Annotated in this window: 201 protein-coding genes, 7 pseudogenes and 1 riboswitch (1 of these 209 cut by a window edge); of the genes and pseudogenes, 107 read left to right on the top strand and 101 right to left on the bottom strand. The window is 72.2% G+C overall.

All coding sequences use genetic code 11. The annotated features are described in order from the left end of the window. The 6 genes from QHG49_RS02110 to QHG49_RS02085 all read right to left on the bottom strand — a co-directional run. A protein-coding gene (locus tag QHG49_RS02110; RefSeq protein ID WP_159698150.1) for a phospholipase C crosses the window boundary here: on the bottom strand, nucleotides 1-882 show its 5' portion. It extends 942 nt beyond the left edge of the window; only the first 882 of its 1,824 coding nucleotides appear in the window; its start codon is at nucleotides 880-882; the stop codon falls past the left edge of the window. 240 nt (nucleotides 883-1,122) lie between these two features. Further along, entirely contained in the window at nucleotides 1,123-2,349 is a 1,227-nt protein-coding gene (efeB, locus tag QHG49_RS02105) for an iron uptake transporter deferrochelatase/peroxidase subunit (protein ID WP_301487058.1), read from the bottom strand. Next, nucleotides 2,346-3,539: an EfeM/EfeO family lipoprotein gene (locus QHG49_RS02100; protein WP_370530414.1), complete on the bottom strand. Its 1,194-nt coding sequence runs from the start codon at nucleotides 3,537-3,539 to the stop codon at nucleotides 2,346-2,348. The genes efeB and QHG49_RS02100 overlap by 4 nt, the downstream gene beginning before the upstream one ends. Before the next feature lie 239 nt (nucleotides 3,540-3,778). Beyond that, nucleotides 3,779-4,540: a polysaccharide deacetylase family protein gene (locus QHG49_RS02095; protein ID WP_159698141.1), complete on the bottom strand. Its 762-nt coding sequence runs from the start codon at nucleotides 4,538-4,540 to the stop codon at nucleotides 3,779-3,781. Between the two features lie 653 nt (nucleotides 4,541-5,193). Further along, nucleotides 5,194-5,997 carry a GNAT family N-acetyltransferase gene (locus QHG49_RS02090; RefSeq protein ID WP_301487056.1) on the bottom strand — a complete coding sequence of 268 codons (804 nt, stop codon included), beginning with the start codon at nucleotides 5,995-5,997 and terminating at the stop codon, nucleotides 5,194-5,196. Nucleotides 5,998-6,327: 330 nt separating this feature from the next. Further along, complete coding sequence (locus QHG49_RS02085) at nucleotides 6,328-6,666, bottom strand: GNAT family N-acetyltransferase (protein WP_301487055.1); 339 nt, start codon at nucleotides 6,664-6,666, stop codon at nucleotides 6,328-6,330. Nucleotides 6,667-7,096: 430 nt separating this feature from the next. On the opposite strand from QHG49_RS02085, the gene QHG49_RS02080 reads away from it, so the two are divergent. Beyond that, on the top strand, nucleotides 7,097-7,969 hold the full coding sequence (locus QHG49_RS02080) for an SGNH/GDSL hydrolase family protein (RefSeq protein ID WP_301487054.1): 873 nt from the start codon (nucleotides 7,097-7,099) through the stop codon (nucleotides 7,967-7,969). 11 nt (nucleotides 7,970-7,980) lie between these two features. Here the strand turns inward: QHG49_RS02080 and QHG49_RS02075 are convergent, their stop codons facing one another. Next, on the bottom strand, nucleotides 7,981-8,781 hold the full coding sequence (locus tag QHG49_RS02075) for an SDR family NAD(P)-dependent oxidoreductase (protein WP_159698126.1): 801 nt from the start codon (nucleotides 8,779-8,781) through the stop codon (nucleotides 7,981-7,983). Between the two features lie 87 nt (nucleotides 8,782-8,868). Here QHG49_RS02075 and QHG49_RS02070 point away from each other — a divergent pair, with 87 nt between their 5' ends. Next, on the top strand, nucleotides 8,869-9,717 hold the full coding sequence (locus QHG49_RS02070) for a helix-turn-helix transcriptional regulator (protein WP_301487053.1): 849 nt from the start codon (nucleotides 8,869-8,871) through the stop codon (nucleotides 9,715-9,717). A gap of 45 nt (nucleotides 9,718-9,762) precedes the next feature. Next, nucleotides 9,763-10,152, top strand: a complete 390-nt coding sequence (locus QHG49_RS02065) for a RidA family protein (RefSeq protein WP_159698120.1) — start codon at nucleotides 9,763-9,765, stop codon at nucleotides 10,150-10,152. A gap of 18 nt (nucleotides 10,153-10,170) precedes the next feature. Here QHG49_RS02065 and QHG49_RS02060 read toward each other — a convergent pair whose 3' ends face one another. From QHG49_RS02060 to QHG49_RS02040, 5 genes are all read right to left on the bottom strand, one after another. Continuing rightward, on the bottom strand, nucleotides 10,171-11,397 hold the full coding sequence (locus QHG49_RS02060; protein WP_301487052.1) for a hypothetical protein: 1,227 nt from the start codon (nucleotides 11,395-11,397) through the stop codon (nucleotides 10,171-10,173). A 156-nt stretch (nucleotides 11,398-11,553) separates the two neighbouring features. Continuing rightward, nucleotides 11,554-12,432: a DMT family transporter gene (locus QHG49_RS02055; protein WP_301487051.1), complete on the bottom strand. Its 879-nt coding sequence runs from the start codon at nucleotides 12,430-12,432 to the stop codon at nucleotides 11,554-11,556. A 148-nt stretch (nucleotides 12,433-12,580) separates the two neighbouring features. Further along, on the bottom strand, nucleotides 12,581-14,335 hold the full coding sequence (locus QHG49_RS02050) for a carbohydrate binding domain-containing protein (protein WP_301487050.1): 1,755 nt from the start codon (nucleotides 14,333-14,335) through the stop codon (nucleotides 12,581-12,583). Nucleotides 14,336-14,520: 185 nt separating this feature from the next. After that, nucleotides 14,521-14,802 carry a hypothetical protein gene (locus tag QHG49_RS02045; RefSeq protein WP_037653943.1) on the bottom strand — a complete coding sequence of 94 codons (282 nt, stop codon included), beginning with the start codon at nucleotides 14,800-14,802 and terminating at the stop codon, nucleotides 14,521-14,523. A gap of 107 nt (nucleotides 14,803-14,909) precedes the next feature. Beyond that, entirely contained in the window at nucleotides 14,910-16,388 is a 1,479-nt protein-coding gene (locus QHG49_RS02040) for a glutamate-cysteine ligase family protein (protein ID WP_159698111.1), read from the bottom strand. Between the two features lie 653 nt (nucleotides 16,389-17,041). Here QHG49_RS02040 and QHG49_RS02035 point away from each other — a divergent pair. The 4 genes from QHG49_RS02035 to QHG49_RS02020 all read left to right on the top strand — a co-directional run bounded on the left by QHG49_RS02035 (nucleotide 17,042) and on the right by QHG49_RS02020 (nucleotide 22,319). Continuing rightward, nucleotides 17,042-18,934, top strand: a complete 1,893-nt coding sequence (locus QHG49_RS02035; protein WP_301487049.1) for an ABC transporter ATP-binding protein — start codon at nucleotides 17,042-17,044, stop codon at nucleotides 18,932-18,934. Between the two features lie 135 nt (nucleotides 18,935-19,069). After that, complete coding sequence (locus QHG49_RS02030) at nucleotides 19,070-19,717, top strand: transcriptional regulator (RefSeq protein ID WP_159698105.1); 648 nt, start codon at nucleotides 19,070-19,072, stop codon at nucleotides 19,715-19,717. A gap of 64 nt (nucleotides 19,718-19,781) precedes the next feature. After that, entirely contained in the window at nucleotides 19,782-20,756 is a 975-nt protein-coding gene (locus QHG49_RS02025) for a pyridoxal-phosphate dependent enzyme (RefSeq protein ID WP_301487048.1), read from the top strand. 111 nt (nucleotides 20,757-20,867) lie between these two features. Beyond that, nucleotides 20,868-22,319 (top strand): WGR domain-containing protein, encoded by a 1,452-nt coding sequence (locus QHG49_RS02020; protein ID WP_159698099.1) that lies wholly within the window; start codon nucleotides 20,868-20,870, stop codon nucleotides 22,317-22,319. A 64-nt stretch (nucleotides 22,320-22,383) separates the two neighbouring features. Here the strand turns inward: QHG49_RS02020 and QHG49_RS02015 are convergent, their stop codons facing one another. Beyond that, nucleotides 22,384-23,946, bottom strand: a complete 1,563-nt coding sequence (locus tag QHG49_RS02015) for a glycerol-3-phosphate dehydrogenase/oxidase (protein ID WP_301487047.1) — start codon at nucleotides 23,944-23,946, stop codon at nucleotides 22,384-22,386. Then, nucleotides 23,943-24,551 (bottom strand): TetR/AcrR family transcriptional regulator, encoded by a 609-nt coding sequence (locus tag QHG49_RS02010; protein ID WP_159698093.1) that lies wholly within the window; start codon nucleotides 24,549-24,551, stop codon nucleotides 23,943-23,945. Before QHG49_RS02010 ends, QHG49_RS02015 begins: the two co-directional genes overlap by 4 nt. 121 nt (nucleotides 24,552-24,672) lie before the next feature. Here QHG49_RS02010 and QHG49_RS02005 point away from each other — a divergent pair, with 121 nt between their 5' ends. The 3 genes from QHG49_RS02005 to QHG49_RS01995 all read left to right on the top strand — a co-directional run bounded on the left by QHG49_RS02005 (nucleotide 24,673) and on the right by QHG49_RS01995 (nucleotide 27,611). After that, nucleotides 24,673-26,265, top strand: coding sequence for an FAD-binding oxidoreductase (locus QHG49_RS02005; protein ID WP_301487046.1), 1,593 nt, complete (start codon nucleotides 24,673-24,675; stop codon nucleotides 26,263-26,265). 34 nt (nucleotides 26,266-26,299) lie between these two features. After that, complete coding sequence (locus tag QHG49_RS02000; protein WP_301487045.1) at nucleotides 26,300-27,199, top strand: diacylglycerol kinase family protein; 900 nt, start codon at nucleotides 26,300-26,302, stop codon at nucleotides 27,197-27,199. Between the two features lie 73 nt (nucleotides 27,200-27,272). Then, entirely contained in the window at nucleotides 27,273-27,611 is a 339-nt protein-coding gene (locus QHG49_RS01995) for an NUDIX domain-containing protein (RefSeq protein WP_301487044.1), read from the top strand. Nucleotides 27,612-27,650: 39 nt separating this feature from the next. Here the strand turns inward: QHG49_RS01995 and QHG49_RS01990 are convergent, their stop codons facing one another. Continuing rightward, nucleotides 27,651-27,992, bottom strand: coding sequence for a thioesterase family protein (locus QHG49_RS01990; RefSeq protein ID WP_301487043.1), 342 nt, complete (start codon nucleotides 27,990-27,992; stop codon nucleotides 27,651-27,653). 148 nt (nucleotides 27,993-28,140) lie between these two features. On the opposite strand from QHG49_RS01990, the gene QHG49_RS01985 reads away from it, so the two are divergent. After that, entirely contained in the window at nucleotides 28,141-29,109 is a 969-nt protein-coding gene (locus QHG49_RS01985) for a Dyp-type peroxidase (protein ID WP_301487042.1), read from the top strand. A 23-nt stretch (nucleotides 29,110-29,132) separates the two neighbouring features. After that, on the top strand, nucleotides 29,133-31,619 hold the full coding sequence (locus QHG49_RS01980; RefSeq protein WP_301487041.1) for an ATP-dependent Clp protease ATP-binding subunit: 2,487 nt from the start codon (nucleotides 29,133-29,135) through the stop codon (nucleotides 31,617-31,619). A 24-nt stretch (nucleotides 31,620-31,643) separates the two neighbouring features. Here QHG49_RS01980 and QHG49_RS01975 read toward each other — a convergent pair whose 3' ends face one another. From QHG49_RS01975 to QHG49_RS01965, 3 genes are all read right to left on the bottom strand, one after another. Then, the gene (locus QHG49_RS01975; RefSeq protein WP_301487040.1) at nucleotides 31,644-32,114 is read right to left on the bottom strand and encodes a GreA/GreB family elongation factor; all 471 of its coding nucleotides are present in this window, start codon (nucleotides 32,112-32,114) and stop codon (nucleotides 31,644-31,646) included. 125 nt (nucleotides 32,115-32,239) lie between these two features. Further along, a complete protein-coding gene (locus tag QHG49_RS01970) occupies nucleotides 32,240-32,833 on the bottom strand; it encodes a YdeI family protein (RefSeq protein WP_236576173.1) in 594 nt (197 codons plus the stop codon). Nucleotides 32,834-32,887: 54 nt separating this feature from the next. Continuing rightward, entirely contained in the window at nucleotides 32,888-33,859 is a 972-nt protein-coding gene (locus tag QHG49_RS01965; RefSeq protein WP_145486804.1) for an alpha/beta hydrolase, read from the bottom strand. Nucleotides 33,860-34,044: 185 nt separating this feature from the next. Between QHG49_RS01965 and QHG49_RS01960 the strand changes: the two genes are divergently transcribed. Next, nucleotides 34,045-34,215, top strand: coding sequence for a hypothetical protein (locus tag QHG49_RS01960; protein WP_301493012.1), 171 nt, complete (start codon nucleotides 34,045-34,047; stop codon nucleotides 34,213-34,215). 6 nt (nucleotides 34,216-34,221) lie between these two features. On the opposite strand, the gene QHG49_RS01955 is transcribed toward QHG49_RS01960, so the two are convergent. Together QHG49_RS01955 and QHG49_RS01950 are read right to left on the bottom strand one after the other, a co-directional pair. Next, nucleotides 34,222-35,625, bottom strand: a complete 1,404-nt coding sequence (locus QHG49_RS01955) for a chloride channel protein (RefSeq protein WP_370530413.1) — start codon at nucleotides 35,623-35,625, stop codon at nucleotides 34,222-34,224. A 111-nt stretch (nucleotides 35,626-35,736) separates the two neighbouring features. Beyond that, nucleotides 35,737-36,252 carry an N-acetyltransferase family protein gene (locus tag QHG49_RS01950; RefSeq protein WP_328707398.1) on the bottom strand — a complete coding sequence of 172 codons (516 nt, stop codon included), beginning with the start codon at nucleotides 36,250-36,252 and terminating at the stop codon, nucleotides 35,737-35,739. Between the two features lie 40 nt (nucleotides 36,253-36,292). On the opposite strand from QHG49_RS01950, the gene QHG49_RS01945 reads away from it, so the two are divergent. Further along, nucleotides 36,293-36,883: a helix-turn-helix domain-containing protein gene (locus QHG49_RS01945; RefSeq protein WP_301487039.1), complete on the top strand. Its 591-nt coding sequence runs from the start codon at nucleotides 36,293-36,295 to the stop codon at nucleotides 36,881-36,883. Between the two features lie 79 nt (nucleotides 36,884-36,962). On the opposite strand, the gene QHG49_RS01940 is transcribed toward QHG49_RS01945, so the two are convergent. Next, entirely contained in the window at nucleotides 36,963-37,997 is a 1,035-nt protein-coding gene (locus QHG49_RS01940; protein WP_301487038.1) for a cytochrome c oxidase assembly protein, read from the bottom strand. A gap of 92 nt (nucleotides 37,998-38,089) precedes the next feature. Continuing rightward, the gene (gene mgtA / locus QHG49_RS01935) at nucleotides 38,090-40,723 is read right to left on the bottom strand and encodes a magnesium-translocating P-type ATPase (RefSeq protein ID WP_301487037.1); all 2,634 of its coding nucleotides are present in this window, start codon (nucleotides 40,721-40,723) and stop codon (nucleotides 38,090-38,092) included. Nucleotides 40,724-40,914: 191 nt separating this feature from the next. On the opposite strand from mgtA, the gene QHG49_RS01930 reads away from it, so the two are divergent. Beyond that, nucleotides 40,915-41,466: a putative immunity protein gene (locus QHG49_RS01930; RefSeq protein ID WP_301487036.1), complete on the top strand. Its 552-nt coding sequence runs from the start codon at nucleotides 40,915-40,917 to the stop codon at nucleotides 41,464-41,466. Between the two features lie 16 nt (nucleotides 41,467-41,482). On the opposite strand, the gene QHG49_RS01925 is transcribed toward QHG49_RS01930, so the two are convergent. The 5 genes from QHG49_RS01925 to QHG49_RS01905 form a co-directional block, all read right to left on the bottom strand. Further along, nucleotides 41,483-41,698: a hypothetical protein gene (locus tag QHG49_RS01925; RefSeq protein ID WP_145486811.1), complete on the bottom strand. Its 216-nt coding sequence runs from the start codon at nucleotides 41,696-41,698 to the stop codon at nucleotides 41,483-41,485. Between the two features lie 80 nt (nucleotides 41,699-41,778). After that, on the bottom strand, nucleotides 41,779-42,537 hold the full coding sequence (locus QHG49_RS01920) for a PIG-L deacetylase family protein (RefSeq protein ID WP_301487035.1): 759 nt from the start codon (nucleotides 42,535-42,537) through the stop codon (nucleotides 41,779-41,781). Between the two features lie 38 nt (nucleotides 42,538-42,575). Beyond that, entirely contained in the window at nucleotides 42,576-43,328 is a 753-nt protein-coding gene (locus QHG49_RS01915; RefSeq protein ID WP_370530412.1) for a beta-glucanase, read from the bottom strand. 184 nt (nucleotides 43,329-43,512) lie between these two features. Further along, nucleotides 43,513-45,900: a glycoside hydrolase family 65 protein gene (locus tag QHG49_RS01910; RefSeq protein WP_301487034.1), complete on the bottom strand. Its 2,388-nt coding sequence runs from the start codon at nucleotides 45,898-45,900 to the stop codon at nucleotides 43,513-43,515. Beyond that, nucleotides 45,897-46,640, bottom strand: coding sequence for an HAD family phosphatase (locus QHG49_RS01905; RefSeq protein ID WP_301487033.1), 744 nt, complete (start codon nucleotides 46,638-46,640; stop codon nucleotides 45,897-45,899). The genes QHG49_RS01910 and QHG49_RS01905 overlap by 4 nt, the downstream gene beginning before the upstream one ends. Before the next feature lie 115 nt (nucleotides 46,641-46,755). On the opposite strand from QHG49_RS01905, the gene QHG49_RS01900 reads away from it, so the two are divergent. Next, the gene (locus QHG49_RS01900; RefSeq protein WP_159698036.1) at nucleotides 46,756-47,184 is read left to right on the top strand and encodes a hypothetical protein; all 429 of its coding nucleotides are present in this window, start codon (nucleotides 46,756-46,758) and stop codon (nucleotides 47,182-47,184) included. A gap of 16 nt (nucleotides 47,185-47,200) precedes the next feature. Here QHG49_RS01900 and QHG49_RS01895 read toward each other — a convergent pair. From QHG49_RS01895 to QHG49_RS01880, 4 genes and pseudogenes are all read right to left on the bottom strand, one after another. Continuing rightward, a pseudogene (locus tag QHG49_RS01895) lies at nucleotides 47,201-47,296 on the bottom strand. An 89-nt stretch (nucleotides 47,297-47,385) separates the two neighbouring features. After that, a complete protein-coding gene (locus tag QHG49_RS01890; protein WP_301487032.1) occupies nucleotides 47,386-48,903 on the bottom strand; it encodes an alpha/beta fold hydrolase in 1,518 nt (505 codons plus the stop codon). Nucleotides 48,904-48,971: 68 nt separating this feature from the next. After that, nucleotides 48,972-50,177: a serine hydrolase domain-containing protein gene (locus QHG49_RS01885; protein WP_370530411.1), complete on the bottom strand. Its 1,206-nt coding sequence runs from the start codon at nucleotides 50,175-50,177 to the stop codon at nucleotides 48,972-48,974. Between the two features lie 114 nt (nucleotides 50,178-50,291). Then, a complete protein-coding gene (locus QHG49_RS01880; RefSeq protein WP_301487031.1) occupies nucleotides 50,292-51,257 on the bottom strand; it encodes a GNAT family N-acetyltransferase in 966 nt (321 codons plus the stop codon). Between the two features lie 612 nt (nucleotides 51,258-51,869). Between QHG49_RS01880 and QHG49_RS01875 the strand changes: the two genes are divergently transcribed. The 3 genes from QHG49_RS01875 (at nucleotide 51,870) to QHG49_RS01865 (ending at nucleotide 55,485) form a co-directional block, all read left to right on the top strand. Beyond that, nucleotides 51,870-52,550, top strand: a complete 681-nt coding sequence (locus tag QHG49_RS01875; protein ID WP_370530410.1) for a MarR family winged helix-turn-helix transcriptional regulator — start codon at nucleotides 51,870-51,872, stop codon at nucleotides 52,548-52,550. Further along, nucleotides 52,547-55,156 carry a DHA2 family efflux MFS transporter permease subunit gene (locus QHG49_RS01870; protein ID WP_301487030.1) on the top strand — a complete coding sequence of 870 codons (2,610 nt, stop codon included), beginning with the start codon at nucleotides 52,547-52,549 and terminating at the stop codon, nucleotides 55,154-55,156. The genes QHG49_RS01875 and QHG49_RS01870 overlap by 4 nt, the downstream gene beginning before the upstream one ends. A 164-nt stretch (nucleotides 55,157-55,320) precedes the next feature. Beyond that, nucleotides 55,321-55,485 (top strand): hypothetical protein, encoded by a 165-nt coding sequence (locus QHG49_RS01865; RefSeq protein ID WP_301487029.1) that lies wholly within the window; start codon nucleotides 55,321-55,323, stop codon nucleotides 55,483-55,485. A 49-nt stretch (nucleotides 55,486-55,534) separates the two neighbouring features. On the opposite strand, the gene QHG49_RS01860 is transcribed toward QHG49_RS01865, so the two are convergent. After that, nucleotides 55,535-56,314, bottom strand: a complete 780-nt coding sequence (locus QHG49_RS01860; RefSeq protein WP_301487028.1) for a hypothetical protein — start codon at nucleotides 56,312-56,314, stop codon at nucleotides 55,535-55,537. A gap of 139 nt (nucleotides 56,315-56,453) precedes the next feature. Between QHG49_RS01860 and QHG49_RS01855 the strand changes: the two genes are divergently transcribed. Both QHG49_RS01855 and QHG49_RS01850 read left to right on the top strand, forming a co-directional pair. Beyond that, complete coding sequence (locus tag QHG49_RS01855; protein WP_301487027.1) at nucleotides 56,454-57,416, top strand: SDR family NAD(P)-dependent oxidoreductase; 963 nt, start codon at nucleotides 56,454-56,456, stop codon at nucleotides 57,414-57,416. Nucleotides 57,417-57,714: 298 nt separating this feature from the next. Next, nucleotides 57,715-58,917 carry a hypothetical protein gene (locus tag QHG49_RS01850; RefSeq protein ID WP_301487026.1) on the top strand — a complete coding sequence of 401 codons (1,203 nt, stop codon included), beginning with the start codon at nucleotides 57,715-57,717 and terminating at the stop codon, nucleotides 58,915-58,917. Nucleotides 58,918-59,209: 292 nt separating this feature from the next. Here QHG49_RS01850 and QHG49_RS01845 read toward each other — a convergent pair whose 3' ends face one another. After that, nucleotides 59,210-59,380 carry a hydrophobic protein gene (locus QHG49_RS01845; RefSeq protein ID WP_125211829.1) on the bottom strand — a complete coding sequence of 57 codons (171 nt, stop codon included), beginning with the start codon at nucleotides 59,378-59,380 and terminating at the stop codon, nucleotides 59,210-59,212. A 446-nt stretch (nucleotides 59,381-59,826) separates the two neighbouring features. Between QHG49_RS01845 and QHG49_RS01840 the strand changes: the two genes are divergently transcribed. The 5 genes from QHG49_RS01840 (at nucleotide 59,827) to QHG49_RS01820 (ending at nucleotide 64,401) form a co-directional block, all read left to right on the top strand. Beyond that, complete coding sequence (locus QHG49_RS01840; RefSeq protein ID WP_145486823.1) at nucleotides 59,827-60,219, top strand: BlaI/MecI/CopY family transcriptional regulator; 393 nt, start codon at nucleotides 59,827-59,829, stop codon at nucleotides 60,217-60,219. A gap of 32 nt (nucleotides 60,220-60,251) precedes the next feature. Further along, a complete protein-coding gene (locus tag QHG49_RS01835) occupies nucleotides 60,252-61,199 on the top strand; it encodes a M56 family metallopeptidase (protein ID WP_301487025.1) in 948 nt (315 codons plus the stop codon). A 614-nt stretch (nucleotides 61,200-61,813) separates the two neighbouring features. After that, a complete protein-coding gene (locus QHG49_RS01830) occupies nucleotides 61,814-62,686 on the top strand; it encodes a bifunctional 2-polyprenyl-6-hydroxyphenol methylase/3-demethylubiquinol 3-O-methyltransferase UbiG (protein ID WP_301487024.1) in 873 nt (290 codons plus the stop codon). Between the two features lie 211 nt (nucleotides 62,687-62,897). Then, the gene (locus QHG49_RS01825) at nucleotides 62,898-63,839 is read left to right on the top strand and encodes a LuxR C-terminal-related transcriptional regulator (protein WP_301487023.1); all 942 of its coding nucleotides are present in this window, start codon (nucleotides 62,898-62,900) and stop codon (nucleotides 63,837-63,839) included. A gap of 118 nt (nucleotides 63,840-63,957) precedes the next feature. After that, nucleotides 63,958-64,401 (top strand): Fur family transcriptional regulator, encoded by a 444-nt coding sequence (locus QHG49_RS01820; protein WP_301487022.1) that lies wholly within the window; start codon nucleotides 63,958-63,960, stop codon nucleotides 64,399-64,401. 57 nt (nucleotides 64,402-64,458) lie between these two features. Here QHG49_RS01820 and QHG49_RS01815 read toward each other — a convergent pair whose 3' ends face one another. Together QHG49_RS01815 and asnB are read right to left on the bottom strand one after the other, a co-directional pair. Next, complete coding sequence (locus QHG49_RS01815; protein WP_301487021.1) at nucleotides 64,459-64,704, bottom strand: hypothetical protein; 246 nt, start codon at nucleotides 64,702-64,704, stop codon at nucleotides 64,459-64,461. Between the two features lie 463 nt (nucleotides 64,705-65,167). Continuing rightward, complete coding sequence (gene asnB / locus QHG49_RS01810; RefSeq protein ID WP_301487020.1) at nucleotides 65,168-66,958, bottom strand: asparagine synthase (glutamine-hydrolyzing); 1,791 nt, start codon at nucleotides 66,956-66,958, stop codon at nucleotides 65,168-65,170. 731 nt (nucleotides 66,959-67,689) lie between these two features. Between asnB and QHG49_RS01805 the strand changes: the two genes are divergently transcribed. Further along, the gene (locus QHG49_RS01805) at nucleotides 67,690-68,154 is read left to right on the top strand and encodes a hypothetical protein (protein WP_301487019.1); all 465 of its coding nucleotides are present in this window, start codon (nucleotides 67,690-67,692) and stop codon (nucleotides 68,152-68,154) included. A 90-nt stretch (nucleotides 68,155-68,244) separates the two neighbouring features. Next, nucleotides 68,245-69,903: a multicopper oxidase family protein gene (locus tag QHG49_RS01800; protein WP_301487018.1), complete on the top strand. Its 1,659-nt coding sequence runs from the start codon at nucleotides 68,245-68,247 to the stop codon at nucleotides 69,901-69,903. Between the two features lie 60 nt (nucleotides 69,904-69,963). Here the strand turns inward: QHG49_RS01800 and icmF are convergent, their stop codons facing one another. Beyond that, nucleotides 69,964-73,194 (bottom strand): fused isobutyryl-CoA mutase/GTPase IcmF, encoded by a 3,231-nt coding sequence (icmF, locus tag QHG49_RS01795; RefSeq protein WP_301487017.1) that lies wholly within the window; start codon nucleotides 73,192-73,194, stop codon nucleotides 69,964-69,966. A 284-nt stretch (nucleotides 73,195-73,478) separates the two neighbouring features. On the opposite strand from icmF, the gene QHG49_RS01790 reads away from it, so the two are divergent. Further along, nucleotides 73,479-74,627 carry an acyl-CoA dehydrogenase family protein gene (locus QHG49_RS01790; protein WP_085563472.1) on the top strand — a complete coding sequence of 383 codons (1,149 nt, stop codon included), beginning with the start codon at nucleotides 73,479-73,481 and terminating at the stop codon, nucleotides 74,625-74,627. A 74-nt stretch (nucleotides 74,628-74,701) separates the two neighbouring features. Continuing rightward, nucleotides 74,702-75,943: a TetR/AcrR family transcriptional regulator gene (locus tag QHG49_RS01785; RefSeq protein WP_301487016.1), complete on the top strand. Its 1,242-nt coding sequence runs from the start codon at nucleotides 74,702-74,704 to the stop codon at nucleotides 75,941-75,943. 8 nt (nucleotides 75,944-75,951) lie between these two features. Here QHG49_RS01785 and QHG49_RS01780 read toward each other — a convergent pair whose 3' ends face one another. After that, complete coding sequence (locus QHG49_RS01780; RefSeq protein ID WP_301487015.1) at nucleotides 75,952-76,326, bottom strand: MerR family transcriptional regulator; 375 nt, start codon at nucleotides 76,324-76,326, stop codon at nucleotides 75,952-75,954. Between the two features lie 119 nt (nucleotides 76,327-76,445). On the opposite strand from QHG49_RS01780, the gene QHG49_RS01775 reads away from it, so the two are divergent. After that, on the top strand, nucleotides 76,446-77,378 hold the full coding sequence (locus tag QHG49_RS01775; protein WP_301487014.1) for an NADP-dependent oxidoreductase: 933 nt from the start codon (nucleotides 76,446-76,448) through the stop codon (nucleotides 77,376-77,378). 479 nt (nucleotides 77,379-77,857) lie between these two features. Here the strand turns inward: QHG49_RS01775 and QHG49_RS01770 are convergent, their stop codons facing one another. Further along, complete coding sequence (locus tag QHG49_RS01770) at nucleotides 77,858-78,805, bottom strand: amidohydrolase family protein (RefSeq protein ID WP_301487013.1); 948 nt, start codon at nucleotides 78,803-78,805, stop codon at nucleotides 77,858-77,860. A gap of 33 nt (nucleotides 78,806-78,838) precedes the next feature. Beyond that, the gene (locus QHG49_RS01765; protein ID WP_159697979.1) at nucleotides 78,839-79,291 is read right to left on the bottom strand and encodes a MarR family winged helix-turn-helix transcriptional regulator; all 453 of its coding nucleotides are present in this window, start codon (nucleotides 79,289-79,291) and stop codon (nucleotides 78,839-78,841) included. Between the two features lie 71 nt (nucleotides 79,292-79,362). On the opposite strand from QHG49_RS01765, the gene QHG49_RS01760 reads away from it, so the two are divergent. Continuing rightward, complete coding sequence (locus QHG49_RS01760; protein WP_301487012.1) at nucleotides 79,363-80,313, top strand: NAD(P)-dependent oxidoreductase; 951 nt, start codon at nucleotides 79,363-79,365, stop codon at nucleotides 80,311-80,313. A gap of 118 nt (nucleotides 80,314-80,431) precedes the next feature. Here the strand turns inward: QHG49_RS01760 and QHG49_RS01755 are convergent, their stop codons facing one another. Then, entirely contained in the window at nucleotides 80,432-81,520 is a 1,089-nt protein-coding gene (locus tag QHG49_RS01755; protein WP_301487011.1) for a zinc-binding dehydrogenase, read from the bottom strand. Nucleotides 81,521-81,611: 91 nt separating this feature from the next. On the opposite strand from QHG49_RS01755, the gene QHG49_RS01750 reads away from it, so the two are divergent. Next, a complete protein-coding gene (locus QHG49_RS01750) occupies nucleotides 81,612-82,505 on the top strand; it encodes a LysR family transcriptional regulator (protein ID WP_301487010.1) in 894 nt (297 codons plus the stop codon). 190 nt (nucleotides 82,506-82,695) lie between these two features. On the opposite strand, the gene QHG49_RS01745 is transcribed toward QHG49_RS01750, so the two are convergent. Genes QHG49_RS01745 through QHG49_RS01720 form a run of 6 tightly spaced genes read right to left on the bottom strand, consistent with a single transcriptional unit; the run spans nucleotide 82,696 to nucleotide 88,926 of the window. Then, complete coding sequence (locus QHG49_RS01745; protein WP_301487009.1) at nucleotides 82,696-83,607, bottom strand: STM4011 family radical SAM protein; 912 nt, start codon at nucleotides 83,605-83,607, stop codon at nucleotides 82,696-82,698. Nucleotides 83,608-83,617: 10 nt separating this feature from the next. Further along, nucleotides 83,618-84,976 (bottom strand): STM4012 family radical SAM protein, encoded by a 1,359-nt coding sequence (locus QHG49_RS01740; protein WP_301487008.1) that lies wholly within the window; start codon nucleotides 84,974-84,976, stop codon nucleotides 83,618-83,620. Next, nucleotides 84,973-85,779: an STM4013/SEN3800 family hydrolase gene (locus QHG49_RS01735; RefSeq protein WP_301492665.1), complete on the bottom strand. Its 807-nt coding sequence runs from the start codon at nucleotides 85,777-85,779 to the stop codon at nucleotides 84,973-84,975. The genes QHG49_RS01740 and QHG49_RS01735 overlap by 4 nt, the downstream gene beginning before the upstream one ends. A gap of 1 nt (nucleotide 85,780) precedes the next feature. Beyond that, entirely contained in the window at nucleotides 85,781-87,022 is a 1,242-nt protein-coding gene (locus QHG49_RS01730; protein ID WP_301487007.1) for an STM4014 family protein, read from the bottom strand. Next, nucleotides 87,003-87,968, bottom strand: a complete 966-nt coding sequence (locus tag QHG49_RS01725) for an STM4015 family protein (RefSeq protein WP_301487006.1) — start codon at nucleotides 87,966-87,968, stop codon at nucleotides 87,003-87,005. The genes QHG49_RS01730 and QHG49_RS01725 overlap by 20 nt, the downstream gene beginning before the upstream one ends. A gap of 7 nt (nucleotides 87,969-87,975) precedes the next feature. After that, nucleotides 87,976-88,926, bottom strand: coding sequence for an STM4015 family protein (locus tag QHG49_RS01720; protein ID WP_301487005.1), 951 nt, complete (start codon nucleotides 88,924-88,926; stop codon nucleotides 87,976-87,978). A 175-nt stretch (nucleotides 88,927-89,101) separates the two neighbouring features. On the opposite strand from QHG49_RS01720, the gene QHG49_RS01715 reads away from it, so the two are divergent. After that, entirely contained in the window at nucleotides 89,102-89,428 is a 327-nt protein-coding gene (locus tag QHG49_RS01715) for a hypothetical protein (protein ID WP_037661316.1), read from the top strand. Between the two features lie 278 nt (nucleotides 89,429-89,706). Beyond that, on the top strand, nucleotides 89,707-90,810 hold the full coding sequence (locus tag QHG49_RS01710) for a DUF6745 domain-containing protein (RefSeq protein WP_301492663.1): 1,104 nt from the start codon (nucleotides 89,707-89,709) through the stop codon (nucleotides 90,808-90,810). 15 nt (nucleotides 90,811-90,825) lie between these two features. Here the strand turns inward: QHG49_RS01710 and QHG49_RS01705 are convergent, their stop codons facing one another. The 4 genes from QHG49_RS01705 to QHG49_RS01690 all read right to left on the bottom strand — a co-directional run bounded on the left by QHG49_RS01705 (nucleotide 90,826) and on the right by QHG49_RS01690 (nucleotide 94,240). Then, nucleotides 90,826-91,383: a cysteine hydrolase family protein gene (locus QHG49_RS01705; RefSeq protein WP_301487004.1), complete on the bottom strand. Its 558-nt coding sequence runs from the start codon at nucleotides 91,381-91,383 to the stop codon at nucleotides 90,826-90,828. Between the two features lie 90 nt (nucleotides 91,384-91,473). Further along, on the bottom strand, nucleotides 91,474-92,898 hold the full coding sequence (locus QHG49_RS01700) for an MFS transporter (RefSeq protein WP_301487003.1): 1,425 nt from the start codon (nucleotides 92,896-92,898) through the stop codon (nucleotides 91,474-91,476). Then, nucleotides 92,891-93,337, bottom strand: coding sequence for a MarR family winged helix-turn-helix transcriptional regulator (locus QHG49_RS01695; RefSeq protein ID WP_145486844.1), 447 nt, complete (start codon nucleotides 93,335-93,337; stop codon nucleotides 92,891-92,893). The genes QHG49_RS01700 and QHG49_RS01695 overlap by 8 nt, the downstream gene beginning before the upstream one ends. A gap of 114 nt (nucleotides 93,338-93,451) precedes the next feature. Further along, the gene (locus QHG49_RS01690) at nucleotides 93,452-94,240 is read right to left on the bottom strand and encodes an SAM-dependent methyltransferase (protein WP_301487002.1); all 789 of its coding nucleotides are present in this window, start codon (nucleotides 94,238-94,240) and stop codon (nucleotides 93,452-93,454) included. A gap of 175 nt (nucleotides 94,241-94,415) precedes the next feature. Between QHG49_RS01690 and QHG49_RS01685 the strand changes: the two genes are divergently transcribed. Both QHG49_RS01685 and QHG49_RS01680 read left to right on the top strand, forming a co-directional pair. Then, nucleotides 94,416-95,384, top strand: coding sequence for a hypothetical protein (locus tag QHG49_RS01685; protein WP_159697952.1), 969 nt, complete (start codon nucleotides 94,416-94,418; stop codon nucleotides 95,382-95,384). 151 nt (nucleotides 95,385-95,535) lie between these two features. Further along, nucleotides 95,536-96,615, top strand: coding sequence for an acyl-CoA desaturase (locus tag QHG49_RS01680; RefSeq protein WP_301487001.1), 1,080 nt, complete (start codon nucleotides 95,536-95,538; stop codon nucleotides 96,613-96,615). Nucleotides 96,616-96,669: 54 nt separating this feature from the next. Here QHG49_RS01680 and QHG49_RS01675 read toward each other — a convergent pair whose 3' ends face one another. Both QHG49_RS01675 and QHG49_RS01670 read right to left on the bottom strand, forming a co-directional pair. Next, nucleotides 96,670-97,821, bottom strand: a complete 1,152-nt coding sequence (locus QHG49_RS01675; RefSeq protein WP_301492662.1) for a macrolide family glycosyltransferase — start codon at nucleotides 97,819-97,821, stop codon at nucleotides 96,670-96,672. 374 nt (nucleotides 97,822-98,195) lie between these two features. Further along, nucleotides 98,196-99,446 carry an MFS transporter gene (locus QHG49_RS01670; protein ID WP_301487000.1) on the bottom strand — a complete coding sequence of 417 codons (1,251 nt, stop codon included), beginning with the start codon at nucleotides 99,444-99,446 and terminating at the stop codon, nucleotides 98,196-98,198. Between the two features lie 198 nt (nucleotides 99,447-99,644). Here QHG49_RS01670 and QHG49_RS01665 point away from each other — a divergent pair, with 198 nt between their 5' ends. Further along, entirely contained in the window at nucleotides 99,645-100,553 is a 909-nt protein-coding gene (locus tag QHG49_RS01665) for a hypothetical protein (RefSeq protein WP_301486999.1), read from the top strand. Between the two features lie 111 nt (nucleotides 100,554-100,664). On the opposite strand, the gene QHG49_RS01660 is transcribed toward QHG49_RS01665, so the two are convergent. Further along, the gene (locus QHG49_RS01660; RefSeq protein ID WP_301486998.1) at nucleotides 100,665-101,318 is read right to left on the bottom strand and encodes a CatB-related O-acetyltransferase; all 654 of its coding nucleotides are present in this window, start codon (nucleotides 101,316-101,318) and stop codon (nucleotides 100,665-100,667) included. Here QHG49_RS01660 and QHG49_RS01655 point away from each other — a divergent pair. Together QHG49_RS01655 and QHG49_RS01650 are read left to right on the top strand one after the other, a co-directional pair. Continuing rightward, nucleotides 101,286-101,672 (top strand): annotated as a pseudogene (locus QHG49_RS01655) (FMN-binding negative transcriptional regulator); the annotation flags it as partial. The gene QHG49_RS01660 and the pseudogene QHG49_RS01655 overlap by 33 nt on opposite strands. Nucleotides 101,673-101,916: 244 nt before the next feature. After that, entirely contained in the window at nucleotides 101,917-102,045 is a 129-nt protein-coding gene (locus QHG49_RS01650) for a hypothetical protein (RefSeq protein ID WP_268982569.1), read from the top strand. Nucleotides 102,046-102,090: 45 nt separating this feature from the next. Here QHG49_RS01650 and QHG49_RS01645 read toward each other — a convergent pair whose 3' ends face one another. Both QHG49_RS01645 and QHG49_RS01640 read right to left on the bottom strand, forming a co-directional pair. After that, nucleotides 102,091-103,002, bottom strand: a complete 912-nt coding sequence (locus QHG49_RS01645; RefSeq protein WP_301486997.1) for a universal stress protein — start codon at nucleotides 103,000-103,002, stop codon at nucleotides 102,091-102,093. A 255-nt stretch (nucleotides 103,003-103,257) separates the two neighbouring features. Next, the gene (locus QHG49_RS01640; protein ID WP_159697940.1) at nucleotides 103,258-103,812 is read right to left on the bottom strand and encodes a hypothetical protein; all 555 of its coding nucleotides are present in this window, start codon (nucleotides 103,810-103,812) and stop codon (nucleotides 103,258-103,260) included. A gap of 42 nt (nucleotides 103,813-103,854) precedes the next feature. Between QHG49_RS01640 and QHG49_RS01635 the strand changes: the two genes are divergently transcribed. Further along, nucleotides 103,855-104,085: a hypothetical protein gene (locus tag QHG49_RS01635; RefSeq protein WP_301486996.1), complete on the top strand. Its 231-nt coding sequence runs from the start codon at nucleotides 103,855-103,857 to the stop codon at nucleotides 104,083-104,085. Between the two features lie 31 nt (nucleotides 104,086-104,116). Here the strand turns inward: QHG49_RS01635 and QHG49_RS01630 are convergent, their stop codons facing one another. Further along, nucleotides 104,117-104,263 (bottom strand): hypothetical protein, encoded by a 147-nt coding sequence (locus QHG49_RS01630; protein ID WP_301486995.1) that lies wholly within the window; start codon nucleotides 104,261-104,263, stop codon nucleotides 104,117-104,119. A 163-nt stretch (nucleotides 104,264-104,426) separates the two neighbouring features. Then, a complete protein-coding gene (locus QHG49_RS01625) occupies nucleotides 104,427-104,813 on the bottom strand; it encodes a hypothetical protein (RefSeq protein ID WP_301486994.1) in 387 nt (128 codons plus the stop codon). Between the two features lie 126 nt (nucleotides 104,814-104,939). Between QHG49_RS01625 and QHG49_RS01620 the strand changes: the two genes are divergently transcribed. The 4 genes from QHG49_RS01620 (at nucleotide 104,940) to QHG49_RS01605 (ending at nucleotide 107,871) form a co-directional block, all read left to right on the top strand. Beyond that, complete coding sequence (locus tag QHG49_RS01620; protein ID WP_301486993.1) at nucleotides 104,940-105,659, top strand: adenosylcobinamide amidohydrolase; 720 nt, start codon at nucleotides 104,940-104,942, stop codon at nucleotides 105,657-105,659. A 203-nt stretch (nucleotides 105,660-105,862) separates the two neighbouring features. Continuing rightward, on the top strand, nucleotides 105,863-106,420 hold the full coding sequence (locus QHG49_RS01615) for a DUF3291 domain-containing protein (protein WP_301486992.1): 558 nt from the start codon (nucleotides 105,863-105,865) through the stop codon (nucleotides 106,418-106,420). A 322-nt stretch (nucleotides 106,421-106,742) separates the two neighbouring features. After that, nucleotides 106,743-107,255: a hypothetical protein gene (locus QHG49_RS01610; RefSeq protein ID WP_370530409.1), complete on the top strand. Its 513-nt coding sequence runs from the start codon at nucleotides 106,743-106,745 to the stop codon at nucleotides 107,253-107,255. A 112-nt stretch (nucleotides 107,256-107,367) separates the two neighbouring features. Next, nucleotides 107,368-107,871, top strand: coding sequence for a DUF4232 domain-containing protein (locus QHG49_RS01605; protein WP_301486991.1), 504 nt, complete (start codon nucleotides 107,368-107,370; stop codon nucleotides 107,869-107,871). 63 nt (nucleotides 107,872-107,934) lie between these two features. Here the strand turns inward: QHG49_RS01605 and QHG49_RS01600 are convergent. The 4 genes and pseudogenes from QHG49_RS01600 to QHG49_RS01585 form a co-directional block, all read right to left on the bottom strand. Next, nucleotides 107,935-108,029: pseudogene (locus QHG49_RS01600) on the bottom strand. A gap of 84 nt (nucleotides 108,030-108,113) precedes the next feature. Beyond that, the gene (locus tag QHG49_RS01595) at nucleotides 108,114-109,124 is read right to left on the bottom strand and encodes a DUF2804 domain-containing protein (protein WP_301486990.1); all 1,011 of its coding nucleotides are present in this window, start codon (nucleotides 109,122-109,124) and stop codon (nucleotides 108,114-108,116) included. 152 nt (nucleotides 109,125-109,276) lie between these two features. Then, the gene (locus tag QHG49_RS01590; protein ID WP_301486989.1) at nucleotides 109,277-110,782 is read right to left on the bottom strand and encodes an aldehyde dehydrogenase (NADP(+)); all 1,506 of its coding nucleotides are present in this window, start codon (nucleotides 110,780-110,782) and stop codon (nucleotides 109,277-109,279) included. Between the two features lie 73 nt (nucleotides 110,783-110,855). After that, complete coding sequence (locus tag QHG49_RS01585) at nucleotides 110,856-111,740, bottom strand: NAD(P)-dependent oxidoreductase (RefSeq protein ID WP_301486988.1); 885 nt, start codon at nucleotides 111,738-111,740, stop codon at nucleotides 110,856-110,858. Between the two features lie 153 nt (nucleotides 111,741-111,893). Between QHG49_RS01585 and QHG49_RS01580 the strand changes: the two genes are divergently transcribed. Together QHG49_RS01580 and QHG49_RS01575 are read left to right on the top strand one after the other, a co-directional pair. Beyond that, nucleotides 111,894-112,814 (top strand): 5-dehydro-4-deoxyglucarate dehydratase, encoded by a 921-nt coding sequence (locus QHG49_RS01580; protein WP_370530558.1) that lies wholly within the window; start codon nucleotides 111,894-111,896, stop codon nucleotides 112,812-112,814. Beyond that, a complete protein-coding gene (locus QHG49_RS01575) occupies nucleotides 112,811-114,079 on the top strand; it encodes a glucarate dehydratase family protein (RefSeq protein WP_301486986.1) in 1,269 nt (422 codons plus the stop codon). The genes QHG49_RS01580 and QHG49_RS01575 overlap by 4 nt, the downstream gene beginning before the upstream one ends. A 144-nt stretch (nucleotides 114,080-114,223) precedes the next feature. Here QHG49_RS01575 and QHG49_RS01570 read toward each other — a convergent pair whose 3' ends face one another. Then, nucleotides 114,224-115,015 (bottom strand): IclR family transcriptional regulator, encoded by a 792-nt coding sequence (locus QHG49_RS01570; RefSeq protein ID WP_301486985.1) that lies wholly within the window; start codon nucleotides 115,013-115,015, stop codon nucleotides 114,224-114,226. A 285-nt stretch (nucleotides 115,016-115,300) separates the two neighbouring features. On the opposite strand from QHG49_RS01570, the pseudogene QHG49_RS01565 reads away from it, so the two are divergent. Next, nucleotides 115,301-115,570: pseudogene (locus QHG49_RS01565) on the top strand (Na+:solute symporter); the annotation flags it as partial. Between the two features lie 12 nt (nucleotides 115,571-115,582). Here the strand turns inward: QHG49_RS01565 and QHG49_RS01560 are convergent. Beyond that, nucleotides 115,583-116,041 (bottom strand): annotated as a pseudogene (locus tag QHG49_RS01560) (transposase); the annotation flags it as partial. Between QHG49_RS01560 and QHG49_RS01555 the strand changes: the two are divergent. Continuing rightward, entirely contained in the window at nucleotides 115,983-116,510 is a 528-nt protein-coding gene (locus QHG49_RS01555; RefSeq protein WP_370530408.1) for a hypothetical protein, read from the top strand. The pseudogene QHG49_RS01560 and the gene QHG49_RS01555 overlap by 59 nt on opposite strands. Here QHG49_RS01555 and QHG49_RS01550 read toward each other — a convergent pair. The 6 genes and pseudogenes from QHG49_RS01550 to QHG49_RS01525 form a co-directional block, all read right to left on the bottom strand. Then, the gene (locus QHG49_RS01550) at nucleotides 116,459-116,620 is read right to left on the bottom strand and encodes a hypothetical protein (protein WP_186338014.1); all 162 of its coding nucleotides are present in this window, start codon (nucleotides 116,618-116,620) and stop codon (nucleotides 116,459-116,461) included. The two genes, QHG49_RS01555 and QHG49_RS01550, sit on opposite strands and share 52 nt — an antisense overlap. A gap of 118 nt (nucleotides 116,621-116,738) precedes the next feature. Then, nucleotides 116,739-117,272 carry a chloramphenicol phosphotransferase CPT gene (cpt, locus tag QHG49_RS01545; RefSeq protein WP_301486984.1) on the bottom strand — a complete coding sequence of 178 codons (534 nt, stop codon included), beginning with the start codon at nucleotides 117,270-117,272 and terminating at the stop codon, nucleotides 116,739-116,741. A 70-nt stretch (nucleotides 117,273-117,342) separates the two neighbouring features. Continuing rightward, a pseudogene (locus QHG49_RS01540) lies at nucleotides 117,343-117,441 on the bottom strand. A gap of 299 nt (nucleotides 117,442-117,740) precedes the next feature. Further along, nucleotides 117,741-119,162, bottom strand: a complete 1,422-nt coding sequence (locus QHG49_RS01535; RefSeq protein WP_301486983.1) for an NAD(P)/FAD-dependent oxidoreductase — start codon at nucleotides 119,160-119,162, stop codon at nucleotides 117,741-117,743. After that, nucleotides 119,159-119,434 (bottom strand): hypothetical protein, encoded by a 276-nt coding sequence (locus QHG49_RS01530; protein WP_301486982.1) that lies wholly within the window; start codon nucleotides 119,432-119,434, stop codon nucleotides 119,159-119,161. Before QHG49_RS01530 ends, QHG49_RS01535 begins: the two co-directional genes overlap by 4 nt. Nucleotides 119,435-120,132: 698 nt before the next feature. After that, entirely contained in the window at nucleotides 120,133-120,747 is a 615-nt protein-coding gene (locus tag QHG49_RS01525) for a hypothetical protein (protein ID WP_236576163.1), read from the bottom strand. A gap of 110 nt (nucleotides 120,748-120,857) precedes the next feature. On the opposite strand from QHG49_RS01525, the gene QHG49_RS33990 reads away from it, so the two are divergent. Then, entirely contained in the window at nucleotides 120,858-121,325 is a 468-nt protein-coding gene (locus QHG49_RS33990; RefSeq protein ID WP_370530407.1) for a DUF3224 domain-containing protein, read from the top strand. Nucleotides 121,326-121,547: 222 nt separating this feature from the next. On the opposite strand, the pseudogene QHG49_RS01515 reads toward QHG49_RS33990, so the two are convergent. From QHG49_RS01515 to QHG49_RS01490, 6 genes and pseudogenes are all read right to left on the bottom strand, one after another. Further along, nucleotides 121,548-121,645 (bottom strand): annotated as a pseudogene (locus tag QHG49_RS01515). Between the two features lie 100 nt (nucleotides 121,646-121,745). After that, nucleotides 121,746-123,203, bottom strand: coding sequence for an oxygenase MpaB family protein (locus tag QHG49_RS01510; protein WP_370530406.1), 1,458 nt, complete (start codon nucleotides 123,201-123,203; stop codon nucleotides 121,746-121,748). After that, nucleotides 123,200-123,889, bottom strand: coding sequence for a polyprenyl diphosphate synthase (gene uppS, locus QHG49_RS01505; RefSeq protein WP_236576640.1), 690 nt, complete (start codon nucleotides 123,887-123,889; stop codon nucleotides 123,200-123,202). The genes QHG49_RS01510 and uppS overlap by 4 nt, the downstream gene beginning before the upstream one ends. A 183-nt stretch (nucleotides 123,890-124,072) precedes the next feature. Next, the gene (locus tag QHG49_RS01500; RefSeq protein WP_301486980.1) at nucleotides 124,073-124,606 is read right to left on the bottom strand and encodes a hypothetical protein; all 534 of its coding nucleotides are present in this window, start codon (nucleotides 124,604-124,606) and stop codon (nucleotides 124,073-124,075) included. Nucleotides 124,607-124,745: 139 nt separating this feature from the next. Continuing rightward, on the bottom strand, nucleotides 124,746-125,753 hold the full coding sequence (locus QHG49_RS01495; RefSeq protein WP_301486979.1) for a LacI family DNA-binding transcriptional regulator: 1,008 nt from the start codon (nucleotides 125,751-125,753) through the stop codon (nucleotides 124,746-124,748). Nucleotides 125,754-125,990: 237 nt separating this feature from the next. After that, complete coding sequence (locus QHG49_RS01490; protein ID WP_301486978.1) at nucleotides 125,991-127,883, bottom strand: arabinofuranosidase catalytic domain-containing protein; 1,893 nt, start codon at nucleotides 127,881-127,883, stop codon at nucleotides 125,991-125,993. 484 nt (nucleotides 127,884-128,367) lie between these two features. On the opposite strand from QHG49_RS01490, the gene QHG49_RS01485 reads away from it, so the two are divergent. The 14 genes from QHG49_RS01485 to QHG49_RS01420 all read left to right on the top strand — a co-directional run bounded on the left by QHG49_RS01485 (nucleotide 128,368) and on the right by QHG49_RS01420 (nucleotide 148,167). Next, entirely contained in the window at nucleotides 128,368-129,486 is a 1,119-nt protein-coding gene (locus QHG49_RS01485) for an ABC transporter substrate-binding protein (RefSeq protein ID WP_301486977.1), read from the top strand. Nucleotides 129,487-129,591: 105 nt separating this feature from the next. Then, nucleotides 129,592-131,484: a sugar ABC transporter ATP-binding protein gene (locus tag QHG49_RS01480; RefSeq protein WP_301486976.1), complete on the top strand. Its 1,893-nt coding sequence runs from the start codon at nucleotides 129,592-129,594 to the stop codon at nucleotides 131,482-131,484. Next, on the top strand, nucleotides 131,481-132,449 hold the full coding sequence (locus QHG49_RS01475) for an ABC transporter permease (protein WP_301486975.1): 969 nt from the start codon (nucleotides 131,481-131,483) through the stop codon (nucleotides 132,447-132,449). Before QHG49_RS01480 ends, QHG49_RS01475 begins: the two co-directional genes overlap by 4 nt. Then, on the top strand, nucleotides 132,446-133,465 hold the full coding sequence (locus QHG49_RS01470) for an ABC transporter permease (RefSeq protein ID WP_301486974.1): 1,020 nt from the start codon (nucleotides 132,446-132,448) through the stop codon (nucleotides 133,463-133,465). Before QHG49_RS01475 ends, QHG49_RS01470 begins: the two co-directional genes overlap by 4 nt. Nucleotides 133,466-133,491: 26 nt before the next feature. Next, a complete protein-coding gene (locus tag QHG49_RS01465) occupies nucleotides 133,492-134,508 on the top strand; it encodes a LacI family DNA-binding transcriptional regulator (protein WP_159697895.1) in 1,017 nt (338 codons plus the stop codon). A 320-nt stretch (nucleotides 134,509-134,828) separates the two neighbouring features. Continuing rightward, a complete protein-coding gene (locus QHG49_RS01460) occupies nucleotides 134,829-139,085 on the top strand; it encodes a HAMP domain-containing protein (RefSeq protein WP_159697892.1) in 4,257 nt (1,418 codons plus the stop codon). 131 nt (nucleotides 139,086-139,216) lie between these two features. Beyond that, complete coding sequence (locus QHG49_RS01455; protein ID WP_301492659.1) at nucleotides 139,217-141,586, top strand: SpoIIE family protein phosphatase; 2,370 nt, start codon at nucleotides 139,217-139,219, stop codon at nucleotides 141,584-141,586. Between the two features lie 89 nt (nucleotides 141,587-141,675). Beyond that, nucleotides 141,676-142,131 carry a hypothetical protein gene (locus tag QHG49_RS01450; RefSeq protein WP_301486973.1) on the top strand — a complete coding sequence of 152 codons (456 nt, stop codon included), beginning with the start codon at nucleotides 141,676-141,678 and terminating at the stop codon, nucleotides 142,129-142,131. Nucleotides 142,132-142,186: 55 nt separating this feature from the next. Beyond that, entirely contained in the window at nucleotides 142,187-143,143 is a 957-nt protein-coding gene (locus QHG49_RS01445) for a GlxA family transcriptional regulator (protein WP_145486871.1), read from the top strand. Between the two features lie 108 nt (nucleotides 143,144-143,251). Next, nucleotides 143,252-144,250 carry a type I glyceraldehyde-3-phosphate dehydrogenase gene (gap, locus tag QHG49_RS01440; protein ID WP_159697880.1) on the top strand — a complete coding sequence of 333 codons (999 nt, stop codon included), beginning with the start codon at nucleotides 143,252-143,254 and terminating at the stop codon, nucleotides 144,248-144,250. Nucleotides 144,251-144,358: 108 nt separating this feature from the next. After that, nucleotides 144,359-144,712: a VOC family protein gene (locus tag QHG49_RS01435; protein ID WP_159697877.1), complete on the top strand. Its 354-nt coding sequence runs from the start codon at nucleotides 144,359-144,361 to the stop codon at nucleotides 144,710-144,712. Nucleotides 144,713-144,796: 84 nt separating this feature from the next. After that, on the top strand, nucleotides 144,797-146,380 hold the full coding sequence (locus QHG49_RS01430; protein ID WP_301486972.1) for an FMN-binding glutamate synthase family protein: 1,584 nt from the start codon (nucleotides 144,797-144,799) through the stop codon (nucleotides 146,378-146,380). 207 nt (nucleotides 146,381-146,587) lie between these two features. After that, complete coding sequence (locus tag QHG49_RS01425; protein WP_301486971.1) at nucleotides 146,588-147,352, top strand: alpha/beta hydrolase; 765 nt, start codon at nucleotides 146,588-146,590, stop codon at nucleotides 147,350-147,352. Nucleotides 147,353-147,576: 224 nt separating this feature from the next. Further along, the gene (locus QHG49_RS01420; RefSeq protein ID WP_301486970.1) at nucleotides 147,577-148,167 is read left to right on the top strand and encodes a lytic transglycosylase domain-containing protein; all 591 of its coding nucleotides are present in this window, start codon (nucleotides 147,577-147,579) and stop codon (nucleotides 148,165-148,167) included. 53 nt (nucleotides 148,168-148,220) lie between these two features. On the opposite strand, the gene QHG49_RS01415 is transcribed toward QHG49_RS01420, so the two are convergent. After that, nucleotides 148,221-148,424, bottom strand: a complete 204-nt coding sequence (locus QHG49_RS01415; RefSeq protein WP_111582846.1) for a cold-shock protein — start codon at nucleotides 148,422-148,424, stop codon at nucleotides 148,221-148,223. 274 nt (nucleotides 148,425-148,698) lie between these two features. Here QHG49_RS01415 and QHG49_RS01410 point away from each other — a divergent pair, with 274 nt between their 5' ends. Then, nucleotides 148,699-148,926, top strand: a complete 228-nt coding sequence (locus tag QHG49_RS01410) for a DUF5133 domain-containing protein (protein ID WP_159697865.1) — start codon at nucleotides 148,699-148,701, stop codon at nucleotides 148,924-148,926. 113 nt (nucleotides 148,927-149,039) lie between these two features. After that, complete coding sequence (locus QHG49_RS01405) at nucleotides 149,040-150,284, top strand: PP2C family protein-serine/threonine phosphatase (protein WP_301486969.1); 1,245 nt, start codon at nucleotides 149,040-149,042, stop codon at nucleotides 150,282-150,284. A 104-nt stretch (nucleotides 150,285-150,388) separates the two neighbouring features. On the opposite strand, the gene QHG49_RS01400 is transcribed toward QHG49_RS01405, so the two are convergent. From QHG49_RS01400 to QHG49_RS01380, 5 genes are all read right to left on the bottom strand, one after another. Beyond that, a complete protein-coding gene (locus QHG49_RS01400; protein WP_301486968.1) occupies nucleotides 150,389-151,276 on the bottom strand; it encodes an NAD-dependent protein deacetylase in 888 nt (295 codons plus the stop codon). Between the two features lie 265 nt (nucleotides 151,277-151,541). Further along, nucleotides 151,542-152,381: a PhzF family phenazine biosynthesis protein gene (locus QHG49_RS01395; protein ID WP_301486967.1), complete on the bottom strand. Its 840-nt coding sequence runs from the start codon at nucleotides 152,379-152,381 to the stop codon at nucleotides 151,542-151,544. Between the two features lie 260 nt (nucleotides 152,382-152,641). Beyond that, nucleotides 152,642-160,966 (bottom strand): type I polyketide synthase, encoded by an 8,325-nt coding sequence (locus QHG49_RS01390; RefSeq protein ID WP_301486966.1) that lies wholly within the window; start codon nucleotides 160,964-160,966, stop codon nucleotides 152,642-152,644. A gap of 199 nt (nucleotides 160,967-161,165) precedes the next feature. Next, complete coding sequence (locus tag QHG49_RS01385; protein WP_159697853.1) at nucleotides 161,166-162,050, bottom strand: SDR family oxidoreductase; 885 nt, start codon at nucleotides 162,048-162,050, stop codon at nucleotides 161,166-161,168. A 10-nt stretch (nucleotides 162,051-162,060) separates the two neighbouring features. Next, nucleotides 162,061-162,783 carry a DUF1990 domain-containing protein gene (locus QHG49_RS01380; protein ID WP_145488612.1) on the bottom strand — a complete coding sequence of 241 codons (723 nt, stop codon included), beginning with the start codon at nucleotides 162,781-162,783 and terminating at the stop codon, nucleotides 162,061-162,063. A gap of 113 nt (nucleotides 162,784-162,896) precedes the next feature. Here QHG49_RS01380 and QHG49_RS01375 point away from each other — a divergent pair, with 113 nt between their 5' ends. Together QHG49_RS01375 and QHG49_RS01370 are read left to right on the top strand one after the other, a co-directional pair. After that, nucleotides 162,897-163,109 carry a hypothetical protein gene (locus QHG49_RS01375; protein WP_145488709.1) on the top strand — a complete coding sequence of 71 codons (213 nt, stop codon included), beginning with the start codon at nucleotides 162,897-162,899 and terminating at the stop codon, nucleotides 163,107-163,109. A gap of 6 nt (nucleotides 163,110-163,115) precedes the next feature. Next, a complete protein-coding gene (locus QHG49_RS01370; RefSeq protein ID WP_301486965.1) occupies nucleotides 163,116-163,838 on the top strand; it encodes a DUF1990 family protein in 723 nt (240 codons plus the stop codon). A gap of 217 nt (nucleotides 163,839-164,055) precedes the next feature. Here QHG49_RS01370 and QHG49_RS01365 read toward each other — a convergent pair whose 3' ends face one another. Continuing rightward, the gene (locus QHG49_RS01365; RefSeq protein WP_201300484.1) at nucleotides 164,056-164,409 is read right to left on the bottom strand and encodes a hypothetical protein; all 354 of its coding nucleotides are present in this window, start codon (nucleotides 164,407-164,409) and stop codon (nucleotides 164,056-164,058) included. 159 nt (nucleotides 164,410-164,568) lie between these two features. On the opposite strand from QHG49_RS01365, the gene QHG49_RS01360 reads away from it, so the two are divergent. Further along, nucleotides 164,569-165,210, top strand: coding sequence for a hypothetical protein (locus tag QHG49_RS01360; protein ID WP_301486964.1), 642 nt, complete (start codon nucleotides 164,569-164,571; stop codon nucleotides 165,208-165,210). A gap of 66 nt (nucleotides 165,211-165,276) precedes the next feature. Further along, on the top strand, nucleotides 165,277-165,816 hold the full coding sequence (locus QHG49_RS01355) for a GNAT family N-acetyltransferase (protein WP_301486963.1): 540 nt from the start codon (nucleotides 165,277-165,279) through the stop codon (nucleotides 165,814-165,816). Between the two features lie 71 nt (nucleotides 165,817-165,887). On the opposite strand, the gene QHG49_RS01350 is transcribed toward QHG49_RS01355, so the two are convergent. Continuing rightward, a complete protein-coding gene (locus QHG49_RS01350; protein WP_301486962.1) occupies nucleotides 165,888-167,153 on the bottom strand; it encodes an oxygenase MpaB family protein in 1,266 nt (421 codons plus the stop codon). Between the two features lie 45 nt (nucleotides 167,154-167,198). Between QHG49_RS01350 and QHG49_RS01345 the strand changes: the two genes are divergently transcribed. The 5 genes from QHG49_RS01345 to QHG49_RS01325 all read left to right on the top strand — a co-directional run bounded on the left by QHG49_RS01345 (nucleotide 167,199) and on the right by QHG49_RS01325 (nucleotide 172,369). Continuing rightward, complete coding sequence (locus QHG49_RS01345) at nucleotides 167,199-167,795, top strand: TetR/AcrR family transcriptional regulator (RefSeq protein ID WP_208764906.1); 597 nt, start codon at nucleotides 167,199-167,201, stop codon at nucleotides 167,793-167,795. Nucleotides 167,796-168,109: 314 nt separating this feature from the next. Further along, a complete protein-coding gene (locus tag QHG49_RS01340) occupies nucleotides 168,110-168,865 on the top strand; it encodes a (5-formylfuran-3-yl)methyl phosphate synthase (RefSeq protein ID WP_301486961.1) in 756 nt (251 codons plus the stop codon). 8 nt (nucleotides 168,866-168,873) lie between these two features. Then, complete coding sequence (locus tag QHG49_RS01335; protein ID WP_301486960.1) at nucleotides 168,874-170,277, top strand: aldehyde dehydrogenase family protein; 1,404 nt, start codon at nucleotides 168,874-168,876, stop codon at nucleotides 170,275-170,277. A 2-nt stretch (nucleotides 170,278-170,279) separates the two neighbouring features. Next, nucleotides 170,280-171,383: an NAD(P)-dependent alcohol dehydrogenase gene (locus tag QHG49_RS01330; protein WP_159697832.1), complete on the top strand. Its 1,104-nt coding sequence runs from the start codon at nucleotides 170,280-170,282 to the stop codon at nucleotides 171,381-171,383. 80 nt (nucleotides 171,384-171,463) lie between these two features. Then, complete coding sequence (locus tag QHG49_RS01325; RefSeq protein WP_301492658.1) at nucleotides 171,464-172,369, top strand: class I SAM-dependent methyltransferase; 906 nt, start codon at nucleotides 171,464-171,466, stop codon at nucleotides 172,367-172,369. 50 nt (nucleotides 172,370-172,419) lie between these two features. Here the strand turns inward: QHG49_RS01325 and QHG49_RS01320 are convergent, their stop codons facing one another. Together QHG49_RS01320 and QHG49_RS01315 are read right to left on the bottom strand one after the other, a co-directional pair. Beyond that, on the bottom strand, nucleotides 172,420-172,542 hold the full coding sequence (locus tag QHG49_RS01320; protein WP_370530405.1) for a hypothetical protein: 123 nt from the start codon (nucleotides 172,540-172,542) through the stop codon (nucleotides 172,420-172,422). Nucleotides 172,543-172,679: 137 nt separating this feature from the next. Then, entirely contained in the window at nucleotides 172,680-174,542 is a 1,863-nt protein-coding gene (locus QHG49_RS01315) for an ABC transporter ATP-binding protein (protein ID WP_145488714.1), read from the bottom strand. Nucleotides 174,543-174,911: 369 nt separating this feature from the next. Between QHG49_RS01315 and QHG49_RS01310 the strand changes: the two genes are divergently transcribed. Together QHG49_RS01310 and QHG49_RS01305 are read left to right on the top strand one after the other, a co-directional pair. After that, on the top strand, nucleotides 174,912-175,115 hold the full coding sequence (locus QHG49_RS01310; RefSeq protein WP_301486959.1) for a hypothetical protein: 204 nt from the start codon (nucleotides 174,912-174,914) through the stop codon (nucleotides 175,113-175,115). Between the two features lie 265 nt (nucleotides 175,116-175,380). Beyond that, on the top strand, nucleotides 175,381-175,587 hold the full coding sequence (locus QHG49_RS01305) for a hypothetical protein (RefSeq protein WP_145488628.1): 207 nt from the start codon (nucleotides 175,381-175,383) through the stop codon (nucleotides 175,585-175,587). Between the two features lie 227 nt (nucleotides 175,588-175,814). Here QHG49_RS01305 and QHG49_RS01295 read toward each other — a convergent pair whose 3' ends face one another. The 3 genes from QHG49_RS01295 to QHG49_RS01285 form a co-directional block, all read right to left on the bottom strand. Next, entirely contained in the window at nucleotides 175,815-177,068 is a 1,254-nt protein-coding gene (locus tag QHG49_RS01295; RefSeq protein ID WP_159697826.1) for a PP2C family protein-serine/threonine phosphatase, read from the bottom strand. A gap of 174 nt (nucleotides 177,069-177,242) precedes the next feature. Beyond that, nucleotides 177,243-177,665: a hypothetical protein gene (locus QHG49_RS01290; protein ID WP_301486958.1), complete on the bottom strand. Its 423-nt coding sequence runs from the start codon at nucleotides 177,663-177,665 to the stop codon at nucleotides 177,243-177,245. 213 nt (nucleotides 177,666-177,878) lie between these two features. Next, nucleotides 177,879-178,454 carry a TetR/AcrR family transcriptional regulator gene (locus QHG49_RS01285; protein WP_301492656.1) on the bottom strand — a complete coding sequence of 192 codons (576 nt, stop codon included), beginning with the start codon at nucleotides 178,452-178,454 and terminating at the stop codon, nucleotides 177,879-177,881. A 135-nt stretch (nucleotides 178,455-178,589) separates the two neighbouring features. On the opposite strand from QHG49_RS01285, the gene QHG49_RS01280 reads away from it, so the two are divergent. Further along, nucleotides 178,590-179,840, top strand: coding sequence for an NAD(P)/FAD-dependent oxidoreductase (locus QHG49_RS01280; protein WP_301486957.1), 1,251 nt, complete (start codon nucleotides 178,590-178,592; stop codon nucleotides 179,838-179,840). 304 nt (nucleotides 179,841-180,144) lie between these two features. Here the strand turns inward: QHG49_RS01280 and QHG49_RS01275 are convergent, their stop codons facing one another. After that, on the bottom strand, nucleotides 180,145-181,599 hold the full coding sequence (locus QHG49_RS01275; protein WP_301486956.1) for a M1 family metallopeptidase: 1,455 nt from the start codon (nucleotides 181,597-181,599) through the stop codon (nucleotides 180,145-180,147). Nucleotides 181,600-181,694: 95 nt separating this feature from the next. Between QHG49_RS01275 and QHG49_RS01270 the strand changes: the two genes are divergently transcribed. The 14 genes from QHG49_RS01270 (at nucleotide 181,695) to QHG49_RS01205 (ending at nucleotide 198,302) form a co-directional block, all read left to right on the top strand. Then, nucleotides 181,695-181,814 (top strand): SPFH domain-containing protein, encoded by a 120-nt coding sequence (locus QHG49_RS01270; RefSeq protein WP_236576160.1) that lies wholly within the window; start codon nucleotides 181,695-181,697, stop codon nucleotides 181,812-181,814. A 45-nt stretch (nucleotides 181,815-181,859) separates the two neighbouring features. After that, on the top strand, nucleotides 181,860-182,048 hold the full coding sequence (locus tag QHG49_RS01265; protein ID WP_301486955.1) for a hypothetical protein: 189 nt from the start codon (nucleotides 181,860-181,862) through the stop codon (nucleotides 182,046-182,048). An 88-nt stretch (nucleotides 182,049-182,136) separates the two neighbouring features. Then, nucleotides 182,137-182,341, top strand: a riboswitch (cobalamin riboswitch). A gap of 27 nt (nucleotides 182,342-182,368) precedes the next feature. Then, nucleotides 182,369-183,460 (top strand): HoxN/HupN/NixA family nickel/cobalt transporter, encoded by a 1,092-nt coding sequence (locus QHG49_RS01260; RefSeq protein WP_301486954.1) that lies wholly within the window; start codon nucleotides 182,369-182,371, stop codon nucleotides 183,458-183,460. Between the two features lie 188 nt (nucleotides 183,461-183,648). Then, the gene (locus tag QHG49_RS01255) at nucleotides 183,649-183,897 is read left to right on the top strand and encodes a hypothetical protein (protein ID WP_301486953.1); all 249 of its coding nucleotides are present in this window, start codon (nucleotides 183,649-183,651) and stop codon (nucleotides 183,895-183,897) included. Continuing rightward, nucleotides 183,894-186,203, top strand: a complete 2,310-nt coding sequence (locus QHG49_RS01250; RefSeq protein WP_301486952.1) for a cation-translocating P-type ATPase — start codon at nucleotides 183,894-183,896, stop codon at nucleotides 186,201-186,203. The genes QHG49_RS01255 and QHG49_RS01250 overlap by 4 nt, the downstream gene beginning before the upstream one ends. Next, on the top strand, nucleotides 186,200-186,742 hold the full coding sequence (locus QHG49_RS01245; RefSeq protein WP_301486951.1) for a copper chaperone PCu(A)C: 543 nt from the start codon (nucleotides 186,200-186,202) through the stop codon (nucleotides 186,740-186,742). The genes QHG49_RS01250 and QHG49_RS01245 overlap by 4 nt, the downstream gene beginning before the upstream one ends. Nucleotides 186,743-186,959: 217 nt before the next feature. After that, nucleotides 186,960-187,736, top strand: coding sequence for a hypothetical protein (locus QHG49_RS01240; RefSeq protein WP_301486950.1), 777 nt, complete (start codon nucleotides 186,960-186,962; stop codon nucleotides 187,734-187,736). 230 nt (nucleotides 187,737-187,966) lie between these two features. Continuing rightward, on the top strand, nucleotides 187,967-188,557 hold the full coding sequence (locus tag QHG49_RS01235) for a sigma-70 family RNA polymerase sigma factor (RefSeq protein WP_236576159.1): 591 nt from the start codon (nucleotides 187,967-187,969) through the stop codon (nucleotides 188,555-188,557). A gap of 178 nt (nucleotides 188,558-188,735) precedes the next feature. Beyond that, complete coding sequence (locus QHG49_RS01230; protein WP_301486949.1) at nucleotides 188,736-190,106, top strand: MFS transporter; 1,371 nt, start codon at nucleotides 188,736-188,738, stop codon at nucleotides 190,104-190,106. Nucleotides 190,107-190,230: 124 nt separating this feature from the next. Next, a complete protein-coding gene (locus tag QHG49_RS01225) occupies nucleotides 190,231-191,121 on the top strand; it encodes a TauD/TfdA family dioxygenase (protein WP_301492655.1) in 891 nt (296 codons plus the stop codon). A gap of 74 nt (nucleotides 191,122-191,195) precedes the next feature. Then, nucleotides 191,196-191,720 (top strand): FcoT family thioesterase, encoded by a 525-nt coding sequence (locus QHG49_RS01220; RefSeq protein ID WP_301492653.1) that lies wholly within the window; start codon nucleotides 191,196-191,198, stop codon nucleotides 191,718-191,720. A 25-nt stretch (nucleotides 191,721-191,745) separates the two neighbouring features. Beyond that, the gene (locus QHG49_RS01215) at nucleotides 191,746-193,329 is read left to right on the top strand and encodes a fatty acid--CoA ligase (RefSeq protein WP_301486948.1); all 1,584 of its coding nucleotides are present in this window, start codon (nucleotides 191,746-191,748) and stop codon (nucleotides 193,327-193,329) included. Nucleotides 193,330-193,576: 247 nt separating this feature from the next. Further along, nucleotides 193,577-193,843 carry a phosphopantetheine attachment domain protein gene (locus QHG49_RS01210; RefSeq protein WP_301492651.1) on the top strand — a complete coding sequence of 89 codons (267 nt, stop codon included), beginning with the start codon at nucleotides 193,577-193,579 and terminating at the stop codon, nucleotides 193,841-193,843. Then, a complete protein-coding gene (locus QHG49_RS01205; RefSeq protein ID WP_301486947.1) occupies nucleotides 193,821-198,302 on the top strand; it encodes an amino acid adenylation domain-containing protein in 4,482 nt (1,493 codons plus the stop codon). The genes QHG49_RS01210 and QHG49_RS01205 overlap by 23 nt, the downstream gene beginning before the upstream one ends. Nucleotides 198,303-198,356: 54 nt before the next feature. Here the strand turns inward: QHG49_RS01205 and QHG49_RS01200 are convergent, their stop codons facing one another. After that, on the bottom strand, nucleotides 198,357-199,340 hold the full coding sequence (locus QHG49_RS01200; protein ID WP_301486946.1) for a LysR family transcriptional regulator: 984 nt from the start codon (nucleotides 199,338-199,340) through the stop codon (nucleotides 198,357-198,359). A gap of 104 nt (nucleotides 199,341-199,444) precedes the next feature. Here QHG49_RS01200 and QHG49_RS01195 point away from each other — a divergent pair, with 104 nt between their 5' ends. From QHG49_RS01195 to QHG49_RS01175, 5 genes are all read left to right on the top strand, one after another. Further along, complete coding sequence (locus tag QHG49_RS01195) at nucleotides 199,445-200,338, top strand: NAD(P)H-binding protein (RefSeq protein ID WP_301486945.1); 894 nt, start codon at nucleotides 199,445-199,447, stop codon at nucleotides 200,336-200,338. A 34-nt stretch (nucleotides 200,339-200,372) separates the two neighbouring features. Further along, nucleotides 200,373-200,747, top strand: coding sequence for a darcynin family protein (locus QHG49_RS01190; protein ID WP_159697786.1), 375 nt, complete (start codon nucleotides 200,373-200,375; stop codon nucleotides 200,745-200,747). A 232-nt stretch (nucleotides 200,748-200,979) separates the two neighbouring features. Then, nucleotides 200,980-202,011, top strand: a complete 1,032-nt coding sequence (locus QHG49_RS01185) for an ABC transporter substrate-binding protein (protein ID WP_301486944.1) — start codon at nucleotides 200,980-200,982, stop codon at nucleotides 202,009-202,011. Nucleotides 202,012-202,055: 44 nt separating this feature from the next. Next, complete coding sequence (locus QHG49_RS01180) at nucleotides 202,056-203,021, top strand: iron ABC transporter permease (protein ID WP_301486943.1); 966 nt, start codon at nucleotides 202,056-202,058, stop codon at nucleotides 203,019-203,021. Nucleotides 203,022-203,024: 3 nt separating this feature from the next. Continuing rightward, complete coding sequence (locus tag QHG49_RS01175; protein ID WP_370530404.1) at nucleotides 203,025-203,957, top strand: ABC transporter ATP-binding protein; 933 nt, start codon at nucleotides 203,025-203,027, stop codon at nucleotides 203,955-203,957. Here QHG49_RS01175 and QHG49_RS01170 read toward each other — a convergent pair. Continuing rightward, nucleotides 203,918-204,376, bottom strand: a complete 459-nt coding sequence (locus tag QHG49_RS01170; protein ID WP_301486942.1) for a fasciclin domain-containing protein — start codon at nucleotides 204,374-204,376, stop codon at nucleotides 203,918-203,920. The genes QHG49_RS01175 and QHG49_RS01170 overlap by 40 nt on opposite strands. Before the next feature lie 501 nt (nucleotides 204,377-204,877). Between QHG49_RS01170 and QHG49_RS01165 the strand changes: the two genes are divergently transcribed. Further along, the gene (locus QHG49_RS01165; RefSeq protein ID WP_301486941.1) at nucleotides 204,878-206,404 is read left to right on the top strand and encodes a DUF1254 domain-containing protein; all 1,527 of its coding nucleotides are present in this window, start codon (nucleotides 204,878-204,880) and stop codon (nucleotides 206,402-206,404) included. Nucleotides 206,405-206,420: 16 nt separating this feature from the next. Here QHG49_RS01165 and QHG49_RS01160 read toward each other — a convergent pair whose 3' ends face one another. After that, entirely contained in the window at nucleotides 206,421-207,929 is a 1,509-nt protein-coding gene (locus QHG49_RS01160; RefSeq protein WP_301486940.1) for a cryptochrome/photolyase family protein, read from the bottom strand. A gap of 382 nt (nucleotides 207,930-208,311) precedes the next feature. Between QHG49_RS01160 and QHG49_RS01155 the strand changes: the two genes are divergently transcribed. Together QHG49_RS01155 and QHG49_RS01150 are read left to right on the top strand one after the other, a co-directional pair. Further along, nucleotides 208,312-209,562: an NAD(P)/FAD-dependent oxidoreductase gene (locus QHG49_RS01155; protein ID WP_301486939.1), complete on the top strand. Its 1,251-nt coding sequence runs from the start codon at nucleotides 208,312-208,314 to the stop codon at nucleotides 209,560-209,562. 192 nt (nucleotides 209,563-209,754) lie between these two features. Further along, complete coding sequence (locus tag QHG49_RS01150; protein WP_301492650.1) at nucleotides 209,755-211,221, top strand: aminotransferase class V-fold PLP-dependent enzyme; 1,467 nt, start codon at nucleotides 209,755-209,757, stop codon at nucleotides 211,219-211,221. 80 nt (nucleotides 211,222-211,301) lie between these two features. Here the strand turns inward: QHG49_RS01150 and gvpJ are convergent, their stop codons facing one another. Together gvpJ and QHG49_RS01140 are read right to left on the bottom strand one after the other, a co-directional pair. Beyond that, a complete protein-coding gene (gene gvpJ, locus QHG49_RS01145; RefSeq protein WP_145488653.1) occupies nucleotides 211,302-211,691 on the bottom strand; it encodes a gas vesicle protein GvpJ in 390 nt (129 codons plus the stop codon). Nucleotides 211,692-211,833: 142 nt separating this feature from the next. Continuing rightward, nucleotides 211,834-212,661: a DUF4097 family beta strand repeat-containing protein gene (locus tag QHG49_RS01140; protein WP_301486938.1), complete on the bottom strand. Its 828-nt coding sequence runs from the start codon at nucleotides 212,659-212,661 to the stop codon at nucleotides 211,834-211,836. 254 nt (nucleotides 212,662-212,915) lie between these two features. Between QHG49_RS01140 and QHG49_RS01135 the strand changes: the two genes are divergently transcribed. Together QHG49_RS01135 and QHG49_RS01130 are read left to right on the top strand one after the other, a co-directional pair. Next, on the top strand, nucleotides 212,916-214,589 hold the full coding sequence (locus tag QHG49_RS01135) for a hypothetical protein (protein ID WP_301486937.1): 1,674 nt from the start codon (nucleotides 212,916-212,918) through the stop codon (nucleotides 214,587-214,589). 125 nt (nucleotides 214,590-214,714) lie between these two features. Then, a complete protein-coding gene (locus QHG49_RS01130) occupies nucleotides 214,715-215,542 on the top strand; it encodes an alpha/beta fold hydrolase (RefSeq protein ID WP_301486936.1) in 828 nt (275 codons plus the stop codon). Between the two features lie 20 nt (nucleotides 215,543-215,562). On the opposite strand, the gene QHG49_RS01125 is transcribed toward QHG49_RS01130, so the two are convergent. Then, nucleotides 215,563-216,021, bottom strand: a complete 459-nt coding sequence (locus QHG49_RS01125) for a cupin domain-containing protein (protein ID WP_145488659.1) — start codon at nucleotides 216,019-216,021, stop codon at nucleotides 215,563-215,565. A 112-nt stretch (nucleotides 216,022-216,133) separates the two neighbouring features. Here QHG49_RS01125 and QHG49_RS01120 point away from each other — a divergent pair, with 112 nt between their 5' ends. Then, nucleotides 216,134-216,754 carry a TetR/AcrR family transcriptional regulator gene (locus tag QHG49_RS01120; RefSeq protein ID WP_244320315.1) on the top strand — a complete coding sequence of 207 codons (621 nt, stop codon included), beginning with the start codon at nucleotides 216,134-216,136 and terminating at the stop codon, nucleotides 216,752-216,754. A gap of 18 nt (nucleotides 216,755-216,772) precedes the next feature. On the opposite strand, the gene QHG49_RS01115 is transcribed toward QHG49_RS01120, so the two are convergent. Further along, complete coding sequence (locus QHG49_RS01115) at nucleotides 216,773-217,621, bottom strand: NmrA family NAD(P)-binding protein (RefSeq protein WP_301486935.1); 849 nt, start codon at nucleotides 217,619-217,621, stop codon at nucleotides 216,773-216,775. Beyond that, a complete protein-coding gene (locus tag QHG49_RS01110) occupies nucleotides 217,618-218,043 on the bottom strand; it encodes a nuclear transport factor 2 family protein (protein WP_301486934.1) in 426 nt (141 codons plus the stop codon). Before QHG49_RS01110 ends, QHG49_RS01115 begins: the two co-directional genes overlap by 4 nt. 142 nt (nucleotides 218,044-218,185) lie before the next feature. Here QHG49_RS01110 and QHG49_RS01105 point away from each other — a divergent pair, with 142 nt between their 5' ends. Then, nucleotides 218,186-218,797 carry a TetR/AcrR family transcriptional regulator gene (locus QHG49_RS01105; RefSeq protein ID WP_159697741.1) on the top strand — a complete coding sequence of 204 codons (612 nt, stop codon included), beginning with the start codon at nucleotides 218,186-218,188 and terminating at the stop codon, nucleotides 218,795-218,797. Nucleotides 218,798-218,843: 46 nt separating this feature from the next. Here QHG49_RS01105 and QHG49_RS01100 read toward each other — a convergent pair whose 3' ends face one another. Further along, the gene (locus QHG49_RS01100; protein ID WP_145488667.1) at nucleotides 218,844-219,530 is read right to left on the bottom strand and encodes a hypothetical protein; all 687 of its coding nucleotides are present in this window, start codon (nucleotides 219,528-219,530) and stop codon (nucleotides 218,844-218,846) included. A gap of 109 nt (nucleotides 219,531-219,639) precedes the next feature. Between QHG49_RS01100 and QHG49_RS01095 the strand changes: the two genes are divergently transcribed. Further along, nucleotides 219,640-220,266, top strand: coding sequence for a TetR/AcrR family transcriptional regulator (locus tag QHG49_RS01095; protein ID WP_159697738.1), 627 nt, complete (start codon nucleotides 219,640-219,642; stop codon nucleotides 220,264-220,266). Here the strand turns inward: QHG49_RS01095 and QHG49_RS01090 are convergent. Next, complete coding sequence (locus tag QHG49_RS01090; protein ID WP_301486929.1) at nucleotides 220,263-222,713, bottom strand: SpoIIE family protein phosphatase; 2,451 nt, start codon at nucleotides 222,711-222,713, stop codon at nucleotides 220,263-220,265. The genes QHG49_RS01095 and QHG49_RS01090 overlap by 4 nt on opposite strands. A gap of 276 nt (nucleotides 222,714-222,989) precedes the next feature. Between QHG49_RS01090 and QHG49_RS01085 the strand changes: the two genes are divergently transcribed. Further along, nucleotides 222,990-223,472 (top strand): hypothetical protein, encoded by a 483-nt coding sequence (locus QHG49_RS01085; protein ID WP_145488673.1) that lies wholly within the window; start codon nucleotides 222,990-222,992, stop codon nucleotides 223,470-223,472. A 368-nt stretch (nucleotides 223,473-223,840) separates the two neighbouring features. Next, nucleotides 223,841-224,017 (top strand): hypothetical protein, encoded by a 177-nt coding sequence (locus QHG49_RS01080; protein WP_167532364.1) that lies wholly within the window; start codon nucleotides 223,841-223,843, stop codon nucleotides 224,015-224,017. A 203-nt stretch (nucleotides 224,018-224,220) separates the two neighbouring features. Here the strand turns inward: QHG49_RS01080 and QHG49_RS01075 are convergent, their stop codons facing one another. Together QHG49_RS01075 and QHG49_RS01070 are read right to left on the bottom strand one after the other, a co-directional pair. Then, nucleotides 224,221-225,759 (bottom strand): MFS transporter, encoded by a 1,539-nt coding sequence (locus QHG49_RS01075; protein ID WP_186337911.1) that lies wholly within the window; start codon nucleotides 225,757-225,759, stop codon nucleotides 224,221-224,223. Between the two features lie 30 nt (nucleotides 225,760-225,789). Continuing rightward, nucleotides 225,790-226,419, bottom strand: a complete 630-nt coding sequence (locus QHG49_RS01070) for a hypothetical protein (protein WP_301486918.1) — start codon at nucleotides 226,417-226,419, stop codon at nucleotides 225,790-225,792. Nucleotides 226,420-226,530: the final 111 nt, after the last annotated feature.

Here is a 226,530-nt window from a genome sequence, read left to right as displayed (position 1 = left end):
GCCGTCCCACGCGGTCGACGGACGGAAGCCGCCCTGGAACCAACCCCAGGACACCTTCTTGGTGTTGAGCAGGTCACCGACGTTCCTGCCCTGCATCGACGCCAGCGCGTTGCTGCTGGTGTGGTCCTTGTCGGAGCAGTCGTCCCAGGCCGGGTCGGGGTCGTTGACGACCGTGCCGACACCGTCGGCGTCGGGGGACTGGACCGCGTACGAGTCCGGCTTGGCGGTCTGCTCGCCGGTCGCCGGGTCGATGGAGACCACGCCGTGCGTGTTGCCGGACGCGAGGTTGAGCGCACCGGGGGTGGACGGCCCGTAGTTGGAGCTGTAGGAGCGGTCGCTCAGCGTGTAGTGCTGGGCGTAGTTCCACAGCGCGGTGACGGTGTTGCCGTCGTAGTAGTCCATCGCCAGGCCCGGCTCGCCGAACAGGCCGCCGCTGCACTTGTCGACCTCGGTGTTCTGCACGAACTGGTCGGCCTTGCCGCCGTTGTAGGCGTACTGCTCCGGGCCGTAGGAGTGGTTCTGGTCGCAGGTCAGCGCCTGGGACGGGGACAGCCGCTTCGGCGCGTACTGGTTCGGGTTGTGCTCCAGCAGCCCGGCGTTGGCGAGGGTGTCGATGTCCTTCGGGGTCTTCTTCGACGCCGTGAACTTCGTGCCGTCCGTGTTGGCGGCCTTCGGGTACGTGGCGAAGTAGTGGTCGAAGGAGATGTTCTCGTCGAAGAGCACGACGACGTGCTTGATCGGCGTCGCGGTCGACGAGGCCCCGTGACCGTGGGCGGACGTCGCCGCCCACCCGGGCGCGTTGCTGCCGAGCGCGGTGAGCGCCGCGACTCCCGCGAGCGCGCCCAGGCTGCGCATCGCGGCTCGTCTTCCTCTGCTGGCCATGGTGGTCTACCCCTTTGGACAGAACGTCTGTGCGGTGTACGAGCAGGCATGCTGCGCTCCTTGCGGGGCGCGCCGGCGGAGCCATGATGTCGCGCGGGTGAACACCGAGTCAGGGAAGCTGTGGGAAAACTTGACGGTGTGTTGACCGAGCGGGCCGCCGGGTCGTCCGGACAGGTTCGGGTGAACTGCCCGGTCAGGCAGGGGAAAAGGCCGGGTCCGGTCCACTGGGGACCGGACACGTCAGGCGAACAGGGCGCGTCCGTACCAGTCCTGGACATCGCGTACCCCGGGCAGCGCGAAGAAGTAGCCGCCGCCGAACGGGCTGATGTAGTCGGTCAGCGGCTCACCGGCCAGCCGGTGCTGGACGGTCTCGAACTGCCGTACAAGATCCTGCTGGTAGCAGGAGAACAGCAGGCCCATGTCGAGGTTGCCGTTGGCGTCCATGCCCAGGTCGTAGTTGTAGGCGCGGCGCAGCAGGCGCTGGCGGTCGGTGGCCGCGGTGCGCGGGTTGGCCAGCCGGATGTGCGCGTCCAGCGGGATGACGTCGCCCTTGGGGTCGTCGGCGTACTTCGGCACGTCGTGCTCGCGGTCGCCGTCCAGCGGCGCGCCGGAGGAACGGGACCGGCCGATCATCCGCTCCTGCTCGCTGAGCGAGACCCGGTCCCAGAACTCCACGAGCATCCGGATCAGCCGTACGACCTGATAGCTGCCGCCGACGGCCCAGTCCGGCTCGCCCGAGTCCCGGTCCACCCAGACCAGTTGGTCCATCTCGCGGGCGCCGGCGGTGTCCGGGTTGGCGGTGCCGTCCCGGAAGCCCAGCAGATTGCGCGGGGTGCCGGAGGGCCGCGGCGGGCTGGCGAAGCCGTCCATCCGCCAGCGGACCTGGATGCCGCCCCGGGTGTGCCGGGCGATGTCGCGCAGCGCGTGCAGGGTGGTGTCCGGGTCGTCGGCGTGCAGTTGGAGGCTGAGGTCGCCGTGGCACCACTCGGGCTTGAGGTCGTCGTCGGGGAATGCGGGCATGGCGGTCAGCCGCTTCGGCTTGCGCGCGCTCAGCCCGTACCGGTCGTCGAACAGCGAGGCGCCGACGCCCACGGTGACGGCCAACTGCCCGCCGGGCAGCCGGTCGCCGAGGATGCCCGAGTCCGCGGGCGGCCCGGTGACGCCCACCGGGTCCGGGGTGCCGCCGGTGGTGAGCAGCCGGGCCCGCTCGGTCAACGTGCGCAGCAGATCGGTGAGTTCGGCGCGGCTCTCGGCGGTCACGTCCAGCGCGGCGAACACACAGGTACGGCGGGGAGCCGCGATCGCCGCCGCCTGGTGGACGCCGTGGAACGGGGCGAGGGCGGACGCCGCCTCGGCCGTGCCGGGGTCCGGCGCCGCTGCGCTGGTGGCGAGCCCCGCTCCCGCGAGCGCGGCGCCGCGCAGAAAGCCGCGCCGGGCGAGTCCATGGGGTCGTTCGGCGGTGCTCACACGGTCCTCCGGGGGTCGCACAGGGTCGCCACCGACGCCAGCCGCTCCACGAGGTCGTCGAGCACGGAGTCGATCCGCTCCCGCTGGGCGCGGGTCAGTCGGTCGAGCGCGGTCCAGCGCCCGTCGTGCCGGAACCCGTCGAGGGTCTGCCCGGCCCGTGTCGACTCCCGGTCCAGGCCCGGCAGATCGGCGTACCGGGTGCTGAGCAGGGGACGCAGCCGGGACAGCACCTCGCGGGTGCCGTCGAGGTTGGCGCGGGCGGTGGCGAGGTTGCTGCCGCTGCCGTAGTCGGTGCGGCCGGTCAGTTCGAACTGGACGGTGTTCTCCAGGATCTCGTGCGCGCGCAGCCCGAGCTGGGCGGGGTCCATACGGCTCTGCGCCCAGCTGTCGCGCAGCCCGGTGAGCGCCTTGACCAGGGCGGCCGCCGGGGCGCGCAGCCCGCTCGCTGACTCGCCGTGCCACAGCCCGTACTCGATGCGGTGGAACCCGGTGAAGTCCTTGTCGCGCACCCCGCCGGGCAGCCCGGCGTCGGTGCCGTTGATCTCGCCGTCCACGTCACCGAAGGCGTCGTACGCCGCCCCGAGCCGCTCGTACTGGAGGTGCGCCGGCAGCCAGGCGGAGCGGGCGGCCGCGAGGTCGCCGCGGTCGATCGCGTCCTTCAGCTCGGCCGAAAGCCGTACGGCCGTGGAGAGTCCGCCGCCCACCCACTTCTGGTAGGTGAGCGCGGGCGGGATCAGATCGTGCTCGGTGACCGGGGCGGCGCCGGGACCGCGCCGGCCGCCGGTGACCCGGACGGTGGGGCCGGTGACGGCGTCGGCGTCGTCGGGCACGCACTTGAAGGCGTACGCGCCCTTGCCCAGCTGGACCGTCAACTGCCGTGTGGTGCCGGGGCCGATGTCCTCCACCTCCCCGTACACCACGTGCGTGCCGGGGTCTTCGAGGTAGACCTCGGCGGCGCCGTCGGAGGTGTTGTGCAGGTCGAAGGTCCGCATCCCGGGCTCGGGCCGGGTCCAGCCCCGGCCGCAGTGGCTCTCGGAGACCTCGACGACGAGGCGCCGGGCGGCGGTCTTCTTCTGCTCGGAGCCGCCGAAGCACAGGGCCACCAGGGCGAGGGCCACGGCGAGTACGAGGAACACGGTCGGCGCCGTCCGGAGACGATGCGACCGCGTGCCGAGGCGGGGCAACGGCATGCTGAGCCTTTCCGGACGACGTACGCAGGGGTCCGCGGGGCGGGTTGATCGCCGGCGGAACGGCCTCATCGTAGACAACCGGAAGGAACCGAACACCCGTCCGGGGCGTTCGGTGGCCAAGAATTTCCCGGGGGTTCACCGGCCGGAGGCTCGACCATGGGCCCGGCCGGTGAAGGGATCGGGGGTCGGCCGGTGGGTCGGCCGGTGGGTGGACCAGGGACCGGCCCCGGGTGCCTCGTTCAGCGCACGGGGAAGCCGAAGCCGTAGCCCTGCTGCTTCAGCCATGGCAGCAGGGTGCGCAGCGCGGCCACGGTCTGCGAGCGGTCGCCGCCCGCGTCGTGGAAGAGCAGGGTGGGCCCGTTGGCCAGTTCGCCGCGGACGGTGGCGACGATGGCGTCCGTGCCCGGCCGCTCGAAGTCCTTGGAGTCCACGTTCCAGCCCAGCGGCCGCATCCCGTGCGACGCGGCGAGCTTGCGGCTGTACGGCGTGAACGCGCCGCCCGGCGCCCGGTAGTACATCGGGCGGACGCCCCCGGACGCCTCGGTTATCTGCCGCTCGGCGTCCAGGATCTGCTGCGACTGGTAGGACTCGGACTTGTGGTCCATGCCGGTGTCGTGGGACACCGTGTGGTCGCACAGCCGGTGCCCGGCCGCGACCACCTGCTTGACCATGTCCGGGTGCGCCTGCGCCTCGGGGCCGATCATGCAGAACGTCGCCTTGACGCCGTTCTCGCGCAGCACCCGGAGCACCTGCGGGGTCCAGGTCGGGTCCGGGCCGTCGTCGATGGTGATGTTGACGGCGTGCGCGCCGCCGTCGGAGGAGTGGGCGATGACGGGGGACACGGCCACCGTCCTCGGCGCGGTGTGGTGAGCCGGCGCGGCCGGGGCGCTGTTCTGCCCCGCCTGCGCGGTCCACACCGAGGCCCCGGCCGCCACCGCGGTGACTCCGACCGCCGCCCCGATCACCCGTGCGTACCATCCCCGCCCAGCGTGCCGCGCCATGTCCCGCCCCCTGCTCCCCGCCGTGTCCCCGGCTCGTGTGTCGTGCACTGCATCTGCCAGGACGGCGGGGAGGGCGCCCGCGCTCCCGCTGTTACCGATCAAGGACAATTCCGCGACAACGCCTGGACCTGGTGTCCCGCGCCGAGGGGGACACGCACCGGCGCCGAAGGGGCACCCCGTGACAGAGACACACGGCACCAGGCCTCTGGAACGGGGTGGTCCGGATGCCACCGCCAGGAGGGGGGCCGTACGGCCCGAGGAGCGGGCCGCCGCGCCCCGCGGTCCTGACCAGGTTCATGCTCAGGCCGCCGGCCGGCAGCCTCCCGCTGGGCTTCTTCGCCTTCGGCACCGGCAGCGTGCTGCTCTCCGCCGAGCGGCCGCACCGGGTGCCCATGGCCCGGACGGCCTCGCTGATGCTGCTGCTCCTGGTGTTCGTGGCGTCCCTGACGGCTCGTCGGCTCGTCGGCTCGTCTGGGACGGCGGTGCGGCCTGCGCCCTGTGCGTCCTCGGCGCCACCTGGGCGGGCACGGCGCTGGTCACCCTGCCCGGCCCACCGGGCGGACGCGCCCCGGCCCTCGCGGTGTTCGTGCCGACCGCTGCCCCGCTGATGCTCCTCCTCTTCCGCCCCACCCGCCCCTGCGGCACTGCTCGCGTCAGCCCTCGTGCCTCAGATACACCCGCGTCCCACCGGGCCTGAACCCCACGCGTTCGTATACGCGGCGGGAGCCGGCGCCGGAGTATTCCAGCCATACGGTCCGGGCGCCCCGGGTGAACAGGGTTTCGGCCAGGGCCGCGGTGACCGCCGCGGCGATGCCCCGGCCCCGGTACGCGGGGAGGGTGCCGACGCCCGCCAGCTCCGCGGTGCCCTCGGCCGGTGCCGAGCACAGGGCGCCGCCCGCGCAACCGCCGTCCTCGGCGCGGACGAAGCGGACCGCCCCGCCGCCCTCCTCGGTGCGCCGCAACCGGGCCGCGCCCTCCGCGGACGGGGGCCATTCGCCGCCGAACGCCCCGGAGAGCGCCGTGTCGATCGCGATGTAGTCCTCGTCGGTGACCGGCGCCTCGACCCGGACCCGGGCCCCGGGTTCCGGCGCGGGGGCCGGCCTCGGTGTGGTCCCCGGTTCCGGCGCGGCTCCCGGGACGGTGAGCGTCGCGGGGGTGCAGACCAGGTATGCGTGCACCGCCTCCGTGGTGAACCCCGCGCGCCGGAGCGCCGGTTCGACCCCGGGGGCGGCGTCCGGGGCGAACTCCAGCCGGGGCATGAGGCCGCGGGTGCGGAACGCGGCGATCAGGTCCGCCACGTCCGCGTCGGTGGGCGCGGCGCCCGGGACGGGGGTGGCGTAGTTGACGTACGGGCTCGTCGTGGCCGGATCGAACCCCACGACGAAGCCGCCCACTCGGCAGGCCGCGGGGCGGCGCAGGAGATGGGCGACGGCGAAGCTCTGGACATCGGTGTGCACGCGGAGAATTCCTCACGGTGAAAGCGGTCGTGCGTACGAGGGGTCGCCTCGGTGAGCGAGGCGGCGGTGTGCTGGACACCGCGTCGTCGGGCCGCCGTGAGGAGAGCGTGGGAACGGGGAGCACGCTGCCGTATGGCAGGGGGATCAGTTCCGACGGCGGCCGCTGTGGGACGCCGAAACCATGGACTTCAGTCCTTCGTGAAGAAGTGCGGTCAGAAGTGCGGTCAGAAGTGCGGCCGGTGAAGCCGCTGTTCGAGCTGGTGGGATCTTGCCATCGCCCGAACGGGGATGGCAAGCCCTTTGCGCCGGGGCCGGGTCGGGCCTTACGGGTCAGCCGTGCTGGGTGTCGAGCCAGCTCAGGATCTCGGGGGTCACCTCGTCCGTGATGTCGGCGAACTCCTCGTGTTTCTTCAGGAACTTGGCGACGTACGGGCACACCGGCACGATCCGCTTGCCGAGCGCCCGCACATCCGTGAGGGAGTACTCGACCAGCTGCCCGGCCAGACCCTGACCCGCGTGGGCGTCGTCGATCTCGGTGTGGAAGAAGACCCGCTGCTCGCCCCGGTCGCGGTAGGCGGTGAGGCCGGCGCGTTCGCCGCCGACCAGGATCTCGTAACGGTGCCGTGCGTCCACGCGCTCCACGGTGGGCGCGGGGGAGGACTGGTCCATGGTCGTCCTTTCGGGGGAGGGGTCACCGGTGTCGACGGGACGCGGAAGATTACCGGCACCGACACGACCGGGTCCAAGGCCGCGGTCCACCGCTCCCGGGTGCATCCGTGCTCGAATGATCCGTCATGCACCCCTTGTACCGCCGGGACACGCTGCGGGCCCATCGCCGGAGCCGCCCTGTCATACCGGCGCCAAATCCGCCCGTTGTGACGGCGTTTTGACATCCATATTTCATGAGCATTTCAAGAACTTCGGTCCGCAATGTTGACTCGGCGATCAGTCGCCCGCACATTACCTAGCAGTAGAACTCGCTGGTAGTACCGCAACTCCCTGCTCCACGGCCGTCGTTGTGCGCACCCCACGCAGCGCCTCGACGCCCGGCGATCCCCCCTGCCCCGCACCCGTCGCACAGAAGAGGGAGCCACTCCCCATGCCCACCCCTGCCCTGCGCCGTGCCGCCGCCGCGGCCACCGCACTCGCCGGCACGCTGGCCCTCGGCCTCACCGCCGCCCCCGCCCATGCCGCGACTCCCCTCAACTATGTCGCGCTCGGCGACAGTTACAGCGCGGGCTCGGGCGTCACGCCCATCGACACCAGCAATCTGCTCTGTCTGCGCTCCACCGCCAACTACCCGCACGTCCTCGCGAAGTCGACCGGTGCCTCGCTGACGGACGTCACCTGCGGCGGCGCCGAGACCAAGGACTTCAGCCAGTCCCAGTACCCGGGCGTGGCACCGCAGTTGGACGCGGTGAACGCGAACACCGACCTGGTGACGCTGACCATCGGCGGCAACGACAACAGCACGTTCCTGAGCGCCATCGTGGACTGCGGCACCGCCGGCGTCCTCAGCGCCGGCTTCGGCCACCCCTGCAAGGACAAGTACGGCACGTCCTTCGACGACGCGATCGACGCGAACACCTACCCCGCGCTGAAGAGCGCCCTGACCGCCCTGCGGGCCAAGGCGCCCAACGCCCGGGTGGCGGTGCTGGGTTACCCCTGGATCGTGCCCTCCGCCTTCGACGCGTCCTGCTTCGTGAAGCTGCCGATCGCCTCCGGTGACATCCCGTACCTGCGGGCGCTCCAGGCCCACCTCAACTCCGTCGTGCAGCGCGCCGCCCAGGAGACCGGGGCCACCTTCGTGGACTTCTCCCAGGCGTCCAACGGGCACGACGCCTGCCAGCCCTCGGGCACCCGGTGGATCGAGCCGCTGCTGTTCGGCTCGAACATCGTGCCGGTCCACCCCAACGCGCTCGGCGAGCAGCGGATGGCTGAGCGCACGACGAGCGTCATGGGCCTCGGCTGACGCGGACCTGGTCAGGCGCGGGCGCCCCCGTCGACCCGGAGCACCGTGCCGGTCACGAAGGAGGAGCGGTCGCTGAGGAGCCACGCGGCGGCCTCGGCGATCTCCTCCGGGGCGGCCGCCCGGCCCAGCGGGATCCCCGCCGTGATCCGCTCCCGGACACCCGGCGACTCCGCCTCCCAGGTCCGGGTCATCTCCGTCAGTGTGAACCCGGGCGCGATCGCGTTGACGCGGATGCCCTCCGGGCCGTAGGTCACGGCGGCCGACGCGGTCAGGCTGTTCACCGCCCGCTTCGTCGCGGCGTAGGCGGGCAGTTCGGGGTTGCCGCGCAGGCTGCCCACGGACGAGTTGTTGACGATGGCGCCGGTCCCGGCGCTCGCCCGGATCGCGGCGACCTCGGCGGCCATGGCCAGCCAGACGCCCTTCATGTTCACCGTGTAGATCTGGTCGAGGTCGGCCTCCGGCAGTTCGTCCATGGGGCCGGGCCGCTGGATCGTCGCACCGTTGTTGAACGCGACGTCGAGCCGGCCGAACCGCGCCACGGCACGGTCCACCGCGGCGCGCACGCTCGCCCCGTCGGCCAGATCGCACACCACGTGCTCCGCGGTGCCGCCCGCCGCCCGGATCTCCTCGGCCACCGCCCTCAGCTGCTCCTCCGTGCGGGCCGCGAGCAGCACCCGCGCGCCCTCCCGGGCGAACAGCCGGGCCGCCGCCGCGCCGATGCCGCGCCCGGCACCGGTGACGAAGGCGACCTTGCCGGCCAGCAGCCCGGCGGACGCCGGGCGAGGTGTCTCGGTGTTCTGTGTGCTGTTCATACCTCTGAGCCTGCGCCCTGTCCCGGCCCGTATCCAGGCACCACCTGTACCTGGATCGGCCGTCCGGCGGGCGCGCACACTGGAACGGTGGACAGAGCGGAACTGGGCGCCTTCCTGCGCAGCAGGCGCGAGCGGATCGGACCGGCCGACGTCGGACTGCCCCTCGGGCCGCGCCGTCGCACGCCGGGACTGCGGCGCGAGGAGGTGGCGGCGCTGGCGTTCATCTCCACCGAGTACTACGCCCGGCTCGAACAGGCCCGCGCCCCGCGCCCCTCGCGGGAGGTGCTGGCCGGGCTGACCCGCGCCCTGCGGCTGACGGAAGCCGAACGCGACCACCTCCACCGGCTGGCCGGCGCCCCGCCGAGCCCCGCGCCCGGGCCCCCGCGCGAGGTCCGGCAGAGCATCCTCGACCTGGTGCACCGGCTGCCGGGCGCCGCCGCCTTCGTCACCTCGGCCACCCTGGAGGTGCTCGCCTGGAACGACCTGGCGGCCGCCCTCATGGAGGACTTCTCGGCCCTGCCGCGCCGCGACCGCAACCTCGCCCGCCGGGCCTTCCTCGGGCCGCGTCCCGAGGACCGCCGGCTGTACGGGGTGTCCGACGCCGCCGCGTTCGCGCGACACGTGGCGCACCGCCTGCGCACCGCCGCCGTCCGCTATCCCGACGACCCCGAGGTGACCGGGCTGATCCGCGAACTCCTCGACGGCAGCGAGGAGTTCGCCCGTCTGTGGGCAGCCCGCGAGGTGGCCGAACCCACCGTGCGCAAGACCTTCCGGCACCCGCTGGTGGGACCGGTCACCGTCGACTGCGACGCCCTCGAACTGACCGACCGCGACCAGCAGGTCGTCATCTACACCGCCGTTCCCGGCTCGTCCTCCGAGCAGGCCCTGCGGCTGCTGGCGGTCATCGGCACCCAGCGCATGACGACCCCCGGCTGAGCGCGCGTTGGACGGGATCACGGCCCTCGGCTTAGCGTTCGGATCATGACAGAGCGACGTGCCATCCTCAGCGGTTCGGTCTTCGAGGAGCAGATCGGTTACGCCCGCGCCGTGGTCGACGGCGACTGGGTGCATGTGTCCGGGACCACCGGGTTCGACTACACCGCCATGACCATCTCGGAGGACGTGGTGGAGCAGGCCGAGCAGTGCCTGCGCAACATCGGGGCCGCGCTGGCCGAGGCCGGGTGCGCGTTCGCCGATGTGGTGCGGGTCCGCTATCTGCTGCCCGACCGCGCGGACTTCGAGCCCTGCTGGCCTGCGCTGCGCGCCTGCTTCGGCGAGATCCGTCCGGCCGCCACGATGATGGAGTGCGGCCTCGCCGACCCGCGGATGAAGATCGAGATCGAGGTGTACGCCCGCCGCGCCGCCGACTGAACCCGCCCGGTACCGGCCCTACTTGGCGGAGCGCAGGAACGAACTCCAGCCGCCCACCGGCTTCTCGCCGACCTCCAGGGTGCGCAGTCGCGCGAGGATCGCCGGGTCCTGGGCGTCGAGCCAGTCGACGAACTGCCGGAAGGAGACCAGCCGTACCTCCGGCCGCCCGGCGATCTGCCGAAACGCCTCCTCGACCGCGTCCATGTAGATGCCGCCGTTCCACTGCTCGAAGTGGTTGCCGATGAACAGCGGCGCGCGGTTCGTCTCATAGGCCCGGTCGAACCCCGCCTGGTACGCCTGCGAGGTCTGGGCGCGCCAGTAGGGGTAGTTGTACGACGGCGCGCGCGTCGAGTTCCGGGACTGGTTGGCCAGCATGTTCCAGTCCATGGACAGCACCTCGAAGCTGCGCCCCGGGAACGGGATGCCCTGCAACGGCAGATCCCATACGCCGTCCCGCTTCCGGGGCCAGCGCTGCACCCCGCCCGGTGACGAGGCGTCGTAGCGCCACCCCAGTTCGCGCGCGGTCGGCAGCAGGTTCTCCTGGCCGAGCAGGCAGGGGGTGCGGCCGCCCACGAGTTCCTTGTCGTAGTCGAAGGGCAGCGGCGGCTCGTCGTGCCAGCCGGTGTTGGTGCGCCAGGACTTGACGAAGCCTTGGGCCTGCTCGATCTCCGAGCGCCACTGCGCCGGGGTCCAGTCGGCCACCGATCCGGAGCCCTCGCAGAAGTGCCCGTTGAAGTGTGTGCCGATCTCGTGCCCGTCGAGCCAGGCCTGGCGCACGTACTTCAGGGTCTCCTTGATGTGCTCGTTCGTGAGATAGCCGATGTCCGAGGCGCCGACCGGGTTGTTGGGCGGACGGTACAGCCGCTTCTTGTCCTCCGGCAGCAGATAGAGGCCGGACAGGAAGAAGGTCATCCGGGCGTCGTGCTCGCGGGCCAGTTCCAGGAAGCGCGGGAAGAGCCCGGTGCCCAGTTCGCCCGCGCCGTCCCAGGAGAACACCACGAACTGCGGCGGGGCCTCGCCCGGTTCCAGCCGGGTGGGCGCGTCCGGCTGGTTCGGCTGGCGCCCGGTGTAGGAGGTCGAGCCGTCGCCGATCAGCCGGGGCGCCTGCCGCTGCCCGCCGGGTCCCGAGGAGCCGAGGCCCAGCCCGCCGCCGTCGCATCCGGTCAGCGCGGCGGCCGCCACGCCGAGACCGGCGCCGAGGCCCAGACGCGCCGCACTCCGACGGCTGATTCCACTCGACGGCACGCCATCGCCTCCTCGACCGGGGCATTCGATTCGTCTGACGTGTCGCATAATATGAGCGATAAACATATGAAAAGCGGCATTTGGTGCGGCGTGGTGCATAAAAGGACGGCCATGAGACCCGCTCCAGGGACGCTCAGGGCCGACGCCCCGGGCCGTTCAGGCCTCGATCTCCTCCTCGGCCGCCACCGGCACCACCGTGATCCGCTGCACGGCCCGGCTCAGCACCAGCACGCCCGCGACGATCATCAGCGCCCCGCACACCTCCGGCGCCAGCCACCAGCCCGTACGGATCCGCTCGTGGAACAGCGCGATGCCGAGGGCCAGGCTCACCACCGCGTCACCGATGGTCAGCGCGGGCTGGGCGGCGGCCAGCGGGCCCGCCTGGAGCGCGTTCTCCAGCAGCAGGACGGCGGCCACCCCGGCGAGCGCGAAGCCGTACGTCTGCCACGACCGCAGGAACGCCAGGAACCCCTCGTCGGCGAAGGTGCCCGAGGCCGACTTCAGCAGCGCCGCGGTCAGCGCGTTGCCCGTGGCGGAAGCGGCCGCCAGCAGCGCGGCGCGCCGGGCCGCCGGGCGTCCCGGGGCGGCGAGGAGCACGGTACCGGCCATGACACCGACGCACAGACACAGCGCCGGGATCCACCGGGTGAGCGGCGCCTGGTCGAGCGCGCCGTGCGGTGCGGCCGCGATCAGCAGCACGGCGAGCCCCGCCACACAGCTCGCGACGCCCCACCAGCCCGAGGGCGGCAGCCGCCGGTGCATCAGCGGGGCGGCGACCAGCAGCGCGAAGGGCAGCTCCAGGATGAACAGCGGCTGGACCAGCGCCAGCGGCCCGTTGACCAGCGCCAGACTCTGGAACAGGGCCGCGCAGATCACACCGGCCATGCCGATCATCCAGAACGGCCGGCGCACCAGCTCCGCGAGCAGCCGGATCCCGCCGCGACTGCTCGCGGCGGCGGCCTTGCGCTGGAACGCGGTGCCGACGGCGTTGCTCGCCGCGCCCGCGACGGCGAACGCCGCGGCCAGTTCGATCACGGCCGTCTCTCCTGCCTGCGGTCATGCTTCCCGAGGAGTCTCACCCACAGCCTCTCTCAGACCGCGGAAGATCACCGCGTGGCGGGGCGGCAACGACGGCCGGGCCCACCCGGTGCGCTCACCGGACGGGCCCAGCCGCAGGGACGGGTCAGGAGACGGCGAGGTCGTCCGCGTAGACCGTGCCCTGGCCGTACCAGCCGTGCACATACACGGTGACCGTGCCGGAGGAGCCGGTGGTGAACGGCACCGTCAGCTTCTGCCAGGCGGTGGCGGAGGTCCAGGTGCTGGCCGTCGCCCCACCGCTGACACCGAGGTAGGCGTACGACCCCTGCACCCAGCCGCTGAGCGAGTACGAGGTGTTGGGCTTGAGGGTGAGGGTCTGGGCGCACTGGCCGGTCGCCGAGGAGGTCGGCGCGGTCTTCAGGGCGTGGCTGCCGCCGTGCGCCGGGGAGGTGACCACGGATGCCCCGCTGTCGCAGGTCCAGGGCGACAGCGAACCGCTCTCGAAGTCACCGTTGGCCGGCGCCGTCGGGGTGCCGCCGCCGGACCCGTTCACGGTGAGGCTGAAGGTCGAGCTGTGCGTGGCCGCGCCCGCCGTGCCGGTGACGGTCAGCGAGTAGGTGCCCGGCGCGGTGGAGGCGGCCGTCTTCACGGTGAGCGTGGAACTGCCGCCCGCGGTGACCGAGGTGGGGCTCAGCGTCGCCGTCACCCCGCTCGGCGCGCCGCTGACCGCCAGGTCGACGGACTGGGCGCTGCCCGAGGTCACCGACGTCTTCACGGTCGCCGTCGTGGCGGTGCCGGGGTCGAGGGCGGCGGTGGCGGGGGAGAGGGAGACCGAGAAGTCGTTGGCCGGCGGGGTGGTCGTACCGCCCGAGAACGGCGCGAAGGTGTGCGTGAAGTACCAGGTGTCCTGGCTGATGCCCGAGCAGCTGTCGGAGCCGCCGGTGCCGGGGCAGCCGCCGTTGTCGCGCTGGAGCGCCCAGAAGGACAGGGTGTTCAGGCCCTTGGAGACCGCCCAGTTGTACACCGATGTGGCGTCGGCGGTGGTGAAGGTCTCGGCCGCGCCGTAGTCGTCGATGCCGGGCATCTCGGTGACGCCGATCATGTTCCACAGCTGGCTGTCCGACAGGTTCGGGTACAGCGAGGCGAGCTGGTCGTGCAGCCCGGTCGCGGCCGTCTGGGTGTCGGTGGCCATGTGGTGGGTGGCGCCGTCGTAGTAGTCGAACGTCATGAGGTTGACGACGTCCACCTTGGCGCCCGCGTTCTTGGCGCTGCGCAGCACCGCGAGCCCGCTGTCGGCGAGCCCGCTCGTGGTGGTGGGCAGGGTGTACGAGAACTGCACCGAGCGCCCGTTGGCGGCGGCCCAGTCCTGGACCTTCTTGATCGCCTGGTTGCGGCGGTCGATGCCGGCCTGGTTGGTCAGTGAGTTGTCCTCGACGTCCATGTCGAGCCGGGAGACGTCGTACGTGGTGATGATCTTCTCGTACGCGGCGGCGATGGAGTCGACGTCGGTGCAGCTGTCGGCTATCTCGGTGCCGCCGTTGTCGGCGGCGTATCCGCCGAGCGAGGGGATGACGTCGCCGCCGCGCGAGCGGATGGTGCCGAAGTCGGAGCCGTAGACCGAGGAGGAGATGGGGGTGCTGGTGTCACCGTCCCAGTAGGGCGTGCAGGATCCCTTCTTCTCGGTCTGGATGAACGCCATGGTGAGGTACTTGGCGCCGGAGGACTGGGCGAGCGCGGCGGGGCTGTCGCCGTTGTAGGCCTCGAAATAGGGGGCGAAGACATGCGCGGGCAGCGGGGTCGCCGCGTGCGCGGTGCCCCCGATCCCCAGGGCCAGCCCCGCGGACGCGGCCAGGGTGGCCACGCCGGTGAGCAGGGCGCGTACGGATCTCGGACGTGTCATCGGGTACTCCCGGTTGGCGAACGACAGTCGATCGAGCGGGGGTGGCGCACGGTAGGGCCCGGCCGGGCTAACTGGTCTAGGCCATAATTGGTCTGGACCAAACCCCGGTCAAGGTGCGGGAGCCGCCTTTTTGCGTGTTCATGAAAGAATCAACTGTTCGCTCGCCCACCGGAACTGACTGCCGGTCAGGTCGCTCGGGTGCCGCCACCTCGGCGGATACGGCCCAGCAGATCCCGGTGATAGGCGGCGAGCCGCCCCTCGGGGACGGGCGCCGGACTGCCGGTGAGGGTGTACCAGGTGTCACCGCCGAAGTGCTGGACGGCGACGCGCGCGCTGCGGCCGTCGGACCGCAGGATCGTCGCCACGGTGAGATCGCCGGTGATGACGCCGGCCTCGTCCGTCATCGCCCCGCCGGGTCCCGCGGTGACCCGGTCGACATAGCTGTTCACGCTCGGTGGGTTGCTCATGGGCCGCAGGGTTCCATCACGGCGCCCGCCACACCCGGACCGGCCCGCCCCCGCGCGTGTCCGCGCCCCGGCGCACACCCGGCCGGAGGAGTCGAGGCTGCCGCGTCTCAGTCGACCGGCCAGGTGTGGACCGGGGCGTTGAGGTGCATGTAGTCGATGTACAGCTCGGTCATGCGCCGCAGCGCCTCGTGCCGGGAGCAGTGGGTGGAGTCGATGATGTGGTGGAACATCTCCTTCTGCCACACGGCGCCGTTGCGCGCCGCCACACAGCGCTGCTCGATGATGCCGAGCAGCGGCTCCCGCCAGGCCGCGTCCATCCCGGAGCGTTCCAGCCCGCGATGGGCGAGCGGCAGCAGGCGGCGCAGCACCAGTTCGGGCGCGGTGACCTCACCGGCGCCGGGCCAGTACAGCAGCGCCTCCATGCCGTACCGGGCGGCGCTGTGCAGGTTCTCCTCGGCGGCCTTGAAGGACATCCGCGACCACACCGGCCGGTCCTCCTCGACCAGCGCGCGGGTGAGCCCGTAGTAGAAGGCGCCGTTGGCGAGGGTGTCGGCGACGGTCGGACCGGCGGGCAGCACCCGGTTCTCCACACGGATGTGCGGCCGGTCCCGGGAGACGGCGTAGACGGGGCGGTTCCAGCGGTAGATCGTGCCGTTGTGCAGGGTGAGTTCACCGAGTTCGGGCACATCGCCGCGATCCAGGGTCTCCGCCGGGTCCTGGTCGTCGCACAGCGGGAGCAGGGCGGGGAAGTAGCGCACGTTCTCCTCGAACAGATCGAAGACGCTGGTGATCCACCGCTCCCCGAACCACACCCGGGGCCGTACGCCCTGCACCTTGATCTCCTGCGGGCGGGTGTCCGTGGCCTGCTCGAACAGCGGGATCCGGGTCTCGTGCCACAGTTCCTTGCCGAACAGGAAGGGCGCGTTCGCCGCCAGCGCCACCTGGACACCGGCGATGGCCTGCGCGGCGTTCCAGTAGTCGGCGAACTCCTCGGGGGAGACCTGGAGATGGAACTGGGTGCTGGTGCAGGCGGCCTCCGGGGTGATGCTGTCCGCGTAGGTGCGCAGCCGGTCGACGCCGTCCACCTCGATACGCAGATCCTCGCCCCGCGCCGCGAAGACCTGGTCGTTGAGCAGCCGGTAGCGCGGGTTCTCCGAGAGCGTCTCCTCGCCGATGTCCTCCTGCCGCAGCGTCGGCAGGATCCCGACCGTGATCAGCCGGGCGCCGACCGAGCGGGCCCGCTCGTCGGCGTGGTCGAGCGCGGCCCGGATCTCCGACTCCCAGGCGTCCGGACCGCCCGCCGTGAGCCGCCGCGGCGGCACATTGACCTCCAGATTGAACCGGCCCAGCTCGGTGGACCACGCGGGATCGGAGATCGCGTCCAGCACATCGCTGTTGCGCATGGCGGGCTCGGCGTCGTCGTCCACCAGATTCAGCTCTATCTCCAGGCCCACCTGCGGCCGCTCGGAGTCGAACCGTGCCTCCCGGAGCATCTTCGCGAACGCGTCCAGGCACTCCTGCATCTTGACCCGGTACCGGCGGCGGTCCTCGCGGGTGAACACGAGCGCCGGGACGTCACGCCCCATCGCCCCTCCAGGATTACCCCTCGTCGGACAGTCTCCTCGTCGGACAGTCTCCTCCCAATGTCGCACCATCGGTGGGGAGCCACCATGCGGCTGTGCACGGGCCGGGCCCCGGCGAGATCGAGCGTCACCCGGTCGGTCCGTCTCCGTTGGCCTCCCGGCGGGCGGCGACGCAAGGTCTGAACGAGGTCTTCGATCGCCGCGGTCCGCCTCAGCGCCTCGCGGCCCGCCTCAGCACGCCCGCGGTACGCCCCCGTGTGCCGCAGCGCCCCAGACCGGCCCCCGCCGATCGTCGACATACCGGCGATGTACCGGCGGTGGTCGACCCGGGGCGGGGAACGGTTAATCCACTGCGCTCGGGTAGTTCCCCGCCCCGTCCTGTCTCCCCGCCTGCCCTCTCCCGCCGAGCCCGGACGAACCGGTGACCCCATCCGTCGCACCCGCCCCACCCGAGTCCGGCACCGGCGTTTCGGCCACGCCCGTCGACGCGAGAGCCCCTGTGCCGACTGCGCACGGTCGCGACCGTGCGTTCGACGCCCCCGGATCACGGACCGCCTCTTCGTCCGGAATCGAGCGCGTTCGAATCGCCGCCTCCTCGTTGAACCTGGCGCCACCGGACCACCCAGGTGCGGTGCCGACCCCGAGGAGGGACGCAGGTGACCGACGCCTCGACCGAAAGCTCCCCGACCCCACCGTCGCCGCCACCACCGCCACCGGCCACGATCGGCTACGAGGGGGAGTCCGGCAAGAATCCGCTGGAAGAGGCCAGTTTCCGCACCATGTGCGGCCGGCTCCCCTCGGTGCTCGGCCGGACCGCACGCATGGCCTGGGCGGTGGACCGGACCGGTGTCCTCCTGCTGCTCGGGTGCCAGCTCGTCACCGGAGTCGCCGCCGCCCTCGTCCTGACCGCCACCTCGCGGGCCATGACCCACGTCCTCGGCCCGGGCCCGGTCTCCGAACGCCTGCACGGAGCCTTGCCCGCCCTCGCCGTCGTCACCGCGGCCGCCGCCACCGGCCGGATCAGCTCGGCCCTCGCCTCCTACGCCGACGGCCGGATCACCCCGCGCCTGGTCACCGAGGCCGACGTGGCGCTCGTCTCCGCCGTCTGCCATGTGGAGGCGTCGGCGTACGGCGAGGACGGTTTCGCCGACCGGCAGGAGGCCGCGGAGGTCGGCGTCACCCGCACCACCACCATGGTCAAGGACGCCCAGCGGTTCATGGCCGCCCTCGTCCGCATGATCGCCGCCGGCGGTGTGATCACCGCGCTGCACTGGCTGATGCTGCCCCTGCTGTTGCTGGCGGTGCTGCCCGCCGGCCTCGGAGCGGTGCTCTCGGCCCGCGTCGACTACGAGACCCACTACCTCAACCTCGCCGACCGCAACGTACGCGGCATGATGCGCTGGTGGGCCGCGTACTCCCGGCACGGCGACGAGGTCCGCGCGAACGGGATGACCGGTTACCTCGTCTACTGGTACCGCGCGCTGTCCGAGCGGATCGACCGGCGCGTCCTGGACACCGCGCCCCGCATGCTCCGCATCGTCCTCGCGACCTCCGCGCTCGGCGGACTGTTCCTGCTCGTCACCTGGGCCGCGCTCGCCTGGCTGGCGATGACCGGGCGGGTGGCGCTGCCCGTCGCCGCCACCGCGGTCGTCGCCGTGCAGACCACGCTCGGCGCGCTGACCCAGTTCGTGCAGAACGGCGCCGCCATGTTCCACACCTCCCTCTACCTCGCCGACATGCGCGCCTTCCTCGACCTGGCCGCCGAACGCGCCCCGCGGCGCGGGGAGTCGGTCGTCCCGGCGGAGGTGGCGGAGATCCGCCTGGACGAGGTGGCGCACCGCTACCCCGGCAAGGAGATGCCCGCCGTGGACGGTGTCTCGCTCACCCTGCGCCGCGGTGAGATCCTCGCGGTCGTCGGCGAGAACGGCTCCGGCAAGTCCACGCTGACCAGGCTGATCACCGGCATCCTCCTGCCAGACAAGGGCCGCGTCCTGTGGGACGGCATCGATCTGGCGGGCGCCCGGCCCGAGTCCGTCTGGTCCCGCACCGCGCTCGTGCCGCAGAACTTCGCCTGCTGGCCGCTGCGCACCCGGGAGAACATCACCCTCGGCCAGCCGCGCACCCACGACGACGACCCGGTGTGGGCGGCCGCGGAGGCCGTCGGCATGCGCGAGGTGATCGAGGGGCTGCCGCACGGCCTCGACACACTGCTCGCGCGGGAGGTCTACGGTGGCGTCGAGCTGTCCGGCGGGCAGTGGCAGCGGCTGGCCTGCGCCCGCGCGCTGTACCGCCGCACGCCCCTGCTCATCCTGGACGAACCCACCTCGCAGATGGATCCGCGCGGCGAGCACCGCATCTTCCTGGAGATCAAGCGGATCGCCGCCCGGCGCATGACCATCGTGGTCACCCACCAGCTGGAGAACACCCGCCTCGCCGACCGGATCGTCGTCATGCGCGAGGGCCGCATCGTGGAGCAGGGGCACTACGACGAACTCGTGGCGGGCGGCGGGCTGTTCGCGGAACTCGTCGCCCTGGCCAAGGACCGCTGACGTGGGCCTGCGCCGCAGGTACTCCCTGGAACAGCCGCTCCCTGGGACAGCCACTCCCTGGACAGCGGCCGACCGATCGCTTAGCCTCATCGTCCAGAAATAGATTTTGAGGCCAAAGTGAGGCTTGGGGGGCGGATGGAGAGCGGGGCGGCGGACGAGCATCTCGTCCAAGAGGCCGAGAAGATCGCCGTCGCCCTGGGGCGGATGTTCCCGGGCCTGTGCGAAGTGGTCCTGCACGACCTGCGCGACCCGGACCGCTCGATCCGGGCCATCGAGAACAACCTGTCGGGCCGTCAGGTGGGTGATCCAGCGACGGAGTTGGGGCTGAGCCGCATCGCCGACCCCGCCTACCCCGATGTCGTCCAGAACTACCCCAACCGCTTCCCCGACGGCCGCCCGGCCAAAAGCACCTCCATCGGCATCAAGAACGCCGAGGGGCGGTACATCGCGGCGCTCTGCCTCAACCTCGACGTCTCCGTCCTGTCGCCCGTGACGCTCACCCTGGCGAACCTCGTGGCCACCGACGACGGGCACGGCGACACGCCCCTGGAGACACTGCGCGACCGCCACGCGCGCGAACTGCGCCGGGTGGTGGAGGAGTTCTCCGCCGAGCGCGGCGCCCCGCCCCGGTCGCTCAGCCGGACGGACAAGAAGGCCCTCGTGCAACAGCTCAACCGCGACGGCTACTTCGAGTCCCGTGACGCCGCCCGGACCATCGCCGATCTCCTCGGTGTGTCCCGGGCGACCGTCTACAACTACGCGAAACCGCCGTCGGACCCGTAGGGGCCCGCACCCGGCCGGAGCCGCAGCACCCGATGAACACCCGGTACAGAAAGAGGACTTCGCCATGTCCGGCGCCGCCGCCCTGCCCGTGAGCCTCGACGACATCCGCGCGGCCGCCGCGCGCATCGAGGGCTTCACCCACCGCACCCCGGTCCTCACCTCGCGCACCCTCGACGAACGGGTGGGCGCGCGGGTGTTCATCAAGTGCGAGAACCTCCAGCGGATGGGCGCCTTCAAGATCCGCGGCGCCTACAACGCCATCGCCGGACTCGCGCCCGAGGAACGGGCCAAGGGCGTCGCCGCGTTCTCCTCCGGCAACCACGCCCAGGCCACCGCCCTCGCCGCCCGCGAACTCGGCACCACCGCCGTCATCCTGATGCCCGAGGACGCCCCGCGCTCCAAGATGGAGGCCACCGCCGGGTACGGCGCCGAGATCGTCACCTACGACCGCTACACCGAGGACCGCGTCGCGCTCGGCACGGCGCTCGCCGAGGAGCGGGGCCTGACCCTCATCCCGCCGTACGACCACCCGGACGTCATCGCGGGCCAGGGTACGGCCGCCCTCGAACTCCTCGAAGAAACCGGCCCGTTGGACGCGCTGCTGGTGCCCGTCGGAGGCGGCGGGCTGATCGCCGGCAGCGCGGTCGCGGCCAAGGGGCTGCACCGGGACATCCGGGTCATCGGCGTGGAACCCGAGGGCAGCGACGACACCAAGCGTTCCCTGGAGCGCGGCGCCCGGGTGGCCGTCCCCGTGCCCCGCACCGTCGCCGACGGCCAGGCGGTCGCCGTTCCGGGCGAGTTGACCTTCGCCGTCAACCGGCACCTGGTGGACTCCGTCGCGCTGGTCGGCGACGCCGAGATCATCGACGCCATGCGCTTCGCCTTCGACCGGCTGAAGGCCGTCTTCGAACCCAGCGGCGCCACCGGTCTTGCCGCCCTCCTCGCCGGGCGCGTCGGCGACCTCCCGCCCCGGGTCGGCGTCATCGCCTCGGGCGGCAACATCGACGCCCGCCGGTTCGCGGAGCTGCTCGGCGGCTGAGCGGTGCGGGCGCCTCGCCGTCCCGGTCGATTGTCAGTGCCCCCGCCTACGGTGTCACCAGTTGAGGACCTGCGGGAACGGCCGCCGGTCCGCTGTGGGGAGGGGTGTGCCATGTCTGCGGTGTCCGCGGCGGAGACGACGTATCTGGAGCTGTCGCAGGAGGGCGGCGGCGCGCACAAGTTCTACGAGGTGAGCGTCGACGGACCGGTGGTGACGGTGCGGTACGGCCGGATCGGCGCCGGCGGCCAGACGCAGATCAGCACCTTCCCGACCGTGGAGAAGGCGCGGGCCGCCGCGGCGAAGAAGGTGGGGGAGAAGGTCCGCAAGGGGTACGCCCCCGCGGTGCCGGGCGGCCGCGCGCCCCGGCCGGTGACCCGGCGCCAGGTCAGCTCGGCCCCGTCCACCGCCCGCGCCGTGGCACCGGTGCTGTGGCGGTTCCGGACCGGCTCCGCGGCGTTCGGCATCCATGTGGACGACGACCACTGCTGGGTCGGCAATCAGGCGGGCGACGTCTACACCCTGGACCACGAGGGCGCCGTACTGGCCCGCTTCGGGCTGCCGGACGGCGTGAAGTGCCTGGTCGCCGACGACTTCTGGATCTACGCGGGCTGCGACGACGGCAAGGTGTACGACCTGTCCTCCAAACTGCCCTTCGCCGCGTACGACATCAACGCCGACGTCGACATCTTCTGGCTGGACATCCACGAGGGCGTGCTCAACGTGTCCGACCGTGAAGGCCGGCTCACCGTCATCGACCACGAGGACGAGCACCAGTGGGCCCGCCGCAGCCAGGGCGAGCACGCCTGGATGGTGCGCGCCGACGACCGCGCCGTCTACCACGGCCACCACCAGGGCGTCACCGCCTACCGGCCGGACGGCGGCGGCGAGTTGTGGCACACCCGCACTCGCGGCGGGGTGCTGTTCGGCTGGCAGGAGGACGACGCGGTGTACGCGGGCACCGGGCACCGCGTGGTGCAGCGGCTGTCGAAGGCGACCGGCGCGATCGAGGCGACGTACGCCTGCGACAGCGCGGTGTACTCCTGCGCGACCTCGCCGGGCGGCCGGTTCGTGTTCGCCGGGGACGCGGCCTCGTCCGTCTACTGCTTCGACCGCGACGGCACCCGGCTGTGGAAGCTCGGCACGGGCAGCGGCTCGGCGCTGTCGATGCAGTACCGCGACGAACGGCTGTACCTGGTGACCACGGACGGCTCCCTGGTGTGCGTGGACGCGAGCGAGGCCGCCGTCGGCGCGGCCCAGCAGGGCTCGGTACCGGTCGTGCGCGACGTCAAACTCGCCGCCGCGCTCCCGGCGTACGCCCCCGCCACCGCCGTCGAGGCCGTCGCCACCGTGGCCCAGGCCCCGACCGGCTCGGTCGTCGTCGAGTGTGTCCAGGAATCCGGCCGCCTCCGGGTCCACGTCATCTCCGGCGGCTACGAATCCTCCTGGAACGTCCAGTTCCCCCGCGCGATACGCGTCCCGGGCGCCCGCTACGTCGTGGACGCCCTGCACCCGGCGGCGGGGGGTTTCTACCGGGTGCGGGGGGACATCCGGCGGCTCGTGTGAGGGGCGGGGACGAGGAACGCGACGGCGATCGCCGACGTACGCCCCTCAGCCCGGCACCTCCCCCTCAGCCCGACACCCCCTCCGTCACCACCTCCCGCGCCGCGTCCAGCGCCGCCTCCCGGTCCGCCGGGACCAGGCCGATGCGGGTGCGGCGGTCCAGCAGGTCGGACTCGTCCAGGGCGCCCTCGTGCCGGGCCGCCCACACGAGTTCGGCGCGGGTGACCGGATGGCCGGGCAGCACGGGCGCGGCGAGGGCGGGGTCCTCGGCGGCGAGGGCATGGACGGCCAGGGCCTCCGTGCCGTAGCGGCGGACCAGCCGGCTCGGCACCGGCAGGGCCCGCAGCCGCTCGGGCGCGGCGGCACCGACCAGCGGCAGGCCCGCGGTGGGGGACGGGGGCACGGAGAGCCCCTCGGCCGCGGCGGCCGCGTCCACGGCGTCCTGGGCCATCCGGCGGTACGTGGTGAGCTTGCCGCCGACCACTGTCGTCACCCCGTCCGCCGAGGTCAGCACCGCGTGCCGGCGCGAGATGTCGGACGTACGGGTCCCCGCGCCGCCCCCCGACATGTCCAGCAGGGGCCGCAGCCCGGCGAACGCGCCGACGACCTCGTCCCGGGCGACGGGCACGTCCAGCGCCGAGCCGAGCACGTCGAGCAGGAAGCCGATGTCCGTCTCGGGCACCTCCGGCACATCGGCAACGCCCCCCTCGACCGGCTCGTCGGTGAGGCCGACGTACACCCGGCCGTCCCCCTGCGGCAGCACCAGCACGAAGCGGTTCGTCTCGCCCGGGATCGGGATGTGCAGACCGGCCGGCAGCTCCCCGAGCCGCTCCGAGCGCAGCACCAGATGCGTGCCGCGCGAGGGCCGGATCCGGATGCCGTCCACCAGACCGTCCGCCCACACCCCGGCGGCGTTGATCACCACCCGGGCCCTGATCTCGCCCTCCTCGCCGGTGAGTTCGTCACGGACCCGGGCGCCGCCACCGGTCAGTTCCAGCACCCGGACCCGGGTCAGCACCCGCGCCCCGCGCGCCGCCGCCGTACGGGCCAGCGCGGTCACCAGCCGGGCGTCGTCGGTGACCCGCCCGTCCCAGGACAGCAGCCCGCCGCGCAGCCCGGCCCCGCGCACCGCGGGTGCCAGGTGGCGCGCCTCCGTCGCCGACAGCCGGCGCGGCGCGGGCAGCACCTGGCGCGGGGTGCGCGCGGCCAGCCGCAGCATGTCCCCGGCCCGCAGCCCGGCCCAGGCGAGGGATGCCTGAGCCGTCGACACCATCGGCGTCAGCGGCAGCACGAACGGCTGCGCGGAGACCAGATGCGGGGCGGTACGGGTCATCAGCACCCCCCGCTCCACCGCGCTCTCGTGCGCCACCTCGAACTGCGCGGACGCCAGATACCGCAGCCCGCCGTGGATCAGCTTGGAGCTCCAGCGCGAGGTGCCGAAGGCCAGGTCGTGGGCGTCCACCGCGACGACGTCCAGTCCGCGGGCCGCCGCGTCCAGGGCGACCCCGGCCCCGGTGGCGCCGAGCCCGACGACCAGCACATCGGCCACCCGCCCCGCCGCCTCGGTCAGTTCCCGGGTACGCCGGGCCGCGCTGAGGGACGAGCCGGGTATCGCCTCGGTGTGACTCATGGCCTGAGGATCCTCTCCAGGAGGGTGCGCAGCTCGCCGAGGAAGGCGGCGGAGTCCAGCTCCGGGTCGTCCTCGTCGGTCATGGTGCGCAGGGACAGGGTGAAGGACTGCACCGTCAGCAGCAGGGCTCGCGCCTGCCGTTCGGTGTGCGCGGGACGCACGGAGCCGTCCTCGTGGCCCTCGCGCAGGCCCTCGGTCAGCAGCGCGAGCAGCGCCAGCTGGCTCGCCCCGCGCCGGTCGAGCACATAGGGGAGCAGCAGCTCCGGATCGACGTCGACGATCTTGCGGAACAGCGGGTGCGCCCGGAACGCCTCGACGCCCGCCACCAGCCCCTCCACCATCCGGGTGCGGGTGTCGAGGCCGGGCGCGGGCGCGGGGATCGCCCGGGTGGCCACGCCGATCCACTCACGGGTCATCAGATCGCCCACCAGCGTGCGCAGATCCGGCCAGCGCCGGTACAGGGTCATCCGGGAGACACCGGCGCGGCGGGCCACGTCGGCGAGGGTCGTGCGGCGCACCCCGACGGCCAGCACGCAGTCGCGCACCGCGTCGAGGATCGGATCGCTCTCCGTGTCTTCCGCACCGTTGTGACGAATAGGCGTCATGTGTAACAGTGTAACGCCCCGGGCCGGGCGGAAACCAGCGGACCGTCACCGTGCGGCCCGCCGCACGGCCCGCCCGACGCCCGCCCGGACCGAGCCACCGACCTGTGAGGACGACCGTTCAATGGACATGCTGTGGAACGGCTGGGGCGACCCGGCCAAGGCGGCACCGCTGCCCGAATCGGTGACCGGGCTGCTGCGCGACCTGCTCGGCGTCAAGCCGCGCAGCACCCCCGCGCTCGCCCTGGACGACCTCGACCTGCCCGCCCCCACGGCCCGTCCCGCCGCCCTCGCGGCACTCGCCGAGGCCGTCGGCGGCGCCGAGCACGTGCGCACCGACGCCGAGAGCCGCATCCGGCACACCCGCGGCAAGTCCACCCCCGACCTGCTGCGCATCCGCACCGGCGATCTCAGCGACGTCCCGCAGGCCGTGGCCCTGCCCGCCACCCACGACGAGGTCCTCGCCGTACTGCGCGCCTGCGCGGACCACGGCCTGGCCGCCGTCCCGTTCGGCGGCGGCACCTCCGTCGTCGGCGGACTCGCCCCCGAGCGCGGCGCGTTCGTCGCCCTCGACCTGCGCCGCATGGACGCCCTGCTCGACCTCGACCCCGTCTCGCGCACCGCCGTCCTCCAGCCCGGCCTGCGCGCCCCCGAGGCCGAGGCGCTCCTCGCCGAACAGGGCTTCACCCTCGGCCACTTCCCGCAGTCCTTCGAGTGGGCCAGCATCGGCGGCTTCGCCGCGGCCCGCTCCAGCGGCCAGGCTTCCGCCGGGTACGGCCGCTTCGACGAGATGGTCCTCGGCCTCACCCTCGCCACCCCGGAGGGCACCGTCGAGACCGGCCGCGCCCCCCGCTCCGCCGCGGGCCCCGACCTGCGCCAGCTGATCCTCGGCTCCGAGGGCGCCTTCGGCGTCATCACCTCCGTCACCGTGCGGGTGCGCCCGCTGCCCGAGACGAAGGTCTACGAGGGCTGGCGGTTCGCCTCCTTCGAGGAGGGCGCCGCCGCGCTGCGCAGGCTCGCCCAGGACGGACCGCGCCCCACCGTGCTGCGCCTGTCCGACGAGACCGAGACCCTCATCGGCCTCGCCTCGCCCGACAAGATCGGCGCCGGCCTCGGCCGGAGCGACGCCGGCTGCCTCGCCATCACCGGCTACGAGGGCACGCCCGAGGAGACCGCGTACCGGCGCGAACGGGCCGCCGCCGTCCTCACCGCCTGCGGCGGCACCCCGCTCGGCACCGAGTCCGGCGAGCGCTGGGCGCACGGCCGCTTCTCCGCGCCGTACCTGCGCGACGCCCTCCTCGACGTCGGCGCCTTCGCCGAGACCCTGGAGACCGCCGCCTTCTGGTCCCGCGTCCCCGAGCTGTACGCGGCCGTGCGCACCGCGCTCACCGACACCCTCACCGAGGCGGGCACCCCGCCGCTGGTGATGTGCCACATCTCCCATGTGTACGAGAACGGCGCCTCGCTGTACTTCACCGTCGTCAGCGCCCAGGGCGAGGACCCGGTGGCCCACTGGACGCCCGCCAAGCACGCGGCCAACGAGGCGATCCTCGCCGCCGGCGGCACCATCTCCCACCACCACGGGGTGGGCACCGACCACCGCGACTGGTATGTCAGGGAGACCGGAGAGCTGGCCGTCGAGGCACTGCGCGCCGTCAAGCGCCGCCTGGACCCCGACGGGCTGCTCAACCCCGGCGTCCTGCTGCCCACCGACTGACCCCACCCCACCGCCTGTCCCGGAGGCACTCCCGATGCGCCAGTTCACCGCCGTCGTCAACCCGACCGCGGGCGGCTCCACCGCGGCGGCCACGCTGCTCCAGGTGGCCCGCCTGCTCAGGGAGGCCGGGGCCGGTCTGGAGACCGAGTACAGCCACAGCCTGGCCCACGCCCAGGACATCGCCCGCAAGGCCGGCGAGCGGGGCCGGGCCGTGCTCGCCGTCGGCGGCGACGGCATCACCGGCGGCATCGGGGGCGCGCTGAGCGGCACCGGAACCGTGTTCGGCATCGTCCCGGCCGGACGCGGCAACGACTTCGCCCGCGCCCTCGGCCTGCCGGCCGACCCCGCCGCGCTCGCCGACATCCTGCTGCGCGCCGAGCCCCGGGCCGTCGACACCATCGAGGTGGAGTCCGCCGTGCACCGGCGCACCGTGGTCCTCGGCAGCGTGTACGCCGGGGTCGACGCGCTGGCCAACCGGCACGCCAACCGGACCCGGCTGCTGCGCGGCGCCGCCGCCTACTACGCGGGCGGCCTGCGCGCGGTGACCACCTGGCGGGCCGCCGACTACCGCGTCACCGTCGACGGCGAGGAGCACAGCCACCGCGGCTACACGGTCGTCGCCGCCAACTCCCCCTATTACGGCTCCGGCCGGCAGATCGCCCCCGGCGCCCGGGTCGACGACGGCCTGCTGCACATCGTGATGATCAAGGAGGCGCCCCGCCGGCTCTTCTTCACCCTGATGAACGAGCTGAAGACCGGAACGCACATACGCCGCCCCGAGGTACGCGTCCTGCGCGCCAAGGAGCTGCGCATCGAGTCCGCCGGGCCCGTCCCCTACGGCGCCGACGGCGAGGTGGAGGCCACCTTGCCGGTGACCGTCCGGGTACGGCCCGGCGACCTGCCGGTGCTGTACCGGCCCGCGGACACCGCCTGACCCGTGTGCGGGCCCGGCCGCGTGGGTAGGGGAGCGGCGACCGGGGGAGCGGTGGACGAGGGGGAGGAAGCGCATGGAGAACGCCGTACAGGCGGTCGTCGTGTACGACGGGCGGCTGCTGCTGGTCCGGGATGCGGACGGGTGGGGGCTGCCGTCGGGCGCCGGGCAGCCGGCCGAGACGGCGGAGGCCACCGCCGCACGCGTCGTCTACGAGCTCACCGGCTATCTGGCCGACGGCTCAGCGGCGCTGGACGGCGGCCCGGCCGTGCTGTGCCAACTCCTCAGCGAGGACCCCTCGGACGGCGCCCGGCTCGCCCCCGAGGACATCCGCTGGACGCCGAACGAGCAGGCCGCGGCCCTCGCGCTGCCCGAGGCCGTGCGCGAGTACCTGGAGGGGCACACCCCCGTGTGACCCGGCTCAGGGGTCACCTTCGCGGAGCCGCGCCCCGGCTCAGGTGCGCTGTCCTAGGAACCGCCGCCGGTCCACGACCACCCGGTCGATCTCGCCCTCCGCCACCGGCAGGCCCTCCACGTCGACGGCCCGCACCGCGAAGGTGAGCCGCCGCGCGCCCGTCCGGGCCGGCGGCCGGCCCGTCACCTCGGCCCGGCCGCCGACGTGTGCCGCGCGCAGATGCCGCACCCGGACGGCGGTCCCCACGGTGGTCTCGCCCGCACCCGTGAACGGCGCGGCGGCGCGCACGGTCGCCGCCTCCAGCCACGCGATCAGCCGGGGCGTGCCGAGCACGGGCACCTCGCCGCTGCCCAGCGCCCGTGCGGTGTCGGCATCGCTCACCTGACGGACCTCGCTCACCTCGTCGCGCATCCCCCCACGTCAGGACGCCGACGGGCCCGCCGACCTGCCGAGCCCGACCTGCCGAGCCCGCGGGGCCGGGCCATGCTGGAACGGTCCGGCTCCGCCCCGTACGAGGAGGCAGGTCCCCGTGCCCGAGTCGCAGCCCGTCGTCGTCCCGCCCGCCAGGGCCGCCGTGTTCCTCGTCGTCACCGTCGGCCAGGGCGGCGAGGACACCGTCCGGGACCTGTTGCAGGACGTGTCCGCCCTGCGCCGTTCGGTCGCCTTCCGCGCCCCGCCCGAGGAGCTGAGCTGCGTCGTCGGTATCGGCTCCGCCGCCTGGAGCCGGTTGTTCAGCGGCCCGCGCCCGCGCGACCTGCACCCGTTCGAGGAACTGGACGGCCCCCGCCACCAGGCCCCGGGCACCCCCGGCGACATCCTCTTCCACGTCCGCTGCCGCCGCATGGACCTCTGCTTCGAACTGGCCCGGCTGTTCGCCGAGCGGCTGGAGGGCGCCGCCACCGTGGTGGACGAGGTGCACGGCTTCAAGTTCTTCGACGAACGCGATCTGCTCGGCTTCGTGGACGGCAGCGAGAACCCCGAGGGCGAGATCGCGGACGACGCGGTCTTCATCGGCGACGAGGATCCCGGCTTCCGCGGCGGCAGCTATGTGATCGTGCAGAAGTACCTGCACGACATGAAGAGCTGGAACGCGCTGCCCGTCGAGGAACAGGAGAAGACCATCGGGCGCACCCGGCTCACCAACATCGAGTTCCCCGACGGCGTGAAACCCGCCGACTCCCATGTGGCCCTCAACACCGTCACCGACGAGCACGGCGACGAACGCAAGATCGTGCGCGAGAACATGCCCTTCGGGAACATCGCGCAGGGCGAGTACGGCACCTACTTCATCGGCTACGCCCGTACCCCCGAGGTCACCGAGTCCATGCTGCGCAACATGTTCCTCGGCCGGGGCCCCGCGTCGCACGACCGGATCCTCGAATTCTCCGTGCCGGTCACGGGCTGTCTCTTCCATGTGCCGACCATCGACTTCCTCGACGATCTCCCGGCCCGGCCTCCGCTTGCGGGCCACTCGGCGCCAGGGTTCAGTGAGAACTGACCCCTTGCGCCCCAGGAGTTCTCATGTCGATGTCGTTCGGCGCCCCTTTCGGTTCCCAGGACCCGTTCAGTGAACTGTTGAATCGCTTCTTCGGGATGTCGCCGGCGTCCTCGCCGCCGGCCGTGCAGCGGGTCCCGGTCGGGAGACTGCTGACGGAGTCCTCGCAGCAACTCCTCAACCTGGCCGCGCAGCGGGCCGCCGAGGACGGCACCTCCGACCTGGACACCGAGCATCTGCTGTGGGCGGCCACCAAGGTCGAGCCCTCCCGCAGGCTGCTCCTCCAGGTGGACGTCGACCCCGACACCCTCGCGAACGAGATCGCCAAGGCCCTGCCGCACGAGTCGGGACAGCCCTCCGCGCAACCCGGGCTCACCCCCGCCGCCAAGCGCACCCTCGGCGCCGCCTACGCCCAGTCCCAGGCGGCCGGGGTGTCGTACATCGGCCCCGAGCACATCCTCGCCGCGCTGCTCGGCGACAACGACACCGGTGCCGCCCGGCTGCTGCGGGCCGAGGGCATGGACACCCAGAAGCTCTCGGGCCTCGCCGAACAGACCGCCCGCGCCGAGAACACGCCGGCCGAGCGCAAGCAGCCGGCCACCACCCTGGACGAGTACGGCCGCGACCTGACCGACGAGGCCAAGGCCGGCAAGCTGGACCCGGTGGTGGGCCGCGCCGAGGAGATCGAGCAGACCGTGGAGATCCTGTCCCGGCGCTCCAAGAACAACCCCGTGCTGATCGGCGAACCCGGTGTCGGCAAGACCGCCATCGTGGAGGGCCTCGCCCAGCGCATCGTGGCCGGCGAGGTCCCCGACACCCTGAAGGACAAGCGGGTCGTCGCGCTCGACCTGTCGGGCATGGTGGCGGGCGCCCAGTACCGCGGCCAGTTCGAGGAACGGCTGAAGAAGGTCATCGAGGACGTCCAGGCCGCGAGCGGCAGCGTCATCCTCTTCATCGACGAGCTGCACACGGTCGTCGGCGCCGGCGCCACCGGCGAGGGCTCCATGGACGCGGCCAACATGCTCAAACCCGCCCTCGCGCGCGGCGAGTTGCACGTCGTCGGCGCCACCACCATCGACGAGTACCGCAAGTACGTCGAGAAGGACGCCGCCCTGGAGCGCCGGTTCCAGCCGGTCCTGGTCCCCGAGCCGACCGTCGAGGAGACGGTGCAGATCCTCGAAGGGCTGCGGGACGCCTACGAGGCGCACCACCAAGTCCGCTTCGACGACGGCGCGTTGGCCGCCGCAGCCGAGATGTCCGACCGGTACGTCACCGACCGCTTCCTGCCCGACAAGGCCATCGACGTCATGGACCAGGCGGGCGCCCGGGTACGGCTGCGCAGCGCCAGCCGCTCCACCGAGGTCGTCAGCCGCGAGGACCGCATCGCCAAACTACGCCGCGAACTCGAACAGGCCGTGTCCGCCGAGGACTTCGAGCGGGCCTCTGAACTGAAGCGGCAGCTTGCCGAGTTGGAGGCAGAACTCGCCGGCATCGAGGAGCGCCGCGAGGGCGTCGTCTCCGTCACCGCCGCCGACGTCGCCGACATCGTCTCCCGGCGCACCGGCATCCCCGTCTCCCAGCTCACCGCCAGCGAGAAGGAGAAACTCCTCAAGCTGGAGGAGGAGATGCACGCCCGCATCGTCGGCCAGGACGAGGCCGTCACCGCGGTCTCCCAGGCCGTACGGCGCAACCGCGCCGGCATGGGCGACCCCAACCGGCCGGTCGGCTCCTTCCTGTTCCTCGGCCCGACCGGTGTCGGCAAGACCGAACTCGCCAAGACCCTCGCGGAGTTGCTGTTCGGCGAGGAGGACCGCATGGTCCGCTTCGACATGAGCGAGTTCCAGGAGAAGCACACCGTCGCCCGGCTCGTCGGCGCCCCGCCCGGATACGTCGGCTACGAGGAGGCGGGTCAGCTCACCGAGAAGGTGCGCAGAAAGCCGTACAGCGTCGTGCTGTTCGACGAGGTGGAGAAGGCGCACCCCGATGTCTTCAACACCCTGCTCCAGATCCTGGACGACGGCCGCCTCACCGACTCCCAGGGCCGCACCGTCGACTTCCGGCACTGCGTCATCATCATGACGTCCAACATCGGCGCGCACCGCATCCTCGACCACAAGGGCGATGTGTCCGATCTGAAGGACGAGTTGACGGACGACCTGCGGGGCCGCTTCCTGCCGGAGTTCCTCAACCGCATCGACGACATCATCATCTTCCACGGGCTCACCGAGGACGATCTGTCGCAGATCGTGGACCACCTCCTGGACCAGAGCAAGCACCGGGTGCACGCCCAGGGCATGAAGCTGGAGGTCACGGAGGCCGCGAAGAAGCTGCTCATCGCCCATGGCCACCAGCCGGAGTTCGGCGCCCGCCCGCTGCGCCGCACCATCCAGGCGGAGCTGGACAACCGCATCGCCACGCTGCTGCTCGGCGGTGAGGCCGAGCCCGGGGACACGATCGTCGCCGACGTGGTGAAGGACACGCTGCACTGCTCGGTCAGCAGGTCCGAGAGCTGACGCCCGCCCCTGCGGCGCCCGCGGCTACGAGGACGCCCCGCCGATCGACTCGACCACCGCGCTCGCGGGCCCGTCCGGGGTGTCGTACCGCACGCTCTCCCCGGCCCGCCGCCCGAGCAGGGCCCGGCCGAGCGGGCTGTCCTCGGTGACCAGGTTCTGGTCCAGCGCCTCGGCCCCCTCGCCGATGGACAGAGTCTCCACCGAGCCGTTCGCGAACCGCACGGTGACCGTGCTGCCCACCCCGACCACATCGGTGCGCGCGGGCCCGGCCTGGTCCGCCCCGCGCAGCCGCTCGTCGATGTCCGCGATCCGCCGCTCCAGCCGGTCGAGCTGGTCCACCCGCTGCAACTCGTCCGCCTGATCGGCCTGGTCGCCCACGTCGGGATTGCCCTTCAGCGTCCCGGCGACCAGCTGCCGTTCCTCCCGCAGATCCGCCAGCTCCTGCTCCAGCGCACGCCGCGCTTCGGCACTGATCGGTTCGGGGCCATCGGTCATCGCTGCTCCAGTCGACAGGGATCGGGACGGATCCAGACGGATCGAAGGGAAACGAAACGGGGCAAAAGGGACTCGCTTCCGTATCGTATGCGCTGGACCGGCGGAGGACCGGAACCCGGCTCGCCCTAGGGGTGGAGCTTTTTCCCGTCGGCGAGCATGGCGACGAACTTCGCGATGCGGGCCGCCCTGGTCTCGGGCTTCTTCGCCTCCTCGATCCGGTGGAGGACGGAGTAGCGGTTGCGGCTGTCCAGGGTGGTGAAGAACGCGGCGGCGTCCGGTTCGGCGTCCAGGGCCGCCCGCAGGTCGTCGGGCACGGTGGCCGCGCGCGGACCGGCGTAGGCCGCCGCCCAGCGGCCGTCCGCGCGGGCCCGCTCCACCTCGCGCAGCCCGGCGGGCCGCATCCGGCCCTCCTCGATGAGCCGCGTGGCCTTCTCCCGGTTGACCTGGGACCATCTGCTCGTGGGCCGCCGGGGGGTGAAGCGCTGGAGCCAGTGCTGCTCGTCCAGCTTCCGCTTCTGGCCGTCGATCCAGCCGAAGCAGAGCGCCGCCTCCAGCGCGCCCTGGTAGTCGACGCCGTCGGGCCCGGAGACGCTCTTGCGGGCCAGCTTCAGCCAGACCCCCGTGGCGTCCGCGTGGTGGTCCGCCAGCCACTTCTCCCACTCCTCGGGGGTGGCGAAGAACAGCACCGGATCGGTCGCGTGGGATGAGCCGCCAGACATGGTCCTCATGAAAGCCCGCTGCCCCGGGGCCGGTCAATCCGCAGGGTCCCGGCGTCAGTTCGCGTGCAGCGCCCGGTGCAGGGTGCGGGTCGCCAGCTCGATGGCCGTCCGCGCCGCGTGGGTGTCGCGCAGGGCGTTCAGCATGACGAAGTCGTGGATGATGCCCTGGAACCGCACGGCGGTCACCGGGACACCGGCCGCGCGCAGCTTGGTCGCGTACGCCTCGCCCTCGTCGCGCAGCACATCCGCCTCACCGGTGATGACCAGCGCGGGCGGCAGACCGCTGAGCTGCTCGGTGGTGGCGCGCAGCGGGGAGGCGGTGATCTGGGCGCGGTCGGTCGCGTCGGTCGTGTACTGGTCCCAGAACCACTGCATGCCGTCGCGGCGCAGGAAGTAGCCGGTGGCGAACTGGTGGTACGACGGCGTGTCGAAGTTCGCGTCGGTCACCGGGTAGAACAGCACCTGCTGGACCAGCGCGGGACCGCCGCGCTCCTTGGCCATCAGGGTGAGGGCGGCGCTCATGTTGCCGCCGACCGAGTCCCCGGCCACCGCCATCCGGGAGCCGTCCAGGTCCTTGGTCGCGCCCTGCTCCACCACCCACTGGGCGACGGTGTAGTTCTGCTCGACGGCGACGGGGTAGCGGGCCTCGGGGGAGAGGTCGTACTCGGGGAAGACCACCGCCGCCCCGGCGCCGACGGCGAGTTCGCGCACCAGACGGTCGTGGGTGTGGGCGTTGCCGAACACCCAGCCTGCGCCGTGCACATAGAGGACGACCGGGAGGGTGCCCGAGGCGCCGGCGGGCCGCACGATCCGCGCCCGGACACTGCCGGTGGGCCCGCCCGAGACGGTGATCCACTCCTCGTCTACCGCCGGTTTCTCGATGTCCCCGGACTGCACCTCGTCGACCGCCTTGCGGCCCTCCGCGGGTGGCAGGTCGAACAGGAACGGCGGCTTCGCGGTCGCCGCCGCGAACTCGGCCGCCGCGGGCTCCAGTACCGGCTGCGGGGGCGCTACGGCATCGGACATCGGTTCTCCTCGAAACATCTCCGGGCCGCCGGACCGACGGGCGAACGGCCGACGTTCCCACCCTGCACGTTTTCTCCGGGTGCCGCACGCGGAGAAACCGCGGGCGCCGGGCGCGGGGGCGAGAGGGTGCGCGCGGGGCGTCGCTGGAGGAGCACCGGTCCTCCAGGGACCGGTTCGGCAAGGAGATGATCGCCTACGGCCCGCTGCTGTCCGACGACGGCGCCGCCCGGCCGGGTACGGCGGCCCTGGTACGGGCCCCGGGGCCGGACGCCGCCCGCGCCCCGCTGACCGAGGACCGGTACGCCGAGGCCGAGGCCGAGGTCCACGCCTGGCGGTTCGGCGGACGCGCGGCGTGACGTCGGCTAGGCGGCGGCCGGGGCGGGCTTCGGGCGGCGGCTCGTCCGCAGGCGGCTGACGAGGAGGGCGGTCACCGCCGCGAGGACGATCAGCGGCATCTGGTTGTACGCGTCGCGGCCGAGCAGCAGTACGGCCAGGACGCAGCTGGTGAGCGGCTGCCCGGTGACGACGGTCGCCGCCGCCGAGATGCCCAGCGCGAACGCGGGGGCGGTCCCGAACCCCGGCAGGCCCGCGCAGGCCAGCCCGGTCGCCACCCCGAGCAGCACGGCCGGGAAGATCGGACCGCCGCGCAGGCTGCCCAGGCTGATGCCCCAGGCGAGCGCCTTGCACAGGACCAACGCCACCAGCGCGGGCACCGACCAGCCGTGCGGGTTCTGGGCCAGCTGTCCGAGCGTCGTCTGCCCGGACAGGGCCGCCTCCTCGGGCGAGCGGCCGGTGAGCAGGGCGTACGCCGTCAGACAGATGCCGGCGGCCACGGCGCACACCACGGTGCGGACCGCTGTGGCGTGCGCCGAGGTCCAGCGCTGGGTGCGCTCGCCGAGCCCGTGGGCCACCGAGACGAGCACGGCGATCAGCGCGGCCGCGGGCAGCCCCCACAGGAAGTCGCCCGCGTCCGGGACGGTGTCCGGCGGCACCTCCGGCAGCCCGAGGGCGCCGATCGACAGGCCGGTCCAGCGGCCGAACCCGGTGAACACGAGCGCGCCCGCCCCGCTCGCTGCCAGACAGGGCAGCAACAGCACGGCGAGCCGCGGCCCGGCGAGACCGGCGGCCTCCATGACCATGATGGCGGCCACCACCGGGCCGCCCAGGATGGTGGAGATGGCCGCTGTGGAGCCCGCCGTCGCCACGACCGTCGCCGAGGCGGCGTCCGCCGGGTGCCGTCGCAGCACCCGCACCCCGAGCAGGGCCAGCGCGGACCCGACCGCCATCAGCGGCGCCTCGGGACCGAGCGGCACACCCAGCGGAAGCGTGAGGACGGCCGCCAGCACCACGCCGGGCAGGGCGCGGGGGCCGATGGGAGCCCCGCCCAGACCGTGCACCGGGACATGCCCGCCGGCTCCGGGCAGCCGGGTGATGATCGGGGCCAGGAGCAGTCCGGCCAGCGTCAGCGCGGGCAGCGGCCACCACCAGGGGGCGTGCCCGAGCCCGAGCGCGTGCGGCAGCTCCTGCCACACCTGGTGCTGGAGCCAGTGCTGGAGGCTGACGAAGAAGAAGCTGGCGAGCGCGATGGGCACGCCGAGGGCCAGGGATAGGGCCAGCAGTCGCAGGTAGCCGCGGCTCAGCAGGGTCCGCGCCGGGTCGTCGGCCGCAGGGGGCGGCCCGTCGTCGGCCGCGGGGAACCGCCCGTTGTCGGCCGCGGGGGACCGCCCGTCGTCGGCCGCGGGAGGCTGCCCGACCGTGCCGCTCACGCCCGCTCCACCTCCACCGCCCATGGCGCCCTCGGACGGCGTTCGGCAACGCACCGGGCGGGCTTCAGTAAACGACCGCCCGCCCCGACCCGCATCTCGGCGGGCGCCTGATCAGCCCGGGGACCCGGGCGCGGCGGCCTTGTCCAGCGCCAGCCGCATGAGGGTCAGGTCGAGCCGGCGGCCGAACTTGATCCCGGCCTCCCGGACCGTTCCGGCGTGCTCGAACCCGAAGCGCTCGTGGAGCCGGATCGAGGCACCGTTGCCGGACTCGATACCGGCGATCACGAGGTGGTGGCCCGCCGCGCGCGCCGCCGTGATGAGCGTGGCCAGCAGGGTCGAGCCGATGCCGAGTCCGTGCCGGCCCTCGCGGACGTAGACCGAGTCCTCCACCGTGTGCCGGTAGCCCTCCAGGTCCCGCCACGGCGCGAACACGGCGAACCCCGCCACCTCGCCGGCCACCTCGGCGACGAACGCCGAACCGCGCTCCAGATGCCGTGCCAGCCAGGCCGCGCCCTCGGCCGGCGACTGCGGGATCTCCGTCCACAGGGCCGTCGAGTGCTCGATCGCGTGATTGCGGATCGCCCGCACCGCCTCCGCATCACCGGCGCACGCCGAGCGCACGGTCACCGCGCGACCTCGCGCTTCTTCTCTCTCATATATTGGAAGCATGTCCAACATAGTAGATCCCCTGGTGGGGCGGATCGCGGCCCGGATCCGCGCCGAACGGGAACGGCGCGGCTGGACCCTGACCCAGCTGGCGGAGGCGTCCGGGGTCTCCCGCGCCATGATCAACCGGATCGAGCGCGGCGAGAGCAGCCCCACCGCCGTCGTGCTGGGCAAGCTGTCCGCCGCCTTCCAGCTGAGCGTCGCCTCGCTGCTCGCCCTCGCGGAGGGCACGCGGCCGGAGAACGCGGAGGAAGCGGGCGTACGCCGTCGTACCGAGGCGCCGGAATGGCAGGACCCCGCCACCGGCTACCGGCGCCGCCAGATCACCGGCGCGCACTTTCCCGCGGAGGTCGCCGAGATCCGGCTGCCCGCCGGGGCCCGGGTGCCGTACCCGGCCGCGGCCTTCGCCTTCGTGCATCAGGTCGTCTGGGTCCTGGACGGCCGCCTGACCTTCCACGACGGCGACGAGATCCATGAACTCGGGCCGGGCGACACCCTCGAACTCGGCGATCCCGCCCCGCGCGTCTTCGCCAACACCACCGGCGCCGAGTGCCGCTACGCCGTCATCCTGGCCCGGGGCGCCCGGCCCTGATCCGCGCCGGTCAGCCCGCTCCGGTCGGCCCGTGCCGGTCACTCCGCGTCGGTCGGTCCGGGCCGACGGCACGCGCCGGTCAGTCCTCGCCGTGCTGGCGGCGGATCCGGGCGGCCACCTCGTTCTGCTCCGTCTCCCACCAGGGCCGTACCCGTACGGCCTCGGCCTCGTCGGACGCGGCCTCCGCGCGGCCGGGCGCGGACACCGGGGACGCGACCGGCGTGAGGTCCCGGTCCAGCCGCCGGTCGAGGGCCGCGGCCTGCACCCGCTCGGCGCGCGCCCACTGCGCCAGGATCGCCAGCAGGAAGGGCAGCGCGACCAGCTCGGCGATGCTCAGCATGGCGCCGCCGCCGATCTGCTGGTCGTGCCGGACGTCCGGCGACCAGGCGGGCGCGTGGTGCAGGTACCAGGCCCCCGCGATCAGCGTGCCGTGGGTCATCACCACCAGGCCGGGCACCGCGTCGATGATGCCGTCCAGGAACACCAGCGCCGCGCGCACCGGGTGGTTGCACCACGTGGGCAGCGCCTCCTCCCGGGTGAGCACCGGTACGACGAACAGACAGCCGGCCGCCAACAGGTGCAGATACATCAGCTCGTGCAGCCAGCCGACGCGCAGGGCGGTGGCGAAGTACGGCGTGAAGTAGACCGTCAGCTCGGTCCCCAGCACCAGCGCCGTGCTGACCAGGGGGAAGGTGAGCAGTCGTACGACCCGGCCGCTCATCACCTTCTGCACCCGCCCGGCGCCCTCGCCCGGCAGCGCCTCGATGGCGAGCCGCAGCGGATCGCCGAGCGCCAGGCCCAGCGGGGTGATGAGGTCCAGCAGGACGTTCTGCACCGCGGCCGGCCAGAACAGCACATGGTCGTAGACCGCGAGACTCGACATGGTGGCCACCGCGAGCCCGCCGAGGCCCAGCAGCGTGAACGCCAGGGTCCGGCCCGGCGACCAGGTCCCGCCCGCCCGGCGCACCCGGAGCACGCCCCAGCCGTAGAGACCGGCCAGGAGGGCGATCAGGATCAGCGCGGGTACGTCGAGCTGCCAGGAGCCCAGTGCGCGTGCGGTTGTCAGCTCCGGCAGGCTGCCGACCGCCGCGGCGGCCGTCGCGTGACCAGACATGGAAAAGCTTCCTCCACCTGCCTACAGGGAGCACACCGGACGACAGGTGACAGTAGCCGCTGACGGCGCGCGGCCCGTCGGCAGGGTCGGCCTCAGTGGGCCAGCCGGCCGGACGTGCTGAAGCGGGCCGCGAGACGCCGCAGATGCCGGTGGCCGACCTCGGCGCGCGGGCCGACCGCGCCGGGCCGGGTCCGGTAGAAGAGGCGCTTGGCCACCTCCACCAGGGCGAGATAGCACAGCACCATCCCGGCCAGCGCGGCGAAATAGCCGAGGGGGAGCCGCTGGAAGCCGAGGGCGGGCGCGAGCGGGGTGATCGGCAGCAGGGCGCCCAGCACGACCACCAAAAGGGTGGTCAGCACCAGCGGCAGACTCGCCCGGCTGCGCCAGAACGGGCTGCGCCGGGTCCGGATCGCGAAGATGACCAGCGTCTGGGTGGCGAGGGATTCCACGAACCATCCGGTGCGGAACTGCGCGGGCCCCGCGTGGAAGACCCACAGCATCACGCCGAAGGTGGCGAAGTCGAACACCGAGCTGATCGGTCCGAAGCACAGCATGAACCGGCGGATGAACGCGATGTCCCAGTGCGCCGGGCGGCGCACCTGCTCCTCGTCCACCTCGTCGGTCGGGATGGCCAGCTGACTGGTGTCGTACAGCAGGTTGTTCAGCAGGATCTGCGAGGGCAGCATCGGCAGGAAGCCCAGGAAGAGCGAGGCACCGGCGGCGCTGAACATGTTGCCGAAGTTGCTGGACGTCCCCATCAGCACGTACTTGATCGTGTTCGCGAAGATGCGCCGCCCCTCGGCGACCCCGTCCGCGAGCACGCCGAGGCTCTTCTCCAGCAGGATGATGTCGGCGGCGTCCTTGGCGACATCGGTGGCCGAGTCCACCGAGATCCCCACGTCGGCGGCGTGCAGGGCGAGCGCGTCGTTGACACCGTCACCCAGGAAGGCGACATCGCTGCCGGTCCCCCGCTGCAACCGGACGATCCGCGCCTTCTGCTCCGGACTCACCCGCGCGAACACGGTCGTGCGCGCGATCGCCGCGGTCAGCCCGGCATCGTCCATGCCGTCCAGGTCCGCTCCGGTGAGCGCGGCGACCTCGCCGAGTCCCAGATCGCGGCAGACCTTCACCGCCACCGCCGCGTTGTCGCCGGTCACGATCTTCACGCCGATCCCGAGCCCTGCCAGCCGCTCCAGCGCGGCCGCCGCGTCGGGCTTCGGCGGGTCGAGGAAGACCAGCAGCCCGGCGAGCCGCAACCCCCGCTCGTCCTCGGCGGTGGGCGCCACGGCGGCCGGCAGGGCGCGGGTGGCGACGGCCACCACCCGGTTGCCCGCCGCGAACTCCGCCTCCAGCCGCCGCCGCGCCTCCTCCGGTACCCGCGCACAGCGCTCCAGTACGGCCTCGGGGGCGCCCTTCGTCACCAGCAGCGCGGCGCCCGAGGCGTCGGTGACGGTCACGGAGACCAGCCGCCGCTCATGGTCGAACGGCAGCAGCCCCGCCTTGGCGCACCCGGCCACGGCAGCGCGCTGGGCGTCGGCCGCGGGGGAGTCCCACAGCGCCGCGTCCAGCGGATTGCCGCCCACCGCCCGGCCCTGGTCGAACTCCGTCTCCGTGCACAGCAGCCCCCACCGCAGCACGTCCTGCGCGCAGGCGTCGCCCAGCGGCACCGAGCGCATGAACTCGATGCGCCCGAGGGTCAGCGTGCCGGTCTTGTCGGTGAACAGGACATCCACGTCCCCGAGGTCCTCGATGCACACCAGCCGCTTGACCAGCACCTTCAGTCGGCTCAGCCGCCGGGAGCCGGCCGCGAGGGACGTGGAGACCACCGCCGGGAGCAGCTGGGGGGTGATGCCGACCGCGATCGCCAGGGAGAACAGCAGCGCGTCGATGAGCGGCCTGTGCAGCACCACGTTGATCACGAAGATCGTCGTGGTGAGCGCTCCGGCCACGTACACCAGCAGCATGGAGAACCGCCGCAGGCCCAGCTGGAACTCGGTCTCCAGCTGGTGCTCGCCGAGCCCGGCCGCGATCGCCCCGAACTCGGTACGCGGTCCCGTCGCGACCACCACCCCGCGCCCGCTGCCCGCGTGCACCACGCTGCCCATCAGCGCGCACCCGGTCAGCTCCGCCAGCGGAGCCCCGGCCGACACGGCCGACGTGTCCTTGGCGACCGGCAGGGACTCGCCGGTCAGCGCCGACTCGTCGCAGCTCAGCTCCGTCACCGACAGCAGCCGCAGATCCGCGGGCACCACATCGCCGAGCCGCAGCTCCACCACGTCACCGGGGACGAGCCGAGTGACGTCGACCTCGCGCGGCCGGCCGTCGCGCAGCACCAGCACCTGGTGCGTGATGCGGGCGTGCAGCGACTCGGCGGTCTTCTCCGCCCGGTACTCGTTGACGAAACCGAGGCCCACCGAGAGCGCCACGATCACCGCGATGATCACCGCGTCGCTGCGCTCGCCCACGAAGTACGACACGACGGCGGCGGCCAGCAGCAGGCCGAGCAGCGGGGAGCGCACCTGGTGCCAGAGGACCAGCAGCCCGCGCGCCCGGTGCGAGCGGACCGCGTTCGGCCCCCAGCGCTCCAGCCGCCGCGCCGCCTCCTGCTCGGTCAGCCCGGCCGGCGTCACCTCCAGCTCGCCCAGCACGTCCTCGCCGGGCCGCGTCGCCGCCGCGCCGATTCCGCTCGCGGCGCCGGGCCCGGCGCCCACGGCCGTGGTCACCATGTCCGGGCGCCGAATTCGCTGCCGCTGGGATGCCGCATGACGAGAACACTCCTGCCCGACGGGACGCCGGCCTCCCGGCCGCTCGGTCACCAGTCTCCGTGTCCACCCCGCGATCGCCACGGGGCCGTTCGGTCCACCTCCGGGCCGCTGAACGACCCCGGCGTCAACCCGGTCTACGGCAGGATGGCCCTGTGCCGACGAACTCGAACGAAACGGACCGGGCCGACCGGATAGCGCTGACCGAGGACGAGCTGCGGGAGATCACGGGCTACGCGGCCGACTGCGCAGGCCGGGCCCTGCACCTGTTCGAACAGAGCCGTCCCGCCGACCCGCGCCCCCGCGAGGCCGTCGAGGCGGCCCGCGCCTTCGCTGACGGCGGCCGCCGCACCCAGGCGCTGCGGATGAGCGGCTTCGCGGCGTTCCGCGCGGCCCGCGAGCCCGCCGCGCCGGCCGCCGCCGACGCGGCCCGCGCGGCGAGCCACGCGGCGGGCGCCGCGTTCCTCCACCCCCTCGCCGACGCCCACCAGGTCAAACACATCCTCGGCGCGGCGGCCCACGCCGCACGCGCGCTGGAACTGGCGGCGGACGAGGACCCGACGGTCGCCGCCGACGCCCTCGCTTGGGCCCGCGCGCACGCCCCGGCCGCCGTCACCGCCGTCCTCGGCCGCCTGCCCGCGGCTCCTGCCGGGGGCGGCCGCGTGGGGGAGTACCTGCGCGGCTTGGACGGTGCGCTGCGCGCGTGAGCGACGCCCCGGCCGCTCAGCCCGCCTCGCGGTGCAGCACTCGGCGTGCCGCCTCGGCCTCGGCCGCCGGTGGGGACAGCTCGTCCAGGGTGTCCAGCTCGTCGTCGGCCTCCAGCTCCCGCTCCCAGGCCGCGGCCAGCTGCTCCTGTTCGGCGTGCGGTTTCGCGCCGATGGCCTCCCGCCGGCCGGGATCCAGAGCCGCCATGAATCGTCCGATCGCGTCCGTCGGCATGCCGTGCTCCTTGTCGCGCAGAACTGCCGGTCTCAGCCCAGCATGGCCAATCGGCCGGGCGCCCGCCTCTCGGCGGCCGGTCAGACGGTCAGCTCCGTGCCCGCCGGTGCGGTGGTGGCGAGATCCTGCCGGATGAACCACTCCGTGCCCATCAGCCGCTTACGCTCCGGTACGGGGAGACGGGCGAGCAGACCCGGTGCGGCACCGCGCTCCACCTCCGAGCGGTGCGCCAGCACGGCGGCGGTCTTCCGGGCCAGCCAGGGGACGACATCGACCGTCGCCGTGACCTGCTCGTCCGGCACGCTGTACACCGTCTTGCGCTCCCCGACCACCTCCCGCAGCGCCGGCACGACCGAGTGCGGATGGGTCGCCAGATACAGGGCGCGCGGCTGCCAGGGAGCACCCTCCTCCGGATGGAACCGCGCCAGCCCGGCGGCCCGGGCGGCGAGCAGCGTCACCCGGTGGGTGTGCACATGATCGGGGTGCCCCGTCACCCCGCCGTACGCGTCGTGCGTGACGACGATCTCCGGCCGGAACGCGCGGATGTGCGCCACCAGCCGCCGTACCGCCTCGTCCAACGGTGCGTCGCAGAACCGCGCGCGGCCCGGTGCCGACCACGGCACCCGCGCGTCGGCGTACCCCAGCAGCCGGGGCTCCCCGGCGCCGAGGATCCGCAGCGCCTCGGCCAGCTCCGCCGCACGGCCGGTGCCCGCGGCCCACGTCGAGGTGACGACCCCGGTACGGGCGCCCGCGGCCGCGTGCCGGGCCAGCACCCCGCCCGCCGACAGCGACTCGTCGTCCGGGTGGGCGAACACCGCGAGCAGACTCGGCACGGACACGGACGGGCCATCTTCGCCATCGGGAGCCGGAGGACCGCTCATACCGGCCCCGCGTACGCCGTACGGACACCACCGAACGGACGGCGCACGGTCAGGCCGCTCACCTCGAACGACATCTCGCTCGTCCCGGGCTCCGGCGGCGGGTGGTAGCGCCCGGCGCACACCGAGAGGGCGACGATGAGATGGGCCCGCCAGGCCTGCCCCACGCCCCGGTGGTCGGCGAAGACCGAGGCGCCGTTCAGTGACCAGATCACACAGCGCGGCCCGAACTCGGTGCGCAGATCCACCCAGGCGCCGGGACCGACCGCCTCGTCGCGGAGGTAGCAACTGGCGCTGCGCACACGGTTGGTGAACTCCAGATGGTCGGGGTTGTCCACGTGGTACTCGAACACGTCCACGCCCTGGCCGCCGTCCCGCCAGGTCCTGATCGCCGGCCAGGCGCCGGTCTCCCGGGGCAGCCGCACCCGCGCCTCCAGCACATCGCCCGGCTGCACGGTGAACCCCTCCCGGCTGCCCTCCGTGGTCAGCAGCCCCGTGTCCCACCGCCCGTCCGCCCGGCGGGTGGCCCGGAAGACCCCGGAGCGGCAGTAGCCGGGATCGGCCACCAGCCGGTCCAGCCGGTCCTCGTCCGGATGGGCCGGGCCGCCGCCCGGGAACGCCCGCGAACGGCCCGCGACCCACTGGGTCGTGGAGGTGAAGTCCGCCGTGAACACCACGTCGGTCGCGGCCGGGAAACGCGGGGCGTCCGATAACGGGTCGCCCCGCGGCGGTTCGTCCATGTTCATCGCCATGACCGATGTCTCACCGCCTGGAGGCCGGTCATGCGCCCGAGCCGTGACTCTTGTCGGGATGTACCCATCCGGGTGAACGGCCGGTATGCCCTCCCCGGGGGTCGGCCTCCTCGGCCGGCGGCTCCGCGTGCGCGCGGCCCGGGTGAACTCGGCCCGCCCGTACGGCAGTTGCTCCGCCGTACGGCTATTGCTCCGCGGTTTCGTCCTGCTCGGCCAGCCCCTGCGGGTGCCGCCCCCGGGGCTGCTGCGGCTCCGGGTGCACCGGCGGGGGCGGGATGGGGCGGTCCTGCGGCGCGTCGACGGACACGGTGAGCGGGTCGCCGTAGTGGAGGATCGTCAGCGGATCGCCCTCCACCAGCCCGTAGCGCACCTGCTTCGGGCCGATGTCCACCTTCAGCCGGCGCCCGCGCACCTGCACCGTGAACACCACCCGGGACAGCGTCTCCGGCAGCCGGGGCCCGAAGCCGAGCACATCGGGCCGCTCGTCCTTGCCGAGATGCCAGCGCAGACCGCCGAAACCGCCGACGACGGCGATCCACGTCCCGGCGAGGGAGGCGATGTGCAGCCCGTCGCGGGTGTTGTGCTCCAGGTCGTCCAGGTCCATCAGCGCGGCCTCGCCGAGATAGGCGTACGCCAGCCGGAGGTGCCCGGTCTCGGCGGCGAGCACCGCCTGGCAGCACGCCGACAGCGAGGAGTCGCGCACCGTCAGCGCCTCGTAGTAGGCGAAGTTGCGCGCCTTCTCCTCCTCGCTGAACGCGTACGGGCACTCCATCATCGCCAGCACCACGTCCGCCTGCTTCACCACCTGCTTGCGATACAGGTCGAAGTAGGGGTAGTTGAGCAGGAGCGGGTAGTTCTCGGGCGGGGTCCCCTCGAAGTCCCAGCGCTGCAAGTGCGTGTATCCGGCGGACTGCTCGTGCACACCCAGCGCCTCGTTGTACGGGAGCGCCATCCGGGCCGCCGCGTCCCGCCAGGCCGCGGCCTCCTCGTCGTCCACGCCGAGTTCGTCGGCCCGGTCGGGGTGGCGGATCGCCACATCCGCTGCGGCCAGCAGGTTCTGGCGGGCCATCAGGTTGGTGTAGAGGTTGTCCCGGGCGATGGCGCTGTACTCGTCGGGGCCGGTGACCCCGTCGATGTGGAAGACGCCCTCCGGGTCGTGGTGGCCGAGGGAGCGCCACAGCCGGGCCGTTTCCACCAGGATGTCGAACCCGACCCCGCGCTCGAAGTCCTCGTCCCCGGTCGCCGCGATGTACCGGACCGTGGCCAGCGCGATGTCCGCGTTGATGTGGAAGGCGGCGGTCCCGGCCGGCCAGTAGGCGGAGCACTCGGCGCCGTCGATGGTCCGCCAGGGGAACGTGGCGCCCTCCAGGCCCAGTTGGCGGGCGCGCTCACGGGCCGCGGGCAGGGTGCTGTGCCGCCAGCGCAGGGCGGACGCCACGGCCTGCGGCGCGGTGAACGTCAGCACCGGCATCACATACGCCTCGGTGTCCCAGAAGGAGTGCCCGTCGTACCCGGTCCCGGTCAGTCCCTTCGCGGGGATCGCCCGGTTCTCGCCGCGGGCCGCCGCCTGAAGCACATGGAAGAGGGCGAACCGCACCGCCTGCTGGATCTGCGGGTCCCCCTCCACCTCGACGTCCGCGCCCGCCCAGAACTCGTCCAGATAGGCCCGCTGCTCGGCGACCAGCCCGTCCCAGCCGGTACTGACCGCGACCGCCACCGCCCCGTCCACCTGGTCGCGCATGCTGGGCAGCGAACGCTCCGCGGACCAGCCGTGGGCCACGAACTTGACCAGCCGCAACGGCTGTCCGGGCGCCAGGTCCGCCGTCACCGTCAGCCGGCTGACGTCGGGCTCGCACTGCGCCGACCAGCGGGTGCTCTCGGGCCCCTCCACCAGATGGTCGGCCGCCGCGCCCACCCGCAGCCCGCTGCGGTCGGTGTGGTGCACCAGGCGCAGCCGGGTCTCCTCGGCGTAGTGCTCCTCCGCCGTCAGCGGGGAATCGGTCACGGCCGCGACCCGGGGATCCCCTTCGACATGGGGGAGTTGTTCGTTGGCGATCAGCTCGGACTGGATGGCCACCGAGGCCGGGCCGTCCTCCGGCTCCACCTCGTAGACGACGGCGGCCACCGCGCGCTGGGTGAAGGACACCAGCCGCCGCGAGGTGATACGGACCGTACGGCCACCGGGCGAGGTCCAGCGGGCGGTGCGGCTGAGCACACCGGTACGGAAGTCCAGGACCCGCTCATGGGACAGCAGCCGCCCGTAGCGCAGATCGTACGGATGGTCGTCCACCAGCAGCCGGACGACCTTGCCGTCGGTCACGTTGATCGCCGTCTGGCCGGACTCGGGATAGCCGTACCCGGCCTCCGCGTACGGCAGCGGATGCCGCTCGTGGACCCCGTTGAGGTAGGCGCCGGGCAGCCCGTGCGGCTCGCCCTCGTCCAGGTTGCCGCGCCAGCCGACATGCCCGTTGGACAGCGCGAACACCGACTCGCTCTGCGCGAGCACGTCCAGATTCAGCTCGGTCTCGCGCAGGGACCACGGCTCGACGGTGTAGCTGGGATGCGTGATCACGACGACTCCAGAAGTTCCGCCAGGTCGCGTACGACCACGTCGGCGCCGTGCGCCCGAAGCTGCTCCGCCTGCCCCACCCGGTCCACCCCCACGACCAGCCCGAACCGCCCCGCCCGCCCGGCCTCGACACCGGCCGGCGCGTCCTCGAACACGGCCGCCGCGCCGGGCTCCACGGACAACTCCCGTGCCGCCTCCAGATAGGTGTCCGCGGCGGGCTTGCCGCGCAAGTGCCGCTCGCGGGTCACCACCCCGTCGACCCACTCGTCGAACAGGTCCGCGATACCGGCCGCGGCCAGCACGTCCCGGGCGTTCGCACTGGACGACACCACCGCGCAGGCCAGGCCCGCCGCGCGGACCTCGTGCAGAAAGCGGACCGAACCCTCGTACGGCTCCACGCCGTCCTCCCGGATCCGGCGCAGCACCAGCTCGTTCTTCCGGGCGCCCAGCGCCTGCACCGTCTCGGCGTCCGGCGGATCCTGCGGCGACCCCTCGGGCAACCGCACCCCGCGCGCCGCGAGGAACGTGCGCACCCCGTCCTCCCTCGGCCGCCCGTCCACGTACTCGTCGTAGTCGCGCACCGCGTCGAAGGGCACGAACTCCGTGCCCTCCCGGCGCGCGCGTTCTCGCAGATAGGCGTCGAACATCTCCTTCCAGGCCGCCGCGTGCACCTTGGCGGTCTGGGTGAGCACCCCGTCGAGATCGAACAGACAGGCGCGTACATGTGCGGGAAGCCGGGGCATGCTCCGAGGCTAGGAGCCACCGGCGACCGACGCCGAGGGGACACCGGCCCGGCGCGCCGGAAGGCACCCGCTCGGTGGAGGCGTGCGCCGGGGCGCATGACAGGATGCGCGGATCATGAGTGCTGACTGGTACATCCTCGTCGAGGAAGACATACGGGACACGAAACATCTGCAGGCCATCGAGTTCAGGCTGCACCACTGGAAGCTCGCGGCCGCACACCGCGTCCGGGGGGACGAGGCCAGGATCGCCGCCGTGGCCGAGGACGCGGCGCTGCACTACCTGCCGACCACCCTGGCCCGCCACGCCAAACCGGGGGACCAGCCCGCGCGGCACGCCTTCCTCGCCCAGGACGGCTCGTGGGTGGTCCTCGTCGGGCTGCGGGGACACCAGTGCCACATACGGGTGAGCACCGCCCGGCTCATGCATGTGCGGGAGGAGAAGGAGACCCCGCCGAAGACTCTCAAGGAGATGCTCCGCGGCGCGTGGGAGGGGCCGCCGCCCCCGGAACAGCCCTGGTCCCCGCCGACGGACGACAAGGACTGAACGCGGACCGCCTCGGCGGAGAGGGCAGGATTCGAACCTGCGTGGACCCCATAAGGATCCGACCTTGAGACGAACTCGTCGGTCCCCGATCAACCGCTCCGGGCACCTCTCCTTGTTCCCGGCCCGGTGTGGTGCCCCGTTCCGTTCACAAGAAGAGGATGGCAGCGGCCCCTGACCGGGTGCTGATGTGCCCCTGACGGGTCAGGGCCGGCCCCGGGGGCAGGACAGGTCCACGGCCGGCAGCCGGTCGGTCGCGAGGTAGGCGTTCACCGCGTCGTCCACGCACGCGCTGCCGAAGATGCCGAACACGGCGTGCTGGTCGGCGTCGTGCAGGGTTATCAGCCGGGAGCCGGGCCAGCCGCGGTGGACCCTCTCGGCGCCCGAGTAGAGGGTGCGCGGGTCGCCGGTGGCGTTCACCAGCAGGGCCGGGAGGTCGGCGCGGACGGTGGTCGGCCGTTCGCGCGGCGGCCCCCAGAACGCGTAGGGGTTGATGGCGTTCGTGACGGGAGCGAAGAACCGGTCCCGGGGGTCGGCCTGCCGCAGATCGCGCCAGTAGGTCTCCGGATCGCGGGGCGCGGTTCCGTCACCGCACAGGATCGCCGTCTGCGCACTGCCGTAGGCGGAGTCGTGTCCCGTCAGCAGGAACTGGAGCAGGCCGGCCAGCCAGGGTGACGGGGACACCGGCTCTCCCCCGGCGGCGCGCCGCAGCTCCCGCACCCCCTGGGCGAAGTCGCCGTAGGCCGAGGGGAGATCCTGGGAGAGGCCGTTGAGGACGAGGGTGGGGGTGATCCGGTCGTCCACCCGGTAGCCGCCGACCCGCAGCGGGGCGCGCTCGGCGGCCGACTGGATCTCCTCCACCGTCGCGAGGACCGCACTCCCGGTACGGCCCAGGCCGTAGTCCTCGTCATGCGCGGCGGCCCAGTCCGCCCAGTCGCGCAGGGCGTGCTTCCCGGCGGCCTCCGTGCCCCGCAGCAGCCGGGGACCGTAGCGGGCGGGGTCGATCACACCGTCCAGCACCACCCGGTCGGTGCGGCCGGGGAACATCGTGGTGTACACCTCACCGAGGTAACTGCCGTACGAGTAGCCGAGGTAGGAGATCCGGCGCTCGCCCAGCGCGGCGCGGATCACATCCATGTCGCGGGCGGTGTTGCGGGTGTTCGCGTACGGCACCAGGTCGCCCGCGTGGGTGCGGCAGCGGCGGGCGAGGTCGGCGGAGAAGGCGACCATGCCGTCGAACTCGGCGCGGTCCCTGCCCGCCCCGCGGATCATGCTGCCGGTCGGCCATCCGCAGTCCAGCGCGGTGCTGCGGCCCACGAAGCGGGGATCCACCCCCACCACGTCGTACCGCCCGCCGACGTCCTTCATCGCCTTGCGCACCCACGGCGGATCACCGATGGTCGGCCCGCCGGGACCGCCGCTGTTGAGCACGAGCGTGCCGACGCGGTGCGCGGAGTCGGTGGCCCGGATCCGGGAGAGCGCGACGGTGATCGTACGGCCGTCGGGGCGTGCGTAGTCCAACGGCACGGTGACTTCGGTGCATCGGGCGCCTGCCTGCTCCAGTTCCTTGCCGGTCTCGTCGTCCGGGCCGAGCAGGCAGCTCTTCCAGGTGAGGTGCTGATGGTGGTAGCGGGCCAGGGGATCGGCGGGGGCCGCAGGGGCGGCGGGGGCGGCGGGGGCGGCGCCCAGGGTGAGTGCCGCGGCCAGGCTCAGCGCGGTCATCGGGCCGGACCGTGTCACGAGCCGGCGTAAGCGGTGTCCTCGGTGCCGGTCACCCGCGAGGGAGGTGGTCATGCGGTCGTCCTTCCGATGGGGGAGCCTTGCGTGCAGAAGGCCGTGTCCACGACGTCGAGGAAGTCCTGTTCGGCCTGGAGGGTCGCGGGTATCTCGTTCAGCGCCACGGCGACGCTGCGCCCGCCCGGGCCCACGGCCACCAGTGCCCGGTGTCCGCCCGGCACCGTCCCGGCATGCCTCCACCAGGCGCCGCCGCAGGTCAGCGGGGTCATGATCAGACCGAGTCCGTAGCGCGCACCGGGCCAGAGCCGGTCGGGGTCGGCGGCCACCGTGCGCCGCATCTCGGCGAGTCGGGCCGCCGGCAGCAGGCGCCCGCCGAACAGCGCGGTGGCGAACCGCGTCAGGTCCTCCGGCGTGGACACCAAAGCGCCGCCGACGTCCCCGAAGGTCATGTTCCAGTCGGTGCCGTCCACTCGGTGGCCCTCGGCGTCCGTGAAGTAGCTCCGGGAATGGGGGCCTTGGATCCGGGTGTCGTCGCCGGGCCAGTAGGTGTCGTGCAGCCCGAGCGGCACGATGACGCGGCGGGTGATCTCCGCCTCGGGCGAGTGCCCGGTGACCGCCTGGACGATCAGCCCGGCGACGACGTAGTTGGTGGTCGCGTAGTGCCAGGTCTGGCCGGGGTGCGGCAACTGGAGTGCACGGGAGACGAGTTCGCGCGGCTCGAAATGGCGATGGCGCAGCGCCTCGGGGTGCTTCCACTCGGGCGCTTCGAGGTAGTCGGGAAGGCCGCTGGTGTGCTGGAGGAGTCGGCGGACGGTGATCCGGCGGCCGTCGTAGCCGTGTCCCCGGATCAGGCCGGGCAGATAGCGCTCGACCGGCGCGTCCAGGGACAGCCGGTGCTCGGCGGCGAGTTGCAGGACCACCGTGGCGGTGAAGGTCTTGGTGACGCTGCCGATCCGCAGCCGGTCCGTGGTGTTCGTAAGGCGGCCGGTGCGCAGGTCGGCGACCCCGTCCGTGACGGACCAGCGCGCGCAACCCGGCCCGGCCGCAGGCCCGTCGACGAGAACCGCGGCCCCGGCGATCCGGTCCTCGGCGACCAGCCGGTGCACCGACCGCCGTACGGCCTCGTGCGTGCCGCACGCCCGGGACGCGTCCGGTGCCCGGGCGGCGGACAGCGGCGCGGCGAGCAGCACCATGGCGACGGCCCCGGCCACGAGCGCGGCACCTCTGCGAAGCACGGTCGAAAGTAAAGGAATTGCCATGCGCAACACGGTAGAGATCGCCCACGGCACGATCACTCCGGCAGGCAGCCGGACCTGTACGGGGGCTGGCACCAGCCCGCGCACGGTGGCAAACCGGAAGCCCTCCTCGGTCGGCTAGCCCGCGACGAGCGCCTTGCCGTACACCGTGGAACTGCGCCGCACCGTCATCCCGAGCCGCTCGTACAGCCCCAGCGCCCCCGTGTCCGAATGCGTCCACAGGACGCAACTCCGCTTCCCCTGGAGGTAGAAGGCACGGAACGCCTCTTGCAGCAGCAGCCGTGCGATGCCCCGGTCGCGCTGATCGCGGCGGACCGCCACCCGGTCGACGTACCCCTCGCCGCCGCCCAAAGTCCCCGGCACGGGACCCGCGTCCGCCTCTGAACCCGCCCCCGGATCCGACGACAGCACCACACCGGCCAACCGGTCACCCTCGAAGGCGAGCGGCGACGCCCCCGGTGCGAACGTCGCCCGGCCGACCGTGCGCCGCGCCCACTCCGCGTACGGTTTCCGCCGCTGCTGCCACTCGTCGAACGCGTCCTCGGTGAGCCGGTACGCGGCCTCCTCGTCGCCCGCGCGAAACGCCCGCACCGTGATCCCCGCGGGCGGCTCCGGCACCACCGGTTCGCCGGTCAGCGGCATCTCCAGCAGCCACTCGGTGACCACCCCGACGTAACCGCCGGAACGCAGCAGCGCCACGGCCCCGAGATCACTGCCGGAGATCGTCTGCGCCAGCCGGTCGGCGCCCAGCTCCCGGGCCCGCGCCTCGGACCAGGCGAGCAGGGCGGCGCCCAGCCCCCGCGCCCGGTGCCCGGGATGCACATGCACGGTCGCCCGCCGCCCCCGTACCCAGCCCCACGCCGCCGGGTCCCCGGCAGGACCGGTGACCAGCACCGTGTCACCCGCCGACCCGCCCCCGGCCATGCCGAGATCGGCCGCGATGCGATCGGCGTCGGTCGTGGCCAGGCCGTGCAGCGCGCGCTCGCCCGCGCCCACCAGGCGGTGCACAGCGGCGGTGTCGGCGGTGTCGGCGGGGCGGACCCGATAGCCGGCCGGCCACGCTCCAGCGAAGGAATCAGCCATGGGGGAACCCTGCACCGGCAGACCCCACCGGAAACAGGGGACGGCCCCCGGCCGGGGCGCCTCAGCCGTCGTTCTCCGACGGGGGAGGTCTCCGAGAGGTCTCCGACGACGGGATGTACGCGATCGGGACGTCGTTCGCGCGTACAGCTTCTCCTCACCGGGGTACGGCACCGGGGCGGTCTGTGGGTCCTGCGGCGCCGGGGTGTCCGTACCGCAGGACGGCGGAGTGCTCGGACCGTCGGTCGGCGGGACCCGGTCGGGCAGCGCCGTGAACTGCGTGTAGTCCAGGCGACCGGTGTCCGCGACCTGGGCGCCGACGCGCCTCCCGTGTCCCACGGGCGGAGAGCCGCAACGGTCCCCCTGGAGCGCGTTCCGCCCGGCGGCGGGGCCGTACCGCGATGCCCGGCCGGCGGCGCGCGCGGTCCGGGCACACAGGTCGGCCGGGTACCCTGCTCCCCCCATCACACCGGACGCCGTATTGCCGAAGCATGACCGGACACCGGCGTACAGGTGGCGTCGGCCAGGCCCTACACTCACTTGGTAGCCGCAAGCAACGGAATGTGAGTGATGATCGGCACAGACAGCCGCAGAGGGCATGAAAGCGCCGCACGGATGGACGCCGTACGGATGGACGCCGTACGGGCCAGCGACACGCGCACGGACGAGGCGCCGTCCGCCGGGTCCGCCGGGTCCGTCGGGTCCCTCGGGTCCGTCGGGGCGGCGTACCCCGCGACAGCGATCGCGACGGCGACCTCGATCGCGGACGCCGTGAGCGTCGAGGCCGTGCTCGCGGAGGGCGTGAGCGCCGAGGCCGCCGCGTCGGGTCTGGGCGCCGAGATGGTCCGCCTCATGCGGCTCTTCGCCGCCTGGACCCAGCGCGCCGGATTCGAGTGCGGGGCCGCCGACCGCGTGCTGCTCGCCCGGCTGGTGACCTGCGGCCGGCGCCGCGCGACCGACCTGGCCGCGGACGTCTTCCTCGACCTGTCGACGGTCAGCCGGCAGGTGCGCTCACTGGTGGACCGGGGGCTGGTGGAACGCCACCCGGACCCGGAGGACCGGCGCGGCTCGCTGCTCAGCGCGACCGAGGCCGGACGCGCCGCGTACCAGAGCGCCGTACGCCGCCGCGAGGCGGAGCTGGCCCGGCTCCTCGAACCGTGGCCGGCCGCGGACCGCACCCTTCTCACCCGTCTGCTGAAGCGCCTCAACGACGACCTGGTGGACAGCACGTACACGAGCCTCGGAACCGGGCAGCACCCGGTGGGCGAGGCGAGGCAAGGAGATCTGCACGCATGACCATGTCCGCGTCCCCGGCCCGCGGGGGAACAACAGCGATATCCGCGCCGCCACCACCGGCCGGCCGGCTGACGCACCGCCAGATCATGACGATCCTCAGCGGTCTCATGCTGGGCATGTTCCTCGCCGCCCTCGACCAGACCATCGTCAGCACCTCGATCCGCACCATCGCGGACGATCTGCACGGACTCAGCGCGCAGGCGTGGGTCACCACCGCCTACCTGATCACGTCGACCATCAGCACCCCGCTGTACGGCAAGCTCTCCGACCTCTACGGCCGCAAACCCTTCTTCCTCGCGGCCATCACGATCTTCATCGCCGGCTCGGCGGCCTGCTCCTTCGCCACCTCGATGAACGAGCTGTCGGCCTTCCGCGCCTTCCAGGGCATCGGCGCCGGCGGTCTGATGTCGCTGGCGCTGGCGATCATCGGCGACATCGTGCCGCCCCGTGAGCGCGCCCGGTACCAGGGCTACATGCTCGCCATGTTCGGCTCCTCCAGCGTCCTCGGCCCGCTGATCGGCGGCTTCCTCGCCGGTCGCAGCAGCATCCTGGCCATCGCGGGCTGGCGCTGGGTGTTCCTCGTCAACGTCCCGGTCGGCATCGTCGCGCTCTTCGTCGTCGCCAAGGTGCTGAACCTTCCGCACACCCGGCGCGAGCACCGCATCGACTGGTGGGGCGCGCTCACCATCGCCATCGGCGTGGTGCCGCTGCTGCTGGTGGCCGAGCAGGGCCAGACCTGGGGCTGGACGTCCACCAAGTCGTACGCCTGCTACGCGATCGGCGTGGTCGGCCTGGTGGCCTGGGTCTTCGTGGAGCGGGCCATGGGTGACGAGGCGCTGATCCCGATGCGCCTGTTCCGCAGCTCCGTGTTCAGCAAGATGAGCCTGCTGTCCGTGCTCATCGGCATGGGCATGTTCGGCGGGATGATGATGGTCCCGCTGTACCTCCAGATCGTGAAGGGCGTCAGCCCCACCAAGTCCGGCCTGCTGATGCTCCCGCTGATGGTGGGCATGATCGCCGGCACCATGGTGGTCGGCCGCATCATCTCCAAGACCGGCAAGTACAAGATCTTCCCGATCATCGGCACCGTCCTGCTGGTCGCCGCCATGCTGCTGTTCCACTACCGGGTCCAGTGGGACAGCCCGCTGCCGGAGACCATGGCCTACATGGCGCTGTTCGGCCTCGGCCTCAGCGGCTGTATGCAGATCCTGACCCTGTCCGTGCAGAACTCCGTCGAACCCAAGGACATGGGCGTCGCCACCGCGTCGGCCACCTTCTTCCGGCAGATGGGCGGCACCGCCGGTACGGCGATCTTCCTGTCCGTGCTGTTCAGCACCGTCGGCGACAAGATCAGCTCCGCGTTCCGGTCGGCCGCCCAGACGCCCGCGTTCCAGGCCGCCCTGCACGACCCGGCCGTCCGCGCCGACCCGGCGAACGCGCCCGTGCTGGACATGCTCAAGCACCCCGCGTCCAGCGGCGGCGGCTCGGGCGTGCTGGACGACTCCTCCTTCATCCAGCAGCTCGACCCGCGGCTGGCGCAGCCCTTCAAGGAGGGCTTCACCGACGCCATGCACGTGGTGTTCCTGTGCGCCGCGGCCATCATGGTCCTCGGCTTCCTGGTCGCGGTGTGGACCAAGGAGGTGCCGCTGCGCAAGGTATCCGGGCTGGAGGCACGGGCCGCCGAGGCGAACGGCACGCAGGCCGAGGCCGCCGATGTGAAGGCCGCCGATGTGAAGGACGCCCAGGTGAACGCCGTCGCGGCGGACAGCGGTCAGGCGCCCGCCGTCCCGCTCGTCGAGGACGCCACCGTGGCCGTCGAATCCGTGCCCGCCGCTGGGCAGCTCGTCAGCGGCCGGGTCCTCGACGACGCGAACGCCCCGGTCACGCAGGCGGCGATCACCCTGATCGACGTCCGCGGCCGGCAGCTCGACCGCGCGGTCAGCGGCGCGGACGGCACCTACACGGTGTCGGTGCCCGGCGCCGGCACCTACGTGCTGATCGGCGCCGCCGGTGCCCGTCAGCCGCAGGCCGTCACCGTGCTGGTCGGCGACGAGCCCGTGGTCTGCGACCTCGTCCTCGGCGGCAGCAGCGCCGCGCTCGCCGGTTCCGTCCGGGACGCGGCCCACGGGAACCCGCTGCCGGGCGCCCTGCTGGTCGCGACCGACCTGCGCGGTGAGGTCGTGACCTCCGCGACCTCGGCCGCCGACGGCGGCTTCTCGCTGGTGGACCTGGTCCCGGGCAGCTACACCCTCGCCGTGAACGCGCCGGGCTACCGTCCGGCCGCCGTCCCCGTCGAGGTCACCCCGGGTGCGGCCGAGCCCTGCGAGATCCGTCTCGAAGCCGGGGCCCAGCTGCACGGCGTCATCAGCGCCGCCACCGGCGGACCGCTCGGCGACGCCAAGGTGACGCTCCTGGACGCGGCCGGCAACGTGCTCGGCACCGCCACCACCGGCCCCGACGGCGCCTACGGGTTCACCGACCTCGACCTCGGTGAGTACACCGTCATCGCCAGCGGGTACGCCCCGGTCGCCACCTCCGTCCGCGTGGACGCCGGCGGCACCACGGACTTCGACCTCGAACTGTCCCACGAGGACACCGTCAGGTAACGCGCACGGAAAGCCCCTCGGGGGAGTCCGATCAGGGCCCGCGATCCACCGGATCACGGGCCCTGATGTCATGTGCGGGACCCTGGTGAGGGAAGGGCGTCGGATTCTTCGATGCGAAAGGCCGCCGCCCGGTCAGTCCGCGTCGCCGTCCGGCGGCAGGCCGGGTGTTGGACAACGTCTTCCTCGGCGGCCGGGTCCTCGCCCCGGCGTACCAGGAGGCGCGCCATGTGACGATGCGGCGGCTCAACGATCTGATCGCCGCGGACGAGCGGGTGGACTCGGTGATGCTGCCGGTGCGCGACGGGGTGACGGTCGCGCGGCGGCGTTGAGGGGGGCGTCAAAGCGGGGGCGTTGAGGTGGGGCGGGCAGGTGCCGTGGTCACCAGTTGGTGTGGGCGGTGATCCGGTCGGCCAGGGCCTGACCGTCGGCGGCGGTCTGTCCGACGGTGGGGATCTGACCATTGGTGGGGGTCTCTCGGGCAGTGGGTGTATCTCGGGTAGTGGGGGACTCCCGGATGGCGCGGCTCTCTCGGGTGGTGGCGGCCGACAGGTCCGAGGCGCAGGTCAGGGGAGTGGAGGAGAGCTGGAGGTGGGTGAGGTAGCCGTAGGGACCCTCGTCGGCGCGCGGGCCGAGGATCAGGGCGTGGGCGGGGGTGCGCCAGACGCGGTGCGTCAGCGCGGGGCCGGGGCCCGTGGTGTGCGCGGAGACCAGGGCCCGCTCCGGGGCCGCGCCGATCACCTCGGCGACCACCCCCGCCGCCCGCGCGAGCACGGTCTCGCAGTCCTGACCGGTGGCGGGCCGCAAGCCGCGCCAGCCGGGCAACTGCTCCCACCCCTCCATGTACCCGTTCAGCCAAGTGCCGTTGACCATCCCCTCGTCGTCCGGACCCACCGGGTACAGCTCCCCGAAGACAAGGAAGGCGCGCGCCTTCAGCTCCCCGAACGGGCTGAAGGCATCGCTGCACAGCACATGCCCGTGCCCGGTGCGGAACGACTCGCACACCAGGTCCTCCGACTGCCGGCCGCGCCGCCGCAGCTCCGCCTCGACGGCGGCTTCGTCGCCCTCGTCCACGGGCGAAACGTAGGGCAGCGCCACCAGTTCGGCGACTGCCTCGACGGTCAACGGCCGGTGGGCGAGGGCGTGTACGGGTATCGGCATGGCGATCACCTTAGAGCGCCGGGCAGTTGCTGCTGAGACCGGTGAGGGCCGTGCGAGAGCGGCCGACGGAGGTGCGCGGGGACGACGGTCCAGTGTGCCGCTTGACTTGGAGAGCACTCCAATTCGTAGCGTTCCGGACATGAGTACTGCACAGCACAAGATCGGATCCGGATTCGGCGCCACCAGCACGGCGGACGAGGTTCTGGAGGGCATCGACCTCAGCGGCAAGCTGGCCCTGGTCACCGGAGGTTACTCGGGCATCGGGCTGGAGACCACGCGCGCGCTCGTCAAGGCCGGCGCCCGGGTCGTCGTACCGGCACGGCGTCCGGAGACCGCCGAGCAGGCGCTGGCCGGTCTGTCCGGCGTCGAGGTGGACGAGCTGGACCTCGGCGACCTGGAGAGCGTACGCCGGTTCGCGGAGCGGTTCCTCGCCTCCGGGCGGAGCCTGGACATCGTGATCGACAGCGCCGGGATCATGGCCTGCCCGGAGACCCGGGTGGGCGACGGCTGGGAGGCGCAGTTCGCCACCAACCACCTCGGCCACTTCGCCCTCGTCAACCGGCTGTGGCCCGCGATCGCGCCGGGCGGCGCCCGGGTCGTCTCCGTGTCCTCACGCGGCCACCACGCCTCCGGCATCCGCTGGGACGACGTCCACTGGCGCCAGGGTTACGACAAGTGGGAGGCGTACGGCCAGGCCAAGACCGCCAACGTCCTGTTCGCCGTCCACCTGGACAGGCTCGGCCGCGACGCCGGGGTCCGCGCCTTCGCCCTGCACCCCGGCGGCATCCTTACGCCGCTCCAACGGCACCTGGCCCAGGAGGAGATGATCGAGCGCGGCTGGATCGACGAGCAGGGCAACCTGCTCCACCCCGAAATGTTCAAGACCCCGCAGCAGGGCGCGGCCACCCAGGTCTGGGCGGCGACCTCTCCGCAGCTCGACGGTCTGGGCGGCCTCTACCTGGAGGACTGCGACATCGCCGAGCCCGCCCCGGACACCGACGACCGTGAGGGCGTCAAGGACTGGGCGATCGACCCGGAGCAGGCGGCCCGCCTGTGGACGCTGTCGGCCGAGCTGACCGGGGTGAACGCGTTCGCATCCTGACCGGCACCCGTCGGCCCCCGCCAACACCCGTCGGCCCCCGGCGGCATCCACCGGATGCCGCCGGATCCCACGGACCGTGCGGTCTGTGGGATGAGATGTCCGCCGCCGTCACCCGTCCGGCGCACCGGGTTCGCGCCGTATCCCTGTCGCGCGCTCCCGTGTGCGCCGTGGGTGCGCGGCAGGGTGCGGCCCTGCCGGGGCCTTCCGTGGCCGGGGGTGGCGTACGACAGCGCACCATACTGGCTCGAAAGAGGCAGAAAACCCGCAGAACACCCGCAGAACTCGCGGAGGTGCCAGGATGCGCGACGACGTCGAGAACGACGACGGGCCCGTCGAGGAACCCGAGCCGTACGACGAGGACGAGGACCAGGAAGGGGCCGGGGACGAGTACGAAGAAGAGTACGAGTACGAGGTCGACGGCCCCGATGAGTACGCCGGGACCGAGCCGTACCCGGAGGGTGCCCCGGTGCTGGCCCGCAGGGGTGGCGCCGACGCGGAGCCCGATGTCTTCCTCGACGTCCCGCACCTCAGTATCGACGAGATCGACCTGGACGTGGAGGATCTGCGGGCCCGCGTCTCGCTCCAGGCCGAGGTTCTGGACCTGCTGAAGCTGAACGTGGGCGCCGATGTCGCCCTCGGGCGGGTGCACTTGGGGATCTCGGGTGTGGAGGCGCAGGCGCAGCTCAAGGTGCGGCTCGACAACGTCGCGTCGATCATCCACCGGGTGCTCACCACCCTCGACCGCAACCCGCAGATCCTGGAGGAACTGGCGCGTGGCGTCGGCTCGGCGGTGCGGGACGTCGGGAGCGGGGCCCGGCTGGCCGTGGGCGAACTGGGCACCGGGGCGGGCAGAGCCGTCGAGGACGTCGGCCATGGCGCCGGGTACGCCGTGGAGGGCGTCGGGCGCGGAGTCGGCGGCGCCGTCGAGGACGTGGGCCGGGGCGCGGCCTCGGCGGTGCGGGATGTCGGCGCGGGCGCGGGGGGAGCCGTCGGGGACGTAGGTGGGGGAGTGGGGCGGGTGGTGGAGGACGTCGGTGGCGGGGCCGGGCGCGTGGTGGAGGACGTCGGGGCTGGGGCTGGACGTGCGGTGGAGGACGTCGGAGGCCGGGCCGGGCAGGTCGTGGGCGACGCGGGCGGGGTGGTGCGGGGGACCGGCCGGGTTGCGGGGCGCACCGTGCAGAGGGCGGGAGACGTCGCGGGCGAGGCGGTCGATGAGGCGGGGGAGACGGTCGACGCCGGGGGAGCGGCGGTCGACGTCGAAGGGACTGCCGCCGAGCGCAGCGCCGCCCGACGAACGGCGCGGTCGGCGAGGAGGGCCGCCGGCAGAAACGGTGAGACGGAACGCGGGCGGACCGCCAGGACGCGGCGCTCCCGCGAGGCGGATGACGACGGCGGGGACGACGGCGAGGGGCGACGAGGAGGCGACCGTGGTCGTGATGACGAGCGGCCGGAGCGTCCCGCCCGTCGCCGGGCCCGGAGGGCGCGGGAGGAGCCGCCGTGAACGGGGGCCCGCCGGGGATCCGGTGGAGCCGATACGGGGCCGGTGAGTCGGTCACCTGCCGCGCGCGGCTCCGGTGGATCCCCGGAACCGGACATCTCGTTCGAGGCGACGGTCCGCGGTGACCGTCTCCGCTTCGCGGAGGAGCCCCGCGCCGCCGTCGGTTTCACCGGCGACGGCGAACGGGAGTCATCCTCCCGCAGCGAGCGGACCAACCTCCCCGACCGGGTCGTCCCCGGCCGGGAGTACCGCGACGTCCGCGTCGTCTACCGGCTCGCGACCCGTCTTCTCGGGTCTACCACCGGTACCAACGCCCCCGGCGGCCACCGCTCCCGGTCGGCCGGACGAGGAAGCCCAGCAGCCACAGCACGAGCACGATCACCGCGATCCACCACAGCGCCTTCAGCGCGAAGCCGGCGCCGAAGAGGATCAGGGCCAGAAGAAGAACCAGAATCAGGGGAACCATCGTTATCAACCTCCTGGCCCTCGAATGCCCTTGCTTCATTTCCGCAAGCACACAAAAGACCGGATATTTCCATGGGTCAACGGGAAAGGGCACATGTTCGGACCCACAACCGGGACGGCACGCCAAGGGTGATCGTTCGCCTCGGGTGCCCGGCCAAAAGCCAGTGGGCCAGGGTGCGGGGCGCCACCGTGTAGGAGGCCTTCGGCCCCGGTTCCGCCGTACCGTCACCCGGCTCGCCCGACGGGCGGACGTGTAATCAGGCGAGGTCCCCGCCTACCGCATCGACGTCTTCACCCTTCCCCGCCCCCGACGGCGACCTGCCTGCCGAAGCACACCATGCCTCGACCGTACCCCGCCCGGTATCGGAATGTGGCGGGTGATGCCGCGTCCGGAAGGCTTGTCCTACGATGTGAAGCGCCTCGGTGGCAGGCGGCGGAGGGGAACAGGTGCGACGGCTCGGTGATCTGGAAGCCGAAATCATGGACCGTCTCTGGAACTGGGGACGGCCCGCCACGGTCCGGGAGGTCGTGGACGACATCAACCGGATCCGGCCGGTCGCCTATACGACGGTCATGACGGTCGCGGACATCCTGTACCGCAAGGGCATGCTCCAGCGTGAAAAGGCCGGGCGCGCCTGGCTGTACGAAGCGCTGCGCAGCCGCGAGGAATACACCGCGAGCCTGATGCAGGAGGCCCTCGGCAGTACCGAGGACCGGCAGGCCGCGCTCCAGCGCTTCGTGGAGCACATGTCCCCTGAGGACGTCTCCGTGTTGGAGGCCGCCCTGCGCGCCTCGGGGCACCGGCCCGTCGGCGAGGCGCCACCGGAGAGACCGTTGTGAGCCAACTCCGCTGCCGCGCCGGGGAGTTCCTTGTGCGGTTCCATCATGTCCTGCCGCCGCTGGTGCTGGCCGTCGCGGCCGGGGTGATCCTGCCGCGGTTCCTCGTGCGCAGCCGCTGGGCGCACCGGGTGCCGCGGTTCACCCTCGGATTATGGGGACTGCTGGTGCTCGTCCTCACCGCGTCCCTGTCCCTCGCAATCCTGCAACTCTTCTTCCCGGTCGCCGAGAGCCACCACTTCCCCGAGGCGGCCGGAGACTTCCTCCTCACCAGCGCCGGACGCTGTGTCGCCGTCATGCTGAACGGCCTGGAACGGCCCAGCGCCCTCGCGTGGGCGGGATTCTCCGCCGCCGTCTGCCCGCCCCTCGCCCTCGCCCTGGCCTTCGGGCGGCAGGTGTTCGACTTCCGGCGCCGCCGGGCCCGGCACGCCGAACTCCTCGGCATGGTGGGGAGTTGGCGCTCCGAACTGCGGGCCACGGTGCTGCCGCACACCACCCCCGCCGTCTACTGCCTGCCCGGCCGCGCGCCGCAGGTGGTGGTCAGCGAGGGCGCCGTACACGCCCTGACCGGGGAACAGCTCACGGCCGCGCTGGAACACGAACGCGCGCACATCGCGGGCCGCCACCACCTCCTCGCGGCCGCCGCCTCTGCCTTCGGGGCGCTTTCCCGGCGGCTGCCGCTGGCCCGGCTCGTCCGCGACGAGGTGCCGCTCCTGCTCGAAATGGCCGCCGACGACCGGGCATTGCGCCGCTGCTCGCGCCAGGCACTGGCCGTCGCCCTGTACGTGGTCGCGGCCGGACAAGCACCACGCGCGGCCCTCGCGGCGGGCGGCTCGTCGGCGCTGCTGCGCATGCGGCGCATCCTTCAACCACCCACCGAGCGCCCCACGGTGCTGGGTGTCACCCTGCTCGCCCTCGCCCTGGCGGTCGGCCTGCTCATACTGGCGGCGGTGTACTGCTCGGCCCCGGGCCCCTGCAGCTGACCGGGCGAAGGCCCCCGAAGGTTCTGCCCTGGTGAGCGTGGACGTGCGGTCCGCCGTGCCCGTGGACGCCGCCCCGATCCCGCATCCGCTCGCCACCGCGACACGGCACGGCTGGACGGGCGGCACCCCGGGCCGGCTCGCTCGGCTGGTGGCGGCGGAGGTCGGCGGGCGGGTCGTCGGCGATGCGGCGTTGGCGGTGTCCCCGGCATCGGCCAGCGCGCGATCTACGCCCTGTGTGCCAGCTACGCCCTGTGCACCACGCCCGATCGGCACCGCCGTCGCGACATCGGCAGCACGCTGCTGGCCCGCTCACCGACCGGATGCGCCCCCAGCGGGCCGCGGACCCAACCGGCCCTCTCCAAGACGACGACCCCGAGCTGCCTGTCTTCACGGCCCATGGACTTACCGGCACAGGACACAGGCCGGTACGGATCGTGTGCCACGCTGCCGCCCGGCACAACTGCTGTGGCGCACGCACGCGTTGGCGTGAACGCGCATTCCCCCTGGCTGGACCGCCGCGGGCGCGCCCGGACACGATGATCGGGCGCCGTGGCCCCCCACGGCACGGCGTCCGCCCGGACGGCCGGGAGCGGCCGAGGCCACCTGGAGGAGCGATGCTCATACAGAACGGCACCCCGGTGCTGCCCGCGCCCGCGCCCGCACCGGCCTCGGCGTCCCGAACCGCCACCGCCACCGCCATCCCGCTCCGCTCCGACCGGCTGCCCGGCCTCGAATGCCTCGCCCCGCTCACGGACGAGGACGTATGGCTCCAGGACGCCCTGCTCGGCCCGTTCAGCGACGACATCCTGGAGTACCTGGCGCTGGCCAGGGCCACCGGCGGTCCGGTGCTCGACCTCGGCGCGGGCGCGGGCCGGATCGCCGTACCCCTCGCGCGTCACGGCTTCACGGTGGACGCCGTCGACCGGGACCGGCGCAGCCTGCACCGGTTGCTCGACCGGTCCCGCCGCCTCGGCCCCGAGGTGTGCGACCGGATCACCGCGATCCCCGCCGATCTGCTCCGCCTGCCCCCGCACCGGTCCTGCCAACTCGCCCTGATGGCAGGGTCGATGATCGCTGCCGTCCCCCCGAGGTCACGCCCCCGTGTGCTGCGTGAGATCGCCGGCCACCTCGGACCGCGCGGCGTGCTCGCCTTCGACTACACCGCCCACGACCCCACGGGGCTTGCCGAACGCCCGCACCGCGTCTGGTCGTTCGAGGTGCCGCGCTTCGACGGGATCACGGAACGGGCCGTGGCTCGGCAGGACTTCGATGCGGTGGCTATGCGGGAGCGCATCTCCTATGTCATTGAGCGCTCGGAGTCGAGAAACGGCCGCGCCGTGCTGGTGACGACCGACAAATGGATCGTCAACTCCTCTGATCTGCACCGGGATCTGCGCGTCGCGGGACTGCGCGTCGTCGATGAGCGGCAGTACCAGATCGACGAGTGGACGCGAAGCGTGCTCCTGACCTGCCGCACCGATACGTGACGACCGTCACATTACTAAGCAGCATCGGAGATCTTTGGCCTCCTCTGTGACAAGGTGTGATGGGAGGGCTTCGCGCAATCACAAGGGGGGCCGCGTCGCGGTGATCAATGGCAGTGGCGGTGCAGCAACGCAATCCACTGATCTTGCGCTCACTCTCTACCGGCGCCTTCGGGCACAGGGGGCGTCGAGCCTGCACCAAGTCGCGTCCGACATGGGTTTGTCGGAGGGTGATCTCGCGCAATGTCGTGAGGAACTGATCGACCTCGGTCTGGTCGTCCGAACCGGTCAACTGCACGCCAGCCGCCTGGACCCCGCCGCTCCGGACGAGGCGGAGACCGATGTCGTCACGGTCATCGCCCCCGAGATCGCCCTGCTGCGGCTGCTGGAGCGCGAGCGCACCCGGCTGCGTGACCATCTGGAGCAGGCCGACCGGGCGCACCACACGCTGAAGACACTCGCCGGCAACTTCCTGCGCACGGAGACGCTGGCGCGGACGGTCGGCGTGGAGATCGAGATCCTGTCCGACTACCGCCGCATCCAGCAGGTGCTGGAGGACATCACGGTGACGGTCCAGGGCAACCTCGCCTCGATGCACCCGATCACGCGCGGGCGGGAGATCCCCGAGCGGGCCCTCGACCGGGACCGGCGGCAGATCGAGAAGGGCGTCCAGGTCCGCTCCATTTTCAGCCAGCGTCTGACCTCGGTGTCCGAGGACGCGGAGCATCTGCGGATGAAGGCGAAGCTGGGCGTCCAGGTGCGCCTCTCGCCCGTCGTCCCCATGAACATGATCATCGCGGACGAGCAGTTCGCGATCCTCCCGGTCGACCCGGAGGACGGCGCCGCCGGTGCCATCCTCGCCCATGGCTCCGCGATCGTGCGCTCGTACCAGACCTTGTTCGAACATTGCTGGCACACCGCGACGCCCTACGGCGAGCAGGTGCTGCCCGCCCGGGGCGGGGGCGGGCTCTCGGAGCAGCAGCGGGCGGCGCTGCGCATGCTGGCGTCGGGGATGAAAGACGAGAAGGTCGCGCGCAGCCTCGGCGTCTCGCTGCGGACGGTGAGCCGGATGATCTCCGAGCTGATGCAGGAACTGGGCGCGTCCAGCCGCTTCGAACTGGGAGCGCGGGCCGCCCGGCTCGGCTGGCTGGGCTGAACGCCACCGCCGGGCGCGGGAGTTGTCTCGGTCGTCGCCCTCCGCGTGGCCCCCTCGCACCCGGCGGACCAAGAGCTACGATGCGTTCAAACTTTTGGTCTCACCAGATGGCGGGAACATGGCACGCGAAGCGGTGGCTCAGGGGCGCGAGGCGGCGATCCAGCAACTCCGCGATGCGGGGCTGCGGGTCACCAGTCCGCGCCTGGAAGTGCTCCAGGTGCTCGCGTCGGGCGATCATTTCGACGTCGAGGGTTTGACGGCCACGGCACGCGAGCGGTTGGGTACGCTCACTTCCCAGGCTGTCTATGAAATGCTGCGGCATTTTCTGGAAGCGGGCCTGGCGGCGAAATTCGAGCGCCCCGGCTGGCCGGCGGTCTTCGAAATAGCGGGACCACGCCATCAGCATGCGCTGTGTGTGCAATGCGGGCGGGTGGAGAATGTCATGCACCGCGCTCCGACGCTGCCGCGAAAAGATCTGCCCGACTGGCAAGTCGACGACGCCGATATTGTATTCAAGGGGCTGTGCCCGGACTGCCGTTCCGTGGTTGCCGCGGCCGGATGACGGACGGGCCGGGGAGATGGCTGCCCATCCCTCCCGGCCCCGGGGGAAAGTGCCGCGTCAGGCAGCCGCAGGTGTCACCGGCCAGTTGTTGTCCGTCGGCGCGGGAGTGGCGGGCCAGTTGTTGTCCGCCGGGACCGCGTAGGCGCTGGGCCAGTTGTTGTCGGCCACCGAGTGGTGCGCGGAGTGCGTTCCCGTGACGGTGGCCGCGACCGCTCCGCCCGTTACCGCGGTGCAGACAAGGGTGGCCAGGGCGAACTGGCGGGCGGTGGTGCGGAAACCGGCGATGAGGGAAGACGCGGACACTTTTCCTCCAGGAAGTGATCGGTGGTTTTCGCCTTCGGGCCCGTGCCGCCGAGCTTGTTCCGAAGACATTTCTATAATCACCCTTCCTGGACCCGGAGTCCATGTTTCTTCGAGTCGTGGACCTGCCATGGCGCGGATATGACAGCGCCGGGACGGGTGGTGCCCGATGGAATCACCACAAGGGCTTCATTCGGCCAATCGAATAAATCAGGCCGAGCGTCTTTTTGGATGAGCCAGTACCTTTGGTCCACTCAAATGAAATGCTAGGCTGCGATCGCGGCCCTTTTGTACCTCCGGGAGGAAGCGGCCGCCGGGGCAGGGGCGTGCCGCCGCTCCTGCCCCACCTCGGGACACCCGCGCCCGCGGCATGCGCGGGCCGGGCTCGGGACAGTCGCCCGGGGCGAGCGAGGCGTTCTTCACCCTGGTCAGGGTTCTTCCTCCACGACGCGGATGCGCCAGGCGATCACGCGGCGAGGTCGGCCGACACCCGAAGGCCCTGTACGACATCGGCCCACAACTCGTGCACGCCCAGCGACCAGAGGGCCAGCGCGTCCTGGTCGGAGGGGCGTTCGGCGTGCCGGGCGAACAGGGCCTGCACCCGGTCGGCGCGCAGCTGCCCGGTGCGCCGCAGCCGCGCGGGCGAGAGCAGTTCGCGCAGGGTCCACACCAGCGGTCCGTCGACGGCGAGCATGGCCGAAAGGGGCAGCGTGAAGGGCTGGTTGGGTCGGCGCAGCGTGGCGGCCGGGAGCAGCCCACGCCCGGCCTCGTACAACGCCCGTTTCCCGGTGCGCAGTTCGACGGGCAGTCGGCGGGCCAGGGAGACCATGTCCGGCTGGCAGAACGGCATGCGGGCCTCGACCGCCCACGCCATGCTCAGATGGTCCATGCGCCGCAGGTGGTACGCGGGCAGCCGGCGCCGCGTCTCGAACCGCTGGAGTGCACCGGCCCGTTCGGTGCCGCAGGCGCGCAGTTCGGCCATGACCCGGTCGGCCGCGGAGCCGTGCTCGGCGATGAACGCCCGGTATTCGGGGGTGTAGAGCCATTCCCGCAGCAGCCGGGGCGCGGCCGCCAGCGCGTCGGCGTAGGGAGCCGTCCAGTCGGTCCCGGCGGGCGCGGTCAGGGCGGTGCCGATCCGGTCGTAGCCGCCGAAGAGTTCGTCGGCGCCGTCCCCGGTGAGCGCCACGGTGAACCCGGCCTCGCGTACGGCCCGGAAGAGCGCGTAGGTGCTGACGGTGACGGGATCGGCGTTGGGCTGGCCCAGATGGCGCATCGTGCGGGTCAGCAGTGAGGGCAACTCGGCGGGATCCAGGGAGACATGGTGGTGGAGGGTACGGGCGCGCCTGGCGACAGCCTTCGCATACGTGTGCTCGGCTCGGGGCCAGCGGCCGCGGTAGCCGAGGTGGAAGGTGTGCAGCGGCTCGGTGTGCTCGGCGGCGAGCGCGGTCACCAGGCCGGAGTCCAGGCCGCCGCTGGTCAGGGCGCACAGCGGCAGATCGACGTCGGCGAGCCGGTGCACCTCGCGGCGCAGCGTCGTCAGCACGTCCGCGCCCGACGGCGCCGGCCCGGGGTGGGGCACCGAGGCGCGCGGCCCGCAGCGCAGCATCCGCAGCCCCTCACCGCCACGGGCCACCGCGACGCTCCCGGGCGGCAGCACGCGGATGTCGCGCAGGGCGGTCTCCGTACCGAAGGGTGTCCTGGTGGACAGGACGGTGTCGAGGGCGTCCTCGCGCGGGACGGCGGGCACCCCGTCGAACGCGAGCAACGCGGGGATCTCCGAGGCGAACCGCAGGGCACCGCGCGGACCCTGGTGGTAGTGCAGCGGCTTCATGCCCATCCCGTCGACGGCCAGGACGAGTCGGGGACGGCGTTCGCGCAGGTCCAGGACGGCGATCGCGAACATCCCGTCCAGCCGGTCGGCGAACGCGGGGCCGAACTCCGTGTAGAGGGCGGGCAGTAGCCCTCCGTCGCAGCGGTCCGGGAAACGATGGCCACGGGCGGTCAAGTGCCTTCGCAGCTCTTGGTGGTTGTAGATCTCGCCGTTGAGTACGGCCAGCACGCCCGGCGCCGTCGGCAGGGCGAAGGGCTGGGAGCCGCCCGCCGGGTCGGTCACGGCGAGCCGGTCACAGCCGAGGGACCAACCGCGGCCGGTGCGCAGCCCGCGCTCGTCCGGTCCCCCGTGCCGTTGCCGGGCCGACACCGTGGCCAGCTCGGCGCCGGTGGCCGCGACCGCGAAGGAGCCGAAGATCCTGCACATGCTGGTGGCCTCCGAGACGTGGTTGCGACCTTGTTTTGGGTCACCAAAATATCGGGGGAGCGCCGACTATTGGCCTGGCGCATTGATGTCATGGCGTCGATGCGTCACCGGGGCCGCCTTGTCCGGCCGGTCTGCCGCCCAACAGGGTCGACGGGACGGAAGAGTTCAGGGCCGAGTCCGCAGACCGCGCCGCGCCGGAGAGTCTTCTCGCTGTGACCGTCCGCCGGGCTGCTGGTCGGCGCCTCGTTCGGGCTCGGCGGCGCGCTGTTCCAGTCCGATTGAGGGGACCCCGCCGGGATGCTGCTCGACCGGCTCGCCGAACATGCCGATGCGGGTGGTCTGCCCACGGGCCGCCTCGCGGAGGCGCTCCGGATCGTCAGGACCGAATGGCACCCGTTGTCACCGTGAGGCCGCTCACCGGTGGATGCGCAGCTCCTTCTCCGTGGCGCCCGGCAGCTGACAGCGGAGACCCGACGAGCGGGCGGCCGGCGTAGCGGCGGATCAGCGTCGGCAAGTCACCGCAGAACTCGGCAAGTCACCGCAGAACTGGGCGAGGACCCGCTGCGCAGGTGCAACGGCACCGGCAGGGCGGAGGCGGCCAGGGCCTGACGGCGCCTGGACGTCGTACCCCTAGGGGGTATAGTGGCGTGCCTGGAGCCTGTGGCGCACGGGACGTGGTCCCGCGACGCGTGTGTGATCGCAGGCGTGGTCTCGGACAGGGAGGGCGGCAGGTGACGTACCGGCGGACCGGTTCCCGTGGCGGCGCGGCGCGCCGGTCGTGGGCCGCCGTCCTGGCCCTGCTCGCCGCCTTCGTCGTCCTGGTCCACCACGACCTGGGCTCGGCCCCCGCCGCACCGGCGACCGCCATGAGCGCGGCCCCCGTCGCACCCGGGACCGCCATGAGCGCGATGCCCGGGACGGCTCGCACCGCGCACCGCATGACCGGGCAGGACAGGGCCGCCCAGGCCCTGACCTCGGCCATGGACCATGACATGGGCGGCGCCTGCTCCGGTGCCGACATGCAGCACTGCACCTCGGGGGCCGTCGGCTCACCGCAGTGGCTCGATCCGCCGACCGTGCCGACGCACACCGTCCGGGCCGCCCCGCCCCGGGGCGTCCTCGCCGGGCGCGGCCTGCCGGGCAACCCGCATCGCGCGCCGCCCGACCTCTCCGTCCTCTCCCGACTGCTGATCTAGGCCGCCCCCGAGCGGCCCGTTCCCCTGTACTCCGTGGGAGCGATGCCGCATGGGCGCAGGTCGACGGCAATTCGAGAAGAGGCATCCCCTATGAACAGCATCAACCGTCGTTCCACCCTGCTGGCCGGTCTCGCCGTCGCCGGGACCGGAGCGCTCGCCGCGTGCGGCGGCTCCGGGGCCACGCCGGCCCTGGTGAGCCCCGACAGCAAGGTGGTCGCGACCACCGAGAGGAAGCGCAAGGGCACCGGCAAGGTGCGCGAGGTGACCCTGACCGCCGCGCCCGCCCTGCTCGACATCGGCGGCAAGGTGACGGCGAAGAGCTGGGCCTACGGCGGTCGCACCCCGGGCCAGGAGATCCGGCTCCCGGCCGGTGACACCCTCGCCGCCGAACTCTCCAACCAGCTCCCGGACCGGACCACCACGTCCGTCCACTGGCACGGTATCGCCCTGCGCGCCGACATGGACGGCGTGCCCCCGGCCACCCAGAATGCGGTGCGCGCCGGCCACAACTTCACCTACCGCTTCCTCGCCGACACCCCCGGCACCTACTTCTTCCACCCCCACGTGGGCGTCCAGCTCGACCGGGGACTGCACGCCCCGCTCATCGTGGAGGACCCGAGGGAACCGCTGTCGTACGACGACGAGTGGGTCGTCGTGCTGGACGACTGGGTCGACGGTGTCACCGGCTCCCCCGACCAGGTCCTCGCCGAACTGAGCCACGGCATGGGCGACATGGACATGGGCGGTTCGGGGGGCGGTTCGGGTGACGGCTCGGGCCACGGCGGCGCGAGCCACGGTGGCTCCTCCGGCCATGACATGGGCGACATGGGCGGGATGGACATGGCCGGCATGGACATGAGCGGCAGTGATGCGGGCAAGGGGGGCGGCAAGGCGTCGTCGTCCGGCTCGATGAAGTTCATGCTCATGAGCGCGCGAAGCAGTCTGCTCGGCGGCGACGCCGGTGACGTCAAGTACCCGTACCACCTGATCAACGGCCGCGTGCCGGCCGACCCCGACGTCTACACCGGCAAGCCCGGCAAGCGGGTGCGGCTGCGCGTCATCAACGCCGGCGGCGACACGGCGTACCGCGTCGCGCTCGGCGGCCACAAGCTGACCATCACCCACACGGACGGCTTCCCGGTCGCCCATCAGCAGGTGGACGCGCTGCTGGTGGGCATGGGGGAGCGGTACGACATCCTCGTCACGCTCGCCGACGGGGTCTTCCCGCTGGTCGCCCTCGCCGAGGGCAAGGACGCGAGCGGCCTGGCACTGGTGCGCACCGGTTCCGGCGCCGCGCCGAAGGCGACCGTCCGCCCGAAGGAACTGGACGGCATGATCATGAACGCCGCCGCGCTGAAGGCCGCCGACGACGTGCGCCTGGACACGAGGAAGACCGACCGCGTCCACCGGATCGAACTCACCGGCGGCATGGCCGAGTACGACTGGGGCATCAACGGCCGGCGGTACGACATGAAGCACCCCACCGCCGACCCCGTCCTGGTCGAGCAGGGCCAGCGGGTCCGGCTGGACTTCGTCAACAAGACCGACATGTGGCACCCCATGCACCTGCACGGACATACGTACCAGCTCGGTACGGGCGGCCCGCGCAAGGACACCACCATCGTGCTGCCCGGCCGCACGGTGTCCGTGTACTTCGACGCCGACAACCCGGGCCAGTGGATGCTGCACTGCCACAACGCCTACCACGGCGAGGCGGGGATGATGGCGCTGCTGGCGTACACGGCCTGACAGCGCGGGGAGGGGGGAGCGGACCGAGCCCGCTCCCCCCTCCGCGTATGCGCACGTATGTCAGACGTTGCGCCGGTACTGGCCGCCCACCTCGAAGAACGCCTCGGTGATCTGCTGGAGGGTGCACACCCGCGCGGCGTCCATGAGCACCGAGAACACGTTCTCGCCCGCGACCGCCGCCGCCTTCAGGGCGCTCAGCGCGGCGTGCGCCTCCTGCTGGTGCCGGGCCTGGAAGTCGTGCACCCGCTCCAGCTGGGAACGCTTCTCCTGCTCCGTCGCGCGGGCCAGCTCGATGGCGCCCGGCTCGGCACCCTCGGTGTGCGGGTTGCGGAAGGTGTTGACGCCGATGATCGGCAGCGAACCGTCGTGCTTGCGCTGCTCGTAGAGCATCGACTCGTCCTGGATACGGCCGCGCTGGTAGCCGGTCTCCATCGCGCCGAGCACGCCGCCGCGCTCGCTGATCCGCTCGAACTCCAGCAGCACCGCCTCCTCGACCAGGTCGGTCAGCTCATCGATGATGAACGACCCCTGGAGCGGGTTCTCGTTCATCGCGAGGCCCCACTCCCGGTTGATGATCAGCTGGATGGCCAGCGCCCGGCGGACGGATTCCTCGGTCGGGGTGGTGACCGCCTCGTCGTAGGCGTTGGTGTGCAGGCTGTTGCAGTTGTCGTAGATGGCGATGAGCGCCTGGAGCGTGGTGCGGATGTCGTTGAAGTCCATCTCCTGGGCGTGCAGCGAGCGGCCCGAGGTCTGGACGTGGTACTTGAGCTTCTGGGAACGCTCGTTGGCGCCGTACTTCCGCTTCATCGCGACCGCCCAGATCCGGCGGGCGACCCGGCCGAGCACCGAGTACTCGGGGTCCATGCCGTTGGAGAAGAAGAACGACAGGTTCGGCGCGAAGTCGTCCACGTCCATGCCGCGCGCCAGGTACGCCTCCACATAGGTGAAGCCGTTGGCCAGGGTGAACGCCAGCTGGCTGATCGGGTTCGCGCCCGCCTCGGCGATGTGGTAGCCGGAGATGGACACCGAGTAGAAGTTGCGGACCTTGTGCGCGATGAACCACTCCTGGATGTCGGCCATCATCCGCAGCGAGAACTCGGTCGAGAACAGACAGGTGTTCTGGCCCTGGTCCTCCTTGAGGATGTCGGCCTGCACCGTGCCCCGCACGCTCGCCAGCGCGTGGGCGCGCAGCTGCTCCGCCTCCTCGGCGGAGGGGTCGCGGCCCTCGGCGGCGCGGAACCGCTCGATCTGCTGGTCGATCGCGGTGTTGAGGAAGAACGCCAGCACGGTGGGCGCCGGGCCGTTGATCGTCATCGACACCGAGGTCGTCGGCGCGATCAGGTCGAAGCCGTCGTACAGCGCCTTCATGTCGTCCAGGTTCGCGACCGAGACGCCTGAGGTGCCGATCTTGCCGTAGACGTCGGGGCGCTCGCCCGGGTCGCGGCCGTAGAGGGTGACCGAGTCGAAGGCGGTGGACAGCCGGGTGGCGGGCTGGCCCTCGGAGAGCAGCTTGAAGCGGCGGTTGGTGCGGAACGGGTCGCCCTCGCCGGCGAACATCCGCGCCGGGTCCTCGCCGTCGCGCTTGAAGGGGAACACGCCCGCGGTGAACGGGAAGTAGCCGGGCAGGTTCTCCCGCCGCCAGAACCGCACCAGCTCGCCGTGGTCGGTGAACCGGGGCAGCGCCACCCGGGGCACCTTGTTGCCCGACAGCGACTCACGGGTCAGCTTGGTGCGGATCTCCCGGTCGCGGATCTTCACGACCTGCTCGTCACCGGAGTACGACGCCACGACGGCCGGCCAGGTCTCGATCTGCCGGCGGATCTCGTGCGGGAGCTGCCCGCGGGCGTCGGTGAGCAGCGCGTCCACGTTGTCCGCGTCCGAACCGGCCGCCGCCAGCTCGCCCTTGACCAGGTCGAGGCGCTGCACCCGACGGGCCGCCTCGGCGAGCACCTCGGTCTCGGCGTGGTACGCGCGGACCGACTCGGTGATCTCCGCGAGATAGCGCACCCGGTCGGCGGGCACCACCTGGCGGATCCCGGAGGAGTGGCGCACATCGACGGGCGCGAGGGTGCCCTCCTGGAGGTGCAGTCCCTTCCCGTCCAGCTCCGTCTTCAGGTGCTGGAAGAGCGCGGTGACCCCGTCGTCGTGGAAGGTCGCGGCCGAGGTGCCGTACACCGGCATGTCCTCGGGCCTCTTGTCGAACGCCTCGCGGTTGCGCACCAGTTGGCGGCTCACATCGCGCAGCGCGTCCTTGGCGCCGCGCCGCTCGAACTTGTTGACCGCGACCACGTCGGCGAAGTCGAGCATGTCGATCTTCTCCAGCTGGGACGCGGCGCCGAACTCCGGCGTCATCACGTACAGGGAGGTGTCGACGAACGGCACGATCGCCGCGTCGCCCTGGCCGATGCCCGGGGTCTCCACGATCACCAGGTCGTACCCGGCCGCCTTGACCACGTCGATCACATCGGTGAGGTGCTCGGGCAGCTCATGGCTGCCACGGGTGGCCAGGCTGCGGAAGAACACCCGGTTCCCGTCCAGGGAGTTCATCCGGATCCGGTCGCCGAGCAGGGCGCCGCCGCCGCGCCGGCGGGTCGGGTCGACCGCGATCACCGCGATGCGCAGCTTGTCCTGCTGGTCCACGCGGAAGCGGCGCACCAGCTCGTCGGTCAGCGAGGACTTGCCGGAGCCGCCGGTGCCGGTGATGCCGAGGACCGGCACCACCCGGCCGGCCGCGGCGGCCCGCAGCCGGTCGAGGAACTCCGGGGGCAGCTTGCCGAGTTCGGCGCCCGTGATGGCCCGCGCGGTGGCGAACCGGTCGCCCGCGAGCACGGCGTCGGCGTCGGCGGGCTTGCCCTCCCAGAGGTCGAAGTCGCAGTCCCGTACGACGGAGTTGATCATCCCGGCGAGGCCCATCCGCTGGCCGTCCTCGGGCGAGAAGATGGTCACCCCGTGCGCGCGCAGCCGGGTGATCTCCTCGGGCACGATCACCCCACCACCGCCGCCGACCACTCGGATGTGCTCCGCGCCCCGCTCGCGCAGCGACTCGACCAGGTACTCGAAGTACTCGACATGGCCGCCCTGGTAGGAGGAGACGGCCACGCCGTGCGCGTCCTCCTCCAGCGCCGCGTTCACGACCTCCTGCACCGACCGGTTGTGCCCGAGGTGGATCACTTCGGCGCCCTGGGACTGGAAGATGCGCCGCATGATGTTGATCGACGCGTCGTGCCCGTCGAACAGAGCGGATGCGGTGACCAGGCGTACGGGGTGCACAGGCGAGTGCAGTTCGCTCATCGGGGGCCTTCCGGGACAGGTCGGGGGGACGCTGATCAGAGAAATACTAGGACGCCCTAGTAAACCGCAGTAGTCGTAGCCGATGTGAGCAGCGGCACAGTCGGCGGCGCGCCTTTGTGAATCCGGATCAGTGTGCGCAAGTGGTGCGCCGGAACCAGTGACCCCGCTTCACGCGCCATCACCTCACCACTTTCGCCTCAAGTGAATCCCGAGTAGTCTCCGCTGGCGCATCCGGTCGCACGACGGCACCGCCGCGGTTCTCGATCCCTCTGAGAAAGCTGATCATGAAGCGAACCCTTTTCGAAGCCGAGCACGAGGACTACCGCGAGAGCGTGCGGGCCTTCATCACCAAGCATGTGGTGCCGCACTACGCGGACTGGGACAAGGCGGGGATCGTGCCCCGTGAGCTGTTCACGGGCCTGGGCGAGCTGGGCGCGCTCGGCATCGCGGTGCCCGAGGAGTTCGGCGGCGCGGGGATCAAGGACTTCCGCTACAACACGATCCTGCACGAGGAGGGCGCGCGGGTGGGCGCCATCCCGGCGATCCTCGGCCCGACCCTGCACGCGGACGTGGTCCTGCCCTATTTCCTCGATCAGACGAACGACGAGCAGAAGGCCCGCTGGCTGCCCGGCATCGCCTCCGGTGAGACGATCACAGCGGTCGCGATGACCGAGCCCGGCACCGGTTCCGACCTGTCCGGCATCCGCACCAAGGCCGTCCGCGACGGCGACCACTACGTCATCGACGGCGCGAAGACGTTCATCACCAACGGCATCAACGCGGACCTGGTCGTCGTCGCCGTGCGCACCGGCGAGCACCCGCACCGCGGGCTCAGCCTGATCGTCGTGGAGCGCGGCACCCCCGGCTTCGAGCGCGGCCGCAAGCTGGAGAAGGTCGGCCTGCACGCCCAGGACACCGCCGAGCTGGTCTTCACCGGCGCCAGGGTGCCGGCGGCCAACCTGCTCGGCGCGGAGGGCGAGGGCTTCTTCGCCCTGACGCGCAATCTCGCGCAGGAGCGGATGTCGGTGGCGATCGCCGGTCTGGCGCAGGCGGTGGCGGCCTTCGACTGGACCGTCGAGTACGTGCGCGAGCGCAAGGCGTTCGGCAAGCCGATCGGCTCCCTCCAGGTGATCCGGCACCGCCTCGCCGAGCTGGACACCGAGATCGAGATCGCCCAGCACTACCTCGACCGCTGCGTACTCGCCCTGAACTCGGGCGAGTTGACGGTGGTCGACGCCGCCAAGGCCAAGTGGTGGTGCACCGAGCTGCAAGGCCGGGTCATGGACGCCTGCGTGCAGCTGCACGGCGGGTACGGCTACATGCTGGAGTACCCGATCGCGCGGGCCTGGCAGGACAGTAGGGTGAGCCGGATCTACGCGGGCACGACCGAGATCATGAAGGAGATCATCGGCCGTTCGCTGGAACTCGGCTAGACCGCCGGTCCAGGAGGAGACGGCTCGCGGTGGGATCCGGTGTGGAAACGGTTTCGCGGAGGGGTACGGCGGTGATGGGACCCGGTGTGGAGACGGTCGCCCCGAGCGGTACGGCGGCGACGGGACCCGGGGCGGAGCCCGCCGCCCCGCCCGTGCGGGCGACGCGGCCGCGCAACCGCCGCGAGCTGATCATCGCCGCCGCGCGGGAGCTGTTCTCCCGGGACGGCTACGCCAACGCGGCGATGAGCGACATCGCGGCGGCCGTGGGCATCGGCCCCTCCGCCCTGTACCGGCACTTCGGCGGCAAGCAGGAGCTGCTGCACGCCGTCGTCACCGAGGCCCTCGACTCCTGCCTGGCCGGCCTCTACCCGGCCGGGCCCGGCGAACTCGACGCCCTGGTACAGGACTTCGCCGCGTCCGCGCTGGCCCGGCGCGAACTGGGCGTGCTGTGGCAGCGCGAGGCCCGGCACCTGCCCGCCGAGCAGCACGCGGAACTCACCCGGCGGCTGCACGCGGCCCGGCGCACCCTCGCCGGGCAACTGAGCGCCGCCCGCCCGGAGTTGGGACCCGCCCACACCGAGCTGCTGTCCTGGGGCACCCTCGGGGTGGCGGCGAGCCTCGCCTACCAGCACGTGGAACTGACGACGCCGGACCTCGTCGCACGTCTGATGCACCGCGTCGCAACCTCGGCCCCGCCCGGACTCGGCGAGCCCCGGCTCGACGCGCCCCGGGGCACCCTGCGCCACCGCTCCCGCCGGGAGGCGCTGCTCGCCGCCGCCACCGAGCTGTTCGCCGAGCGCGGCTACGCCTCGGTCAGCCTGGAGGACACCGGCGCGGCCGTCGGGATCGCCGGGCAGAGCATCTACCACCACTTCGCCAGCAAGCACGACCTCCTCGCCACCGCCGTGCACCGCGGTGCCGAGCGGCTCTGGGTCGACCTGGCCGAGGTGCTCGCCTCGGCGCTCGACCACGCGGGCGCGCTACGGCACCTGGTGTGGCGCTACGTCCGTATGGCGCTGGTCTCCCGGCACCTGGTGACCGTGATCGCCACCGAGGCCGAGCACCTCCAGGAGGCGGACCGGCTGCGCACCCGGCAGTTCCAGCGGGACTACATCGCCGAGTGGCTGGAGCTGCTGCACGCGGTCCACCCGGCCATGACCCCGGCCGAGGCCCGCGTCCGGGTGCAGACCGTCCTCACCGTCGTCAACGACGTGGCCCGCACACCCCGGCTCGCCACCCGGCCGGGGATAGACCGGGCTCTGTACCAACTGGACTGTGAACTGCTGGAGTTGGAGCCCGTCCCCCTGCCCGAGTGACTCCCGTCCTACCGCGATCCCGCCGCCACCGGCTGCGGACCCGCCTCGATGACGATGTCCAGGAGGCCGCGCGACGCCTGGAGATCGTCGATCGCGCGGCTGATCCGCTCCCGTTCCTTGCGCAGCCCCGCGACGAGGTCCGCGCAGACCGGCACCAGCCGCTCGCCCTCCTCGCGGACACACGGCAGCACCTTCGCGATGGTGTCCGTGGTGAGCCCGGCGGCGAGCAGGGCGCGGACCCGGCGGACCGTCTCGACATCCTGCTCGTCGTACACGCGGTACCCGCTGGGCAGGCGCTCCGGCGACAGCAGGCCCTGCTCCTCGTAGTAGCGCAGCAGCCGCTCGCTGACCCCCGTGCGCCGCACCATCTCACCGATCCGCATGGCGGCCTCCCCGGCTTGACTCTCACATCGGTGTCAGACTTTGACGTGAGCTCCGACGCGGCACCACGACGGTCGCCGCCCCGGCCGTAACGCGGCCCGGAACATGAGGAGTTGACGCCATGCGTGCCGTTCGGATCCATGCCCACGGCGGGCCCGAGGTGCTCACCGTGGAGGAGATCGCCGACCCGGAGCCGGAATCTGGGCCGGCGTCGGATGCGGATTCGAGTGCGGACGCGGAGTCGGCGCCGGGTGCCGGTGAGGTGCTGGTGCGGACGGTCGCGAGCAGTCTGAACCCGGTGGACTGGAAGACCCGGGCCTGGGACGTGGGCCCCGCCCTGCCGGTGACGCTGGGCTGGGACCTGGCCGGGATCGTCGTGGCGAGTTCGGCGCCGGAATTCGCGGTCGGCGACCGGGTGATCGCGATGTCCGCGCAACTGGCCACCGGCCTGGGCACCTGGGCCGAACTGGTCCGCCTGCCGGTACGGCTGCTCGCCCACGCCCCGAGGACGCTCACCCTGGCCGAGGCCGCGACGCTGCCGCTCGCCGGGACCACGGCGGTGCAGGCCCTCGCCGCGCTGCGCCCGGAGAGCCGCGCCCGGCTCCTGGTCACCGGAGCCGCGGGCGCCGTGGGCGGCCTCGCGGTCCAACTGGCCCACCGGGCGGGCGTGTCGGTCGACGCGCTGGTCTCCCGCCCCGAACACATCGAGGTCGTGAGGGAGTTCGGCGCCGCGGCCGTGACGCACTCCGTCGCGGAGCTTCCCCAGGGCACGTACGACGCGGTGCTGGACACCGCGGGCGTCGACGTCACCCGGGCGCTCGCCGACGGTGGATCGTACATCTCGGTCTCCGACGCGCCGCTGCCCGATGTTGCGGGCGCCGCGAAGAGTTACGTCCAGGAGAGCAGCAAGGACCTGGCGGAACTGGTGGACCTGGTCGACGCGGGGCGGCTGAAGGTGCGGGTGGCCGCGCACTATCCCCTCACGGAGGTGCGGGCGGCCCATGAACGCTTCGAGGCGGGCGGTCTGTCGGGCAAGGTCGTGCTGCTGTTCTGAGCCGGTCCGGTGGCCGGAACCGGGCGGGCGGCGCAGGGCGTAAGTGGCAGGGCCTTCCGCCATGGATCAGGTCGAACCGGCCTCCCCGCGCCACCGGCGCCGCCGCGTCGCGCCCGCTGGCCGCCCCGGCGTCCAGCACGGAACCCGGCCGGGAGGGGAACTGGTGCAGAACCTCCCGGTGCGCCTCGGCGAAGCTCACGCTCTCGTACTGCCGCGCGAACACCTCGGCCACCTCTCCGTACCTGGCATTGCTCGGCATGACCCGCAACCGCTCGCCGACCGTCTCGCCGCTCATGGCGGGGGAGCGCCTACGACACCGAGTCCAAGGTGCCGTCGGACGGATGACGTGTTCGTTGCCGAGCCGAGGACGCTCATCACCGGCCGATACGCCCACCGCCGGGGCTACTTGCTTGCCCACCGGGCCGTCCCGCGCGGGACACATGACATCCCGCACGCTGCCGTAACCTGCCGCGCCGACGTCACGCCAGCTCGAACAGCTCCGCCGCGTTGTGGTGGCAGACGGCCCGCAGCCACTCCTCTCCGAGGTCCAGCCGTTCCAGGGCCTGGAGTTGGTGGAGGTAGGGGTAGGGGATGTTGGGGAAGTCGGAGCCGAGCAGGACGCGGTCGCCGAGGTCCGCGAGCCGGGGCAGGGCGTGGCCGGGGAACGGCATCAACGCCTCGGTGAAGTCGGTGAACGCCATCGTCGTGTCCAGCCGTATCTCCGGGTACCGCTCGGCGAGGCCGAGGAAATCCTCGTACTCGGGCATCCCCAGGTGCGCGACGATCAGCCGCAGCCTCGGGTGCCGCGCCAGCACCCGCGCGATCGGTTCCGGGCCGGTGTGCTTCCCGGGCGCGGGCCCGGACCCGCAGTGGATCACCACGGGTACCTGGGCCTCGGCAAGGACTCCCCAGGCCGGCCGAAGCAGCTCGTCGGCCGGGTCGTACGCCCCCACCTGCACATGCGCCTTGAACACACGCGCGCCCGCCTCGATCGCCTCGCGGACGTACGTCTCGACGCCAGGCTCGGGGAACAGCGTGGCGGTGTGCAGGCAGTCGGGGGTCCGTCGGGCGAAGCCGGCCGCCCAGCCGTTGAGCCACCGGGCCATGCCGGGCTTGTGCGGGTAGAGCATGGCGGTGAAGGCACGGACGCCGAACCGCCGCAGCAGTGCCGCGCGTTCCGCCTCCTGCTGCCGGTAGCTGATCGGCCAGGCCAGCCCGCCGGTCAGCGGACCCTGCGCGTCGAAGTACTCCCAGACCTTGTGCAGGACACGTTCGGGCATGAAGTGCGTGTGCACGTCGATCAGACCGGGCAGCCCGAGCCGGTCCCAGAATCGGCGGACCTCGGCAGCCTCCTCGTCGGAGCGGCTCGCGGAGGTGGCTGCGACGGGATCGGTGGCGTCGGTGGGTGCCGGTCGGTGATCGTTCATGGCGCCCACGATCGTCCCGCGCCGACAGTCACGTCAATCGCGTCCTTCCGGCGGAGCGAGTACGGCCCGTAGCGCCTGCCGGAACAGCGCGGCCGTGGGCGCGTCGAGCGGGGCGAGGAACGCGTCCTCGGCCGCGAGGTACGCCGCGTCGGCCTTCTTGTAGAGCGCGAGCCCGTTCTCGGTCAGCTCGATCGCGTTGCGCCGGCGGTCGGCCGGATCGGGCTTGCGGGTGACGATGCCCTTGGCCTCGAAGCCGTCGATCAGGGTGACCATCGTGGTGCGGTCGACACCGAGCTTCGCCGCGACCGCCTGCTGCGACATCGGCTCGCGCCCGACGAGCACGCGCAGCACGCCGAAGTCCTTGCTGTCGATGCCGAGCGGGGCGAGCGCGGCGTCGGTCAGCGCCGTCAGCCGCAGGTGAGCGTGCTTGACGAGATATCCGAGCGCGTCGTGCGGCTCCCTGGCATGCGGGGCGGGGGTTGGCATACCCGCCATCCTATCTCTAGGCTGATAATCAGCGAAACTGACAATCAGCTGTGCCGACGAAAGAGGCAATGATGATTCTTGTGACAGGCGGAGCCGGGTTCATCGGCTCGCACACCGTTCGCGCGCTCCATGCGGCGGGGGAGAAGTGCGTGCTCCTCCAGCGCCGCACCCCCGCGCTGCCGCCGCAGCTGCACGACGTGCCCGCGGCGATGGCTCAGGGCGACATCGCCGACCTGGAGAGCCTGCGTGAGGTGGGCCGTCGGCACACCATCGCCGGGATCGTCCATCTCGCCATCACACCGCCGTGGGCGGCGGGCGGCGAGGACGCGGTCGGGGCCGTGGGCCGTGCGCTCGACGGATTCCTCAACATCGTGCGGGTCGCCGAGGAATGGGGCGTACGGCGTGTCGTCGTCGCCAGCACCATCGGCGTCTACGGCGGCGTGGCCGCCGAGGGTGCGCTCGGCGAGGATCTGCCGCTGCCGATGGGGTACTTCCATGCCATCCCGACCCTGAAGAAGGTCACCGAACTGCTGGCCGGACAGCTCGCGGCCGAGTCCGGCATCGAGATCGTCGCCGCGCGCATCTCCGGCACCTGGGGCCCGGGCGGCCACCTGCCCGACCCGTTCTTCCCGGCCCCGTCGCTCGCCCACGCCGCAGCGCGTCGCACCGTCCCCGACCTCTCCGGCCTCGCGCACCAGCCGTACGCCGAGGACTCCCTCGACCTCTGCTACGTCAAGGACACCGGCCGCGCCCTCGCCCTCCTCCAGCGCACGCCGGTGCTGCGCCACACCACGTACAACGTCGGCTCGGGCCGTGCGACGAGCAACGCCGAGGTGATCGCCGCGATCGCCGCCACCGAGCCCGGCTTCCACACCGAACTGCCCTCCCGGGACACCACGGCACCGCGTCAGTGGCTCGACACGACCCGCCTGCGCGAGGACACCGGCTTCACCCCGGAGTACGACACCGCCGCGGCCGCCGCCGACTACATCGGCTGGCTGCGCGCGGGCAACGAACGATAGGGGGCGGCATCAGGAGAGCACCGACATCGTCGTACCGGACGCCGACCCAGGCGTCTCTGGTCCGGGGGAAAGGGCAGCGCAGCCTTCCCGGCAACCCGGGTCGAGGAGCGTGCGGCTGTCAGCCGGCGCGCGGGGTGAGGACCGTACGGTCGAACGGACCGCCGTGCGCGGCCGCGTACGCGATGGCGTCGTTCACGGCGTCGAGCGGGAAGGTCCGGACCCGGTCGGGGGCGAGGTCGAGCGTGCCGGAGGCGATGAGCCGGATCAGGCCGACGTTCGCCGCGCGCGGGCCCAGCCACTGGCCGCGCACGGTGACCGAGTTGCGCATGAGCCATGGGTAGGGGAGGGAGAGATCCGCGCCGCCGAGCATGCCGACGCCGCCCATGAGGACCACACGGCCGTACTCGCGGACGGTCATGGCCGCCGCCCGGGTCACCGAGGTGGGCGCGGACGGCGGAAGCAGGTCGATCACCACATCGACCGGGCCCTGCGCGGCCGCGGACATGGCGTCGCGGTCCGTGTCCTCGTCGCCGGTCAGCTCGACCGGCCGCACCCGTCGGCCGAACCGGTCCGCGAGGAGGTCGAGCGCGGCGCGGTTGCGGCCCGGAGCGACCACGCGGCCGGCCCCCATGGCGAGTGCCACGGCGACGGCGGCGCTGCCGAGGTTGCCGGTCGACCCGCTGACGAGCACCGTCTCCCCGGCTTCGAGACCCGCCGCCAGCAGCCCTCCGTAGGGGATGGCGTAGACGACGAGGGGGGACCAGCGGGCCGGGTCGTCCCGCGCCTCCGGCGGGAGGGGGTGGACGTTCTCCGTGGGCACCCGCATGGATTCGGCGAACGCCCCGTCGGGCAGATGCCGGGCCAGCCTGGCACCGCCCTCGCCCCGGGAACTCAAGCCCTGGAGCATGATGTCGGGAGTCAGCGCGTCGTCACGCGAACGCACCGTCGGATCGCACCACACCAGATCACCCACGCGCAGCCGGGTGGCGTCCGGACCGACCCGCACGACACGCCCCACGCCACCGGGACCCGGCACCACCGGGGGTTCGAGGGGGTAGTTCCGCCGACCGCTGAAGACCTCCTCGGTGTACGGCAGGACACAGGTGGCCAGGACGTCGACCACGACTTCGCCACCGCCGGCCCGGGGCTCGGGCACCGATCGCACGGTCAGCGGGGCACCGAACCCGGTCAGAACTGCTGCTCGCATCTGCGGCCTCCTTGATCGCCTGTCCCGAGGCTAGGGACGCGCAGGGCATGCGCCAAGCGACGATCTCGCACACCTGGTATGCGTAGTGCGCATGGACTTCTCCAGCACGGCTCTACGGGTTCTGCGGCAGGTCGCCGACTCGGGGAGCTTCACCGCGGCCGCCGCCCAGCTCGGCTACACCCAGTCGGCGATCTCCCGCCAGGCGGCGGCCCTCGAACGGAGCGCGGGTGCCGCCCTGTTCGAGCGCCGCTTCGACGGGGTGCGGCTCACTCCCGCCGGTCTGACGCTGCTGCGGCACGCGCGGACGATCCTGGGCTCCGTCGCGGCGGCCGAGCGGGAGCTCACCGGCTCTGCCGCGCCGACGGCACGGGTGCGGCTGGGGACGGTCCCCAGCGCGGGCGCGGTGATCCTCCCCGGTGTGCTCGCCCGGCTCGCGACCGCCGCCCCGCACATCGACGTCACGACCCGCGAGGGCACCACGCCCGCCCTGCTCCGGGCCCTGCGCGCGGGCTCGATCGACATCGCCGTACTGACGTCCCGCCCACCGCACCGGCCCTCGGACGGCGAGTCGCCCCGGCTGCGCATCGAGCCGGTCGAGGACACCGAACTGCTGCTCGGAGCCCCGACGAACGGGCCGTTCTCCGGCCGCGAGGAGGTGCACATCGACGAACTCGTGGACGCCCCCTGGATCGCCGCCCCGTCCACGGGCGCCGAACCCCTGCTCGGCGTCTGGCCGGGACTGCCCGGGCGGCCGCGGATCGTCCACACCACACGGGACTGGCTGACGAAACTCCAGCTGGTCGCGGGCGGTTTCGGCGTGACGACCATCCCGGCCCGCATGTCCACCGTGCTGCCGCCCGGCGTGAGCCTGCTGCGTGTGGAGGGGGTACCCGCCGAGGTCCGCCGGATCCTCACGGCCCGCCTCCCCGGCCGACCGGGCCCGGGGATCGCCGACGTCCTTCGCGCGATCACCTCGACGGTCTGAGCCGGGCCACAGTTGCTGGTCTGTCCTGGCATCAGGACAGGGACAGGGACAGGGGCGGGTACGGGTACGGAGACGGGCGAGCGGTCACTCGGGAGCGGCTTCCTGTCCACCACCGAGGGCCGCTCCGTGCGCCAGCCCCGCGCCGCGCACCTGGGACTGCCGCTGGGCATCACGGTGGTGTCGGCCGCGCTCATGGCGGTGGCGACGGCATTCCGACGACGGTGCGGCCTCGACCACCCCCGACCGGGCCCCGGCCGGGACCCGGCGCCGGTATCCGCTCCAGCACCCCGCCCGCGAAAACGTCGTACAGCGGCAGCGTCTCCAGGTGGACATAGCCGATGTGGCAGTCGCAGACCGCGAGCGGACAGGCGCGGGGCCGCAGCGCGTCCCGATACGAGCCGTCGTACAGGTTTCCCAGCTCGGCGCGGACGAAGTGGCAGCGGCGCACCGTGCCCTCGCCGTCCACCGATATGACCGACTCCCCGGTACGGCAGGGCAGGCCCGCGCTGCGGTGCGGGTGGCGGCTGTACGGGAAGAGCGGGTCCAGCGCGGTCCAAGCGTCGGCCTCGCCGTCGGTGTAGGTGTGCCCCTCGGCGGCGTTGACCCAGAGATAGACCTGCTCGGGCAGCTCGGCGCGCAACCGCCGGGCGTGCTCCAGATGCTCGGGCAGGCCGACCACGCCGACACTGTGCCGGACCCCTCGGTCCGCCAGGTCATGGCACTTGGCGAGGAAACGGTCGTACGGCGTCTGCCCCGGGTGGTACGTGCACCACAGCGCGAGCGTGTCCAGGTCGGCGGCCGCGAGCCAGTCGGTGCGGCAGCTGAGGTTGGTCTGGATCGCCACCCTGCGGATGTGCGGCAACCGGCTCAGCTCCACGAGCGCCCGCCGGTACCAGGACCGCACCAGGCCCTCACCCCACGGGGTGAACAGCAGCGAGAGCCGGTCGCCTTCCTGCGCGGCCACCCAGTCGGCGAACCGCTCCAACGCGGCACGGTCGGCGGACAGCTGGGCGCGGCTGTCGCGCCGCTTGGCGAACGGGCAGTACGGGCAGTCGTAGTCGCACGACGCCAGCGGGCCCCGGTAGAGAATCGTCAGATCCATGCGCGCACCGTCACTTCACCTCGTACGCGGCCATCCGCGCCCGCACGGCGGCGGAGAACAGCTCGGGACCCACCGCGTCCGAGTGCGCCAGCCCCTCGGGGCTCAGCCGCAGCAGCCCGGGGCCCGCCGAACCGTCCAGCCAGCCCCGCTCGGCGAACCGGTCCAGTTCGGCCGCGAAGTCCTCGCCGGGCGCGCTGCCGAACCGCTCCCGGTACCCGGCCACCGGCATGCCCTCGGCCTGGAGCAGCGACTGGAGCAGATGACGGCGGCGCGCCTCGTCCCCGGTCATCTCCCAGCCGAAGTCCGCGTGCCGGAAGCCGTCGGTGGAGCGGGCGGTGTACGTGTCGATGATCCCGCGTATGCGGTGCATGTCCACCGCGTAGTCGAACGAGTAGTGCAGCCGGGAGGTGTACGACCGCGCGCCGCAGCCGAGACCGACCATGCCGTCCGTCTGGCACGCGTAGTCGCCCGCACCGGTGTCCGGGGCGTCCGCGCGGCGGAACATGCGCATCGACACCTGCTCGTAGCCGTGCGCGAGCAGATGGTCGCGGCCGTGCCGGTACAGCCGCAGCCGCTGCTCGTCCCACTCGGCGTCCGCCGACACCGCGCGCTCGCGCTGCCGGCCGAGACCGGTCAGCGGGCGCACGTAGAGGGGATACAGATACAGCTCCTCCGGCCGCCAGGCGAGGGCCGCGTCCAGGGAACGGGTGAAGGACTCCTCGGTCTGGCCGTCGATGCCGTAGATCAGGTCGATGTTCAGGACGGGGATCGCCACGTCGCGGACCCGGGCGAGGGCCGCCTCCACGTCCGCCCGCCGCTGCGGCCGTACGGCGGTGCGCGCCTCCGCGTCCACGAAGCTCTGCACGCCCAGGCTCAGCCGGGTTATGCCCCGCTCGGCCAGCACCGCCAGCCGGTCGGCCGTCGCGGTGGCGGGCGAGGCCTCCATGGACAGCGGGATCGCGGTCAGATCGGCGCCCAGTCCGTGCTCGGCCAGATCGCACAGCCGCTCCAGCTCCGCCGCCTCCAGGAACGTCGGAGTGCCGCCGCCGAAGGCCGCGTTCGCGAACCGCGCCCCCTCGCCCAGCGCCTCGCGCACCGCCGACGCCTGCCGCTCCAGCGCGTCCAGATAGGCACCGGTCAGGCCGTCCGGCGCGCCGATCCGGGTGAAGAGGTTGCAGAAACCGCAGCGCACCTCGCAGAACGGGATGTGGAAGTAGAGCGACAGCGCGCCCTTCGGTTCGTCCGCCCACAGATCGCGCAGCGACGCCCGCGCACGGGGCAGCGGGCGGTAGGCGGTCTTGTGCGGATAGGCGTAGACGTACTGCTGGTACGGGCGGACGGCGGTGGCCGTCGCGATGGCGCTGGTCATCGGGCCTCGTCGACGAAGAAGTGGGCGTAGGGGACGGTCCAGACGACGTCATGGCCGATGCGGTGGCCCGTGTAGCCGTCCTCGCCGTACGCGGTGCCGTGGTCGGAGCAGACGATCGCGAGGCACGGGCGGCGCGCGGAGGCGGCGGCCAGGAGGCGGCCCATGTGCCGGTCCACGTACTCCAGGGCCGCCGCGTGGGACTCCCGGGTGTCGCCCGCCTCCTTGGTGGCGCCGGGCAGATGGAACCAGTTGGGCTGGTGCAGCGCCGCCACGTTCACGAACAGGAACAGCGGCTGGTCCGCGGGGAGACCGGCGACGACCTTCTCGGCGCACGCCACCTGGGCCTCGAACGAGGTGGGGGAAGCCACCCCGAACTCCGGCTCCCAGTGGCTCTCCTGGAACATCCCGGGCAGCACCGAGCCGAGCGGGCCCTGCTTGTTGAAGAAGCCCACCCCGCCGATGCACACCGTGCGATAGCCCACGGCGGCCAGTCCCGTCACCAGGTCGGGGGTGTCGTAGACGAAGGTGCCCGTAGCGGTGCTCTCACTGCCCGCGAAACGGGCGGCGAACAGCCGCGGGTGCGGACCCGGCGTGGCCGGCGTCGGCAGGAAACCCGCGAACATCGCCTGATGGGAGGCGTAGGTGAAACTGCCCGGCGCGTGCCGCCGCTCCCACACACCGCCCGGCAGATGCCGGGCCAGATGCGGGATGCGCCCGGCCGCCGCCAGCTCCTGCGCGACGTCGTAGCGCAGGGTGTCCAGCGTGACCAGCAGCAGATCGTGGCTGCCCACGATCTCGGTCATGTCAAGCGGGGATGTCATGGTGGTGCTCCTCGTGTTCCGGCCGTCGAGCGACGTGATGGGGAGGTCGTACGACGGATTCCGGAGGTTGTACGACGTGCTCGGGCCGGGGGCCGGCCTGTTCCGTCGGCCGTACGGCGGTCCGGGCCGCGGCGACCTGCGCGGCGTAGGTGTCCAGGTGCTCGGCGCCGCTGCCGGGGAGGCCGGTCAGCCGGGGGAGCAGGTCCCCGAAGGCGTTCACCTCGCCGACGGTGAAGCGACGCCATCCGGTGGCCGGCAGGATGTCCACGCCGACGCAGAGCGTGCCCGGGAAGCACGCGGCAGCCCGCTCGGCCACCTCCAGGACCTCGGCGAAGTCGCCGCCCGCGGCCCGGATCGCCGCGCGGACCGCGTCCAGGTCGCCCCGGGCGCCGCCGAGATGCAGATTGGTCATGGGGTGCCGGCTGGTCCGTACGACGGCATGCGTGGCACGGCCCGCGACCACGACCACCCGCAGATCGGCCGCCCGGCCGTCCCGCATGGCCTTCGGCAGCCACCGCTCCACATGGATCCCGTCCGGGACCAGCGCGTCGACCAGGGCGGCGACCTCACGCTCCGAGGTGTAGTCCCGCACCCGCAGCGAGTTGTACAGCCGGCCGTCCTCGGTCCGCTCCACGGACGTCGTCGCCTTGACCCGCCCCGGGCCCGCCACCGACAGCGCCACGACACCGGAGGCCGACGAGCCGTGCGCCGCCTTCACGAACACCCGCGAGAACCGGGCCTCCTTGAGCTGCCGCCGCAGCCCGCCCCAGCCGTCGAACGGGCCGGTCAGCGCGGGCGGTACCGGGACGCCGGCGGCGGCGAGCCGGGCATGGCAGCGCCGCTTGTCGAACATCACGGCGATCTCCTGCGGGTCCGCGCTCGGCACCGCACCCGCGTGGCGCGCCGCCTGAGTCAACTCCCTTACCACGGAGGTGAAACGGCGGTACCACAGCGCCGTGCCCTCGACCCGGGTCGGCTCGTCGACGCCCCGCAGGAGCCGGTCGACCTCGGCGTTCTCACCGGGGGAGTCGATCCGCACCCGCTCGCCCGGCGCGAAGCCGTACCGGCCGCGCAGCACGTCCCGCCAGGCGAGCACGCGCGGCGCAGGGTGTCCCGCGGCGCGTACGGCGTCGGCGAACATGGTCGTCCGGCGGTTCTCGGGGTTGCCGACGACGGCGAACCGGAGGCCCGCGCCGACCGACGGCTCACTCGGAGACGGCGACATAACGCCACTCCTCGTCCCGCCACCGGCGCGGCTCCTGACGCCCCGACAGGTCGACGTCGGTCCCGGCGGAGCCGACGGCCGTCCTGATCCGCTCGGCGACGGCGTCGCCGAGGAAGTGGTGGTGCAGGTCGAGCCGCTTGAGGTGGGTGAGCGGCTGGCCGCGCAGCAGGGCCTCGCCGCCGGCGTCGGTGAGGATGCCCATGGACAGGTTCAGCGACTCCAGCTGGGCCACGACGGGCGCGGCGGCGATCGCGGCCGCGATCTCGTCCTGCACCTCGCTGTCCTGGAGGCCGAGATGGCGCAGCGCCGGGAAACGGCCCCCGGCGAGGACGGGCGCGAGGTCGGCCACCGTCGCGTCGCCGCCGTACGTCGCCACGCCGAGCCACAGCTCCAGCCGCTCCAGGGCGGGCAGTTCGCAGGCGCCGACCGCCCGCACCACCTGCCCCGGCAGGCCGCCGGACTCGAACCGCAGCACCCGCAGCGCCTCGTGCCGTACGGGCCGCAGCGACAGGGGCTCCTCGCCGAGCCCCTGCGAGTCGCCGCCGCGCACCCCCAGTTCCTCCAGCAGCGGGAAGGTCTCCAGGACCGGGGTGACGTCGGTGAGCTGGAGCCAGGAGATCTCGCACTCCTCGCCGGTGACATCGGCGAGGAACAGGGCGCGCAGCGCCGGGAAGCGCCCGGCGTCGGCCAGGATCAGCTCCAGCACCGGACGCAGCTCGCTGTACTCGTCCTCCCACCAGGGCCCGATGACGAGCGCCCGGACCCGCGCGCTCGGCACCCGCTCCGTGAAGCTCTGCCACACCTCGGGGAAGGGAATGTCCCCGGCCTCGAAGCAGTCCAGCCGCCAGGCCACGTCGCTTGCGGCCGGAAGCGGCTCCTCGCCCGGCTCGGGCAGGGTGAAGACGGGCAGCCCGTGAAAGGTCTCGAAATGATCGGCGAAGGTCATGCCGGCCTCACTCCGCGACCGCGGTGTAGCGGTGCACGACGCCCTCGTGCTCCCAGGTGTCGCCCGGCTCGGACAGGTCGACCTCGACCCCGGACGGCTCCAGCGCCGCCCGGACCCGCTCGGCCACCGCCTCGGTGACGTAGTTGTGGTGCAGGTCGAGCTTGGTCAGATGGGTGAGCGGCTGCCCGCCGAGCAGCGCGACCATGCCCTCGTCGGTGAGCACGCCCATGGACAGGTCGAGCGAGGTCAGCTGGGCGACGACCGGGGCGCTCGCGACGGCGGCGGCGATCTCGTCCTGGATCTCGCTGTTGCGCAGACCGAGATGGCGCAGCGCCGGGAAGCCGCCCCCGGCGAGGAACGGGGCGAGGTCGGCCACCGTCGCGTCACCGCCGTACTCCGACACGCCGAGCCACAGGTCGAGGTGCGCCAGCGCGGGCAGTTCACTCCCGGCGACACCGCGCACGACCTCGCCGGGCAGACCGCCGGTCTCGAACCGGAGCGTGCGCAGGTGCTCATGGCGCACCGCCGGGAAGCGCAGCCCGGTGCCGCCGCGGATCCCGAGTTCCGCCAACTGCGGATAGGCGGCGAGGACCGGGGTGACGTCGGACTGCTCGATCCAGGAGATCTCCGCCTCCTCCATCTCCAGGTCACCGATGAACACGGCCCGCAGACCGGTCAGCCGCTCCCGGTCCTTCACGAGGCAGTTCACGATGAGTTCGGAGTCGTTGTCGTACGCCTCGCCCCACGGGCCCACGATGATCGCGCGTATCCCTGCGGGATCCACGGTCTGGAGGAAGCTGTCCCACAGTTCCTCGAACGCGATGTCCGAGTCCCCGTACGGATCGACGGCCACCCGCCACGCCACGGCACCCGCCTCCGGCAGCTCCCGCTTCGACCCGGTTTCGAACTCGAAGGCCGGGAGGCCGTGCAGTTCCTTCAGATGCTCGACGTTCGACATGACGCGCTGGCCTCCTGGGACCGTGATCGTGCGGTGGTTGCAAGAGTTCTACCAACCCGCACTGACAACGCGGATGACGGGCTGTGGGGAAACCGCTCGCGGGGCCGTTGTCAGACCCCCCGCGTAGCGTCGTGGTCATCGGTCAGCGAGGTGCCGACGGGGAAGGGAGACACCTGTGTACCGGCAAGGAGACGTCCTGATCGTGCCCGTGGCGGAGGAGGCCGTGCCGCCCGGCACCGACCGGCTGCCGCGCCAGCCGCGGGACGCCCGGGGCCGGCTGGTGCTGGCCCTCGGCGAGGTCACCGGCCACGCGCACGCCGTGGTCGGGCCCGGCACCCTGGTCCGCGAGACCGGGCCGTTCGGCACCGCCTACCTCCATCTCCCGGACGGCGGACGGGTGGTGCACGAGGAACACGCGGCGATACCGCTGCCCAAGGGCTGGTACCGCGTGGTGCGCCAGCGCGAGTACGTACCCGGCGCGGTCCGCGTCGTGGCGGACTGAGACGGCGGGGCGCGACGGTGACGGCGGTCGGTGAGGAACAGGAAGACGGGGGAACGATGGCGGCGGTCGGCGGGGAAGCAGGGGGAGCCGTGGTGGCGGTCGGAGCGAGGACCGGGGCTGTCATGGCGGCGGTTGTCGGGGGAGTCGAGGGATCGATGAGTGCGGTCGGCGGGGAAGCCGGGGAGACGATGACGGTGGGGAGCGGTGTGGTGATGACCGGGAGCGGTGCGGTGACGGCGGGGAGCGGTGCGGTGACGACCGGGAGTGGTGCGGTGACGATGGAGGACGGCGCGGTGGCCACGGCGGAGACGGCCCACACCTGGCGGGCGGTGGCCTCGGCGACCGGTGCCGCGGACCGCGCGGCCGCCGAGGAGGGCGTGTGCCTGGCCTACCGGCTGGCGGGTCTGCCCGAGCCGGAGAACATCGTCTGGGCGGACTCGCCCCGCGCGGGCGCGGCTGTGGTCATGCGGCTGACGGCGGAGGGCACGGCCGGGCGCAGCGTCCGCGACGCGGTACGCACCCGGCCGTGGGCGACCGCACGCGGACGCCTCCTCGACCGGGTGGGCCCGGACGGCTGGGCCGGGCACTGGGCCCTGACCGGGGCTCAATTGTGGGACGGCCTGGTGATGCTGACCGAGCGGATACGGACCGGCCTGATCGAGGAACTGGCCGGAACCGCGGCCACTTCGGACGGTACGGCCGATACCCCGGCCGATGCCAGGAAGGCGGCGAAGGAAGCGGCGGCCGCCGAGCAGGCCGTCCGCCTGACACTCCTCGACGCCGTCCTGGGCCAGCACGACGCCGCGTGGCTGGCGGCGTTCGACGGCCAGGAGGGCGCGGAGGGGCTCGCGGGGATCGCCGCGGTGGCCCGCGCCGCGGGCTGGTGGTGGCCGTACGAGAAGACGGCGGTCGTCTGCGAGCGCCCCGTGGAACTCCACCTGGACGAGGCGGGCCGGCTCGACCGGGGCGACGGCCCCGCGCTCGCCTTCCCCGACGGCTTCGCCCTGTACGCCTGGCGCGGCATGCCCGTCCCGCCCGAATTCCTCGATGGCCTCAGCGAGTTGACGCCCCGGCGGATACGCGAGGAGAAGAACGCCGAACTGCGCCGCGTGATGCTGGAGCACTACGGCTACGACCGCTACCTCAAGGAGTCCGATGCCGCACCGGTCCAGCGGGACGAGACGGGCGTGCTCTGGCGCCTCGAACTGGAGGGCGACGAGCCGCAGGTGATGGTCGAGGTCGTCAACTCCACCCCGGAACCCGACGGCACCCACCGCACCTACTGGCTCCGCGTCCCGCCCCGCACCCGCACCGCACGGGAGGGCGTCGCCTGGACCTTCGGCCTGGAGGAGGCGGAGTACGCGCCGATGCGCCAGACCTGAGCCGGACGGGACCGCTCAGGACCCGGTGCGGAGCGTGTGTCCCCAGGCCTCGACCGTGGTGACCTCGCCGCGCTGGGTGAGGACGCCGCTCACGAGGGCGTCGTGCAGCGAGGGCTTGGGGTCGGCGCAGGCGTCGGACAGAACGGTGACCCGGTAGTCGAGGTCGGCGGCCTGGAGCGCGGTGGACAGCACGATCCCACTGGTGGCGATGCCCGCCAGGACGAGATGGTCGATGCCCTGGGCGGCCAGGATCTGCTGGAGATTGTTCCCGGTGAACGCGCTGACCCGGTTCTTGTACACGACGATCTCCCCGTCCGCGGGGGCGACGTCCGGGTGGATCGCGGCACCGGGGTCGTCCGCCGTGAACAGGTGCGTCGGCAGGGCGCCGAAGGTCTTGTTGAAGGGGTGGGCGTCGACATGCCCGGGACGCAGCTGGAGCGCCACATGGATGACCGGGACACCGGCGTCGCGGGCGGTGCGCAGGGCGCGCACGGCATGGGGGAGGTAGCCGTCGGCCACCTGGGGGACGTGGCAGTTCTGGACGTCCATGAGCAGGAGAGCGGTGCGGGGCATGGTGGTGCCTTTCGTACGGTCGTGCGGTCTTACGGTGGTGCGGTCCTACGGTGGTGCGGTCTTCGGCCCCCGGGAGGGGGGACTCCGGGGCTACTTCGCCGCCTGGGTGTCCGGCGCCGGGGCCCGGTCGAGGGAGCGGTCGAGGACGGTCAGCAGCAGGTAGAGCACGCCGGCGCCGATCATGATCCACACTAGGTGGTGCATGCCGCCAGTGTCGATGTGCCTCCCGAAGGACGCGGCGGCCGCGGAGGAGGCGATCATCGAGCCGATGTAGGCGAAGGTGCGCAGCAGCCCGGCCGAGGACGCGATCCGCTCGGGATCGGCCTGGAAGTAGACGGAGTTCTGGAGGGCCAGATTGTTCAGCCCCTGCGGGATACCGAAGACCAGCGTGACGAGGAACAGCGTCCACAGCGGGCTGCTTCCGGCGAGCGTGAGCATCAGCAGGCAGGCGACGATCTGCCCCGCCGCGCCGACCAGCAGCTTGCCGCGCACGCCCGGCCGCCGCCCGGAGACGATGGAGACGCCGATCGCGACCAGGAACGTGGGGATCTGCACCAGTCCCGCGCGGAAGGGGGACAGCCCGTAGCCCTCTTCGGTCCACTGGCTGAAGCCGTACAGGAAGGCGTAGGCGACGACGTACGCGACGAGGGCGCGCAGGTACGTGGCCAGCAGCGGCATGTTCCCGCCGAACACCCGCAGGTCGATGAAGGGGGCGGCGGCGCGCAGCTCCCGCACCGCGAACCCGGCGCCCAGGGCCGCGGCGACGACCAGCAGATACCAGTCGCGCGCATGCGGGTTCATCAGGAACAGCAGCAGCGAGGTGAGGGTCGCCGCGAACAGGGCCATGCCGGGCAGGTCGAGCTGGGAGACCAGGCTGCCGCGCCGCTCGGCCGGATCATCCGCCACGGGCGCCGACTTGGGCAGCCAGAGCAGGCCCAGCACCACGGAGGCGACGGACAGCGGCACGTTCAGCGCGAAGGTGGCCCGCCAGCCGCCCACCGCGATCAGCAGTCCGCCGAGCAGGGGGCCGATGACCGCGATCGTCTGGTTGGCGACCGCCAGCGCGGTCAGCACCCCGCCCGGGCTGTCCCGCCCGGTGCGCTTGGCCTCGCTGCGTACCAGGGCCATCGCGGCGGGGTAACCGGAGCAGGTGCCGAACCCGAGCAGGACACGGGCGACGATCAGTACCGCCATGTTGGGGGCCAGGGTGCCGACGACACCGGCGACCCCGACGAGGCTGGTGCTCGCGAGGAAGAGCCTGCGCGGCCCGAAGAGGTCGATGAGCCGCCCCACGACGGGCTGCCCGAGCGAGGTGGCCAGATAGAGGGCGGAGACCAGCCACGCGGTCTGCGAGGCCGGTGCGCCCAGGGCCTTGCCGATGGGGACGAGCGCGACCGAGATGATGGTGGAGTTGATCGGGTTCAGGATCGAGCCCAGCATCATCGGCGGCAGCAGCCGCCGGTCGAATCCGGGCCGGTCCGTCTCCCGTATCGCCCCCGGCTCCGTTTCAGTCATGGGTCAGCCGCTCCAGTACGGTCATCGCGGCGATCACATTGCGGCGTTCCTCCTCCGTGCACCGCTCCTGCAACCGGCCGGCGAGCCACTCCGTGCGGGCCTGTCGCCCCTTCTCCACCCGGCGCCGGCCCGCCGCGGTCAGCTCGATCAGCAGCCGCCGGCCGTCGTCCGGGTCCGGGGCGCGTTCCACCAGCTCCAGTGCTACGAGCGCGGCGACCATCGCCGTCATCGACTGGTGCCGCACCCCCTCGGCCGTGGCCAGCTCGCTCGCCGTGACACCGCCCTTGTCGGCCAGCCGGGCCAGCACGGACGCCTGCCCCAATGTGATGTCCTCGGTCTCGGAGGCTTTCAGGATGCGCCGCCGCAACCGGCTGATCACCGCGCGAACCTCACGCGACGCCTCGACCGCCGACGGCGACAGACTCGGATTCTCACTCATACTCCGCACCTTAATCTGTACAGTCTCACCTGTACAGTTTCTCCTGTATGGCTGCCGGATCAAGGGAATGCCCGCCTGCCGGCCGGAGACGTGCCTGGAGTGGGAGGAAGGCGGCTACGCCTTCCTGGCGAGTCCCGCCGCGATGAGTTGTTCCCAGACGGTCGGTGTCCGGGGCTCCTCCGATGCGTCCGGATGCCATTGGAAGGCGGGGACGATGCCCGGAGGCCGGAGGGTCAAGGTGCCGAAGAGGGCACGCGGTTCGGCGTCCGTGCGCCAGCGGCCACGGCCGAAGGTGCCGATGAGCTTGGCCTGGGCGGCCTCGGTCTGCTCGTTGTGGCCGGAGCGGAAGTGGGAGATGAAGACGTAGCCGCCGGGCGCGATCGGCTCGGCCCAGTAGCGGACGATCCCGGCCGGGTCCTCGTCGTCGTTGAGATGGTGCGGAACGGCACTGAGGATGACGCCGACCGGCTGCCCGAAGCCGATCAGCTGCTCGGTCTCCGGGTGGTGGCGGATGGTGCCGGGGTCGCGGACGTCGCCCTCGATGATCGTCGTGGTGTCGTCCTCCGCCAGCAGCGCCCGGCCGTGCGCGAGGACGGTCGGGTCCGTGTCGACCTGGACGACGGCCGCCCCGGGCTGATGGCGCTGCGCGACCTGGTGCACATTGTCGGCGGTCGGCAGCCCGCTCCCCAGATCGACGAACTGCCGGACGCCGCCGCGCCCGAGGGCGCGGACCGCGCGGATCAACGCCCCTCGGTTGGTGTGGGCGATGGCGGCCGACCCCGGCAGGTTCACCTTGAAGTGGTCGCCGATCTCCCGGTCGACCGGGTAGTTGTCCTTGCCGCCGAGCAGATAGTCGTACACCCGGGCAATGCTCGGCGCCTGGCCGCCCTCGTCCGCCTTCATGGCCAACTTCCCTTCCTCGGGAGCGTCGTCGGCGTCATCGTAGGTATCCGGTGAGCCGGATGTGCGTGCCTTCGCCCCGGTGTGCCCGGCCGTGGGCGGACGTGTGTGGAGACCGTCCCTCGTGGCGATCACCCCCGTCCGAGGGCGGGGGTCACCCGCCGTATCGTTGCCTCGCATGTGGCCAGGAGAGCAGCCACCGGGGGGCGGACAGAACCCGCAGCAGCCCCCGGTCGAACATCAGCCGAACCCCTATCAGCAGGCCGGGTACCACCAGCCGAATCCCTACCAGCAGCCCCAGCAGTGGAACGCGCCCACTCAGCCGGTCGGCGCACCCGCGCCCCCGCCCACGGGCGGCGGTGGCGGCCGGGACCGTACCAAGCTCGTCGCCGTCATCGCCGCCGCGGCCGTCGTCGTCGCCGCGGGTGTCACCGGCTTCGTGCTGCTCGGCGGCAAGCACGACCGGGTGGACCCGGGCCCCACCCCGGCGCCGACCGGGGCGGCGCAGCAGAGCACGGACAACCCGCGCAGCCCCGACGGCCGTACCGCCACGGTCAAGGGCTGGAAGGTCGTCACCAACCCGGCCCAGGGCATCGCCTTCGACGTCCCGCCGCAGTGGAAGCTGCAGACGCCCGACTGGGTCACCTACGTCGCCAAGAACGACGACCCCGACGACAAGCCGCTCATCGCGGTCCAGGCCCCCGCGTCCCTCCAGCCCGAGTGGTGCTCCGCGGACACCGACAAGAACGGCACCGTGGACGACACCGCCCTGGCCACCGCGGGCAGCAGGCGCGACAACGGGGCCCGCAGCACCCAGGAGATAGCCGGCGCAGACCCGAGGACCTGGGTCTACGGCGCCTACACCCAGCCCGACAAGACCAAGGTGAAGTCCGGCACCGTCGAACCCTTCACCACCACCTCCGGCCTCAAGGGCGATCTGGGCAGCGCCTGGTCCACGGGGGTGAAGAAGGCGCAGAAATGCGTGACGGACGGCAAGGCGTGGACCTTCGCCTTCAAGAACGCCCAGGGCGACCTGGTCTCCTGGTCCTTCTTCGGCGCCAAGGGTGTCTCCGGCGAGGTGACGGACGAGACGGTACGGAAGATCGCCGCCACGGTGCGCCTGTACAAGCCCCCGTCCGACTCCTGACGCCCCTCACCGACCGCCCCGGAGCGGGCCGCCCTCGCCCGAACGGCCGCTTCGGGGTGGTAGCCCCCCTGTCCCGGCCGGGGGGCAGCCCCCGGCCGGTCCGGAGGCTGGCAGGCTGTCTCGGGCGGACGGCCGTCGGGAGACTCGACGCATGACGATTTCCACCGACGCGTCCGTGGTCACGGGACCATCTGCCGCCCCATCCCGCACCTCGCCCTCCCGGGCGGGCAGCGACTTCGCCGGACTCTCCCAGCGCATCACCGAGGCGGGTCTGCTGAAGCGGCGCCCCGGTTACTACACGGTGCGGCTCGGCCTGGTGATCGCACTGCTGTCGGCGGGCTGGGGAACCTTCGCCGTGCTCGGCGACACCTGGTGGCAGCTCGCGGTCGCCGCCTTCCTCGCCCTGGCCTTCGGCCAGGTCGCCCTGGTGGCACACGACCTGGCCCACCGGCAGGTCTTCCGGCGGCGCCGCCCGAGCGAGACATGGGGCCGGCTCTTCGGCAACCTCGCCATCGGCATGAGCTACGGCTGGTGGATGAACAAGCACACCCGCCACCACGCCAACCCCAACCATGAGGAACTCGACCCCGATGTCGCCCCGGACATCCTGGTCTGGTCCACCGACCAGGCCCGCAACAGCAAGGGCATGGCCCGGTTCATCGGCGGTCACCAGGCATTCCTGTTCTTCCCGTTGCTGACCCTGGAGGGCTTCAACCTGCATGTGGCGAGCGTGCGCGCGCTGCGCTCGCCGTCGATGAAGAACCGGCTCCTGGAGGGCTCCCTGCTCTTCCTCCACATGGCGGCCTATCTGTCCGCGCTGTTCCTGGTGCTCCCTCCCGGGAAGGCGGTGGCGTTCCTCGCCGTGCACCAGTGCCTGTTCGGTGTCTATCTGGGCTGCACCTTCGCGCCGAACCACAAGGGCATGCCGACCCTCAGCGGTGGCGAACGGCCCGACTTCCTGCGCCGCCAGGTGCTCACCTCCCGCAATGTGCGCGGCGGTCCGCTCACCGATGTGATGCTCGGCGGGCTCAACTACCAGATCGAACACCACCTGTTCCCGAGCATGCCCACACCCCATCTGCGCCGGGCCCGGACCATCGTGCGGGCGTACTGCGCGGAGATAGGCGTGCCGTACCACGAGACCGGACTGATCCGGTCCTACCGCGAGGCGCTCACCCATATGCACCGGGTGGGGGAACCGATCAGGCGGCAGCGCAGGGAGGAGTTCTGACATACGGCCCCCGGAGCCTCCCGCTCTCGGCCTGCGCCCCGGGGACCCGCAAGGTCAGCCCACCATCTCCTCGATGAGGTCGGCGGCCCGCGCGGTGCCGCCCTCGGCCCGCGCCTCGGCACTCAGCCGCGCCGAGCGTCGTGCCACCTCCGGATCCCCGACCAGGTCCAGCAGAGCGGCCCGGAGGGCGTCGGCGGTGGCATCCGCGGTGTCGATGCGGCGGGCCACGCCCAGCTCCACCAGCCGGTCGGCGTTCATGAACTGCTCGGCGGCCTGCGGTACGGCGATCATCGGTACCCCCGCCAGCAGGCCCTCGCCGCAGCCGCCCATGCCGGCGTGGGTGACGAAGGCGTCCGCCCGGTCGAGGATCGCCCGCTGCGGGACCCAGGAGTGGACCTCGACATGGGGCGGGATGGTGCCGAGTTCGTGAGGATCCGTGTACTTGCCGATCTGGAGGACGACATGCCAGCCGGGCAGATTCCCGTAGGCCGCCAGACACTGTCGGTAGAACTCCGGTTGCCGGGTGAACGCCGAACCCAGGGAGACCAGCAGCACCTTCTCGGCTCCCGCCGGTCGGGCCCACTCCTCCGTGGCGGGCGTGGCCTGGTCGAAGCAGGGTCCGACATAGGTCACGGTGCCGGTGTCGACGCGGTCGGAGTGCGGCTGCATCGCGCGGGAGATCAGCGCCAGGGTACGCGCGGGCCGACCGAAGAAGGAGTCCACATCGGTCGTGGACGCCCCGCACCCGGCGAGCCACTCGGCGAACCTCGCCCAGTGGGCGTCGGCGCCCGGCAACTGCCGGATGGGTGCCGAGACTTCCTCGGCGTAGCCCTCCCACGCCACGAACGTCGGAGACAGCTGAAGCAGCGGCCGGTTCTGCACCTCGGCGAGGGCGCGCCCGGCGTAGGCGCCGATGTCGTACAGATACAGATCCGCCGGGTCCCGGTCGTAGGTGGCGCGCAGCCGGGGGAGTGCCCGCACCGCGTCGGAGAGGAAGAGGTCCATCGTGGCGATGGGGTCCTCCGGCCAGATGTTGTCGGCGAACGGCAGCCCGGACGAGTAGGGCACAAGCTCGGCGCCGGCGCCCGTGACCAGGTCGGTGACCGCCGGGTCGTTGGCGTACGTCACCCGGTGGCCGCGCGCCACCAGTTCACGGATGACCGCGAGGCTGGGCAGGACATGACTGACGAGGGGGATGCCGACCATGGCGATATGGGCAGGGTGGCGCGAGGCGGAAGGCAGGGAAGACAAGAGGACTCACTCGTTTCTGGTCTACGGCGACAGGAATACGGCAGGCCGGCGCGCCGACGGAACTCGGTCGTCGTGGCGGGCGCGCTGAGGCATGCGGAGGGGAACCGGGGCGAGGCCCCGACCCGTTCAGCCGTAGATCTGAGTGAAATACATGCCCGCGACTCTAGCCGTGCCGGGACATCGCCGCACCGCATTTATCTTCCGGACGCGCAGAGCGGACTTGATGCAGCGAGGGCAACAAGCGCTGGACGACGCCGGCGGCGTCGACGCGGACACGAGCCCGGCCTCCGCAGACCCGCGGGTCGTCGGATGTGCGCTCGACTCGTCTGTCACTTCACGCCATGCCTTCGCACGGACGGGAGCGCCAGTACCACCGCGACCGCGGTCAGCTGCCACAGCACGCCGAGCCCCAGGAGCCGGTCTGCTCCGACGACGCCCGACACCGGCCCGGCCAGTGCCAGTCCGAGCGGCCCCAGAGCGAAGGCGCCCAGGCTGTCGAAGGCGCTGATGCGTCCGCGGATCTCGGCGGGGATCTCACGCTGGATGACCGTCGTCACGAGGGTGCTGCATACCGCCGCGCCGCCGCCCGCGAGAAGAGCGGCGGCTGCCACCCCAACCAGGGGCGCCCGCGCGGCCAGCGCGGCCGCCGGAATGGCCCAGCCGGCGGACGCGGCCATGGACCAGGCGAGTGCCCGGCTGGGGTTCCGGCCGAGCAGCGCCAGGCCGCCGACGATCGAGCCGGTGCCGTACAAGGCCAGTACCAGCCCCCACGCCCGCGCGCCGCCGAGCCGCTGCTGGGCGAGAGTCGGTCCAAGCACCAGGAACGGCGCCCAGAGCAGGAAGTTGAACAGGCTGATATGGAGGGTCGTGACCCACAACCAGGTGCGGGAGGTGAACTCCTTCCAGCCGCGTCCCAGTTCGCTGAACAATCCGCGGCGTGGTGCCGACGACTGCGACAGGGGCAGCCCGGCCAGGGCCACGACGCTCACGCCGTAGCTGACCGCGTCGACAGCGACGACTGAGCCCGGATCGGAAACCGCGATGAGCAGACCGGCCAGACCTGGCCCCGCGACCGAGGCCACGGCCTGGGTGATCTGCAGCACCGCGTTGGCGTCCGCAAGGTCGTCCGCGGGAACGAGGCCGGGCACCAGGGCCGCCAGGCCCGGGCTGAATCCGCCCTCACCGATTCCGAGGATCACCGCCAGGGCGACCACTTCCCAGATTCTCGCGGTGTGGGTGAGCAGCAGCACGGCGAGCACGCTCTGGGAGGCGAACCTGAGCAGATCCGCCGTCAGCATGACCGCACGGGCCCCGAGCCGATCGGTGAACACTCCGCCGAGCAGCAGTACGGCCAGCACCGCGAGAATCCGGGCCGCCATCACCACGCCGACAGCGTCGACCCCGCCGCCCGGCAGCTGCAGCACGGCGAAGGTCGTAGCGATCGTGTTCATCCCGGAGCCGAGCAGCGACGTGCTCTGGCCGACGAGGAAACGGCGGAGCCGGGAGTGCCGCAGCGCGCGAAGACGGTGAGCAGCCGTCCGGGGCCTGGAGACAGCGGGAGGGCTAGTGCGAAGCGTCATGGGGCCGCACTCTTCCTCCACCAAGCTATTCCCTGCAAGCGTTTCCGGAAATAAAGCCGAGCCTTTAACGAGCCAATTCACTTCTGTCTGAATTGGCGCAGTAAATAGCCTTCATTTACTGCAACACGCCTGGTGGTAGGCTCAGTTACGCAAGAGCAAGACAGTCCTCGTGAAACTCATTTACTGCGGATGGCCAGCATGGGTAAGCGCCAAACCGGCGACGTGGGCACGCTCCGTCCAGCCCCGGTGGAATACAGCGCCGCCGTCGATCGCTACCTCGCCGCGGCCGATCTCGGCAGCGCCTCCCGCCGCGTCTACCGCATCTCGCTGCACGGCTGGGCCTGGCCGCTGGTCGACCGCCGGGCTCCGACCGGCCGCGAGCGCAGGGGAGCCCGTCCGCCCGTCGTACCGCTGGCCCTGCTCGACGACCCGGAGGCTCCGCAGCGGCTGCAACAGGGTCTGGACGACCGTGCCGCCGCCACGCAACCACGCACACTGGCCCGCGAATTGACCTGCCTCCGAGCAGCCACGGCATGGTGGGTGGCACAGGGCTGGATCGCCACGGACCCAGCGATCGGACTGGAACCGCCGACGCCGGGCCCTGGGCCGGCACCCGTCCCCTCTGACGCTCCCTCGGCTGCGGGGGCGGCTGCCGCTGGCCAGGATCGGGCCCGTGCCGTCCTCGCCCTGCGGGCCGCACTCAGGGAGTTGACCCTGTGGCATCTCCTCCACGAGTCGCGCGCCCCCATCGAGCAGGTGCTCGCCCTCGACATCGACCACCTGGACCTTCCCCGGCGACGTACCAAGGAGCATGTCGTAGGGCCCCTGAGCTGGGGACCGGGCACGGCACACCTGCTGCCCATGCTGCTGGCCGGGCGCACCGCGGGGCCGGTGTTCGTCACCGACCGACGGGCCCCCGTCGGCACACCGGCAGCCGACCGCTGCCCGGTGACGGGCCGGGGACGGCTTTCCTACCGCCGAGCCGCGGAACTCTTCACCGCCGCGACCAGACCACTCGATCCAGCAGGCCGCGGCTGGACCCTGCTCGCCCTGCGCGACCGAACGCCCCGGAACGGACCGGCGCGTAGATCCCCAGGAGCCCCTTAAAGCCCGTAGATCTCCCGGATCCTCTGGATAAGGCTCTGGTAGGCGCCCTGCGTTGCGAGCAGCTCCTCACACATCGCGACGACCCTTGGAGGCATTCGCTACGCCTGAGGACTACTCTCCGCCAGCACGCGCGGGGGCGGCCGCCTCCAAGCCGGCGATGCTGCCCGCCATGATGGTGCGGATGTGCTCGGTGATGTGCTCCGCAGGCCAGTCCCACCAGGCCACCGCGAGGAGCCGGGCGGTGTCCTCGGCGCTGTAGCGGGTGCGGATGAGGCGGGCCGGGTTGCCGCCGACGATGCCGTAGTCGGGGACGTCCGCGGTGACCACGGCGCCGGTCGCGATGATCGCGCCGTGGCCGATCCGCACGCCAGGCATCACCGTCGCGCCGTGCCCGAACCAGACGTCGTTGCCGACGACGGTGTCCCCCCGGTTCGGCAGGCCGGTGAGCAGGTCGAAGTGCTCGGACCAGGAGCCGCCCATGGTGGGGAAGGGGAAGGTCGAGGGGCCGTCCATGCGGTGGTTGGCGCCGTTCATGATGAACCGCACGCCGGTGCCGAGCGCGCAGAACCTGCCGATGATCAGCTTCTCCGGCCCGTAGTGGTAGAGCACGTTGCGCGTCTCGAAGGCGGTCGCGTCGTCGGGGTCGTCGTAGTACGAGTACTCCCCGACCTTGATCAGCGGGGACTTCACCAGCGGCTTCAGCAGGGCGACGCGCGGCTGCCCGGGCATCGGATGCAGGACGGTCGGATCGGCCGGTACGGGCATGGTGGGGTCCCCCTGATGGGCTCGGCTGCGACGGGTCTTTCCATGATCGTGGTCCGGGGCCCGCCCCGGACACTGATTTATGCGGGCCCCGCCGTCCGGCCTCCGCCGAGCCCTGGGACGCCGGTCTGGAAGGCGGTCGAGCACGACCCGAACGTCACCTTCGACGTCAGCGGCGACTACGCCTTCATCCCGGGCACCTGGCGCGCCGCGCCCGGGGTTCCGCCCACCGACGGCGTGCCGACCAGCTACTACGCGGCCGTCCAGTTCACCTGCCGCGCCCGCGTCATCGACGGCCCCGAGGCCAAGGCCGAACTGCTGCGCCGCCAGCTGGCGCACTTCCAGCCCGACGGCGACCACGCCCCCGTCGAGGTCGACCGGCTGCCCTACGGCCGGATGCTGCCGGGCATCCGCGGCTGGAACTGGACGTGGTCGAGGTGCGGGCCAAGTTCAAGTACGACAACCAGAAGCCCGTGGAACTGCGCACCACCGTCGCCGACCGCCTCATCGAAACGCGGCGGGGGCCTCGATGTGCCTATGGGCCGCCAGCAGCTGCGCCGCGTGGACCGCGTCGGAACCTGGAAGGCCCGACCCCCGCGATGTGACGGCGGACGCGCGCGATGGCCGGGTCACCGAGCAGCTGCGCCGCGAGGTCGACGGGGTGGTGTCGGTGTCCGGGGACCCCACCTTCCGGACGGACCACGCCCGGGACGCGCTCACCGGGGTGTGAGCACCGGTTCCGGACGGAGGCCGACCACCCGCCGGAGCCCCCGGCTCACCCGTGGGTCGGAACGGCGATCACGGGGCAGCGGGCGTGGTGCAGCACGCCCTGGCTCACCGAGCCCAGCAGCATGCCCGCGAAGCCGCCGCGCCCCCGCGTGCCCACCACCAGGCCGAGCGCGTGTTCCGAGGCCTCGGTGAGCACCTGCACCGGATGGCCCGCGACCACTTCGTGGTGCAGGTCCACCTCGGGGTAGCGGGCGTGGCGGCCCGCCACGATCTCGGAGAGGAGGCGGCGGGACTCCTCCTGCGGCCCGCGCTCGTCGAAGACCCGCAGTGGGCCGTGCTCCCATACCAGCAGGGCCCGCAGCCCCGCGCCGCGCAGCGCCGCCTCCTCGAACGCCACGTCCACCGCCGCCGCGGAGCGTTCGCTGCCGTCGACGCCGACGACGTAGTACGGCGGATCCTGGGTGGTGTGTTCCGGCTCGGGCACGACCATCAGGGGACAGTGTGTACGGGCCATCACCGGGAGGGCGATCGACGCGGAGCCGAACACCTCCTGGCGCCGGCTCAGATGGTGCGAGCCGAGGACGAGCGAGGTGGCGTCGCGACTCTGCTCGCACAGCGTCCACACCGGATCGCCCTCCGCGAGCAGCGTGTCCACCGCCAGGCCCGGGTGCCGGGCCGACACGAACTCCGCGGCCTCCTCCAGCACCTTCTTCCCGGCCTCGTGCAGCGCCTCGTTCCATCCCTCCCAGGAGGGCGGGACCGCCGTTCTGCGGTCGCCGGGGGTCGGTACGCCCTCGACATGGACCAGACGCAGTGGCAGCCGTCGGCGGGCGGGCTCGTCCGCGGCCCAGGCGGGTGCCGTGCGGCGGGCGGGGCCGGGATCGAGCCCCACCACGATCGGCCGGCGACCGGAGCCGGGGTTCCGGTCGTCCTTGCTCGCGGGTACGGGAGCGGACATCGCCCCATCTCCTCCCTGCGGCGGAGCGCCGCCGCGACTTCCATGAAAGCCCGGAACCGGGGGCCCTGCCAGGGGACCACCGGCCCCCGGCGGGGCCCCTCGGCACGACGACAGGGAATCGGGGCACCGTCCGGGACGCCGTGCGGGGAGCCGCGTACGACGGCATCGTGGAACTGACCGGACTGGTGCCCGCGACGCCCACTCGGCGGCGTCCCGGTTCCCGGACAGCTGACGGCCGGCCCTCGCGAGCGCGGCTCAGCGGGGCCCCACCAGATCCCACTCCCGGTCCCACCGGGCCAGCCGGCGCCGGTCGAGACGGGACCGCGCGAACGCGCCCGCGCCGAGCACCGGAGCCGCGGCGACCAGCGCGGCACCGGCGGCGAGGAGACCGGCCTCGATGCGCCCCTCGGCGAGGTCCGTGGGCGCGGTCGTGACGAGCCGGCCCCGGTCGTCCTGCCACAGGTGGACCGTGGTGCCCCGGGGCAGGCTCGGGTCCACCAGCGTGTGCCCGGTACGGGGCGTACCGTCCGGCGCCACCCAGCGCACGGTGTCCCGCACCCGGCCGTCCGCCGACCACTGCGCGGCGACGCCCTGCGGCGCGTCGGCCATCAGGACCGCCCGCACGGGATGCCGCTGGGCGCGCTGCTCCGCGAAGCGGTGCTCGGCGGCACGGAACACCAGCGGTGCGACGACCGCGCCGACGAGCACCACGACCGCCCAGACGGCCAGCACGGTCCACGCCTCCAGGACGTCCTCGCGCCGTCGCAGCGGGTTGCTCCGCCACCGCCACAGATGCCGTTTGCCGCTCATCACGGAGACCTCCGCCTCGTCCCGAATCCCTTGCCTCCGACGGTGCCTGGCAAGGGTCCCGCGCCGACAGGGGCCGAGGGACCTCCATGGCGGGCCGCCCGGGTCCGGATCCGGCGCCGGGCGGGCCCAGGAGGCCCGGGCCGTGCCGTCGGGCCCGATGCCCTCGAAAGGGTCGATTACCGCGTCGAACTCGAATGGGTCGACTACCGCGTCGACTACCGCAAGGCCGCCGCCCTGGCCACCGTCGCCGACGAGAACCACACCTGGGTGTGAGCGAGGCGCGACTTGGCGCCGTGAGGATCCGTCAGGGCAGCTCGATGGAGCGTTCCTCGTCCAGGATCCGGTAGCCCGCGCTGGTGTGGAGGTTCATGGCCACCTCGTTCCCGCCCCGCACCGAGAACATCAGCGCCGATTCACCGGCCGCGAAGGTGGCCCGTTCGCCGACCGCCATCGCGGCTCAGGGTCCCCGAGCGGACGATGTCACCGACGTAGGACGCCTTTTCGAGGGCGAGCCAGTCGGAAGACCCGGCCGGTGTCATCGGCCGCGCGGTGGCACCGTCGACCGGCTCCGGTGGGGCGTCCACCCGGCGCGCCCTGAGCTGCCCGTTGACGCGTTAACCGGCGGACACCTCACGCAGGGCGGGTTCGGTGAACCGGACGCTCACCCGCCGCGCGCCCCGCTCCGCACACCATCCCCGCGCCCACTCCCGGGCGGCCTCCTCATGCCCCTGCCCGGCATACTCCGTGGTTACGCGCAGATCCCCGATACGCCCTGCGAGCTGCCCGTTCCTCTCGGCCACGCTCACGGCCACGAAGCCCACCCGGACCCCGGCGTCCATGATCCCGGCGACGGTCCAGTCCCCGACCGTGGCGCGCCCCTTCGACACGAACTCCGCCGCCGCGTCCATGCCGAGCCCGGCCGCGCGATACGCGGCGACGAGCCGTCGCTCGAAGTCCTTCAGCCACACCGTGCCGTCATCGACAACGCTGAATTCTGTCACCCGGTCACATTAGTCACGTCGTCATGAACCCGACTGGATGCTTTCCGGCGGAAACCTCGGCCCCAAGCCCCGAAGAACGCCCTCGGTACGATCATCAGGATCATCCGCTCCGAGGAGTCCAGCTCAGTGACCGTCGCCCCACCGCCCCGTGCCGTCGCCGGCGTCCTTCCGATACGGACGCTCACCCGCGTCGAGGACGACGAGCAGCTGTCGGCCCTGCTGTGGCGGGCCGGATCCGGCTGGCGGATGATCAGCAGCGCGGTTCTCGGCGGGGGCATCGGTGAGCGCTCCTGGGTGCTCAACGCCCAGGTCTCGCACGGCTACAGCCGCACCGACCCCGACAGCCACCTCGCAAGCCTCGCCCAGGACGCCGGGGCGCGGGGGCCGGGCGTCGGTCTGATGACGGCCGCCGACGTCCTCCGGTACGGCCGAGGGTACGACGACGGTGTCGAGGCGGTGGTCACCGCGGGTCTCGGCGTCCACGGCTGGGCCGCCGCCCCCGCCCCGGGCACGCTCTCGCCGCCCGCGCCCGGCACCATCAACATCGTCGTCGCCGTCCCCACCGCCCTGACCGACGCCGCGCTGGTCAACGCGGTCACCACCGCCACCGAGGCCAAGGTCCAGGCCCTCCTCGACTCCGGCTACGACTGCTCCGGCACCCCCACGGACGCGGTGTGCGTCGCCGCCCGGATCCCCCGACCCGGCGAGGAGCCGCAGTCCTTCGCCGGCCCCCGCTCCCTGTGGGGCGCGCGTCTGGCCCGCGCGGTTCATTCCGCGGTGTGTGCCGCCGTAGAGCCGGTGCGCGGTGGAACCCTCACATCGGCGGGGACACCCGCTGGTTCATGACCGCGGACGCAGGCGCGGTCTTCGAGGTCAAGTCGCTTTGCGGAGAGCCATTTCGACAAGGGAATCGCAACTTCGACATGTCGCGCGGGGACAGCTACCTTCATCGCGTCCTCGGCGGTCACCCGCGGTCGCACCGGGGTTCCTTCAGGCACGGGCCACCGACCGCGGGACCACGCCGGGCACCCTCAACCAGGGAGAGAAGCATGCCCCATCTTGCTCTGTACACATTCGGCGTCCTGAAGTCACCTCTCGCCGATCCCGCCCCTCTCACGCGCGAGTTCTACGACATCGGTGAGGCCGTCTACCGGAAGATCGGCGGGCACCCCGGGTACCTCGCGCACGCTGAAGCGGCGGACGGTGACCGGGGCATGCTCTTCGGGGCGGACTGGGGTGCGTGGGGAGAGTTCGCCGTACCGACCTGGTACGGCAAGGGCCGTACCGTGGAGACCACCGCGCTGGCCGCGACCCTCTCGCTCTGGACCGACCTGAGCCCCGTCTTCGACGCCATCTACACCGGTCTGCACCGTGCCGCGCTGAACAGGCGTTACGACTGGTTCGAGAGGACCGGACACCCGAATTACGTGTTCTGGTGGGTCGCCGACGGCGAGATACCCACCTGGCAGGACGGGGTTTCCAGGCTGGAACACCTCCACGAGCACGGCCCCGCGCCGCACGCCTTCACCTTCCACCACCCGTTCGCCCCGGACGGAACCCCCACCAGGATCAAAGGCATCGGGCCGCAGAACGACCAGGTCCGCTGACGAGGAAGCCGACCCCGCACCTTCCATGGCCGACCGGTCGGCCGGAACTCGGTCGGCCGCCCGCTCGCGGAGCCCCTCGCCGACGCCGGTCAGTCCCGCGCCAGCAGCAGCCGTGTCATCCCCGCCGTGACAAGGAGCAGCGCGGCGACGGCCAACAGCCCGATACGCATCCCGTGGAGGGAGAAGCCGCCGTCGGTACCCGCGAGCAGGCCGCCTGGAACGCGGCCGCGAGACCAACCCCTCGATCGCTGTCGTCGACGCCCTCGGCCGGGCGCTGCGCCTGCGCGGCGACGGCTACGAACGCCTTCACGAACTGGCCGAGTTGGCCTCCGGTCGCACCTCCGAACTCCCGGCCTGCGCGGACCACACCGTCCGCGACTCCGTCCTGCTCCTGCTGGAGTTGGTACGCCCGCTGCCCGCCTATGTCGTGAGCCGCTACAACCGAGTCCTGGCCGCCAACCCGCCGGGCCGGCGCCTGCTGCCCGGCCTGTGGGACTGGCCCGGACACCAGCGCAATGTGACCCGTTACCTCTTCCTCCACCCGACGGGCAGGACGCTGTACGAACCCTGGGAGGACACCGTCGCCCTCTCGGTCGCGCACCTGCGGGCAGTGGCAGGCGCCGACCCGGACAACCCGGAACTGACCACCCTCGTCGGCGAACTGGTCCTCAAATCGCCGGAATTCGCCCGCCTGTGGGAACGGTACGACGTCTGCGAACGCGGCGGCGGAGAGAAGGGCTTCCGGCACCGGCGACGAAGAGGCCATGCTCGGGCTGGAGGACACCGAACGCCGTCCGGCGGCACGGCGAGCGGCAACCCCGTGACCGACCTGTGACATCTGTACCCATACTGAGACATTCCGAACGCCAGATCGGGGGCAGGCTCAAGTCGACCATGGTTCCCGCGGAGAACATCCGCAGGGCCATTGCACGACAAGGAGTGTCCGTATGAGCAAGAAGCACACATTCGCCGCGGTGGCCGCACTCGCGCTGGCGTTCACGGCGGGCGGGGGAATCGCCGTGGCCGCACCCGCGACGGCCGAGAACGTCGCGCCCTCGGCGTGCCGTCCGGCCAACCACACGGCGACGATCAAGGCGGCGCCCGCCAGTTCGGGGCACAGCCACTATCGCGTGACCCTGACCGCCGCGCGCGGGTACGAGTCGTGCGTGCTGGCCGGTTCGCCCACCGGCGTACGGTTCTCGAACCACGGCAAGCAGACCGGTGTGGCCGCCGGGCACTACGGCGACCAGAAGACGAAGGTGACCTTCGGTCCGGGCCACCCGGTGCACTTCGACATCCAGGTGCCGAACCTGCACCGCGGCACGGCCTCGAACGAGGCGTCGTTCACGCTTCAGGCCCCGGGCGGTGAGATCCCCGGCACGTCCTTCGCCGAAGGCAAGTTCTCCGTGGCCCCCGGCACCCTGATCGGCCCGGTCCAGCGCGGCGCCTGACCGGCACCGCCGGAAAAGCCTGAGTGTCCCGCGGCCGTACGGCCGCGGGACACTCAGGTGATGCGGAGAGGGCAGGATTCGAACCTGCGTGGACCCTTGCGGATCCGACCTCGAGACGTGCTCGCCGGTCCCCGATCAACCACTCCGGGCACCTCTCCTCGCTCCCGGTTCCCGGTCTCCCGGGCCCCGTTCACATGAAGAAGAGTGGCAGACCCGGCTGACGCGGGACTGACGCGCACGGCTTACAGACGGGCCTTCATGCTCTCGCAGACCCCGGGCACGTCCCCGATCTCGAAGTCGCCCCCGGCGCCGCGGAGTACACCGCGACAGCGTCCGAAGAGCTGGAAGTAGTCGACCGCGAAGAGGCCGAGGTTGTGCCGCACCTGCTTACGGCCCTCCGGTTCGAAGACGACATCGAGGCGGCCGTCCCGGGAGGCGATGTGCCAGGCGGCCGACGGGTCGGCCGCCGCGGGCTCGAAGGTGATGTCACCGAGCGGCTCGCACCTGCCGGGCGTCCACAGACAGGACTCCTCGGGCTCCCCGGCCAGTTCGGGCCGCGCCGCGAAGTTCGCCCCGACGACCGGGCCGGCGTCCGTCGGCGTCGCGAACGTACCCCAGACCCAGTTGGTCCGGTACGGCAGCAGCGAGCGGTGTTCGTCGAGTACCGCCAGATCGCGATCCGGCTCGAAGACGACCTCGGCGTCCCCGACACGGAGCACCCCGGCAGCGGGGAAGGCGGCCTTGTGCGTGTAGATGCTTCCGCCCGGCAACCGTGAACTCACCGAGAGCGGAGCGGTGGACTCCACGGCGTCGAGCTCCGACTCACCACGGATGGCCGGGGCCTTCGCCGTCGCGGCGATGTCGATCTCGATCCGATGCCGCGCCGACGCACGCGAAAAGGAATAGACGACCCGATACCCGACACGCTCGAACCGGCAGGCACTCTCCAGCAGTTCGGCGGGCAGCACGGGACTGCCACCGGCGGCATGGGCCGCGTGCTGGTGAAGAACCCGGACCGCCCTGTCATAGGCGTAGATCTCCGCGCCAGCGAGATAGTGCGCGTCCTGGATGATCAGCGACGCGTACCAGTCCGGGTGCGACAGCGTGAACCCGACCCACTCCTTGAGCCGCATCCTCTTCAGCCGCCGCGCGAGCCCGCCGTACACCTCAAGGGGGTCGACGACGGCGGGTCGATCGGGCAGGCGGCCCCAACGGCGAAGACCGTCCTCGATCAGGCGCTCAGGGGTGGACATGGCGGGTAGTGTGCCCAGGGCGTTCGGCGCCGGTCAACAGCTTGCGGGCGGCGAGGCCGACGGGCCCGCCGCCCCGCCCCCCGCCCCGGCGCCACGTCGTTACGATGACGTCCGTCGGCGCCGTGGCAGCCGGCTGTCCCGAGGCCGGCGGATCAGCCCGACCGGCGGGGGATCCCCAGCGGGTTCGCGTCCTGGAGTTCGGGCGGGAGGAGATCGTCGGGCCAGTCCTGGTAGGCGATCGGGACCAGCCAGCGGTCGATCGCCGTCGCGCCGACCGAGGTGTGCAGGGGCGCTGTTGTCGAGGGCCAGGGGCCGCCGTGGTGCATGGCCCAGCAGACGGCGACGCCGGTCGGCCAGCCGTTGTGGATGAGGCGGCCCACGCGGTGCCGCAGGGCCGTCACCACCCGCGCGGCCGCCGCCGCGTCGTCTGCCGTGGCGTGCACCGAGCCGGTGAGGCTGCCCGGCAGGGAGGCCAGGACCTGGGTCAGCGATTCCAGGTCCGGGTAGGTCACGACCAGTCCGGCCGGGCCGAAGCACTCCTCGGCCAGGGTGTCCAGACGGGCCGCGAAGGACTTCAGGGGCAGCCGCCAGACGCGCGGGACCACCGCGAACGAGTCGTCGCCCGCGTTTCCGGAGGCCAGCGGGACGAGGTCGGCGGCCGCGTCCAGTTCCGCCACCCGGGCCTGGTACCCGTCCCGGATCCGGGACGTCAGCATCGCCCCGGTCGTCGCCGCGCCGACCGCGGCCGCGACGGCGTCCAACAGCGCGCCGTCCTCGGGGACGAACAGCAGACCCGGGTTGGTGCAGAACTGTCCGGTGCCCAGGGTGAGCGACTGCGTGTACCCCTCCGCGATCTCCCGGGTGCGCTCGGCCGCCGCGCCCGGCAGGACCACCACCGGGTTGACGCTGCCGAGTTCACCGTAGAACGGGATCGGCTCCGGGCGGGCCGCGGCGAGGTCGTACAGGGCCCGTCCGCCGGACTGCGAGCCGGTGAAGCCGGCGGCCTTGACCGCCGGGTGGTTCACCAGCGCCACCCCGGCCTCGAAACCGGCGACGAGGCCGAGGACACCCTCGGGAGCCCCTGCCTCGCGCAGCGCCCCGGTGACGACGCGCGCGACCGCGGCCGAGGTCGCCGGGTGGCCCTCGTGCGCCTTGACGACCACCGGGCAGCCGGCCGCGAGCGCCGAGGCCGTGTCGCCGCCCGCCACGGAGAAGGCGAAGGGGAAGTTGGAGGCGCTGAACACCGCCACCGGTCCGATCGCCTGCCGCATCCGGCGGATGTCGGGGCGTCCGGCGGCCGGGTCGGCGGGGGTGAGTACGGCCTGCACATGGCCGCCGTCGCGCAGCACCTCGGCGAACAGGCGGAGCTGACCACTGGCGCGGCCCACCTCACCGGTCAGCCGGACCTGGCCCAGCGCGGTCTCCGCGTCGGCGACGGCGACCAGTTGGTCGCGGGCCGCGTCCAGCGCGTCGGCGGAGGCGTCGAGGGCCCGCGCCCGGTCGGCGGCGGGCACCGCGGACCAGAGAGGGAACGCGCGGGCGGCGGCGCGCGCCGCCGCGTCGACGTCCCGCGCGGTGGACACGGCGACCGGATCGCCGACGGGCTCACCGGTACGCGGGCTGACGCCCCGCAGCGGGGCGGACGTGGTCTCGGTCATCGATCGAACCTCCGGGTCGAGCGGGGGCGGTGAGGGTGAACTCGCGGAAGCGGTAGCGGAGTTGCGTGTGGCTTCAGGCGTTCGTGTCCGTGTCGTGGGAGTCGTGGGAGTCGTGAGTGTCGTGCGCGCCGTGGGGGTCGGCCGGGTCGCCCGCGCCGTCATCGGCGTCCAGTGAAGGCGAGCAGAAGGCCCCGCCCAGGTAGATCTCGTCCAACGGGTCGTGGCGGCCTTCGAGTTCCCCGGCGAAGCGCTCGGCGTCGTCCTGGGGCTCGTAGCCCAGTGCGCGTGCCTCGTCCAGCGAGAACCAGCGGCGGGTGTTGTCCGAGACGCCCCACACCACGCGGAACCCGGGGGAGGGCGCCGCGATCAGGGCCTCCATCAGGCGGGCGCAGTCGTCGGGGGAGAGCCAGGTGGCCAACTGGCGGGTGGCGATGGGGCGTTCGAAGCAGCCGCCGATACGGACGCAGACCACGTCCAGGCCGTAACGGTCGTGGTAGAGGCTGCCCAGGGCCTCGGCGGCCACCTTGCTCACACCGTAGTAGGTGTCCGGGCGGGGGAAGAGGTAGTCGGGCGCCTCGTCCTCGCTGCGGGGGTAGAACCCCACCGCGTGGCTGCTGCTCGCGATGATCACCCGGGGTACACCGGCCCGGCGGGCCGCTTCGAGGACCGTGCGGGTGCCGTTGATGTTGATGTCGAGGATCTCGTCCCACGGCCCCTCGACGCTCAGTCCGCCGAGGTGGATCACCGCGTCGGCGCCGGTGAGGGCCTCGCGCATCCCCGGCAGGTCCGTCACCGACAACCGGACGGTCTCCACGTCCTCGCCCACGGCCGCCTCGGGCACCGGCGCCACGTCGAGCAGCCGCAGGGTCCGGTCCGCGCGGGCCAGCCGGGGACGGAGCAGGGTGCCGACCCCTCCGGCGGCTCCGGTGATCACGATGCGCTGACTCACTCGCCTCATCTCCTTCGTGGCGGCTCCGCGCCGGCTCCATGGCGGCCCGGCGTGTCCATGGGCGTCTTGACCGTACTCCGGGGCGAGTCTTACAGTTCGAAGGCTAGTTCGCAAATGTGGAGCCTGTCTGCATATGTAGACGACGAGGAGTGTCACGTGCCCATGTTCGACGGCGTGCTGTTCTTTCCGGTGACGCCCTTCGCGGCGTCGGGGCAGGTCGACCGGGAGGTGCTTGCCGAGCACCTGCGCCGTGGCCTGGCCGCCGTCCCCGGCGGGGTCTTCGTCGCCTGCGGTACGGGCGAGTTCCACGCGCTGAGCCCCGAGGAGTACGGCGCGGCCGTGCGCACCGCCGTCGATACCGTGGCCGGCCGCGTCCCGGTGTACGCCGGCACCGGCGGCCCGCTGCCACTGGCCCGCGCATACGCGCGCATCGCCCAGGACGCGGGCGCCGACGGTCTGCTCCTGCTGCCGCCCTACCTGGTCCAGGCCCCGGCGGCCGGACTCGCCGCCTACGTGCGCGAGGTCGCGGACACCGGCGACCTGCCCCTCATCGTCTACAACCGTTCCAACGCCCGCTTCGACGCCGGGACCGCCGCCGAACTCGCCCGCCACGACAAGGTGGTCGGTTTCAAGGACGGCGTCGGCGACCTCGACCGGCTCTCCCGCATCGTGACCGCCGTACGACACGAACTCGCGGGCACCGGAAAGGAGTTCCAGTTCTTCAACGGCATGCCCACCGCCGAGGTGACCGTCCCCGCCTACCGCGGCATCGGTGTCACCCTGTACTCCTCCGCCGTCTTCTGCTTCGCCCCCGAGATCTCCAACGCCTTCTACCGGGCGGTCGAGAAGGGGGACACGGCCACAGTGGAGCGGCTCCAGCGGGAGTTCTTCCACCCGCTCGTGGCCCTGCGCGACCTGGTACCGGGCTACGCCGTCTCACTGGTGAAGGCCGGTGTACGCCAACAGGGTCTGGACGTCGGCGGAGTGCGGCCCCCGCTGGTCGACCCGGCCCCCGAACACCTCGACGCCCTGCGCCGGATCACCGACGCGGGCCTGGCCCTGGTGGAGGACTCCGCCCGATGAGCGACACGATCCGCGTCACCGACGTCACCGTCACCCCCGTCGCCTTCCGTGACCAGGCTCTGCTCAACGCGGTCGGCGTGCACGAGCCGTACGCGCTGCGCGCCGTCCTGGAGGTGCACACCGATCAGGGGATCACCGGCCTCGGCGAGACCTACGCCGACGAGGGGCATCTGCGCAGGCTGCGGCAGGCCGCCGACGCCCTGGTGGGCCTGGACGTCCACCACCTGGGCCGGATGTACGCCGCGGTCGCGGCCGCGCTCGGCGGGGACACCGGCAGCGACGGCCACGGCCTCACCGGCATGATCACCAGCAGCGGCACGGTGGACCGGGTCTTCTCGCCGTTCGAGGTCGCCTGCCTCGACATCCAGGGCAAGGCCGCCGGACGGCCGGTCTCCGACCTGCTCGGCGGCGCCGTACGGGACCAAGTACCCTTCAGCGCCTACCTGTTCTACAAGTGGGCCGGGCACCCCGGCGACGACCCCGACGCCTGGGGCGCGGCGCTCGACCCCGAGGGCATCGTCGCGCAGGCCCGGCGCATGATCGACGGCTACGGATTCACGGCCATCAAGCTCAAGGGCGGCGTCTTCCGGCCCGAGGAGGAGATCGAGGCGGTCCGCGCCCTGCGCGAGGCGTTCCCCGGCCGGCCGCTGCGGCTCGACCCGAACGCGGCCTGGACGGTGGACACTTCCCTGATGGTCGCCCGCGAACTCGACGGCGTCCTCGAATACCTGGAGGACCCCACACCGGGACAGGAGGGCATGGCCCGGGTCGCCCGCGAGGCGCCCATGCCGCTCGCCACCAACATGTGCGTGGTCGCCTTCGACGAACTCAAGTCCGCCGTGGCCCTGGACGCGGTCCAGGTCGTCCTCTCCGACCACCACTACTGGGGCGGCCTCCAGCGCTCGAAGGTGCTCGCCGGGATCTGCGACACCTTCGACCTGGGCCTGTCCATGCACTCCAACTCGCATCTCGGCATCAGCCTTGCCGCGATGACCCATCTGGCGTCGGCCACACCGAACCTGACGTACGCCTGCGACACCCACTGGCCGTGGAAGACCGAGGAGGTCGTCGCGCCGGGCGCCCTGGAGTTCCGCGACGGCTCCGTCGCCGTACCCACCAGCCCCGGCCTCGGTGTCGAACTCGACCGCGACGCGCTGGCCCGGCTGCACGAGCAGTACGTCTCCTGCGGCCTGCGCAACCGCGACGACACCGGATACATGCGGCGCGTCGATCCGTCGTACGAGAAGAAGGTCCCGCGCTGGTGAGGCCCCCTGGCCGCGAGGAACGAGAGCGGCGGTGCCCCGCGCGTCGGACCGGCGGGGCACCCATGCCTTGCGCGTCGCACCGCTGGGCATCATGCCCTGCGCCGGGGCTGCCCGGTTCGTGCCGGACGCGGCGCGTGACGGGCCTCAGCGGATGCCGTTGCGCCGCAGTGTTCCCGCCAGTGCCGTGGCGTGCCGGGTCACCGCCTCCGCGACCCGTTCGATCTCCTGGTCCGTGGCGTGGTCCAGCGGGATCGAGCAGCTGATCGCGTCGGTCGCCGGGATGCGGTACGACACCGTCGCCGCGACACAGCACAGTCCAGGCGTGTTCTGCTCGCTCTCCAGCGCCCAGCCGCGGGTACGCGTCTGCTCCAGCTCCTCGCGCAGGGCCGGGCGGCGGGTGACCGTGTGGGGGGTGAGCGCCTCCAGAGGCTGCTCGGACAGCAGTGCGTCCACCTCCCGCGCGGTCAGCTCGGAGAGCAGTGCCTTGCCCAAGGCCGTGGCATGCGCGGGGAGTTGGCGGCCCACGCGGGAGGTCAGCCGGCGGGAGTCCGTGGCCTCGCGGGTGGCGAGGTAGATGACGTTCGAGCCGTCCAGGCGGGCGTAGTGGGTGGTGTAGCCGACGTCCGCGCGCAGCTGCTCGATCTGGCGCACCGCGTACGGCAGTGCCGGGTCCCGGTCCAGATACGCCGTGCCGCACAGCAGGGCGCGTGGGCCGATGCCGAAGCCGGCCGCCTCGCCGCCCTCCTCGACCTCGATCCACTTCAGCGCCACCAGGGTGCGCAGCAGCGCGTACAGGCTTGAGCGCGGGTAGCCGGTGAGTTCCTGGAGCCGGCCCAGGGTGAGCCGCTCCGGCGAGGCCGACAGCACCTCCATGAGCTGAACGGTGCGCTCCGCCGATTTCACCGGCCCGCGCCCGGTGTCACCTGTCCCGGTCATGCGTGCCCCCCCCATTCCGACCTCTCGACCGTCAACTCGGGCCTCTCTGACCACAGTCGGCGTCCCGACCTACCGGACAAGGCGTCCTCTCCCCGTCGCGTCAACGAACTCCTCCCGCGACATTGACCGCCCCTGTACGCAAGGCTAACGTGCGCACTGAAAGCATGGATGAGAACTGAGTCTACATACGCAGACTGCTTGGTCAAGTCGAGCTTCCGTCCATGTCGATGGAGGCCGGGGCCGTCGGCGCTCATGACGGCCTCTTACCCCTACCGCCCTACCGTTTACAGCGCCGCGGTGTTCGTCGCCTACGCGGCGGTCGCCTACAGCCACGGCATCACGCTCTACGTCTGGGCCTTCCTGCCGCTCGCGCTCGCGACCGGCGTCGGCGCCTGGCTGTCCGCCCAGCGCCGGAACCGGCTGCGCCGCCGTTACGACGTCGCCTCACCGCTCGAATACCTGGCCCGCCGGTACAACATCGCCACCCAGCAGGCGCTGGCCTGGAGCGGCCCGCTGCTCAAGGTCTTCGACGTCGCCGCGAAGTGGGCCCAGGTGCTGCCTTTTCGGTCAGCGTCGGATCCAGATGAGGATGCCGGCGAGGTGGAGTGCGGCCTGGTGGGCGATGGCGAGTTTGTCGGTTCGTGTGGCCGGGCCGTGCCACTGCTTGAGCCGGTTGATGCACCGCTCGACGGTGTTCCGCTGCTTGTATGTCTCGCGGTCGAAGCCGGGTGGGCGGCCGCCTCTGCGGCCCCGCCGCAGGCGGTGGCTGATCTGGTCGGGAGGCTGCGGGATCACCGCCCGGATTCCCCGGCGCCGGAGGTGGCTGCGGACGGCGCGGGAGGAGCAGGCCCGGTCGGCCGGCGGGGCGAGGGGCCGGGTCCGTGGTCTTTCGAGGCCGCTGCGCGGGACGCGGTTGCGGGACATCACGGTCTCGAAGGCAGGCGCGTCACCAGCGTGACCTGCGGTGATGGTGAAGAGCAGAGCCCGTGCCCCGCCGTCCGCGGCCAGGTGGACCTTCGCGCTCAGCATCGCGAGGGAACTGCTGGAGATGCTGACCGAGCCGAGCTTCCACCTGCCGGTGGACGCCATCCACGCGATGCGCACCCGCCGGGGGGCCGACCCGCAAGAGCTGCCCGCCATTCTGAGACGCACATGGATGGGCTTCCACCGCGCGGTCGCCAGCATGGCAGCCGTCGGCAACCACGTCGTGGTCGACCATGTGCTCAGCCACGACGAGCCCCCTGGACTGCGTCCGCCGGATCAGCGCCTTCCTGCCCCGACGCCCAATCCCGGCGGCGTTCGAACAACTCCGCGCGCGACTGCGCCCCGACCTGACGGCCCCCGCTCCAGAGGCCGTGACGGTGCCCTGACCCGGCCGGGCCTTCCTCCACAGCGGATGCGCGGCCCCGTCCCGCGCATGCCGCCACCCTCCTGCAAAAGCACTCACATGTTGCCGGGACCGCTCGTGGGGATCTGCGGTGCCGTCGGAATGTAGTGCTGGGCCAGGTTGGCGTCACGGTTGTGCGCGCTGCGGTGTTCGGCCTCGCGGGCCTCGTACTCCTTGATGTCCCGACGGCCGGAAACGGTGTCCTGAATACGAGTCATGACGCGGGCAAGCAAGTTCTTCATGCGTGTTCCCCCAGGTGAACGCGGTCCTGGAAGGAATTGTGCACCAGTTTCGCCGCCGTACGCGCACCTTCTGAGCGGAACTTGAGCCAGCGAGTCACTCGACCCGTGCCGCGATGGCCCGAGCGCACTCCAGCGCCTCCGTGTGCGTGGTGTCGACCTCCAGGTCGTACGTCACGCCTCGGTGGACCACGTCCGCCTGGGAGGCCGCCATCCCCACCGCCCGGTCACCGCGCGCGAGTTCACGGCCCGCCGCCACTGCGGCCTCGCAGCGGACTCCGACCCACAGCACCCGCAGCCCCTCCAGGGCTTTCTGCCATCGCTGCTGCGACGACGACCCGCCGAGGAAGACCTCGTCGACGACGACCCGTGCGCCCGCACGGGCCATCGCGGCGATTCCCTCGATCCACGCCGCCTCCAGCGCCCGGAACTCGGGCCCGACGCTGACCTGCCCGTCCGCGGCGAACTCGATCCCGCCGTCCGACGCCCGCATGGCGGCGGGCAGCGCTTCCACCATGGTGTCCGTGCCGAGCGCCAGCCATGGATCCGGCAGGATCGCCTGGAGGCACCGGATGATCCCGGACTTCCCGGAGCTGGAACCGCCGTTGACCACGATCACCTGAGTCGTCACCGCGCCACAGTAGAGGCGTCGGAGCGACGGACGAAACGTGTTTCAGCCTGACTTCCCTGCTGACCCACCATGGCGGAGAGGGCAGGATTTGAACCTGCGTGGGCCGCGAAGGACCCGACCATGAGGCGTGGCTCGGTGGTCCCCGATAAACCGCTCCGGGCACCTCTCCTCATTCCCGGCTCCGGGCGGCGCCCCGAACCGTTCACATGGAAGAGAGTGGCAGGGCCCGCTGACGGGCGGCTGACGCGCCACTGACATGCCCGAGCCCTGCCCGGTCGACGACCTGCCCGGTCGACGACCTGCCCGGTCGACGACCTGCCCGGTCGACGACCTGCCCGGTCGACGACCTGCCCGGTCGACGACCTGCCCGGTCGACGACCTGCCCGGTCGACGACCTGCCCGGTCGACGACCTGCCCGGTCGACGACCTGCCCGGTCGACGACCTGCCCGGTCGACGACCTGCCCGGTCTACGACCGCTCACGCACGCCGTCGAGAAGCCTCAGCTCCTCCGGTGTGAACTGCGGCCCCTCCAGCCGCGGTCGCAGCGGCCCCACCAGAGCGGAGAGCAGCACACCGGGCCGGACCAGGGACGTGGGCGGGGCCTGGAGGGTCAGCACGTCGGTCAGGGCCGTGGCCGTGCGGAAGGAGCCGGTCGCGGCGAGGGAGAGACGGTTGACGTACCGCTGGAGAAGCCGGTCGGCGAAGTGCGGGTTCCTGCCGGTGGTCGTGGAGAAGTGGATGTCCTGCCCGATGGTCAGCGCCCATGCCGCCTCGACCGGCCGCGCGATCGCCCGCTGGGCGCGCCGCGACAACCCCGGGACCAGCCCGCCGCGGGCCAGATCGCGCAGCGCCAGGGCGCCTCGGGCGATCACCGAAAGGCCCTGTCCGTACATGGGATTGAAGGCCGCGACCGAGTCGCCCAGCGCCACCAGTCCGTCGGGCCAGGACTTGAGCCGCTCGTAGTAGTACCGCCGGTTGACCGTGCTGTGCGTGATGCTGACGTCGGTGAGCGGCTCGGCACGTTCGAGGAGGTCGGCGATGATCGGGTGCCGCAGGGTACGCGCGAAGGGCTCGAACGCGTCCGCGTCCCGGGTCGGCTGTCCGCCGGGGCCGCCCATCAGGCTGACATGCCAGCGGTCGCCCTCGATCGGCAGGATGCCACCGGCACTGGCGGGTTCGGGCAGCCTCGGGTCGGCGTTCACGCTGACCACCGGCCAGCCGCGGGTGGGAACCGGAGCGCGGTACATACGGCTCGCGTAGACGAGACCGGAGTCGACGCGGTCCTCGGCGAGATTGCCGATCCCCAGCTCGGCGAGCCACTGGGGCATACGGGAGGCCCGGCCGGACGCGTCGATCACCAGATCGGCACGCAGTTCGGTCTCACGCTCGCCCTCACTCCCGCCCGAGGTGTGGACGCGCACGCCGGTGACCCGGCGCCCGTCACCGAGCAACCCGGTCACCCGGGTGCGCGTACGAACGCTGACATGAGGTTCCTTGAGCACCCGTTCCCGGACGACATGGTCCGTCAGGTCCCGGCTCGCGGTCACAAGCCGGTGCGTGGCGCGTTGCCAGCGCCGGTACCAGCCCTCGGGCGAATAGATGACCATATTGGTGGTCACCGGTATGCGATGCGCGCCCGCGGACTCCAACTGGTCGATCACACCGGGCAGCAACTCCTCCAACGCGTCCACGCCACCGGACTGGAGGAGATGGATATGTACGGCCTGCGGGACACCGACGCGCGGCTCCGGCCCCTCGGGAAGATCGTGGCACTCGATGATCTCCACCGCTCCGACCTGGTCCTTGACGGCGGCCGCGGCGAGCATGCCGGCCATACTGCCCCCGATGACGACGGCGCGGGCGGGGCTGTGCCGGATGGTTTCACTCATGGTCGGCTGCTTTCTGCGGGGAAACGATGGTGTGCGCGGAGATCTTGGACCATGAGCGAGTCGAACGCGAGGGACAGCGGGACCAGATCCTTGGAACGCCAGGCCGTCGAACCGGGCGCGTCCGGCATCCGCTCGCGGGGGGGGGCGAGGAGATACGTGAGGATCGTCTCCCGGATCCAGGGTGTGCCGGCGCAGTACGAGTCGAAAAGCGTGACCTCCTCCACCGGCGCGTTCCCGGCCCGGAAGAGAAGCACGACGGTCAGTACGGCCACGCTGTACGCCGCGACGCACCAGCGCGCGGCGCGCCGGGCGCCAGCGGGCGATCAGCAGGAGGCTCGCGCCGGAGTACGCGGTGAGCGCCGCGTAGACGACCACGGCCGCGCGATTCGTGACGCCGGTGGCCCGGTTGAGCGCGGTGATGGACTCCGGGGCGGCGAGCAGCATGATGCACCCACCGGCGAACAACTGCGTGAACGCCGACCGCAGCAGGGGGTCGCGCCGTCGACGGGCGAGCGGGGACAGATCCGTCCGCGTGGGGATCGACGGGGGCGTCCCGCAGCCGCAGGGTCGCCTGGAGATCGGTGGCGAGCCGCAGGCCGAAACGCTCGGCCTCGAACTCCTCGGCCACCTCTCGGCTGTCCGACCGCGCGGCGTGATGAAGGGCCGTGATGAAGGGCCGTGTCCGTACGATCCCCGTGGAACATGTGCCATGCCTCGTGCCCGATGACCACCAGCTGGTGCTCGGGGTCGGTGTTCTCCTCGTAGAGGATCTGATCGTGGCTCGTCCGGTCCACCCACAGCCCGCTGGCGGCCATCGGCGGGAAGGCCGCCGCAGGCAACCGCACCGTCCGGCCGCGTACCGTGGTCAAGGCCTGGCCGAGGAGCGGGATCAGGTCCGCGTCGCCGTCCGGCGTCGGCAGACTTTCCAGGAGCCGGGCGCTGAGCCGTCGCATCGCCCTCGCCGCCGCGCTCACCGGTCCCCCTCCTGGTCGTCGAGTTCCAGCAGGGCCTTCAGGGTCGCGTTGAGGACGTTCCAGCGCTCCTCCGGAAGGTCCCGTGCCTGCCGCAGCGCGAAGCCGCGCACGTCGTCCCGGCCGGACGAGGGCGACGGTACGGCCGTCCGCCTCTCGGGCGTGGAAAGCGTGGCGAGCAGGGAGCCCAGCTCTCGATCGAGGGCCTCGTCGGCCGGCGCGGTGAAGAACGCCTCGCCTCCCTCGACCCCGAAGAAGTCGACCAGGCCGTGCAGCAGTTCCACGCTGGGCACCTTGTCGCCCGCGCAGACCTGCCGGGCCCAGAACGCGGAGACCCCCAACTGCCGGGAAATTGCGCCCGCGAGGTCCGACATCCGCTGCCCCGCGCGGGCCAGCCGGTCGTCCGCGAGCGCCCTGATCCGGGACCGGACCCGCTCGTTGACCGTCTCGGCGGGCGGCCGTCCACCGCGCAGCAGTGCGCCTACGACGTCCTCGGGCAGCGCGGTCCTGACCGCCAGCCTGCCGGCGTCGAGGAACTCCGACCGTTCGAGACCCTCCTGCTGGATCAGCGCGTCAAGACGCCGAAGGGTCTCGGGCAGCGGCGTCGACTCCACCGATGTGCTCCCAGAGCTCGCGGGACTGCAGCAATGCTCATGGCACCCTATGCGCAACCGGCGTGAGTTCAATGATCGTTTATTGGCCAAAGAGTGATCGCTGACGGAGGGTGCGCGGGCTTCCAGTGGGTGTCGCGACGAGGGAGAAGTGCTTCGGGGCCGAGGGAGACGGCGGTAACGGGCGGGACGGTGGGGTCGTCGGTCGTTCCGCGACACTGTTCACCGCCGCGTTCGACCGGACGACCGGCGTCGGCACCTATGTGGCCATGGAGCCGTTCGAAGGCTCGCTGAGCGGCCGGGCGGGTTCCTTTAACTTCGTGCACTCGGCGGCGACGACCTCCGGCAGCGATCGTACGGCGGAGTTCCTCACCACGGTGAGGTGCCGCATCGCGTCTGGTTCGACTACGAGTTGTAGGCAGCCGGACGACGGGCACGGGGTACGACGCCCCAACGGACCGTCGGCCTCGCCGAGCCCGTGCTCACATGCCGTCGGGCGGTACGGCAGTGGCCTGGTGGCCCGTGGCAACCGAAGAGTCGTCGCCGACACGGCCCTCGATACGCCATTACCTATGAGGTAATCGCGCGGCTCGGCCGGGCGCGGCACAGTGAAGCCATCGGGTTCCGGGCCGGCGCACTCCGGCCCGGGATCCGATCCGGGAGACCGTGCCGGATCGGGACGGAAACAGGACCGGGTCACCGCACCGCCGCGAGGTGCCGTATCGCCACCTGCCGGACCGAATCTTCGGCTCGGGCTGACCGGTGAGCGGGGAAGAGCAGCGTGCCCCGGGCGGTAGGGCACCTGGCGGAGAGGGCAGGATTTGAACCTGCGTGGGCCCCGGGAGGCCCGACCTCGGGACATGCTCGTTGGTCCCCGATCAACCACTCCGGGCACCTCTCCTCGCTCCTGGCGGCGGGTGTTCCTCCCGTCCGCCGTTCACATGGATGAGAGCGGCAGCGGGCGCTGACACGGTGGTGACGCCCGCTGTCGGGGCGGGAGTTCAGGCCTCGGCGAGGAGAGGGTCGTAGGGAGTGGAGAGTTGGCGGCCGGACATGAAGGACAGGAAGTCCCGCACGAACGCGCCACGGGTGTAGACGGTGGTGCCGGTGGCGGCCCCGCCGGTGGTGTCGCGGTGGAACGCGGTGCGGAACAGGGCGCGGTACTCGGCCTCGTCGATGTGTTGGTTGCCGTCCTTGTCGGCGGCGTCGAAGAGGACCTCTGCGGTTCTGATCAGCGCGGGTCCGGCCAGGGAGGGCGCGGCCGCGGCGTACTCCTCGGCGCTGACGCGGCCGTCGCCGTCGGTGTCGAGGGCCGTCTGGAGCTCGCGCCACCAGTCGGCGAAGGCGTCGTAGAGCCGGGTCTCCGCAGGCTCGTCCAGGTCGAGGCGGCCGCACAACTCCCGTGCCATGGCGGCGAGATCGGGCCAGGTGAGGTACCCGTCGCCGGTCTGGTCGAGTACGTCGCGGAAGAACTCCTCCGCGCTGCGCTGACCCGAGGGCGGTGCCGCGGGGGCGGGCGGGAAGGACGCGGGGGTGATGAGGCGGAGCAGGGCGCCGGCCCGCCGCATCCGCTCGTGCAGAGCGGTGACGGTCCTGGCCCGGGGGTCGTCGCTGCCGGGGGAGAGGGCCAGCAGATCGGCGATGTTCTGGTCCCGCAGCCAGCCCTCGGGCAGGAACCGGGCCAGGTCGACGGTCAGGTAGGCGCCCTGCATCAGGGCTCCCGCGCCGAGCACCTCCGGCAGACCGGCCCGGCGCCGGAAGGGTTCGGGAAGGGAGGCCACCGTGATCGCCCCGATGGCGGGTCCGACGACGGCCCGGCCGAGCGCCCACAGGGTGGGCAGGCCGTGGAACAGCGGGGGAGCGGGGAGGTGGTCGAAGAGCTTGTAGAGGATGATGCGCATCGCCTCGGTGTTCTCCAGCTCCTCCTCCACCATGCGGTCGTAGTAGGACCAGAACTCATGCAGAGTCAGCGGTAGTTGACCGGTCTCGTCACCGAAGGCAGCCTGGTACGCCCGGAATTCGCCGTACAGCCGCTCCACGGCACTGGGCGGCAGCGGCCGACCGCTCAACCGGCACATGGTGACGGCGCCTTCGAACAGCGTCGCGACCACCCAGGCCCGTACGCCGGGGTCCATCGCATCGTACGGCCGGTCGTTCGCGTCCCGTCCCTTCAGCCGGGTGTGCAGGCGATTGAGGCGTGCGGCCTCCTTGGCGCGCACCTGGTCGTCGCCGCCGAACATGCGCTGGAGGCTCAGCAGGGTATTGCGCAACCGGCGCCAAGGATGGGTGACGAAGGTCGAGTTGTCGATCAGCGCGGCGCCGATCTGCGGGTGCGCGGCCTCCAGCACGGTGGCCCGGATCAGGGCGAGTGCCCAGCGCGGGTCGTCGGAGAGCTCGTGGAACTGCGATCCCGGCCCGAACAAGGGGGGTTGCGCGGTGTCGTCGGCTGCGTTGCTCACGGTGACGGTTCTCCGTTCTGCTTCGGCAGCAGTCCGCCGAAGCGGCGCTGGCGCTGCTGATAGGTGTGCAGGCATTCGAGGAAGTGCGGTGCACGGAAGTCGGGCCACAGGACCGGTGGGAAGACCCATTCGGCGTAGGCGACCTGCCAGAGCATGAAGTTGGAGATGCGCTGTTCCCCCGAGGTGCGGATGACCAGGTCGACGTCCGGTGTGTCGGGGAAGGGCAGGTGCGCGGCGAAGCTCTCCTCGGTCACGGCCTCGGCCGGCACCCCGCTGCGGATCAGCGATCTCGCCGCCGCGACGATGTCCCGGCGCCCGCCGTGATCGAAGGCGACGGTCAGGGTCATGCCCCGGTTCCTGCCGGTCAGGGTCGTCAGGTCGGCGAAGTCCTGACTCAGTGCCGGGGGGATGCGCGGGTGGGTCACGCCGAGGAAGCGGCAACGGATCCCCCGCGCCTGCAACAGCGGGGCGTGCTTGCGCACCGCGCGCCGTACCAGCTCCATGAGGAAGGTGACTTCCTCGTCGGGCCGACGCCAGTTCTCCGTCGAGAACGCGTACAGGCTCAGCCACTGGACCCCGGCCGACCGCGCGGCCTCGATGACGTCGATCACCGTACTCTCCGCGGCCCGGTGACCCGCCGTACGCGGCAACGAACGCTGCGCCGCCCACCTGCCGTTCCCGTCCATCACACAGGCGACGTGCCGAGGGATCGGGCGCCTGCCGGAACTCTCCGGTAAGGAGCCCGAGCCCTCGACGGCCGACCGAGACGCCATGCCTTCCCCCCAACCCCACGCGACGACGGCCGCCCACCACTCAGGGACTGGCCACCATCCGGGCGGACCCCGCCCCGACGCGTGCGTATGAGCTGATCACCAGTTGGCACATTGCCACCTCACGAGCGCGCACGGCGTGCCAGCAGGAGGAGATTCACCCATGGTGCTGGTGTTCGAGCCGGGTCGGCCGACGAACGACCGGAGACGAGCGGCCACTCGGGGCCGGGGCCGGGGCCGGAGCCGTGGCCCGCTCCGTTGAACGCCGTCCAGTTCCAGGGCCCGTCGAATTCGCCATGCCCGGCCGGCGGCGTCGGCGACCTCGTCGCCGGGCGAAAGGAATGCGTACGGCCGCATCAACAGCTCGAAGGTGAACGGCGTACCGTCGCCCGGATGAAGGCCGTACCCCGTGCCGTCGAGATGGCTGCCGTCCGGGAACTCCCGGCGGGACAGGCCGCGCGGCAGCACGGAGACGGTCGGCGCGGGGCGGGGCGGCCAGCCCGTCTCCAGGGGAGGGTCGTGACGGTCGACGGCCGTCACATGGATCACGGTCGGCGGCACCCCCACCCGGCAGACGTCGCCCGCCTTCAGCCGCTCGGGCGGCGGATCGGTGCGGAACGGCTCCGCCGCCACCTCGGCATCGGTCCAGGTTACGAGCCATACCCGGAGGTCCGCGCGCGGCCCGCGCAGATGCCGGTGGGCCGGCGCTGAGGCGTACGGCAGTCCTGAGGCAGCGGACACCGTGGCGGGGGCCGCCCCGAAAGGGAGGCGGTCAGCCGTTTCCGAGGGTGCTCTCGCGGCGCACCAGCGTGTAGCCGGCGTGGATGCGGCGACCCTGCTGCCGTGGGGTGCCGTCGAGTTGGGAGAGGACCGACTCGACCGCCATGCGGGCGATGGACGCCTTGTCGGGGGAGATCGAGGTGAGGGTGACGGCGCCGAAGCGGCCCTCCACCACATCGTCGAACCCGACGACCGCGACGTCCTCGGGCACGCGCAGCCCGCGTTCGGACAGGACGCGCATGGCGCCGATCGCGATGAGGTCGTTGTAGGCGAACACCGCGTCCGGCCGGTGGCCCGCGTCCAGGAGGCGCGCCATGGCCGCCGCCCCGTCGGCGTGACCCCAGCCGTCGGTCGCGGCCACCAGCCGGTCGTCGGCGACGAGACCCGCCGCGTCCAGCTCCTCGCGCCAGCCGCGCAGCCGCAGGTGGGCGGGCTGGCTGCGACCGCGCCGGGCGCCCAGGAAGGCGATGTCCCGCCGCCCCAGGGAGATCAGATGGCGCACCGCCTCGCGGGCCGCGGCGACATTGTCGATGGAGATGTGGTCGTACGGCAGGTCGTACGCGCGCTCGCCGAGCAGGACGAGCGGGACGGGCGCCCGCTCGCGCAGATCGTCCGCCTCCAGCTCGATGGGGCTGAGGATCAGCCCGTCGATCACCCGGCTGCGAAAGCCCTGGCTGACCAGGGTCTCCTGGTCACGACGGCCGCCCGTGTGATCGAGCAGCACGGTGTAGTCGTGCGCCGCGGCGGCGTCCACGACCTCGGCGGCCAGCTCGGCGAAGTAGGGATTGCCCAGTTCGGGCAGGGCCAGGGCGACTATCCCGGTCCGGCCCTTGCGCAGATGCCGGGCGGTGAGGTTGGGACGGTAGCCCAGCTCGTCGATCGACTTCTGGACGCGCGCCCGCATCGCGGGGGTGACATGCGGCTGGTCGTTGACCACATTGGACACGGTCTTGATGGAGACACCCGCGTGCGCCGCGACGTCCTTGAGGCTCACCCGCACGACGTTCCTCCCCGTCCGGGCGAGAACCCCGGGCCGACGAACCGCTCCAGGCCCGGCAACCGGACCGAACCCCGGCGCGCCGCAAGGAGCCGACGCCGGTTTTCCAACGTTATACGGGGCCGCGCTCCGTCCTGGCAACCCTGGTCACCGGCGAGGGCCGGGGGAGGCAGTGCGGGAGCCGTGACAGGCTCCCGCACCCCTGGAACACAGCACGCCGGACAATGATTTGACGAATCGTCAGCTCAGCTTGAACTTCTGCGCGGCGGATCCGTTGCAGTCCCAGACCTGGAGACGGGTGCCGTTGGCGGTCGCGCCGCTGGGGGAGTCCAGGCAGCGGCCGGACTGGGGGTTGAGGAGTGATCCGTCGGCCTGCTGGACCCATTTCTGTCCACCGGCGCCGTCGCAGTCCCACAGCTCGACCTGGGTGCCGTTGGCGGTGCCGTTGCCGTTGATGTCGAGGCACCGGCCGAGGGTGCGCAGCGAGCCGTCGGCGTTGTGGTACCAGTGCTGGTCGACGGCCCAGGACTGGCAGTCCCACAGCTGTACGGCCGTACCGTTGCCGCCGCTGTCGTCGGCGGCCACGTCGACGCACTTCGACCCCGTGCCGACGACCGGCGCACCGCCGTTGACGGAGAACTTCTGCGCGGCGGATCCGTTGCAGTCCCAGATCTGGAGACGGGTGCCGTTGGCGGTCGCGCCGCTGGGGGAGTCCAGGCAGCGGCCGGACTGGGGGTTGAGGAGTGATCCGTCGGCCTGCTGGATCCATTTCTGTCCGCCGACGCCGTCGCAGTCCCACAGCTCGACCTTGGCGCCGTTCGCCGTGCCGTTGCCCTCGATGTCCAGGCACCGGCCGATCGTGCTCAGGGAACCGTCGGCGTTGTGCTGCCAGTGCTGGTCCTCGGCCCAGTTCTGGCAGTCCCACAACTGTACGGCGGTGCCGTTGGTGCCGGTGTCGTCCGCGGCGACGTCCACGCACTTGCCGCCCGGCCCGGTGACCGTGCCCTGGGGCCCGTTGGGCACGTCCGTCTCACCGGAGTAGCCGACGGAGACCACGTTCGACTGGACGGCGTTCTCGGCGGCGTCGGACGGGTAACCGGCGACCATCACGCCCTCGAAGAAGGTCCCCCGGTTCCAGTTGCTGTTGTCACCGCCCGTGCCCAGGATGATGCCGCCCTCCTGATGCATGGGCCGGTACCCGCCGCGGGTCGGCAGAGCGCCGTCCCACCATGTACTCAGCGCGCCCGACTGGGAGTTGCCCCCCTTGAGCGCGTACTTGGTCTGCCCGTCGTTCTTCAACACGGCTGTGACGAAGGGGCTGTTGTTCCCCCGGTTGGCGGTGTTGGAGCCGTTGTCGCCCTGGAACATGCCGTTCTCCATGTCGGCCTCGATCCACGGCCCCGACCCGGTGCACGGCGCGAAGTAGCAGGTGGTGGCGATGGACACGGCGTCCATGTGGCCGTTGCCGGTGTCCGCCGGGGTGCTCTCCGCGTTGCCGTAGTCGAAGCAGCAGTCGGAGCCGACGTGCGTCCCGCTGGCCACCATGTAGGCGCCCTCGGGCTGCCCGTCGACCGCGACGCCGGAGGCCACCCCGGTGTAGCGGTAGCCGACGCCCGGCGAGATCCAGATGCCGTACACCTTGTGGCCGCCGGCCGTCACCGCGATCTCGCTCGCGTCCGCGCCTCGGTCGGCGCCCATGCCGGAGGTGCCGGCCGGGCCCGGGGTCAGGTCGTTGTGCCGCGCGGTCTGGTCGTAGACCTTGGTGATACGGCAGGTGGTGTTCTGGCAGAACGTGTCCTGCTGGGCGGCGTTGGCGTAACCGCCCGCGGACAGCAGCCCGATGTCCGCGCGGGCCCCGTCCGAGGCGCGTGTGACCTGGTACAGGGGGCCGTTGTACGAGGACAGCAGGGCACGCGTCGTGCTGTGCGCGGCGACGCAGGGGGTACCGGCGGCGCCGTAGATGTCGCACGGCAGCGAGCCCGCCGCCTGCGAGACGCCCGGCAGGGCGATCAGGGCCCCGAGGACGAGCCCGATCGCCGCGAGGGCGGACAGCAGATACCGCACGGGACGGAGGTGCGCCCACCGCGCGGACCGGCGAAGACCGCCTCCCGCGGTGGATTTCTCTCTGCGCATGGTGTGCTCCCGGTGCTGGGGGAGAGGGGGGAATGGAGCCCGGACTGCCGAGACGGCGGCAGAGCGCGCTCGGCTCGGCGCCTGCACGGCGCCGGGCTCTACCAACGTTGTAAACGGGATCCGCCACATGACAGCACAGCCCCCACGGGGGCGTCCATCCCCGTGCGCGAATCCGGCCGCACGCATGGCCGCGATCCTGCTGAGAGTCGTAAACCCGCAGCTCACAAGGGAGTTGGTGGCGCCGGGCGCGCGGTCATCGAAGAGTTCGGGTGCTCGGGAGCCCCTGCCGGGCCGCCTCGCACGCGAACGGAACGCCCCGCTCGAAGAGTTGCGTACCGCGGGTTGACACCGGGTTTGACGTTCCCTCAATGTCTACAACGTTGAAAAGCCCGCCTGTCGTACCACCCTCCGCGATCGAGGGTCCAGGTGGCCTCGTCTCTTCAGCCCCGCCCCTTCGTTGCATCGTTGAGGATGTGATCGGCGCGTGAACGTCTCCCCCCGAGCCAAGGCTCTTACCGCCGCAGTGCTCACCGCCGGCCTCTGCCTGGCCGCCACCGGATGCACCAAGTCGGACTCCTCCTCCGGCGGTGGCTCGGGCGCCTCGGCGGCCGCGAACAACGACTCGGCCGCCTCCCAGCAGGTCGCCTCACCCTCGGCGGCGGGCCCAGGCTGTACCTACAGGAGCTACAGCGGCGGCGTTCCCCGACTGGACATCACCGACGGCAAGACGATCGTCGGCTTCTCCCAGTCGGAGTCGACCAGCAACCCCTTCCGCGCCACCGAGACCAAGAGCATCGAGCAGCAGGCCGAGAAGCTCGGCGTGAAGCTCATCGAGCGCAACGCCAACGCGGACGTCAACACCCAGAACTCGCAGATCGAGGACATGATCGCGCAGGGTGCCAAGGTCCTGATCGTCGCGCCGGAGAACTCCGACGGCCTCGGCCCCGCCCTCGCCAAGGCCAAGTCCGCCAAGGTCCCCGTGCTCACCATCGACCGCACCGTGGGCGGCGCCGCCTGCACCGACTTCATGGCCTTCATCGGCTCGGACTTCTACCACCAGGCGCAACTCGCGGCCGACGACCTCGCCGGCGCCACCGGGGGCGGTGACGCCCATGTCGCCATCCTCACCGGCACCCCCGGCAACAACGTCACCACCGACCGGACCAAGGGCTTCGAGGACCGGGCCAAGGCGAAGTACCCGAAGATGAAGATCGTCGCCTCGCAGACCGGCAACTTCGCCCAGACCGACGGCCAGAAGGTCATGGAGCAGCTGCTCCAGTCCCACTCCGACATCAACGCCGTCTACGCGGAGAACGACGAGATGGCGCTCGGCGCGATCCAGGCCATCAGATCCGCGGGCAAGACGCCCGGCAAGGACGTCAAGGTCGTCTCCATCGACGGCATCGAGCAGGCCGTCAAGAACGTCGGCGCGGGCCAGATGGTGTCCGACATCGAGACCAACCCGCGCTTCGGCCCGCTGGCCTTCCAGGCGCTCAAGGACTTCTACGGCACCACCGGCGTACAGCCCAAGGTGATCATCAAGGACGGCCACTTCACCGCCGGCAACGCCAAGCAGGCCCTCGACCAGGGCCTCGTCTACTGAGCCACGGCCTTGGGCCATCAGCAGACGGGCCGGAGCCAGGACGCCGGTGCTCCGGCCCGGCAAGGCCGGCGGCTGCCACCGGCGGCCCGCACGAGGAGGAAGACGTTGGTCCAGCAGGGCCGGGCACCTCACAGCGACTGGATCCTCGAAGTCGCCGAGGTGGACAAGAGCTTCGCGGGCGTCCACGCCCTGCGCGGGGTGGACTTCCGCCTGCGCCCCGGTGAGGTGCACGCGCTCATCGGCGAGAACGGCGCCGGAAAGTCGACGTTGATCAAGGTGATGACCGGTGTGTACCGGCCCGACGCGGGGCGGGTCAGCCTCGCGGGCGAGGACCGCGCCTTCCGCAATCCCCTGGAGGCGCAGGCGGCCGGCATCTCCACCATCTACCAGGAGGTGAACCTCGTCCCGCTGATGTCGGTGGCCCGCAACCTGTGCCTGGGCCGCGAACCGCGCCGCTTCGGCCTGGTCGACGTACGGGCCGTCAACCGCATGGCCCGCGAGACGCTGAAACGCTACGGCGTCGACGTGGACGTCACCCGCCCGCTCGGCAGTCTCGGACTGGGCGCCCAGCAGATGGTGGCCCTGGCCCGCGCGATGCGGATCGACGCCCGCGTGGTCGTGATGGACGAGCCGACCTCCTCGCTGGAACCCCGCGAGGTCGAGACCCTCTTCTCGGTGATCCGCGGCCTGCGCGGCCAGGGCGTCGCCGTCGTCTACGTCAGCCACCGCCTCGACGAGTTGTACGAGATCTGCGACCGCGTCACCGTGATGCGCGACGGCGCGGTCGTGCACACCGGGGACATGGCCGGACTGGAGCGGCTGAAGCTCATCTCACTGATGCTCGGCCGCGAGATGTCCACCGTGCGGGCCAAGGGCGCCACGGCGTTCGGCGACGGCCAGCACGGCCAGCACGGCCAGCACGGCCAGCACGGCCAGCACGGCCAGCACGGCCAGCAGGGCCAGCACGGCCAGCAGGGCCAACACGGTCAACGCGGCCAACTCGGTCGACGCGGCGGAGACGGCGGGCATGGCGGACACACGGCCGGTCCCGTGCTGCGTGCCACCGGCCTGACGGTCCGCCACAAGGTCCACGGCGTCGGCCTCGACATCCACCACGGCGAGGTCGTGGGGCTCGGCGGGCTGCTCGGCGCCGGGCGCAGCGAGACGGCCAAGGCGATCACCGGTGCCCTGGCCACCGACGGCGGCACCGTCGAGGTGGACGGCGTCCCCCTCGCCCGCCGGAGCCCGGCCGCCGCCATCAAGGCCGGTGTCGTGATGCTCGCCGAGGACCGCAAGACCGAGGGCATCCTGCCCAACCTCTCCGTGCGCGAGAACATCTCCCTGGCCCTGCTGCCCCGGCTCGCCCGCGCCGGTGTGGTCTCGGGGGCCAAGCAGGACGAGATCGTGCGCTTCTTCATGGAGCGGCTGCGCATCAAGGCGTCCAGCCCGGACCAGAAGGTCAGCGACCTGTCCGGCGGCAACCAGCAGAAGGTGCTGCTGGCCCGCTGGCTGTGCCTGGACCCCAAGGTGCTGCTCCTGGACGAACCCACCCGGGGCATCGACGTGGGCGCCAAGGCCGAGGTGCAGGCGCTCATCGACGAACTCGCCGAGCAGGGACTCGGGGTGCTGCTGATCTCCTCCGACCTGGAGGAGCTGATCGAGGGCTCGGACCGGCTCGTCGTCCTCAAGGACGGACGCGCGGTCGGCCACCTCCAGGGCGAGGACATCACCGAACAGACCGTGCTGGACACGCTCGCCTCCGCCCCGCCCTCGGGAGAACTGGCTTCAGGAGAACCGCCCTCGGGAGAACTGGCTTCAGGAGAACCGCCCTCGGGAGAACTGCCTTCGGAAGACCTGGCCTCCGCAGAGCCGCTTTCCGCAAAACCGCCCTCCGGGGAACCGAACGGCGAAGACCCCGCCCCGCCCCCCGACGACAACCCGACGCAGGCCCAAGGACGCCCGACCGCCCCGGCCGTGACGAAGGAGGAGCCCCGATGACTCCCACGGCCTGGACCGCCCCCGGCCCGCTGGACAGGGCCCGCCTGACCCGCCTGCTCCAGTCGTACGGCGTCTACGCCGCGCTGCTCGTCCTGTTCGTCGTGGCCGCCGCCCTGGACAGCTCGTTCCTCTCCACGGGCAATGTCCGCATCCAGCTCTTCCAGGTCGCCCCCACCCTGATCGTCGCCCTCGGCATGGCCCTGGTCATCGGCACGGAGGGCGTCGACCTCTCGGTCGGCGCCGTCATCGCCCTGGCCGCCTCGGTCGTCCCCCTCTACCTCGGCTACGGCGCGCCGCTCGCGGTGCTGATCGCCCTGGTCTGCGGCGCGGTGTCCGGCGCGGTCGGCGGCACCATGGTCGCCCTCGCCCGCGTCCAGCCGATCGTCGCCACCCTCTCCCTGATGATCGGACTGCGGGGCGTCGCCGAGCTGATCAACGGCAACTCCGCCAAGCCGGTCACCGACGCCGGGCTGCTGGGCCTCGGTTCGGACGGGTTCGCCGGGGTCCCGGTCATGGCGTGGACCGCCGGGGCGTGCGCGGTGCTGACCGCGCTGCTGGTGCGCCGGACCACCTTCGGCCGGCAACTGGTGGCCATCGGCGACAACCGCCGGGCGAGCAAGCTGGCCGGTCTGCCGGTGCGCCGGGTCCTCGTCACCGTCTACGTCCTGTCCGGCGTCCTCGCCGCCCTGGCCGGCGCGATGATCGTCGGGCACGGCGCCGAGGCGGACCCCGCCAACCAGGGCCTCAACATGGAACTCAACGCCATCACCGCGGTCGTGGTCGGCGGCACCCCGCTCACCGGCGGCCGGGTCCGGGTCCTCGGCACCGTGGCCGGCGCGCTGTTCATGCAGCTCATCACCGCCGTCCTCACCCAGCACAACGTGCACACCTCCTACACCCAACTCGTGGAGGCCGTCATCATCTGCTTCGCGGTCTACGCCTCACAGGAGCGAGGTACCCGATGACCCCCTCCGCCCTGCGGCCCGCCGCCCGGCCGCCGCGCCCGGCGCCCGATGCCGCGCAGCCGGCCGCCCCGCGCGAACGGCTGGCCTCCCACATCCAGCGCCGGGGCGCGCTGGCCGTGCTGGTGCTGATGGTCGCCCTCGCCTCCGCGACCTCGGCCACCTTCCCCACCTGGTCCAACATCTCCAGCATCCTCGGCAACAACGCCTTCGTGTGGCTGCTGGCGCTCGGCATGACCTTCGTCATCCTCACCGGCGGCATCGACCTGTCCGTGGGCTCCGTGTACGCGCTGGGCGGGGTGCTCGGCGCCTACGGCGCGCACACCGGCGGCACCTGGCTCGCCGTCGTCCTGCCCCTGGCCGTCGGCGCGCTCTGGGGCACCGCGCAGGGACTCCTCGTCGCCCGCGCCCGCATGGCCCCCTTCATCGTCACCCTCGCCGGACTCCTCGGCGCACGCGGCCTGCTCCAGGCGCTGACCAACGAAGGGGCCACCACCTATCTGGTCCCCGCCGACTCCGCCTTCCGCCGCCTGGGCGACGGCACTTGGGTGCCCGTCCTCCTCGTCGCGGCCCTCTTCGGGCTCGGCGCGCTGCTGCTCACCCGCACCCGGTTCGGCGCCACGGTCACCGCGACGGGCGGCAACGAGAACGCGGCCACCCTCATGGGCCTTCCCGTGGCCCGCACCAAGGTCCTCGTCTACGTCCTGTCCGCCACCCTCGCCGCGACCGCCGGCGCGCTCGGCAGCGCCCGCCTGGGCTCCGGCGTCACCACCATCGGCGTGGGCTACGAACTCACCGCCATCGCCTCGGTGGTGATCGGCGGCACGCTGCTGGCCGGCGGCAGCGGCTCCATCGGCGGCACGGCGTGCGGCGTACTGGTACTGGCCGTCATCCACAACCTGATCGACCATTACTTCTCCCAGTACGGCTCCGCGTTCACCGACACGGTCAACGGCGCCTTCCTGGCCGTGGTGGTCCTCGTCCAGACCCTGCTCAGCCGCACCCGGCAGACGGACTGACGCCGCCGACCTACCGAAGGAGTCCCGTGGGCGTCAGCCTGAAGGACGTCGCACAGCGCGCCGGGGTTTCCGTCAAGACTGTGTCGAACGTCGTGAACAACTATGTCCATGTCTCCCCCGGTACCCGGGCACGGGTGCAGCGGGCCATCGACGAACTCGGCTACCGGCCCAACCTCGTCGCCCGCCATCTGCGCAACGGCCGCACCGGCATCATCGCGCTGGCCGTCCCCGAACTGGGCAACCCGTACTTCTCCGAGGTGGCCGGCGCCGTCATCGACGCGGCCGCCCGGCACGACTACACGGTGCTGCTCGACCACACGGCGGGACTGCGGGAGAAGGAGATCCTGGTCTGCCAGGGCTTTCGCGCGCAGATCATCGACGGTCTGATCCTCAGCCCGATCCGGATGGCGACGGAGGACCTGCTCGCCCGCACGGACACCTCCCCCCTCGTCCTCCTCGGGGAGCGCGAGTACGACGCCCCCTTCGACCACATCGCCATCGACAACGTGGCGGCGGCCCGCGCCGCGGTGCAGCATCTGCTCGACACCGGCCGCCGCCGCGTGGCCTTCCTCGGCGCCCGCCACGAGAGCGCGCGGGAACCCGCCCATCTGCGCCTGCGCGGATGGCGCGAGGCACACACCGCCGCCGGTCTGCGGCCGCCCGAGCCCCTGGTCGTGGCCACCGACGGCTACGACCGCCAGGACGGCGCCGTGGCCATGGCCGCCCTCCTGGACCGCGGTGAACGGCCGGACGCCGTGTTCGCCTTCAACGACCTCGTCGCCCTGGGCGCCATGCGGGTCCTGGCCAGACGCGGGCTGCGCGTCCCCCAGGACATCGCGGTCGCCGGCTTCGACGACATCGAGGAGGCCCGCTACGCGGCCGTCGCCCTGACCACCGTCGCCCCCGACAAACGCGCCATCGCCCAGATCGCCGTCGACTGCGTCGTGGAACGCATCGGCGCCCGCACCGCACCGGTCCCTCGCCGCATCCTGCCGGGCTTCGAACTCGTGGTGCGGGAATCGACGGTTAAGCGGCGCGGCTGAGTCGGTGCCGGTACGACTGCGAAGCGGAGGGTCCGGCCGCACGCCCCGGCCCGCCCTGCCGGCGCCGCGCGCCTGGATCCCGAGGGCCCGAAAAGTGGTCGTACCCACCTGGCGACCGATCGATTCCCTGATCGTCCGGGGCCGACGGCGGCTTTTGTGCGAGGCCGGGGGACTGGGTTAACCTTCGGCGTATTTTCCCTTCGTGTAAATCCGTGAACTGGGGAAATGCACACTTGAACCGCCGGGTCAGGCCGCGTGCCCGGCGTTGGTTCGGAGCTCTCCCATGCCCGGAGGCTCCTGGGGAGCGGAATGAGGCGCGCATGGCCGGCAAGGCGACGGGGACGACCGACGCGGTACCGGGCGACGAGGAACTGAGAAGACTGCTCGCGGGGCTGACCGCGGTCCGTGACGGAGACTTCGGCACCCGGCTGCCGGACGACTCCCCGGGCCTCATGGGCGACATCGCCACCGTCTTCAACGGCATGGTCGACCAGCTGTCCGTCTTCACCTCCGAAGTCACCCGCGTGTCCCGCGAGGTGGGCACCGAGGGCACCCTCGGCGGCCAGGCGCAGGTGCCGGGAGTCTCGGGCACCTGGGCCGACCTGACCGACTCGGTCAACGCGATGGCGGGCAACCTCACCACCCAGGTCCGCGACATCGCCCAGGTGGCCACCGCGGTCGCCAAGGGTGACCTGTCGCAGAAGATCGACGTCCCGGCGCGCGGCGAGATCCTTCAGCTGAAGGAGACCGTCAACACGATGGTCGACCAGCTCTCCGCCTTCGCCGACGAGGTGACACGCGTCGCCCGCGAGGTCGGCACCGAGGGCCGGCTCGGCGGCCAGGCGCAGGTCCCGGGCGTCGCCGGCGTCTGGCGCGACCTCACGGATTCGGTCAACTTCATGGCCGGAAACCTCACCGCCCAGGTGCGTAACGTCGCCCAGGTGACGACGGCCGTCGCCCAGGGCGATCTGTCGCAGAAGATCACGGTGGATGCCCGGGGCGAGATCCTGGAGCTGAAGTCGACCATCAACACGATGGTGGACCAGCTGTCCGCGTTCGCGGACGAGGTGACGCGTGTCGCCCGTGAGGTCGGCACCGAGGGCCGCCTCGGCGGCCAGGCCGACGTCAAGGGCGTCAAGGGCACCTGGCGGGACCTCACGGACTCGGTCAACTTCATGGCCGGAAACCTGACCAACCAGGTGCGCAACGTCGCCCAGGTGGCCACCGCCGTGGCCCAGGGCGATCTGTCGCAGAAGATCACGGTGGATGCCCGGGGCGAGATCCTGGAGCTGAAGTCGACCATCAACACGATGGTGGACCAGCTGTCCGCGTTCGCGGACGAGGTCACCCGTGTCGCCCGCGAGGTCGGCACCGAGGGCCGCCTCGGCGGCCAGGCGCAGGTGCGGGGCGTCGCCGGCACCTGGAAGGACCTCACCGACAACGTCAACGTGATGGCCTCCAACCTCACCGGCCAGGTCCGCTCCATCACCCAGGTCGCCACCGCCGTCGCCAAGGGCGACCTCTCGCAGAAGATCATGGTGGAGGCCAAGGGCGAGGTCGCCGCGCTCGCCGACGTCATCAACACCATGGTCGACACCCTCTCGGCGTTCGCGGACGAGGTGACGCGTGTCGCCCGTGAGGTCGGCACCGAGGGCCGTCTCGGCGGCCAGGCCCATGTGCCCAACGTGGCCGGCACCTGGAAGGACCTCACCGACAACGTCAACTCCATGGCCAACAACCTCACCGGCCAGGTGCGCAACATCGCGCTGGTGACCACCGCCGTGGCCAAGGGCGACCTGTCGAAGAAGATCGACGTCGACGCGCGCGGCGAGATCCTCGAACTGAAGACGACCATCAACACGATGGTGGACCAGCTGTCCGCGTTCGCCGACGAGGTCACCCGTGTCGCCCGCGAGGTCGGCACCGAGGGCCGCCTCGGCGGCCAGGCCGAGGTCGAGGGCGTCTCCGGCACCTGGAAGCGGCTCACCGAGAACGTCAACGAACTCGCCGGGAACCTCACCCGGCAGGTCCGCGCCATCGCCGACGTCGCCAGCGCCGTCGCCGAGGGCGACCTGACCCGCTCCATCACCGTCGACGCCTCCGGAGAGGTCGCCGACCTCAAGGACAACATCAACTCCATGGTGGAGTCCCTGCGCGAGACCACCCGGGCCAACCAGGAACAGGACTGGCTCAAGACCAACCTCGCCCGGCTCTCCGGCCTCATGCAGGGCCACCGCGACCTGCGCGTCGTGGCCGAGCTGATCATGGACGAGCTGGTACCCCAGGTGTCCGCCCAGTACGGCGCCTTCTACCTCGCCGAGGACAGCGCCGCCGGCCCCGAGCTGCGGCTCGTCGGCGACTACGGCCGCCCCGACCAGGACGAGCGCCCCGAGCGGATCCCCTTCGGCCGCTCCCTGGTCGGCCAGGCCGCGCGCAGCCGCCGTACGATCGCGGTCGACGAGCTGCCGCCCCGCTACGTCACCATCTCCTCCGGACTCGGACAGATCGAGCCCACCGCGCTGCTCCTGCTGCCTATCCTCTTCGAGGAGCAGGTACTCGGCGTCATCGAACTGGCCTCCGTCACCCGGTTCACCACCGTGCAACGGGACTTCCTCCAGCAGCTCGTGGACACCATCGGCGTCAACGTGAACACGATCGTCGCCAACGCCCGCACCGACGAACTGCTCGAAGAGTCCCAGCGTCTCACCAGCGAACTCCAGGCCCGCTCCGCCGAGTTGCAGGCCCAGCAGGAGGAACTCCAGCGCTCCAACGCGGAACTGGAGGAGAAGGCCTCACTGCTCGCCGAGCAGAACCGCGACATCGAGGGCAAGAACCTCCAGATCGAGCAGGCCCGGCAGGAACTGGAGGCACGCGCCCAGCAGTTGTCGCTGGCCTCCAAGTACAAGTCCGAGTTCCTCGCCAACATGAGCCACGAGCTGCGCACCCCGCTCAACAGCCTGCTCATCCTGGCCCAGCTGCTCGCCCAGAACCCGTCCCGCAACCTCACCCCGAAGCAGGTCGAATACGCGGGCATCATCCACTCGGCGGGCTCCGACCTGCTCCAGCTGATCAACGACATCCTCGACCTGTCCAAGGTCGAGGCCGGCAAGATGGACGTCACCCCGGAACGGGTCTCGCTGCGCCAGCTCATCGAGTACGTCGAGGCCACCTTCCGGCCGATGACCTCGCAGAAGAGCCTCGGCTTCACCGTCACCACCTCGGCCGGGGCGCCCGCCGACCTCCTCACCGACGACTCCCGGCTCCGCCAGATCCTGCGCAACCTGCTGTCCAACGCGGTGAAGTTCACCGAGCAGGGCGGGGTCGAACTGCGCGTCGAACCCGCCACCGACGACGAGGTGCCGCGCGACGTGGTCCGCGGCGGCGCGGTGGTCGCCTTCCGGGTGAAGGACACCGGCATCGGCATCCCGGAGCAGCAACTGGAGAGCATCTTCGGCGCGTTCCAGCAGGCCGACGGCACCACCAGCCGCAAGTACGGCGGCACCGGGCTCGGCCTGTCCATCACCCGGGAGATCGCCCATCTGCTCGGCGGCGCCGTCACCGTCGACAGCACACCCGGCAGGGGCAGCACCTTCACCCTCTTCCTGCCCGTGGCCCGGCCCGACTTCGACGAACACCTGCGCGGCGTCCGCGGCACCGTCGAACCGGCCGAACTGGAGCAGACGGACGCCGCCGCCCCGCACGAGCTCAAGGCGGCGCCGCCCCTCGTCTCCGCCAAGCGGCAGCGGGCCCGTCGGCTGCTCGTCGTGGAGGAGCGTCCGCGCGGCCTGCTGACCCTGGTCGCCGAGAGTGTCGTGGGCGATCTCGACCACGGGCACGCCGACGGCATCCCCGTCGACATCATCACCGCGGTCGGCGCCCAGGAGGCGGCCGGCGCCCTCGCCGCCGAACCCTGCCACTGCGTCGTCGTCGAACTGGGCGCCCCCGACGGGGAGTCGGCCCGGTTCCTCCAGGCGCTGCACGGCGACTCGGCCCTCGCCGGCGTCCCCGTGCTGGTGCACAACGGCTCCCACCGCGCCGAGTACCCCGAGGCGGAGCCGGGCGGCTCGCTGGAGTACCTCTCCAGCCTGGACGAGCTGCGGGAGCGGATCGCCCTCCACCTGTCCGCGGAGGAGCCCGGCGAGGTGCTCACCTTCGTCCGCGGCGAGGAACTCCAGCACACCCCGGACCAGGTCGACGAACACACCCGCGGCCGTACCGTCCTCGTCGTCGACGACGACGCGCGCAACCTCTTCGCGCTCAGCGGCATCCTCGAACTGCACGGCTTCCGCGTGCTGCACGCGGAGAACGGCCGCAAGGGCATCGAGACGCTGGTGAACAACTCGGACATCGAACTCGTCCTGATGGATGTGATGATGCCCGAGATGGACGGCTACGCCGCCACCGCCGAGATCCGCAGCATGCCCCGGTACGCGGACCTGCCGGTGATCGCCGTCACCGCGAAGGCGATGCAGGGCGACCGGGAGAAGAGCCTCGCCTCCGGCGCCAGCGACTACGTCACGAAACCGGTGGACACCCGCGACCTCATCGCCTGCGTCCGGCGCTGGCTGCCGGCATGAGACCGGACAACGACACCGCGCAACCGTCCTACCGCAGGCCGAGGAGTACCCGTCCGGTGAACATCCAGCCGTCCACCGATCCCGGCACCCCGTTCGACCCGTCGAGCGGCGTGCCGGCCCAGCCCGCCCCGCTGCCGCCGGTGGACACGGTGGCAGTGACCGACGTGCCCGCCGACTCCCCGGTGGGCAGGCTCGCCGCCACCGTGGAGCGGTTGCGCCGCGAGGTGCGGACCGCGCAGGCGGAGGCCGAGGGCCGGGCGCTGATCGAACTGGCCAAGGGCATCCTGGTCGAACGCCTCGGCTGCGGGCCCGCCCAGGCCGCCCGGCAGCTCGCCGAACTGACCGAACAGGCCCAGGTGACGCCGCTGGAACTCGCGGTGGACGTCATCAACCAGGCGGCCAGGGACCGGGTCGCCGAGGTGACCGAGGCGTTCCTCTCCACCACCGCGGACCCCGGTGGCGCGGACGAGGACTCCGCCGCCGTACGGCTGCGCGCCGCCGAGAGCGGGGTGCTGGCCGCCCACGACACCGAGGCGATGGCCGCCTCCCTGCTCGAACACGCGCTGCGCCCGCTCGGCGCCGTCGCCGTCGCCATCTGGGCGGCCGGCTCGGACGGTTCGCTGACCCTCGCGGGCAGCGCGGGCTTCGCCCCGGCCGAGGCGGCCCGCTGGTGCTACGTCCCGCCGGACGTGGCCACGGTGGCCCGCCGGGGCCTGACCGAGCCCGGCGGACAGTGGCTGCCCTCGCTCGCCGAGTCCGGGCTGCCCACCATCGGGCGGCGCGAGTACGCCGACGGCGCGCGGATCGCCGTACCCGCCGGTGCGGGCGGCCGTATCCACGGCGTCCTGGAGATCGCCTGGCCCAAGCCCGAGGAGCCGCTGCCGCGCCCCGTGCTGCGTCAGGTGGAGACGCTCGCCGAACTGTGCGCGCACACCCTGGACGACTTCGTGGCCCCCGCCGTGCCCCACCCGGAATCCCGGGCCATGCCCGACGCCGCGGAGCTGATGGACCTCGCGGACGGACTGCACGACCCGGCCCTGGTCCTGGTGCCGCACCTCGACGACACGGGCCGGCTCGTCGACTTCCGCATCCAGCACGTCAACAGCCGCTTCCTCGACCCGGCGGGCCGCCCGCGTGCCGTCATCGGCGGCGCCCTGCTGCTGGAGGCGTACCCGATGTCCGCCGGCACCAGCGAGCTGTTCCAGCGTGTGGAGCGGGTCTACGCCACCGGGGAGCCGTTCCGCGCCCAGCGCGTGCGGCTCACCGCGCTGGTCGACCAGGTCCCGCTGTCCGCGGTCGCCGACATCAGCATCAGCCGCCACGGCTCCAGCCTGCTGCTCATCTGGCGCATCGAGGACGAGACCGCGCGCCTGGCCAGCCTGCTCCAGCACGCGCAGCGGCTCGGCCGGATCGGCGGGTTCGAGGAGAACCTGCTGACCGGCGAGATCACCTGGAACGGGCAGATGTTCAGCCTCTACGGCCGGGCGGCCACCAGCTCCCCGGTCGCCCTGGAGGAGCTGCCCGCCTACTCCCACCCGGACGACGCCGTCCAGATCGGGCGGTTCCTGCGCACCCTGCTGCACCACCGCAGGCCGGCCTCGGCGGCGTTCCGCTTGCAGCGGCCGGACGGGGTGTCCCGGCACATGCGCCTGGTCGCCGAACCGGTCCTCGACACCGACGGCCAGCTGTTCGGTGTGCGCGGCGCCTACCAGGACATCTCCGCCCAGCACTGGACCGAGGTCGCCCTCGCCGCGACCCGCGACCAGCTCGCCCACACCGAGCAGCAGGCCGCCGAGCGCAACCGGCTCACCCTCCAGCTCCAGCACGCGATCATGCCCCCCACCCAGGCACCGCTGCGCGTGCCCGGCCTCCAGGTGGCGGTCCGTTACCGGCCGGCCGAGACCGAGCACCTGGTCGGCGGCGACTGGTACGACGCCGTGGTGCTGCCCTCGGGGCTCGTCCTGCTGTGCGTCGGCGACGTCGCCGGGCACGGCATCGAGGCGGCCACCAGCATGGTCGTCCTGCGCAACGCGCTGCGCGGCCTCGCCGTCACCGGAGCCGGGCCCGCTCAGCTGCTGTCCTGGCTGAACATCGTCGCCCACCATCTGACGGGCGCCGTCACCGCGACCGCCGTGTGCGGCCTGTACGACGGCGAGAACCGCACCCTGCGCTGGGCACGGGCCGGCCATCTGCCGCCCGTCCTCGTCCGCGAGCAGGAGGCCACCACCCTCCCCACCCTCAGCGGCCTCCTGCTGGGCGCCCTCCCGGAGGCGGTCTACGAGGAGACCGAACTGAACCTGGCCGCGGGCGACACCCTCCTCATGTACACCGACGGCCTGATCGAACGCCGCGACCGCTCGGTCGAGGAATCCCTCACCCACCTCCTGGACACGGCCCGCTCGGGCCCCCGCACCCTGGACCAGCACCTGGACAGACTCCTCACGTACAGCAGGTCGGACACCGACGACGACACCTGCATCGTGGGGATCAGGGTGGACTGAGGACCGGGGCCGCGGCCCCGCGCACCCGCCGAGCGGATCGGTGGCGGCGAGCCCATGGACACCTCCGCTCCCCGGCGGGAGGATCGCTCATGACCTCGGACCACGACATGGTGTGGCGTCGGTGTGCGTACCTGGGCCGTGTCCTGCTGCCGCTGGTGGACCAGGAGCCGTGGCGTCGGCCCCGCCGCCGGGAGAGTCTGCGGGACCGGGGCATCGACACGGCGGTGGGGGAGCGGCTGATCGAGATCTTCGCGGTCCTGGCCGCCCACGCCGTCGCGCTCGACGCCTCCCTGTCCGCGGCGGAGTTCGACGGCCTGCCGCTTCTCGCCGTGGCCGAGGCCGTGACCTGTAAGCGCGATTTCGAACTGCTCGCCGGGCTCCCGGACACCTTCGCCGACGTCCGCAAGGAACAGGCCGTCAACGTCTTCCGGCTGAGCGGCGAAGTGCGCCACGCCCTGGCCGTACTCGCCGCACGCACGCCGACGCGGTCCTCCACCTGCGGTGACGTCTTCCGCCGGGCAGCCGAGGCCGGACTGGCGCCGTGATCACGGGGGCACCACGCGGGCGTGCCGGGGTCACCTCCCCACGTACCCTCATCCTGTGTCCGCCCCTCGCCTGTATCGCGTCGCCGTCCTCGTCCTCGAAGGCGCGAAGCCGCTCGATGTCGGGATCCCCGCGCAGGTGTTCACGACCCGCGCGAGCATGCCGTACGAGGTGCGGGTGTGCGGGGCGGCGCCCGGGCTCGTGGCCGGGGGTGACGGGCTCGCGTACTACGTCGCCCACGGCCTGGACGCGCTCGGGTGGGCCGACATCGTGTTCGTGCCCGGCTACCGGCACCCGGACCGCGAAGACCCGCCGCAGGCCGTCGTCGACGCGCTGATCGCCGCCCACGAGCGGGGCGCGCGGCTCGCGGCCATCTCGACGGGGGCCTTCGCGCTCGCCGCCACCGGCCTGCTCGACGGCAGGCGCGCCACGACGCACTGGCACTACACCCAGGCACTCGCGGCCCGGCACCCCCTCGTCCGGGTCGACGAGAACGTGCTGTTCGTGGACGAGGGCAGCGTGCTCACCTCGGCCGGCGCCGCCTCCGGTATCGACCTGTGCCTGCACATCCTGCGCGGCGACGTCGGAGTGGCCGCCTCCAACCACGCGGCCCGGCGCCTGGTCGCCGCCCCCTACCGCAGCGGCGGCCAGGCCCAGTACGTGCCGCGCAGCGTCCCCGAGCCGCACGGCGAACGCTTCGGCGCCACCCGCGAGTGGGCGCTGCACCGGCTCGGCGAGCCCCTCACCCTCGACACCCTGGCGCGTGCGGCCGGGGTCTCGCCGCGCACCTTCTCCCGGCGCTTCGTCGAGGAGACCGGCTACACGCCGATGCAGTGGGTGATGCGCGCCCGCATCGACCTGGCCCGCGAACTGCTCGAACGCTCCCAGCGCGGTGTCGAACAGATCGCCGCCGACGTCGGACTGGGCACCGGCGCGAACCTGCGCCTGCACTTCCAGCGCATCCTCGGCACCACCCCGAGCGAGTACCGGCGCACCTTCACCCGGGGCGAGTGACCCGCCCGGCGGCACGGTGGCGGAATCCTTTTGAACCATGGCCATCCCGCCACTGTCAGCGGCGCGCTCCACAGGCGAGCCTGGTGGCGAACGGAAGGGACACCACTCATGACTCGCATCGCCATCAACGGGTTCGGCCGCATCGGACGCAATGTGCTGCGCGCACTGCTCGAACGGGACAGCGCGCTTGAGGTCGTCGCCGTCAACGACCTGACGGAGCCCGCCACCCTCGCGCGACTGCTCGCCTACGACAGCACGGCCGGCCGGCTCGGGCGCCCGGTCACCGTCGACGGCAACACCCTCGTCGTCGACGGCCGCCGGATCACCGTGCTGGCCGAGCGCGAGCCGGCGCAGCTGCCCTGGGGCGAACTCGGCGTCGACATCGTCCTGGAGGCCACCGGCCGCTTCACCTCGGCGAAGGCCGCCCGCGCCCACCTCGACGCGGGTGCGAGGAAGGTGCTCGTCAGCGCGCCGTCCGACGGCGCCGACGTCACCCTCGCGTTCGGCGTCAACACCGACGCCTACGACCCGGCGGTGCACACCATCGTCTCGAACGCCTCCTGCACCACCAACGCGCTGGCGCCGCTCGCCGCCGTCCTCGACGAACTCGCCGGTATCGAGCACGGGTTCATGACCACGGTGCACGCCTACACCCAGGAGCAGAACCTCCAGGACGGTCCGCACCGCGACGCACGCCGCGCCCGTGCGGCCGGTGTCAACATCGTGCCGACCACGACCGGCGCCGCCAAGGCGATCGGGCTGGTGCTGCCGAACCTCGAAGGCAAGCTGTCGGGCGACTCGATCCGTGTCCCGGTGCCGGTGGGCTCGATCGTCGAACTCAACACGACCGTCGCCCGCGACGTGACCCGCGACGAGGTGCTGGCGGCCTACCGCGCCGCGGCGGAGGGCCCCCTCGCCGGTGTCCTCGAATACTCGGAGGACCCGCTCGTCTCCTCCGACATCACCGGCAACCCCGCCTCGTCGATCTTCGACTCGGCCCTCACCCGCGTCGACGGCCGCCACATCAAGGTCGTCGCGTGGTACGACAACGAGTGGGGCTTCTCGAACCGCGTGATCGACACCCTCGGCCTCCTCGCCGCCAGCTGACCGAGGACCCGGCGCACGGATGTACGACGGAAGGCGCCGCAGGACATACGGACGGTCTCGTAGCCTCGTACCCGTACCCGTCGTGTCCTCTTGCCCTTGGAGTCGCAGATGGCCGTTCGCCGAGTCATGCCCATCATTCATTCCGCGGCGGCGGAGGAGAGCCGCGATTTCTACGGCCTGCTGGGCTTCGAGGAGGTCATGAACCTCGACTGGGTGATGACGCTTGCCGCGCCGTCGACCCCGACGGCCCAGATCAGCGTCGTATCAGCCGACAGAACCGCCCCGGTCACCCCGGACATGAGCATCGAGGTGGACGACGTGGACGCGGCCTACGCGGCCGTGCGGGCCGCCGGCGCGGAGATCGTCCACCCGCTGCGGGACGAGGACTGGGGGGTGCGGCGCTTCTTCGTCCGCGATCCCAGCGGCCGCGTGATCAACGTCCTGAGCCACCGCGGCGCTTGAAGCACCAAGCCCGAAGCGCCGTGCTTGAAGTGCTCTTGACGTAACCGCAGGACTGGAGGGCGCGCCCACGGCAACGAGCAAGTGATGACACGCATCGCCACCGTCACTCTGATCGTTGCCGTGGGTGTGCTCGCGTCCGCGGCGAGCGCCTGCCTCTCCCCCTGGTGGCTGTTCGCCGCCGCACCGGTGACCCTGCTGGGTCTGCTGGGCGGGTGGGATCTGGTGCAGCGCCGGCATTCGGTGCTGCGCAACTATCCCGTTCTGGGCCATGCCCGCTTTCTCTTGGAGCGTCTGCGCCCGGAGCTCCAGCAGTATTTCATCGAGCGGAACTTCGACGGGCGTCCCTTCGACCGGGATGTGCGCAGCATCGTCTATGAGCGTGCCAAGGGTACGGACGCGGAGGAGCCGTTCGGTACCGAGCGCGATGTGTACCGGCCGGGTCATGAGTTCCTGGTGCCGTCGATGGCGCCGTGCCCGGTGCCGACGACCCCGCCGCGGGTGCGGATCGGCGGGCCGGACTGCGGTCGGCCGTACGAGATGGCGCTGCTGAACGTGTCGGCGATGAGTTTCGGTTCGTTGTCGGCCAACGCGGTCCTGGCGCTGGGCGGTGGTGCCGCGGCGGGGGGTTTCGCCCAGGACACCGGTGAGGGCGGGCTGTCGGAGTACCACCTGCGTCCGGGGGGCGACCTGGTGTGGGAGATCGGTACCGGGTACTTCGGCTGCCGTACCCGGGACGGGGACTTCGACGCGGCGCAGTTCGCCGGGAAGGCGGCGCACGACCAGGTCAGGTGCGTGTCCCTGAAGCTGTCCCAGGGGGCGAAGCCCGGCATCGGGGGCGTGCTGCCGGGGGCCAAGGTGAACGCGGAGATCGCCCGGGTCCGGGGCGTGCCCGAGGGGCGTACGGTCGTCTCCCCGCCGTACCACCGGGTGTTCTCCACCCCGCGCGAACTCGTCCGCTTCATCGCCCGCATGCGTGAGCTGTCCGGTGGCAAGCCCGCCGGGTTCAAGCTGTGCGTGGGCTCACGCCGGCAGTTCCTCGCGGTGTGCAGGGCCATGCTGGAGGAGGGCACCGCACCCGACTTCATCGTGGTGGACGGCGCGGAAGGCGGAACGGGCGCGGCACCGCTGGAGTTCGCCGACCATATGGGCACCCCGCTCACCGAGGGCCTGCTCACGGTGCACAACGCCCTCGTGGGGGCGGGCCTGCGCGACCGGATCAGGATCGGGGCGAGCGGCAAGGTCGCCACCGGCAGCGATCTCCTCAAACGCATGGTCCAGGGCGCCGATTACGCCAACGCCGCCCGGGCGATGATGTTCGCCGTCGGCTGCATCCAGGCACAGCGCTGCCACACCAACACCTGCCCCACCGGCATCACCACCCAGGACCCCCACCGCGCCCGCGCCCTGGACGTCACCGACAAGGCCCCACGCGTCCACCGCTTCCAGGAAGCGACCGTGGCCAGCGCGATGCAACTCATGGCCTCCATGGGCGTCACCCATCCCGCGGACCTGCGCCCCCACATGCTCCACCGCCGCATCGACCCCCACACCGAACGCTCCTACGAACAACTGTACGAGTGGCTCGAACCCGGGCAGCTGCTCGCCGAGCCACCACAGTCCTGGGCGGCCGACTGGGAGAGCGCGGATCCCGATCGGTTCACCGTGTGACCTGGAGGTGGGCGGGCCCCGGAAAAGGCCTGGACGGGGCGGCGACCGGGCCTATAGCTTGCAGTCGACCGTGACACCGCCCGAGGAGGTGAGACCCATGAACGCTGTATCGACGTGGGTGCTCCCCCTTTCCCGTCACGGCCGGCGACCGACGTAGGCGTCGCCGGGAGCGCCTCCCCACCAAGGCACTCCCGAAAGGCAACACCTGTGCTTTCTCTGCACTTCACCGCCGAGTCGTCGGCGGACGGCGTGATCGAGCGCGATTTCACCCTGGGCGACATCCCCGGAGTCCTCTGGTCGCCGGCGTCCGGCGGCGATCGCGCGCCCCTGGTCCTGATGGGCCACGGCGGCGGTCGGCACAAGAAGGAGCCGGCCATGACGGGCCGCGCCCGCCTCCTCGTGAACGGCTGCGGCTTCCATGCCGCCGTCATCGACGCGCCCGGTCACGGCGACCGGCCCCGCACCGCGCGCGACGAGCGGGACATCGCCGCACTGCGCGCCGCGCAGGCCGCGGGCGAGCCGGAAGGCCCGGTCGTCGTCCCGTACAACGCCCGTCTGGCAGAGGTCGCCGTGCCCGAGTGGCAGGCGGTCCTGGACGCCCTCCAGCAGCTTCCGGAGATCGGCGCCGACGGGCCGGTGGGCTACACCGGCCTCGGCCTGGGCACCGCGATCGGGATACCGCTGGTGGCGGCCGAACCCAGGATCACGGCCGCGGTCTTCGGCATGCACTGGCCCGACGCCCTGATCGAGACGGCCGAGCGGATCACCGTGCCGATCGAGTTCGACATGCAGTGGGACAACGAGCGCATCCCGCGTAAGGCCGGCCTCGCGCTGTTCGACGCCTTCGCCTCGAAGGAGAAGACGCTGCACGCCAACGCGGGCAAGCACTTCGACTGGCCCAGGTTCGAGGCCGACAGCGCGGTCCGGTTCCTCGCCCGGCACCTCGGCCGGGCGGTCACCGTACCGGCCTGACGGTGAACGGCCGCGGCGCCCGCTCCGCGGATCGGGCGCCGCGGCGAGTACGAGACGAACCACCACGTCGTCGGGTACGACCCGGACCGACCGGTTGCGCAGCCGTCGTCCATCTCCTGGATTGCGGCCCAGCATGGCGGGAAGGCGCACCTCAGGCCGATGGACGCGCCCTCGCCGGGGCAGTGGCCCGAAGCGAAGGCGGCGGAAGAGGTGTGGGTGTGCGGATGACCGGACAATCGACGTTGCAGCCGGGGCAGGGGTCCTCGTCGGCGGACCGCGATGAGGTGCGGCTGCCGCCGATCCGGCCCGGCGGCTACGATCCGGCCGACTACGCCGAAGCCGTGGCGCGCGCCGCCGAGGAAGCCGGAGTGTCCGCGCTGCTCGTCATGACGGTGCTCCACAACGAGGCGTACAAGCCGCACCACCCGCTGCTGGAGCGGCTGTGGCAGTGGTGGAAGCCCGGGGCGTCCTTCGGCCTGGCCAACATGCACCGCGCGACGTTCGAGCGGGTACGACGGGCCCACGACCTGCCGGGGCGGTGGCAGGACCTGCGCGACGACCCCGCCTTCGCCATCCACGCGGCGGCGCTGCATCTGAAGGACCTCGACCGCGGACTGCCGCGGCGGCACGTGCGCCGCTACAGCCGCGACGAACTGCTCGCCCTCGGCTACAACACGGGCGAACGCAATATGCGGGCCTTCGCCCGGGGCGTCCCGCCGGGCCCCATGGCGCGGTCGTACCTGCGCCGGTTCCGCGCCCACCGCAACCGCGCCGCCGAGGCCCTGGCCACGACGGATCACGGGCGACCCGCGTGACGAGAGGCGGCTGCCGTACGGCAGCCGCCTCGGTATGTCACGGGTATGGCCGGTCAGCCCCGGATGATGTTCTGGGCCTGCGGACCCTTCTGGCCCTGGCCGATGTCGAAGGTGACCTGCTCGCCCTCGGTGAGCTCGCGGAATCCACCGCCCTGGATCTCGGAATAGTGCGCGAAGACGTCAGCCCCTCCGCCGTCCTGGGCGATGAAGCCGTACCCCTTCTCGGAGTTGAACCATTTCACGGTGCCGCTGGCCATCGATCGATCCTTCGTTCATACCGGGAGCCACCCATGTCCCGGGCCGCTCCGGCTCCCTTGGCAGTAGGAGCCGACATCGTTTCTACCCCGAGCACCGCCGCCTATCCGGCTCATGACACAGCAGTCGGTGTGGCGTCGCCGCGGATCACCCGTGCCGCACCCCCGTTCGGCCCCGTGGACCAGGTTGCCGATCTTCACCTGAATGGCGGAGCGGAGGCGGGGCACACGAGGCGGTGTACGACTCATGTGAACGGTGGCCACAAGGAGGCTCACGATGCTCATGGCGCACCCCGCTGTCCTGAAGAACCTGATCGAGCAGTACGAGACCCTGCGGGTTCTGCACGCCGAGGAGGGCGACGAGGAGGTGCGGCGGCGCATGGACGACCTCGCCTACACGCTGTGCGTCGCCACGGGCACCAGCGACATCGACGCCGCCCTCATCGCGGCCCGCCACCGCCTGCCCGGCGCCCGTGTCGAGGACGATTCCCTCCTGTCCGCCTGACGGCCGCCCGTCCCCCGACCGGGACGGAAGCCGAAACGGGGGACCGTGAGCGGTGCCCGTGATGCCGGAGGAGCCAGCGGGAAAGGAGAAGGGGGGAACGCAGGGAGGCTGAGGTGGCGCGTGATCGGATCGGGCCGGCCGAGGTGCTGGCCGCGGCGGAGAACGCCGCGCCGATGGCTTCGCTGGACGTGGTCGCGCGAAACCTGCGGGACCGGTTCGGCGCGCGGTACGTCTCGTTCCTCTTCGTGGACGTCATCGGCCGGAAGCTGGTGCGGTTCAGCGAGGAGACCGCCACCCAGGAGGGCCGGCGCGCCGACCAGGTCGACCTGCACGGCAGCGTCTACGACGACGTCCTGCGCTCCCAGCGACCGGTGTGCGCCTCGTCGGAGGGTGAGCGGTGGCCACGGGTGATCGTCCCGGTCACCAACCGCGGCGACACCATCGGCGTCCTGGAGCTGTCCCTGCCCGACCTCGGCGAGGACGTGCTGGAGCAGGTGGAGGAGGCCGCCCACGCGCTGGCGTACCTCGTCGTCACCGACCGGCGTTTCACCGATCTCTACCAATGGGGCCAGCGGACCACCGGGCTCAGCCTGGCCGCCGAGATCCAGCGCCAGCTCCTGCCCTCGGCTCCCTCCTGCGAGGCGGCCGAGTTCGCCCTCGCCTGCGCCCTCGTCCCCGCCGACACCATCGCCGGCGACACCTACGACTACACCCTCGACCACGACACCCTGCACCTGTCCGTCACCGACGCCATGGGCCACGACGTCGACGCCTCCTTGATGGCGACCCTCCTGGTCAACGCCTCCCGGGGCGCCCGCCGTGCCGGGGCCGACATCGTGGAACAGGCATGCCGGACCCACCAGGCGATGCTCGAACACGGCCGCCACACCTTCGCCACCGGCCAGCTGCTCCGCATCGCCCTCGACGGGACCGGCGCCCGGTTCGTCAACGCGGGCCACCCCCGGCCGCTGCGGCTGCGCGACGGCACGGTCGCCGAGGTCCCCCTGGAGGCCGGCCTGCCCTTCGGCGTCCCCGCCGCGTACAGCTCCTACCGGGCGCAGGACCTCGACCTGCGTCCGGGCGACCGCCTCGTGCTCTACACCGACGGCATGCTGGAACGCCGGGCGCAGACCGTCGACCTGCCCGGTCTGCTGCGTGACACCGCCGATGAGCATCCCCGTGAGGTGGTACGCGCCCTGACCTCGGCGGTCAACGACGCCTGCGGCGGGCACCTCCAGGACGACGCCACCGTGATGTGCCTCGACTGGCACGGCCCCCACCCCGAGGGCCGCGACGCGAACACCGGCGCCGACACCGACCGGGCTCCCCGGAAGGGCCCGGCCGCCGGGAAACACTGATACACGACTGCGCCAACACGGGTCCCTGGCCGGGGACTTCCACGACGTGGTGTTGCTCGGCAGTCACCGCGGCCGGGTACTGGGCCGTCCACCCGCGCCGTGGTTCAGGCGACGGCGAGGCGTTGGGTCAGTTCGGTGAGGGCCTGGCCGAGCGGCAGTGCCACGTGTGCGTGGGCGAGGTCGTCGCCGCGGGTCGGGCCGAGGTTGATGATCGCGACGGGCTTGCCGTCCTTCGCGGCGCGGCGTACGAACCGCAGGCCCGACAGGACGGCCAGGGACGAGCCGAGGACGAGGAGAGAGTCGGCCGCGTCGATCAGATCCAGGCAGCGCTGGGTGCGCGGCTTGGGCACGTTCTCACCGAAGAACACGACGTACGGCTTGAGCACACCACCGCACCGCGCGCACGGCACGACGCGGAACGTGTGCACGATGTCGTCGGGCAGCTCGATGTCGCCGTCGGGGTTGACCCGGAGCCCGGCGGCGTCCTGCGCGGCGAGGAACTCCCCGTTGGCGTCGAGCAGCCGCGCGTCGAGTTCGTCGCGCGGGCCGATCGTCCCGCAGTCGAGGCATACGACGCGGTCCAGACTGCCGTGCAGGGCGACGGCGTCCGTCGTCCCGGCCGCCTGGTGCAGCCCGTCCACGTTCTGCGTGATCACGGCATCGACGTACCCGGACGCGCGCAGCGCCTGCACGGCGCGGTGACCGGCGTTGGGCCGTGCCTCGGCGATGGCACGGCGCCCGACGTAGCCGCGGGCCCAGTAGCGGCGCCGGTTCTCCTCGTCCGAGACGAAGTCCTGGTAGGTCATGGGGGAGTGCCGCCGGTGCCGCCCGGTCACACCCCGGTAGTCGGGGATACCGGACTCGGTGGAGATCCCGGCCCCGGTCAGCACCGCCACCCCGCCGGCGGCCAGTTGCCCGGCGATCTCGTCCATCCCGCCCGCGGGACGTATACCGGTGTCGGGTATGGGGCCGACGATCGGACGCATGCGCATACCAGCAGCTTAGGACGCCGAGGGTCGCATCGCGTCCCCGATGGGGAAGCGGGTGGGTCAGGACGGCGATCACACGGCGGTGGATCATCGGGCACCGGGAAGGCCCGAAGGGCTCCGCCGCCATGACACGGACAACGATCCTCAAGGGGCTGACCGTCACTCCGCTCGGCCGAGGCGGCCACCGCCTGCGCGAGCAGGTTCAGCCGGGCACCGGACGGCGGCACACCCCGCTCGTCGACGCGTCCCGCCGAGGAGTTCGGGCCGTTCAGGAGATGGGGACCGCCGCGCCCGTGACCTCGATGCCGCTGGACGGATCCGCCGGGATGCCCACGGTCAGCAGGCTCGGGCGGCCCATGTCCACGCCTTGGTGGATGGTCAGCACGGCGGGCGGCGCGACGAGGCCGTTGCCGCGGAGGTACCCGCCGAAGGCCGCGGCCGCCGCGCCGGTGGCCGGGTCCTCGACGACGCCGCCCGGCGGGAAGGGGTTGCGGGCATGGAAGACCGTGTCCGACTCGCGGTGCACAAGGGCGATCGTCGTCCAACCCCGCCTCGCCATCAGGGCGTTGAGCGCCGGCATGTCGTAGTCGAGATCGGCGAGCCGCGCCCGGTCGGCGGTTGCGATGACCGGATGCCAGGCACCCGCGTAGGCGACCTGCGGCGGCAACGCCGGATCGAGGTCGGCGGCGGACCAGCGCAGGGCGGCGAGGAGTTCGGCGAGGTCGGCGTCGGAGAGTTCCGTCGTACGGGGCTCGACGCTGACCAGGGTGGCCGTGACCGCGCCGTCCGGGGCGGTCGAGGTGGTCACGTGGACGGGCCCCGCCTGGGTGTGCAGCAGCAGGCGGCCGACGCCGTGCCGGGAGGCGTGCGCGACGGCCGTCGCGATGGTGGCGTGGCCGCAGAACGGGACCTCCGCCTGCGGGCTGAAGTACCGGATGTCGAGCGACCCGTCGGGGCGGGGAACGGTGAACGCCGTTTCGGAGTAGCCGACTTCGGCCGCGGTTGCGGCCATCTCCGCCTCGTCGATACCGGCGGCGTCCAGCACCACACCCGCCGGGTTCCCGCCGAGGGGGTCGCTGCTGAAGGCCACGTAGCGCAGGATGTCCATCGGGTGAAGGTAGACGGCCCGCCGCAGGGCGGTCAAAGGGGTTGTGCGGCACGTTCCTTCGGTACGACTCCCGGGCGGTCCTCGTCAGGACACCGGCCCTCGCCTCTCGCGCGGTTGCCCGGCGAAGGCCCTCGCGGCGGCCGGCTCCGCCGGGTCGGCCCGCTCAGGGGGACGACCTCCGCGGCGTCGGATGTGACATCCCGGTACGGGCCTCCGGCCACGGGGTGGTGGGCGTTCCCGTGGGTCCGCCCCGGACGCCCTCAGACCGCCCCGCCCCCCAACCACTGGTGGACGGCGGCCGCGGTGGTGCGGGCATGCTCCTCCAGCATGGTGAAGTGGTCCCCGGGCACGGTGATCTCGGCGTGCGGCGGGCTCCAGGCCGGGGCGGGCTCGGCGCCGGGCAGGCGGTCCTGGGCTCGCACGTACAGGGTGGGACAGGCGAGCGGCGCGGGCTTCCAGCCGTCGAAGAGTTCGAAGTATCCGGCCATCGCGGTGAGCCGGTCGGGGCTCGCGGAGGCGAAGGTCGCCGCCCGGCGCAGCATGTCCGACGTCATCGCGGAGAGTGCCTGATCCCGGTCGCCGTGGCCCGGCGGATAGGTGTCCAGCAGCACCACGGCCGCCGGGCCGGTGCCCTCGGACTCCAGACGCTCGGCCACGGCATGGGCCACCCAGCCACCGGCCGACCGCCCCAGCAGGACCAGGGGCCCATCGGGCGCGGCCGTGCGGACGGCCATGGCCTGGGCGGTGACCAGCGCGTCCAGCGTGGCGGGCAGCGCCTCTCCGGGCTCGAACCCGGGGTGCCGTACGGCGGAGACCGGCCGCAGCCCGCGCAGACCGGCCCCGAGACGCGCGTACTCCTGCGGCCCGGACAACGCGCTGAGCGCGGGGGAGCAGACCAGCCGGGCCCCCGTACCGCCCGTCGCGAGCATGACGGGTTCGTGCGTCGCGCCGGGCGCGCCGGCCCTGCCGAACACCGGGCGCAGGCGCGCGGCGACGGTGAGGAGAACCATGCCGTCCCAGGTCCGCCCCCGGGCACATGCGGTACGGAAGAGAGCGCCCAGGGAGTCCGGGGCCTCGTCGGTGTTCGGCGCGTCGGCGGCTTGTGGTCCGGAGGCGGCCCGGGGAGCGAACGCCGCCTTTCCGCCCGCCTCTTGGCCAGGGGAAGACGGAGGTCCGAAGGCCTCAGGTACTGCCGGGCCATCGGACGCGGCGCGCCCGGAAGGCATCTCGGCGGCATACCGTCGGCCCAGCTCGGTGGCGAGCGCGCGCGGCGTCGGGAAGTCGAACAGCAGCGTGGTCGGCAGCGCCAGCCCCGTCCAGGCCGCGAGTTCATTGCGCAGATCCACCGCCGCCAGGGAGTCCAGCCCCAGGTCCGCCAGCAGGTCGTCCGCGCCGATCTCGCTCGCCCCGCCCGTGTGGCCCAGGACGCGGGCCGCCAGGGTCCGGACCTCGGTGAGCAGCACCCCGGCCTGCTCGCGGGGGGAGGCGGCGGCCAGGGCCCGGCCGAGTCGGGCCCCGCCCCTGTCGGCGGTACGGGTTCGGATCCGGTCGGCCGCGGGGTCGGTGCCACGGAGGGCGGCCGGGGCGAGCCGGGCCGCCACCACGACGGGTTCGTCACCGTCCACGGCGGCGTCGAAGAGGGCCAGGCCCTCCTCCTGCCCGAGCGGTACGAACCCGGCACGGGCCATCCGCCGCCGGTCCGCTTCGTCGAGGTGCGCCATCATGCCGTCGTCCTGCCGCCAGGGGCCCCAGGCGATCGACGTACCGGGCAGTCCGAGCCGGGCGCGACGCCCTGCCAAGGCGTCCAGCACGCAGTTCGCGGCAGCGTAGTTGGCCTGCCCCGCAGAGCCGAAGACGCCTGCCACGGAGGAGAACAGTGCGAACAGGGCGAGATCATGACTACGCGTCAGTTCGTGCAGCGCGAGCGCGGCATCCACCTTGGGGCGCAGCACCCGCCGCAGCCGGTCGGTGGTGAGGGCCGTGACGACACCGTCGTCCAGCACTCCCGCGGTGTGCACGACGCCGGTCAGCGGGTGGGCCGCCGGTACCGCGTCGAGCAGGGCGGCGAGCGCGGTCCGGTCCGCCACGTCGCAGGCGCGTACGGTGACTTGGGCGCCCGCCCCGCGCAACTCCGCGACGAGTTCCCGCGCCCCCGGCGCGTCCGGCCCGCGTCGGCCGGCGAGCAGCAGATGACGAACGCCGTGGGCGACGACCAGATGCCGCGCCACCAGCATGCCGAGGGAACCGGTGCCGCCGGTGACCAGGACGGTGCCCTCCGGATCGAGCGGCCGTCGCCTCAGCGACTCCGGTGCCGCGTCGGCCAGTCGTACCAGCTTCGGTACGTACACCGCCCCCCGGCGTACGGCTGCCTCCGGCATCGGGGCGGCCAGCAGGGCGGGCAGAGCGGCCCAGGAGCCGGGGTGTTCGTCCACGTCGATCAGGGCGAAACGGCCCGGGTGCTCGCGCAGCGCCGAGCGGACCAGCCCCCACACCGGTGTGTGCGACGGTACGGCCGCCGCGTCGCCCGACCGGCCACCATCGACAGCCGCCGTGGCGGGACCGTCGTCGGACAGAGCGACGGCGCCGGACGTCACGAGGACGAGCCGCGAGCGGGACAGGTGCGGTTCCGCGAGCCACTCCTGTACGAGCCTCAGCGCCCGGTCCGCTGTCCGCAGCAACTCGGCGGCCTGGTCCCGTGCGTCGCCGTCCGTGCCGGGCGGTGGGCACGGTGCCGCGACGACGGCCGTCGAGGCGTCGCACAGCGCCGGGCCCGCGTACACCGGGACGCCGGAACCGGACGGCGCGAGGGCGTCCACCAGCCGTGTGCCCGCCGTACCCAGAACCGCCCAGCGGGGCATCGCCGCAGGCACGGGCGGCTCGGTCAGCGGCACCCAGTCCGTACGGTGCAGAGCACCGGTGAGCGCGTCCGCCGTCGCCGATCCGGTGCGCGGCAGGGGCCGGAGCGTCAGTGAACGGATCGTCGCGACCGGTGAGTTCGTCTCAGCGGTCAGCTCCACCTGGGGCTGCCCGTCGGGTCCTGGGGCCATCCGTACCCGCAGGCGTCGTACGCCTGTGGTGTGCACGCGCACGCCGCTGAAGGCGAACGGCAGGGACAGCCCGTCGGCCGTCGGAGCGTCTGCCCCGGAGCCGCCCGGGACCAGGACGCCCGGGACCAGGCCGTCCAAGGCCCGGACGTGCAGGGCCGCGTCGAGCAGCGCGGGGTGCAGGACGAACTCCGGTCCGTCCGCCCCCGGTTGCGGCGCGCGGGCCGCTTCGGGCAGCTCGACGTCGGCGTACAGCTCCTCCCCGCGCCTCCAGGCGGCGCGCACGCCCCGGAAGGCGGGACCGTAGCGCAGCCCGTGGGCGGCCAGCCGGCCGTACGATCCGCTCCCCGAACCGTCGGCTCCCAGCGGTACCGCCCCCTCCGGCGGCCAGATCGCGTCCTCGGCCCCGGCCCTTCCCCGGTCCACGGGCGGCAACGTCGGTGAGAGGGTTCCGACGGCGTTCCGGACCCAGGGCTCCTCGTCCGCCGTGGTGTGCGGCCGGGAGTGGAAGGACACGGCCCGTCGTCCCGCGTCGTCGGGCCCCGCCACCTTCACCTGCAAGGCGACGGCGCCGTCCGGCGGCAACGGCAGCGGCGCGGTCAGGACCAGCTCGGCCAGGACGGCCGCGTCCGCCAGCTCACCCGCGTACAGGGCCATGTCGACGAAGGCGGTCGCCGGCAGCAGGATCTCCCCGGCCACCACATGGTCGGCGAGCCACGGCTGGTCGCGCACCAGGAGCACCGCGCTCAGCAGCAGGCCGCCGTCCTCGGCGACGCGGGTGTACGACCGCAGGAGGGGGTGGCCGGCCTCGGTCGCCGGGATCACGGGTGACGGCGCGGCGGCGGTGTCCTCCAGCCAGTACCGGCGGCGCTGGAAGGCGTACGTGGGCAGTGCGACACGCCGTCCGCCGCGCCCGGCGAAGACGGCCGGCCAGTCGACGGGTACGCCGTGCGCGTGCAGCGCGGCCAGCGTGTCGAGCAGGGCCCGCCCTGCCGGCCGGGACGTGCGCAGAGTCGGCAGGACCAGAGGTGGCGGGCCCTGCTCACCAGCGCCTGCTGCCGAAGGCGTTCCGGTCACGGCGAGGCAATCCCGCACCAGACCGGTGAGCACCCCGTCCGGCCCCAACTCGACGTACTCCGTGGTCCCTTGTCCATCCAGGTACGCCACCGAATCGGCGAAGCGGACCGGACGGCGGACATGGTCGACCCAGAACTCCGGTGTACACAGCTCTTCATCGGTGGCCGCCCGGCCCGCGACGGCGGTCAGCAGCGGCAACTGGGGTGCGGCGAAGGACAGATGCCGGACCACGTCCGCGAACTCCGCCAGCATGGGCTCCATCCGGGCGGAGTGGAAGGCATGGCCGACCCGCAGCGGGGTCACCGGACGGCCCTGCGTCCGGAAGTGCTCGGCGACCTCCCGCACGGCGGTCTCGTCGCCGGACACGACCACCGAGGCGGGACCGTTGACCGCCGCGATCTCCGCCGCACACCCGGTCCCGGCGAGATACCCGGCCACCTCGTCCGCACCGGCGGCCACCGCCACCATCCCGCCGCCCGCGGGCAGCGCGTCCATCAGCCGTCCTCGGGCCGCCACCAGCGTGCACGCGTCCGCGAGGGACAACACCCCGGCGACATGGGCGGCCGTCACCTCGCCCACCGAGTGCCCGGCCACCAGCCCGGGACCCACACCCCAGGCCTCGAACTGCCGGAACAGGGCCGTCTCCAGGGCGAAGAGCGCCGGCTGTGCGAACCGGGTCGTCCGGAGCAGCTCGCTGAACTCCGTACCGGGCGCGGCGAACACGACGTCCCGCAGGGGCACCGGCAACAGCGGGTCGAGCAGGACACAGCACTCGTCCAGCGAGTGGGCGAAGGCGGGGTGCAGATTCCGCGACTCGTACAACTCACGTCCCATTTCAGCCCGTTGGCTGCCCTGGCCGGTGAACAGCAGGGCCAGGCGGCTCTGGCTGCGGGACGTGCCCCTGTGCACTCCGGGCCGGCCGTCGTCCTCCGTCAACGCCCTCAGGGAGCCCAGCAGTTCGGAATGGTCCCGGGCCACCACCACCGCCCGGTGCTCGAAGGCCGTGCGCGTGGTGGCGAGTGAGTACCCGAGGTCCACCAGGGACGTGTCGGGAGCGGCGACCACATGGTCGTACAGCCGTCGTGCCTGGGCTCGCAGCGCCGGGGCGTTCCGGGCCGAGACCGGAAACGCCACCGCTGCCCGCTCGGGTGGCGTCGTCACACCCGGTCCGGCAGACGCCGTACCCTCCCGCACCTCATGGCGGCTCGCTGCCCCGTGCCCCGGGGGCTCTTCGAGCACCACATGGGCGTTGGTGCCGCTGATACCGAAGGACGACACCCCCGCCCGGCGCGGACGGTCCGTCGCGGGCCACTCCACCGCCCGGTGCAGCAGCGCGATCTGCTCGGAGGACCAGTCGACGCGGGGGGTCGGCTCGTCGGCGTGCAGCGTGCGCGGCAGTACGCCGTGCCGCATGGCCTGCACCATCTTGATGACGCCGGCCACTCCGGCGGCGGCCTGGCTGTGGCCGATGTTCGACTTCACCGAGCCCAGCAGGAGGGGACGCCGCCGCGGGGCCCGGCCGTACGTCGCGAAGAACGCCTCCGCCTCGATGACGTCCCCCAGCCGGGTGCCGGTGCCGTGCGCCTCCACCGCGTCGATGTCTCCGGGGGCCAGCCCCGCGTCCGCGAGCGCCTGCCGGATCACCCGCTGCTGCGCCGGTCCGTGCGGCGCGGTCAGCCCGTTGCTCGCGCCGTCCTGGTTCACCGCCGAGCCACGCACCACGGCCAGCGCCGGAAGTCCCGCGTCGCGCGCCTCCGACAACCGGCTCAGCAGCAGCATTCCGGCGCCCTCGGCCCACCCCGTACCGTCGGCGGACGCGCCGAACGCCTTGCAGCGGCCGTCCGGTGCCAGCGCCCGCTGGCGGCTGAACTCCACGAACGACGAGGGTCCCGACATCACCGTGGCGCCCCCGGCCAACGCGAAGGCGCACTCACCCCGGCACAGCGCCTGGGCGGCCAGATGCAGGGCCACCAGGGACGAGGAACACGCCGTGTCCACCGTGAGGGCCGGACCTTCGAGACCGAAGGTGTACGCGATCCGGCCCGAGGCGACGCTTCCGGCGTTGCCGAGTCCGAGGTACCCCTCGACATGCTCGGGCGTCCTGGTCAGCCGGCGCGCGTAGTCGCTGTACATCAGCCCGACGTACACCCCGGTCGGTGAACCGCGCAGAGCGGCGGGGACGAGCCCGGCGTACTCGAAGGTCTCCCACGCCACTTCGAGCAGCAGCCGGTGCTGCGGGTCCATGGCCGGCGCCTCGCGAGGCGAGATGCCGAAGAAGGCGGGGTCGAAACGGTCCACGCCGGAAAGGAAACCGCCCTCGCGCACGTACGTCTGCCCCGGCCGCCCGGGATCCGGGTCGTACAGCGCCTCGGTGTCCCAGCCCCGGTCGGTGGGAAAGGGGCCGATGGCGTCCCTGCCGTCGGCGACCAGCCGCCACAGTTCCTCCGGGGAGGTCACCTCCCCGGGATAGCGGCACGCCATCCCCACGATCACCACGGGATCGTCGTCCGACCGGACCGCCGCCCGGGGCGCGAGCCCGGTACCGGTCGGCGCGGCGGCGGTGCGCTCCCCGAGGTGGGCGGCGAGCGCGGCGGCCGTCGGGAAATCGAACGCGACGGCCTCGGAGAGCGGCAGCCCGGTCACCGCCGACAGCCGCTCCCGCAGCACCGTCGCCGTCAGCGAGTCCATACCCAGATCGCGCAGCGCGGTGCCCGGCTCCACCGACCGAGGCGTACACCCGAGTACGGCCGCCACCTCGCTCCGCACCAGGTCCAGCAGATCCCCCGAGGCCGACCGGTTCCTCCCGGCGAGCGTACGGCCCTGCCGCCGCGCAGACTCCTCGGTGGCCTCCGCGCCCAACGCCCGTGCGGGCAGACCGGCGAGGTCCCGGCGTACGATCTTACCGGAGACGGTTCGGGGGATGGCCGCCACCTCGAACAGCTCGACCGGCACCTTGGTGGCGGACAGCCGGGCACGGCAGGCGGCGAGGACACGCCCCCTGTCCAGCGTGCCGCCATCGGGCCGCGCGACCAGATAGCCGACCGGCACCTCGCCGAAGACGGGGTGCGGGCGCCCGGCCACGGCGGCGTCCGCCACCCCCGGGAACCGCCGTAACACCGCTTCCACCTCCGAGGGGTGGATGTTCACGCCGCCCCGGATGATCAGATCACTCGCCCGGCCGGTGATCACCAGCTCACCGGAGGCGTCGATCCTGGCCAGGTCGCCCGTGCGGAACCAGCCGTCGCGCAGCACCTCCGCCGTGGCCTCAGGCCGGCCGTGGTAACCGGCCATGATCCCGGGTCCGTCGACCCATAACTCGCCCTCGCCGGTGTCCCGCCCGTCGGCACCCCCGCCGACCCGGACCCGGGTTCCGGGCAGCACCCGGCCGCACGCCCCGTCCACCGTCGTCCCGCCCGGCCCCGCCATGGTGACCGGACCGGCCTCCGTACTGCCGTAGTGCTCCAGATAGGGGGCGCGGCAGACCGCCTCGAAGGACTCACGGAACCCGGGCCCCGCGGCGGCGCCACCACTGATGCAGCCGCGCAGCGCGGGAGCGCCGAGACCGGTACCGTCCTGCGCACCCCGGACCACGTCGAGCAGCGCGGAGTACGTCGTCGGCACCCCGCCGAGCAAGGTGAACGAGGCGCCCCCACCGCGTAGTTCACGGAGTACGTCCGCCACCGAGAACCGGGGCAGCAGCAGCGCGCTCGCTCCCACCGCGGTCACTCCGAGGAAGCACACGATCTGGCTCATCGCGTGATGGAGGGGTAACGGCCAGAGCAGACGGTCCCGTTCGGACAGACCCAGGACGCCGACGAGGCCCGTCGCGACCGGCGAGAGACGGTTGCGCTGCGTGGACAGAACGCCCTTGGGCACGCCGGAGGAGCCCGAGGTGTAGAGCAGCCAGGCCACTTCGTCCAGCGCGAGATCGTCCCGGGCGGGCGTCCGGGACGCCGTACCCGCCAAGTCCTCGTACGACAGCGGATGGTTCGCGATGCCGGGCCGGTCCCCGTCCGCGCGCGAAGCCGAACTCCCGCTCCCCTCCTCGTCGTCACCGCCCTCGGCCACGACCACGGTCAGTCCGGGCCGGAACGCCAGCGTGCGCCGTCGCGCCAGACCGGCGTCATCGGTGATGAGCAGCCGCGCCCCGCTGTCGTCCAGCAAGCGGGCCAGCTCCTCCTCCGAACTCCCCGGGTCCAGCGGTACGCCCACGCCGCTCGCCCGGGTGACCGCGAGCAGACTCTCGACCGCCTCGACACGGTTGCCGAGCAGCACGGCCACCCGGTCACCACGCGCCACACCGAGCCCCACCAGGTGACCGGCCAGCCACGCGGTCCGCTCCGCCAACTCCCGGTAGGTCACCCGCCGGAACCGGTCCCGGAAAGCGACTTTGGCCCCGCGACGACGAGCGTGATCCCCGATCAGCTCCGGCAGCGGCTTGACGACATCGGCGTATGCACTCACCGCATGACCCCCTTGAGGTGACCCGTCGTTGAGGACGGCTGCGCTATCGGGCCGGTTGCCCACCGGGATCAACGACCGAGGGCCGCAGACGTCGCCGCTCTCATTGCCGACAGGCCCCCGCCACAGCGCAGTTGCCCCCGACTCCGGACTCCGCCGCTGCCCGAGGGCCGCCCACGCGTACCCGCAACGGACCGGGCGGTCAGCCCTCTCCCGGTTCTGCCGCGCCGCCGCCGGAGCGCCCGCCGGCGCCGAGCGGGCCCGTGGACGGCAGGGGTTGCCCGGCGTCCAGGCGGGGAAGCTCGCGCCGGGTCAGCCGTAGCACGACGGGAGGCAGGGCGGAGCGGACCGCCTGGACGCAGCGCAGCCAGGAGGGCATGTAGACCGCCGTACGACGCGACTCCACCGCGCGCGCCAGCCGTTCGGCGACCGCGTCGGGCGGGTGGATGGTGCGCAGGGGAGGCGGCATGTGGACGCGCAACTCGTGCAGGGCGGTGAAGCGTTCGGCAGCACGGATCATGGCGGTGTCCGCCCAGGCGGGATAGGCGATGCCCACGGCGACCCCTTGGTGAGCGACCTCGGCCCGCAGCGCGTGCGCGAACGCCTCCACACCCGCCTTGGAGGCGCAGTAGGCACTCAGCATGGGGGTCGCGCCGAGCGAGGCCAGCGAGGCGATCTGGAGGTAGTAGCCGGCCGTCGCGACGAGGTCGGGCAGGAAGGCCCGCGCCGTGTGGGCGCTGCCCGTCAGATTGACGTCGACGACACGGCCCCACGCGCCGGGGTCGGACGTCGCGAACGGGCCGCCGTGCGCGATCCCCGCGTTGGCCACGACCACCGACGGCCGGCCGAGCCGACCGCGTACCCCGGCCGCCGCCTCACCCAGGGCGGTGTGATCGGTGACGTCGACCTCGATCGCCACGGACGCGGTCGGCAGGGACGCCGCCACGGCGCTCAGACCGGCCGCGTCATGGCCCAGGAGCGCGACGCGCGCCCCGCGCCGGGCCAGTGCGCGCGCCAGCGCCGCGCCCAACCCGCGCGCGGCTCCGGTGACCACGACGGTCCGGTCCTGGAGGGGACTGTTCGGCATGGGGTGACCCTCACCCCTCCCGCGCTGCTGCGTGCGGCGGGCGGAGCCGACGGGTGCGGATGTGCACGCCGTCCACCAGCCGGCCGCCCGAGTCCGCGACGGCGGACAGGCAGAAGCGGACCCACATATTGAGCTGGATCTCCTTCGCCACGCGCAGGTACGAGTAGAGGACGTGCACCAGGCGGGTAGCGGCGCGTGCCCACAACTCGATCTCGAAGACGAGCAGTTCGCCGTCCTCGTGGGCGCGGAACTGCACCTGCCCGGCCTCCATGTGGCCGCGCAGCGTCACCAGGTGCAGCAACCCCCGCTCGCGGCGCAGGACCCGCACCGGGCCGTTCCAGGGGCCCGGCATCTCCACCACCAGCTCGTCCGCGACATCCAGGCCCTGGGCGCGCAGCTCACCCGCGCGGATACCGACCACCTCCGTCGGGACGAAACGCTCGAAGTTACGGCAGACGTGCTCGACGAGCCGGGCGCCGTCGACATCGGCCCCGGCGATACGCACCTGGAAGACCCGGTGGAACAGGGGACCGCAGCCGTCCTCGGCCGGCTGCACCCTGTCGTCGACCGCCGTGGCGGGAAGCGGTGGCGGGCGGTCCCGCTCGTCGCCCTCGCACTCGCCGGCACGGTACAGGGGCGTCGTCTCCCAGAGATAACGCCAGGTGACCAGCATCGTGCCCAGGAGCCACCGCGCCAGCACGGTCAGCCCCCGTTGCCAGCGCTGTCGGGGCATCGCATTCCCCTCACATCATCGGATGGGCATAAATAGGAATGAATAGGTGCATACCCTGGTATAGCGCTGATGACACGGTGGTGTGACACAAGCGGATGAACCAGGAGGCGCGCATGGTGGTCCGGCTGCTGCACCGAGCGGGCGTGCGCAGCGCTCATCTGCATCTCGCCTCGTTCGGCGCGATCGGTCTGTGCGTGACGCTGTGGGTGCGCGCGAAGTCCGTCGACCAGGAGCAGCGGGGCAACGCCGAACGGCGGGCGCTCTTCGTGGGCCTGTGGCCGCCGACCTTGTGGTTGATCGGTGAATCACTACGGCAGCCGGAGTGATGACCTTTGGGCGACCGGCTCTTCGGACGGTTCGACGCGGTACGGGCATGGGAAAGGCTCGCGGAGGCGTCCGTCAACTACTCGCTCGACGAGGTACGCCGCCCCGCGTGGAACATCGACGTCCACCGCATCCCGCTGCCCGCCGAGCCGCCGGGCCCTCCCGTGCCCGGCGGCTCCTGGACGCACGCCTGCCGACTCGTCCGCGACTACGAGTTCTCGCCACCGGAGATCGTCCGGGCGCTGTACGACCCGGCGGCCCCCCTCCTCGGCCGTGACATGCTGCTCGAAGCCAGGTTCCACGGCCTGCACTTCTACTGCGGCGTACGCGTCACCCAGGTGGTCGACGAGACGCGCGACGGCACCGACCGCGTCTGGGGCTGGGCCTACGAGACCCTCGACGGCCACTTGGAGCGCGGCAAAGTCACCTACGAGGTGGTGAAGAACAGCCGGACGGGTGCGGTCGAGTTCCTGGTCACCTGCCATTCCCAGGGCGCGCCCACACTCGGTCCGGTCGTCGCGCTCGGCTGGCGGCTGTTCGGCCGCCGTACCCAACTGCGTTTCTACCGGCGGTGCGGGGAGCGCATGCGGAAATTCGTCGGGGCGGCGTTGCGCGGCGAGCCCGCCCCGCGTGGTCCGGCCATGAGGGCCGATCCCTTGGTGTACGCCCCCTCGGACGCGCGGCCCCGCCCCCTGGAAGCGCTGGCCCTTCACCGGGAGTCGCCCGCCTGAGGTACGGCGGCGATGAGGTACGGCGGCAACGCGGATACGACGCTCGCGTCCGCTCGGCCACCGGCGGCATGCCGACCGGGCCGACGCCCCTCCGACCGGCCCCGCTGTGATCAAGTCGGGGAAGACCCCCGTGTCGTGGGCCATGCCGAAGCCTCGTTCGCGGATGGCCTCACGAACACGGGGCCGCCTGAGGCTCGGCCTTCCCCGGACCGGTGGGTCAGGAGAAGACGACGGACCGCATGCGGAGTCGGTCGCCCGCGCCCCTGCCGGGCGTCAGGGTGTAGTAGATGTCGCCCTCGCAGTCGGGGTCGAGGAAGACGGTGGCGGTGGCGTCCGTGCGGTTCTTGGGGGCCCTGCCGGCCGATCCCGGCTCCGAACCGGGCCCACTCAGATTGATGCACTCGCCGCTGACGGGGTTGTTCAGGAAGCCGACGGCTTCGTATCCCTCGGCGGTGGTGTACGAGTAGCGGAACTGGCCGGTCGCCGCCGAGGCCGAACCAGGCGCGGCCAGCAGCAGAACGAAGGCACTACAGGCGGCGCCGAGGGCTGCCGTGAGGGAGCGAGCAGACACAGGGATCTCTCTTTCGGGTGCTGATTCGGTCAGTGCCAGCGATGCCCCGGAAACAGCCGCATAGGCGCTTTGTCCCTCAAACGGGTTGCCACCTCGCAAGCACCACCCCTGCCAGAAAAAGGCCGCAACCCGTAGGGGGCCTGGCAGTAGGTTGGTCCGATGACCGAATCCCTGCCGCCCGGCGGTGCTGTTCTCGACATGGACGAACTGGATGCCCGGTGGGCGGATGCCTGGCGCCCGGAGCAGGTCGCGGAGCGGTTGAACGGGGTCGGTGTGCCCTGGTGCGTCGCGGGAGGTTGGGCGCTTGATCTGTTCCGTGGCGAACAGACCCGGCCCCACGGCGATCTGGAACTCGCGGTACCCGCCGCGCGGTTCACGGAGATCCGGGACCGCTTCCCCGAGTACGCGTTTGACGCGGTGGGTTCGGGAAAGGTCTGGGCGAGCCCGGGAGCCGAGGAACTCGCGGCCACCCACCAGACATGGCTCCGGGACCCGGCGAGCGGTCAGTTCCTGTTCGACGTCTTCCGTGAGCCGCATGAGGGCGGGACGTGGATCTGCCGGCGGGACGAGCGCCTGCGGCTGCCGTACGACGCGATCATCGAGCGGACCACGGACGGGATCCCCTATCTGATTCCGGAACTGGTCCTGCTGTTCAAGGCGAAGGCGGCACGCCCCAAGGACCAGGCGGACTTCGAGGGAATCCTCCCGCTGCTGAGCCGGGCGCGGCGCGACTTTCTCGGGGCGTGGCTGACGCGCGTGCACCCCGGACACGACTGGGCGGCGAGACTGGCGGTCAGTTGAGGTAGTCCGCGTGTCCTTCGTCGTCGAGTTCGAAAGGGCCCTCGGGGACCCTGATAGCGTGCGCGGATGGAAGATCTTGGAGCCGTAGCCTGGCCGCCTGAGCCGATCAGGACCGAGAGGCTCGTGCTCCGTGAACCAGAGAGCCGGGACCGTGCGGCGTTCGTCGAACTGCTCGCCTCACCACAGGTGCACACCTACCTTGGCGGCCCCCGCCCCCGTGACCAGCTCGAACGCGAGTTGCCCGAGGTGCCCGAGCGATGGCCCGGAAGCTTCGCCGTGGAACTCGACGGGTCGATGATCGGCCATGTCCTGCTCAGGCGGGCAACGGGGCACCGCCGACCGGCCGCCGCGGGGAAGACCGACCTCGGCTATCTGTTCCTGCCGCGGGCCTGGGGATTCGGGTACGCCGCCGAGGCGTGCACGGCGGCACTCGGCTGGCTCGAAGACACGCTTCCCGGCGAGCCGGTGGTGCTCACCACCCAGAGCGCCAACGCCGGTTCGATGCGGCTCGCGGTGAGGCTGGGGTTCACCGAGGTGGAGCGGTTCGAGGCATGGGACGCCGAGCAGTGGCTCGGCATGCGACCCCCGGCCACGCCGACGAGCTGAGTCGCGCGCACGCGTTCGCGCCCCAGCCCTCAGACGGCCGCCGACAGCCCTCAGGCAGCGGCCTGCGGCCCTCAGACGGCGGCCTCCCGCGCGGCTCCCGGCAAGCGGGCCACGTCGGCAGGCCGCCCGTCATGGAACATCGAGGCCAACTGCCGGTCCTGGACCCGTGCCCCACGCACCTCGAGCCGCTCCCGGCCTCCCGGTAGGACCCCGAGAACCCGGTACCGGAGGGTGTTGCCCGCCAGGGCGAGCAGCAGGGCCCAGGGGAACCGGCGTCGCAGCCCCAGATCGCGCATTCCGTCCTTCCCCATGAAGGCGCTGAGGATGCTCGCCCGGCGGGCCCGCTCGTAGCGGCGGTGGAGCCGCTCGACGGCGGGAGCGCGGTGCCCGAAGTCGCGTTCTGCCTGGGCGTCCAGGGTCAGCCGGGCCAGATCCCGGCCGGCCTGGGTCTGCCCGCCCGCGGCCAGCAGGATGTGGTAGTTCCAGCGGTGCCGGACGTTCTCGACATCGGTCAGCCACTCCGGCGAGACACCCATCAGCCAGCCGACGTACCGCCACAGATGCATGAGGTCGTCGCGCTGCGCGCGGGTCAGCCGCACACCCAGGCCGAGGCAGCCGATGATCACCGTGCTGTCGAAGAGCCCGAGGGTGGCCGCCTGGTCGGCCTGGTTGATCGGGTAGCCCCAGCGCCCGGTGTCCCAGCGGGGCTCGAACCGCGCGTTCACCAGGGCGTGCATGGCGCGCACATGCACCGTGAGGCGCCAGCCCTCCGCGCCGGGTCGCAGGCCCCCGGCCCGGGTGACGGCATGGGACCACTTGGTCGTCTCGCCGAGGCGGCGCAGAGTCGTCCCGCCCGACAGCCCGCCGGTGAGGACGAGCAGGTCGGCCGGTCCGCCGAAGCGGTAACCGCCGATGAGGGAGAGAAGGGTGAGCACGTCGCCGCTGTTGCGGCCGAGGAATCGGTACGCGGCGGCTCCGCGCTCGACCCGGTCCCAGTCCACCCATTCGGGCACGGCCCTCGCCTGATCGAGGAACTCCCGCAACGCCGACGGCAGATCCTGGGATACGTCCGCCGCGCGCAGAGCCTGGTCGATCCGCGCGGGCGTGACCCGGTCCGGGTCGCCGGCCGGCAGCCGCATCGCCTCGGCGAGGGCGGCGCCCGGCTCGTCCCGCTGGAGCAGAGCGCCACCCACGCGTTCCATGAGTGCCTCGTCGACTTCTCTGCCGATGTCGGTGAAGAGGAACAGCGCGCGGGCGATCCTGCGGCCGCGTTCCTCGGCCTCCCGGAAGCGGCGGGGAAAGCGGGCGCCGTCACGAACCTCGCTGCTCTGCGTCATACCATCCGTTGTAACGCGAACATTCATTCGCATACAATTCGCGTTATGCGGAAGGAACCGCGGCAGGAGCGGTCGCGCCGGATGGTCGAGCGGATCGTCACGGCGGGCCGGTCGGTCCTGGCGCGCGACGGCTACGCGCGGTTCGTCACCACCCGCGTCGCGAACGAGGCCGGAATCAGCCCCGGCTCGCTCTACCAGTACTTTCGTGACAAGGACGAACTGCTCACCGTCCTCATGGAACGGTACTGGGCGGAGACCGGCGACCGGGTGGCGGCCGCGCTGGCCGACCGTCTCAACGATCCTCCCGACCGGCTGATCCGCAATGCGGTGGAAGCCCTGCTCTTCGCGCTGGAGCACGACTCGCAACTGCTTCGCGTTGTGGTCGAGGAGGTCCCGCCGAGATACAGCGAGGCTCATCTGCACGCCCTCCGGCGCCGCGTCCAGGACCTGGGCTCGGCCTATCTCGCGGGGCGCGCGCCGGGGGAGCGGAGCGGGACGACGCGCTCCTGGGTGATCGTGTCCGCGATGGAGGCGCTCAGCGTCCGCTGGATCCTCGAACGGCCCGCCATCCGGCGCGAGGAACTGATCGACGAACTCACCCTGCTGGCGACGAACTACATGGCCGGGGCGAGAGAGACCTGAGGCGAGAACGGCCTGAGCCGAGAACGACCTGAGTACGGCGTCGATGGACCGGTCGACCCCGCCGTCCCAGGAGAATCCCACCAGGGCTCCGAGCGACATATCGCCCGGCGTACGGCCCCCAACCGGCCGTAGAACAGGGCCGGTTCACGCCGGTCCGCGCGGCGCACTGCGCATACTCACGCGCGCCCTGCGGGAACCCCGCACGCTCTACCGCCGCCCACGAGCGGCGGAAATGATGAGCGCACCGCACATGAACCAGGTGATCCGCACCCCCTGACCTCGGCCGGGCGGGCCCGCGGCGGAAGGAGCTCATCGTGTTGCTTCTCATCTCCCCGGACAGTGTCGAGGAGGCCCTCGACTGTGCGAAGGCGGCCGAACACCTCGACATCGTCGACGTCAAGAAACCCGACGAGGGGTCGCTCGGCGCCAACTTCCCCTGGGTCATCCGGGAGATCCGCGACGCCGTTCCGGCGGACAAACCGGTGTCCGCCACCGTGGGGGACGTACCGTACAAGCCCGGCACGGTCGCCCAGGCGGCGCTCGGCGCGGTCGTCTCCGGCGCCACGTACATCAAGGTCGGCCTCTACGGATGCACGACGCCCGAGCAGGGCATCGAGGTCATGCGCGCGGTCGTACGCGCGGTGAAGGACCACCGCCCCGACGCGCTCGTCGTCGCCTCCGGATACGCCGACGCGCACCGCATCGGCTGCGTCAACCCGCTCGCGGTACCCGACATCGCCGCCCGCTCCGGCGCCGACGCGGCCATGCTCGACACCGCCATCAAGGACGGGACCCGGCTGTTCGACCACGTGCCGCCGGACGTCTGCGCCGAGTTCGTCCGGCTGGCGCACGCGGCCGGGCGGCTCGCCGCTCTCGCCGGCAGTGTCGAACAGGCCGACCTCGGTCCGCTGACCCGTATCGGCACGGACATCGTGGGCGTGCGCGGAGCGGTCTGCGAGGGCGGTGACCGCAATGCCGGAAGGATTCAGCCGCATCTGGTGGCCGCCTTCCGGGCCGAGATGGACCGGCAGGCCCAGGAGCACGCGGCCGGCGTCGCCGCCGTGAACTGACCGCGGGCATGCCGACATCCGAGCCCGACCGCGCCGCCGGGCGCGGGGGCGCGCGTTTCGCCGTCGTGGACCCGGCGACCGGGGAGACCTTTGACGAAGCCCCCGACCAGCGACCGGACGAGTTGGACGCCGTGGTCGACCGGGCCCACCGGGTCTGGCACGACTGGCGCGCCGACCCCGCCGCCCGCACCACCGCCCTGCGCGGGGCGGCCGACGCCGTGGAGACGGCCGGTGACGACCTCGCCCGGCTGCTCACCCGGGAACAGGGCAAGCCCCTGACCGAGTCGTACGCGGAGATCGCCCGTACGGCCGCCCGCCTGCGCTACTTCGCCGGCCTGGCCCCCAGAACCAGGGTGATCACCGATGGCCGGCCGGTGCGGAGCGAGGTCCGCTGGCGGCCCCTCGGGCCCGTCGCCGCGATCGTGCCGTGGAACTTTCCGCTCCAGCTCGCGGCGGCCAAGTTCGCGCCCGCGCTCGCGGCGGGCAACACCGTCGTCCTCAAACCGTCGCCCTTCACGCCCCTCGCCACCCGACTGCTCGGCTCCGTCCTCGCCACCGCACTTCCCGGGGACGTACTGACCGTCGTCACCGGCCGCGAACCCCTCGGCGCCCGCCTCGCCTCCCACCCGGGGATCCGCCATGTCACCTTCACCGGCTCGGTGCCCACCGGGCGGGCCGTCGCCGGCGCGGCGGCGGCCTCGCTCGCCATGGTCACCCTCGAACTGGGCGGCAACGACCCCGCCGTACTGCTGGACGACGTCGACGTGGACCGGATCGCGGACCGGCTGTTCTGGGCCGCGTTCCGCAACTGCGGGCAGGTCTGCATGGCGGTCAAACGCGTCTACGCCCCCGCACGGCTCCACACCGAGGTCGTGGAAGCCCTCGCCCAGCGCGCGAAGAGCGTCGCCGTCGGGCCGGGACTCGACCCGGACACCCGGCTGGGCCCGGTCAACAACGCGCCCCAACTGGCCCGGGTCGAGCAGGTCACGCGGCAGGCCCTGGCGGACGGCGCCCGGGCCGCGGCCGGCGGCCACCGGCTGGACGGGCCGGGCTACTTCTTCGCACCCACGATCCTCACCGACGTCCCGCCCGACAGCCCGGTGGTGACCGGGGAACAGTTCGGCCCCGTTCTGCCAGTGCTGCCCTACCGGAGCCTCGACCAGGCCATCGACGCGGCCAACGGCACCGGCTTCGGCCTGGGCTGCTCCGTATGGGGCACCGATCCCGACCGGGCCGAGGCGGTGGCCGACCGGCTCGAATGCGGCACCGCCTGGATCAACCACCATGCCGAACTGTCCCTCGCCCAGCCCTTCGCCGGCATCAAGAACAGCGGCGTCGGCGTCGCGGGCGGACCATGGGGGCTCTACGGCAACCTCCGGCCCTTCGTCGTCCACCGCCCACGGGAGGATTGAGGATGAGGTTCCAGGCGGCCGTACTGCGCTCGTACGACGACCCGTTCACGGTCGAGGAGGTGGCCCTGCGCACGGAACCCGCCGACGGCGAGATCCTGGTCGAGATCGCCGGCTGCGGAATGTGCCGCACCGATCTCGCCGTACGGTCCGCCGGCCGCAGCCCGCTGCCCGCGGTGCTCGGCCACGAAGGGGCCGGGATCGTGGTGCGGACGGGCGGCGGACCGGACACCGCGATCGGCGTCGGTGACCATGTCGTACTGAGCTTCGACTCCTGCGGGCACTGCCGCAACTGCCGCAGCGCGGCCCCTGCCTACTGCGACTCCTTCGCCGCCCTCAACCTCTTCGGAGGGCGCAAGGAGGACACCCCACGCCTCACCGACGCGGCCGGGGGAGCGCTGGCACCCCGGTGGTTCGGCCAGTCCTCGTTCGCCCGGTACGCGCTCGTCCCCGCCCGCAACGCCGTACGAGTGGACCCCGCGCTGCCCGTCGAACTGCTCGGACCGCTCGGCTGCGGCTTCCTCACCGGCGCCGGAGCCGTGCTGAACACCTTCCGCGCGGGCCCCGGCGACACCCTCGTGGTCCTCGGCGCGGGAGCGGTGGGCCTGGCCGCGGTGATGGCGGCCACCGCCGCGGGCGCGCTGACCGTGGCCGTCGACCGGTATCCCCAACGGCTGGCCCTCGCCGAACGGTTCGGCGCCCTCCCGCTGCCCGCCGAGACGGCCGGGCTGCCCGAGCGGATCCGGCGGCTGACCGACGGCGGCGCGCAGTACGCGCTGGACACCACGGCCTCGCCCCCGCTCATCAACGACGCGCTCCGCGCACTGCGCCCCACCGGAAGCCTCGGCCTGGTGGCACGGCTCCACATCGCCCTGTCGCTCGCACCCGGCACGCTCGACCGGGGCCGCACCATCCGCCACATCTGCGAGGGGGACGCCGTACCCGGACTGCTGATACCCCGGCTGACCGGGCTGTGGCAGGCCGGACGCTTCCCCTTCGACCAACTGATCCGCACCTACCCCCTGTCCGACATCAACAGGGCCGAACGCGACTGCGCGGCGGGCCGCGTCGTCAAACCCGTGCTCGTGCCGGAAGGAAAAGGCCGATGAGCGTGGCATACGGCACCCCGGACCCACCGCATCCGACGAGCAGACCCCTCGCAGTCCCCACCCCCGCCAACGGAGGAAACATGGTCGGTACGGCGCCGCAGCACACGGACAGGGAAGGCGTGGACGGGGGAGTGGGCCTGACCGCCCTCCTGGTCGCCGCGGCACGGGCGATCGAGACTTACCGTCACGACAGCCTCGCCCAGGACATCTACGCGGAAACCTTCGTGCGCGCCGCCCCGGTGTGCGCGGACTGGCCGGTGCGGATCCAGCAGGTAGCGGGCGGGGACGACAATCCGCTCTGGGGGCGGTTCGCCCGCTACTTCGGCCTGCGCACCAGGGTCCTCGACGACTTCCTCCTCCGGTCGGTCCGTGCGAGCGCCCGCCAAGTGGTGTTGCTGGGGGCGGGGTTGGACACCCGCGCCTTCCGGCTGGACTGGCCGTCCGACTGCGTGGTCTTCGAGATCGACAGGGCCGGCGTGCTGGCGTTCAAGCACCAGGTGCTCACGGGCCTGTCGGCCACGCCGAAGGTGAAGCGCGTCCCCGTGCCGGTCGATCTGCGCGAGGACTGGGTCACCGCGCTGTCCGCCGCCGGCTTCGACCCGGCCGTACCGAGCGTCTGGCTGGCCGAGGGGCTCCTCTTCTACCTGCCGGGTCCCGCCGAGACCGCCCTCATCGACAGGGTGGAGCAGCTGAGCGCCGAGGGCAGCGCTTTGGCCTACGAGGCCAAGCTGGAGAAGGACCTGCTCCAGTACCGTGACAGCGCCATCTACACCGCGACGCACGAGCAGATCGGCATCGACCTGCTCCACCTCTTCGACAAGGGGCCCCGGCCCGATTCCGCGGGCCACCTGACGGCCAAGGGCTGGTCCACCTCCGTCCACACCCCCTTCGAGTTCACCCACCGACACGGCCGCGGCCCCCTCCCCGAACCGAACGACGCGCTGGAGGGAAACCGGTGGGTGTTCGCGGACAAGACCCGGCTCTGACGTGAGCCGACCGGGCCCGAGCGACAGCTGGTCGGCGTGCTTGCCGCCGTTCATTCCGTCGGGCCCCAGTCCCAGGTGTCGAAGCAGGCGGCCCGGCCGGTGCGTCGGGCCGCCGCCAGGGCGTTGAGACGTGCGAAGTCACCGGGCGGCATCAGCGCCTGCCACTCGGGCAACGGCAGGACCCGCAACTCGTCGTGCGCATACGGGTCCAGGGCGGGTGTCGGGCCAGGTATCGCTCGGTGGTCGTACGGATGTGGGAACGAGTGGGCGGCACGTCATCACCTCGGGAGAAGGGGGAGCGGGGTGTTACTCATGAGCGGGTCCCGGTCTGCTCGGCGGAGTGTTCGGAGGTGACCTGATAGGACAGCAACTGCTGGAACATGCCTGCCTGTTGGGACAGTTCCTGGTAGGTGCCCTCCTGTACGACCCTGCCCTCGTCGAGGACGACGATCCGGTCGGCCACGGCCACATTGGTGATCCGGTGGGTGACCAGCAGCACCACGCGGTCCTGGGCCAGGTCCCGCAGACGCTGGAAGATGCGGTACTCGGCGCGGGGATCGAGGTTCGCGGTCGGTTCGTCGAGGACCAGCAGCCCGGCCTCCCGGAAGAACGCCCTGGCCAGCGCGATGCGCTGCCACTGGCCGCCGCTGAGTTCCTCGCCGTTGAGCCACTCGCGCGCGAGCAGGGTGTCCAGGCCGGAGGCGAGCTGGTCGACCACCTCGTCCGCGCCGGCCGCCTCGCACGCCTCCCGCACCGCGGCGTCGCCGCGTGCCGTGGGCTGTCCCAGGTGCACGTTCTCGCGGACGGTCAGCGGCCAGTGCGCGTAGTCCTGGGGCACCAGCGCCACCTGCCGCCACAGGGCCTGGGGGTCGGCCTCGCCGACGGGCTTGCCGTCCCACAGCACCTCGCCGGCCGTGGGCAGGTTCAGGCCGCTGATCAGCTTGGACAGCGTCGACTTCCCCGACCCGTTGAAACCGACCAGAGCGGTGACCTCCCCGCGGCGCAAGGTCAGGGAGACATCGGACAGGGCGTCGCGGTCCTTGCCCGCGTAGCGGTGGGTGACCGACTTGACCTCGATCGTCCCCGGCGGCTCGGGACGGCGTGTGCCCCGGCGCATGCGGAAGCCGCCCGCGCGCTCCAGGAAGTCGCTCCAGTCGTCCATGTACAGGCCCGTGCGGACGGCTCGCGCGCCGATCGCCACCAGGCCGCGGACCGACTGGCCCACCATCTGGAGCGCGAAGATGGCCGTCCCCGCGTGACCGACGCTGATCCGCCCGTCGGCCAGCAGCAGTACGACCGCCGCCCAGACGACGGCCGACCCCAGCCCGCCGCACAGCGCGCCGACGAGGGACATACGGGCGCCCTTGTCGGCCGCGGTCCGGTCCTCGCGGTTGATCCGGGCGACCGTCTCCCGGTACCGGCCGGACAGGAACGGTGCCATGGTGCCGGCGCGGATCTGGTCGGCGGCGTCCCTGTTGTAGATGTGCCAGCGCAGCACCGACAGCATGCGCAGGTCGCCGTTGCTGCGCAGGTTCGCCAGGTACCGCACCCGCGCGGCACTGATCTGGGCCATGGCCTGCGGCAGGCTCGCGGCGATCAGGAGCGGCAGCAGCAGCCAGTTCACCCCGGCCAGTACGAGCGCTCCGGCGACGAAGGAGGCGGCCGAGGCGATGAGGTCCTGTCCCTCGTCGATCAGGTCACCGGTGACCTGTGCGCCGCGGTCGGCCGCCTCACGGGCACGGTTGAACTCGGGGTCGTCGTAGGCGCACAACTCGACGGCGGCGCAGCCGAGGAGCAGTTGCTGCTCGGCCTCGCGCGACATCATCGGGCCGAGCCGGGAGGACAGCCAGTTGACGGTGATGCCGAGCAGCGCGCGCACACCTGCGGCACCGGCCAGCAGGGCGACGGACGGCCATGCCTCAAGGAGCCGGTCGTAGACGTCGTCGCTGGTGAGGAGCGCGGTGAGGGTGCCGCTGATGGCGACCAGGCCGAGGGCCTGCATGACGCCGGCGGTGGCCTGGCACAGCAGGAGGCCGATGGTCGCCGGTCGGTCGACCTGCCAGGCCAGGGCCAGTGAGCGGCGCACCAGCTGCGGCAGCCGCCGGGCCATGTCACGCAGCCGGATCGAACGGCCGGCCGCTTCCCGGCTGCCGGTCAGGTCGACGTACCGCATCTGCGGCTCGGCGCCGGACTTCGGCGGGGGCGGAGTTTCCTGCTCCCCGGGGGCGGGGGCTTTGCCGGACTCCGCCGCCGGGGCGGTGCGCGGCTCGGGCACGCGGTCGGCCGACTCATCGGTGGCCCTGCTCATGCCGCCCACCCCGTATCCGGACTTGCCGCACGGACGGAGTCGACGGCGCACCGGGCACGCGCCGGTGTGACGGCGAGCTGGGCGGACGTGGCAGGAGCGGGCGTGGCGGGAGCGGGCGTGGCGGGAGCTGGCGTGGCGGGAGCGGGCGGAAGGACGGTGTGGGGATCGAGCAAGCGGTCCATGGTGGCCTCCGGCGACGGGGATGGGACACCGGGATCAACGAGAAGGGTCCCCGTGTCGAACACACGTCTTTCGGACGTGGTGGAAATCCCGGCGCCGGGCGAATACACGTTCGTGCCGGATACATCGACCCTTGCCTGGGCGGACCGGTCGCCGGACCGCGTGGTGGCCGAAACGCCGATGGTCGTCACGCGGGCCGTCGAACGAACCGCTCGGTTCCGGGACGCTCGGGCGGAAGACGGCTGCCGTGGGGTGTGACCCAGGGGGCATACGTGGCGTGAGTTCGATCACGACCTGGTGGGAAGTGGGTGCCACGGTCTCCGAAATGTCGGCCGGCGGACGGGGATCGGCGCAGCCCGGCCATGCTTCCGGATGGGCATCCGGGCCCTGGCGGATGGGCATCCGGGCCCTGGCCCCGGACTCGACGTAATCGGTCACCCTTCCGCCACCAGGCACAACCGACCGCGGACAGCCCTTAGACTCGGCGCCCGTACCAGTCATGATCACTACGGGAAGGGACCCCATGTTCCAGGACGCTCCGATCTACCACCAACTTGTCGCGGAGCGTGGCGATGTACCTGCGCGCGTACGGGACGCGGCGACGAGCATATTGCGCGAACTCGACCATGTGATGGGGGGAATGTCGTTGCCCGCCCTCTCCACCAGCCCGCTGCCGATGCGACAGCCCGACGCCTCCGCGCGAGCCGCGCTCCAGCTGCCCAGGTCGTAGACCGCTCCCGAGCCGGGGGTCCCATCGGGCGGCTTCCCGTGACAGCAAGGGCAGGTTCTCCTCCCCGCACGGTGACGTCGCCGCCGATCCGGGCTGTGCCGCCCCCGACCTCCTGGTCCGCCGCATCCGCGACGGCGTGTTGCGGCACAGTGGGCACCGGCTCACCGACGACACCCCGGTCTACGCAGTCCGCCGACTGCCGGAGACGGAGGAGCGCAGGGGGCCGGTCAGAGGCGGACGACGACGAGGGCGATGTCGTCCCGGCCGCCGCCGGCCATGCCGAGGCGGGCCAGGACGGTGTCGGCCACCTGTTCCGGGCCCAGACGGCCGCACTCGGACAGGACATCGGTCAGGCGGTTCAGGCCGACGTCGATGTCCTCATGGCGGCGTTCGATGAGCCCGTCGGTGTACATCACCAGCGTGTCGCCCGGCTTGTAGTGGAGGCTGGCCTGCGGGCGGGGGACGTGCTGCGGCCGCGCTCCCAGCGGTGGGTCGGTCGCCTGGTCCAGCAGCTCGGTCCGGCCGTCGGCATGCACCAGGACCGGGGGCGGGTGCCCGGCGCTGCTGTAGGTGATCAGCCGGCTCCGCCGGTCGACGATGGCCTTGACCGCGGTCGTGCCCAGCGCGTCGTCGATCGACCGGGCGTACAGACCCAGTACCTCCAGCGCCTGCGCGGGGCGCGCGAGGGCGCGTACGGCCGCCGACAGGGCGCTGCGCAGCATGCCCATGACCGCGGCGGCCCGGAGACCGTGGCCGATGACGTCGCCGACCGCCAGCGCCACCTGGTCCGGGGGGATGTCGACGACGTCGTACCAGTCACCGCACACGTTCAGCGAACCGACCGCCGGCTGGTAGCGCACCGCCACGTCCTGGGAGTGATGCTCCAGGTCGGGGGTGCGCAGCATGGCCTCCTGCAAGGTGACGGCGACCTCACGCTCGCGGGTGTGGGCCTGGCGCAGTTCCTCGTTCAGCCGCTGAAGCTCCCGGGCCCGTACATACAGCTCCGCCTCCAGCGACTCGGCCGCCTCCAGGTCCTTCTCCACTTGGGCGCCCGTGGGCCGGGTGTCCTGGTGGGCCTTGACGTAGGCGGTGACGTCCTCGCCCCGGTGGATGATCCACGCCACCTGCCCGTCCGGCCCGAAGACGGGGGTGTTCACCGGGGACCACCAGCGTTCCTCGAACAGGCCGCGCCGGTGCGGTACGGGGATGTCGTACTTCTGGAGCGGCATCGTGTCCGCTTTCCGGGTGGCCAGCACCCGGTGCAGGGAGGCGTTCATGTTCCGTACCCCGTCGGCCTCCGGATCGCTCGGGTTGTCGGGGAACGCCTGAAAGATGTGCCGCCCCACCAGGTCGTCCCGGGTCCGGCCGGTGGTCTCCAGGTAGGCGCGGTTGACGTCCACGATCACCAGGTCCGGGCCCAGCACCAGACACGGGCTCGGGACGGCTGCGAACAGGGCCGCGTGATCCACTTGTGCCGCCATCTCGCCGCTCCTCGTACCCGCTGCCGCCGGTGCCCTGCCCCCAACCTAGGCCGCGGGCGCCGTCCCCGCCCGGCCTGCCTCACCCGCTCGGCCGGTGCGGGCGCCGGCCGGTCGAATGCCGTACGACGGGGATCGGCCGATGTCGCCGGGGTGCGAGCCCGCTTGCGGCGGGCGTCAGCAGGACGAGTTGTAGTCCGGTTCGGGGCAGGTGGGAAGGGACCAGGGCGACCAGGTGCCGCCGGCGGAGCGGGTGCGGTGCCAGGGGTTGTCGTCGGTGCCCGTGACGACGATCGAGAACACCCAGCCGCCGTCGCTCACGTCCCAGATGGAGACCCCGCTCCGAGCGATGCCGCCCATGGACTCCCATCCGTACCAACTGCCGTCTGGCAGGCTCCAGTTCGTCCACACCGCGCGGTCGGTGCCGATGACGAACACCTGCTTCGTACCGTTCGGCAGCGCCTCGGACGTCACGGTGTAGCCGCAGTCGTAGGCCTTGCCCATGAGCTTGCAGGTGTCCGCCTGCGCCGGCGCTGCGGCGATGCCGAGCCCGCCCAGGGCGATGGTGGCGGCGACGAGGGCGGCCTTGATCTTGTTCATGTCCGATTCCTTCACGCGAGTCGAGGTTCCGGTCGGTGGTGGGGTCGGGGCTGATGCGCCGTCACCGACGAGAGGAAGTCGATCACGGTGGCGTCGCGCCGGACCATGCGGAAGGGCAGGCAGAACTGTCGTACGGGTACTTCTGCCTGTCCCGCGTTCGCGGGCAGTGGCCTCAAGCGGGCGCTACGGGACGACGGTGTGTGCACGCCGAGGTCAGTCGGCGCGGGTGCCGGTCCAGCCGCTGGTGAGCAGGTCGAACACCCGGTCGAGGGCGGTGTCGGGGTCGCGGGCGCCGCGGACGAGGACGGGCGCCTCCAGGGCGAAGTGGGCGAGGGCCTGGCAGCCCGGGTCGTCGGCGGGCAGTCCGGCGTCGTCGGCGATCGCGGCGGCCAGGGCGTGCTCGTGCCGTAGCCACATCCGGCGGGCGTACTCGCGCAGCGCCGGGGTGGTGTCGATCAGGCGCAGGAAGTCGTCGAACCGGGGGTCGGTGTGGACCCGCCGGGAGTGCTCGCCCAGCAGCAGCCGGTGCAGGGCCTGCGGGACGGACTGACCGGCGGGGCGCTCGCGGACCGCCGCGACCAGCGCCGCCTCGCGGTCCACGTCCTGGTCGAAGACCAGCGCCTCCTTGCCGTCGGGGAAGTGCTTGAAGAGCGTCGTCACCGAGACATCGGCCGCGTCGGCGATCTCGCGCACCCCGACGTCGTCGTATCCCCGCTCGGAGAACAGCCGCAGTGCCGCGTCGGCAAGGGCTTGGCGGGTGGCTGCCTTCTTGCGCTCTCGGCGCCCCATCTCGGTCACCGGGCCACCTTATCGCGATCGTGGAGCGAATTAGAAAGTTTAGCTGTTACGCTTTTTTAGCGGTTGCACCCACTGGGTGCTGTCGCGACCCGTTCGCGACCCGCGCCACCCGAGGGGAAGGTCCCGATGACGAACAGCACACCCCGGCCCAGCACGCCCCGCATCGCTGTGATCGGCGGCGGGCCCGCCGGTCTGACCTGCGCCCGCGTCCTGCAAGGACACGGCATCGAGGTCACGGTGTACGACGCCGACGACGCCGTGGACTCCCGCGACCCCGGCGGCACGCTCGACCTGCACGCCGACTCCGGGCAGATCGCCCTGGAGGACGCCGGGCTGCTCGACGCCTTCATGGCGCGGGCCCGGCCGGAGGGGCAGGCCAAGACCCGCCGCGACCACCACGGCACGGTCCTGGCGGAGTTCGTCCCGGGCCCCGGCGACGAGGCCGCGCCGGAGATCGACCGCGGCCGCCTGCGCCGCATGCTCTTCGACCACCTGCGGCCCGGCACCGTCCGCTGGGGCCACCGGCTCGTCCGTGTGAACCCGCTCGGCTACGGCGGGCACGGCCTGGAGTTCGCGGACGGCACCACCGCGGAGGCCGATCTGGTGATCGGCGCCGACGGGGCGTGGTCGAAGGTCCGCCCCCTGGTCAGCGAGGCGGCCCCGCGGCACCTCGGGGTGTGCTTCCTGGACGCCCGGTTCGACGAGGTCGACTCACGCCACCCCGAGGTCGCCAAGATCGTCGGAGACGGCCACATGTTCTCCAACGACAACGACGGCCGCGCGGTGATCCTCCAGCGCAACGGCGACGGCGTGGTCCGCGGCTACATCGCCTTCCGCGCCGCACCGGACTGGCATGTCGCGGCCGGGGTGGACCTCACCGACCGGGAGAGCATCCGTGCCCATCTCGTACGGGAGTTCGGCCACTGGTCGTCGGCCATGCGCGAGTTGATCGTCCGGAACGACGGCGACTACGTCCCGCGGTCCTTCTGGGCGCTGCCCGCCCCGCTCACCTGGGAACACGTCCCCGGCGTCACACTGATCGGGGACGCGGCCCACCTGATGGCGCCCTTCGGCGGTCACGGTGCCAACCTCGCGATGCTGGACGGCGCGGAACTCGCGCACGCCGTCCGCCGGGCGGTCGGCCCCGATCCGGCGGCCGGTCTCGACGAGGCGGTCGCCGATTACGAGTCGGCCATGTTCGCCCGCTCCGGGGAACTGGCCGCGAGCTCCAACGACGCCCTGGTGCAGTTCTTCGCCACCACCGACGAGCCGGACCTCCCGCCGGACCAGGAGCAGGAGCACCGCAACTACCTCGCCCGGGCGCAGGCGTACCGGCAGGCGCGGGCCCGGGGGAGGGGGGAGCGGACCGAGGCCTGACACACCGCGTCCTGCCCCGTCCACGGGGAGCCGAGGGGGCGGTGGTCGGTCGGCCTCCGCCCCGGCGAGGAGCGGGTTCATGCCGGGCGACGGGGCGCGGAGGCCGTTGACGGGAGGAGCAGGTCGATCAGGCCGGGGCAGCAGATCGCTGACCGCCTGGTTGGCGGTCCGGTGCGAGTAGTACCGCTGCCAGGCGCCGTTCTCGACCACCACGTACCGCGCTCGTGCTCCCATGACCGGCGACGAACGCTTTTCGGGTGCGGTACCCGCTGGGGAAAAGCCTTCCCGCACCGGATCGTTCTCCTCACATCCGGGACGGCTTCCCCTTGTCGAAGAGCCAGGTGTCGAAGAGTTCGGTCAAGTCCTTCCCGGACGCGTTCTCGCACAGGGTGACGAACTGCCGGGTGCCGGCGTTGCCGTGCCGGTGCTGTCGCGTCCAGGTGCGGAGTATGTCGAAGAAGACGTCGTCGCCGACGGCCTTGCGCACCTTGTGTACGACCATGGCGCCGCGGCCGTAGACGGGCGGGTCGGAAACACGCCCACCGCTGGGCGGAGCGGCGGGCGGGAAGGCCCAGATGCCCTCGGCCTCGTCGTCCGTGCCGTCGTAGAAGTCCTCGAAGATCTCGTCGGTGCTCCTGCCGCCCCGCTTCTCCTCCCACAGCCACTCCGCGTAGGTGGCCATTCCCTCGCTGAGCCACATGTCCTGCCACGTTCGCGGGGTCACCGAGTTGCCGAACCACTGGTGCGCCAACTCGTGGACGAGCAGGGCCTCGTCGGGAGCCCCGGCGAAGTAGGGCTTGGTCTGGGTCTCCAGGGCATAGCCGAGTTCGGGCAGATGGTCGACGACGGCGCCGGTCGAGGAGAAGGGGTAGGGGCCGAAGAGCCCGTCCGCCCAGTCGACGATCTCGGGCACCAGGTGCGGGACGTCGCCGGCGTCTGCGGACTCGTCCGGGTCGACGGCGACGTAGACGGGCAGGCGGTCGTGTGTCCGGCCCTTGTGAATCTCGAAGTAGCCGACGGAGACATGGGCGAGGTAGCCGGCCATGGGCTCCGCAGTACGCCAGTGCCGTGTCATCGACCCGCCCTTGTCCTCCTCCGCGATCAGCTCGCCGTTGCCCACCGCGTCGTAGAAGTCGCCGTCCTCGTCCCTGGGCACGGTGACCCATATGTCGAACGTGGCCTTGTCCGAGGGGTGATGGTTACCGGGGAACCAGGTCATGGAGCCGGTCGGCTGGCCCAGGGCGGTCGAGCCGTCATCGGTCTCGATCCAGCCTTCGAGACCTCCGTCGTCGCCTTTGATCGTTCGCGGGGTGCCGTCGTACGTGACGACCGTCTTGAAGATCTCGTCGTTCTTCAATGTCTTCGCCGGTGTGACGACCAACTCGTCACCCGAACGGGAGAATTGGGCTTTCGACCCCTGCACCGTCGCGGTGCGTACCCGCAGGCCCGACAGGTCGAGGTCGAAGCGGCTCAGGTCCTGGGTGGCCCGCGCCGTGATGACCGCCGTGCCCTTCAGGTGATTGGTCTGCGGTGTGTAATCCAGCGTCAGCCCGTAATGCGTCACGTCGTAGCCGCCGTTGCCGAGCGTCGGGAACAGCCGGTCACCCACTCCCGCCGCGCCGGGCTTCGCGGCCGCGTGGCCGCCCACCGGCCCGGGGCCGGCGCAGGACGTCGTCATGGCCAGGAGCAGCACCGCTGTCGGAGCCCAGGCGGACACGGAGCGCCGGTGCCGGTGGGTCGGCGCCGTGCGAGGCTTCATCTCGTCTCTCCATCTCGTCTCTCCCGTCGATTGCGGCACGCGAGACGTCAGAACCTCCGCATCATCAAATGGTTGCCTCAAGATTGGCAAAAATCTTGACTCCCGTCCGCTTCGAGTCGCCGTTCAAGGCCGAGGTCTGCTCCGTCACCACCTGGCAGTTCACCGACTTCAAGTGGGGCACCCAGAACCCGGTGACTATGCGCGACGCCGAGTGAGGACGCGCCCGGGACGTACGCGCTGCCCTGCCCATACTGCAACTGGTGCTGCTGCCCGTCTGGTTCCTGGCCTACCTCCACGTCGGCAAGGTCCGGCCCGTCATGGTCGACGCCCGCACCGGCGGGGTCCTCGGCGAACGGCCGTACAGCGCGGCGAAGATCACCCTGGCGTCGGTCGGCGGCGCGCCGCTGATCGCGTTGGTGGTGCTGCTCGTGGTGGTGCCGCGCGAGTGAGGACGCGCCGGAGACCTCCTGGCGGCGGTCCGATGTGATCTTGGATACCTGGGGGACCGTCCGGTTGTGCGGAAGGGGGTGGTCGGTCCTACGGTGGGCGGGCCGTGGTGTTCGGGAAGACCGGTGACAGCCCTCAGCGGGGCTCATGCCGGAGCGGCCCTCGCCACTGTGATCGGGGAGTATCCGTCCCACGTCGTGCACGGTCACTGTTCGCCGCCCGGCGGACGGGAAGGCCGGGACGGACACGCGAGCACCCGTAAGCCAGGAGACCGGCCACGGCACTTCACGAGCTGATCCACGAGGTGCTGGAGCGTGACCCCATGACCCTGTCCGCAGAGCCGACCCGTTTTCGCTGGCGGCGCGAGGACTCCGTGCGGACCGCCGGGCTGCTGGTGGTGATCGCCGCCCTGCACGTTGTGGCGTTCGGCATCCTGTTCCTGCTGGTCGTGCCCGGGCACTACGAGGTCGGCTCCAAGGCGTTCGGGATCGGCCTCGGCGTGACCGCGTACACGCTGGGCATGCGGCACGCGTTCGACGCCGATCACATCGCCGCGATCGACAACACCACCCGCAAGCTGATGGCCGACGGCAAGCGGCCGGTGTCGGTCGGCTTCTGGTTCGCGCTCGGCCATTCCAGCGTGGTGGTCGCCATGGCGGCCCTGGTCGCGGGCGGCGCACAGCTCGCCGGGATCCTGCTCGACGACGACTCCCGTACCCACCAGACCCTCGGTGTCGTCGGCACCACCGTCTCCGGGACCTTCCTGTACCTCATCGCGGCCCTCAACCTGGTGGCGCTCGCGGGCATCGTGCGGGTGTTCCGGGCGATGCGAGCGGGCAGGTACGACGAGGCCGCCCTGGAACAGCACCTGGATTCCCGGGGGTTCATGAACCGGATCCTGGGCCGCTTCACCAGGTCGATCACCCGGCCCGGGCAGATGTTCCCGCTGGGCTTCCTGTTCGGGATCGGCTTCGACACCGCGACCGAGGTCACCCTGATGGTGATGGCGGGCAGCGGCGCCGCGGCCGGGCTCCCGTGGTACGCGATCCTGTGCCTGCCGCTGCTGTTCGCGGCGGGGATGAGCCTGTTCGACACGCTCGACGGCACCTTCATGAACTTCGCCTACCAGTGGGCGTTCTCCAACCCGGTGCGCAAGGTGTTCTACAACCTGACCATCACCGGCCTGTCCATCGCGGTCGCCTTTCTGATCGGCACCATCGAACTGGTCGGGGTGCTGCGCGAGAAGCTCGATCTGAGCGACGCGGTGACCGGCTGGATCGCCGGACTGGACCTGGACAACGTGGGGTACGTCATCGTCGGCCTGTTCGTGGTCGTGTGGGCGGCGGCGCTGGCGTACTGGCGGCTGGCCAGGGTGGAGGAGAGGTGGGCGGGCCGGCTCGGCGAGGGCGGCTGACGCTGCGGCCGCGTCGCGGACTTCCGTGAGCTGCCGACGTCGCCGATGCGTGCCGCCGGTGCGGCCGTTATGGCGTACGTCACGATCACGTCCCGGAACTCGACGCTCCACCGGTCCGACTACTGCGACGGTACGGCTTCCACCGCCATCTCTCGCACGACGGTCCGATGGGACCAGGAAGGTCGGGCATGGCCGATATTCCGTTGTCACCCCGCTCCCCCGGTACGACCCGTGGCAAGCTGCTGCCGCCTCCCGCGCTCTGTGGATTCCTGCTCCTGCTGATGCTGCTGTTCGCGGCGTCCTACGCCGTCGGCGCGGCGGTCGGGCCGGTGGCGCCCGGCATGCACGGCACCGGGAGCGGCGGGAGTGGCGGGGACGGCGGGGGCGGCGGTGGCAATGGCGACATGCCCGGGATGAGCCATGGGAGCGGTGAGTGACCGCTCTCGAACCGGCGGCGGAACGCGTCGTCACGGACATCACCGTCGGCGGGATGACCTGCGCGGCCTGTGTCCGGCGCGTGGAGAGGAAACTCGGCAAGCTGGCGGGCGTCACGGCCACGGTCAACCTCGCCACGGGACTCGCCCGGGTCAGCCACCCGGCCGACACCGCGCCCGACAGCCTCGTCGCCGCGGTCGAACAGGCCGGGTACCAGGCCGCGTTGCCGGTGAGCGAGGACGACGAGGGCCCCGAGGCGCCGGACGAGGAGGAGGCCGCGGACCGGCGCGAGCGGGAACGGATCACGGTCACCGCGCTGCTGGCCGTACCGGTGCTGGTGCTCTCGATGGTGCCGGCCCTGCAGTTCCGTGATTGGCAGTGGCTGTGCTTCGTGCTGGCCGCCCCGGTGGCCGTATGGAGCGCCTGGCCGTTCCACGTCAGGGCGCTGCGGGGCCTGCGCCACTCGACGGCCACGATGGACACCCTGGTCTCGCTGGGGACCGTCGCGTCGTTCGCGTGGTCGGCGTACGCGCTGTTCTTCGGCGGGGCGGGCCGGCCCGGGACGCGGATGTCGTTCAGCCTCCTGCCCGCAGCGTCGGACGGCATGGCGCACCTGTATCTGGAAGCGGCCGTGAGCGTCCCGCTGTTCGTGCTGACCGGGCGGTTCCTGGAGGGGCGGGCCCGGCGGGGGACCGGGGCGGCGCTGCGGTCGCTCGCCGAACTGGCGGCCAAGAAGGTGTCGGTACGGGACGAGTCCGGCGAGCGGTCGATCCCGATCGAGCGGCTGCGGGTGGGGCAGACCTTCGTGGTGCGCCCGGGGGAGCGGGTCGCGACCGACGGACGGGTGGTGCGGGGCACCTCCGCCGTGGATCTGTCCCTGGTCACCGGCGAGAGCGAGCCCGTGGAGGTGGGCCCCGGCTCGGCTCTGGTCGGCGGCGCCGTCAACGCCGGCGGACTGCTGTTCGTGGCGGCCACGGCGGTCGGCGCGGACATCCGGCTGGCGCGGATCACCCGTCTCGTCACGGAGGCCCAGACCGGCAAGGCGCGGGCGCAGCGGCTGGCCGACACGGTCGCCGGAGTGTTCGTACCCGCCGTCCTCGCCCTCGCGGTGACCGTCCTCGGGTTCTGGCTGGGAGCCGGAGCCGATCCGCAGGCGGCCCTCACCGCCTGCGTGGCCGTCCTCGTCGTGGCCTGCCCGTGCGCGCTGGGGCTGGCCACACCGACCGCCCTGATGGCCGCCACCGGGCGCGGGGCGCAACTGGGCGTGCTGGTGCGGGGACCGCAGACGCTGGAAGCCCTTCGGCAGGTGGACACGGTCGTCCTCGACAAGACCGGCACGTTGACCACCGGCCGTATGACGGTGGCCCGGGTGACCGCGCTGCCGGGCGGGCGCGGGCAGGACGCGCTGGTACGGCTGGCCGGGGCCGTGGAGCAGGGCTCCGAGCATCCGATCGGACAGGCCGTCACCGCGTACGCGCGCCGTAGGGGCGAACCTGGGTCTCTCCCGGACGTCACGGATTTCGCCGCCCTCCCCGGGCACGGGGTCAGCGGCCGGGTGGACGGCCTGGTCGTCGAGGTGGGGGCGCCGGGCGGTCGATTGCCGCGCGCGTTGGCCGAAGCGCTGGCCGCGGCGGAGGAGGCCGCGCACACACCGGTCCTGGTACGGGTGGACGGCCGGGCCGAGGCGCTGATCGCCGTCGGCGATGTGCTGCGCCCCGGCAGCTACCGGGCCGTGGACCGGCTGCGCCGGCTCGGCATCCGCCCGGTGCTGGCCACCGGCGACCGCGAGGCGCCCGCCGCGGCCGTCGCCGCCGCGCTCGGTGTCGACGAGGTGCACGCCCGTTGCACTCCCGAGGGCAAGGCCGCCCTCGTGCGGGAGTTGAGGCAGCGGGGCGCTCGGGTCGCGGTGGTGGGCGACGGGGTGAACGACGCCGCCGCGCTCGCCGGTGCCGATCTGGGCATCGCCATGGGCGGCGGCGCCGACGTGGCCATCGGCGCGGCCGACCTGACGCTGGCCCGGGGGGACATCGAGGCCCTGGTGGACGCGGTGCGCCTGGCCCGGCGCACCCTGGGCACGATCCGGGCCAACCTGGCCTGGGCGTTCGGCTACAACGTCGTCACCGTGCCGCTGGCCATGGTCGGCCTGCTCGATCCCATGGTCGCGGCCGCGGCGATGTCGGTGAGCTCCGTGCTCGTGGTGGCGAACAGCCTGCGGCTGCGGGGCTGGCAGCCGTCAGGGGCCCGAAGCCGGGCGCGCGGGACGCGGGGGACGCGGGGGACGCGCGGCGGGAAGGCGGTCGTGCGATGAAGCGGATCATGGACCGGGCCTCCTCCCTGAGGGGTCTCGGCCGGCGGCGGCTGAGGGACGGCACCCTGGCCGTCCTGGTGCCCGTCGTGGCATGTTGTACGGCGCTGGTGGGGCTGGCCGTCTGGGTCGGCGCGGGCCGCGCGGGCAGCCCGGCGCGGATCCGTGTCACCGAGGGGCGGGTCCTGCTGCCGTCCGTCGGGGTCCCGGAGACGGCGGCGTTCTTCCGCGTCGCCAATGAGGGCGGCTCCGCCGACACGCTCGTACGGGTCACCGCGCGGGACGTTCCCGGCGCGGTCACGCTCTCCCAGCACCGTATGACGGCGGGCAACACGGCCTACCGGTCCGCGATCGACTCCGTCTCCGTCGCGGCGGGCGAGGACCTCCGCATGTCGCCGACCGGGATCGACCTCACCGTGCCGGTTCCCTCGGGGGCGTGGTACGCCGGGGATCGCGTGCCGTTCACCCTGGAGTTCCGGCGCGGCGGACCGGTCACGGTTCTGGCCGTGGTGGTGCGGCCGGGCACGGTGGCGTTCCGGTAGTCGTTTTCTGTGCTTCCCGAGTTGCCTTGTGGCTGGCGTGAGTTGTACCGCGCCTCCTGGTCGGCGAACTCGGCGAACTCGGCGAAGTCGGCGAAGTTGGTGGAGTCGGCGGGGTCGCCGAGGTCGGTGAGGTCGGCGAGGGGCGCGAACCGGAAGGCGAGGGTTCCTGCCTCCCCCCTGCCGACGGTCGGACTCCGGGTGCGAGGATGAGCGGGCTATGACTGTCCCGGGGTGGTGCCGTACAGCGCGGGCCGGCGTGTTCGCCGCGGCCTGCGTGCTGCTGGCCGCCCTCGGCCACGCGACCATGTCGGGAACCCCCGTCCCCTGGTGGGCCATGGCCGCGGGCGCGCTCGGGACCGGCGCGGCGGGCTGGCTGCTGGCCGGACGGGAGCGCGGCCGCACGTCGATCGTCGCGGTCGTGACCGCCGCCCAGATGGTGCTTCACGAGACCTTCTCACTGGCGCAGTCCTCGGCGTCCGGCCCCGCGGCCATGTCCCACGGCGGTCCGCAGACGGACCCGGCCGCCCCGCACATGGGCTCGATGCACTCAATGGGCTCGATGGGCAACGGCGCGATGGGCATGGGCTCCATGGGTTCCATGAGGATGGACATGGGCTCCATGGGCGGGATGGACATGGGGTCCGCCGGTCACGCGGCCCACACGGCCCACGGGATGGCCGCTCCCGGCGCCCTGCACGACATGGCCGGCATGAGCGGCGCGGCCTCGGTCGGCATGCTCGCCGCCCACGTCCTCGCCGCTGTCCTGTGCGGGCTGTGGCTCGCCTACGGTGAGCGGGCCGTCTTCCGCGTCCTGCGGGCGACGGCGGCCTGGCTGGCGGCCCCGCTGCGGCTGCTGCTCGGGGCGCTCCCCACGCCGTACCGCCGCCCCGGCGTACACCGGCGCCGCGCCGTCGACGCGCCCGCCCCGGTGCGTCTGCTCCTGTGCTGTTCCCTCACCTTCCGGGGGCCGCCCGCGGGTGCCGCTGTCCGCTGAGACAGCCGGATCCACCGGAGCCCCTCGTCCTGCGGTGTTCTCGCGCGCGGGTGTGCCCACGCTCCTCTGCTCGGCACCCCCACGCGCCGCCGTGAGCGGACCGTTCCCCACGGGCTCCGGGCATCGCCCTACCTCCGCGTACGGGCGCACCCCATGCCCCGGTGAGCCGTGCCCCTGTGCGGGTCCGGCCCCGGAAGACCCGAGAAGGACATCTCACGATGATCTCTGTCATGCCCGTTCCACGGGCGGATCGTGCCTCCGTGGACGCGTCGGCGACCGCCTGGGCGCTGGCCGCCCGAGGTGGAGACCCCGACGCCGCCGACCACTTCGTCCGCGCCCTGCACGCCGACGTCCTGCGGTACGTCACCTACCTCAGCGGCGATCCCCAGACCGCCCACGATCTGACCCAGGACACCTTCGCGCGGGCGTTCGGCAGCCTGCACCGCTACGAGGGCCGGGCCTCGGCCCGTACCTGGCTGCTCTCCATCGCGCGCCGCGCGGTCGCCGACAGTCTGCGCCGCGCCGCGGTCCGCCCCCGGATCGCGGACACCGTCGACTGGCAGACGGCGGTGGAGGGCACCCAGCCCCGCGGCCTGCCGGGCTTCGACGACGGCATCGCCCTGCTCGACCTCCTGGAGACCCTGCCCGACGAGCGCCGGGAGGCGTTCCTGCTGACCCAGGTGGTCGGGCTGTCGTACGAGGAGGCGGCCGGGTTCGTCGGCTGTCCCGTCGGCACGGTCCGCTCCCGGGTCTCCCGAGCCCGCGCGAGTCTCGAACGGGTGCTGCGGGAGGCCGAGTCGGCGAGCAGCCTCGCCGGCTGACCCCGGGCCCGCTCGGGGCCGGACGTCCTTGACCGCGTATGTGGCGGCACGGTCCTCGGCAGGGGACCGTGCCGCCGGGAACTCGACGGCAGGGGCGTGCGACTACTGCGGTGTGGGAAACAACGGCGAACCGACCGGGCGGACAACTCCATTGCCACGCAAGGGCATTGGCAAGGATGTGCGGGGGCTCTCCCTGCTCGTCCTGGCGCTGGCCCAGCTGGTCATCGCGCTCGACTACAACATCGTCTACGTCGCCCTTCCCGACATAGGCGCCGGTCTCGGCTTCGCCCCGCACGACCTCCAGTGGGTGGTGAGCGCCTATGTCGTGACGACGGGCGGCTTCCTCCTGCTGGGCGGCCGCACGGCCGATCTGCTGGGACGGCGCCGGACCTTCGTCGCCGCGGCCCTCCTGTACGCGGGGTCCTCGCTGGTGGGCGGCCTGGCCGAGTCGGCGGGCGCCCTGATCACCGTCCGCGCGGCACAGGGCATCGGCGGCTCACTGCTGTTCCCGGCCACCCTCGCCCTGATCAACACCCTGTACGCGGAGGGCCCCGCCCGCAACCGCGCGGTGGCGGTGTGGGGCGCCGCCGGGGCCGGCGGCCTCTGCTTCGGCTCGCTGCTGGGCGGCGTGCTCGTGGAGGCGTTCGGCTGGCGGTCCGTCTTCTTCGTCAACGTGCCCTTGGCGGGGGCACTGGCATGGGCGGGGTGGCGGCTCTTCCCGGGAGACGGCCCGCGCACCGGTCCTCGCCGGTACGACGTGACGGGCGCCCTGCTCGGCACCGGGGGCATCACGCTCCTGGTGTTCTCGCTGGTGCGCGCCCCCGAGTCGGGCTGGGCAAGCTCGTCCGTGCTGCTCGGCGCCGCACTCGCGGTCACCCTGCTGGCCGCCTTCGCGGTCGTGGAGGCCCGGGCGCGCGATCCGCTGGTGCCGGTACGGCTGTTCACCCACCGGGGGCTGCGCGCGGCGATGGGGCTCACCGCCCTCTACAGCGCGACGTTCAGCTCACTGCCGTACTTCATGACCCTCTACTTCCAGAACGTGCGCGGCTACGGCGCGTTCACGACCGGCCTCGCGTTCCTCGTCCCCGCCGTGGTGACCGCCCTGGGTACCAAGGCCGGTGAACTGGCCGTGGCCCGAGCCGGGTCGGGGCGGGTGCTGGGCGGCGGCATGGCGCTGGGCGCGGGCGGGGCCGTCGTGCTCGGACTCGCGCTCACCGGGCACGGGCCGTACTCCCTGCTGCTGCCCGGCATCGTGCTCCTGGGGGTCGGGCAGGGCGCCGCCTGGACCGGCATGTGGATCGCCGCCGCCTCCGGAGTGGCCGCCGAGGACCAGGGGGTGGCCTCCGGTATGGCGTCCACCACCCTCCAGGTGGGCGGCGCGATCGGGCTCGCTCTCCTGGTCGCCCTGTCCTCGGGCACCGGCCAGGGCCCGCCGGACGAACACCAGCTCACCGGCATACGCGTCGCCGTCTTCGCCATCGCGGCCGGTCTATGCTGCGGCGCCCCGCTCACCCTGGCCCTGCGCACGAGCCGTACCCCCGCCGCGTAGCGGGTCTGCCCCGCCCCCGTCCCCGACCGACGACCCCCATGAGGAGAACACCCATGCCCCGCACCACCACCGCCTGACCCCGCACCACACCGCCCAAAATCCGGAAGGACCGGCAGCCATGCAGATGCAGATCAAGGACCAGCCCGGTGCCGCGCTCGGCGTCATCGTCGAGGGCTTCGACCACACCACGGCCTCCGAGGCCGACGTCCAGGCCCTGAAGAGGGCCGTGTACACGAAGAAGATCGCCGTACTGAAGGGACAGGACCTCACTCCCGCCCAGTTTCTCGCCCTCGGCAGGCGCCTGGGCCGTCCCGAGACGTACTACGAACCGATGTACCGGCACCCGGACGTACCGGAGGTGTTCGTCTCCTCCAACGTGCCGGAGGACGGCCGGCGGATAGGGGTGCCGAAGACGGGCAAGTTCTGGCACGCCGACTACCAGTTCATGCCCGACCCGTTCGGCATCACCCTGATCCACCCGCAGGTGATCCCGGAGAAGAACCGGGGCACCTACTTCATCGACATGGGCAGGGCGTACGAGCGGCTGCCCGGGGAGCTGAGAGCGGCGATCGCCGGAACGCGCTGCCGGCACTCCGTGCGCAAGTACTTCAAGATCCGGCCGCAGGACGTCTACCGCCCGCTCTCCGAGATCATCGAGGAGGTCGAGACCAGGACCCCGCCGGTCGTCCGGCCCACCACCTTCACCCACCCGATGACCGGAGAGACGGTCCTCTACGTCAGTGAGGGCTTCACCGTCGGCATCGAGGGCCAGGACGGCGAACCGCTCGACGCGAAGCTGCTGGAGCGTCTCTTCGAAGCCACCGGCCAGCTCGACGACACCTTCGAACACGAGGGCATCCACCCGCAGGGCTTCGAGCAGGGCGACCTGCTGGTCTGGGACAACCGCAGCCTCGTCCACCGGGCCCGCCACACCACCACCCCGGAACCCACCGTGTCGTACCGGGTCACCGTCCACGACGAGCGGGGACTGTACGACGGGATGGACGCCGCGTGAGCGCGCCCGCCGCCAACACGGCGCCCACTGCCAACTCGGTGCCCGCCGCCAACTCGGCACTCCCCGCCGACCCGGTGGCCGCCGCGCCGCGACGGTCGTACGCCACCGACGAGGAACTGCTGGCCCGGGTCCTGGCGCCCTACAAGGAGCACTGCGCGTACCTGAGGTCAGCCGAGGTCACGGCGTCCGACGGACTCGCCTCCGCCCGCTGCGCGTTCGCGATCGAGGAGTCCTGCTACATCGACGACACCGGGCATCTGAACTCGGTCGAGGTCAACATCGCCTACAACCAGATGATGTACTACCTGGTCGCCAAGTCCGTGAAGGAGCGGCTGCTGACCGGCTTCGAGGACTGGACCCTGGACGACTTCTGGCGCCACCAGCTCCCGGACATCCTCATCGCCCGGTTCGCGGCGAACTTCCGGCGGCCCGTCGACCCTCGCCGCTTCACGGGGGAGATGGAGTTCCGCTCCGTGACCCGGCGCACCTCCGGCGCGGCCGGTCCCTTCCTCCACGCCCCGACCGTGTTCCGCTACCAGGACGCCCACGGCGGCCGGTGCAACGGCGAGGTGACCCTCGCGTTCGTCAACGTCCCCTGACCAACTCACCGAAGGGAGACCGCTCATGGAGTCGACCACGGCGCCGCCGCCCCGGGGCCCGAGGATCCACCACCCCGAACTGAGCACCCTCGTCCACACCACGCGCTTCCACGCCGCCCGCCGGCCCGAGGCCGCCGCGGTGATCTGCGAGGGCCGCACCCTGACGTACGGGGAACTGCACCGCAACAGCAACCGCATGGCGCACGCCCTGCGCGCCGCGGGCCTCCGGGAGGGCGACCGGGTCGCGTACCTGGGGAAGGAGTCCGAGCACTACTACGAGGCGCTCTTCGCCTGTGCCAAGACCGGCACCGTGCTCGTCCCGGTCAACTGGCGGCTCGCCGCGCCCGAGGTGAGCCACATCCTTCAGGACTCCGGGACCCGACTGCTCTTCCTGGAGGGCGAGTTCGCCCCGATCGTGGCGGCCATGCCCACCCGGCCCCCGGAGACCGTCGTCCCGGTCGAATCGATCGTCACCTGGCGCGCCCAACGTCCAGACAGCGAAACGGAGTTCGAGGCCGACCCCGACACACCGGTCGCACAGCTCTACACCAGCGGTACCACCGGACTGCCGAAGGGGGTCGTGCTCGCCCACCGCAGCTTCTTCGCGATCCGTGACGCACTCGCGAGCGAGCAACTGGACTGGATCGACTGGCGGGAGGGCGACATCGCCCTGATCGGCATCCCCGGCTTCCACGTCGGCGGCCTGTGGTGGGCCACCCAGAACCTCAACGCCGGAACGACGATCGTCGCCCTGCGCTCCTTCGCCGCCCGGCAGGCCGTGGACCTCATCCGCGACCTCGGCGTCACCACCGCCTGTGTGGTCCCGGCCATGCTGCGCATGATGCTCACCGAACCCGGCGTCGGCGCCCGGGACTTCAACACCCTGCGCAAAACGGTGTACGGCGGCTCCCCGATCTCCGAGGCGCTGCTGGAGCAGAGCCTCGCCGTCCTGGACTGCGAGTTCGCCCAGATCTACGGCCTGACCGAGACCGGCAACACCGCGGTGTGCCTGCCCCCGGCCGCCCACGTCCCCGGCGGCCCCCTCATGCGGGCCGCCGGGCGCCCCTACCCGGGGGTGGGGGTCAGGGTGATCGACGGACGGGGCCGTGAACTGCCGCCGGGCGCCGTGGGCGAGGTCTGCCTGCGCACCCCCGCCCGGATGGTCGAGTACTGGGGCCTGCCGGACATGACCGCGCAGACGCTCGTGGACGGCTGGGTCCACACCGGTGACGCCGGGTACCTCGATGCGGACGGCTACCTCTTCATCCACGACCGCATCAAGGACGCCATCCTGGTCGCGGGCGAGAACGTCTATCCCGCCGAGATCGAGAACGTGCTGGAACGCCACCCCGCGGTGGGGGAGGCGGTGGTGATCGGGATCCCCGACGAGCGGTGGGGCGAGCGGGTCCACGCCTTCGTCGTCCCCGCGGCCGGTGCCCGGCCCACCGGGCGGGATCTGCACACGTTCCTCGTCCCGAGGCTGGCGGCGTTCAAACTGCCCGCGAGCTACGAGTTCACGGACCACGTGCCGCGCAACCCGAGCGGCAAGATCCTCCGCCGCGAGCTGCGCGACCGCTACTGGCGTGACTCCGCCCGCAAGGTCAACTGAGCAGTCCCGGCTGCGCCGTTCATGTCCGGCGCGGACCAACCGGCGGGCCCCTGCCGCACCGACGGACGAGCCACCGAGAGAGAGCCCCCCCATGTCTGAGCCTCTGGCTGAACCCATGCCTCAACCCATGTCTGAGTCCATGCCTGCACTCGTGCCTGAACTCCTGCCTGGATCCGTACCTGGAGTCGTGCCTGAACCCGTGTCTGAACCCGTGTCTGAACCCGTGTCTGAATCCGTCTTTGAACCCGTGCCCGGACAGCTCACCTTGGACGGTTTCCGTGCGGACCTCGCGGAGTGCCTGTTCCTGTTGCCCGGTGAAGTCGACCTGGCGGAAAGCCCGTTGGACGCCGGGCTCGACTCGCTGCGCATTGTCTCCCTGCTGGAGCGCTGGCAGGCGGCGGGCGCCGAGGTGAGCTTCGTCGACCTCGCCGAGCGCACATCCTTCGCCCAGTGGTGGCAGCTGCTCACCGAACGCATACGAGGAGCCGGTCATGCCGACGTCCGGGACGTCTGAGCGGCGTCCGCTGCTGGCCGCCCAGGAGGGCATCTGGGCCGGACAGCAACTCGACCTGGAGAGCCCGGCGTACAACACCGCCGAGTACCTGCGTATCACCGGTCCGCTGGACGCGGCCGTCTTCGAGCGAGCGCTGCGCCATGTCGTCGCCGAGACCGAGGCCCTGAACGTCACCTTCGACACCGACGACACCGGCCGCCCCCGGCAGGTCGACACCCCGGCCGGCGACTGGCACCTCCACCTCGCGGACCTCACCTCTCAACCCGACCCGCATGTCGGCGCGTTGGCCTGGATGAGCCAGGACATCGCCCGTCCCGTCGACCTCACCCGAGGCCCGCTCTTCGGCCACGCCCTGCTGCGGACCGCGCCGGAGGAGTTCCTCTGGTACCACCGCGTCCACCACATCGCCCTCGACGGCTTCGGCCTCTCCCTCGTCGCCCGGCGCGTCGCCGAGGTCTACACCGCTCTCATGGCCGGTGCACCCGTACCGCCGAACGGCTTCGGCACCCTGGATTCCGTGCTCGCCGAGGAACGCGCCTACCGGGAATCCGCCCGGCACACCGAGGACCGCGCCTACTGGACCGGTCGCTATGCCGACCACCCGCCGGTCTCAGGTCCGGCGGGCCGCGCCGCTCTGCCCGCCCGCGCCTTCCACCGGCACATCGCCGACCTCGACCCGGCCACGACCGGCCGACTGCGCGCCGTAGCCCGCGAATTGTCGGTCACCTGGTCGGACATTCTCCTCGCGGTGACCGTCGCCCGTCTGCACCGGCTCACCCGGGCCCCGGAGATCGTCCTGAGCCTGCCCGTGACGGGCCGCCTCGGATCGGTGGCGCTGCGGGTGCCCACCACGGTGCGCAACATCCTGCCCCTGCGGGTCCCCGTCACTCCCGACGACAGTCTCCGTGTCCTCGCCCCCCGGGTCTCGCGCGAACTGCGCGCCGCGCTGCCGCACCAGCGTTACCGCTACGAGCAGTTGCGGCGCGACCTGAAGCTGGTGGGCGGCCGGCGCCGGCTGTCCGGGCCGGGCGTGAACGTCATGCCGTTCGCGTACGACCTGAAGTTCGCCGGGTGTCCGAGCACCGCCCACAACGTGTCCGCCGGCCCCGTCGACGACCTGGCCGTCAACGTCTACGACCGCGCGGACGGCACCGGGGCGCGCATCGCCGTCGACGCCAACCCCGAGCTGTACACCGAGTCCGAGGCGGCCGCGTTCCAGGAAGGACTCCTCACCCTGCTGGCGGAGGCGCTCGCCGACCCGGACCGGCCGCTCGGCGGAACACGGGCGCGCCGTACGGTGTCCGTGCTCGACGGCGGCCCCCTGCCCGTCCCCGTCCGCCCGGTGCTGAGCCTCATCGCCGAGCACGCCGCCCGACGCGGAGCGGCCGTCGCCGTCGAGCACGCCGGAGCGACCCTGACCTACGCCCAACTCTTCGGCGCCGCGCGTAACATCGCCCGGGAACTCACCGGTCGCGGCGTCGGAAGGGGCGACCTGGTGGCCGTAGCCCTGCCCCGGGGAGCGGACGCCGTCACCGCCCTGCTCGGAGTGCTCCTGTCCGGCGCCGCCTACTGCCCCCTCGACCCCGGAGCACCCGCCCACCGTACGGCCCGGCTGCTCGCCGACACCGCCCCGGCGCTCGTCCTCACCACGGCTGACCGCGCGGCCGACTTCACGGATCGCCCCGTAGTCACGCTGGAAGGGACCCCACCGGAGACGACGGCCCGCGAACGCGGCACCACCGGCACCCCCTCGGCTCCCGCGCCCACGGACCTCGCGTACGTCCTGCACACCTCGGGCTCCACCGGCCGACCGAAGGGCGTGGCGGTCGGGCATGCCGCGCTCGCCCACTTCGTCGCCGCGGCCACGCACCGCTACGGGCTGCGCGGGGAGGACCGCGTCCTCCAGTTCGCGCCGCCGCACTTCGACGCCAGCGTGGAAGAAATCTTCCTGACCCTGTGCGCCGGCGCCACCCTGGTGGTGCGGACCGACGACATGACGGAGTCGGTGCCGGGCTTCCTCGACACCTGCGCCCGGCTGCGGGTGAGCGTGCTGGATCTGCCGACCGCTTACTGGCACGAGCTCGCGCACGCGGTGTCGACCGGCGCCGCCACCTTGCCGAAGGGCGTGCGGACCGTCGTCATCGGCGGTGAGACCGCCCTGCCCGAACGGGTCGAGCGCTGGCGCGAGGCGGTGGGCACCTCGGTCACGCTGCTGAACACCTACGGCCCCACCGAGGCCACCGTGGTCGCCACCGTCGCCGACCTGAGCACCCCCGAACTCGCCCCCGGTGAGGCGCCGATCGGCCTGCCCCTGCCCGGCACCAGGGCGGCCGTCGTCGACGGTGAGCTGTACCTGCTGGGCCCGACCCTCGCCGACGGCTACCGGGGAGACGTGCCGGACGGAGCGCGCTTCGCCCCGCTCACGGCCCTCACGGGCGCGTCGCGTGCCTACCGCACCGGGGACCTGGTCCGTATCGGGGAGGACGGGCAACTACGCCATGTCGGCCGGGCCGACGCCGAGTTCAAGCTCAGCGGGCATCGGGTGCAGCCCGCCGAGGTGGAGAACGCCCTGCTCACCCATTGCGCCGTCCGGGAGGCGGCCGTCGCCGGACAGGTCCTGCCGGACGGCACCCGGCGGCTGGTCGCGCAGGCCGTGGCCGAGCCCCCGGCACCGTCCGCCGCCGAGATCAGGGCACACCTTCGGACGAGGCTGCCCGCGGCGATGGTCCCCTCCGCCATTGAGTTCGTCGACCGGCTGCCCCGCACCAGCTCGGGGAAGATCGACCGGGCCGCCCTCGCCGAACCGCCCGCCCACCGGGCGTCCGTCGACGGCAGCCCCCTGGAGCGGACCGTCACCGGTATCTGGCGGCAGATCCTCGGCATCGACGCCGTCGCCGCGGACGACGACGTGTTCGACCTCGGCGCCCAGTCCCTCCAGGTCATCCAGGCGGCCAACCGGCTCGGCGTGGCACTCGGCCGGGACATGAAGGTCGCCTGGCTCTTCCAGCACCCCACCGTCGCGGGCCTCGCCCAGTTCCTCACCGAAGCCGAAGCCGAAGCCGAAGCCGGAGCCGAAGCCGGAGCCGAAGCCGGAGCCGGAGCCGGAGCCGGAGCCGAAGCCGATGCCGAAGCGGCAGCCGAAGCCGAAGCGGCGGCGAAAGCCGATGCGGGAGCGAAAGCCGATGCGGGAGTGGAAGCCGCCCCCACCCCCGTACGCCCGCGCCCCGCCCCTCCCGTACGCGCCGTACGCGCCCTCACAGCCCCGGCCCTCCTCGCCGACGCCGCCCTCGATCCGGACATCCGGCCGGGCGCGAAGCGCACCCTCCACCACCCCCCTCGACGCATCCTGCTCACCGGCGCCACCGGCTTCGTCGGCGCACACCTGCTGGCACGGCTACTCGCCGACACGGACGCCGAGATCGTCTGCACGGTACGGGCCACCGACGTACCGCAGGCCACCGCCCGCGTCCACGCGGCCCTCAACCGGCACGGCCTCACCCCGGGTGACCGGGCGTCGGCCCGCCTGACGGCCCTGCCCGCCGACCTGGCCCGTACCGACCTCGGCCTGCCCCCGGAAACCCTGGCCGGTCTCGCGGCGAGTTGCGACGCGATCTTCCACAACGCGGCGGCCGTCAGCGTCCTGCGCGACTACGCCACCCTGCGCGCCGCCAACACCGAGTCCACCCGGCGCCTGCTGCGCCTCGCGGCCGTCGGCACCACGCCCCTGCACTACGTCTCCACCCTCTCCGTCGCCCCGCCGGCGAGCCGCAGGCCCGAGGTGCCGGAGGAGTTCCTGCCGCCGCACGAGGGCCTGCGGTACGGCTACCAGCAGTCCAAGTGGGCCTCCGAACACCTCCTGGAACAGGCGGCGGAACGCGGTCTGCCCGTCACCGTCCACCGGCTGGGCCGCGTCATCGGGCCCGCCCGCACGGGACACGTCAACGAGCGGGACTTCCTGTGGGGCGTGCTGCGGGCCGGTATCCCCGCGGGGATCGTGCCCGAACTCTTCGAGGACGAGGTCTGGACCCCGGTGGACTTCGTCGCGCGCTCGCTCGTCCATCTGTGCCTGCGCCGGGACGACGGGACGGCCACCGTCTTCAACCACGCCACCCTGCCCCGCGTCCGGCTCGCGGACGTGTACGACTGGCTGCGGGAGTACGGCTATCCGGTACGGGCCCTGCCACTCGCGAACTGGCGGCAGCGGCTTCCCCGTTCGGCCGACGCGGCGGCCACGGCGCTCGCCTTCTTCGACTCCACCGACGAAGACGCGACCGGCCAGGACCCCGCGACCGGCCAGGACCCCGCGACCGACCTGCGCCTCGGGCACGTCCACGCCGACCGGGTCCGCGCGGGCCTGGCCGGCAGCGGCATCACCTGCCCGCCCGTCGACCGCGCTCTGTTCTTCCGCTCCTTGGACCACTGCGTGACGACGGGCGCGCTGCCCGCCCCCTCCCGGTGAACTGGGCCCAACTCCCTGAACTCAACTCCCTTACATTGGCCGCTGCTTGTCGTACTACTCGGACCCGCCCGCCTCCGTCACGGGCGCGTCCGAAGGCGCTGCCGGTGCCCTGAGGGCCCGGCGTACGGCGTCCCGCAGCCAGCGGTGGGCTCCGTCGGCCGTGTGCCGGGGATGCCAGGCCATGCCGATGGTCAGCCGCGGCAGCTCCAAGGGGATGTCGAGGAGGCACAGCCCGAAGGCGTGGGCGTCATGGGTGAGGGGCGAGGGGGCGGCGCCGGGGAGCGCGGCGGGCACGAGGCAGACGAGGTCGCTGCGGGCGGCGAGCGCCATCGCGGCCAGATGGCTGGGGAGGACGACGCTGACCCGCCGCCGTAGATCCCGCTCGGCCAGGGCGGCGTCGAGCGGTCCGGTGAACCGGCCCCGGCGGCTGACCGCGACATGCTGGGCGGCCGCGAACCGGGCCGGGGTCAGCGGCCCCTCGGCGAGCGGATGACCGGACCGCACGGCCGCCACCATACGGAGGCCGACCAGCTCCTCGACCCGGGTCTCGGGGTCCACATGGCCGATGGCACCGACCTCCAGGTCGATCCGGCCGTCGCGCAGGGCGGGCCCCGCCTCCAGCTCCTCGGCCCGGATCCGGAACGAGACCCCCGGCGCCTCCCGCCGCGACAGCCGCAGCAGCCCCGGGGCCAGCGCCGCGCCCACCAGGTCGGCGGCCTGAAGGGTGAAGGTGCAGCTCAGGCCGGCCGGGTCGACGCTCGCGCCGGGACTGAGCAGCGCGCCGAGACCGCGCACCACGGCGGCGGCCTCCTCGCGCAGGGCCTGGGCGCGCGGGGTGGGAACCATGGCCTGTCCGGCCCGGACCAGCAGGGGGTCCTGGAGGACGCGGCGCAGCCGGGCGAGCGTACGGCTCATGGCGGCGGGCGAGGTGTGCAGACGCGCGGCGGCGCGCGTGACGCTGTGCTCGGTCAGCAGGGCGTCCAGCGCGATGGCGAGATTGGCGTCGATGACCGGATCCGGGCTGCTCACCAGCATCATTCCATTTCAGTCAATGATTCCGTGCCGAAGTTCCCATTGTGGCAGCACGGAGCGGCTCAGCAGGATGAGGGACGTACCCGATCGGCACGACCTACGAGGTTTTCATGATCGTCATTACGGCTCCCACCGGGAACATCGGCCGTCATCTGCTCTCCCTGCTCCTGGAGTCCGCCCCCGCCGCGGGCGAGGAACTGCGCGTGATCGCGCGTGATCCCGCCCGGCTTCCGGACGCGGCGCGCGGACGCGTCGAGGTGGTCACCGGCTCGCACGGGGACGCCGACGTCCTCGACCGGGCCTTCGAGGGCGCCGACGCCGTCTTCTGGCTCGTGCCCCCGGACGCCTCCCTGCCCCCACGGGACGCCTACACCGGCTTCACCCGCCCCGCCGCCGAGGCGCTCACCGCCCACGGCGTCGGCCATGTCGTCGGTGTCTCCGCGCTGGGCCGCGGCACCCCGCTCGCCGACCGGGCCGGTCTCGTCACCGCCTCGCTCGCCGTGGACGACCTGATCGCCGGCACCGGCGTCGCCTACCGGGCCCTGGCCAACCCCTCCTTCTTCGAGAACCTCCTGGAGGAGGCCGACTCGATCCGCGAGAAGGGCGTCTTCACCGACACCGTCGACGCCGACCGCAAGGCCCCCCTCGTCGCCGTCGCCGACATCGCGGCGGCCGCTGCCCGCCTGCTGCTGGACCGCTCCTGGACCGGCACCGGCAGCGTCCCGGTCCTCGGGCCGCAGGACCTGTCGGCCGACGACCTGGCCCGCATCATGACCGAACAGCTCGGCCGCCCCGTCCGCTACGAACGCCAGCCGCTCGACGAGCTGTACACCACCCTCGTCGACTACGGCCTCGACCAGGCGTTCGCACAGGGGGTCGTCGACATGAAGCGGGCCAAGGACGAGGGGCTGGACGCCGGTGTCGCCCGCACCCCGGACACCGCGTCCCCCACCACCTTCGAGCAGTGGTGCGCCCGGACCCTCAAGCCCGCCGTCCTCTCCTGAGCCCCGGCACCCCACCCTTTGCGGAGGTATTTCCATGCCCGTCGACACGACCGACCACACCGAACCGCCCGTCACCGCGTTCATGCTCGTCAAGACCACGCCGGAATGGCTCGCCCTGACCGTCCAGGAACGCGTGGACGCCTTCACCACCCAGGTCCTGCCGGCCATCGAGGCCAGGACCACCGGCGTCCGGTCCCGCTTCTACGACACCGAGTTCTACTCCGCGCGCGTCACCGACGTCTGGGTGTGGGAGGCCGAGGACCACCACGCCTACCAGCTCCTTGTCGACGCACTGCGCGAAACCCCGTTCTGGGACCGATACTTCGAGATCGTGGACCTCCTCGTCGGCACCGAGAACGGCTACGCCCGGACGTACGGCCTCGAACCCGTCGCCACCATCACGACCTGACCTTCGTACGGCCCGGGGTGTCACGGTCGTACCCCAGTGAGTCCCTGGGCCGTACGACTGGGCGAGCAGCGGTATCGGCCGAAGGGCCGCCGCGTCCACGGCCGGTGTGGCGGCCTCCGGCCGGGCGTGCCGGACCCCGGTCGGCAACTCGTGGGAACCCGAGCGCGCTCCGCTCCGACTACTGCACCGGAGCCCGCACCCCACGGGCAGACGCCTCACGCAAGGAGCCCGCATGTCGATGAACCGGCCGGCCGCCGCCGCCCTGGCCGCAGCACTCTGTCTGCCGGCGGCGGGGTGCGGATCGCCGTCCGCTGAGAAAGCGACCGGCACGACGGCCGCGGCCTCGGTGAGCGGATACCCGGTGACCGTCGGGAACTGCGGTGTGAAGGAGACCTTCGAGAAGGCTCCCAGCCGGGTCGTCGTGATGAACGGCGCCTCCGTCGCCGAGGTCTCCACCCTGCTCGCCCTCGGTCTCGGTGACAGGATCGTCGCCAACGAGCAGAGCTACGGCATGTCCGAGGTGCCGGGCCGGGCCGCGGCGATCAAGAAGCTGCCCACGGGGGACGTGAAGCCCAACGACGCCTACGACATCCCCCGGGAGACCATGCTCGGCCTGCGCCCGGACCTGGTGCTGTCCACGACGTCGTACGGCTTCGACCAGAAGAACGGCTTCGCCACCCGCGCGCAGTTGAAGGACGTCGGCGCCAACACCTACGTCTCACCGCAGGGTTGTGACCAGGACACGTCCGGGATGACCATCGCCGACAGCTACCGGCTGCTGCGCGACATGGGCAAGGTCTTCGGGGTGCGCGACAGGGCCGAGAAACTGATCGCCGCCTCCGAGAAGAACATTGCGGCCGTCACCGCCAAGGTGAAGGGGAAGAAGAAACCGAGGGTCATGGTGCTCTTCTCCAACATGTCCATGGGCGGCAACGACTTCAGCTCGGTCGTCGCCAAGGGCATCTACAACGACATCCTCGCCAGGGCCGGCGGCTCCAACGCCTTCGAGAACGCCTCCAGGACCTCCTTCGCCGACCTGAGCAAGGAGAAGGTGGCCGCCACCGACGTGGACGCGCTCGTCGTCATCGGCTACCACGACCCGAACCCGGCGGCCTACGCCAGGAAACTGCTCAAGGAGTTCCCCCAGTGGCCGGCCGCGAAGAACACCAGGTACGTGACGCTCTCCGACTCGATGTACCTCGGCCCCAGCAACGACGTGGCCGTCCGGAGGATCGCCGAGTTGCTGCACCCGGACGCCTTCTGACCCGGCTCAGGGTCCCGCTCGCCCTCGCGCTGCTGCCCGCCACCATGATCGTGGCGATCAGCATCGGCGCGGTCGACGTACCTGTCGGCGAAGTGTGGGCGATCGTCCTCCACCATGTCACCGGCGCGCGGACGGGGTCCGCCGACCCGGCCCTCGACCAGATCGTCTGGAACTTCCGCACCCCGCGGGTCGTCCTGGCCGCCCTGGTCGGCGCGGGCCTCGCCGTGTCCGGCGCGGTGCTCCAGACCGTGGTGTCCAACCCGCTGGCCGACCCCACCGTGCTGGGCTTCTCCTACGGCGCCACGCTCGGCGCGGTCCTCGTCATCACCCTCGGCGGGGGTGTCGCGCTCGCCGGGCTGGGGGTGTCCGCTGCGGCCTTCCTCGGCGCGGTGGCCGCCGGGGCGCTGGTCTTCGCGCTCGGCCGACGCCATGGCCGGATGGCGCCGACTCGGCTGGTCCTGGCCGGTGTCGCCGTCGGCTACGTCTTCCTCTCCGCGACCAGCTTCGTGCAACTCCAGGCCACCCCGACCGAGTTGCGGACGGTGATGTTCTGGATGCTGGGCAGCGTCGCGGGCGCCCAGTGGGACCAACTCCCCACGGTGGCCGCCGTCGTGCTCACCACGACCGTCCTGCTGTCGCTGTTCGGCCGCCGCCTCAACGTGCTCCTCGCCGGCGACGAGTCGGCGACCGCGCTCGGCGTCGACGTGAACCGGCTGCGCGCCGTCCTCCTGGTCCTCAGCGCGCTGCTGACCGGCACGGTCGTCGCGGTCGCCGGCAGCATCGGCTTCGTCGGACTGATGATCCCCCACCTGGTACGGCTGACCACCGGCGCCGACCACCGCCGGCTGCTGCCCCTGACGGCTCTGCTGGGAGCCCTCTACCTGGTCCTCGTCGACCTGCTCTCGCGCACCCTGGACCGCCCCGACGAACTGCCCCTGGGGATCATCACCGCACTCCTCGGCGCCCCCTTCTTCCTGTGGCTGCTGCGCCGCAACAAGGGCCTGGACTGAAGCATGAAACTCATCGTCGACCGGCTCCACGTCACCCTCGACCGCAACCCGATCCTGCGCGACGTGAGCCTCGAAGTCCGCGAGGGCGACGTCGTCGGCCTCGTCGGACCCAACGGCAGCGGCAAGTCCACCCTGCTGCGCACCGTCTACCGCTCACTGCGCCCGGCGGACGGGGTGGTCCGGGTGGGCGGCGACGACGTGTGGGAACTGTCCCCCCGCGCCGCCGCCCGCCGTACCGCGGCCGTCCTCCAGGACACCGGCGGCAGCACCACCGGACTGACGGTCACCGAGATCGTGGCCCTCGGCCGCGCCCCCCATCACGGGCTGCTCGGCCGCGACGGAGCCGAGGACCGCGAGGCCGTGTCCGATGCCGTCGACCGCTGCGGCGTACGACCCTTCGCGGACCGCGACTACGCCTCGCTGTCGGGCGGTGAACGCCAACGCGTCCTGCTGGCACGGGCGTTGGCCCAGAAACCCAGGCTTCTCGTCCTGGACGAACTCACCAACCACCTGGACATCCGGGCCCGGTTCGAACTCCTGGACCTGATCCGCGCCACCGGCGTCACCACGCTCGCCGTGCTGCACGACCTCGATCTCGCCGCCCGCCTCTGCGACCACCTCGTCGTCCTGTGCGGGGGAACCGTGGCCGCGGCCGGACCGGTCCTGAAGGTGCTCTCCCCGGACCTCCTCGCCACCGTGTTCGGTGTCCAGGCCCGCACCGAACGGCACGCCGACGGCATCATCCGGATCACGTACGCGGCCCGGCCGCTCGCGCGCGACGGGGGAGCGGGGCACGGGGGAGCGGGGGACGGGCGAGCGGAGGACGGTGACGACACGTGCCCAGCCACCGGTGCCGCCGATGGCCGCGGCGGCGCGCGGAATCCACCTGCGGTGAGTCAGGACGACGGAGGCCGGAGCACCGCGTCGACGACATAGATCGTGGCGTTCGCGGCCTTGATGTCGCCGCAGACGACGCTCGCCTTCCCGTTGACCTTGAAGTCGCTGCCCGAGCCCGACGTGGTCAGCTTGCTGCCCTCCACCGTCGTGAAGGAGCCGTGGGACAGTTCGTCCGGCGTGATCTGCTTGTCCACGACATGGTAGGTCAGCACCTTCTTCAGCTCGCCCTGGTTCTTGAGCAGCGAGGTGAGCTGCGAGGCGGTCACCTTCTGGAACGCCTGGTCGTTGGGCGCGAACACGGTGATGTGTGACTTCCCGTCGAGGGTGCCGTTCAGCCCCGCCCGGACCGCGGCCGAGACCAGCTGGCTGAGCTGCGGATACGCGGCGGCGGCCTCCGTGACCTTGTCCTTGACCGTGTCGGCCTTCTGCGAGACCGACGGACATCCGGGACCGAACATCCCCGACGCACTGGGAGACGTCCCCGACGGGCTGGGAGACGACGTCTGCGCCTGGCTCCGCGACGCCATACCTCCGAGCGCGAGCGGTACGGCGACCAGAGCCGCCGCGGTGGCCTTCGCTGTACGCGTGCCGGTGAACCTCATGGGCGACCTTCCTCCCGTGGAGGCGTGAACACTGTGCAGAGGCGGGAACCGCGGAGACCCTCGTCCCCGCGCGCATCCTCGCTTCCGAGCACGGGGTGGGCGGCTGCCGCGCCACGGCCCTGGGCCACTCCCCGGCTGTCCAGCGAGCGTATCCAGCAGGCGCGGATGACCGCATCTCGAAGCCCGGGGCGACGACACCCCGCCCCGGTGAACCCCCTGGCCTGCCCCGTTCCCGCCCGGCTGCGACGACCGGCGACGCGGGGGAGGATGGTTCCCGGGGGAGAAGCGGCGAGGCGCCCGCGAGCGGGACCCTCCATGCCCCGGGGCCCTTCATACGCTGAGCGAAGTGGTGTCGACATGTCCGAACCGAGGTCCGAACCATCTCGGAGCCCCGCCTGGCGGCGTATCCCCGAGGACGTCGCCGGCGCCGCCCTCACGGTGGCACGGGCCGCCGGGCACGTGGCCCTCCATCCGAGGGCCACGATCGACCGCGCGCGCCAGCTGCCGGAGATCGTGCCCGCCCTCGGCCGGGCGGTGAAACCGGTCCTGACGGGCCACATGGGCGACTGGCGCGGTGAGTACGCCTACACGCTCGGCGAGCAGGCGTTCGTCTACGGGTTCCCGTACATCTACAACGCCCGGCTCAGGTACGACTGGGTGACGACCCCACGGAACCCGGCCACGACCCCGTACGCGCCCGTCAACCACTTCTGGCATGCCGAGCGCCTGCCGGACGCGACGTACCGCGACGGCGGATGCCCCGACAACGACACCCTGTACTCGACGGCCTGGGTGGATCTCGGCCGCGAGCCGGTCATCCTGTCCCACCCCGACATGGGGGATCGGTACTTCACCTTCGAACTGGTGGGGATCACCTCCGACAACTTCGACTACGTCGGCCAGCGCACCACCGGGTCCGGGGCGGGCAGCTTCGCGCTCGTCGGCCCGGGCTGGAAGGGCAAACTCCCGGCCGGCGTAAGCCGCTTGAAGAAGGCACCCAGCCCCTGGGCCCTCGTCCTCGGCCGCACCCGGGTCGACGGCCCGGACGACGTGCCCCGCGTCCGTGAACTCCAGGAGCAGTACAGGCTGACCCCGCTCGGCCTGTACGGAAAGAAGCACGCGGAGGTCCCCGAGAACCGTGACGTCCTGAGGCCCGTCCCGGCGGAGGAGGACCCCCTGGGGCCCTGGAAGACCCTCAACCTGATGCTGGCCGAGAACCCGCCGCCGTCCCGTCACCGGGTCCTCCTCCAGCAGTTCGCCCGGATCGGCATCGGCCCCGGCCTCGACGTCGAGGAGCAGCCCGAGGCCGTCAGACGGAGCCTGGTCCGGGCCGCCGCCGTCGGCGTGCCCCTGCTCAAACGGCAGGTCCTCAGCGGCGATTGGGCCGAACTCGTCAACGGCTGGCGCTACCCGCCGCCGGAGACGGGTCGCTTCGGCGACGACTTCCTCAAACGGGCCGCCGACCAGTCGCTGATCGGCGTCGCCGCCGACGACCCCGCCGAAGCGGTCCACTTGCTCAACTTCGAGGACGCGGACGGGAACAGACTGGATTCCGGGGGCCGGTACGAACTGCGTTTCCCCGCCGACGCGTTGCCCCCGGTCGACGCCTTCTGGTCGCTGACCGCCTACGGGCAGGACATGAACCTCATCCCCAACCCGGCGGACCGGTACGCGGTGGGCGACCGCATCCCCGGCCTGCGGCGCGACGCCGACGGCGGACTGACCCTGCGCCTCCAGAGCGAGCCGCCCGGCCGGGACGAGGAAGCCAACTGGCTGCCCACCGCGGCGGAAGGCACCTGGTTCGTGACCCTGCGCATGTACCGGCCCAGCCCGGCGGTGATCGACGCGACCTGGGAGTGCCCCCCGCTGACCCGCGTCACCTGACCACCCGTACGGCCGCTCATGGCGCCTCGTCCGCCCGCCGCCGCTCCTGCCGCAGCACCTCGTCGAGGTCGCCGAGCCGGTCCAGGCCCCGCACCGCCCGCCGCATACGGGCGTTGCCGGACAGCAGCCGCCGGTGCCGGTGCAGAAAGGCCCAGTACCCGGCGGCGTAGGGACAGGCGCGCGGGCCGGTGCGCTCGGTGGGCCGGTAGGCGCACCCCCCGCACAGATCGCTCATGCGGTGGATGTAGGCACCGCCCGACGTGTACGGCTTGGTGGTCATCCTGCCGCCGTCCGCGTACTGGGACATGCCCACCACGTTCGGCACCATCACCCAGTCGTAGCCGTCGACGAAGCAGCGATGGAACCAGTCGGTCACCGCGACCGGGTCCCAGCCGCGCTGGAGGGCGTGGCTGCCCAGCACCATCAGCCGGGGGATGTGATGCGTCCACCCGGTGTCGCGCACCTGGGCGAGCACGGTGGCCAGACAGCGCGCGGTGACCGCGTCGGCGTCCAACTCGGCGAAGTAGTCCGGCAGTTCCGCCGTGTGCCCGAGCGCGTTCCCGTGCCGGTAGTCCTCCCCGAAGTGCCAGTACAGCTGCCAGACGTACTCCCGCCAGCCCGCCACCTGCCGTACGAAACCCTCCGCGCTGTTCACCGGGACGGCGCCCGCCCGCCAGGCCCGCTCGGCTCGCTCCACGCACTCCGCGGGGTGCAGCAGGCCCAGGTTCAGCGAGGACGACAGCAGGCTGTGGCTCATCACCGGATCACCGGTGAGCATCGCGTCCTCGTACGGCCCGAAGGACGCCAACCGGTCCGCCACGAAACGCCGCAGGGCCGACAGCGCCTCCCGGCGCGTGGCGGGGAAGCGGCGGGGCCCGTCCCGGCCGACGAAGCGCACGCCGTCCTCGCGCTCCCACCGGTCGAGGTCGTCGCGCACCTCCGCGTCGATGTCGTCCTCGCGCGGCCGGTACGGTCCCGGTACGTCGAGCTTCCGGGCGCCGCCCGGCGGGGGTTCCCGGTTGGCGTGGTCGTGGTTGAACCTGCCGCCCGCCGGGTGGTCGCCCTCCATCAGCAGGTCGTGCTCCTCACGCACCCAGCGGTAGAAGTCGTCCTGGAGCAGCCGCCGTTCACCGCGCCACTCGGCCCAGCGGGCGAACTCCTCGTGGGCCACCAGGAAGCCCCGGGCGGGCAGCACCCGCACCTGGGGCAGGGACCGCACCAGCCGCAGCGCCGCGTACGAGGTCGGATGGCACACCGTGACCGGCGCGTCCCCCACCGCGCGCCGCAGTCCCTCGCGGTAGGTCTCGGCCCGTACGTACGTCACCCGCTCGCCCAGCTCCGCCGCGCGGTGCCGCATCGCGGAGAGCACCAGGTGCGCCTTGGCCCGGTGGAAGCGGCGCCGCCGGAAGACCGACCTGGCCTCGATCATCACCACGGGAGCCCCGCGTCCGGGCCCGTCCTCGCCGCCCGGGGCGAGGAAGTGCGGGCCGAGCTGATCGCCGAAGAGCCAGTGCGGGGTCGTCATGGGCGGGAGGCCTTTCGTACGGCGGGGGGTGTGCGGGTGCGAGCCGGGCCGGGGACGGACGCTCCGCGCCGCGCAGGCCGCGCCCCCGCCGCCGCGGGCTTCCGCCTCCGGTGGGGCAACTCTCGGACGGATCCGCCCCCACGGCGGCGCGGCGAATGCGGCGGGCCATCGGCAGTCACCCGTTCGGGCGCGGGGTTGCGTCCACGGCGGCGGCCGAACGGGGAAGTACCCGAGAAGGACGTACGGCGCCCGGGCAGGCATCCGGTGTCCGGTCGCCGGCGTCCAGGCGCGTGCTCCCGACGGGCCGCCCGAGCCCGGCGGCGGACCCGTGCCGTGCGACAGGCGCCGCCCGGGGGCAGCCCTTGAGGAGCGAGGAGAGGTGATGGCCGTGGTGGACGGATCCGTGGTCGCGGACGTCGTCGTGGTGGGTGCCGGGGTCGCCGGGCTGGCGTGCGCCCACGACCTGGCCGCCGCCGGGCTCGACGTCATCGTGCTGGAGGCGGACGACGCGGTGGGCGGACGGATGCGGACGGACCGCCTCGACGGCTTCACGGTGGACCGGGGATTCCAGGTCGTCAACCCCGCCTACCCGCAGCTGCGCCGCCGCCTGCCCATGCGGTTCGTCGACCCGCGCCCCTTCCTGCCGGGCGTCCTCGTGCACACCGGCGACCGGCGCGTGCTGCTGGCCGACCCGCGCCGCCGCCCCGACGCGGTGGCCCCGCTGCTCTCCGGGCGGTTCGCCGGGCCGCGCGACCTGATGGCGCTGGCCGCGCTCGGCGCCCGCGACGCGCTCGCCCCGGCCCGGACCATCAAGCGCGCACCCGAGCACACCACCCGCACCGCACTGGCCGACGCGGGCTTCTCCGAATCGTTCGTGGCGGACTTCTTCCGGCCGTTCCTCTCCGGGGTCTTCCTGGAGGACACCCTGGAGACGTCCAGCCGGGTGTTCCATCTCGTGTGGCGCAGCATGCTGCGCGGCGCCCTGTGCCTGCCGGCCTTCGGCGTGCGGTCCGTCCCCCGCGCCCTGGCCGCGGCCCTGCCCGAGGGCATCGTACGGCTCGGCACGCCCGTGTCAGGGCTCGCCGACGGGGGCGTCCTCACGGCGGACGGTACGGAACTGCCGTCGCGCGCCGTCGTGGTGGCCACCGGCGCCGGTGCCGCCGCGCGGATGCTGCCCGGCCTGGAGGTGCCCGCCCAGCGCACGGTCACCACGTACTACCACGTCGCCCCGCGCTCACCCCTCGGGCAGCCCGTCCTGCTGGTCGACACCCGCCGCCGCGTGCTGAACACCTGCGTCCTCAGCGATGTCGCCCCCGAGTACGCGCCACGCGGCAGTGCCCTCGTCGCCACCTCCGTGCTGGGTGACGACACCGAACCCGCACGGTCGGCCGTGATCGCCGCCCTGGCCGAGATGTACGGCACCGACACCACCGGCTGGGATCTGCTGGTCGCGCGCACCATCGAGGGCGCGCTGCCCGCCATGCCGCCGCCCTGGCCGCTGACCCGGACCTGCCGTACCGGCCAGGGCCGTTACGTCTGCGGGGACCACCGGGGGACGGGCTCCGTGCAGGGCGCCCTCGCCTCCGGTGCGCGGGCGGCCCGGGAGGTACTGGAGGACCTCGGCGGAAAGTGAGCGCGCCGCGGCTCGGCCGGACATCACTGCGCCAAGCACCTTGTGCGGACGGGGAATTGCGGATAACCCTGACGCTGCGCCGCGCTTCCCACGCCCTTCGGACACGGAAACACCCCTCGTGCCCGAGACAGACAGGAGCCGACCGTGGCCAGTGACTCCGCAGCCGAGCCCGCCGAGCCGACCGCCTCCGCCATCCGCCCCGCGTCCGCGCTGCCCCCTGGCCGCCCGGCCGACCAACTGCTGGCCGAGCTGCGCGACGTGCGTGCCGCGGACGCGGCGACCCGGGGCGGCCGGACGTTCGCCTACGTCTACGACACGGGGCTGCCCGGCGTGGACGAGCTGGCCGAAGCCGCGTACGGCGTGTTCGCCACGGTCAACGGCCTGGACCCGACGGTCTTCCCGAGCGTGGCCCGGCTGGAGAACGACGTGGTGGGCGCGGTCTCCGCGATCCTCGGGGTGCCCGGCGCGCAGGGCAGCTTCACCAGCGGCGGCACCGAGTCGATCCTGCTCGCCGTCAAGACCGCCCGGGACCACGCCCGTGCCGTGCGCGGGGTGACCCGGCCGCAGCTGGTGCTGCCCTCGACGGCACACGCGGCCTTCCACAAGGCGGCCCACTACCTGGGTCTTGAGACGGTGGTCGTCCCGGTCGACCCGCTGACGTTCCGCGCCGACGCGCCGGCCATGGCGAACGCGGTCACCGACCGCACCGTACTGGTGGTCGCGTCCGCCCCGTCGTACGCGCACGGGGTACTGGATCCCGTGGCCGAGATCGCCGCGGCCGCCGAGGCGCGGGGTGTGCTGTGCCATGTCGACGCGTGTATCGGCGGCTGGTTCCTGCCCTTCCTCGCCCGCGCGGGCGTCCCGATCGAACCGTTCGGCCTGTCCGTCCCGGGCGTCACCTCCATCTCGGTGGACCTGCACAAGTACGGCTACGCCCACAAGGGGGCCTCGGTCGTCCTGTACCGGGACGCCGAACTGCGCCGCCACCAGTACTTCGCGTACGCGGGCTGGCCCGGCTACCCGGTGGTCAACCCGACCGCGCAGGGCACCAAGTCCGGCGGGCTGCTGGCGCAGGCGTGGGCGGTGCTGCACCACCTCGGCCACAACGGGTACACGGCCCTGGCCCGCCGTGTGGCCCGGGCCGCCGACCAACTGCTTGCCGGACTACGGGCGTTGGACGGCATCCGGGTCCTCGGCGAACCGACGGGCAGCCTGATCGCGTTCACCGTGCAGGGCCCCACCGGAACCCCCGATCTGGACCTGGTGCTGCATGTGGCGGACGAGATGCGGGAGCGCGGCTGGTACCTCCAACCGCAGCTCTCCAGCGCCGGCCTCCCGCCGAACCTGCACCTGACCCTGACCCCGGCCATCAGCGACCGGGTCGAACCACTGCTGGCGGATCTGGCCGAGTCGCTGGTGGCCGCGCGAGCGTGCGGGCCGCTGACCGTGGACCCGGCGCTGGCCGGACTGGCCGCCACGCTCGACCCGGACACCCTCACACCGGAGGACGTGGCGGGGTTCCTGGCCTTCGCCGGGCTGGGCGGCGAACGGGGCCTGCCGTCGCGGATGGCGCCGGTGCTGGCCCTGCTGGACGCCCTGCCGTCCCGGCTGAAGGAGCGGATGCTGACGGAGTTCATCGGCGCGCTCTTCCACATCTGATCCGCCGTACGGGACCCGCACACGTCGTTCCGCCCTACGGCACCCTCGCGCCTCGTTCCGCCCTACGGCACCCGCACGCTTCATCCGCGCCGGGACCGGTCGCCCCGCCGTCCCCGGCTCTCGTCCCGCGCCTGGTGGAAGCCGTCCGACAGCGCCTCCGCGGCACCGGACAGGACGCCCTTGGCGATACCCCGCCCGCCGGATCCCTTGAGCTGCCCGGGGAGTTCGGTGAGCCCGGCCGGTTTCCGCGGCCCCGACTCCAGGTCCAGACGGTTGCACGCCTCGGCGAAGCGCAGATACGTGTCGACGCTGGCGACCACGATACGAATGTCGACCTTGAGGATCTCGATACCGACGAGGGAGACCCGCACGAACGCGTCGATCACCAGCCCGCGGTCGAGAATGAGTTCCAGCACGTCGTAGAGGCCACTGGATCCACCACCGCCACCACCCTGCGTCGCCACGGTCATCACGACCAACCCCTTTTCCCCAGTCCCGAATTGCTCGTCGACACCGAGCCCGGCAGCGACGAAGGCCGCCTGTCCGTGTGACCCGACCCGCTGCTGTCAAACGCCTGTACGAGCCGGCCGGCCACGACGACGGCGACGCGGGTCACCCCCGGTGGACCTCGGTGTCCCCGTTGACCGTGCGCAGGGTCAGCCGATGCCGGTGGTCGGAGGAGCCGGCGGCCGGAATATCCACGGTGGAGCGGCCGTTGACGGTGCTCGCATCGGTCGCGTACGGCGGCGCGCCCGCCGGGAGGGTCACGCGCACGGAGCCGTTGCGGGTCACACCGTCGAGCGCGTCCGGCGACGTCGTGCACAGCAGGTCGACGTCACCGTTGACCGTCTCGGCCCCCACCTCGCGCGCAGCCAGACCGGTCGCGCGGACGGAGCCGTTGCGGGTCACCAGGTGCTGACGGGCCCCCTTCACGCCCGAATCCTGCACGGTGACATCGCCGTTGACCGTGCTCAGGCTCAACTCGCCCCGCACATCGCTCACATCGATCCCGGCGTCGTGGGCCCGCACGGTGAGCGCGACCCCTCGGGGCACGTGGACGAGCGGCATCCCGCCGCAGTTGTCCCGGGCCCGGTCATCGCCCTCGTCGCAGGGCAGATCGAGGGTGTGCGTGCCGCCGTCCCCGTCCCAGCGGGCGAGGGTCCCGTCGTCCACCGACACGCTGCCGTCGTCCGTCCCGACGACCCGCACACCGCCCTGGGTGGTGATGACGAGACGCCCGCCCTCCGCGAGCGCGGCCTGCTTGAACTCCCCTCCGTGGCCGGCGGGCACGGCCCCCGGCACCGCCCGCTCACCGCCGTGGTCGCAGGCCGCCAACGCGAGGAGCGGCACCAGCGCACACCCGGCCCAGGCCACCCGGCCGCGACGACGGGACTTTCGTACGGAGTTCGGACGGCTCGGCCTGCTCCACGATGAGGTCATGGGATGCGTGTGCCCGGGAGGGACGGGATTCGTGCACATCGATTGCCTCGGCCGGGGGCGAGCAGGGGGTCGCCGCCACCATCGACCATCGTGGCGGCCGTCGCTCCCGTGTTCGCCCGCACCGGGCCGCCCCGCTCCGCACCTGACGCGATACTGCCCCTCGGGGAACGGGAGTCACGAGACGCGCGCTCACTGCCCCGATATCGCTCCGATCGGTTGATTCCTCCCTCCGCTCGCCGTCATGCTGTCGAGATATGGGGGAAAAGACACGATCGACGGCCGCCGGCGAAGTGGTGGTGGTCCTCCACCTGTTCGCCGCCTCTGACCGCGCGGAATCGGCCGCCGCGAGGGACGTGTTGAGCCGGGCCGGCATCATGTACACGGACCTGTGCCCACCGGGCGCCGACGCCCCCGGCGACGACCTCCTCACCGGCACCGCCACGCCTGCCGCCCTCGCGGACACCGTCGACGCGCTGCGTCACCTCTTCCGGTACGGCATCGCCCTACGCCTCGCCGGGCCCTGCGATGTCGTCGTACGGTCGGACCCCCGCATCGAGCACGGGCAGATCGTCATCCGCAAGCCGCGCCGCGATGTGCCCGTACGGGACGGCGCGGCCCTGCGCTCCGCGCTCAACGGGCTGCTGGCGCAGGCGCCGCCGGACCCGGACCCCTTCCCGTACGCGCGCAGCCCCTTGTTCGGCGAGCACCAGAGCCCCGAACTCGCCGCCGAGGCCACCCGGCTCGCCCGGGTGTTCACCGACCCGGACTTCGTCAGCGGCGCCGACCCCACCGGGGCCCTGCTCGACAACCCGAAGAAGCTGGCCGAGGTGTCCGGCAGGCCCCGCAGACTGCTCGACCTGCTCCTGCTCGCCCACGCCTCCTCCCGTACCGACGACGGCGATCACCGCGTGCGCGACCCGCGCATACCCGGCCTCGACGAGGTCCGCCAAGTGGCCTCCACCGTCGAGGTGTTCGTCCAGCCGTCCACCGACCCGGAGTCCCGGGTGCTGACCCGCCCCCTCGCCGACGGCCGGCCGGGCTTCGTCATCGGACTGCCGCCGCAGACCCGCGAGTTGATGGCCAACGTGTCCTGGGCCCTGCCCACCCTCTTCTCCGCCGGCGGGACAGCGGCGGACGACGACTCCCGCGCCTTCGACCGCGACCGCGCCTGGGCCGACGTCGACACCACCGTGGCCTCCTATCTGCGCTCCTGGCGACCCCCGCGCGGCGCCGACCTGCTCCCGCCCCGGCCGCTCATCCCGATGGACATGCCGGAGGACGAGAGCCGCTACGGCCCCGGGGACCCCTATGTGGTCTTCGACGCGTGCGCGCTCTTCCTCATCGCCCGCGAACTCACCCCGATCCTCCGGAGCAGGTTCGGCGACGGGACCGGAGCACCCCTGGTGCCGTTCACCGCCGGGCTGCCCCGGGGGGCCCGCCCGGAGGCACAGGCGGACTGCGCGGCGTACGTCCATACGATGAACGCCCTCATCATGGGGGCCGGCCGGGACGGCCCCTTCGTGCCCGACTTCGACACCATCCGGCGCCATTTCCACCCCGGGCGGCCGAGCCGGATCGGCCGGGCCCGGCGGCTGGAGGAGCAGGCACGGTACGAGGCCGGCGTCGTGCTGGCCTGCATGAACCGCACGACCGAGGCCGTGCTCAGCTACTACGCCGTCGTGGACATGTTCGCCGCGCTCGCCCGCGCCCGCCACGACGGCGCCCTCGCCCGCCGCCTGGAGGCGATCGGCGACCGGCGCGAGGTGGTCTGCCGCTACATGCTGTGGGTCAAGGAGCACGCGCTGCCCGAGGCTTGGGGGCTGTGCACCCGGCTGGCGGGGGAGGAGGACGGCTGGGAACGCGTACGGGAGTACGTCCGCCACGCGCAGCGCTGTCTGGTGCCCACACTGCTCGACCCGCCCGACTGATCGGATCTGAGGCGGAGAGGCTTGAACCGTCGACGGGAGGGTGTTCTTGTCGTGAGAGTGTACTTGCATGAAGTTGTGCGACCACCCTATATTCATGAGAGTCAGCTCTCGTGAAAGGCGTGCCAATGACCTCCCCTGTTTCCACCGGCAACACCCGCACCGTCGACCTCCCCGGCGGCCTCTCTGTGACCATCGAGGAGCGCGGAAGCAGTTCCGGCGGCAAAGGGTTCCTGCTGCTGCACGGTGGTGCGGGCCCCTGGACGATGGCCGGGCTGGCCGAGGCCCTTGCCGAGCACGCGTACACCGTCGTCCCGACCCACCCGGGTTTCCAGGGAACGCCCCGTCCGGAGCGGGTCGATTCGCCCGCCGACCTCGCCGTCGCCTACCTGGATCTGCTCGATGTGCTCGGCCTCGACGAGGTCATGGTGATCGGCAGTTCGGTCGGCGGGTGGATTGCCTCCGAGATGGCCCTACGTGACACGAAGGGCCGGATAGGCAGTCTCGCCCTGCTCAACGCGGTGGGCGTCGACGCGGCGCAGAAGGAGGACGCGGTCGTGGACGTCCGCACCCTGGCGCCGGCCGAACTCGCTCAACTGTCCTTCGCCGACCCGGCGTTCCGCCCCGACTTCTCCTCCTTCAGCGACGAGCAGCGGGCACAGGGGGCCGCCAACCAGCGGACCCTCGCGGTATACGGGGGCGAGGAGTTCTCGTACGACCCGAAGCTGCGCGGTCGCCTGCACCGTGTCGGTGTGCCGGTGCTGGTCGTCTGGGGTGAGCGGGACGGCATCGCCTCCACGGCCTACGGGCGCGGCTATGCCACGTCCTTCTCGAACGGCCGCTTCACGCCCATCCCCGAGGCCGGGCACTTCCCGCACATCGAGCAGCTGGGGCGCACCCTCGCCGCCATCGGCGACTTCGCCGACACCGTGGTGAACTCGCCGTCCGCGGCCTGAAGAACGCGCTCGGCCGACCCCTAGTCGTACTCCGTGGCCGGCGTGGTCGCGTAACGGGCCATCACCCGTACGGTGGCGGGTCCCGTCGGCTCGCCGTCCCGCGTCGTCGCGTCGCGCAGGTCGCGGAAGTACTGCACATACAGGTCGGGCGTGAAGGTGTTGACCATCACCAGTGGTTCGTCGCCCGGGTTGGCGAAGGTGTGGGGCACGCCGGGCGGGACCATCACCAGCGTTCCGGGCGGTGCGTCGTAGCCGTCGTGGCCCACGGTGAACCGGGCTGTACCGGAGACCACGTAGAAGCCCTCGTCGTGCTCGGCGTGGCGGTGCTGGGGCGGGCCGGCGCTGTGCGGGGCGAGGGTGATCTCGCCGATTCCGAGGCGGTGCGCGGTCGTGCCGCCGTCCTCCAGGATGCGCACTCTCGCCGGTCCCAACTCGATCACCTCACCGCCGTCAGGGGGAATGATCGCGACGCTGTTCATGGTCGGACTCCTTCGTGAGAGTTACCTCGCATGAAAGTAGGCTGGTCGCATCGTATGATGCAAGTCTTGATCGCAGGAAAGTTGACCCCGTCGCGGACCGAAAGGTGGATCCATGTCCTCGCAGACCTCGCCGACTTCCGGTATGACCGGCCGCGCGAACCAGAAGCTGCGTACGCGGCGGGCGATCGTGCAGGCCGCGGCCGAACTGAGTCGTACGGGGCACGACGTGACGATGGCCGAGATCGCCGCGGCGGCCCTCGTGTCCGAGGCCACGGCCTACCGTTATTTTCCCGATCTGGTCAGTCTCCTCCAGGAGGCCATCAGCGGTCAGCTCCCCGAGCCGGGCGAGGCGCTCGCCGGGGTCGAGCAGTCCACCGATCCGGTGGCACGCGTCGCCGCCGCGGCCGAGTTCCTGCTGCGCCACGTGCTGGCCCGGCAGGGCGTGGTCCGCGCCATGATCGCCGGAACCGTCGCCCGCCCCGAACGGTCCGCCCGCCCCGGCCTGCGCTTCGGACTGATCGACCACGCGCTGGCTCCCCAGGCCGAGGCGGTCGACCCCGCCGCCTTGGAGCAGCTCAGGCGTGGCCTCGCCGTGGTGGTCAGCGCCGAGGCGCTCTTCAACCTCACCGACCTGTACGGCCTCGACCCGGAGGAGGCCATCACCAGCGTCGTGGCGACCGCGGCGTCCCTCACCCGTGCCGCCCTGCACCCGGACGCGAAGTCGTCCCGCTGACCCCGTCGCCCTGGAGCCTCAGCCGCCGAGCCGCAGCTCCCTCTCCAGAAGGGCCCGGAAGGTGCGCGGGGGCCGGCCCGTGAGGCGCTGGACCGTGTCGGTGACGCGGTCCTCGGCTCCTTCGGCGATGGCGCGGTCCATGCCGGCGAGTATCGCGGCGAACTCCAACGGCAGCTGCGTTGCGAGCCGGTCGCGCATCTGCTCGTAGGACAGGCGGCGGTGGAGCACCGGCCGGCCGGTGACGTCGGTGATGGCCGTGGCGATGTCGTCGTAGCTGAGTGCCTCGGGGCCGGTGAGGACGAGGTCGGTGTCCGGGGCCTGTTCGTCGGTCAGGGCGCGGACGGCTACGGCCGCGATGTCCTCGGCGTCGACGAAGCCGACCCGGCCGTCTTCCGTGGCGGTCCAGAGGATGCCTTCGTCGCGGATGCTGTGACTGTGTGCGTGGGCGCCGGTGAAGTTCTGCATGAACCATGAGGGCCTAAGGACCGCCCACTGGTCGAACAGGTCGGGCAGTGCCTGGTGCACCGTTCCCACCGCCGGGCCGCCCGAAGGGATCGCTGATGAGCTCAGCAGCACGGCTCGCCGTACACCCGCGGCGCGGGCCTGCTGGAGGAACGGGAGCATGATGGCCGCGGGGTCGGGCTCTCCCAGCGGCGGTATGAGGTAGACGCGGTCGGCCCCGTCGAGGGCGGCTGGGTGGGTGGCGGGGTCGTACCAGTCGAACGCGACCGGTTCGGCGCCGGTGACCGGGGTGGCCCGGCGGCTGGCGGCCTTGACGCGGTGGTCGGCGGCCGTCAGTTGTGCGGCGGTGCGGCCGCCGGTGGTGCCGGTGGCGCCGATGACCAGAGTGGTGCCGGTGGTGGTCATCGGCTGCTCCCCGCGAAGTCGGTGCCGGGCTCCTGGACGGCCAGGGGGTTCCAGTAGTCGCGGTAGGAGGTGAAGTGCCCGTCCCGGACGGTCACCACGGCGATGTACGTCATGTCGAAGGGGGCGCCGGTCGCCGCCATGCGGCCGACGCCGCGCATCTCGACCACGATCGTCTCCGGCTCGGTGGTCTGATGGATCCGCAGGTCGGGGAAGTCGTGCAGATCGATGTGGTCGGGATAGGGACGCATGTACGCGGCGATGGCCTCCTTGCCCTCCAGGCGCCGGGGCCGGCCGTCGGGGGCGAAGGGGAACTCCATGAGGCCGTCCTCGGCCCACAACGCCACCCAGGCGGGGATGTCCTTGTCGAGCAGTAGTCGCAGGCTGTGGCGGTACAGATCCGCCGGGGAAGTCGGTGCGGACATGGGTGTCCTCCAGCTCGTAGAATCCGGACTGCGGGTCCGGTTCGACGATACGGACCACGGGTCCGCTTTGCAAACGAGGAGCAGCATGAATGACCGAGGGGCGGCGTGAATGAAGGAGGAGCAGCGTGAACGAAGGAGCGCCATGACGGAGCGCAGGTCCCGCAAGGACGCCGCCCGTAACCGGGAGGCCGTGCTGGCGGCCGCCGATGATCTCTTCACCCGCTGCGGCAGTCCCGAGGACGTCACGATGGCCGACGTCGCGGCGGCGGCCGGGGTCGGCAAGGGCACGATCTTCCGGGCCTTCGGTGATCGCGCCGGGCTGCTTCGCGCGTTGTACGAGGTGCGACTCGAACCGGTCAGGGAGGCGGTCGAGGCCGGGCCGCCGCCGCTGGGGCCCGCGGCCGCACCGCAGGAGCGCGTACCCGCGCTGCTCGACGCCGTCCTGTGCTTCAAACTCGACAACCGGCGCCTCGCGCTGGCCCTGGAGGAAGGCGGCGGCAGCGGCAGCCCGTACCGGGCGGAGCATTACGAGCGGTGGCACGGCCTGCTCCGGGCCGTACTGGAACAGATCCCCGGCCTGACCGACGGCGACTTCATCGCCCATGCCCTGCTCGCCGCGACGCGCGCCGACCTCGTCGAGCACCTGGCCGGAGAAGAGCGCGTGCCGAGGGAAAGGATGCGGGCGCGGTTGGCGGACTTCGCCGCCCGACTGCTGGCCTCCGCATCCTCGGAAGGCGTGGCTGCGCAGGAGTGATGCCCGGGGCCGACGCCTCAGCGGCGTCGGCCCCATCCGGACTTGGTCAGTGGGCGCGCTCCGGGGCGCGGTCCGAGCCCGCGTCACTGCCGCGCCACCGGGTGCGGACCGCCCAGGCCGCTCCGCCGAGGACGAAGCCGTAGACGGAGACCAGGCCGTGGCCGTTGTCCTGGGCGAACCACATCGCCAGGCCCAGGACCGGGACACCGATCGCCAGGGCGAGTTCCTTGGGGAGGCGGGTGCGGGTCAGGAAGGCCAGGGCGAGGGTGGCGCCGAGGAAGTAGGTGGCGCCGGAACTGCCGGCGAAGTTCCGGGGGTCGGTGCTGGGGCCGCCGCCGAAGCCGAGCAGCGTGTCGATCCGGCCGGGCAGCACGATGCCGGCGAGGAAGAAGCCGAGGGTCAGCGAGCCGCCCCAGTACCACTGGGCGAGCGCGGCGACGACGGCGAGGGTGACGAGGTTCCACAGGGCGCCGAGGATGCCGCCGTTCTGCATGAACACCGAGGTGAACTCGCGCCACCAGCCGGATCTGGCGGGGTCCGCGTCCAGGGCGTCCATGGCGCCGGGCCAGACCAGCTGGAGCAGGACGCCGCCGACGGCGATCGCGGTCAGCGCGACCGCCGCCCATGGGATCGGCCGCCCGCGCAGGGTGTCCCGGCCGACCACCCCGAGACCGCAGTTGACCATCATGACCATCAGCGCAGCCGTGGTCACATTGAAGACGATCGCCCCCATGATTGCCGCTCCCCCCGTGTTCCAGCGTTTCCAACGCCGTTCGAAAATCGGTCGGCGCAAAACTAACACAGTTTTCGAACGGTGTTGGAAAGGGCGGTACGGTGAATCCATGAAGCTCACCAAGGAGCGCATCGTCGACGCGGGCATGGCCGTCTTCGCCGAGGTCGGCTACCACAACCTGTCCATGCGCCAGGTCGCCGACCGCCTCGACGCCCACGCCGGCAGCCTCTACTACCACGTACGCGGCAAGGAGGAACTGCTCGCCCTGATGGCCGACCGGGTCTGCCGCCGCGCCTACGACGCGGGCACCGACGCCCTGGCCGCCCTGCCGTCCGCCGCCACCTGGCAGGACCGCGTCGAAGCCCAGGCCACCGCCCTGCGCGCGGAGATCAGGGAACACCCCGGGGGCGCCCAACTCCTCGCCGAGAGTCCGGGCATGCTCAGCACCGGCGCGTTCTCCCTGATGGAACGCCTGCTGCGGACCCTCCTCGACGCGGGAGTGCCCGTCGCCCACTGCGGCATCGCCGCCGACACCCTGCTCAGTCACATCACCGGCTTCGTCCTCCAGGAGGAGAACCGGCCGACCGCCCCACCGGCCGTCACCGCCGACCTCTACGCCGACCTGTGCGAGCGATTCCCCCTGGTGATGGGGGATGTGATCCCCCGGTTGGGCGAGGACGACAAGTTCACCCGGAGCATCCGCCTGCTCTGCACGGGCTTCGCCGCGCTCTGCTAGGACGCCCCTCCGGTGTCCGGGGCGGCGGACGGGGGGGCGGCCGCGGGCGGCGGCAGCGTCTGTTCGGTCCAGATGGTCTTGCCGTGGTGGGTGCCGCGGGTGCCCCAGCGGGCGGTGAGCTGGGCGACCAGGAGCAGTCCGCGGCCGCTCTCGTCGGTGGTCCGGGGATGGCGCACATGCGGGGCCGCGCTGTTGCCGTCGGTGACCTCGCAGATCAGCGCGCGGTCCCGGATCAGCCGTACCTGGATGGTGCCCGGGGCGTACCGGATGGCGTTGGTGACCAGCTCACTGACGATCATCTCGGTCGTGAACGCGAGATCGGACAGCCCCCAACTGGCCAGTTGCCGCTCGGCCAGGGTGCGCGCGGTGGCCACGATCGCCGGATCGCTGGGGAAGGTCCAGGAGGCCACCTGGTCGTCGTGCAGCACGCGGGTCCGGGCGAGGAGGAGTACGACGTTGTCCTCGGTCCGTCCGGACAGCTGCGTGTAGACCACCGTGTCGCACGCCTCCCGTACGCACGTGTGCTGCTGGGCCAGGACGCGGCGCAGCCGTGCGGCACCCGGGCCGTCCTCCGGCGACCCGCCGACGAGGCCCTCGGTGTAGAGGGCGATCAGGCTTCCTTCCGGCAGCTCCGTCTCCCACGCCTCGTAGGACGGTCCGTCCACGCCCAGCGGCGGGCCGCACGGCGCGTCGGCCGGTGCCACATGCCCGTCGGGGTGGACGAGCAGCGGCGCGGGATGCCCCGCGCGGGCCACGACCAGGCGCCGGCTCACCGGGTCGTAGACCGCGCAGGCGCAGGTGGCGGTGGTGGGCGGGACGTCCAGCGGGTCGTTGGCGAGGGCCGGGTGGCCCTCCTCGGCGAGTTCGAGCACCAGGTCGCCCAGGTGTGCCAGGACCTCGTCGGGGGCCAGATCCAGGGCGGCCAGGGTGCGGATCGCGGCGCGCAGCCGGCCCATGCTCGCCACGGCGCGCATGCCCTGCCCCGCCACATCACCGACCACCAGGGCGGTCCGCGCGCCGGACAGCGGGATGACGTCGTACCACGGGCCGCCCGCGTGCCCCGGCAGATAGCCGAACGCCGCCTCGACGGCGTTCTGGGCGGGCAGCCGGCCCGGCAGCAGGCTGTTCTGGAGGACCAGCGCGGCGGTGTGCTCGCGCGTGTAGCGGCGGGCGTTGTCCAGGCCCAGGGCGGTGTAGGCGGCGAGTTCCCCGGCGATGGTCAGATCGCCGTCGTCGAACGGCGCGGACGTCACGGAACGGTAGAAACCGGCCACACCGAGCACGACCCCGCGCGCGGTCAGCGGCACGACCATCATCGAGTGCACCCGCCCGGCGCGCATATGGCCGGCGCGGAGCGGATCGTGCGCCAGCCATTCGCCGTCCTCGACCTCCCGGATCAGCCGGGGCCGCAGATCGGCCAGACACTGGGTGAGTGGTGTCGGAAAGCGGTACGAGGCCTTCTCGCCGACGGCGTAGGCGGGCTGGAGCCCGGCGGCCTCGGTCGTGCGGAACGCGGTGCGGCAGAAGGTCATCTCGGGGGGTATCGGACCGGGCTCGGGTGCCTCGCCCCGGTGGACGGAGTCGAGCACGTCCACGCTGACGGCGTCGGCCACCCGGCCCACCGCGGTCTCGGCCAGTTCCCGCGCGGTCCGGGTCAGGTCGAGGGTCGTACCGATGCGCGTGCTGGCGTCGTTGAGGAGTTCGAGCCGCTCCCGGTACCGGTGGCGCTCGGTGATGTCGATGGCCAGGGTCGCCACGCCGAGGGGTTCCCCGGCGGGGTCGCACAGCCGGAAGGCCGACAGGGAGAACGTGTGTTCGTCGTGGGGGTCGGCGGGCGGATATCCCGGCTGGACGAAGTCGATGACGGGCTCGCCCGTGCTCAGGACCTCCCGCATCAGGCGCTCGGCGGTGTCGGTCACCACGGTCGGCGCGACCTCGCGGGCCGGTTTCCCGACGACGCCCTCGGCGGGAACACCGCGCATCCCGGGCGAGGCGATGTTGAACCGCATCAGGCGCAGATCGGTGTCGAGGACGTGCAGTCCGACCGGTGACTCGGTCAGCAGCGCGTCGAGGATCGCCCGGTCGAACGCGCACGGGGGCGTGGCGCGCGCGGGGGCGAGGAAGACGGCCCAGGTCGCGGGGCCCTCGGCGGCAGGGAGGGGGCACATCCACCATTCGACCTCCACGGGCCGCCCGGACCGGTCGCGCAGGCGCGCCCGGCAGCCGCCACAGGCGGGCGGGGCGTGCGGGAGGGCGGCCCCCTCGGCCGGTCCCGGTCGGACGAGGAGCGACGACAGCGGCCGGCCCGCCATCTCCTGGGACCGGTGGCCGAGGAGCCGTTCCGCCTCCGGGCTCCACTCGGTGACCGTCGCGTCGGCCGCCAGGAGGATCCGGGCCCGCGGTGTCTCCGGTACGTCGCCGCTCTGCCCCGCGCCCGCAGTGGTCATGGCAACCCTCCCGGTCCGGAGGAGGCCGGCGTCGCCCGTTCGTCGGCTACGTTCAGGGTGGCAGAGGAACGGGCCGCTCGCTCGGCCGACGACGGACACCTGGTGGCGCGGGTACGCGTCGCGTACCGACTCGACCTCGATGGCCTCGGCCTGATGGCGCGGAACGCGCCGGGGGCGTCCGCTCCCGGTGACGACATCAGGCCGACTCTGCGTGAGGGCCTCCGCGCGCACCGCAACCACCCATAGAGTCGGGCCAGTTGACGGGAAGGAAACGAGATGTCCCTTGACCTGACCGAGCTGACGCGTTTCGGCCACGCGCTGGAGGAGGCGCACGCGCTGCTGGAGACGGACCGCAAGCGCCTGGAGCAGCAGTGCGACCGGAAGTCGTACGCCGACGGCACGGCGGGCAGTCCCACGCAGACGCTCTACGGTGTCACGCTGCTGTCCGGGGCCATGTCCCAGGCGCTCACCCGGGTCGCCCTGGCCGCCGGCTACTCCGCCTTCGGCATGGACAAGCGGGCCGAGCACGAACTGGTCACGGCCCGGATGTACCCGGTGGGCTTCCCGTCCGGCGCGGACCGCATGGCACGTCCGCTCGGCGAAGCCACCGTGCGGGCCATGGAATTGATCCGGGACCTCGGCTTCTTCGACGCGGAGATCTCCATCGCGGTCGATGTGGCCCTCGCCGCCCCGCAGGCGACGTATCCGCCGGCCGACTGGGACGAGTACGAGCGGCAGCGGCGCACCTGGACCGAGTGACCGGCGGGGGCATCCACCGCACCGGCACGGGCTGCGGTCCGAGAGCGAAGACACGGTCCGTGTCGCCCTCCAGCTCAGCGGCCCTGAGCGCGTCGTACGATCCCTCGGATTCGGCGACCGGCTTATGACACGAGTCGCACCGGAGACCGGCCGAGGATGCGGCGCGCCGAGCGGTGGCATCGGGTGCCGGGGAGAGCGGCGGGGGTGGCGCCTTCCTCCGTTTGCGACGTCGTGCCCAGCGGGGTTCAGTGAGTACGGACCCTCGAAACAGCGCCCTCGTGGATCGCGGGCTCGCGCGCCCAGGAGCCGCCCCTGTGATCACGTCCGGGCGTGGCACGACCCCGGGGTACTCATCCGAGGAGGATCCCATGTCGCACCATCACCACAAGTCCAATGAACAGGTCGAAGGAGATCCGGACACCGGTCACGGCCGCGGTATGCCGCGCCGGCCGGACGAGGCGGAACTCGCCAGGCGCACCCGTGAGGACCGGCGGGATGTGAAGGAGGAGCAGGCGGAGATGGAGACGGAGCGCGAGGAGGACTGACGGTCACCGTCCGTCCCCGCTGGTGCTTTCCCCGAATCGGTATGTCCACCCCGGAGGTTTCCATGTCGTCGAAGCGACGCCGGAAGAAGAAGGCGCGACGCAACCACCCCGCCAACCACGGCAAGCGCCCCCAGTCCTGAGTGCCCGACCGCGCCCGGAAAGTCACGGGCGCCGGGCTCGCCTCGGTCCGCGTCCCGTCCGCCTCAGACGGGGCGCGGACCGCCCTTCGACAGCAGATACAGCTCCTGCGAGGTGCTGATCAGTTCCTGTTCCTCCTGCCGGGAGCCGACCATCGGCCGGGATCCGTTCAGCGGCATCTGGGCCGTCTCCGGGAGGAACCGCACCGTGAGCAGGCCGATGGCACCGGCGAGCATCAGATAGTAGGCGGGCGCCAGATTGTCACCGGTGAGATTCACCAGCGCCTCGGTGACCAGCGGTGTCGTACCGCCGAACGCGGCCACCGCGACATTGAAGCCGATCCCCATGGCGGCATAGCGCACCGCCGTCGGGAACAGGGCGGGCAGGGTGGCCGCGCTGGGCGCGGCGAAGCACGCCAGCAGGGTGGCGAGGATCAGCATCCCGAGCAGCGGCAGCCAGGTCCCCCCGCGCGTGAGCAAGAGGAACGAGGGGACCGCGAGGACGATCATGGCGGCCGCGCTCACCGCGTAGACCGGGCGCCGGCCGACGCGGTCGCTGAGCCGGCCGATGAACGTGATCAGCAGCACGATCCACAGCATGCCGATGAGGACCAGCAGGTCGGCGAAGGTGGCCGAGCGGTGCAGGTCCACGGTCAGATAGGTCGGCATGAACCCCGTGACCATGTAGTTGGTGACGTTGTAGAGCAGCACGATGCCCATGCACAGCAGCAGCTCACGCCAGTGCCTGCCGATGATGTCCTTGAACTCGCCGCCCACCGAGGACTGCGCGAGGCTCTTCTCGTGCTCGTCCAGCTGCTGCTGGAAGGCCGGGGACTCCTCCAGCCTGAGCCGGATGTACAGACCGATGGCGCCGAGCGGACCGGCGATGAGGAACGGCACGCGCCAGCCCCAGGAGAGCATCGCGGCATCGCTCAGGGCCAGGTTCAGCACGGTGACCAGGGCGGAGCCGAGCGCGTAGCCGACGAAGGTGCCGAAGTCGAGCCAGCTGGAGAGAAAGCCCCGGCGGCGGTCCGGCGCGTACTCGGAGACGAACGTGGAGGCTCCGCCGTACTCGCCCCCGGTCGAGAAGCCCTGCACCATCCGGGCGATCAGCAGCAGCACCGGAGCCGCGACACCGATGGTCGTGTAGCCCGGGATCAGCCCGATGGAGAAGGTCCCGGCCGCCATCATGATCATGGTGGTGGCCAGCACCTTCTGCCGCCCGACGCGGTCCCCGAGCGGCCCGAAGACGAGCCCGCCGAGCGGTCGCACCACGAAGGCGGCGGCGAACGTCGCGAACGAGGAGATCAGCTGGGCGGTCGGCGAGGCCGACGGGAAGAACACCTTGCCGATGATGGCCGCAAGGTAGCTGTAGATGCCGAAGTCGAACCATTCCATGCAGTTGCCCAGGGCGGAGGCGCCGACCGCGCGCCGGAGCAGCGGACCCTCGACGACCTGGATGTCGTCCTCGCGGAAGGCCCGTTTGATACGGCGCAGCCGCCGCGTCAGTTCGTCCCGTACCTGTCGTGGCATCTCCACGACGGACTTCGGCAGCCTGGTGTTCCCGAGCGGGCCGGTGGGCCCGTCGGACGTCGCATCGCTCACGCGGCAGTCAGCCCTTCGCCGTCGGCAGGATCACCCACCGCATCCTGCGCCGCTCCACGGCAGCGCGCGCGCCGGGACGTCCGTCCGGGCGTACGGTCCCCCCGAACGGGCGGCGCCGGGGCCGTGCTCGGCGACATCGACGAGCCACCGGAAGTCGGGGTCGTCGGTGGCCTCCAGTTCGACGCCGACGGCGGCGGTCAGGTACTGGGTGGTGGCGATCCGCTCGACCTTCGGTTCCAGGCGCCCCGCGCGCGAGGTGGACCATGCGGAGAGCGCGGAGTTGACGACGGCGACGGCGGCGGCCGCCGCCAGGCCGGGTAACAGCGCGTGCAGCCGCTGGGTGGCGGTGCCGCTTCCGGCGAGCAGGGCGTGCATGACGGCGTTGACGGCCAGCAGGCTCACCGCGGCGGCGATGCCCTGGCCGATCTCGCCGGCCGCCACGGCGAGCAGCGCGCGCCGGTCGGCCTGCCACGCCGTGCGCAGCGTGGTGCCGACGAGCGCGGGCATGGAGCGCAGCGCGGACATCATGGTCAGGTCCGGCCCCGCGTGTTCGTGCTGGGACCAGCCCAGGTCGTAGCGCAGCGGGCCGCCGAACAGCTTCTGCTCCGCGTCGGAGACCCGGGGCTCCGCCATCTTCACCGGTCCGAAGAACCTCTTCACAGGGCGCCTCCCGAAGTGACCCAGTTCGGTGCCCGGTATGACGGGCGTGGGTGAGCATGGGGAGGACAGCGCCGGTGAGTGGTGGTGCGTCGGGTTTTTTCCTGCGGGAGT

It is taken from the genome of Streptomyces sp. WP-1 (assembly GCF_030450125.1).
Taxonomy (GTDB): Bacteria; Actinomycetota; Actinomycetes; order Streptomycetales; family Streptomycetaceae; genus Streptomyces; species Streptomyces incarnatus.
The sequence above is the reverse complement of the archived record's forward strand: the minus strand, read 5'-3'. Positions and strand labels throughout refer to the sequence as shown.

Coding starts and splice junctions, on each gene's coding strand:
- QHG49_RS02100 (WP_370530414.1), bottom strand. CDS start 3,539: ATGCCGTTGCCCCGCCTCGGCACGCGGTCGCATCGTCTCCGGACGGCG.
- QHG49_RS02095 (WP_159698141.1), bottom strand. CDS start 4,540: ATGGCGCGGCACGCTGGGCGGGGATGGTACGCACGGGTGATCGGGGCG.
- QHG49_RS02085 (WP_301487055.1), bottom strand. CDS start 6,666: ATGGACCAGTCCTCCCCCGCGCCCACCGTGGAGCGCGTGGACGCACGG.
- QHG49_RS02080 (WP_301487054.1), top strand. CDS start 7,097: ATGCCCACCCCTGCCCTGCGCCGTGCCGCCGCCGCGGCCACCGCACTC.
- QHG49_RS02075 (WP_159698126.1), bottom strand. CDS start 8,781: ATGAACAGCACACAGAACACCGAGACACCTCGCCCGGCGTCCGCCGGG.
- QHG49_RS02065 (WP_159698120.1), top strand. CDS start 9,763: ATGACAGAGCGACGTGCCATCCTCAGCGGTTCGGTCTTCGAGGAGCAG.
- QHG49_RS02050 (WP_301487050.1), bottom strand. CDS start 14,335: ATGACACGTCCGAGATCCGTACGCGCCCTGCTCACCGGCGTGGCCACC.
- QHG49_RS02045 (WP_037653943.1), bottom strand. CDS start 14,802: ATGAGCAACCCACCGAGCGTGAACAGCTATGTCGACCGGGTCACCGCG.
- QHG49_RS02040 (WP_159698111.1), bottom strand. CDS start 16,388: ATGGGGCGTGACGTCCCGGCGCTCGTGTTCACCCGCGAGGACCGCCGC.
- QHG49_RS02030 (WP_159698105.1), top strand. CDS start 19,070: ATGGAGAGCGGGGCGGCGGACGAGCATCTCGTCCAAGAGGCCGAGAAG.
- QHG49_RS02025 (WP_301487048.1), top strand. CDS start 19,782: ATGTCCGGCGCCGCCGCCCTGCCCGTGAGCCTCGACGACATCCGCGCG.
- QHG49_RS02020 (WP_159698099.1), top strand. CDS start 20,868: ATGTCTGCGGTGTCCGCGGCGGAGACGACGTATCTGGAGCTGTCGCAG.
- QHG49_RS02015 (WP_301487047.1), bottom strand. CDS start 23,946: ATGAGTCACACCGAGGCGATACCCGGCTCGTCCCTCAGCGCGGCCCGG.
- QHG49_RS02010 (WP_159698093.1), bottom strand. CDS start 24,551: ATGACGCCTATTCGTCACAACGGTGCGGAAGACACGGAGAGCGATCCG.
- QHG49_RS02005 (WP_301487046.1), top strand. CDS start 24,673: ATGGACATGCTGTGGAACGGCTGGGGCGACCCGGCCAAGGCGGCACCG.
- QHG49_RS02000 (WP_301487045.1), top strand. CDS start 26,300: ATGCGCCAGTTCACCGCCGTCGTCAACCCGACCGCGGGCGGCTCCACC.
- QHG49_RS01995 (WP_301487044.1), top strand. CDS start 27,273: ATGGAGAACGCCGTACAGGCGGTCGTCGTGTACGACGGGCGGCTGCTG.
- QHG49_RS01980 (WP_301487041.1), top strand. CDS start 29,133: ATGTCGATGTCGTTCGGCGCCCCTTTCGGTTCCCAGGACCCGTTCAGT.
- QHG49_RS01975 (WP_301487040.1), bottom strand. CDS start 32,114: ATGACCGATGGCCCCGAACCGATCAGTGCCGAAGCGCGGCGTGCGCTG.
- QHG49_RS01970 (WP_236576173.1), bottom strand. CDS start 32,833: ATGTCTGGCGGCTCATCCCACGCGACCGATCCGGTGCTGTTCTTCGCC.
- QHG49_RS01965 (WP_145486804.1), bottom strand. CDS start 33,859: ATGTCCGATGCCGTAGCGCCCCCGCAGCCGGTACTGGAGCCCGCGGCG.
- QHG49_RS01960 (WP_301493012.1), top strand. CDS start 34,045: ATGATCGCCTACGGCCCGCTGCTGTCCGACGACGGCGCCGCCCGGCCG.
- QHG49_RS01945 (WP_301487039.1), top strand. CDS start 36,293: ATGTCCAACATAGTAGATCCCCTGGTGGGGCGGATCGCGGCCCGGATC.
- QHG49_RS01940 (WP_301487038.1), bottom strand. CDS start 37,997: ATGTCTGGTCACGCGACGGCCGCCGCGGCGGTCGGCAGCCTGCCGGAG.
- mgtA (WP_301487037.1), bottom strand. CDS start 40,723: ATGGTGACCACGGCCGTGGGCGCCGGGCCCGGCGCCGCGAGCGGAATC.
- QHG49_RS01925 (WP_145486811.1), bottom strand. CDS start 41,698: ATGCCGACGGACGCGATCGGACGATTCATGGCGGCTCTGGATCCCGGC.
- QHG49_RS01915 (WP_370530412.1), bottom strand. CDS start 43,328: ATGGCGATGAACATGGACGAACCGCCGCGGGGCGACCCGTTATCGGAC.
- QHG49_RS01905 (WP_301487033.1), bottom strand. CDS start 46,640: ATGCCCCGGCTTCCCGCACATGTACGCGCCTGTCTGTTCGATCTCGAC.
- QHG49_RS01900 (WP_159698036.1), top strand. CDS start 46,756: ATGAGTGCTGACTGGTACATCCTCGTCGAGGAAGACATACGGGACACG.
- QHG49_RS01890 (WP_301487032.1), bottom strand. CDS start 48,903: ATGACCGCGCTGAGCCTGGCCGCGGCACTCACCCTGGGCGCCGCCCCC.
- QHG49_RS01885 (WP_370530411.1), bottom strand. CDS start 50,177: ATGGCAATTCCTTTACTTTCGACCGTGCTTCGCAGAGGTGCCGCGCTC.
- QHG49_RS01880 (WP_301487031.1), bottom strand. CDS start 51,257: ATGGCTGATTCCTTCGCTGGAGCGTGGCCGGCCGGCTATCGGGTCCGC.
- QHG49_RS01875 (WP_370530410.1), top strand. CDS start 51,870: ATGGACGCCGTACGGATGGACGCCGTACGGGCCAGCGACACGCGCACG.
- QHG49_RS01870 (WP_301487030.1), top strand. CDS start 52,547: ATGACCATGTCCGCGTCCCCGGCCCGCGGGGGAACAACAGCGATATCC.
- QHG49_RS01860 (WP_301487028.1), bottom strand. CDS start 56,314: ATGCCGATACCCGTACACGCCCTCGCCCACCGGCCGTTGACCGTCGAG.
- QHG49_RS01855 (WP_301487027.1), top strand. CDS start 56,454: ATGAGTACTGCACAGCACAAGATCGGATCCGGATTCGGCGCCACCAGC.
- QHG49_RS01850 (WP_301487026.1), top strand. CDS start 57,715: ATGCGCGACGACGTCGAGAACGACGACGGGCCCGTCGAGGAACCCGAG.
- QHG49_RS01845 (WP_125211829.1), bottom strand. CDS start 59,380: ATGGTTCCCCTGATTCTGGTTCTTCTTCTGGCCCTGATCCTCTTCGGC.
- QHG49_RS01830 (WP_301487024.1), top strand. CDS start 61,814: ATGCTCATACAGAACGGCACCCCGGTGCTGCCCGCGCCCGCGCCCGCA.
- QHG49_RS01825 (WP_301487023.1), top strand. CDS start 62,898: ATGGGTTTGTCGGAGGGTGATCTCGCGCAATGTCGTGAGGAACTGATC.
- QHG49_RS01820 (WP_301487022.1), top strand. CDS start 63,958: ATGGCACGCGAAGCGGTGGCTCAGGGGCGCGAGGCGGCGATCCAGCAA.
- asnB (WP_301487020.1), bottom strand. CDS start 66,958: ATGTGCAGGATCTTCGGCTCCTTCGCGGTCGCGGCCACCGGCGCCGAG.
- QHG49_RS01800 (WP_301487018.1), top strand. CDS start 68,245: ATGAACAGCATCAACCGTCGTTCCACCCTGCTGGCCGGTCTCGCCGTC.
- icmF (WP_301487017.1), bottom strand. CDS start 73,194: ATGAGCGAACTGCACTCGCCTGTGCACCCCGTACGCCTGGTCACCGCA.
- QHG49_RS01790 (WP_085563472.1), top strand. CDS start 73,479: ATGAAGCGAACCCTTTTCGAAGCCGAGCACGAGGACTACCGCGAGAGC.
- QHG49_RS01785 (WP_301487016.1), top strand. CDS start 74,702: ATGGGACCCGGTGTGGAGACGGTCGCCCCGAGCGGTACGGCGGCGACG.
- QHG49_RS01780 (WP_301487015.1), bottom strand. CDS start 76,326: ATGCGGATCGGTGAGATGGTGCGGCGCACGGGGGTCAGCGAGCGGCTG.
- QHG49_RS01775 (WP_301487014.1), top strand. CDS start 76,446: ATGCGTGCCGTTCGGATCCATGCCCACGGCGGGCCCGAGGTGCTCACC.
- QHG49_RS01770 (WP_301487013.1), bottom strand. CDS start 78,805: ATGAACGATCACCGACCGGCACCCACCGACGCCACCGATCCCGTCGCA.
- QHG49_RS01765 (WP_159697979.1), bottom strand. CDS start 79,291: ATGCCAACCCCCGCCCCGCATGCCAGGGAGCCGCACGACGCGCTCGGA.
- QHG49_RS01760 (WP_301487012.1), top strand. CDS start 79,363: ATGATTCTTGTGACAGGCGGAGCCGGGTTCATCGGCTCGCACACCGTT.
- QHG49_RS01755 (WP_301487011.1), bottom strand. CDS start 81,520: ATGCGAGCAGCAGTTCTGACCGGGTTCGGTGCCCCGCTGACCGTGCGA.
- QHG49_RS01750 (WP_301487010.1), top strand. CDS start 81,612: ATGGACTTCTCCAGCACGGCTCTACGGGTTCTGCGGCAGGTCGCCGAC.
- QHG49_RS01745 (WP_301487009.1), bottom strand. CDS start 83,607: ATGGATCTGACGATTCTCTACCGGGGCCCGCTGGCGTCGTGCGACTAC.
- QHG49_RS01740 (WP_301487008.1), bottom strand. CDS start 84,976: ATGACCAGCGCCATCGCGACGGCCACCGCCGTCCGCCCGTACCAGCAG.
- QHG49_RS01735 (WP_301492665.1), bottom strand. CDS start 85,779: ATGACCGAGATCGTGGGCAGCCACGATCTGCTGCTGGTCACGCTGGAC.
- QHG49_RS01730 (WP_301487007.1), bottom strand. CDS start 87,022: ATGTCGCCGTCTCCGAGTGAGCCGTCGGTCGGCGCGGGCCTCCGGTTC.
- QHG49_RS01725 (WP_301487006.1), bottom strand. CDS start 87,968: ATGACCTTCGCCGATCATTTCGAGACCTTTCACGGGCTGCCCGTCTTC.
- QHG49_RS01720 (WP_301487005.1), bottom strand. CDS start 88,926: ATGTCGAACGTCGAGCATCTGAAGGAACTGCACGGCCTCCCGGCCTTC.
- QHG49_RS01710 (WP_301492663.1), top strand. CDS start 89,707: ATGGAGGACGGCGCGGTGGCCACGGCGGAGACGGCCCACACCTGGCGG.
- QHG49_RS01705 (WP_301487004.1), bottom strand. CDS start 91,383: ATGCCCCGCACCGCTCTCCTGCTCATGGACGTCCAGAACTGCCACGTC.
- QHG49_RS01700 (WP_301487003.1), bottom strand. CDS start 92,898: ATGACTGAAACGGAGCCGGGGGCGATACGGGAGACGGACCGGCCCGGA.
- QHG49_RS01695 (WP_145486844.1), bottom strand. CDS start 93,337: ATGAGTGAGAATCCGAGTCTGTCGCCGTCGGCGGTCGAGGCGTCGCGT.
- QHG49_RS01690 (WP_301487002.1), bottom strand. CDS start 94,240: ATGAAGGCGGACGAGGGCGGCCAGGCGCCGAGCATTGCCCGGGTGTAC.
- QHG49_RS01685 (WP_159697952.1), top strand. CDS start 94,416: ATGTGGCCAGGAGAGCAGCCACCGGGGGGCGGACAGAACCCGCAGCAG.
- QHG49_RS01680 (WP_301487001.1), top strand. CDS start 95,536: ATGACGATTTCCACCGACGCGTCCGTGGTCACGGGACCATCTGCCGCC.
- QHG49_RS01675 (WP_301492662.1), bottom strand. CDS start 97,821: ATGGTCGGCATCCCCCTCGTCAGTCATGTCCTGCCCAGCCTCGCGGTC.
- QHG49_RS01670 (WP_301487000.1), bottom strand. CDS start 99,446: ATGACGCTTCGCACTAGCCCTCCCGCTGTCTCCAGGCCCCGGACGGCT.
- QHG49_RS01665 (WP_301486999.1), top strand. CDS start 99,645: ATGGGTAAGCGCCAAACCGGCGACGTGGGCACGCTCCGTCCAGCCCCG.
- QHG49_RS01660 (WP_301486998.1), bottom strand. CDS start 101,318: ATGCCCGTACCGGCCGATCCGACCGTCCTGCATCCGATGCCCGGGCAG.
- QHG49_RS01645 (WP_301486997.1), bottom strand. CDS start 103,002: ATGTCCGCTCCCGTACCCGCGAGCAAGGACGACCGGAACCCCGGCTCC.
- QHG49_RS01640 (WP_159697940.1), bottom strand. CDS start 103,812: ATGAGCGGCAAACGGCATCTGTGGCGGTGGCGGAGCAACCCGCTGCGA.
- QHG49_RS01630 (WP_301486995.1), bottom strand. CDS start 104,263: ATGGCGGTCGGCGAACGGGCCACCTTCGCGGCCGGTGAATCGGCGCTG.
- QHG49_RS01615 (WP_301486992.1), top strand. CDS start 105,863: ATGCCCCATCTTGCTCTGTACACATTCGGCGTCCTGAAGTCACCTCTC.
- QHG49_RS01605 (WP_301486991.1), top strand. CDS start 107,368: ATGAGCAAGAAGCACACATTCGCCGCGGTGGCCGCACTCGCGCTGGCG.
- QHG49_RS01595 (WP_301486990.1), bottom strand. CDS start 109,124: ATGTCCACCCCTGAGCGCCTGATCGAGGACGGTCTTCGCCGTTGGGGC.
- QHG49_RS01590 (WP_301486989.1), bottom strand. CDS start 110,782: ATGACCGAGACCACGTCCGCCCCGCTGCGGGGCGTCAGCCCGCGTACC.
- QHG49_RS01585 (WP_301486988.1), bottom strand. CDS start 111,740: ATGAGGCGAGTGAGTCAGCGCATCGTGATCACCGGAGCCGCCGGAGGG.
- QHG49_RS01580 (WP_370530558.1), top strand. CDS start 111,894: ATGTTCGACGGCGTGCTGTTCTTTCCGGTGACGCCCTTCGCGGCGTCG.
- QHG49_RS01575 (WP_301486986.1), top strand. CDS start 112,811: ATGAGCGACACGATCCGCGTCACCGACGTCACCGTCACCCCCGTCGCC.
- QHG49_RS01570 (WP_301486985.1), bottom strand. CDS start 115,015: ATGACCGGGACAGGTGACACCGGGCGCGGGCCGGTGAAATCGGCGGAG.
- QHG49_RS01555 (WP_370530408.1), top strand. CDS start 115,983: ATGGTGAAGAGCAGAGCCCGTGCCCCGCCGTCCGCGGCCAGGTGGACC.
- QHG49_RS01550 (WP_186338014.1), bottom strand. CDS start 116,620: ATGACTCGTATTCAGGACACCGTTTCCGGCCGTCGGGACATCAAGGAG.
- QHG49_RS01535 (WP_301486983.1), bottom strand. CDS start 119,162: ATGAGTGAAACCATCCGGCACAGCCCCGCCCGCGCCGTCGTCATCGGG.
- uppS (WP_236576640.1), bottom strand. CDS start 123,889: ATGGACGGGAACGGCAGGTGGGCGGCGCAGCGTTCGTTGCCGCGTACG.
- QHG49_RS01490 (WP_301486978.1), bottom strand. CDS start 127,883: ATGCGCAGAGAGAAATCCACCGCGGGAGGCGGTCTTCGCCGGTCCGCG.
- QHG49_RS01475 (WP_301486975.1), top strand. CDS start 131,481: ATGACTCCCACGGCCTGGACCGCCCCCGGCCCGCTGGACAGGGCCCGC.
- QHG49_RS01470 (WP_301486974.1), top strand. CDS start 132,446: ATGACCCCCTCCGCCCTGCGGCCCGCCGCCCGGCCGCCGCGCCCGGCG.
- QHG49_RS01460 (WP_159697892.1), top strand. CDS start 134,829: ATGGCCGGCAAGGCGACGGGGACGACCGACGCGGTACCGGGCGACGAG.
- QHG49_RS01450 (WP_301486973.1), top strand. CDS start 141,676: ATGACCTCGGACCACGACATGGTGTGGCGTCGGTGTGCGTACCTGGGC.
- gap (WP_159697880.1), top strand. CDS start 143,252: ATGACTCGCATCGCCATCAACGGGTTCGGCCGCATCGGACGCAATGTG.
- QHG49_RS01435 (WP_159697877.1), top strand. CDS start 144,359: ATGGCCGTTCGCCGAGTCATGCCCATCATTCATTCCGCGGCGGCGGAG.
- QHG49_RS01430 (WP_301486972.1), top strand. CDS start 144,797: ATGACACGCATCGCCACCGTCACTCTGATCGTTGCCGTGGGTGTGCTC.
- QHG49_RS01420 (WP_301486970.1), top strand. CDS start 147,577: ATGACCGGACAATCGACGTTGCAGCCGGGGCAGGGGTCCTCGTCGGCG.
- QHG49_RS01415 (WP_111582846.1), bottom strand. CDS start 148,424: ATGGCCAGCGGCACCGTGAAATGGTTCAACTCCGAGAAGGGGTACGGC.
- QHG49_RS01410 (WP_159697865.1), top strand. CDS start 148,699: ATGCTCATGGCGCACCCCGCTGTCCTGAAGAACCTGATCGAGCAGTAC.
- QHG49_RS01400 (WP_301486968.1), bottom strand. CDS start 151,276: ATGCGCATGCGTCCGATCGTCGGCCCCATACCCGACACCGGTATACGT.
- QHG49_RS01395 (WP_301486967.1), bottom strand. CDS start 152,381: ATGGACATCCTGCGCTACGTGGCCTTCAGCAGCGACCCCCTCGGCGGG.
- QHG49_RS01385 (WP_159697853.1), bottom strand. CDS start 162,050: ATGCCGAACAGTCCCCTCCAGGACCGGACCGTCGTGGTCACCGGAGCC.
- QHG49_RS01380 (WP_145488612.1), bottom strand. CDS start 162,783: ATGCCCCGACAGCGCTGGCAACGGGGGCTGACCGTGCTGGCGCGGTGG.
- QHG49_RS01375 (WP_145488709.1), top strand. CDS start 162,897: ATGGTGGTCCGGCTGCTGCACCGAGCGGGCGTGCGCAGCGCTCATCTG.
- QHG49_RS01360 (WP_301486964.1), top strand. CDS start 164,569: ATGACCGAATCCCTGCCGCCCGGCGGTGCTGTTCTCGACATGGACGAA.
- QHG49_RS01355 (WP_301486963.1), top strand. CDS start 165,277: ATGGAAGATCTTGGAGCCGTAGCCTGGCCGCCTGAGCCGATCAGGACC.
- QHG49_RS01350 (WP_301486962.1), bottom strand. CDS start 167,153: ATGACGCAGAGCAGCGAGGTTCGTGACGGCGCCCGCTTTCCCCGCCGC.
- QHG49_RS01345 (WP_208764906.1), top strand. CDS start 167,199: ATGCGGAAGGAACCGCGGCAGGAGCGGTCGCGCCGGATGGTCGAGCGG.
- QHG49_RS01335 (WP_301486960.1), top strand. CDS start 168,874: ATGCCGACATCCGAGCCCGACCGCGCCGCCGGGCGCGGGGGCGCGCGT.
- QHG49_RS01330 (WP_159697832.1), top strand. CDS start 170,280: ATGAGGTTCCAGGCGGCCGTACTGCGCTCGTACGACGACCCGTTCACG.
- QHG49_RS01325 (WP_301492658.1), top strand. CDS start 171,464: ATGGTCGGTACGGCGCCGCAGCACACGGACAGGGAAGGCGTGGACGGG.
- QHG49_RS01315 (WP_145488714.1), bottom strand. CDS start 174,542: ATGCGGTACGTCGACCTGACCGGCAGCCGGGAAGCGGCCGGCCGTTCG.
- QHG49_RS01305 (WP_145488628.1), top strand. CDS start 175,381: ATGTTCCAGGACGCTCCGATCTACCACCAACTTGTCGCGGAGCGTGGC.
- QHG49_RS01295 (WP_159697826.1), bottom strand. CDS start 177,068: ATGGCGGCACAAGTGGATCACGCGGCCCTGTTCGCAGCCGTCCCGAGC.
- QHG49_RS01290 (WP_301486958.1), bottom strand. CDS start 177,665: ATGAACAAGATCAAGGCCGCCCTCGTCGCCGCCACCATCGCCCTGGGC.
- QHG49_RS01285 (WP_301492656.1), bottom strand. CDS start 178,454: ATGGGGCGCCGAGAGCGCAAGAAGGCAGCCACCCGCCAAGCCCTTGCC.
- QHG49_RS01280 (WP_301486957.1), top strand. CDS start 178,590: ATGACGAACAGCACACCCCGGCCCAGCACGCCCCGCATCGCTGTGATC.
- QHG49_RS01275 (WP_301486956.1), bottom strand. CDS start 181,599: ATGAAGCCTCGCACGGCGCCGACCCACCGGCACCGGCGCTCCGTGTCC.
- QHG49_RS01260 (WP_301486954.1), top strand. CDS start 182,369: ATGACCCTGTCCGCAGAGCCGACCCGTTTTCGCTGGCGGCGCGAGGAC.
- QHG49_RS01255 (WP_301486953.1), top strand. CDS start 183,649: ATGGCCGATATTCCGTTGTCACCCCGCTCCCCCGGTACGACCCGTGGC.
- QHG49_RS01245 (WP_301486951.1), top strand. CDS start 186,200: ATGAAGCGGATCATGGACCGGGCCTCCTCCCTGAGGGGTCTCGGCCGG.
- QHG49_RS01240 (WP_301486950.1), top strand. CDS start 186,960: ATGACTGTCCCGGGGTGGTGCCGTACAGCGCGGGCCGGCGTGTTCGCC.
- QHG49_RS01235 (WP_236576159.1), top strand. CDS start 187,967: ATGCCCGTTCCACGGGCGGATCGTGCCTCCGTGGACGCGTCGGCGACC.
- QHG49_RS01225 (WP_301492655.1), top strand. CDS start 190,231: ATGCAGATCAAGGACCAGCCCGGTGCCGCGCTCGGCGTCATCGTCGAG.
- QHG49_RS01215 (WP_301486948.1), top strand. CDS start 191,746: ATGGAGTCGACCACGGCGCCGCCGCCCCGGGGCCCGAGGATCCACCAC.
- QHG49_RS01205 (WP_301486947.1), top strand. CDS start 193,821: ATGCCGACGTCCGGGACGTCTGAGCGGCGTCCGCTGCTGGCCGCCCAG.
- QHG49_RS01200 (WP_301486946.1), bottom strand. CDS start 199,340: ATGATGCTGGTGAGCAGCCCGGATCCGGTCATCGACGCCAATCTCGCC.
- QHG49_RS01195 (WP_301486945.1), top strand. CDS start 199,445: ATGATCGTCATTACGGCTCCCACCGGGAACATCGGCCGTCATCTGCTC.
- QHG49_RS01190 (WP_159697786.1), top strand. CDS start 200,373: ATGCCCGTCGACACGACCGACCACACCGAACCGCCCGTCACCGCGTTC.
- QHG49_RS01185 (WP_301486944.1), top strand. CDS start 200,980: ATGTCGATGAACCGGCCGGCCGCCGCCGCCCTGGCCGCAGCACTCTGT.
- QHG49_RS01180 (WP_301486943.1), top strand. CDS start 202,056: ATGATCGTGGCGATCAGCATCGGCGCGGTCGACGTACCTGTCGGCGAA.
- QHG49_RS01175 (WP_370530404.1), top strand. CDS start 203,025: ATGAAACTCATCGTCGACCGGCTCCACGTCACCCTCGACCGCAACCCG.
- QHG49_RS01170 (WP_301486942.1), bottom strand. CDS start 204,376: ATGTTCGGTCCCGGATGTCCGTCGGTCTCGCAGAAGGCCGACACGGTC.
- QHG49_RS01165 (WP_301486941.1), top strand. CDS start 204,878: ATGTCCGAACCGAGGTCCGAACCATCTCGGAGCCCCGCCTGGCGGCGT.
- QHG49_RS01160 (WP_301486940.1), bottom strand. CDS start 207,929: ATGACGACCCCGCACTGGCTCTTCGGCGATCAGCTCGGCCCGCACTTC.
- QHG49_RS01155 (WP_301486939.1), top strand. CDS start 208,312: ATGGCCGTGGTGGACGGATCCGTGGTCGCGGACGTCGTCGTGGTGGGT.
- gvpJ (WP_145488653.1), bottom strand. CDS start 211,691: ATGACCGTGGCGACGCAGGGTGGTGGCGGTGGTGGATCCAGTGGCCTC.
- QHG49_RS01140 (WP_301486938.1), bottom strand. CDS start 212,661: ATGACCTCATCGTGGAGCAGGCCGAGCCGTCCGAACTCCGTACGAAAG.
- QHG49_RS01135 (WP_301486937.1), top strand. CDS start 212,916: ATGGGGGAAAAGACACGATCGACGGCCGCCGGCGAAGTGGTGGTGGTC.
- QHG49_RS01130 (WP_301486936.1), top strand. CDS start 214,715: ATGACCTCCCCTGTTTCCACCGGCAACACCCGCACCGTCGACCTCCCC.
- QHG49_RS01125 (WP_145488659.1), bottom strand. CDS start 216,021: ATGAACAGCGTCGCGATCATTCCCCCTGACGGCGGTGAGGTGATCGAG.
- QHG49_RS01120 (WP_244320315.1), top strand. CDS start 216,134: ATGTCCTCGCAGACCTCGCCGACTTCCGGTATGACCGGCCGCGCGAAC.
- QHG49_RS01115 (WP_301486935.1), bottom strand. CDS start 217,621: ATGACCACCACCGGCACCACTCTGGTCATCGGCGCCACCGGCACCACC.
- QHG49_RS01110 (WP_301486934.1), bottom strand. CDS start 218,043: ATGTCCGCACCGACTTCCCCGGCGGATCTGTACCGCCACAGCCTGCGA.
- QHG49_RS01105 (WP_159697741.1), top strand. CDS start 218,186: ATGACGGAGCGCAGGTCCCGCAAGGACGCCGCCCGTAACCGGGAGGCC.
- QHG49_RS01100 (WP_145488667.1), bottom strand. CDS start 219,530: ATGGGGGCGATCGTCTTCAATGTGACCACGGCTGCGCTGATGGTCATG.
- QHG49_RS01095 (WP_159697738.1), top strand. CDS start 219,640: ATGAAGCTCACCAAGGAGCGCATCGTCGACGCGGGCATGGCCGTCTTC.
- QHG49_RS01090 (WP_301486929.1), bottom strand. CDS start 222,713: ATGACCACTGCGGGCGCGGGGCAGAGCGGCGACGTACCGGAGACACCG.
- QHG49_RS01085 (WP_145488673.1), top strand. CDS start 222,990: ATGTCCCTTGACCTGACCGAGCTGACGCGTTTCGGCCACGCGCTGGAG.
- QHG49_RS01080 (WP_167532364.1), top strand. CDS start 223,841: ATGTCGCACCATCACCACAAGTCCAATGAACAGGTCGAAGGAGATCCG.